Below are 178,761 nucleotides of genomic sequence, written 5' to 3' on the forward strand. Positions count from 1 at the left end.
GCGTTCGAGTTGAAAGAGGTGGCGTCGGGGTATCGCCTGCAGATCCGCGAAAAATTCGCGCCCTGGGTCGGCCGCCTGTGGGAGGAGCGCCCCCAGCGTTATTCCCGCGCCTTGCTCGAAACCATGGCGCTGATCGCCTACCGCCAGCCGATCACCCGGGGCGAGATCGAGGACGTGCGCGGCGTTGCGGTGAACAGCAATATCGTCAAGACGCTGATGGAGCGCGAGTGGATTCGCATCGTGGGTTATCGGGACGTGCCCGGCAAACCTGCGATGTTCGCCACCACCAAGGCGTTTCTCGATCACTTCAACCTGAAAAGCCTGGACGAACTGCCACCCCTGGCCGACCTTCGGGAGATGGAAGCCGAGCCGGTGCTCGATTTCGACGACGCCCCGGTGCCCGCGCATCTGCAGGCGCTGGCCGATGCGGCGCTGGCCGAGGACGGCGAATCCCAGGAGCCCGAAGCGCCCCGGGACGAAACCAGCTTCCGCAGCCTGCTGGCCGAACTGGACACGATGGAGCAGGGCCTCAAGACCGATTTTGATGATTTGCTGGTGGATGAGGATGATCAGGAGACGCAGTAACGTCGAAATTCGCCGCCTACCCTGTAGGAGCGCGCTTGCCCGCGACCGCAGTCTATCTGTGACACACCTTTCGTCTGGCCCGACGCTATCGCGGGCAAGCGCGCTCCTACGAGGCTGGTGTCGTTGCTTAGGCAAGAAATCCCCACGATCCGACGGTTTTCATCTAGTCTCTGATGCGCAACCGGCGCCATCCGCGTATGATGCTCGGCCTTTTGGCGATCCCGTTCGCCAGACACTTCAGATTCGACACACCGGGAGGTGCCCAGATGAGTGAACAAGACAAGCAGGACAAAGAGATCGGCCCAGCAGGCGAGAAACTGCAAAAGGTGCTGGCGCGTATTGGCGTCGGCTCGCGCCGTGACGTCGAGGCCTGGATCGGCGAAGGCCGGATCAAGGTCAACGGCGTACAGGCAAGCCTGGGTCAGCGCGTCGACCTGCACGACGCGATCAGCGTCGATGGTCGCGTCATCAAGCGCGAAGAAGCGGCCGAAACGGTCCGCCGCGTCATCATGTACAACAAGCCCGACGGCGAAATCTGCACCCGTGACGACCCGGAAGGCCGTCCGACCGTGTTCGATCGCCTGCCGCGCCCGAAAGAAGGCCGCTGGATCAACATCGGCCGCCTGGACATCAACACCACCGGTCTTCTGATGTTCACCACCGACGGTGAGCTGGCCAACCGCCTGATGCACCCATCGTTCGAGATGGACCGCGAATACGCCGTGCGCGTGCGTGGCGAAGTCGACGACGACATGCTGCTGCGTCTGAAGAACGGCGTGATCCTGGAAGACGGTCCGGCGCGTTTCACCGACATCCAGCAGGCACCGGGCGGCGAAGGCTTCAACCATTGGTACCACTGCGTGGTGATGGAAGGTCGCAACCGCGAAGTCCGCCGCCTGTGGGAATCCCAGGGGCTGGTGGTGAGCCGTCTGAAGCGCGTGCGTTTCGGTCCGGTGTTCCTCAACTCCGACCTGCCGATGGGTCGCTGGCGCGAAATGAGCCAGCAGGAAGTCGACATCCTCAGCGCCGAAGTCGGCCTGACGCCGGTCGCCATGCCGCAGATGAACGCCAAGACCAAGGACAAGCTGGCACGCCTTCAGCGCCAGTCTTCCCGTCCGCTGGGCAAGGGCGAGCGCGTGCGTCAACTGCGTCCGGCCAAGGATGCCGTACCTGCCGAGCGTCCGGCCCGCGAGCCGCGCCTGGCCGATGGCGAGCGTCCAGCACGCAAGCCCGCCGACGGCAGCCGTCCGGCCCGCACACCGCGTCCAGCGGCCGGCGGTCGTAGCGACAGCAGCCGTGGCACGCCAGTGGCCGAGCGTCCGAGCGAGATGAACAAGCGCCCGGCCAAGCCCAAGACCACCCGTCCTGGCATCAAGCTGGTGGACGACGACAAGACCCCGTCGGGCAAGCGTCGCGGCGCCCCGGCAGGTTCGGGCCAGCGCCCGGGCTTCGGTCGTCGCAAGCCTGAGTGATCCTGCCTTGATGTGAACAAACGCCAGTCCCCGTGACTGGCGTTTTCTTTTCTGCGCTGTTTACCCATCGACCCCGCGCCTGCCACGACGGCGTTTGAGGTGTACAATGCGCCGCGTTTTTTCTGTGCAGCTTCGGCGTATGGACGCCAAACCACTCGGGATTTACCCATCCCGTTTCATTCCGCCACGTCATGAGCGTGTCGGGTTCGATTCCGTCGCAGACAAGAACAATAAGGTGACTTTGCAATGAGTGAACACATGTCCCATTCAGGTGACTTGAAGCGTGGTCTCAAAAACCGCCACATCCAGCTGATCGCCCTGGGCGGCGCCATCGGCACAGGCTTGTTCCTGGGATCGGCGGGCGTGCTCAAATCGGCGGGTCCGTCGATGATCCTTGGCTATGCCCTGTGTGGCTTCATCGCCTTCATGATCATGCGCCAGTTGGGCGAAATGATCGTCGAAGAGCCGGTGGCCGGGTCCTTCAGCCATTTCGCACACAAATACTGGGGTGGTTTCGCAGGCTTTCTGTCGGGCTGGAACTGCTGGGTGCTGTACATCCTGGTCGGCATGTCGGAACTGACCGCCGTCGGCAAATATGTGCAGTACTGGTGGCCGGAGATCCCGTCGTGGGCCTCGGCCGCAGTCTTTTTCGTGATGATCAACGTGATCAACCTGGCCAACGTCAAGGTGTTCGGCGAGGCCGAGTTCTGGTTCGCGATCATCAAGGTCGTGGCCATCCTGGGCATGATCGCCCTGGGCAGCTACATGCTGGTCAGCGGCAGCGGCGGCCCGCAGGCGTCGGTCAGCAACCTGTGGGAACACGGCGGCTTCTTCCCCAATGGCGTGAGCGGCCTGGTGATGGCGCTGGCGTTCATCATGTTCTCGTTTGGCGGCCTGGAAATGCTCGGCTTTACAGCCGCCGAAGCCGACCAGCCCAAGACCATCATTCCCAAGGCCATCAATCAGGTGATCTACCGGATCCTGATTTTCTACATCGGCTCGCTGGTGGTGCTGCTGTCGCTGACCCCATGGAATGCGCTGCTGGTCGACCTGAACGCGTCGGGCGATGCCTACAGCGGCAGCCCGTTCGTTCACGTGTTCTCGATGCTGGGCAGCAACACCGCCGCGCACATTCTCAACTTCGTGGTCCTGACCGCGGCATTGTCGGTGTACAACAGTGGCACCTACTGCAACGCGCGGATGCTCTTCGGCATGGCCGAGCAGGGCGATGCGCCCCGGTCCCTGGCGCGGGTCGATGGCCGTGGGGTGCCGGTGCGGGCGATCCTGGTGTCGGCGGCGGTGACGCTGATCGCCGTGCTGCTCAACTACCTGATCCCGCAGAATGCGCTGGAGCTGCTGATGTCGCTGGTGGTCGCGACGCTGGTCATCAACTGGGCGATGATCAGCTACTCGCACCTCAAGTTCCGCCAGCACATGGCGCGCAAGGGCCTGCAGCCGCTGTTCAAGGCGCTCTGGTACCCATACGGCAACTACCTGTGCCTGGCGTTCGTGGTGCTGATCCTGGGGATCATGCTGATGATTCCGGGCATTCAGGTGTCGGTGTACGCTATCCCGGTGTGGCTGGTGGTGATGTGGGTGTTCTACGTCATCAAGAACAAGCGCCACAGCGACGGCGAATCGATGGCCCAGCGCACATCGATCATCAAGTAAGCACCGAAGGGGCCTGATGCTCATCATCTCCAACAACGTGCACCTGCCTGACAGCGAAGTCGAGCTGACCGCCATTCGCGCCCAGGGCGCGGGCGGGCAGAACGTCAACAAGGTGTCCAGCGCGGTGCACCTGCGCTTTGATATCAACGCCTCGTCACTGCCGCCGTTCTACAAAGAACGGCTGTTGGCGCTCAGTGACAGCCGCATCACCAGCGATGGCGTGATCATCATCAAGGCGCAGCAATACCGCACCCAGGAGCAGAACCGCGCCGATGCGTTGTTGCGTTTGAGCGAGTTGATTGTCAGCGCGGCAAAGGTCGAGAAAAAACGCCGCCCGACCAAGCCGACCCTGGGCTCGAAGACCCGCAGACTGGAAGCCAAGTCCAAGCGCGGGTCGATCAAGGCAGGGCGCGGAAAGATAGATTTCTAATACAACTACGCTCTCGTAGCAGCACAGCTTGCCGGCGGGAGCGGTGTGTCAGACGGCGCATTCGTCACAGACACGCCGCCCCCGCCGGCAAGCCGCGCTGCTACGAGGCGGTTTTCTTCTCCCGCATCACCTGTGCCTGCTTGTACAGGTACACGCTCAACCCCAGCCCACCCAACGACGCCAAGGCCGCGAACAGAAAGATCGACGCGAAGCCAAAGCCCGACGCCACGGCGCCCGCCACCGGCCCGGTGATCCCCAGCGACAGATCAATGAACAACGAATAAGCCCCCACCGCCGCGCCACGGCTGGACGCAGGCACCAGATTCACCGCCTCGACCCCCAGCGCCGGGAACACCAGCGAGAAGCCGAAACCGGTCAGCGCCGCACCGGCCAGCGCAAGATTCGGGTTCGGTGCCAGCCACAGCAACAGCAAGCCCAGTGTTTCGACCGAGAGACAGGCAATCGCCACCCGAAAACCACCCAGGCGGTTGATCATGTTGCCGAACAGCAAACGCGCGCCGATGAAGCAGGCGCCGAACAGGCTCAGGCACAACACGGCGTTGGGCCAGGTGTGGCTGGCGTAGTACAGGGTGATGAAGGTCGCGATGGTGCCGAAGCCGATGGAACCCAGCGCAAGGCCGGTGCCATGGGGCAGCACACGGCCCAGCACATGCAGGAACGGCATGCGTTCGCCGTGCACGATGGGCGCCGGGGTTTTCTTCCAGGCCAGGGCAATGCCCAGCGCGGCCAGCAGGATGATGCTCACGCCCATGGCCCACAAGCCCAGGCTCTTGACCAGCAACACGCCGACGGGGGCGCCGATGGCCAGCGCGCCGTAGCTGGCGATGCCGTTCCAGGAGATGACCTTGGCGGTGTTCGCAGCACCGACGCGGCCGATGCCCCAGCCGATGGAGCCGGAGCCCACCAGGCTTTCCGCACTGCCCAGCACCAGCCGGCCAACGAACAGGCTGAGCAGGCTGACCATCGGCCAGGCATCGAGCCATCCCGCGAGCAACATGAACACGCCGCTCAGACCACAGCCGAACAGGCCGATGATCACGGCCTTTTTCGACCCGCGGTTATCGATGATGCGCCCGGCGTACGGACGGCTGAGCAGAGTGGCCAGGTATTGCACGCTGATGACCAGCCCCGCCGTCACGGCGCCAAAACCCAGGTCCGTGTGGACGTAGCCAGGCAAGACCGCCAACGGGATGCCGATGTTGAGGTAGCCGATGAAGGTGAACAGGACGATGGAAACGACCTGCAAGGTGACGGCGATAGGGCGTTGTGTTGCGGCGCTCGAAGCGTCTGACATGAGCATCAATCCACGATTGCACTTGAGAAAAAACAGCGGGGCAGAAACCTGATGGAGCGTAGACGCTTGAAAGCCAGGCGATGCCACATGATAACGAGGCGGGCGTGCCAGTGGCAGCCGAAGGTTGAACCGGGCCTGTACGAAATGGCCTTGTTCGGGGGCGTATTGTTCTGATTATTTGGCGGCGGGCGCCAGGAGTTGCGTGGTGACCAGGGCCGCGAGGGCGTTTTCCTGGGTGCCGAAGCGGGCCAGCAGGGCTTGCTGTTTTTCGGGGCTCAGGCGTGCCCAGATTTCGATCATCTTTTCGGCGGTGCCGATCAGGGCCTGGGCTTGAGTTTCGGTAAATTCGGTCATGCGGTCCATTATCGGAGCAATTCAGCCCTTATGGAAGTACGCCTTGCAGACGCTCTTGCATAGGGGCTGAAAACTTAGCCTTCAGCGTTGGCCTTGGGCTTTCTTGCTATCACCGTCTTTCGCTCCGGCTTTCATCTCGATCGGCTGACCGAGTTCCTGTCGGGCTGCTGCGCTTTGCTGGGTTTGGCTTGGGAAGGGGAAGTTTGGGATTTCATGCATCGTCTGTCGCTCCTCACAAGTTGCTTGGTTCGGTTCGCCGGTTGCGTTGTGCGCGTGTTTGCAAACCGCCCTGAGCTGCCGATCAGGCAGCGCGTCCATAAAACGCACAGGGAGAATACAGCACATCAAATGACAAACTGACTTTTAATGATGGCCGTTGGTCATGTAGTGGCGATGCGAGGCTACAACCAAAACCGCCAGCCACCACCGAGCCCCGTAGGAGCGCGCTTGCACGCGATGGCGGTGTGTCAGTTGTTGCATCTGTGGCTGACACACCGCAGTCGCGGGCAAGCGCGCTCCTACAGAGGGGGTCATGGGATTCTGTTGAGCAGGGACCTTACCACCGCCCGGTGAAATGGAGCGATCAACCGCAGATAGCCTTTGCCCACCATCGTATGGGGGTTGACCGTCGATGACACGTAGACGCTTTGCGACTGAGGTTGCGAGATCAGCAGAACCTCGATCGTGACCTCAAAGTGTCGGTCTTCCAGAGTCAGCAGCAGCTTGTCGGCATCTGACGACAGGACCCGAAAAAAGTCGAGATCGTCCCCAGTGCACACTGCCGGAGGCCGCGTGGTGCGGGAGCTGAATCCTCGGGTAGGCGTCATGCCCAGCCAGCGGACCAGGCCATCGCGAACGGCCAGCAAGCGGATCACCCAGGTCGGCGCTGCGCGGGTCATTTCCAGATAGGCGGCCAGAGGCGCGGTGAACCTTGCAGCCTGGAAGCGGCGTACAAAGCAGTCGCTGTAGTATACGTGGGGAAACAGGTTCCCCCGCGAACTTTGTCGAGGGGGTTGTGAGGCCGTGGCGCGAGAAGCGCGAGCGTAGCTGACGGCTTCCTCCATGATGATGACTCTCCTTGTGTCAAACAGCCTTGTAGCAGCCCGGGCGGGCGGCGCACGGCTTGCCGGCAGGTTACCCCTGCCGGCAGGTGAAACTACAGAATCAATCCTTGCATACCGCCGCAAACGCCGCTGCCAGCGCATCCAGGCGCGTGGCGTCGATGCCGGCGACGTTGGCGCGGCCGGCGGCGACCATGTAGACGCTGTGTTCCTTGCGCAGGCGGGCGACCTGGTCGTCGCTCATGCCGGTGTAGGAGAACATGCCGCGTTGGACGCCGATGTGGGCGAAGCGCTCACCCAGGCCCAGTGGGGTCAGGGCTTCGACAAGGCCCAGGCGCAGTTGCGCGATGCGGCTGCGCATTTCTTCCACTTCGTCGGCCCACAGGGCCTTGAGCTCCGGGTCTCCGAGGATTTCGGCGACGACGGCCGCGCCGTGATCCGGCGGGTTGGACCACAGGTTGCGTGCGGTGGCCGACAGCTGGCTGCGAACGTCTGCCAGTTTTTCGCTGGTGTCGGCGCACACCAGCAGCGCGCCGGTGCGTTCGCGGTACAGGCCGAAGTTCTTCGAACAGGAACTGGTAATCAGCAATTCCGGCAGCTCGGCGGCAAACAGGCGCACCGCCCAGGCGTCCTCCTGCAGGCCGTCGCCGAAGCCCTGATAGGCGAAGTCGATCAGCGGCAGCAGGTTGCGGCGCTTGACGATCTTCAGCACTTCGCGCCAGTCGTCGTGGCCCAGGTCAAAACCGGTGGGGTTGTGGCAACAGGCGTGCAGCAGGACCACGTCGCCTTCCGGCACGGTGTTCAAGGCTTCCAGCATGGCCGGCACATTGAGCTTGTTGTCGCTGCCCACGTAGGGGTAGTGGCTGACCTTGAGGCCCGCTGCGGCATAGATGGTTTCGTGGATCGGCCAGGTCGGGTCGCTCAGCCAGATGCCTTTGCCGGGCAGGCAATTGGCGATGAAGTCAGCCGAGAGGCGCAGCGCACCGGTGCCACCCGGGGTCTGGGTGGCGCCCACGCGTTTTTGCGCGATCAGCGGCGAGTCTTCGCCCATCACCAGTTCACAGATCAGCTCACCGAATCGCGGCTCGCCATGGCCGCCGATGTAGGTCTTGGTCGGCTGCGAATCCACCAGACGCTGTTCGGCCAGCTTGACCGCTCGGGGAATGGTGGTCAGGCCCTGCGCGTCCTTGTACACGCCAACGCCCAGGTCGAACTTGTTCGGGTTGGGGTCGCTGGCGTAGGCCTGGATCAGGCCAAGAATGGGATCGTCCGGTACGCGCTGAATCTGTGAAAAATGCATTTACTTACGGCCCTCGGCGCCTTTGGCCACCTCGTCGGTGCGGGCGGCCATGATGAAGTCGTTGCGGTGCAGCCCCTTGATCGAGTGGCTCCACCAGGTCACGGTCACCTTGCCCCATTCGGTCAAGAGACCCGGGTGGTGACCTTCGGCTTCGGCAATTTCGCCGACCGCGTTGGTAAACGCCAGCGCAAATTTGAAATTCTTGAAGAGATAGACCTTCTCCAGTTGCATCACGCCATCACGGACTTCGATGTTCCAGTCCGGAATCTGGCGCAGCAGTTCTGGCAATTCGGCTTCGCTGACCTGTGGCGCGTCGGCACGGCAGGCTTCGCAGTGGGCCTGATTCAGCGGGTTTGGTTGGGGAGCGGTCATGAAGGTTTTCCTTTGTCAGGCAGCTTTGTTTTTAGGGGGAAAGCGTGGGGCGTGCAGGCCCAGTTCGGTGGCGGTGCGCACCATGCCCATGATGTCCTCGTGGGCGAGGTCGAACAGGCGCTTGAGATCCGGCAGCACAAAATAGAGGGGCTGCAGGATGTCGATGCGATACGGCGTGCGCATGGCTTCGATCGGGTCGAAAGCCTGATGTTCAGGTGTAGACGACAGGCTGTAAACGGTCTCCTTGGGCGATGAGAGGATGCCGCCTCCGTAGATCTTGCGGCCCTGGGCAGTGTCCACCAGGCCAAATTCGATGGTCATCCAGTAGAGACGGGCAAGATACACGCGCTGCTCTTTGCTGGCTGCCAGACCCAGCTTGCCGTAGGTGTGGGTAAATTCCGCAAACCAGGGGTTGGTCAGCAGCGGGCAATGTCCGAAAACTTCATGGAAGATGTCGGGCTCTTGCAGGTAATCCAGTTCTTCCGGGGTACGAATGAAGGTGGCCACGGGAAAGCGCTTGCTGGCCAGCAGTTCGAAGAAGGTCTGAAAGGGGATCAATGCCGGAACACGGGCGACTTGCCAGCCGGTGGTAGCTTCCAGCACGCGATTGATCTCGGCCAGTTGCGGAATGCGCTCGTGGGGCAGGGCCAGTTGCTCGATGCCGTCGAGGTACTCCTGGCAGGCGCGACCTTCGATCACCTTCAACTGACGGGTGATCAAGGTGTTCCACACGCCGTGTTCGGCTTCGGGGTAATGGATGAAGCCGCTGGCGTCGGGTTCTCGGGCGACGTACTGCGTGCTCATGCTGCTCTCCTGAATGGTTTGTTCTTGTTCTTGAGCAATGGGTTGCGGGTTCGTCCCCACTTGTGGATATAGATACCGGTTTGTGTGCCATTTGCCGCGAGGATGCTGTGACTGGAGGCGCGGGAAATCTGTGTTACCTGTAAAGAAATCCTGACAGCCGTAGGAGGGGGCGCGAAATATCGGCCTGAAATCGCCGCAGACAAGCTTGAACTGTCACGTATTCTTGACGGTAAACTTGGAGTCACCATAAAAAAAGCGTCTGGTGACTATTGCCAGCCCTCAATGAGTCGACTCCCCATGCGCATCAAAGTGCATTGCCAGAACCGCGTCGGCATCCTGCGCGACATTCTCGAACTGCTGGTTTCCTACGGCGTGAACGTTTCCGGCGGGGAGGTGGGCGGCGAATTCGGCGACGCGATCTACCTGCGTTGTCCGAATCTCATCAACCTGCAATTTCAGGCGCTGGGGCCGAAATTCGAGGCGATCCCCGGGGTGTTCGGCGTCAAGCGTGTGGGATTGATGCCCAGCGAGCGTCGGCACATGGAGCTGAACGCCTTGCTGGGCGCGCTGGAGTTTCCGGTGCTGTCCATCGACATGGGCGGGTCCATCGTGGCGGCCAATCGGGCGGCGGCGCAGTTGCTCGGGGTCCGGGTCGATGAAGTGCCGGGCATCCCGCTTTCCCGCTACGCCGAGGACTTCGACCTGCCACAACTGGTGCGCGCCAACCGCTCGCGCATCAACGGGCTACGGGTGAAAGTAAAGGGCGATGTGTTTCTGGCCGACATCGCGCCGCTGCAATCGGAACACGAAGACAGCGAGGCCATGGCCGGTGCCGTGCTGACGCTGCATCGCGCCGACCGTGTAGGTGAGCACATCTATAACGTGCGCAAGCAGGAGCTGCGTGGCTTTGACAGCATTTTCCAGAGCTCGAAAGTGATGGCCGCCGTGGTTCGCGAAGCCCGGCGCATGGCGCCGCTGGACGCACCGCTACTGATAGAAGGCGAGACTGGCACCGGCAAGGAACTGCTGGCGCGGGCCTGCCACCTGGCGAGCCCGCGCGGTCAGTCGCCGATGATGGCGCTCAACTGCGCGGGGCTTTCCGAGTCGATGGCCGAAACCGAGCTGTTCGGTTACGGCCCCGGCGCTTTCGAGGGCGCGCGGGCGGAGGGCAAGCTGGGGTTGCTGGAACTCACAGCGGGCGGCACGCTGTTTCTCGACGGCGTGGCCGAGATGAGCGCCCGGTTGCAAGCCAAATTATTGCGTTACCTGCAGGACGGCTGTTTCCGTCGGGTGGGCAGCGATGAAGAGGTGTTTCTGGATGTGCGGGTGATCTGCGCGACCCAGGTGGACCTGTCCGAATTGTGCGCACGCGGCGAGTTTCGTCAGGATCTCTACCATCGCCTCAATGTGCTGTCGCTGCACATTCCGCCGCTGCGCGAGTGCCGGGATGGCCTCGATCCGCTGGTGCAGCATTTTCTGGATCAGGCCAGCCGCCAGATCGGCTGCCCGCTGCCGGGCATTTCCGCCCCGGCCATGGAGCGCCTGGCTCAGTACCACTGGCCGGGCAACGTGCGGCAACTGGAAAACGTATTGTTTCAGGCGGTGTCGTTGTGCGAGGGCGGGATGGTCAAGGCCGAGCACATTCGCTTGCCCGATTATGGCGTGCGCCAGCCGCTGGGGGATTTCTCCCTTGAAGGCGGGCTTGAAGATATTGTCGGGCGTTTTGAAAAGGCGGTACTTGAACAGTTATATGCGGCGCATCCGAGCAGTCGGTTATTGGGTAAACGACTGGGTGTTTCCCATACGACCATTGCCAATAAGTTGAAACTTTATGGCGTGGGATAGGCATATATATTAAATGATTAACGCTTGTAGGAGCGCGCTTGCCCGCGATGGCAATCTGTCTGATACACAGATATTGAATTGACCATCGTTGTCGCGGGCAAGCGCGCTCCTACAATCAGATCGGTGATCGTTAACCGTTACTGCACCCGTTGCCCATCACCAGGTACTCGAGCACGTGGCGCTTGCCCTGGGAGTCTTCGTAGGTCATGTGCTGTGGCACCACGTTGCAGACGTTGGGCGTTTCGTCCACGGAGATGACTTTGGCGATGTCCAGGTCGGTCGAGTAGGTGTAGTGCTCGACAGGTTGTGCTTGGCTGGAAATTTCACTCGGTCCGTCCTGCGCCATTGCCGCGGCGCTGAAACCACAAAGAGCCATTACAACCAGTGCAGCTTTCATTACAAGTTTCCTCTTGGTTGCTTCATCGCCCCGGGCTGATCGCGAATTGCGCTCGGCCGGGTGCACAAGGCCCTTGTGGGGCCCTGTGAGAAGCCAGTGAACTATCGGTTTAGTTGCCAGATCGACAAGCCGGTGTGGGGGGGCTGTTAGTTGTCAATCGTTTGCCGTGTTGGCGAAACGAATTCTAGGCTCGCAGGAAATATTCATATAGAAACCATTTTGATAAAGACTATTGAGCATTCCGGTAACAATCGCGAAATCGACCTTGAAACAGTCGCCGCGCCTAGTTCTTTGGTCGTAGTTCGAATATGAAGATTTGCCGCGCAACGGCCACTTCAGGGCGTTTCGGCGTTATGCTGATGGCCGGTAAGACCATCGTCGAATGGCTTTCGCGGCCATCGGCAGATACAACGGTTGCATACAAAAACAACATTTCCACCGAGGTAAGAAAGATGAGTGCGGCTTCCCTGTACCCCGTTCGCCCTGAAGTGGCAGCCAATACGCTGACAGACGAGGCGACCTACAAGGCCATGTACCAGCAGTCGGTGGTCAACCCCGATGGCTTCTGGCGTGAGCAGGCCAAGCGCCTGGATTGGATCAAGCCTTTCACCACCGTCAAACAGACCTCCTTCGACGATCACCGCGTCGACATCAAGTGGTTCGCCGATGGCACCCTGAACGTTTCCTACAACTGCCTCGACCGTCATCTGGCCGAGCGTGGCGATCAGGTCGCGATCATCTGGGAAGGCGACGACCCTTCCGAAAGCCGCAACATCACCTACCGCGAACTGCATGAAGAAGTCTGCAAGTTCGCCAACGCCCTGCGCGGCCAGGATGTACACCGCGGTGACGTGGTCACCATCTACATGCCGATGATCCCTGAAGCGGTGGTCGCGATGCTGGCCTGTGCCCGTATCGGCGCGATTCACTCGGTGGTGTTCGGCGGCTTCTCCCCCGAGGCGCTGGCCGGTCGCATCATCGACTGCCGCTCCAAGGTGGTCATCACCGCCGACGAAGGCCTGCGTGGCGGCAAGAAGACGGCGCTCAAGGCCAACGTCGACCGTGCCCTGACCAACCCTGAAACCAGCAGCGTGCAGAAAGTCATCGTCTGCAAGCGCACCGGCGGCGATATCGAGTGGAACCGCCACCGTGACATCTGGTACCACACCTTGCTCGAAGTGGCGTCGACCACCTGCGCACCCAAGGAAATGGGCGCCGAAGAGTCTTTGTTCATCCTCTACACCTCCGGTTCCACCGGCAAGCCCAAGGGCGTGCTGCACACCACCGCAGGCTACCTGCTGTACGCCGCGCTGACCCACGAGCGCGTGTTCGACTACAAACCGGGTGAAACCTACTGGTGCACCGCCGACGTGGGCTGGGTCACCGGCCACAGCTACATCGTCTACGGCCCGCTGGCCAACGGTGCGACCACGCTGCTGTTCGAGGGCATTCCGAACTACCCGGACATCACCCGCATGTCGAAGATCATCGACAAGCACAAGGTGAACATTCTCTACACCGCCCCGACCGCCATCCGCGCGATGATGGCCGAAGGCACCAAGGCCGTCGAAGGCGCTGATGGCTCGAGCCTGCGCCTGCTGGGTTCGGTGGGCGAGCCGATCAACCCGGAAGCCTGGAACTGGTACTACAACACCGTCGGCAAGCAGAACTGCCCGATCGTCGACACCTGGTGGCAGACCGAAACCGGCGGCATCCTCATCAGCCCGCTGCCAGGCGCCACGGCCCTCAAGCCAGGCTCGGCGACCCGTCCGTTCTTCGGCGTGATCCCGGCGCTTGTGGACAACCTGGGCAACCTGATCGAGGGCGCGGCCGAAGGCAACCTGGTGATTCTCGATTCGTGGCCTGGCCAGTCGCGCAGCCTGTACGGCGACCACGACCGTTTCGTCGACACCTACTTCAAGACCTTCCGCGGCATGTACTTCACCGGCGACGGCGCCCGTCGCGATGAAGACGGCTACTACTGGATCACCGGCCGGGTGGACGACGTGCTGAACGTGTCCGGCCACCGCATGGGCACCGCCGAGATCGAGAGCGCGATGGTTGCGCACCCGAAAGTCGCCGAAGCCGCAGTGGTCGGCGTGCCTCACGACCTGAAAGGGCAGGGCATCTACGTTTACGTGACGCTGAACGGTGGCGAGGTGCCGGACGAGGCGCTGCGCATCGAACTGCGCAACTGGGTGCGCAAGGAGATTGGCCCGATTGCCTCGCCTGACGTGATTCAGTGGGCGCCGGGCCTGCCCAAGACCCGCTCGGGCAAGATCATGCGCCGCATCCTGCGCAAGATCGCCACCGGTGAGTACGATCAACTGGGCGATATCTCGACCCTGGCCGATCCGGGCGTCGTGGCCCATCTGGTGGAAACCCACAAGACCATGAACGTCGCCTGACGCTCGTACGTCCCGAACGCCCCGCCCGGTGCACGCCGCGCGGGGCGTTTTTTTGCCGAGCGCCGCCACTTGTAGGAGCGCGCTTGCCCGCGACGGCGGACTGCCTGTGATGCATTGGGCGGCTGGTCGATTGCGGTCGCGGGCAAGCGCGCTCCTACAGGGGAAAACGCAGATGACATCGGGATATATCGATTTGTTACCGCCCACCCCAGTGTCGTGGCGGTGCGTGAGCGGTTGAGGCCTTTGACCCCGAAACCCCTGCAACTCATCGCCCCAAAGCCATCACTGGCCACGCTGGACTTGCCGGATTAGAAGGCTTTGCCAATAATGGGCGCGTTATTTGCTTCGTTGATAGGTTTGCTCTCGTCGCTCCTTGCATATTGTTCTGGAGCTGTCAATCAGGCTGAATGGCTTTCTCGGTGCTTCTGTAACTAGTTGTCGCATTGAAGAAATATCGACTTAAAGCCTGCCGCTAAAATGCCGATCACTCGCCGAAGGCTTGTCGGGCCATGAACCCGCCAGCGCCTCGCGTCGCAATTTCAGATAGTCCTTCTGCTCATCGGGCGTTACCGCCCATGGTCACTTGTCGCGTTTTACCGATGGAGTTCCAAGAATGAAAAAGCTCATGCTGCTGGGCGCACTGGCGCTGTCCGTACTGGTACAGCCTGCGTTCGCTGATGAAAAACCCCTGAAGATCGGTATCGAAGCGGCGTACCCTCCATTCGCCTCCAAGGCGCCGGACGGCAGCATCGTGGGTTTTGACTACGACATCGGCAACGCCCTGTGCGAAGAGATGAAGGTCAAGTGCGTGTGGGTCGAGCAGGAGTTCGACGGCCTGATCCCGGCGCTCAAGGTGCGCAAGATCGACGCCATCCTGTCCTCGATGTCCATCACCGACGATCGCAAGCAGTCCGTGGACTTCACCAACAAGTACTACAACACCCCGGCCCGTCTGGTCATGAAGCAGGGCACTGTCCTGGGCGACAACCTGGCTGAAATCAAGGGCAAGAACATCGGCGTGCAGCGTGGCTCGATCCACGAGCGTTTCGCCAAGGAAGTCCTGGCTCCCCTGGGCGCCGAGATCAAGCCATACAGCTCGCAGAACGAAATCTACCTGGACATCGGCGCCGGTCGCCTGGACGGTACCGTAGCGGACGCCACCCTGCTGCAGGACGGTTTCCTGAACACCGATTCGGGCAAGGGCTACGCTTTCGTGGGTCCTGCCTTCACCGACGTCAAATACTTCGGCGACGGCGTAGGCATTGCGGTGCGCAAGGGTGACAAGGCCGATCTGGACAAGATCAATGCCGCCATCGCTGCTATCCGTGCCAACGGCAAATACAAGGCTATCCAGGACAAGTACTTCAACTTCGACATCTACGGCAAGTAAGTCGACGTTCGTCCGTAATGGCGCAATCAGCGGGGTCTTCATCCTTCTGATCGCGCCATTTTTCTATCCCGCGCTCGAGGGCCACACTACATGTTGAAAGGCTACGGAGCCGTCATTCTCGACGGTGCATGGCTGACCCTGCAGCTCGCCCTGTGCTCCATGGCACTGGCCATCGTGCTCGGTCTGGTCGGCGTGTCCCTGCGTCTGTCGCCGGTGCGCTGGCTGGCCTGGCTGGGCGACCTGTATTCCACCGTCATTCGTGGCATTCCCGATCTGGTGCTGATCCTGCTGATTTTCTACGGCGGCCAGGACCTGCTCAACCGCGTCGCGCCGCTGCTCGGCCACGACGACTACATCGACCTGAACCCGCTGATGGCCGGTATCGGCACGCTGGGCTTCATTTTCGGTGCATATCTTTCAGAAACCTTCCGCGGCGCCTTCATGGCCATTCCCAAGGGGCAGGCCGAAGCCGGCATGGCCTACGGCATGAGCAGCTCGCGCGTGTTTTTCCGCATCCTGGTGCCGCAGATGATCCGTCTGGCGATTCCAGGCTTCACCAATAACTGGCTGGTACTGACCAAGGCCACCGCGCTGATCTCCGTGGTCGGCCTGCAAGACATGATGTTCAAGGCCAAGCAGGCGGCCGACGCCACCCGCGAACCCTTCACTTTCTTCCTCGCAGTCGCGGCCATGTACCTGGTGATCACCAGTGTCTCGCTGCTGGTACTGCGTTACATCGAAAAACGCTACTCGGCCGGCGTAAGGGTGGCAGACCTATGATCTTCGATTACAACGTGGTCTGGGACAGCCTGCCGCTGTATTTCGGCGGCCTGTTGATTACCCTCAAGCTGCTCGCGCTGTCGCTGTTCTTCGGACTGTTGGCGGCCTTGCCGCTGGCCCTGATGCGCGTCTCGAAAGTCGCCTGGGTCAATCTGCTGGCGTGGAGCTACACCTACGTGATTCGCGGCACGCCGATGCTGGTGCAGTTGTTCCTGATCTACTACGGCCTGGCGCAGTTCGAAGCCGTGCGCGAGAGCTTCCTGTGGCCGTGGCTGTCCAGCGCGACCTTCTGCGCGTGCCTGGCCTTTGCGATCAACACCAGTGCCTACACCGCCGAGATCATCGCCGGCAGCCTCAAGTCCACCCCGCCGGGTGAGATCGAAGCGGCGCGGGCCATGGGCATGTCCAAGGCCAAGATGTACCGCCGTATCCTGCTGCCGTCGGCTTTGCGCCGGGCGCTGCCGCAGTACAGCAACGAAGTGATCATGATGCTGCAGACCACGAGCCTGGCCTCCATCGTCACCCTGATCGACATCACCGGCGCCGCGCGCACGGTGAACGCGCAGTTCTATCTGCCGTTCGAGGCGTACATCACGGCGGGCGTGTTCTACCTGTGCCTGACCTTCATTCTGGTGAAACTGTTCAAGCTGGCCGAGCGCCGCTGGCTCGGTTACCTCGCACCGAGGAAGCACTGATATGCAACGCATCGATCATCGACTGCCCTGGAGCACCCTGGGGACCGAGCGCACGCTGAGTGTGTTCCGCTTCGGTCAGGGCGAGCGCAAGGTCTACATCCAGGCCAGCCTGCACGCCGACGAACTGCCGGGCATGCGCACGGCCTGGGAATTGAAGCAGCGCCTGGCCGAGCTCGAAGAGCAGGGCATGCTCAACGGCGTCATCGAGCTGGTTCCGGTGGCCAACCCCATCGGCCTTGGGCAGTTGCTGCAAGGCAATCACCAGGGTCGTTTCGAGTACGGCAGCGGCAAGAACTTCAACCGCGATTTCACCGAGCTGAGCGAGCCGGTGGCGCAGATGCTCGATGGCAAGCTGGGCGACGATCCTCGGGCCAACATCAAGCTGATTCGCCAGGCCATGGCCGATGTGCTCGTCCAGTTGCCGCCTGCGGGCAGCGAACTGGCAGGCATGCATCGCGTGCTGCTGAGCCACGCTTGCAACGCCGACATCGTGCTCGATCTGCATTGCGACACCGACGCATCGCTGCACATGTACGCGCTGCCCCAGCACTGGCCGCAGTGGCGTTCGCTGTCGGCCTACCTGGGTGTCAGTGTCGGCCTGCTGGCTGAAGACTCCGGCGGCAGTTCGTTCGACGAAGCCTGCTCGCTGCCATGGCTGCGGCTGGCGAAGAAATTCCCCGAGGCGCAGATCCCGCTGGCCTGCATGTCCACCACCCTTGAACTGGGCGGGCAGTCCAACACTGGCAAAGTCGAGGCGCAAGCTTATGCCGAAGGCATTCTGGCGTTCCTCGCCGGGCATGGCCTGATCAGCGGAGAGTGGCCACAACCGGCCCATGAGCCGTGCGAAGGCATGCCGTTCGAAGGCACCGAAATGATCTACGCGCCGCACACCGGCGTGCTGACCTTCCTGCGCGAAGCAGGTGAGTGGGTCGAGCCGGGCGAGCCGCTGTTCGAGGTCGTCGATCCGCTGAACGACCGTGCGACCACCGTCTGCGCCGGCACCGCCGGGGTGCTGTTCGCCATCGAAAAACTGCGTTACGCCCAGCCGGGCTACTGGATGGCCAAGGTGGCGGGGCGTACCCCGCTGCGTTCCGGCCGCCTGCTCAGCGACTGATTACTTGTGAGAACCGAAACCATGAACAAACTGGAAGTCCAGGACCTGCACAAGTGCTATGGCAGTCACGAAGTGCTCAAAGGCGTTTCGCTGACGGCCAAAGCGGGCGATGTGATCAGCATCATCGGCTCCAGCGGCTCGGGCAAAAGTACCTTTCTGCGCTGCATCAACCTGCTGGAGCAGCCCAAATCCGGCCGCATCCTGCTCAACAACGAAGAGCTCAAGCTGGTGGCCAACAAGGACGGCGGCCTTAAGGCGGCCGACCCCAAGCAGCTGCAACGCATGCGTTCGCGCTTGTCGATGGTGTTTCAGCACTTCAACCTGTGGTCGCACATGACAGCGCTGGAGAACATCATCGAAGCACCGATCCATGTCCTGGGCGTGCCGAAGAAAGAAGCCCTGGAAAAGGCCGAGCATTACCTGAACAAGGTCGGCGTGGCCCATCGCAAGGACGCCTACCCGGGGCACATGTCCGGTGGCGAGCAGCAGCGCGTGGCGATTGCCCGGGCGCTGGCGATGGAACCTGAGGTCATGCTGTTCGACGAACCGACGTCCGCGCTGGACCCTGAATTGGTCGGCGACGTGTTGAAGGTCATGCAGGCGCTGGCTCAGGAAGGTCGCACCATGGTCGTGGTGACCCACGAGATGGGCTTTGCCCGTGAAGTGTCCAACCAGCTGATTTTCCTGCACAAGGGCCTGATCGAAGAGAGCGGCGATCCTCGCGAGGTGCTGGTCAATCCGAAATCGGAACGTCTGCAGCAGTTCCTGTCCGGTAGCCTGAAATAACGATTCGCCCGTTTTCAACGGTGCGTTTTGTGAGAGAACAGTTCATGCTGCGCGTCATTCAGCTCGCCGCCATCAACTGAACGCAACAGATTTTGCACGCCCTGCGTGTGACCCATAAAAAATTGCGACACGTTCCGGATTGCACGACATGACTGCCCATCGAATCGGATTTCTTATCTGGCCCGGCACCAAGGCCCTGACCCTGGCGCTGGCCGAAGAAGCCCTGCGTGTCGCGCAGCGGGTGCATCCGGAAGTGGTCTATGAGCTGTCGTTCCTGCAGGCCGAACCGCCGGTCGAAGGCGCCGCCTGGCAGTTGCCGGGCGAGCCCTGGGCGGGGCGTCTTGAAGGCTGCCAGAAGGTGTTTCTGGTCGCCGACGAGCCACCGGCGCCGATGGCGTCTGCGCTGGCTGGCGCGCTCAAGCAACTGGTGCGCGCAGGCTGTGTGATCGGCGGCCTGTCGGCGGGTGTCTATCCGCTGGCGCAACTGGGGCTGCTCGATGGTTATCGCGCGGCGGTGCACTGGCGCTGGCAGGATGATTTCGCCGAGCGCTTCCCGAAAGTCATCGCCACCAGCCACCTGTTCGATTGGGATCGCGATCGTCTGACAGCCTGCGGCGGGATGTCGGTACTGGATCTGCTGCTGGCCGTGCTGGCCCGCGATCACGGTGCCGAGCTTGCCGGTGCGGTGTCGGAAGAACTGGTAGTGGAGCGCATTCGCGAGGGCGGCGAGCGTCAGCGCATTCCGTTGCAGAACCGTCTGGGTTCGAGTCATCCGAAGCTGACCCAGGCCGTACTGTTGATGGAAGCCAACATCGAAGAGCCGCTGACTACCGACGAAATCGCACAGCATGTGTGTGTTTCGCGCAGGCAACTGGAGCGCATCTTCAAGCAGTACCTCAATCGCGTGCCGAGCCAGTATTATCTGGAGCTGCGCCTGAACAAGGCCCGCCAGATGCTGATGCAGACCAGCAAGTCGATCATCCAGATCGGCCTGTCGTGCGGCTTCTCCTCGGGCCCGCACTTCTCCAGCGCCTATCGCAATTTCTTCGGCGCCACCCCCCGCGAAGACCGCAACCAGCGCCGCAGCAGCAGCCCGTTCGAACTGTCGTCGGTGCCTGCCGAGCGCGGTTGACACTCTGCAAATCGATCCCCTGCAGGAGCGCGCTTGCCCGCGAATGCGATCTGCCTGGTGGGGATGTGCTGTCTGGCACGACCCCGTCGCGGGCAAGCGCGCTCCTACAGATGTCCATGTCAAACAATTCAAATCCACACAACGCTGCTACTGCGCGCCGCTAACGTTTAAACTGCGCCTTTCCGAAGCATTTTGTCGCATTGCCGAAAGCCTCTGAAAAAGCCGGTTTTGCGCTATAAGAAGTTGTCGCTTGGCGGCAAGGCCGCGCTCAAATCAGTCCTTACAATCCTTCCATCGCTCGCCAGTCCCAGGCAGGCGTTCCTCTTCAGGAGACTCCGATGTCCGTTGAGCAAGTACCGGTGCAACGTGCCGATTTCGACCAGGTGATGGTCCCCAACTACGCTCCCGCAGCGTTCATTCCGGTACGCGGCCAGGGTTCCCGCGTGTGGGACCAGGCGGGGCGCGAGCTGATCGATTTCTCCGGCGGCATCGCGGTCAACGTACTGGGCCACGCCCACCCGGCGCTGGTCGGTGCACTGACCGAACAGGCCAACAAGCTGTGGCATGTCTCCAACGTATTTACCAACGAGCCTGCGCTGCGCCTGGCCAAGAAGCTGGTCGATGCCACCTTCGCCGAGCGCGTGTTCTTCTGTAACTCGGGCGCCGAAGCCAACGAAGCGGCCTTCAAGCTGGCCCGTCGCGTGGCTCACGACCTGTACGGCACCGAGAAGTATGAAATCGTCGCGGCGCTGAACAGCTTCCACGGTCGCACCCTGTTCACCGTGAGCGTGGGCGGCCAGCCGAAGTACTCCGACGGCTTCGGCCCGAAAATCACCGGTATCACCCATGTGCCTTACAACGATCTGGAAGCACTGAAGGCTGCGGTCAGCGACAAGACCTGCGCCGTGGTGCTGGAGCCGATCCAGGGCGAGGGCGGTGTACTGCCAGCCGAGCTTGAATACCTGCAAGGCGCGCGCAAGCTGTGTGACGAGCACAACGCACTGTTGGTGTTCGACGAAGTCCAGAGCGGCATGGGCCGTAGCGGCCATTTGTTCGCCTACATGCATTACGGCGTGACCCCGGACATCCTCTCCAGCGCCAAGAGCATCGGCGGCGGCTTCCCGATGGCGGCCATGCTGACCACCGAGAAACTGGCCAAGCACCTGGCTGTCGGCGTGCACGGCACCACCTACGGCGGCAACCCGCTGGCCTGCTCGGTGGGCGAGGCGGTGATCGACGTCATCAACACCCCCGAGGTGCTGGCGGGTGTCACTGCCAAGCACGAACTGTTCAAGGCGCGCCTCGAGAAGATCGGCCAGCAATATGGCGTGTTCAGCGAAGTGCGCGGCATGGGCCTGTTGATCGGTGCGGTGCTGACTGACGCCTGGAAGGGCAAGGCCAAGGACTTCTTCAACGCTGCCGAACAGGAAAACCTGATGATCCTGCAGGCAGGTCCCGACGTTGTGCGCTTCGCGCCGAGCCTGGTGATCGAGGATGCCGACATCATCGAAGGCCTGGACCGTTTCGAGCGTGCCGTGGCGAAGCTGACCAAAGCCTGACCCGCGCCACACCACCTGTAGGAGCGCGCTTGCCCGCGACGCGATCTGCCTGTCACGCCTGTATCGGCTGATACATCGCGGTCGCGGGCAAGCGCGCTCCTACAGGGCGCTGTCGTAATGACGTTTTTTTCTGTTGCCGGACACCCGGCCCGATTTTTTTCTCAAGGAGTGACACCATGCTGGTGATGCGCCCTGCGCAAATGGCTGATCTGAGCGAGGTTCAACGCCTGGCTGCGGACAGTCCGATTGGTGTCACGTCCCTGCCGGATGACGCTGGACGTCTGGGTGACAAGATCGCCGCTTCCGAAGCGTCGTTCGCCGCCGAGGTCAGTTTCAATGGCGAGGAAACCTATTTCTTCGTGCTTGAAGACACCGAATCCGGGCGTCTGGTGGGCTGTTCCGGAATCGTTGCCTCGGCCGGTTATTCCGAGCCGTTCTACAGTTTCCGCAACGAGACCTTCGTTCACGCCTCCCGCGAACTGAAGATCCACAACAAGATCCACGTGCTCTCCCAGTGCCATGACCTGACCGGCAACAGCCTGCTGACCAGCTTCTACGTGCTGCCCGAACTGGTCGGCACCTTGTGGTCGGAGCTCAACTCCCGTGCGCGCCTGCTGTTCGTGGCCGCTCACCCCGAGCGCTTCGCCGATTCGATCGTCACCGAGATCGTCGGCTACAGCGACGAAAACGGCGACTCGCCGTTCTGGGACGCCATCGGTCGCAACTTCTTCGACCTCAACTACGCCGAAGCCGAGCGTATCTGTGGGCTCAAGAGCCGCACGTTCCTCGCCGAACTGATGCCGCATTACCCGATCTACGTGCCGCTGCTGCCGGACGAAGCCCAGGAATCCATGGGCCAGGTCCACCCGCGCGCGCAGATCACCTTCGACATCCTGATGCGCGAAGGCTTCGAGACCGACCATTACATCGACATCTTCGACGGCGGGCCGACCCTGCATGCGCGCACCTCCGGCATTCGCTCGATTGCCCAGAGCCGCGTGGTGCCGGTGAAAGTCGATACCGTCGCCAGCGGCGATGCGGTGAAGGGCGGCCGTCCATACCTGGTCGCCAACAGCCAGTTGCAGGACTACCGCGCCGTGATGCTGGAACTGGACTGGGTACCTGGCAAGCCGGTGACCCTGAGCCTGGCTGCCGCCGAGGCGCTGGGTGTCGGTGAAGGTGCCAGCGTGCGCATCGTCGCGGTTTGACAGTTGAGTCATCGGCAACCCCTTGCGTTGCCGTGTCGCGGGTTAGAGTTCGCCGGTGCCCCACAGGAGCCGGCTTGAGGAGAAAGCATGATCGTTCGTCCCGTACGCAGCAGTGACCTACCGGCGCTGATTGATTTGGCGCGCAGCACAGGCGCAGGCCTGACTACGCTTCCGGCCAATGAAGAGCGTCTGGCGCACCGGGTCGGTTGGGCCGAAAAAACCTTCCGTGGCGAAGCCGAGCGGGGCGACACCGACTACCTGTTCGTCCTTGAAGACGACGACGGCCGCGTGGTCGGTATCTCGGCCATCGCCGGTGCGGTCGGTCTGCGCGAGCCCTGGTACAACTACCGGGTGGGCCTGACGGTCAGCGCCTCGCAAGAGTTGAACATCTATCGCGAGATCCCGACGCTGTTCCTGGCGAACGATCTGACCGGCAACTCCGAGCTGTGCTCGCTGTTCCTGCACGCCGATTTCCGCAACGGCCTCAACGGTCGCCTGCTGTCGAAGGCGCGGATGCTGTTCATCGCCGAATTCCCCGAGCTATTCGGCGCGAAGATCATCGCCGAAATGCGCGGCATGTCCGACGAGCAGGGCCATTCGCCGTTCTGGGAAAGCCTGGGCCGGCACTTCTTCAAGATGGAGTTCAGCCAGGCCGATTACCTTACCGGTGTCGGCAACCGTGCGTTCATCGCCGAGTTGATGCCCAAGTTCCCGCTGTACAGCTGCTTCCTGTCCCAGGCGGCGCGGGACGTGATCGGTCGCGTGCACACCAGCACGGAACCTGCGCTGACCATGCTCAAGGCCGAAGGCTTCAGCTATCAGGGCTACGTCGACATCTTCGACGCAGGCCCGGCCATCGAATGCGAGACCGGCAAGATCCGCGCCGTGCGCGACAGCCAGGCGCTGGTGCTGGCGGTGGGCACGCCGGGCGATGACGCGACACCGTTTCTTATCCACAACCGCAAGCGCGAAGATTGCCGCGTGACTGCCGCCCCTGCGCGTTTCGCGGCGGGCACCCTGGTGGTCGATCCGAAAACCGCCAAGCGCCTGCGTCTGACGGCGGGCGATCAGGTGCGCGCGGTGCCGCTGTCGCCGGCTCGGGAGGGTGTGTAAATGACGACTTTGTATATCGCAGGCCAGTGGCAGGCCGGGCAGGGCGAGGCTTTTGAATCGCTGAACCCGGTCACCCAGCAGGTGATCTGGAAAGGCCAGGGTGCCAGCGCGGCGCAGGTCGAAGCGGCGGTCAGCGCTGCCCGCCAGGCGTTCCCGGCCTGGGCGACGCGCACGCTGGAAGAGCGCATCGTGGTGCTGGAAGCCTTTGCCGCCGCGCTGAAGAGCCGCGCCGATGAAATCGCCCGTTGCATCGGTGAGGAAACCGGTAAACCGCTGTGGGAATCGGCGACGGAAGTGACCAGCATGGTCAACAAGGTCGCGATCTCGATTCAGAGTTATCGCGAGCGCACCGGCGAGAAGAGCGGCCCGCTGGGCGACGCCAACGCTGTGTTGCGCCACAAGCCTCATGGCGTGGTGGCGGTATTCGGCCCTTACAATTTTCCGGGGCACCTGCCTAACGGGCACATCGTTCCGGCGCTACTGGCCGGTAACGCGGTGGTGTTCAAGCCCAGCGAGCTGACGCCGAAAGTCGCCGAGCTGACGGTGCAATGCTGGATCGAAGCCGGTCTGCCCTCCGGTGTGCTGAACCTGGTGCAGGGCGCGCGGGAAACCGGTATCGCGCTGGCGGCCAACGTCGGTATCGACGGCCTGTTCTTCACCGGCTCAAGCCGCACCGGCAACTCGCTGCATCAGCAATTCGCCGGGCGGCCGGACAAGATTCTTGCCCTGGAAATGGGCGGCAACAACCCGCTGGTGGTGGATCAGGTCGCGGATGTCGATGCGGCGGTCTACACCGTGATTCAGTCGGCGTTCATTTCCGCAGGCCAGCGCTGCACCTGCGCTCGCCGCCTGTTGGTGCCGCAAGGTGCGTGGGGCGATGCGTTCATGGCGCGGCTGGTTGAGGTGACGTCGACCATTCAGGTCGGTGCGTTCGATCAGCAGCCGGCGCCGTTCATGGGCTCGGTGATTTCCTTGCGTGCCGCCCAGGCGCTGCTCGAAGCCCAGGAGCACCTGCTGGCCAATGGCGCCGTGGCGCTGCTGGAAATGGCCCAGCCCGACAGCAATGCGGCCTTGCTGACGCCGGGTATCCTGGACGTGAGTGACGTGGCCGAGCGTCCCGACGAGGAACTGTTCGGCCCCTTGCTGCAAGTGATTCGCTACGTGGATTTCGCTGCGGCCATCGACGAAGCCAACAACACCCAGTACGGGCTGGCGGCCGGCCTGCTGTCGGATTCGCAGGAACGCTATCAACAGTTCTGGCTGCAAAGCCGGGCGGGCATCGTCAACTGGAACAAGCAATTGACCGGCGCGGCGAGTACCGCACCGTTCGGCGGCGTCGGCGCTTCGGGCAACCATCGCGCCAGTGCGTACTACGCCGCGGATTATTGCGCGTACCCGGTGGCGTCGCTGGAGAGCGGGACGCTGGCGCTGCCAGCAAGCCTGACCCCCGGCATCACCCTGAAATAAGACTGTAGGAGCGCGCTTGCCCGCGACCGCGTAGTGTCAGTCGACACCTCGTTTGCGGACAGAGAGCCGTCGCGGGCAAGCGCGCTCCTACAGGTGTGCAGCGCATGAAGAATGTGCATATAAAAACAGATCCACGGAGCCTCACCGATGAAATCCTGTGAAGTCAACTTTGACGGTCTAGTGGGGCCAACCCATAACTACGGCGGATTGTCCTACGGCAACGTCGCGTCCCAGAGCAATTGCCAGCAGTCCTCGAACCCGCGGGAAGCGGCGTTGCAGGGCCTGGCGAAGATGAAAGCGCTGATGGAAATGGGCTTCACCCAGGGCGTGCTGGCGCCGCAGGAGCGTCCGGACATCGCCGGCCTGCGCAAGCTGGGCTTCGGTGGCACTGACGCCCAGGTCATCGAGCGCGCTGCAAAAGAATCCATGCCGTTGCTGGTCGCCAGTTGCTCGGCGTCGAGCATGTGGGTGGCCAACGCCGCCACTGTCAGCCCCAGCGCCGATACCGCCGACGGCCGCGTGCATTTCACCGCCGCCAACCTGAACTGCAAGTACCACCGCAGCATCGAGCACCCGACCACCAGTCGCGTACTGGGCGCCATGTTCGCCGACCAGCAGCATTTCGCCCACCACGCCGCCCTGCCTGCCGTCGCCCAGTTCGGCGATGAAGGTGCGGCCAACCACACGCGTTTCTGCCGCAGTTACGGCGAGGCGGGGGTGGAGTTTTTCGTGTTCGGTCGCGCGGCCTTCGACACCCGTTTCCCGGCGCCGCAGAAATACCCGGCGCGCCAGACTCTGGAAGCCTCGCAAGCCGTCGCCCGCCTGCACGGCCTGAGCGATGAGGGCGTGGTCTTTGCCCAGCAGAACCCGGCCGTGATCGATCAGGGCGTGTTTCACAACGACGTGATCGCCGTGGGCAATGGCGAGGTGCTGTTCTATCACGAGGACGCTTTCCTCAATACCGAGCACATGCTCAGCGAGCTGCACGACAAGCTGAATCGTCGCGGCGGCCGCTTCCAGGCGATCTGCGTGCCGCGCACCGAAGTGGCGGTCGAGGATGCGGTGCGCTCGTACCTGTTCAACAGCCAGTTGCTGTCCCGCGCCGATGGTTCGATGCTGCTGATCGTGCCGGAAGAGTGCCGCAGCAACGAGCGGGTGTGGAATTACCTGCAACGCCTGATCGCTGACGAGAGCCCGATCCGCGAAGTGAAGGTCTTCGACCTCAAGCAAAGCATGCAGAACGGCGGCGGCCCGGCGTGCCTGCGTTTGCGCGTGGCGCTCAACGAAACTGAACTGGCAGCGGTCAACCCAGGGGTTATCATGACCGCGCCGTTGTATGACACCCTAACGCAGTGGGTCGACAAGCACTACCGTGACCGCCTGAGCGAAAGCGATCTGGCCGATCCGCAGCTGCTGACCGAATGTCGTACGGCGCTGGATGAACTGACTCAGCACCTTAAGCTGGGCGCGGTCTATCCTTTCCAAATCAATTGATGCACCAGGGGCGTCGCTGCTCCTGCCTTATAGAGAGAATTTCTGCATGACCGACGCGCTGCGTTTGATCCTTGAAGACACCGATGGCACCCAGCTGGAAACCTCCTGCACCCGTTTTGCCGTGATCTGGCAGGGCAAAGAGGTGTGGATTCAGCAGGATGGCCGCGGTCAGTTGCTGATCGGCGTGGACGTCGAGGAAGGCGATACCGAATACGCCAACCTGCTGTTGCGCCCAATGGCCACCAACCTGGTCAGCCTGCAGCTGGAAATGGAAGCGGCCGACGTCGGCGAAGATGAAGAAGACGGTCACGTCCACGGCCCTGATTGCAATCACTAAGAGGTAATCGGCCTTATGCTCGCCCTCGGCAAACTGCTTGAACTGACCCTGGCGGGTCGTGAACCCGCAGAAAAGACTCAACTGACCGTCGAAGGCGTGCGCATGCGCTGGCTGGCCGAGGGTGCGCTGGAAGTGCGTCCCCCAGAGGCCAAGGACAATGGCACCGACCTGCTGTTGTCCGCGGGTATCCATGGCAATGAAACCGCGCCGATCGAGCTGCTCGACGAGCTGATCCATGCCATTGCCCGGGGTGAACTCAAGCCTCGGGCGCGCATTCTGTTCCTGTTCGGCAACCCCGAGGCGATGCGTCGCGGCGAGCGTTACGTCGAACATGACATCAACCGGCTGTTCAATGGCCGTCATGAACAAGGCAGCGGCGCGGAAGCCATGCGCGCCTGCGAGCTGGAGCGCCTGGCGGCGAGTTTCTTCAGCGTGCCGGACCGCTACCGCCTGCACTACGACCTGCACACGGCCATTCGCGGCTCGAAGATCGAACAGTTCGCGCTCTACCCCTGGAAAGAGGGGCGCCAGCATTCGCGCCGCGAGCTAATCCGCCTGCACCGCGCCGGGATGGAGGCCGTGCTGTTGCAGAACAAGCCGTCCATCGTGTTCAGCGCCTACACCTACGAGAAGCTCGATGCAGAAGCCTTTACGCTGGAGCTGGGCAAGGCGCGGCCGTTCGGGCAGAACCAGAGCGTGAACCTGACGCCGTTGAAACTCTGCCTTGAGCACCTGATTCGCGGCACCGAGCCGCTGGTGGGCGATCAGATCGACGGGTTGAAGCTGTTCAGCGTGGCGCGAGAGATCATCAAGCACAGCGACGCCTTCCGCCTGCACCTTCCGGCGGACATCGAGAACTTCACCAGGCTGGACAAGGGGTTCGTGCTGGCCGAGGACCTGGCCGATTCACGCTGGGTGGTAGAGGAGGAGGGCGCCCGCATCATCTTCCCCAACCCGAAGGTCAAGAACGGCCTGCGTGCCGGGATTCTGATCGTGCCGACGACTGATGAGCAGTTGGGCTGAAGCCATCATGCCCCCATCCCGTAGCAGCACGGCTCGCCGGCGGGGGCGATCTTGCGGACGCCCCCGCCGGCAAGCCGCGCTGCTACGGATTGATCGGCGTCTGAGCCTTTAGCCCACAGCCTTCTGCGACTCACCCAGACGCCGCACCGCACGCAGCTTGGTCAGCGTATCTGCGCAGGTCTTCGCCGCTTCCTGGCCCTTGTGCACGAAGTGGTTGAAGAAGTAGTTGTGGTGTTCTTCGCCACCGTGGAAGTGGTGCGGGGTCAGGACCACCGAGAACACCGGCACTTCGGTTTCCAGCTGGACCTGCATCAGCGCGCTGATGACTGACTGCGCGACGAACTCGTGGCGGTAGATGCCGCCGTCCACCACCAGACCTGCAGCCACCACGCCGGCATATTGACCGGTCTTGGCCAGCAGCTTGGCGTGCAGCGGGATTTCGAAGGCGCCGCCCACTTCATAGAAATCGATGTCGGATTCGGCATAGCCATGGTTGGCCATCTCGGCGACGAAGCCTTTGCGCGCCTGATCGACGATATCTTTGTGCCAGCAAGCTTGAATGAAAGCGATGCGCTCGTGAGCGTGAATTGCGGTGGGTTGCATCTGTTCTGACTCCTGTTTAATTAAAAAACAGGGCGTTTGGATCGAAGGGGATGCCAGGGTACGGTCGCAAGCGGCCCGGCAAAAAATGCCCGTGACCCGGCTGCGAGACGATCCTGTGGTGCCAATCCCGTTCTCTCTTCATCCGGACTATGACCGTCGGCCCCGGGATCACACCGGGTCTGCTGACCTCTGTCGGGATTGAAATCCCGACCGAGCGCTCGCGGGCTAGGCACTTTGCGCACCATTACCGCCGGTGGGGAATCGCACCCCGCCCTGAGAACGTTGCCGACGGCATATTTCGTCGGCGTGCAGTTTGTAACACAGATTTTCAGAATGTGCATGGAGCCTTTTGGATGGTTTTCATCAGGTTTTCTTATAAGCAGGCCTTGGCTTTGCCGCGCGAAGACTTGATTATCAAGGGTCCAGGCCTCAGAACTGAGGTTCGACACACTTTTCAGGGAGCTTCATCGTGACGGTAATCGATCTGCGCAGCGACACAGTGACCCAGCCCACCGCCGGCATGCGCGAGGCCATGGCCAGCGCGCCCCTGGGCGATGACGTGTATGGCGAAGACCCGACGGTAAACAAGCTGGAATCCTGGCTGGCGCAGCGTCTGGGTTTTGCAGCGGCGCTGTTCGTTCCCACCGGCACCATGAGCAACCTGCTGGGCCTGATGGCCCACTGCGAGCGCGGCGAGGAATACATTGTGGGTCAGCAGGCCCACACCTATAAATACGAAGGCGGTGGCGCGGCAGTGCTGGGTTCGATTCAGCCCCAGCCGCTGGATAACCAGCCTGATGGTTCTCTGGACCTGTATCAGGTGCTCGCGGCCATCAAGGCCGATGACTTCCATTTCGCCCGCACCCGCTTGCTGGCTCTGGAAAACACCATGCAGGGCAAGGTCCTGTCGCTGGACTACCTGGCCGCAGCGCGCAAACTGACCACTGAAAAGGGCCTGAGCCTGCATCTTGATGGCGCGCGCCTGTACAACGCCTCGGTCAAGCTGGGCGTGGATGCCCGCGAGATCACCCGGCATTTCGATTCGGTATCGGTTTGCCTCTCCAAAGGCCTGGGCGCACCCATCGGCTCGGTGCTGTGCGGTTCCAGCGAGTTCATCGCAAAGGCTCGCCGTTTGCGCAAGATGGTCGGCGGTGGCATGCGCCAGGCCGGTCTGATCGCGGCGGCGGGGCTGTATGCGCTGGAGCATCAGGTCCAGCGCCTGGCAGACGATCACGCCAATGCCGCGTTCCTGGGCAAGGCTCTGTCGGAGCTGGGCTTCACCGTCGAGCCGGTTCAGACCAACATGGTGTACGTGCAGATCGGTGAGCGGGCCGACCAGCTCAAGGCGTTTTGCGCCGAGCGCGGCATCGTCCTGAGCGCGGCGTCGCGGCTGCGCATGGTCACGCATCTGGACGTGTCTGGCGCGCAAATGGAGCAGGTGGTTGCAGCATTTGCCGAATTCGGCGCGCAATAATCGACCGATAATCCAATTGGTTGCTTCTATCGTACAAAGACGCTGTACCGTGGAAGCAACGCCTATATAATGCGGCCCTTTGCCGTCGCTACGTCGAATGACGTTATGCATTTGCCTCTGGCCGCAGTTCCCGTGGAAGAACCTATGAAAAGCGCAGAAATCCGTGAAGCCTTCCTGAGCTTCTTCGAAGAGCAGGGCCACACCCGTGTAGCCTCCAGCTCCTTGATTCCGGGCAACGACCCGACCCTGCTGTTCACCAACGCAGGCATGAACCAGTTCAAGGACTGCTTCCTGGGCCAGGAAAAACGAGCCTACACCCGTGCCGTCAGCAGCCAGAAGTGCGTGCGCGCCGGCGGCAAGCACAACGACCTGGAAAACGTCGGGTACACCGCGCGTCACCACACCTTCTTCGAAATGCTGGGCAACTTCAGCTTCGGTGACTACTTCAAGCGCGATGCGATCACCTTCGCCTGGACCTTCCTGACCGGCGTCCTGAAACTGCCGAAAGACAAGCTCTGGGTCACTGTCTACGCCACCGACGACGAAGCCTACGACATCTGGACCAAGGAAATCGGCGTACCGGCCGAGCGCATGGTCCGTATCGGCGACAACAAGGGCGCGCCGTATGCTTCCGACAACTTCTGGACCATGGGCGATACCGGCCCGTGCGGTCCTTGCACCGAGATCTTCTACGATCACGGCGCCGACATCTGGGGTGGCCCGCCGGGCTCGCCAGAAGAGGACGGCGACCGTTACATCGAGATCTGGAACAACGTCTTCATGCAGTTCAACCGCACCGCCGACGGCGTGCTGCACCCGCTGCCAGCGCCGTCGGTCGACACCGGCATGGGCCTTGAGCGGATCAGCGCCGTGCTGCAGCACGTGCACTCGAACTATGAGATCGACCTGTTCCAGAGCCTGCTGGCCGCTGCCGCCAAGGCCATCGGTTGCACCAATGACGCCCAGCCTTCGCTGAAAGTCGTGGCCGACCACATCCGTTCCTGCGGCTTCCTGATTGCCGATGGCGTGTTGCCATCCAACGAAGGCCGTGGCTACGTACTGCGTCGCATCATCCGTCGCGCTTGCCGTCACGGTAACAAGCTGGGTGCCAAGGGCAGCTTCTTCTACCAGATCGTCGCGGCGCTGGTTGCCGAGATGGGCGAAGCCTTCCCGGAACTCACTTCCCAGCAGGCGCACATCGAGCGCGTACTCAAGGCTGAAGAAGAGCAGTTCGCCAAGACCCTGGAGCAGGGCCTGAAAATCCTCGAGCAGGACCTGGCCGAGCTCAAGGGCACCGTGGTGCCGGGCGAAGTGGTGTTCAAGCTGTACGACACCTATGGCTTCCCGATGGACCTGACCGGCGACATCGCCCGCGAACGCAACCTGACCCTCGATGAGGAAGGCTTCGAGCGCGAGATGGACGCCCAGCGTGAGCGCGCCCGCTCCGCCAGCGCCTTCGGTATGGACTACAACAGCCTGGTCAAGGTTGACGTGGCCACCGAGTTCACCGGTTACAAGGCCACCAACGGTGACGCCAGGGTCGTGGCTATCTATAAGGATGGCGAGTCGGTCCAGCAACTGAACGAAGGCGAGGAGGGCGTGGTGATCCTCGATCGCACGCCGTTCTACGCAGAATCCGGTGGCCAGATTGGCGACTGCGGTTTCCTCCAGGCTGGCGCTGCGCGTTTCGACGTGCGCGACACCACCAAGACCGGCGGCGCGTTCCTGCACCACGGCGTGCAGGTGTCCGGCAGCCTGTCGGTAGGCGCTGCACTGCAGACTGAGGTCGCTGCTGATGTGCGTCAGGCCACGTCCCTGAACCACTCGGCCACCCACCTGCTGCACGCGGCACTGCGTCAGGTCCTGGGCGATCACGTCCAGCAGAAAGGCTCGTTGGTCGACAGTCAGCGCCTGCGCTTTGACTTCAGCCACTTCGAGGCGATCAAGCCCGAGCAGATCAAGGCCCTGGAAGACATCGTCAACGCCGAAGTGCGCAAGAACACTGCGGTCGAAACCGAAGAAACCGACATCGACACCGCCAAGAAGAAAGGCGCCATGGCGCTGTTTGGCGAGAAGTACGGCGACAGCGTTCGCGTACTGAGCATGGGCGGTGATTTCTCCGTCGAGCTGTGCGGCGGGATTCACGCCAACCGCACTGGCGACATCGCGCTGTTCAAGATCGTCAGCGAAGGCGGCGTCGCTGCCGGCGTGCGTCGTATCGAAGCGGTCACCGGCGCCGTGGCGCTGGCCTACCTGAACGGTGCCGAAGAACAACTGAAGGAAGCCGCGAGCCTGGTCAAAGGCAACCGCGACAACCTGCTGGACAAGCTGTCGGCTGTCCTGGAACGCAATCGCTTGCTGGAAAAACAGCTGGAACAACTGCAGGCCAAGGCGGCCAGCGCTGCGGGCGACGATCTGTCTGCCGCTGCGGTGGACGTCAAGGGCGCCAAGGTCCTCGCTGCCCGTCTCGACGGTCAGGATGGCAAGGCGCTGCTAGCCCTGGTTGACCAGTTGAAGAACAAACTCGGCCGCGCAGTGATCCTGCTCGGCGGTGTGCATGAGGAGAAGGTCGTGTTGGTGGCTGGCGTCACCAAGGACCTGACTGGCCAACTCAAAGCCGGTGATTTGATGAAGCAAGCGGCTGCTGCCGTTGGCGGTAAAGGCGGTGGTCGTCCTGATATGGCGCAAGGCGGCGGTGTCGATGCCGCAGGCCTGGATGCAGCGCTCGCGCTGGCGGTTCCGTTCGCCGATCAGGGACTGTAACAAACCCTTGGTCGACCCACTGCGGCCTGCCTGCCGGCAGGTCGCAGCGCTTGGTGGTTTGAATGTTTAACGGGCGCCCTTCACGGGCTGAGGCGGCTTTGAGATGGCTTTAATCGTACAGAAATTTGGCGGCACCTCCGTGGGCTCGGTAGAGCGCATCGAGCAGGTGGCCGACAAGATCAAGAAATTCCGCGAGGCGGGTGATGATCTGGTGGTCGTGCTGTCGGCCATGAGCGGCGAAACCAATCGCCTGATCGACCTGGCCAAGCAGATCAGCGATCAACCGGTCCCGCGCGAGCTGGACGTGATCGTTTCCACCGGCGAGCAGGTGACCATCGCCTTGCTGGCCATGGCGCTGATCAAGCGTGGCGTGCCTGCGGTGTCCTACACCGGCAACCAGGTGCGCATCCTGACCGACAACGCGCACAACAAGGCGCGTATCCTGCAGATCGACGATCAGAAAATTCGTGCTGACCTCAAGGAAGGTCGCGTGGTTGTCGTCGCCGGTTTCCAGGGCGTCGACGAGAGCGGCAACATCACGACCCTGGGGCGTGGCGGTTCCGACACCACGGGCGTTGCCCTGGCGGCGGCCCTCAAGGCCGACGAGTGCCAGATCTACACCGACGTCGATGGCGTGTACACCACTGACCCGCGCGTAGTGCCACAAGCACAGCGCCTGGAGAAGATCACCTTCGAAGAGATGCTGGAAATGGCCAGCCTCGGTTCCAAGGTCCTGCAGATCCGTTCGGTGGAATTCGCCGGCAAGTACAACGTCCCGCTGCGCGTGCTGCACAGCTTCAAGGAGGGTCCAGGTACCCTCATTACCATTGATGAAGAGGAATCCATGGAACAGCCGATCATTTCTGGCATCGCCTTCAACCGTGACGAGGCCAAGCTGACCATTCGTGGTGTCCCGGATACTCCAGGCGTTGCCTTCAAGATCCTCGGCCCGATCAGCGCCGCCAACATCGAAGTCGACATGATCGTGCAAAATGTTGCGCACGATAACACCACCGACTTCACCTTCACCGTACACCGCAACGAGTACGACCAGGCCCTGGCCGTGCTGAACAAGACCGCCAGCGAAATCGGTGCCCGTGAAGTGATCGGCGACACCAAGATCGCCAAGGTTTCGATCGTTGGCGTCGGCATGCGCTCCCACGCAGGCGTTGCCAGCCGCATGTTCGAAGCGCTGGCCAAGGAAAGCATCAACATCCAGATGATCTCCACCTCCGAAATCAAGGTTTCGGTGGTCATCGAAGAGAAGTACCTGGAGCTGGCCGTGCGCGCCCTGCACACTGCCTTTGAACTCGACGCGCCTCGCCAGGGTGAGTAAGCGTTGACCGAAAGGCGCGGTGAATACCGCGCCTTTCGTGTTTCTGAACGGCGCGATAAAACTGTTTTTTTTCCGCCGCTAGTCAATACTCAAGGCTGACCGGGCTGCTGGTACAGGTTCCGGACGATGCCTTTTGGTTGTGCAGACTGTAGTCCCTGAATGTAGATTGAGGAGATAGGCATGCTGATTTTGACCCGTCGGTGCGCGGAGAGCCTGATTATTGGTGACGGTGAGATCACCGTAACCGTGCTCGGCGTTAAAGGTAATCAGGTACGAATTGGCGTCAATGCGCCCAAGGAAGTGGCTGTTCACCGTGAAGAGATCTACGAGCGCATCAAGAAAGAGAAGGGCCAGGAACCAAGCCATTAATTTTTATTGAATTTTTGGTTTGCAAACGGGGAAAAGGGTGGTTATTATACGCCCCGTGTTGCGGAGAGCTGGCCGAGTGGCCGAAGGCGCTCCCCTGCTAAGGGAGTACACCTCAAAAGGGTGTCGGGGGTTCGAATCCCCCGTTCTCCGCCATTATTTGCGTAGTACGTTGTAATCTGGCTTCTTCGGTAAGTTGTTGAATTTACTAGAAAAAGTGGTTGACAAGCAGATTTAACGGCCTATAATGCGCGGCAACAAATGCACTCGTAGCTCAGCTGGATAGAGTACTCGGCTACGAACCGAGCGGTCACAGGTTCGAATCCTGTCGAGTGCACCATTTAAGCGTTGTTTGTAGTGATACAGATAACTGCTTTAAGAAAGAGCCTGGCTTCAACAGGTCTTCGGAAGCACCACTCACTTCCAGAAGTAAAATGCAGTAACCAGTGGTGATCTGGTTTAACAAGCGCCACTTGCACTCGTAGCTCAGCTGGATAGAGTACTCGGCTACGAACCGAGCGGTCACAGGTTCGAATCCTGTCGAGTGCACCATAAATCAGAAGGCCCGCATGAAAATGCGGGCCTTTTGTCTTTCTAGCGTTCCTGCTTCTGAATCCTGCCTTTCACGCAGCCGTGTTCATCGAATGACACCTGCCGGCTTTTGCCTTTTTTCTCCTCGTACACATACTTCACCTCGCCGTTGCGGCTCACGACCTTGTCCGGTCTGCCCAGCAGGCTTTCCACATCGCGTTTGGTCATGCCGGCAGGTGTCTGGTAGTTGATGATCGCCTTGCGCCGCTGTTCAGCACTCAGCACGTTGCCGCAGCCGTCGTCCCGCTGGCCGACGATCACCAGTTCGTGGCTGCTGCCAGTCTTGGCACCTGGCGCAGGCGGAGCAGGGCCGGGTGCTATCGTTCCCGGTGGGGTGTTGTAAGCCTGGTGCAACTGTATGTCATGGCCGGGCGGACAGCCCAGGGTGGTGAAGGTGAGATTGCCGCTTTCATCGGTGCAGCGCTGCACGCTGTTTGCCCATGTAGGCACGGGAATGAAAAACAGGGCAGCAATAATGGCTTTTCGAAGGTCCAATGGCACAGGCGCGTCCTCCTTGACGGGGTCAGCGCAGCCTAGCCAGATGATTATTCGGGAGCGAGCGTGTTTTCTTCACCGGATGTGACGTCGCAGGATAGAGAGACTCATCCCGCAGTCAGCATTGCGTTGCAAGCGCTTGTTCCGTGTTGAATTTTTAACATGCAGCCTCGACAAGCGGTGTATGATTGCGCCCGTCAGCCCCGCCGGGGCTTGTGGAATACCTCCATGGACTTACCCAGTAGCAACTTAAATCCAAGCTGTACCAATCAAGAATCGACTGATTGATCTTCCGGCGTGTTCCACTGCTGGGAGTGGAGTTCGCCTATGACTGAAATCGAAGTAAAAAAGACGCAGGAAAGCCTGCAGGATCGCCTTGCCCAAGTGGTCGATCTGCTGCAGCGCCAGCGTGTCGTCGAAGATCTGACCCATCGCCAGGAAGGTCAGCATCAGGATCGCGTCGAAAACCTGGTTCACCGGCAAAACCTGGTCGAGCTGCAACGCAAGCTCGATGACCTGCACTCCGCCGACGTCGCCTACATTCTTGAAGCCCTGCCTGTTGAGGACCGCCTGACGGTCTGGCAACTGGTCAAGGCCGAGCGCGACGGCGACATCCTTCTGGAAGTATCCGACTCCGTCCGTGAAACCCTGATCGCCGACATGGACGATCACGAGCTGCTCGCAGCCGCCAAGGAGATGGACGCTGACGAACTGGCCGACCTTGCGCCTGAACTGCCTCGCGACGTCGTGCATGAATTGATGGAAGCGCTGGACACCCAGCAGCGCGAGCGCGTGCGTTCGGCCCTGTCCTACGATGAGGAACAGGTCGGCGCGCTGATGGACTTCGAGATGGTCACCATCCGCGAGGACGTCAGCCTGGAAGTGGTCTTGCGTTATCTGCGCCGCCTCAAGGAGCTGCCAAGCCACACCGACAAACTGTTCGTGGTCGATTACGACGGCGTGCTCAAGGGTGTGCTGCCGATCAAGCGCCTTCTGGTCAATGACCCGGAGAAACAGGTGTCGGAAGTCATGGCCGACGATCCGGTCAGCTTTCACCCTGATGGCGACGCCTACGAGGCCGCCCAGGCGTTCGAACGTTACGACCTGATTTCTTCGCCGGTGGTGGACAAGAACGGCAAGCTGATCGGCCGTCTGACCATCGATGAAATGGTCGACCTGATTCGCGAAGAGAGCGAGACCGAAGTCCTCAACATGGCCGGTCTGCGGGAAGAGGAAGACATCTTCGCCTCGGTCTGGCGTTCACTGCGCAACCGCTGGTCCTGGCTTGCGGTGAACCTCATCACGGCCTTCCTCGCATCCCGCGTGATCGGCCTGTTCGAAGGCTCCATCGAGAAGCTGGTGGCGCTCGCGGCCCTGATGCCGATCGTGGCCGGTATCGGCGGCAACTCGGGCAACCAGACCATCACCATGATCGTTCGCGCCATGGCGCTGGACCAGGTCAGCACCGGCAACGGCAACACCTCGCGCCTGATGCGCAAGGAGCTGGGCGTTGCGCTGGTCAATGGCTTGTTGTGGGGCGGGGTGATCGGCGTCGTGGCCTACCTGCTGTACCACAGCTGGTCGCTGGGCGTGGTGATGACCGCCGCGATGACGCTGAACCTGCTGCTGGCGGCGTTCATGGGGGTGCTGATCCCGATGACCCTGGCGCGGTTGGGGCGCGACCCGGCCATGGGTTCCAGTGTGATGATCACTGCAATGACCGACAGTGGCGGCTTCTTCATCTTTCTGGGGCTGGCCACGCTGTTCCTGCTCTAGTCCGCGCAAGCAAACAAAAAACCGCCCTGGGAGGCGGTTTTTGTTTTTTCATGGCAGCGTGCAGTGCATTTATGGCGGGCATGAAAAAGCCAGCGCTAGGCTGGCTTTCGGGAGAGCAAGGGCGACTTATTCGTCGTCGTTTGCCAGGCTTGTGTCGTGGGCAATCAACGACACCAGGGCGTTTTGCTGACGATGAGCCAGCTGGCGGAAACGCTGCAGCAGCTCACGCTCGTGCAGAGACAGCTCCGGGCTGTCCAGACGCAGGCTTGGCTCGTCGCCCAGTGCGCCTTCCTGAATCAGACTTTGCTCAAGACGCGCAATGATTTCCGAGTTCATGCTGCGGTGATGCTGCTTGGCGACTTCCGCAATACGCTCGCGCATGCCTTCCGGGAGGCGGACAACGAACTTGTCAGCTGTGCGACTGGAATAATTGGCCTGTTTCATAGGGCTCATATATTTAACCGATTTAGTTCAAAGGGGCAGGCGGTTCTGCATTCAGCCGCGTGATGTCATCGTCTGACTGTCATTTTGGCGAAATGTTCAACCAGCCAACATAAAGGTCCGCCATCATGCCTCAATACGTCGGATCCTTGGCGTCAAATCTGTGACAATATTGAACTAGATAAAGGCGTTTAGCCAGCACCAATTATCAGAAATGCGTTCTGGTTTGCAAAGTTCCCGGTTGCCACATTCCAGGCGATAACCGCCGTAGACGCGGCTTTGCGCCATGATGGCTATCTGTCTTCAGAGTAGAAGCGTCTGGGTCAAAATACGAGCACAGGCTCAAGAAAGAGACGAAGGGTCTTCGGGCGGGGCAGGCGGGTGCGTAGGGCGCGGGTGTAGGAAAGCAGCTCAGATCGAGTTGAAAAAAGCGTATCAGATGGCAGCGCCGTGGATCACGGCTTGGCCTGGCGCAGTACAGGGTCGAACTTGATCCGGCGTCCCACGATCAACGCCATCACGAACAGGCAGGCGAACAGTCCTGCTGAAACCTTGGCGATAGCGCCCAGGGTGTCCATCGATGTCGGGAGCAATTGATCCGTCGCGATGGCCATGATGCTCAGAATCAAGAAGGACAATGCTGCTTTGGACATGGCGGTTCTCGTAGTCGTAGTCAGTGAAAAGCAGGCAAATCCGCTTCAGCTGGTAAAAAATCAGAACACCCAGCGTTCGGAGCGGTCGACAGGAATAGCTTCATCGGTATCGTTGGCCAGCATGGCGTCGGAATGCTGGGTTGGCATTGCAGCGTAGCGAGGCGCCTGCTTGATCAGATAATGAGGCTGTGCCTGAACGGCGACTGTCTCGGTCTTGCTGCCAGCATCGTGGAAGTGAAAGGCCACCAGAGCGACCAGGGCCGCAGCATTCAACAGCGAGAGAGTCATGTTCATGTCGGTTACCTTCGCTTGGAATTGATTTTGAAGGGGATTTGCACGAACAGGAGTAATGCAGCCTGCATGCCAGCTTTTTAGTGAAAAAATAATCAATAAAATCAATGGCTTACGAATGAATTTGCGCGGGTTTGGATTGCACTTTGCAATGATGTCAATGTGGTGCATTGCAAATTGCATGATGATGCTCGGGCGGGGGGCGTCCGTGGGAAAGAGGCTACAGCTTGAAATGACAATGACGACATGACAAAACAAAGGCTTACGGTTAACATGCTCGCCGTCCCGCTGACGCCGACAGGCATGCTCAGCGGTTCGGTCGGCATGTTTCAGGCTACAGACGTTACGTCCTCTTAGTTCAACGGATAGAACGAGCCCCTCCTAAGGGCTAGATGCAGGTTCGATTCCTGCAGGGGACATATCCTTTTCTTCGCAATTCCCCTCAACGACACCTGCGCTCGGCCTGGCGCCTTGACGTCGCGTCTCCACAAAAAAGCCCACTCCATCCTGTAGCAGCACGGCTTGCCGGCGGGGACGTATTCACGATCGCCGACGCCGGCAAGCCGGACTGCTACGGGTACGGCTGACCTCGATCCCGTGGGAGCCGCCTTGGTGGCGAAGGCGATTTTGAGATCGCCCCCGCCGGCAAGCCGTGCTGCTACGGGAGGCCAAGGTTTTTTTCTTGGGGCGGTAGTGCTTCACAGGTGGTGAGTCGTGGCCACCACCGACGCCTTCACGTCGTTACCAGACATGCATCCCTCGCGCTTTTCTGGCTTAAATGCCCGGCAGCTGTGACCACCTGCGACCTACCCCAAAACCCGCCACTGGACTGACCCTCTATGAGCACTCCGCTGCAAGGCGTTGCGCGCGCCCATGAAGCTGCGAGACCTCAACTCGGTATCTTGTTGTGCCTGCTGTCGATGCTGATTTTTGCCGCCCAGGACGGGATCACCAAGGTGCTGGTCAGGGACTTGCCCATCATGCAGCTGGTGATGGTGCGCTACTGGGTGTTCCTGCTGTTCGCCATTGCCTACTGCACCTATCGTGGCGGTGTAAGAAACGCCAGCCGGAGCCGTCATCCTTTTCTGCAAATCATCCGGGCCTTGCTCGGGGTAGGGGATATCGTGCTGTTCGGCATCGGCTTGCGTTACCTGGGGCTGGCGGAGATGCATGCGTTGTATGCGGTGTTCCCCTTGATGACGCTGGGGTTGGCCGGGTTGTTTCTCAAGGAGTACATCGGGCTGCGACGCTGGCTCGCGGCGGGTGTGGGTTTTCTCGGTACCGTGGTGATCCTGCGGCCGGGTACCGGGGTGTTCGAGCTGGCTGCGTTGATTCCGCTGATCTCGGCCCTGGGTTTCGCGTTTTTCGGCGTGTTGACCCGGCGCATCAGCCAGGACGACTCTTTCGCGACCAACATGCTGTACATGGGCGTGATCGGTGCAATCGCCGTGACGGTGCTGGGGTTGCCGTTGTGGGTGACGCCAACGGGGACGGAGTGGGTGCTGCTGGGGATTCTGTCGATGACGGGCGTGGTGGCTCAGCTCTTGTTGCTTCAGGCGTTGCGCTACGCCACGGCATCGACCCTGCAGCCATTCAACTATTCGCTGTTGTTGTTTGCCACGCTGATCGGCCTGTTGGTTTTTGGCGAATTGCCGGATAACTGGACCATCATCGGCGCGTGCCTGGTGATTGCGGGTGGGTTGTATGCGGCCAAGGTGAAGAGCTAAGCCGATAGCCATAACCACGAAAATCTATCGAGGTCATATAATTTTCACATCGTAGCCGCTATAGTGGCCACCGTTGTTGGGGAGTAGCCTGCTCAGGCCTTGGTCATGAGCGTTCGTGTCAACATTCTCGGCTTCATGCCGTGGCGCGAACACCTTTCGGTTGGCGAGACCAGCGATGCATCCATGCCTAAAGTCGGGCGTGTGGTTGCGTCGTTGTCTCTATAGCCCGACTGGAAGTACACCGTGAATCCCATTTCCCTGATTTTTCTCGCCCTGGCCATGTCCACGGACGCCTTCGCGGCGGCCATCGGCAAAGGCTCCAGCCTGCACAAACCACGTTTCAGCGAAGCGCTGCGCACCGGCCTGATCTTTGGTGTGATCGAAGCCATTACTCCGATTGTGGGTTGGGGTATCGGTCAGGTGGCCACTCAGTATGTCGAGAACTGGGACCACTGGATCGCCTTCACGCTGTTGCTGATCCTGGGCCTGCACATGATCTACAACGGCATCAAGCACGATGACGAAGAGGAGGAAAAACCTGACTCCCATTCCTTCGTGATTCTGGCGATCACCGCATTTGCCACCAGCATCGATGCGCTGGCGGTGGGCGTGGGCCTGGCCTTCGTCAACGTGAACATCCTGGTGGCGGCCGGTGCCATCGGCCTTGCGACCACGGTCATGGTCACCCTGGGCGTGATGCTGGGTCGGGTGCTTGGCACAGTGGTCGGCAAGCGCGCCGAAATCGTCGGCGGTATGGTGCTGATGCTGGTGGGCTCGACGATTCTCTACGAACACCTGAGCGCCTGAGCCAGCCCTGACATCGCTCCCGCCGGCAAGCCGTGCTGCTACGGGAGCGTGGGGTTTGCGGGAGGGAAGCGGTGCCAGGGGAGGGCACCGCTCTTGGGGCTGTTTACTCTTTGACGTCCATGAACTCTTCGGCCCATGCCACGTAGTTTTCAGGCAAGGTGTAGGTGTGGGTCAGTTCGGTGGCGCTGAGGTTTTCGGTGCTGTGGGTGACCTGGCGCTGGGCGCGCAGGCAGTCGTAGGTGGCCTTGATCGAGGCGAAGTACGCCGCGTGGCCGGCGACGATGATGCGCACACCCAGCTTGGCCAGACGTTCGAAGTCGTTGAGCTTCGGGTTGCCGTAGGTCACCAGCATCAGCGGGACGGTGAGCTTGGCCGACACCTGCTCCAGGTGTTCGAAGTCCTTGATGCCGACGATGCAGATGCCATCCGCGCCAGCCTTTTCGTAGGCCTGGGTGCGTTCGATCAGGTCTTCCACCGACAGCACGTTGGCGTTGGTGCGGGCAATGATTGCCAGTTCCGGATCGCAGCGCGCTTCCAGGGCCGCCTTGACCTTGCCGATGCCTTCTTCGATGGAAATCAGGTCCGTTGACTTGCGCCCGAACTGCGCCGGCAGCAGGGTGTCCTCGATGGTCAGCGCCGCAACCCCTGCGCGCTCCAGTTCTTCGACGGTGCGCATGACGTTCAGCGCGTTGCCATAACCGTGGTCGGCGTCCGCCAGGAACGGCAGTTGCGCAACGCGACCGATGCGGGTGGCCTGCTCGACGAATTCGCTCAAGGTAATGAGGGCGAAGTCCGGGGCGGCCAGCACCTGCAACGAGGCGACCGAACCACCGAGAATGCCGACTTCGAAGCCCAGGTCAGCGGCAATGCGCGCAGACATCGGGTCGAAAACGGAGGCGGTGTCGAAGCACTTGTTGGAAGCGAGAAGCTCGCGGAAATTACGGCGCAGCGCGGTGTGGGACATTCTGGACATGACGTTTCCTGTACTGGCGATCATCGTTGACGCCATTTCATATGCTCATAGGTGCGGCGAGACTATCACGCCTGTAAACCCTGGGTTATGTCGTTTGGGAATGGGGTATGCGCGCCGCACATGATGCCGAGGATATGGCCGCTGAATCGTTATTTCTTGCACTGTTTCGGGGCGTTTTGCCGACAATTTCCCCGCTGCTTACAAAAAATAAAACCAGCCGCCCGACGTTCGGGAAGCTGGTTGGGATGGCCGCCGGTTTCGGTCAGGCCAGGGTGACTTCGGCATTGATGTTGCCGCGGGTCGCCTTGGAATACGGGCAGGCCTGGTGTGCCGCTTCCACGACCTTCTGCGCGGTTTCACGGTCCAGCCCTGGCAGGCTGACCTTGAGACGGGCCTGGATCAGGTAGCCGCCTTCGTTGGTGCCCAGGTCGACTTCGGCATCGACGCTGGTGTCGGCGGGCATTGCCACTTTCATCTTCTGCGTGACCACGCCGATGGCGCCGATGAAGCAGGCCGACCAGCCCGCCGCGAACAGTTGCTCGGGGTTGGTGCCGTCGCCCTTGGCGCCCGGAGAAGACAGCTTGATGTTCAGGCGATTGTCGTCGCTCGCGGCGGCGCCGTCGCGTCCGCCATCGGTGTGAACCTTGGCGGTGTACAGCACTTTGTCCAGATCTTTGCTCATGATGTGCTCCTACTAGTAGTGCCTTGTGCCATTCAATGAGGAATCGGCCCGTGGGCCGGGCCGATTCAAGTGTTGCCTGCTTTTCGGGTTTGTCGAATCGGACGTGTCCGATCAGTGCCCGGCGCTCTGGCCGCCATCGACGTGCAGGATTTCGCCCGTCACGAAGTTCGCACTGTCCAGGTACAGTACGGCGCCAACGATGTCTTCCACCTCGCCCATGTGGCCGACCGGATGCAGTGCGCCGAGGGCCGCGTGGGTTTCCTCGCCATGCATCGGGGTCTTGATGATGCCAGGGGAGACGGCGTTCACCCGGATGCCGCGCTTGGCGTATTCGATGGCCAGGGATTTGGTCGCCGCGTTCATGCCGCCCTTGGTCAGGGAAGCCATGACCGAAGGCACGCCTTCAACCGCATGGTCCACCAGGGTGGTGGTGATGCTGACCACATGGCCGCCGCCGCCCTGTTTTTCCATCTGGGCGATGGCCAACTGCGACATGCGGAAGAAGCTGGTCATGTTGGTACCGACGATCTGCGCGTAGTCGTCCAGGCTGTATTCGGTGAAGGGCTTGGCCACGAAGATCCCGGCGTTGTTGACCAGCGTATCGATACGGCCGAAGCGGGCCACGCCTTCGCGGATGATCTTCTCGGCGGTGGCCGGGTCAGCGATGTCACCGGCCACGGTCAGGATGTCCGGATCGGTGGAAGGCTTGATCGAACGGGAGGTGGCGATCACCTGATAACCCAGCTTGCGAAAGCCGGCGACGATGCCAGCACCCAGACCTTGGGATGCGCCCGTGACCACAACGACTTTTTTCGAATTGCTCATGATGAATCCTCTTTAAACGTAAGAATGCGTATTGAACGAATGGGGTAAGGCTTCAGGCCGGTGTAGGCGTTTGCGCCATTTCACGCAGGACCTGTTCGTAGTACTCGACAGACTGAGAACCGGTGACCAACTGACGACCGTTGAGCACCATCGCCGGGACCGAAGTGATCCCGCGTGCCTGATAAAAGCCTTCAAGCTCCCGGACTTCCTCGGCGAACCGGTTGCTTGCCAGCACCCGGCGGGCGGCTGCGGTGTCCAGCCCGGTTTCACCGGCCAGGCGTGCCAGCGTCTCGAGGTCGCTGGGGTTCTGGCCGTCGGTGAAGTAGGCCTTGAGCAGTGCTTTTTTCAGCGCGACCTGGCGGCCTTCTCCCGCAGCCCACAGCAGCAGGCGATGGGCGTCGAAGGTGTTGTAGAAGTGACTGCGTTTTTCCAGGTCGAAGTCAAAGCCCAGCGCCTTGCCGCGAGCGATCACCATCTCGTTGCGTGAAGCGACTTCGGCTGCGGTGCGGCCGTATTTGCGCATCATGTGCTGGACCGCGTGCTCACCTTCAGCCGGCATGTCCGGGTTCAGTTCGAAGGGTTTGTACGAGAGCGCCACGGTCACTTCGCCAGCGAGGTTGTCGATGGCCTGTTCCAGGGCGGTAGCGCCCAGCGCACACCAGGGGCACACGATGTCCGACACGAAGTCGACGCTGACGGCGACGGTCACGATTTGGCCTGCGTCAGGTTTTTGCGGTACTCGGTGGTGGTGATTCCAGCGTAGCCCCAGTTATCGGTGTCCACTTCCTCGATCACGATGTGGGTCAGGTGCGGGTCCTTGCCCAGCACGGTTTCCATGGTCTTGGTGATTTCGGCGATGACCTGGGCTTTCTGTTCTTTGGTAACGCCATCACGGGTGATGCGAACGCTGATGAAAGGCATGAGTGCAACTCCAGAGGTTGACCGGTCGGGGTGATCGGTCAGCAGGTGGAGTGGACTTTAGAAAGTTGCGTGAAGCGGATAAATACGGGGGCGGGTACTTCATTTGTGATGCCGTGTAATAAATCCCGTCGCGATCGCTCAGGTAGCAGCACGGCTTGCCGGCGGAGCGATCTCGAGGGCGCCCCCGCCGGCAAGCCGTGCTGCTACGGGACGTAGGCGGCTGCGATTCTAGGGTGGGGGCATCACAAACGAAAAAGCCACGGGGTTCAAATCCCGTGGCTTTTTTGTTTACAGCGTCAACGATGGAGCCTGTTACAGCGCCATGTCGTTCGCAGGCTTGCTTTCAGCCGGCGTGGCTGGGGTCGCGGTGCTGGTGCCGACGCTCTGGTCGATCACTGGCGGCTTGTCCAGTTGCAGGACTTCAGCGGTGTAGTTCCACTCCTGCTGAACGGCGGCAGGGGAGTCGTTCAGCTTGGTGCCGTAGCTTGGAACGATCTGACGGATCTTGGCTTGCCACTCAGGGGTTGCAACCTTGTCCTTGAAGACCTTTTCCAGCACGTTGAGCATGATCGGCGCGGCGGTCGAGGCGCCTGGCGATGCACCCAGCAGAGCGGCGATGCTGCCGTCCTGGGACGAGACGACTTCGGTGCCCAGCTTCAGTACGCCGCCTTTCTCGGCATCACGCTTGATGATCTGTACGCGCTGACCGGCTTGCCACAGGCGCCAGTCTTCTTTCTTGGCGTGCGGGAAGTATTCCTGCAGGGCCTTGAAACGGTCGTCGTCAGACAGCATCAGTTGGCCGGCGAGGTACTCGACCAGCGGGTACTGCTCGATGCCCACTTTGGTCATTGGCCAGAAGTTGTGGGTGGTCATGCTGCTGAACAGGTCCAGGTACGAACCTTCTTTCAGGAACTTGGTGGAGAAGGTCGCGAACGGGCCGAACAGGATCACGCGCTTGCCGTCGAGCACGCGGGTGTCCAGGTGCGGAACCGACATGGGCGGCGCGCCGGTGGAGGCGATGCCGTAGGCCTTGGCCATGTGCTGCATGGCAACGGTCGGGTTCTCGGTCACCAGGAACGAACCGCCAACCGGGAAGCCTGCGTAGTCGCGGCCTTCCGGAATGCCGGATTTCTGCAGCAGCTTGAGTGCGCCACCGCCGGCACCGATGAACAGGAACTTGGCGTCGGTCGCGCTGCTGGTGCCGTCCTTCAGGTTCTTGTACTCGACGTGCCAGGAGCCGTCGGCGTTACGGGTAATGTCGTTGACTTCGCTGGACAGCTTGAGCTTGAAGTTCGGGCGAGTCTGCAGGGACGACACGTACTGACGGGTGACTTCACCCCAGTTGACGTCGGTGCCGATTGGCGTCCAGGTGGTCGCCAGCTTCTGGTTCGGGTCACGACCTTCCATCATCAGCGGGACCCACTTGGCGATCTGCGCCGGGTCTTCGGAGTACTGCATCGGGCGGAACAGCGGGCTCGCCTGCAGTGCTTCGTAACGCTTCTTGAGGAACTTGATGTTGTCATCGCCCCACACGAAGCTCATGTGCGGAGTGGAGTTGATGAACGAATGCGGGTTCTTCAGGACGTCGCTGCGCACCTGCCAGGACAGGAACTGACGGGTCACCTGGAAGGCTTCGTTGATCTCGATCGCCTTGGAGATGTTGACCTTGCCGTCTTTGTCTTCCGGGGTGTAGTTCAGCTCTGCCAGGCCCGAGTGGCCGGTACCAGCGTTGTTCCAGCCGTTGGAGCTTTCTTCGGCGACTGCGTCCAGACGCTCGATCATTTCCATCGACCAGCCCGGCTCCAGCTCGTTGAGCCAGACACCCAGGGTCGAACTCATGATGCCGCCACCGATCAGCAGCACATCCACTTTCTTGGCTTCAGCGGCGTGTGCCTGAAGCATGCCCAGCGTAACTGCCAGCCCCAGCAGCGCCTTGCTCGTCTTTTTCAGCATTGTGTTATCCAGTTGATCGAACATTATCCGCCTGCCGTTTTTATGGGGGCCGATTCCGGGGAGTGTCACGTCGTTTTGCAACTGACGTTGACGCAAGTCCGGTATCGCGCCCGACGGGCGAGGAGGTAGGGTTCAAGGGCGATAGACGCTCCTCGAGTTCTGTGTCCCTCCGCGCTGGCTTGTTGTTAGATCATTGGAATCAGCAGCTTGAGTAAACAGTACAACCGCCGCACGGTCCGGTCATCAGGTCCAGATGGGTGCGGCGGGCGCGGATTGTACCTTAAATGTGATTTACGACAAAACATGTGACGAATTAGTCAATTAGCCAATGTGTCACAGGTGGCGAAGGAATGGCTCTGGCGCCTGCTTTCTTATGATCGTTCCCACGCTCTGCGTGGTAACGGTTGACTTGACGCTCCGCGTCTTGGGGTGACGCCGTTATTGTGTGTATATCCGTTATGGCGGTGGTTGGGCTTTAGGGTTCGCCCCTTACGGGCGACCTACTTTCCTTACGGGGAAAGTAGGCAAAGCCATTGCGACAGGCTGGGGTCCTTCGGACTTCCCTCGACTCCGGCGCCGTTCCGGGGGCACGCCATGATGGGCCATCCATGGCCCGCACGGCTTTCGCGGCATCCATGCCGCTCATCCCCCTACACGACGCCTGCGCTCGGCCTGGCGCCTTGACGTCGCGCCCTGTGTCGCCTGTACCACCGCGCACGAAGATCAAGATCAAAAGCACACCACCTTCCCGTAGCAGCACGGCTTGCCGGCGGGGCGGCCTCGAGATCGTCCCCGCCGGCAAGCCGTGCTGCTACGGATGATCTGCGGCGCTTTTGTAGGAGCGCGCTTGCCCGCGACGGGGGCTTCAAGATCGCCCCCGCCGGCAAGCCGTGCTGCTACGGGGGCGTGCTATCGCGCATAACAGGCAAACACCCCTGTGGCATTCGATTTTTCCCCCCGCCATCACCTAAGCTTTACCCCTGCGCCGCCGATAACGCGGTTAAGCGGCGTCTTGCCGCACCCAAAGTGGCCGGCGCCGATGTGAAATAGCTTGCTGGCCGGTGGTGGTTGGCTATCATCTGCCCCGCAAAAACCGGGGGCGGCGATGTCGACCCGTTGTGCCGTTGCCTCTGGGCTGATTTTTTCTCCCGTGACAGGAATCTCGATGCTGGCGTGGAACCAAAAAAGCTTTCTGATCGTCGATGATTTCTCCGATTTTCGCAGCTCGGTCAGGTCGATGCTGCGTGAATTGGGCGTCAAGGAAGTGGACACCGCCGATACCGGCGAACAGGCGCTGAAGATGTGCTCGCAGAAGCGCTATGACTTCGTCCTGCACGATTTCAACCTGGGCGATGGCAAGAAGAACGGCCAGCAGGTCCTCGAAGACCTGATGACCGACAAGCTCATCAGCCATGAAAGCGTGTTCGTCATGGTCACCGCCGAGAACAGCCAGGCGATGGTCATGAGTGCGCTGGAGTGGGAACCCGATGCCTACCTGACCAAGCCGTTCAACCGCGCAAGCCTGGCCCAGCGTCTGGAAAAGATCGTACAGCGCAAGAACCTGCTCAAACCCATCCTGCAGGCGCTGGATCGCGGCAAGCCGGCTGAAGTGCTTGCCGCCTGTGTGAACCTGACCAAGCAGGACCCACGTTTCGCGCCGTTGTGCCTGCGCTACAAGGCCGAGGCCCTGCGTGACCTGAACCAGCACGAACCGCTGGAAGCCTTTCTCAAATCGATCCTGGCCGACCGTCCGCAACCCTGGGCGTTTTCTGCGCTGGGCAAACTGCTGCACAAGCGTGGTCGCAACGCCGAGGCGCAGGCGGTCTATGAAGAGGCGATTCGTACCTTCAACGCCATGCCCGTGCTGTTCGACGGCCTGGCGGATGTGCTGATCGCCCTGGGTGATCGCCGGCGTGCGCAGAAGATGCTTGAAGAAGCGGTGCGCCTGTCGCCTTACGCGGTCCGTCGTCAGCGGCTGTTGGGTCAGTTGGCGCTGGAGAACAAGGATTTTGACGGAGCCTCCAAGGCCTATCGTCAGGCGGTTTCCCAGGGCCAGTTCTCGCGCTTCAAGGACCCGGAAACCAACCTGGGTCTTGCCCAGGCGTTGATCAGCCGTGGCGGCGAGCGCGGGCTGGATGCGCGCACCCGGGTGGAGATCAACCAGACCCTGAGCGAAGTTGCCAAGGAACACACCAACGACGCCGGACTGCAAGTACGCGCTCGCCTGATGAAGGCCACCAGCGTTGCCAGCTCCGACCCGGAAATGGCCGCCAAACTCACCGAGCAGGCCATGGCCCGGCTCGACGGTATGGAGCAGTTCCTGAGCGCCGATGCAGCGCTGGCCGTGGCCGCGCAGCTGACTCAGTTGGGGCAGGAAGCCGCGGGTGCGGGCATCCTGAAAAGCTGTGCGGAGATTTACGGTGATGACCCGGCGGTGATGCAGAACATTGCCAAACAGACCGACGATCCGGACATCCTCAGCGCCGGCAAGGCCGCCATCGACCTGAACCTGCAAGGCATTCGCGCCTATCGCGCGGGCAAGCTGGGCGAGGCCCAGGACCTGTTCCGCAAGGGCCTGGCGCTGCAACCCAAGAACATCAGTATTGCCCTGAACATGGCCCAGTCGCTGCTGCACATGGGCGTGCAGAACCTGGATGCGGCCAGCCTCGCGGAGTGTCAGAACAGCCTGAAGATGGTGGGCAAGATGCCCGAAACCGACCCGCGCTACGAGCGCTACCAGAAACTGCGCATCAGGGCATTCGGCGAATGAAGGATCAGGATCAGGGGCTGGATTTTTCCATGGTGATTGCCTCCACCGTGCACGACATGAAAAATTCCCTGGCCTCGCTGATCCAGGCCCACGGCCAGTGGCTGGAGAAATTGCCCGAAGCGCAGCGCGGCACCCCCGAGCAGGGCGTGATCGACTACGAGTTCGCTCATTTGAACGGCATGCTGGTGCAGTTGCTGGGGCTGTACAAACTGGGCGTGAACCAGTTGCCATTGCGCCCGGACTACCACGAGCTGGATGACTTCATCGAGGCGCAGTTGGCCTTCCATCAGGAAGTGCTCGCCAGCCGTGGCATCAGCGCCCGCTACAGTGTCGACGACTTCGGCCTGCCAGGTTTCTTCGACCGCGAGTTGATTGGCTCGGTGGTGTCGAACGTGGTCATCAACGCCATTCGCTATGCGCGCAGTGAAGTGTTGATTACGGCGGGGCAGGTGGGTGAGCAGTTGGTCATCAGCGTCAACGACGACGGTCCCGGTTTCCCTGCCAAGATGATCGAGAACCAGACCGACTACGTGCTCGGGATCAACCAGAGCAGCGGCAGCACGGGCCTGGGCCTGTACTTCGCCGCCAATATCGCGCGGCAGCACCAGCGCCAGGGCGTGCCGGGGCATATCGAAATCGCCAACGGCGGCGAGCTGGGCGGCGGGTTGTTCAGTATCTATCTGCCGTAGCGTCACCGCACCACCGAACCCGTAGCAGCACGGCTTGCCGGCGGGAGCGGTGTGTCTGTTAAGAAAAGGTCGCCTGACACACCGCCCCGCCGGCAAGCCGTGCTGCTACGGATGTGATTGATCCCGATACCGTAGGAGCGCGCTTGCCCGCGATTGCGTCCGTGAGATCGCCGTCGCCGGCAAGCCGGACTGCTACGGGATGGGTGGTGCGGTCATTGTGCTTGGGCGACTTTCATCTTTGGTGGGCTCCAGCCGCCACCCAGCGCCTTGTACAGGTTCACCTGATTGACCTGTCGCGCCAGTTCCAGCGTCAGCCACTCCTGCTGCGATGCAAACAGCGAGCGCTGTGCGTCCATGGTCGAAAAGTAGCTGTCCATTCCCGCCTCGAAACGCAGCCGCGATTGGCGCCAGGCCTCCTGATAGTCCTCCACCAGGCGTTTCTGCGCCGCCACTTGGGCCAGCATTTCCTGCCGGGCATTCAGCGCATCGGCCGCTTCCCTGAACGCGTTCTGCACCGTGCCTTCGTAGGCCGCAAGGTTGGCGTCGTAGCGCGCATGGCTGGCGTCGACCACGGCGCGGCGCTGGCCGCCGTCGATCAGGGTCATGGAGCCGGCGGCCGCCAGTTGCCAGAACTCGGCAGGGCCGGTGAGCAGTCTGGAGAAATCGCCACTGAGGCTGCCCAGTGCACCGGTCAATGAAAGCGTCGGGAAATACGCACTGCGCGCCGCACCGATGTCGGCGTTGGAGGCGCGCAACAGCGCCTCGGCGGACATGATGTCGGGGCGTCTCTGGATCAGGCTCGACGGCAGGCCCGCGGGCACATCGGCAGTGGCCAGGGTCTTGGCCAGATCCCCTTGAGGCAGCAGCGATTCAGGCACCGGCTGCCCCGCCAGCACGCGCAGGGCATTGAGGTTCTGCGCGACTTTCATGCGGTAGGTGTTGACCTGCACTGCGGCGGTATTGGTCATGGCATCGCCTTGATGCACATCGATGCGCGCCGTCGAGCCCAGGTTGTAGCTGCTGCGCAGCAACTGGCCGTAATGCTCTTGGGACTGGAAGGTGGACTGGGCAAGGTCCAGCAGCGTCTGGTTGGCTTTCAGGCTCAGCCAGGTGCTGACCACCTCGCCGATCAGTGCCAGGCGCGCGGTCTGGTAATCCGCTTCGCTGGCCTCGAAACGCGCGTCAGCGGCGTTGCGCTGGCTGCGCAGGCGACCGAACAGGTCCAGTTCGTAAGAGGTAAAACCGGCGGTGGCCTGGAAGGTATTGTCGATACTGCCCGAACTTACCCCGCCGCTCTGAGTGCGCACCAGCGGTGGGATCTTGCTGCGCCCGGCGTAGGTATTGATACCAATGGAGGGAAACAGCGAGGCATGGGCGCCGTCGGATTCTGCCCGGGATTCCTCGACGGACGCCGCAAACTGACGCAAACCACGGTTGTTCTCCAGCGCCAGCTCGATCACCTGGCGCAGGCGCGGATCGGTGATGAACCGGTGCCAGTCTTCCTCGAATGCCAGTTTCGCCTCGCCAGCGCCGCCCTGTGCGTTGCTCGGCCATTGCTGATCGATGGGGGCTTCAGGGCGCTCGTAGGTGGGTTCCAGCGAGCAGCCGGCGAGCAGAAGCAAGGCCAGCACACCCACGATCATCGAGCCGTGGCGCTGCATGAAACGCCCGGGCTGGCGAGACCTGCGCGGGCGAATCGGCTTGCGTGGCTGCTTCTCGCCGATCAACGAGCGGCGCAACAGGCTGCTGAACGCCACCGCAGGCTTGGCTCTGCCTGCGACGTTGGTATTAGCATCGCTGAACAAGCGCCCGATCAGCCGCTGACGCAACGGCTCCTGCAGATCCACGAACTGCAGCCCCAGCCGGCCATCGCCGGTCTGGCGTTTGACCTCCACCGGCACCCGGCCCACCTTATTCACCCACACCGTGCCGCGCAGGCCCGGCCTGATCTGCGCCGCATGTGCGCAGGCAAACGATGCGCCGCTGATCGAGATGTCGGTCAGTTGCCCGGCGAACATGCGTCCGGCCAGGTGCAGGCCGGCGGGTTTGACGAAGGGGAAACGTTCCTCCCCATGCAGCCGTGGCCGGTCGACACAGGCCACCAGCGTGGCGACGTTGTACACCAGCGCCACCACCGTCCAGCACAGGTTGAACTGCACGTTGCCGTCGAAGGTGTCGGCGGTGGCAATCGCCGTGAAGGCGCCGACCTGAGCGAACAGGGTGAGGAAGAAAAAGAACCCGAACAGTTTCCAGTGCACCACGGCCTGGGTACGGTCCAGCCCTTTGGCGGTGACCTTGAAGGGCCGGCCGAACGGGCGAATCAGCGCGCTGACGATGGTCGCGGTCACGGCCAGGGACGCCACGATCTGCGTGACCTCGGTGAAAATCGGCAGGGTGCGCCGGTCCGTGACCCAAGTGCCGTATCCCCAGAACGCAATCAGCGCCGGCATGCCGAAGGCCAGGAAGTCCATCGGTTTGGCGTAGAACCCGGCGATGCCGAAGTACCAGTAGAGCAGGGGCGAGATCAGCATCATCAGGATGAACGGCTTGGAAAACCAGTGCAGCATGCCGTGGATGTAGTGCAGCCGGTCGTTGAGCGTGTAGCCGCGCCCGCGCAAGGGGCCGTCGGCCAGCAGCGCGACCTGGATCGTGCCCAGGCACCAGCGCCCGCGCTGGTTGATGTACTCGGTCAGGCCTTCGGCGGAGAGCCCGATGGACAGCCGCTCGTTGAGCCAGCGGGTGACGTAGCCATGTTGTAGCAGACGGTAGGTGGTGTAGATGTCTTCGCACACCGAGCCTGTCGGAAAGCCACCGATCTCGTTGATCCGGTCGCGCCGCACCACGAATGAGGTGCCCACGCAGAAAGCCGCGTCCCAACCGTCCTTGGCGGGCTGAAACACGTCGAAGAACACCCGCTGCTCGTCGACCCAGCAGGTCGATGAGCCCAGGTTGTGCTGGATCGGGTCGGGGTTGTAGTAGAACTGCGGGGTCTGTACCAACGCCACTTTCGGGTCTTCGAACAGCCCCAGGGTGCGCATCAGGATCGGCTGCTGGGGCGCGAAGTCGGCGTCCAGCACCAGGATGTAGGGCGCGTTGGTCGAGGCCTGCGAGGTGCGCAAACCGTTGTTCAGGTTGCCCGCTTTGGCATGGCTGTTGTCCGGGCGGCGGGCGTAGTGCACGCCCATGTCCAGGCAGTAGTCGCGCAGCCAGTCGCGGCGGGTGTCGTCCAGCACCCAGACGTTGAAATTGGGATAGTCCATGGCCTTGGCCGCGATGATGGTCTTTTCCAGAACGTCCAGGCCTTCGTTGTAGGTGCAGATGAACACGTCCACCGCAGGCACGTGGCGCCCGGCCGCTCGGAGGCGGTATTCCCCGGCATCGGCGCTCTTGCGGTGATCGCTGCGAATCAGCATCACCACGATGGACACCAGGGTGTAGGTGATCGCCAGCGATTCGAAGAACAGGAAAGCGTAGGACCACAACGTGGCGAACCCGGCGTGGATGTCCGGCAGGGTTTCGCGCACCCGCCACACCAGGTAATTGATGAGCAACAGGCCGGTCATGATCCCGAACACCGCGCGGGCCGGCCACTGGTCGCGGCGGGTCAGCAGGGTGAACAGAATCACCATTGCCAGCGTGCCGAGGTTCAACTGCCACAACTGCAAATCGTCGAGGGCGTGCATGTCAGTTAGCCTCTTGAGCGCCGGTGAACGGGTTGACGCCACTGGCAGCGATCGCCGCCCAGGCCGTGGCGCCGAGATGAGGCAGGTGGTAGTAGAAAAAGTCGTTGCTGGTGGAGTCCGGGCCGATGGCAAGCCCGGTGCTGATCTGTGCCTGGGGTGTGGCGAACAGCCAGCCGTCGCTGGCCTGCTGGGCCATGAGCACCGGCCACAAGGGCCGGGCCTTGTCGCTGGCGCCGGTCAGTTGCACGACGGCAGCGGCCTGGGCGGTGCCCTCGGTCCAGAGGCCGTCGGGGTTGCGGTTGAAGCCGTAGCCGGCGTCGAAGCGGTGGGCCTGATCGATGAACGCCAGTGCTCGCGACCAGTCCTTGGGTGGGTCGCTGACGGCAATCAGCGGCCAGATCTGCGCATCCAGTCCCGAGCGCTGATGCTCGGCGGTGCGGCCGTCCGGCAGGGTGCCGATGAGAAAGCGGCCTTCGCTTTCCAGCCACTGGCTGTCGACGAAGTGGCGGGCGATGCGCGCCTGCTCCGCGCTGTCCTGGCTGGCCTTGATCTGTTGTAGGGCTTGCCACGCCGCGGCCAGGTCGACGTTGTGCTCGGTGGATTTCCAGCCCTGGCGCACCGGGTTGGGCGGGTAGCCGTAGAAGCCGCCGATGAAACCCGCCGGCGCCTGGGCGTCGTAGGTGTTGCGCTGGGTCCACAGCAGGACCTTTTCAGCCGCCAGCAGGTAGCGCTGCTCGCGGGTCTGGCGAAAGGCTTCGAGCAACGCCAGCGCCGCCCAGGCCTGATTGCCTGTGGCGCTGCCCACCTGATAGGCATCCTGATTCCAGGCGCCGCGTTCCTGGCTCCAGTAGCCGGGAAGCAGGATCGGCCCGTGCTGTTTCACCACGCCTGCGGCGTAGGCGTTGCGCAGGCGGCCGTCGTGGTAATCCGGGTCGTTGTCGGTGGCGTAGGCCAGTGCGTCGGCGATGCGCCGGGCCGACTGCGGTTTTCCGCAGCCGAACAGGGCAATGCTTGCCAGCGCGTTATCGTAGGTGAAGGCCACGCCGCGCAAGGCGATGATCGCCGGCGGATGGCCTTCGAAGGCCGGGTAACTGGCCAGTAGCACCGGTCCTTCGGCCAGTGATTGCACGGCCTGGTCCAGGGCGGTGCAGGTCATGGTCTGCAACTGCGCCCGGCCCGGCTCCGCCACCGCCTGCGTGACGAAGAGCGCCGCCAGCAGCGCCCAGTAATGAGGTTTCATCGCACGACCTCGGCCGTGACCCAGTTGCCGGGGTTGCAGGTCCGTGCACGCTGGGTGGGCGAAAGGTCGGCGTCGAAGGCGCCCACCACGTACACCGCATTCTGTTCGGCGAAGGGGAAGGGCACGCTGTAATTGGCCAGTTGGGCATCGCCCGGTTTGGCCAGCAACTGCACCACGTGGGCCTTGAGCGGTTCGTTGAGGCCCCCGACCTTGACCTCGAGCACTGTGTCGCGGTTGATCTTGCTGGCCATGCGCTCGGGGAACACGGCGATCACGTTGGTCTGGTCGCACACGGTGGCCCGCAGCAGTGTCGAGCCTGCACGCACCAGCGTCCCCTGGGGTGCGATCAGTTCCTGAACGGTGCCGGGGGCATAGGCCACCACATCATAGGCGGCCATCAACTTGACCCGGTTCTGCTCGGTGTCGATCAGGCGGTTCAGGTTGTCCAGCTCCTGCTGTTGCGTGGCGCGGTTTTTCGCCTGGTTGGCCAGGCTCAGTTGCAGGGTGGTCATGCGCGATTGCAGGTCGAACATGCGCAACTGGTCGGGGTCCAGGTACACCTGTTCGCTGGCCGCCGACACATCGCCGCTGTTGATTCGCAGCTGCGAACGGATCGACTCGGCCGCGCCCTGCAAGGACGCCAGTTGTGCCTTGGACGACGTCACTGCCGCCTGGCTCACGGCGCCCTGACGGAACAGTTCCATGTTGCGCGTCACCGTCGCCTGGGCATCCTGCAGGCGAGAATCGGCAGCCGCGCTTTCGGCCTTGAGGGCGCGCTGGGTGTAGAGCTGGCGAGTGTGATAGGCGCTCTGGTACTGCTGGCTGGTCTTGTCCAGCGCCTCGTAGAACTGCTGGTCGTGCTCGGCCTGGCTTTTCAGCGAGGCCAGTTGCTGCTCGAGGGTCAGGCGGCGGGTCTGCAGGGTCAGCAGGGTTTCCTGGTTGGCCCTGGGGTTCTCGATGGTGGCGATGGTCTGGCCGGTGTCGAAGGTGTCGCCGGCCTTGACCTTCAGCGAGCTGACCACACCATCGATGGGGGTGGTCAGCAGAATCACTGGCGCATTGAGAATCGCCCGGGTCGCCGATGACGACAGCAACGGCATGAACAGGGTCGAAAACAGCAGCCAGACAATGAAAAACAGCACGCTGAACCCGACCAGCCGGGGCAGCAGTGACAGCGAGAAAAAGCCCGGTTTGACAGGCTTGCCCGTGGTCATCGAAATCGGCTCCGCCGACAGATTGGTCATCATCCGGTACTCCAGCTGAGCATGCATCAATGGGCAGTCAGGCACGCGCGCGCCGTGACTGCGTCGGTCAGACGACAGCTAAACCAAGGCATACAAAAGCGTCGCCCGGTCAAAGGCGATGTACAGGATTTGTCTTCTTGAAAGCGCAGGACTGAAAAGGCTGGATACGTCCCGTCTTGTTGAAATGCAGCAGCAGTGACCCAGGCAGGAGAAAACGATCACTGACCCAAAACTATGCGCGAAGGCCTTTACTGTCAACAGCTTGCGGGCGGTTAAAGATTGGCGCCGGTTATCCGCCGGGTTTTTTTGACGCGACGGGTGCTGCGGGGTTTTTTCCCCGGCGTGTAAGTCATTCAAATATCAGGGGTTTTTGCTGTGCTGCCGGGATGTCAGTGGCTTGGACTTGTAGCGGTTCAGGTCTCTGCGCGGCGGTGAAAGGAGAAAAAAATATAAGGATCCCGTTTGTTATCGCCGCTTCAGCGCTTGACCGACTTGTCCGATACCAGCACCGACACCGGCACTTCGTTGAACACCACGGTGTAGTTCAACTGGCCGATGGGTTGCGGCAGGTCGCTGTCTATGTACTGGCTGGAGGAGTCCGTCAGTTTGGCGATCAACTGGCCGGCACGGTAGATGCGCAGCGGCTGCTTGCTGCCTTCGGTGACGCGCCAGCGCAGTTCGACCGTGCGTTTTTCCGCATTCAGGCTGGCGCCCAACTGGCGCACGCCCACGTGACCGATCAGCGGCACGCCATCAATGGTGTAGCGCTGCGGATCGGTGTTGATGCCCAGGTGGGTGAGAATGGTCGGTACCACGTCCGCCTCGCTGGCCAGGCCGTACAAACCGTTGAGCGCCGGGTTGTCAGGGTCGGAGATGGGCTGGGTCAGTTGTTCGTTGGCCGGTTTGTTCAGGCCGATGAACGCGGTTTTTTCGCTGCGGCTCTGCTCGCCGTGATCGTAGCCGTCCGGCAGTCTTCTGCCGTGGTCGGTGGTGACCATTACCAGCCAGTCCTCATCGGCATTCTCGCGCTTGCGTTTGCCCAGTGCGTCGAGGATCAGCCCGATCTGCTTGTCGGTCTTGGCAATGGCGTCCTGATAGCCTGGTCCGAAACCATTCTCGTGGCCGGCGTCGTCAGGCTGGTCCAGATGCACGAAGATGAAGTCGAAATTCCCGGTGCGCAGTTCCTGCACCGTGCGTTCGGTCGCGCACTGGTCATCGCCACCGCATTTGACCCCAAGCTCGATGAACCCTGCCGAGATGTCGTCGGCGAAGTTATCGTTGATCGGGTTCCAGCTGACGATGCTCGCCGTGTGGCGTGTGGGGGATGAGAGGCTGATCAGTTTGAACAGGCTGTCGGTCTTGATGCGCAGGCCGCTGTCGTTGCTGGCGATCCGGTGCCGGTCGGCCCAGGCGCCGGTCAGCACGGTGGCCCAGCCAGGGCCGCTGAAGGTGGTTTGCTGAGTCGCGGTGCCAACCATCCCGCCGGTGTAGGTCATCATCGGCCGCAGCGCGGCGATGACCGGCGCGTGTCCGGCGTCGATGGCCTGTTTCAGTTGTTCGTATTGCACCCCGTCCACGCCAATCAGCAGGGCCTTGTGCCGATGGAAATCGACCGAATCGCCCAGCAGCATGTTCTTGAGCAGCAGCGCAGCCAGCAAACCCAGAAGCAAGGCGATGCCGCAGAGCCTGGCGATGGAGTACATGTTAAACCTCATGCTTGAGGTCGCAGGGGAAGGGACATGGGCTGACGACGAATCCTTGTCGATGATGAAACGGACTCTATTGGTTATAGCCAATATTTGGAGGGATGGAGGAAGGATCGTGCATTCAAACGAGTGGGTGTGTGTCGGGGTGTGGCACGACACACACTCTGTGGGAGAGGGCTTGCCGACGAAGAGGCCGGGGATGGCGCCGCATCTTTTGTAGCCGTGCCGCCGCCTTCGCGGGCGAGCCCGCTCCCACAGGTTCGATTCAAGTCAGCCAGAGGCGTCAGAGCCCCTGACCCAACACCACATTCAGCGCATTGCGCGCGTCGTCCAGTTGCACCAGTGTCGCGTGGTGCGCGCCGAGGGCGTCGCGGTTTTCGATGGCGGTGAGAATTGCCCGGTGCCGTGGCAGGGCGAGTTCGTGCAGGTTGGGGCGTTTGTTCGAATGTTTGAGCGCTTCGCGCAGCGCCAGCGACAGCATGTTGCACAGGTGCGCCAGCAGATCGTTGTGGGTCGCGTCGGCGATGCGGCTGTGAAAATCCAGGTCCGGTTGCAGCACGTCTTCCACCGTCGGCGCGGCGGCCATGCGGTCGTAGGCCTCGCCGATGGAGGCGATTTCTTCGGAGGTGGCGTGCTGCGCGGCGAGGGCCGCCGCGGCAGGTTCGATGATGCTGCGCACGCTGGTGAGCAGGGCGAAGAACTCGTTCTGCGGCGAGCTCTGCATCAGCCAGTGCAACACGTCAGGATCGAGGATGTGCCACTCGCGACGCGGCTTGACCACCGTGCCGACCCTTGGCCGCGAATAGACCAGCCCCTTGGCCACCAACACCCGCGTCGCCTCGCGCAGCACCGGGCGACTGACCGCGTATTCTTCGCAGAGCAGGGCTTCGGCGGGGAGCTTGTCGTCCGGCTTGAAACGCCCTGAAACGATCTGCATGCCGATGTCCTGGACGATGCGTGAATGCATGCTTTTGCGGTCGGAGGGCTTACGGTAATCCATGGGGCGCGAGACGATCCTGAGCGGTGGGTGCGGCGCATCATAGCATTGACCTCACAAGGCCGGCGTGGCGAAGTCTCTGTAGGCGCGCGCTGGCCCGCGACAGCGATTGGCCTGTGACAGATGTGTTGCCTGGCACACCGCCATCGCGGGCAAGCGCGCTCCTACAGTGCGCAGGCGTGCACGAGATGTGATGCCAAACCCGAAACCCGTATCAGCACGGCTTGCCGGCGGGGCGGTGTGTCAGACGACCCTTGCGTGCCTGACACACCGCGATCGCGAGCAAGCTCACTCCTACAGGGTTGCGGCGTGCACCTGACTGGATTGCACCACCACAGCTTGTAGGAGCGCGCTTGCCCGCGACAGCGATTGGCCTGTGACAGATGTGTTGCCTGACACACCGCCATCGCGGGCAAGCGCGCTCCTGCAGTGCGGCGGGGGCACGGGTTGTGGTTTCAAGCCCGGGCCCGTGGGGGCGTCAATGGGAATGCCGAGGCACTTCCGATCCGCGCATGCCCACCAGGAAGTCGAAATCACACCCCTGGTCGGCCTGCATCACATGGTCGATGTACAGCTGGCGATAGCCACCGATCAACAACTGCTGCGGCGCCTGCCAGTCGGCCAGGCGGGCGTCGAGTTCCTGCTGGGGGATGTCCAGGTGCAGGCGTCCGGTCGCGCAGTCCAGCTCGATGTAATCGCCTTCCTGCACCACCGCCAGCGGTCCCCCGGCTGCCGCTTCCGGCGCCACGTGCAGCACCACCGTGCCGTAGGCCGTGCCACTCATGCGCGCATCCGAAATACGCACCATGTCGGTCACGCCCTGTGCCAGCAGCTTGGCGGGCAGGCCCATGTTGCCGACCTCGGCCATGCCCGGATAACCCTTCGGCCCGCAGTTCTTCATTACCAGAATACTGCTGGCATCAACGTCGAGATCCGGATCGTTGATCCGCGCCTTGTACATGTCGAAGTTCTCGAACACCACCGCGCGCCCACGGTGCTTCATCAGGGCGGGGGTGGCAGCGGACGGCTTGAGCACGGCGCCCAGCGGCGCGAGGTTGCCGCGCAACACGCAGATACCGCCGTCGGCCACCAACGGGTTGTCGATGGCGCGAATCACTTCGTCGTCGCCGTAGATCGGCGAGTTCTTCACGTTTTCCCACAGCGACTTGCCATTGACAGTCAAGGCTTCGGGGTTGGGGATCAGGTTGTTCTCGCCCAGGCGACGCAGCACCGCAGGCAGGCCGCCGGCGTAGTAGAACTCTTCCATCAAAAAGCGCCCGGAAGGCTGCAGGTCCACCAGGGTTGGAGTGCCACGACCGATGCGGGTCCAGTCGTCCAGTTCCAGATCAACGCCGATACGCCCGGCGATGGCCTTCAAGTGAATCACCGCGTTGGTCGATCCGCCGATGGCGGCGTTGACACGAATGGCGTTCTCGAACGCTTCGCGGGTCAGGATCTTCGATAGGCGCAGGTCTTCGTTGACCATCTGCACGGCACGCATGCCGGACATGTGCGCCAGTACGTAGCGGCGTGAATCCACCGCTGGGATTGCGGCGTTGTGCGGCAGGGACGTGCCCAGCGCTTCGGCCATGCAGGCCATGGTCGAGGCCGTGCCCATGGTGTTGCAGGTGCCGGCCGAGCGTGACATGCCGGCTTCGGCGGAGAGGAATTCGTCGAGGCTGATCTGGCCTGCCTTATAGGACTCGTGCATCTGCCAGACGATGGTCCCGGCGCCGATGTCCTTGCCCTTGTGCTTGCCGTTGAGCATCGGCCCGCCGGTCACGACGATGGCCGGCACATCGCAACTGGCCGCGCCCATCAGCAGGGCCGGGGTGGTCTTGTCGCAACCGGTCAGCAGCACGACGCCGTCGATGGGGTTGCCGCGAATCGCCTCTTCCACGTCCATGCTCGCCAGGTTACGCGTGAGCATTGCGGTAGGGCGCAGGTTCGATTCGCCGTTGGAGAAGACCGGAAATTCCACCGGAAAGCCGCCGGCTTCGATGACGCCGCGCTTGACGTGTTCGGCGATGGTGCGGAAGTGGGCGTTGCACGGGGTGAGTTCGGACCAGGTGTTGCAGATGCCGATGATCGGCTTGCCCTGAAACTGATGGTCGGCGATGCCCTGATTCTTCATCCAGCTGCGGTACATGAAGCCGTTCTTGTCGGCGGTACCGAACCATTGGGCCGAACGCAGGGTGGGTTTCTTGTTGGTATTGGATGGGGAATCAGACATAAATCAGCACTCTTATTGTAAGACTAAAGGCTTTGCGTGCTGACTAAAGTAGGCCGAAAAAGCCTCGATTGGAAGAGTTGTCACATTAAATAGTATTACTATATAGTCGGTACCCATCGATGACCGACCCTGTCATGCCTGCTCGCGCGGCACACACGAAGGCAGAGGCGATCACGCAAGCAGTCAATAACAATAACAACGTGGAGACCGCCAACATGAGCCAGGAACTCAGGCTTATACGTCGCATCACCCTCAAGCTGATTCCGTTTCTGATCCTGCTGTACCTGATCGCCTACGTGGACCGTTCCGCCGTGGGGTTCGCCAAGTTGCACATGGGCGCGGATGTCGGCATCGGTGACGCCGCCTACGGACTGGGCGCGGGCCTGTTCTTCATTGGTTACTTTCTGTTGGAAATCCCCAGCAACCTGATGCTCGAACGCTTCGGCGCGAGGCGCTGGTTCGCGCGGATCATGGTCACCTGGGGCGCGATCACCATGGGCATGGCCTTAGTGCAGGGGCCGACCAGTTTCTATGTGATGCGCTTTCTGCTGGGCGCGGCCGAGGCGGGCTTCTTCCCCGGCGTGCTGTACTACATCACCCAGTGGTTCCCGGTGCGCCACCGCGGAAAGATCCTGGGCCTGTTCATCCTCTCGCAACCCATCGCCATGATGATCACCGGCCCCATCTCCGGTGGCCTGCTGGGCATGGAAGGCATCGGCGGCCTGCACGGCTGGCAGTGGCTGTTCCTGTGCATCGGCGCTCCGGCGATCCTGCTGACCTGGCCGGTGCTGCGCTGGCTGCCGGACGGCCCGGACGATGTGAAGTGGATCGATCCGGTTGAAAAGCGCTGGCTGGCCGGCGAGCTGCAAAAGGATCTGCAGGAATACGGCCAGACCCGCCACGGCAATCCGCTGCACGCGCTCAAGGACAAACGCGTCCTGTTGCTGGCGCTGTTCTATCTCCCCGTGACCCTGAGCATCTACGGCCTGGGCCTGTGGCTGCCGACCCTGATCAAACAATTCGGCGGCAGCGATCTGGTGACCGGTTTCGTGTCATCGGTGCCCTACATTTTCGGGATCATCGGCCTTCTGATCGTGCCGCGCAGTTCCGACCGCCTCAATGATCGCTATGGTCACCTGGCCGTGCTTTATGTGATCGGCGCACTGGGTCTGTTTCTCAGCGCCTTTCTCAGCGTGCCGGTGCTGCAACTGGCGGCGCTGTGTCTGGTGGCGTTCTCGCTGTTTTCCTGCACCGCGGTGTTCTGGACGTTGCCGGGCCGCTTCTTTGCCGGTGCCAGCGCTGCGGCCGGTATCGCGCTGATCAACTCGGTGGGCAACCTGGGCGGCTACATCGGCCCGTTCGTGATCGGCTGGCTGAAAGAAATCACCGGCAACCTGGCCTCAGGCCTGTATTTCCTGTCGGGGGTGATGGTCTTCGGCTTGATCCTCACCGGCATCGTCTATCGCGTGCTTGAGCGCAAACACGTGCTGCCTGAATCCGAATTCGCGGCCAGCGCCCGTCGTTCACAAGCCTAGTAGGAGCGCGCTTGCCCGCGATAGGGCCGTGTCAGCCACCCTAAGCGTCACAGGCACACCGCCATCGCGGGCAAGCGCGCTCCTACAGCGGTCGTGCTCATCATCTGGAAAGGAGAAACTCATGCATCTGGTTCAATTCGAATTGGGTAACGGCCAGCGTCGCGTAGGCCTGGTGGACGGCGCACTCGTGCGCGAAGTGCAGGGCGCGACCAGCACCCGTGACCTGGCGCTGGCGGCCATCGACAAGAAGATTTCCCTGGCCGAACAGGTCGACAGCCTCGGGCTGGGAGACAGTCACGACTATTCGCAACTGCGCGCCGACCTGCGCATCCTGCCGCCGCTGGATCACCCGGACCCTGCGCATCTGCTGGTCAGCGGCACCGGCCTCACTCACCTGGGCAGCGCCTCGGCCCGGGACAAGATGCACCAGCACGGCAACGACGAGTCGGCCATGACCGACACCATGCGCATCTTCAAATGGGGCATCGAAGGCGGCAAACCGGCGGCGGGGCAGGCGGGCGTGCAGCCCGAGTGGTTCTACAAGGGCGATGGCAGCATCGTCATTCGCCCGGGCGAGGCCTTCCCGCAGCCGCCGTTCTCCGAAGACGCAGGCGAAGAGCCTGAGTTGAGCGGCCTGTACGTGATCGGCCACGACGGCAAGCCTTACCGCCTGGGATTTGCCATCGGCAACGAGTTCTCTGACCACGTCATGGAGCGCAAGAATTACCTGTACCTGGCCCATTCCAAACTGCGCGCCTGCTCGTTCGGCCCGGAACTGCGCGTCGGCGACCTGCCGCAAAACCTGGCGGGCACCAGCCGCATCCTGCGCAATGGCCAGGTGCTGTGGGAAAAGGAATTCCTGAGCGGCGAGGCCAACATGTGCCACAGCCTGGAAAACCTCGAGTACCACCACTTCAAATACCGTCAGTTCCTGCGCCCGGGCGATGTGCACGTGCACTTCTTCGGCACCGCAACGCTGTCCTTTGCCGACGGCATCAAGACCCGGCCGGGTGATCGCTTCGAGATCAGCCAGAGCGAGTTCGGCGCACCGCTGGTCAACGGCATTGCGCAGGAAGAGGCGGTGTTTGCGCCGGGGGCTGTCATCCAGCTCTGAAAGCGCTGTCGTGCTTCTGTGGGAGCGAGCTTGCTCCCACAGGCTAATGCGCAGACTTTCCTGCCGACACCCAACAAGAACAATCAAGGTGCGCCCCATGACCGCCAACGCCATCCCGCTGGAACAGCTCGACACCGACGCCCTCGAAGACCGCATCTACCGCAAGGTGAGCTGGCGCATCGTTCCGCTGTTCATCTGCTGCTTCCTGTTTGCCTATCTGGACCGGGTCAACATCAGCTTCGCCAAGCTACAGATGGCCAGCGACCTGGGTTTCAGCGAGACCATCTACGGTCTTGGTGCGAGCCTGTTTTTCGTCGGCTACTTCCTGTTCGAAGTGCCAAGCAACGTCTTGCTGCACAGGATCGGCGCGCGGATCTGGATCGCGCGGATCATGGTGTCCTGGGGCATCGCCTCGGCCTGCATGATGTTCGTGCAGACGGAGTTCTGGTTCTACACCCTGCGGTTCCTGATCGGCGTGATGGAAGCGGGATTCGTGCCCGGCGTACTGTACTTCTTCACCCAGTGGTACCCGGGGACACGGCGGGCGCGGGTCAATTCCTACTTCAAAAGCTCCATTTGTGTGTGCGGTATCGTCGGCGGTCCGCTGGCCGGGCTGATCCTCGGCCACTTCGATGGGGCCATGGGCATGGCCGGCTGGCGCTGGCTGTTCCTGCTGGAAGGCATCCCTTCGGTGCTGTTGGGCGGTGTGGTGTTCTGGCTGGTCAAGGACCGCATCGAAGACGCGCCGTGGCTCACCGCTCACGAGAAGCAAGTGATGCTCACGCGCATGGCAAAAGAGGTGCGGCCCAACAGGTCGCAGAAGGTCAAGGACATCTGGAAACACCCCACCACCTACGTGATGTCGGCTATCTACCTGTGCCTGGTCATGGCCCTGACCGGATTGCTGTTCTGGATGCCGCAACTCATCAAGACAGCCGGGGTGACCGACACCATGGACATCGGCCTGCTCACGGTCATTCCCTACGTGGGCGCGGTGATCGGCAACCTGCTGATCGGTGCCAGCTCCGACCGTCACGGCGAGCGTCGCTGGCACATGGCAGGTTGCGCCACCCTGACAGCGGTAGGGTATCTGGTCTGCGCGCTGTTCCCTGGCCAGTTGTTACCGCTGATGATCGGCATGACCCTGATCATGACCGGCATCATTGCCTGGATGCCGATCTTCTGGACCGTCCCGCCACGTTTTCTCAGTGGTATCGCCGCAGCGGCAGGGATCGCCCTCATCAACTCGCTGGGGCAACTGGGCGGCGTCATCGCGCCGTTCATGGTCGGCCGCATCAAAGACCTCACCGGCACCGCAACGCCCGCTTTGTTTGCCTTGTTCGCCGTGAGCGTGCTGGCCATCGGGCTGATCGTCTGGGGCATTCCTGCGCGGTATTACGCCCGGGAAACCCTGCAGGATTGATCGAACGGACAGGTTTCAAGGTGTCGGCACCTCCATGTCGGCACCTTTTGACCTATCATTCGCGCTTTCACCTATGCGAAGCACTGCCATGACCACCACCCCTGAAAACCTGCGCGCCCTCCTGCAAACCGCACTGACCTCCCAGAGCATGCTGGAAATCGACGGCCTGCATGCCTTCGAATTCACCCTGGACGAGATGCTGCAGATCGAAAGCATGGACGGCCGCGAGCGCAAGGTCTGGCGCTTCTCCCTGGCCCAGGTCGACTCCGCCGAATTCGACACCGCGCTGCAAAGCTGGGTCATCAACGACGGCAACGCCGACCACCGCCTCGTTGTTCTGGATGCGTTTGCCGGTAGCGATGAAGACGAAGACGACGCTGAGTGAACACCTGCTCTTGTAGGAGCGCGCTTGCCCGCGACAGGGGTGTGTCAAATACACATTGGTTGACTGACACACCGCCGTCGTCCGAATGCGGCCCAGAGCAAGCGCGCTCCTACAGATTTGCCCGAGCAACCAATCCCCGCCAAACGCTGTCATAGCCCCTGAATCACCGCGTTTGCGGCGCGCCAACAACTCCAACAAGAGAACAGCCCAATGACTCCCAGACTTCTGCCCTGGCTGGTGCTCGCCAGCAGCCTTACCGCCCTTTCTGTCCAGGCCAAATCCATGACCGACTACGACGTATTGGTCGGTGCCTATACCGCAGGCAAAAGCGAAGGCATCTACCGTTACGGCTTCAACAGCCAGACTGGCCAGCTCGACGCCACGCCGCGCCAGGTCATCAAGAGCGAAAACCCTTCGTGGCTCACGCTCTCCAAAGACCAGCGCCACCTGTTCGCGGTCAACGAGAACGGCCCGGGCCAGACCGACGTCGTCGGCAAGGTCTCGAGTTTCGCCATCGATCCCAAGACCCACGCCGTGTCGTTCATCAACCAGATCGACAGCAAGGGCGAGGAGCCGACCCACTCGAACCTGAGCAAGGACGGGCGCTTCCTGTTCGTTGCCAACTACGCCGTGCACCCGGATCCGGGCGGCTCGCTGGCGGTGGTGCCGGTCGGCAAGGACGGCAGACTTTCGCCGGTGGTGCAGACCGCGACCCACGAAGCGAGCAAGGTCAACCCCGAGCGCCAGGCCTCGTCCCACGTACACGCTGCCGTGCCGACGCCCGATGACAAATACCTGGTCGCCATGGACCTGGGCGCGGACAAGATGTTTGTCTTCAGCTACGACCACAACCAGGCCCAGCCGCTGAAACCGGCGAAAACCCCGGCAGTAGACCTGCCACCGGGCAGCGGCCCGCGCCATCTCCTGTTCAGCAAGGACGGCAAACACGCCTGGCTGACCATGGAAATGAGCGCACAGGTGGCGGTGTTCGACTACCGCGATGGCGAATTCAAGCGCACGCAACTGGTTGAACTGGCCAATAAGGAAGGCCAGCAGAATCGCGCAGCCGGCGGCCTGCATACCTCACCGGACGGCAAGTTCCTCTACGTCGCCAACCGCGGCGAGGTCAATGAACTGCTGGTGTTCAGCATCAACGGCAACGGCCAGCTCAAGGAAATCCAGCGCCGGTCGGTGGAAGGCAAGGAGCCCCGCGAGTTCAGCTTCGACCCCAGCGGGCACTTCATGCTGATCGCCAATCAGAAGAGCAACCAGATCGTCACCCTGCGCGTCGACCCGAAAACCGGGCTTTTGGGCGAAACCGTGCAGAAAATCGACTTCGATTCACCCTCCGACTTCCGCTTCCTCACCGCCAAGTGACACATTGACGCACCCCGCAGCCCTTGATTTCAAAGGGCTGCGGCCATGTATTAATTGAAGTGATATGGGCTAGTGCCAGAAAAGATTTTTTCTGAACGCGCCTCGGGCGTACTTTTAATTCCACGGCCACGACGGTCAAGACTTGAAACGAAACATCGACACCGAGGTACACATCATGAACTTCAATATCTTCTCCATCATCGCCGCGTCCGCCATCTCCGCCACTGTTGCATTACCTGCCAGCGCCAGTGTCGAAGTGACCGATAAAAAAGTCAGCGCGACTCAGACCTACACCCCTAAATACCTGCAACAAAGCGCCAACTTCTACGCTGCACTGGATCACAAGACTCAGTAATGAATAGAACCCTGGACGTGAATCCATTCCCCGTCAACGCTGCCCTCGTTCCCGGGGAATGGATTCTCGAAGCACCACAAGTAACGCTGTAACTGCTCGACATTGAAAGAACGCTTTCGCGAGCAACTTCGCCTTTTAACAGGTTGATGCGACCCACTGACCACTGCGTGTCAGGCCATGTATCAAATGTAGGCGAGCTTGCTCGCGAAAGCGTTGAATTCCTCCCTTTGGTCCCCGTCTACTGAATAAGTGATGGGGATTTTTTTGTGCCCGGATATTGGTGGGCAGACCCGAAAGTTGCCTCGATCAGTCAGCGTCTCTATCGGGCTGATTGAGCCTGTAAATAATCAACGGAACTGATCTTCAGAATCGCTGCTCATCGTTTTTCATTAATAGTGTCGTCCTTCATTCTTCGCTCCAGAAATCAGCAACATCTGGAGCTACTGTCATGGCCACTGCCATTCTCAATTCACTCAAACACGGCGCTTACACCGCCATCGCGTTGTATGTCGTATTCATCGCAGTGGTCACTGTCGTCAGCCTTAATCCACAACTGGGCGCACCTGGCTCGGTGTCCGTTCAATCGTCTGTCGTTGTGCTGGATGGTGCGGCTGCGCAGGCGAAGGGGCGTGCGTCGTGAGAGGGGCAAATTTCTGGGTGATTGTGTTCTTTGCACTTATCAACAATGGCTGCACCTTGCTCGGTCACGGCGAGGGCTCGGTGGGCGGTGTGGCGCGTAGTATGGAGTTTCGCGCCGAAATGGCCGATGCGGTGGAGATACTTCGGGCGCAGAAGATCAACAGCGGGAACCCGCCGCCGAAGTCTGGCGAGGCTTTTTCCGGGATATTCAGGCTGGGCGCGATTGCCTGAGCACCACATGCCTCGTAGCAGCACGGCTTGCCGGCGGGGGCGGCCTTGAGATCGCCCCCGCCGGCAAGCCGTGCTGCTACGGGTGTAGGTCATCCAGAAGCTCTGCGTAGGGAGTTTCCGAAAACTTCGTAGTCAGGTCGTTTTTAACAACTTGTTGAGTGACATCGCCAAACCCTGAAATTACTGTCCGGCTTCCAATGGCCCGGAAAGGACACCGCGCCGCGGCAATCCTTTCAAAGCAGGGAGCTCGAGATGTCACAACCCTACGCATTCGTGAACGACCAACCCCGGCACTACATCCACCTTCGAGATCATCATCTCGCCCTCTCCATGAGCGCTCGCTCGAAACTCGATCAGCTCAATCCCTTCCTTCGTAATGGCATGGTGAGGCCCGGAGACGTCGTGGTCGTCGGTGACGGTTCGACCAGCATGTGCACACCCGAAGAGACCCGGTTGATGGAACTGGCCTCGCAGGTTCGCGGGGCAATGATCGGCATGTCCGCACGGGAAAGTTCTGTGATGACGCATAACTTCGACCTGCTGCAAAGTTTCATGTCGTACGGCTCGATCGGTATTGGAGCCAGCACGGCGGCGTGGAGCAGGCATCTCAAGGATCTGGAAGACCTGCTCAAGCAGACCGAGGCACTGCATCAGCGCTGGCGTGCGGGCGCAATGACAAACGATCAGTTCTTTGCCCAGCGGCGTGCGCTGTTTACCCGGATGGAGACGAGCCTTAAAGGCATCGGTCGTTATGGGTCGGGTTTGAGTAATCAGGGCAAGATGAAGCAGATCCTGGGGATCTCCAGCAAAAGCTACCTGCATACAGGCGACATCAGGGGCTATGCCGGCAAGGTCAGGGGCGTGTCGAAAATGGCGAGTGCGATGAGTAAGGGTGCTTATGTCGGGATTGCGCTGGATGTTGGTGTGGGTGCGCTGGAGATCCAGAAGGCTTGTTCAACTGGGCGGGAAGAGGAATGTACTAGGGCGAAGTATGTAGAAACCGGTAAAGCGGCGGGTGGGATAGTGGGATCTTCGGCTGGCGGCGTAGTTGCAACGGCAGCCGGTCCGGCGATCTGCGTCGGAGTTGGAGTAGCCACTGGAGGGGTAGCTTTGGCGGGCTGCGTACTTGTAGCGGGGGCAGTTATGGCGTTGGGTGGGGGAACCCTGGGGTCAGTGATTGGAGAGGATTTGACCATTCTGCTATATGAGGCAGCCCATGGACGTTAACCTGATTCTGGATTGGAGCATGGCTTGTGGCATGCTTCTGTTGACTGTCGATTTGGCAGTGCTTTTGTGGGTCGTGTTCTTCAGAGTTGAGGAAATTGAAGACGCCCTCGGGAACAGCCAACTCAACATCGACGCTAAACGACTTGGGAGTAACACCGGTTTATTGGGCCGCCAATACAGGCTGGGGCTTGCAACAAGCGCGTTGCTTTTCAGCAACTTGTATATCCGCAAGGGGCTGGTGGATCCCGATGATGTGAAGAACATGCCAGCCCACCTTAAACGCTGGGCCGTGATCCCCCATGTAATGGCCGCGTTGTTGCTCCTGCTTCTGTTTGTGCTGGCGCTTGTGGCTGGAAAAATCTAGCGAGGGCGATCTCATAGAGGCCCCGCCGGCATTGGAACGCCGCCCGGCCGTGCTGCTACGGGGTCTTGTGTTTCACCATGGCGTGTTTGAACAGCTCTGAATCCAGAAACCGTTGCAGCCACGCCTGCAAACGTGGATAGGGCGCCTGCCAGAACCACTCGGGGTCGACACCGCAAAACTGTCGCACGAACGGCGCCAGGGCGGTGTCGGCCAGGGTCAGGTGGTCGGTGACCAGGTAATCCCGCGTGGCCAGCAAGCCTTCGAGCCTTGCGAGAAATACCTCACCTTGCGCGCGGTAATGTTCCTGGCTGAACTCGGGGTAGCGCACGGCGTATTTGTAGCGGTCCAGATCGGTCTTGAACGGGCCGTCGTTGAGTTCGATCAGTTCGGCTATCTGCCGCTGTCCGTCGATGTCGCCGGCCAAGGACCAATCTTGCGGGTCGTTCTGGGCCAAAGCCCAGCGCATGATGTCCAGGCTCTGTTCCAGCACCTGCTCGTCCAGCACCAGGACCGGCACCGTGCCCTTGGGCGAGCGCGCCAGCATCTCGGCCGGTTTGGCTTTGAGGCTGACTTCCACCGTTTCCACCGCGACGCCCGAGTAGGCCACGGCCATGCGCGCCCGCATGGCGTAGGGGCAGCGGCGGAAGGAGTAGAGCAAGGCGCCCATCAACTGACCTCCAGGGTGCTCAGGCCATTACCCTGGCGTTTGACCTGAATCTGCACCGGGATGCGCTCGTGCATTTCCTGCACGTGGGAAATCACCCCGACCTTGCGCCCTTGGGCCTGCAGGCCGTCCAGCGCGTCCATCGCCAGTTGCAGGGACTCGGGGTCGAGGCTGCCGAAGCCTTCGTCGATGAACAGCGATTCGATCTTCAGCGTGCTCGATGCCATGGACGCAAGGCCCAGGGCCAATGCAAGGGAAACCAGGAAGGTTTCGCCGCCGGACAGCGAATGCACCGAGCGCAGTTCGTCGCCCATTTCGGTGTCCATCACCAACAGCCCCAGCATGCTGCCGCCGCGTTTGAGGCGGTAGCGGCGAACCAGTTGCCGCAGTTGCGCATTGGCGTGATGCACCAGCAGGTCCAGGTTGTAGGCCTGGGCGATCTTGCGGAACTTGTCGCCTTCGGCCGAGCCGATCAGTGTGGCCAGGCGCGCCCAGCGCAGGTATTCGCCATGGGCGGCCTTGATGCGTTCCTGCAACTCGTTGTTGGCGGTACGGCGCCGTTCATCTTCGCTGATCTGCGCACGCAAGTCGGCGCACAGTTGGTCATGGGTCGCTGATTGCGACTGAGCCTCGTTGAGCGCCGAGGCCAGCTGTTCGGCGTCGTTGATGTCGCTGTGTTGCGCCTGATGCTGCTGCACTTGTGCATCACGTTCCTGCACCAGCACCTTGGCCTGTTCCAGCGCTTTTTCACTGTGTTGCAGGCGTTGGCGCAACTGGCTGACATCGTCGTCGCTCAAACCGAGCAGCGCCTCGAGGGCCGCGTCGTCCAGTTCGCCGTGCTGGCTGCGCCAGTCACTGATCTGACGGTCCAGATCGGCGACTTCCTGCTGCAATGCGTCCAGCCGCTGACGTTCGCCGTCCAGTTCGGTGGTCAGTTTGATCAGGGCGCTGTGTGCCTGTTGCAGGGCATCGGAGGTGTTCGCCTGGGCCTGACGCGCCTGTTCCACGGCCTGTTCCAGTTGCTGTTGCCAGGCGTGCGCGCTGGGTTGCTCACCGAGGATTTCCCGCAGGCGCTGTTGCACGGCCTGGTGTTGTTGCTGGCAAGCCTGCACACGTTGTTGCAATTGTTGATGCTGTTGCTGACGAGCCTGCTGGGCGAACTGCTCGCGTTCGATTTTCTGCGCTCGCTCGCTGTGCTCCTGCTGTTCGTCCTTTTGCTGATCGAGCTGCTGGGTGCGCAGGGCGATGTCGTTGTCCAGTTGCAGGAAGCTCTCGGTGGCCGATTCGCGCCACAGCGCCAGGCTTTCAGCGGGCAGCAGCGGTTCGAACTCCTGCAGCGCGGTTTCGAAACTCTGGTTGTCCAGGGAGATGTTGCGCTGCTGGTCATCGAGCAACTTCATCGCCTGCTGGCTCGCTTCGCGTGCGTCCTGTACCTGGCGTTGCAGGGCTTCGGCGTCGCGCTGCACCTTGAGCAGGCGCGTCTGGCGCTGCTCGGCGTTGAGCACGTCCTGGGCCAGTTGATGCAGGCGCTCGCTGAGCCAGTCGCTGCGCAGGTGCTCGGGTTGTTCCAGCAGGCGCGGGTACAGCGGGTGGGCTTCGAGGTCCGGTGTCAGTTTCTGCAACTGTTCGCCCAGTTGCTCCAACTGCGGTTTGGATTGCTTGAGCTGGTTGTTCAGTTCGGCGACTTCGGCGCGCAGTTCGGCAAGTGTTTCACTGAGCTGGGCGACCTTCAGGCGCGCTGCGCTTTCTTCGCCGTCGTCATGGCCGGAGAGCGCCTGCAACAAGGCATCGGACTGGTGATACGGGTGCTCTTCGCTGCCGCACACCGGGCAAGGCTGGTGATCGACCAATTGCTCGCGCAGTTGCTCGACGCTGGCGCTGCGGGCCAGACGCTGGCGTTGCAGCAACTCGACGGTGACCTTCAGCGCCTGCTCGGCGGCCTCGTGTTCACCCTTGAGTTGCAGGCCTTTGGCGATGCTCTGGGCACGGCGCTCGGTGGCCTGTTGCTGCTGGGCCTGCACCTGTTGCAGGCGTGTGGCGATGTCCTGATGGCGCTGCCACAGGCGGTCCAGTGAGTCGCTTGCGCTGTGTTGCTGACGGTTGTCCTGCAACAGTTGCCCGAGGCGTTCGATTTCCTGGCTGACCGCGTCGGCCTTGACCTCGGCGTCGTCGTACAGCGCCTGCAACGCGCTGCGACGCTCACTGAGGGCCTGCTCGGCGCGGGTGGACGCCTGCTCCAGCGCGGGCAATTCTTCACGGCCTTTGTTCAGGCGCGAACTGACCAGCACGATCTGTTGCAGGCGCGGGCGATAGGCCGTCCACGACTGACTGAGGGCATCCAGCGCGGCGCTGCCTTGTAACTGCTCGGCAATGGATTGCAGGCGGGTTTCGACCAGACGCTGCTGCTCGCTCAATTGATCGAGTGCCGCTTGGCCCTCTTGGCTCGCCTGTTCGGCGATGCGCGCCTGCTCGCTGATCGGTTGCAGTTCGTTGTTCAGGTGATTGAGCTGGGCGTGCTGCTCAAATGCTTCGCTCAACGCAGGTTTGGCCGCCTGCTGCTCTTCCTGCGCCTGTTGCAGGGCGCCTTGCGCCGAGGCCAGTTGCGCTTGCAGATCGGTCAGGGTCGCCTGGGTCTGTGCCTGCTGCTCGACCTGCGCCTGGATGCGCGCCGCCAACGGCGTCAGTTGCGCATCGAGTCGGGTGCGTTGGCCGAACAGGTGGCGCTGCGGAGCCAGCCGTTCCAGTTGCACGAGTTGCTGGCGCTCGCTGGCTTGCTGATCCCACGTCTGCTGCGCGCTGGTCAGCTGCTCGTTGGCGGCCTGGTGGCTGTCGCGCAGGCGGGTCAATTCGCTGAGCCATTGCTGCTTGAGTTCAAGCTGACGCAATTGCGCCTGGGCCAGTTTCAGTTGCTGCTGTGCATCGGCAAAGCGCTGCTCCAGCTCGGCGCGCTGCGCAGGCTCCAGCGGTGTCAGGTTGCCGGCCTGGGCGTTGAGGGTTTTCAGCGCCTCCTCGGCCTCCTTGCTCTTGCTGTAGGCGCGGCGGCCCAACTGGCTGTAGATGGCCGTGTCGGTGAGCTTTTCCAGCAGTTCGCTGCGCTCTTTGTCATCGGCCTTGAGGAAGGCACTGAACTCGCTCTGGGCCAGCATCACGGCGCGGGTGAACTGCTCGAAATTCAGCCCCAGCCGGGCTTCGAGCAGGTTTTTGTATTCGGTCTTGTTCTGGCTGCTGAGGATCTGTTCGCTGTCAAGGTCCGTCAGGGTCTGGCGGCTGGCCTGCAGTTTCTTGGTGGCGTTGTCGCGGGCGCGGTTGGTTTCCCAGCGGGCGCGGTAGCGGCGCTTGTCGATGCCGACGAAATCCACTTCGGCGTAACCGCTGCCGGTGCCACGGCGCAGCAGGTTGCGCGGATCGTTGGTGCTGATGTCACCGTCGATCTCCGGCACCTTCGACTGACCGACGTTGTTCAGCCGCGGAATGGCACCGAACAGCGCCAGGCACAAGGCGTCCAGCAAGGTGCTCTTGCCCGCGCCGGTGGGGCCGGTGATGGCGAACAGGCCGGCGCTGGCCAGGGGCTCGGCGGTGAAATCCAGCTCGAAGGGGCCGGCGAGGGACGCGAGGTTTTTCAAGCGAATGGCAAGAATCTTCATGGCTGTTCGCTCTCCAGTTGCACGTCCTGAAGCAGGGTGGCGAAGTCCTGCAAGGTCTGGTCATCGACCTCGCTGCCGTAGCTGTCCAGCCAGGCGCGGCTGAACAGTTCCTGTGGGCTCAGTTGGTCGAGTTCGATCAGTTCGCGGTCGTCTTCGTCATCGCGATTGCCTTTGCCCGCGTATTCCGCGGCGATGCGCACCAGGCGCACGGCCTTGTTTTCCAGCGCGGCCTCGATCTGGTTGCGCAGGTCCGGTTGCGGTTCGTCCAGCTTGACCCGCACTTCCAGCCACGGCTGGCGGTCGATGTCGGCCAGCAGGTCGATGTCCGGCAGGTCCTTGAGCTGCAACAGCAACTCGGCCAGAGGCGCCGGGCCCATGCGTTGCAGGTTGACGGCACGAGGGATCAGCAGCGGGGTGACGCTGGCCAGTTTGCCGTTCTCGCAGTCGATTTCGAGGATCTGGTGCTGGTAGCCGATCTCGGAAAACGACAGCGGGATCGGCGAGCCGCTGTAGCGGATGCGGTTTTCGCCGTTGACCTTCTGCGGTTTGTGCAGGTGGCCCAGGGCGACGTAGGTGATGGTCTCGCCGAACAGGCTGGCGGGCAGCGCCTCGGCGTTGCCGATGATCAGGCTGCGTTCCGAGTCTTCGGACACCGAGCCACCGGCCATGTGGGCGTGGCTGATGGCGATCAGCGCCTGGCCTTTCTTGCGTTTCTGGTTGGCGGCGGCGATCAGCATTTCATGGACCTGGCCGATGCCGCGCAGGTAGTTCTCGCCCAGTGCGGGGCCGGTCACTTCGGCCGGGCGCAGGAACGGCAAGGCCAGGCACCAGCCCAGCACCTTGCCCTTGGGGTTGGTCAGGGGCAGCAACAGGCGCTCGACGTCGAGCACGCCGTCGTCCAGCCACAGCACCCGGCCCAGGGCGTGGGTGCGCAAACGGCGCATCAGCGGGGCGGGCAATTCGATGCGCGAGCCGGAATCGTGGTTGCCGGCGATCATCACGATGGTCAGTTGCGGGTTCTGTTCGTGGGCGCTGACGATGAAGTCGTAGAGGCGCTCCTGGGCTTTGACCGGCGGGTTGACCGTGTCGAAGATGTCACCGGCGATCAGCAGCACATCAGGCTTGCGTTCGACGAGCCTTGCCAGCAGCCATTTGAGGAAACTCTCGTGTTCGAAATCCCGCTCCTGGCCGTGAAGGTTCTGGCCCAGGTGCCAGTCGGAGGTGTGGAACAGACGCATTGGGGTACCTTGGTTTGTACTGTCGCCGCCAGCTTGTAGGAGCGCGCTTGCCCGCGACGGCGGTGGGTCTGATCACTGTGACGTGTCTGGCACACCGCCGTCGCGGGCAAGCGCGCTCCTACAGGGAACTGCGCCGACCAATGAAATTCATTTCGGATAGAGCGGTGGCAGGCTGTCTGCGCCGTTGGCTTCTACCGGTTTTTCGACGGCAGGCAAGGCCTTGACCGCTTTCCATAAATCTTCGCCCAGCCACAGCTTGCCGGTTTCGCTGTAGAGCGCGCCGTTGAGGCCGTCCAGTGCGTCGGACAGCGGCACGAAGCGCGCGGCCATGTCGGCCAGGGTTTCCGGCTGCTGGCGGGCCCAGGCGTCGAGGGCCTGGCGGGTCGCTTGTGGATCGTTGGCAAGGCTGGCGCGCTTGAGATCGTCCAGCACGGTACGCGGGCTGGGGCCGGTCTGCGCGGCGCGGGCGACGGCCGGTTGCGAACGGGCGCGCCACCATAATGAGAAACCCAACAGCGTGGTGAATGTCAGCAGCACCGTGCTCAACTGCCACGGCCACACCGGCGGCCCGATCAGGCTGCCAGCGGCGCTGTCGCTCACCGGCATGTCCACCGCCAACGCCGGGTTGGTGCTGACTTGCAGGGTGCGGGCGGGCAGGGCGCTGTGCTCCAGATGATCTTCCAGGGTGTTCCACCACACCAGGTCCACCGCAGGAATGTCGATGGCGCCGGGACGGTTCGGCACCAGCGCCACACGCTCTTCACGGGTGCCCACCAGCCCGCGCTCGCCGGCCTGGTTGCTCAACTGCGGTTGATCCGGATACCGCCGCAGCGCGCTGACTTCCGAAGCAGGCAGGGGCGGCAGTTGCGCGCTGGACAGGCCCTCGGCAGTAATGACCAGGGTGCGGGTCAGCGAATCGCCAATCTGCACATGGGCAGGGTCCGGGTTCCAGTCTTCGCTCAGGCTGATGCTGCGCGCAGGAAGCCATGGCGTGTTGGCCGGGTAATGGGCCGGCTGCGGCTTGACCTTAAGCGCCAGTGGCAGGGAGGTCACGCGCATCAGCTTGCCGGGCTTCGGACTGGTGGCCACCGCAGGCTGGCTGGTGGCGGCGGCCTGGGTTTCCGGAATGTCCTGGACCATGGTGGCGCTGAATTCCTGGGCCGGAATGGTCATGTCGCCGCTCTGTTGTGGGTAGAGCGCATAACGCATTTCGATCACACCATGGCGAACGCCGTTGATCTGCTTCTCGTAGGTGCGAGTGTCGCCGAGTTTCTCGATGCGCGCGTCAGGCACCTGCAGCGGCGTCAGGTTGCTGTCGTCGAACAGCGACACCGAGTGATAGATGCGCACCGTCAGCACGGCCTGGGCCTGCACGTAGACGGTGTCCTGATCCAGGCTGGCTTCCATGAACACCGGCGCCAGTTTCTGTTCCTGCGCTTGGGACTGTTCGACCTCCACCACCTGCAGGGCGATGGGCTGGCTGACCAGCTCGCCGAGCTTGAGCGATGGAATCTCGATGGAGCCGCTGTGGCGCGGCATCAGGGTGATCAGCCAGCGGGTGGTGGCGTGAACGTTGCCTTCCAGGGTGGTCAGGCTATTGAGCTGGCGCGTGTCGCGCACCTCGAAATCGGTATCCAGCGCGCTCATGTCCGGCTTGCCGAACAGGGTCGCGTCGTCGGATTCCAGGGTCAGTTCCACTGTTTCACCGGTGTTGACCCGGGTGCGGTCGACACTGGCCTGCAAGGTCGCCGCAGGCTCGTCGGCCCACGCCACGAAGGCGAACAGGCACAGCAGCCAGACGATTACCACCCTGTACACACGACTCATTTGGCCTTTTCCTGATGTTGCTGCTGTTCGTACCAGAATTTGCGTCGCAGCAGCTCGCCGGGTTCGTCCGGGATCTGCCGCAACCATTGTTCGAGCGCTTGCCGCTGTTCGGCGTTGATCTGGGTGTCGGCCGGACGGCTGGGGGCCCGGGTGGGCTCGTCGGCGTCGGGGGATGCGTCCGGCGCCTGGGCGTTGCCCGAAAACTGCGGGGCGTTGTTTGCGTTGTTGTCTTCGCTGGCCGGGCTCTGGGCCTGCTGGTTGCTCTGCTGTTGCTCGGCCTCGCCGGTCTGCGCCTTGCCGGCGTCGTCCTCGCTTTCGGTCTTGCCTTCGCTGGCGTCTTCCAGCGCGGCCTGCCTGTTCTGCTCGATGAGCTGCTCGACCAGCGCCTTGTTGGTGGCTGCTGCGGCGAAATCCGGCTGACGCTCCAACGCCTGTTCATAGGCATCGACGGCCGCTTCCAGTTCGCCGCTCCTGGCCAGCGCATTGCCCCGATTGTAATGGTCGGTCGCGGTGTTGCCCTGGGCGAAGCGCTGGGCGGCGCCGGCGTAATCCCCGGCCTCATAGAGGGCAATGCCTTGCCACTGAATGTTCTCGAAATGCCTGGCGGCCTCAGCGGGGCGATGACGCTGCAGCAGATGCTGGCCCTGCTGGTCCGGACGCCGCCACAGGTCATCGAAGTCGAAAGCATAGCTGTGTTGCGGGATCGCCATCAGCAGCGGCAGGCACAGCACCCAGCCACGGCGACCGGCACAGGCGGCCAGCAGCAACAACGGCAACAACAGCCAGTAGCCCTGGTCGGCCCAAGTGTCGAGCTGAACGGTGCGGCCCATGCTGCGCAGTTCGGTCGGTGCCTGGAGCAGGCCCAGTTCGCGCAGGTCGGCATCGACCAGTTGCAACTGGGTGTACTGGCCGCCCAGGCTTTCGGCGAAATCCTTGAGGCTGGTGCTTTCCAGGCGTGGCACCAGAATTCCGCCCTGGGCATCCTTGAGGAACCCGCCTTTTTCCTGAGCCACCGGCGCGCCCTCTGCGGTGCCGACGCCCAGCATCAGCCATTGCGGTGGGTGGTCGGTCATGGCCTGGCGAATGCCCTGACGCTCGGCTTCGGTCAGTGACGAGCCAATCCAGAGTAACCGGCCCTGGCCCAGGTCGCCCTGCTTGAGCAGGTCCCGGGCCTTGAGTACCGCAAGATCGGCGCGCTGGCCGCTCTCGGGCATGATCGACGGCTTGATCGCGTCCAGCAGGTTCTTGCTGGTGGTCAGGTCGTCGGACAGCGGCACCAGCGTGTGGGCGCTGCCGGCGTAGACGATGATCGCGGTTTGCGAATCGCTGCGCAGTTGCAGCAGGTCCAGCAGCTTGCGCCGTGCCTGTTCAAGGCGAGTGGGCGGGCTGTCGGCGGCGAGCATTTCCGGGGTCAATTCCATCAGCACGACCAAGGGGTCCACCGGTTTCTGGCTGGTCTGTTCGACGCGCTGCCAGCTCGGCCCGATCAGGGCGAGCAGGGCCAGCAGCCAGCCTAACGCCAGCGCGACCCACGGCAATTTGCTCTCCCGACCGCTGCCGCCGCTGAGCAATACCGAGTGGAAGGCGCTGGGCAGGATCATCTGCCAGCGTCCCACGCGTTTTTGCCGGTGCCACAGGCGCCAGATCAGCCAGCCCAGCAGCGGCAGCAACAACAGCCACCAGGGGCGCAGAACGTGGGGCCAGAAGGCAAAGAAGGTCGGGCTCATCGACGCCTCCGCAAGCGCTTGAAACGCTGGCGCCATTGCGGGCCCTGATGCAGCACCGGCTGGCGGGCGAGGAAGCGATAGAGCGGGTTGTGCGGCCAGCGCTCGTGAATCACCAAGAGGATGCTCAGTAGCAGGGCCATCGCCAGCGGCCAGTCGTAGAGCGCCACGGCCGGCCGGGCCTGGGTCGGTTGCTGTGCCACAGGTTCCAGGGTGTCGAGGGCCTTGCCGATGTTTTTCAGCTGCTCGCCGTCCCGGGCGCGGAAATACTGGCCACCGGTGATCTCGGCGATTTCCTTGAGCGCGGGTTCGTCCAGGTCCAGGCTCGGGTTCAGGCCCAGGATGCTGGTGGCGCCCTTGTCAGGGTCGGCGCCGATGCCGATCGGGTAGATTTTCACGCCTTCACCGGCGGCCAGCCGCGCCGCCGTGGCGGGATCGATCTGGCCGGCGTTGTTGGCACCGTCGGTGACCAGGATCAGCACGCGACTCTGGGCCGGGCGCGAACGCAGGCGTTTGAGCGCAAGGCCAATGGCGTCGCCGATGGCGGTGTTCTTGCCGGCGATACCGATGCGCGCTTCATCCAGCCAGACCCGCACGGTCTTGCGGTCGAAGGTCAGCGGTGCTTGCAGGTAAGCCTGGCTGCCGAACAGGATCAAGCCCACGCGGTCGCCCTGGCGATGTTCGAGGAAGTCGCCCAGCAACTGTTTGACCAGGGTCAGGCGGCTGACCTCATCGCTCTGCCAGACCATGTCCGGGTAGTCCATCGAGCCGGATACGTCCACCGCCACCAGCAGGTCGCGACCGCTGGCGGCTACCGGCAGCGGCTCCCCCAGCCACTGCGGGCGAGCCGCAGCCACCAGCAGCAACAGCCACAGGGTGACGAAAGGCAGCTGCCGCCGCCAGCCCGGCAGGTGGGCGCGGGCGCGTCGCCCGGCCAGGCCTTCCAGCTCGTTGAGAAAGCTGACCTTGAGGGCGGCCTCGCCACTGTCGGCCACCGGCAGCACGAAGCGCAGCAGCCACGGCAGCGGCAGCAGGGCGAAGACCCAAGGCCAGCCGAACTCAAACATGTTTGCGAATCCAGGTCTCGACCGATTGCGTCAGGCCGGTGATGGCCTTGTCGTCGAGTTTGCATTCGGGCTTGTAGGCGCCTTCCACAAGGATCATCCAGCGTGTCAGGCCGGCGGCCGGGCAGCGGTTGTCGAGAAACGCCAGCCATTTTCGGCCATTGAGGGTGTGGCTCTGGCTGTAGGGGTAGTGGTTGCGGCACAGGCGTTTGAGCAGGCCGTTGATCTGTTGCAGCCAGGCGCCGGCGGGCGCGCCGTCGTAGGGTTTGGGCAGTTGCGCCAGTTCCAGCAGCGCGGCCTGGCGCAACGGGTCCAGCGGCGGCTCGGCGCTTTCGGCGCGGGCCTTTTTCGGCAGCAGCACCCGCGCCCGCCACAGGCCGTAACCCAGCACCGGCAGCAGAATCAGCAGCAGCCACCAGCCGGGCGCTGGCGGCCAGAAGCCCACAGGCTCGGGGCGGATCATCGGCTGCAACTGGTCCAGCAGGCTCATTTGGGTTTTACCGGGCGCTGTTCGTTCAGGTAGTCGCGCAACTGCTCGACCATCTCCTGCTGGGTGCTCAGGGGAATCATCAGCACCCGCAGTTTCTGCGACAGCAACTCCCAGCGCGCCTGACGGGCTTCGCTTTGAGCGCGGTAGGTCTGGCGCAGGTCCGGGTTGAGGGTGTCCAGTTCCAGTTGCGCGCCACGGTCGGCGAAGCGCAGCAGGCCGGCGGCGGGCAGGGCGTGATCCAGCGGGTCTGACAGCGGCAACAGCAACAGGTCGCAATGCCGGGAGAGCAGGGCCAGTTGTTGCTCGGCAGAGTCCGACAGCGTGCGCTCATCGCACAGGATGAACACCAGGCTGCCGGGCCGCAGCACTTCCCGGGCGCGTCGCAGGGCCACGCCGAAGGAGTCGCGATCGTCCACCGCCTCGGTGTGCAAGGACTGGTTGACCCGCACCAGGCGGTTGAGCAGTTGCAACAGGCTCTGCTTGCTGCGCCGCGGCTTGATTTCGTAGTGCTGGTTGTCACCGAACACCAGCCCGCCGACCCGGTCGTTGTGGCCCAGCGCGGCCCAGCCGATCAACGCGGCGGCCTGGGCGGCCAGCACCGACTTGAACATCAGCCCCGAGCCGAAGAACAGGCGGCGGCTCTGCTCGACCATGATGAAGATGGGCCGTTCGCGTTCTTCGTGAAACAGTTTGGTGTGGGGTTCCTGGGTGCGGGCCGTGACGCGCCAGTCGATGGTGCGCACGTCGTCGCCGGCCTGGTACACCCGCACCTGGTCGAAGTCCACGCCACGTCCGCGCAGCTTGGAGTGGTGCAGGCCGATCAGCGGGCTGCGCCGGCCGGGGGACGAAAACAGTTGCACTTCCCGCACGCGGTGGCGCATTTCGATCAGCTCGGCGAGGCTGATGCGGATGCCCGGTTGGGAAATCAGATAGGGTTGCATGGGGTCAGGCGACGGCAACGACGTCGAGAATGCGCTGGATCACGCGGTCCTGGTCGATGCCTGCCGCTTCCGCTTCGAAGGACAGGATGATGCGATGGCGCAACACGTCGAAGACCATCGCCTGGATGTCTTCGGGGCTGACGAAGTCGCGGCCGGCGAGCCAGGCGTGGGCCCGGGCGCAGCGGTCCAGGGAGATCGAGCCACGGGGGCTGGCGCCATAGCCGATCCACTCGGCAAGCTCGGCGTCGAACTTGGCCGGGGTGCGGGTGGCCATGACCAGTTGCACCAGGTATTCCTCCACCGCATCGGCCATGTACAAGCCGAGGATTTCCTTGCGCGCGGCGAAGATCGCCTGCTGGCTGACCCGGCGTTCGGGCTTGGTTTCGCCGTTCAACGCTTCGCCGCGGGCCTGTTGCAGGATCTTGCGTTCGACGGTGGCGTCGGGGAAGCCGATCTTGACGTGCATCAGGAAGCGGTCGAGCTGGGCTTCGGGCAGCGGGTAGGTGCCTTCCTGCTCGATAGGGTTCTGCGTGGCCATCACCAGAAACAGCGGCGACAGGTCATAGGTGCTGCGGCCCACGCTGACCTGGCGCTCGGCCATGGCTTCCAGCAGCGCCGACTGCACCTTGGCCGGTGCCCGGTTGATTTCGTCCGCGAGCACCAGGTTGTGGAAGATCGGCCCCTGCTGGAACACGAAGCTGCCGGTTTCCGGGCGGTAGATCTCGGTACCGGTGATGTCGGCGGGCAGCAGGTCAGGGGTGAACTGGATGCGGTGGAACTGCGCCTCGATGCCCTCGGCCAGTTCCTTGATCGCCTTGGTCTTGGCCAGGCCCGGAGCGCCCTCGACCAGCATGTGGCCATCGGCAAGCAGCGCGATCAGCAGGCGCTCGACCAGTTTCTCCTGCCCCAGAATCTGAGTGGAGAGAAAGGTTCGCAGCGCGATCAACGCTTCACGATGTTCCATCGATGACGGTTCCTGGCAGGTACGCAGCGGCGCCAAGACGGCACCGAAGCTGGGGGCGTTACTTTAATCCATCCGAGGGTGCGGCGACTAATCGGCCAAGGGGTTTTTTCAGTGTTTGGCGCTGTTTACCGGGCAAAAACCAGAATTGTCTTACAGGTTACGGGTTTTCTCCCTGTGCCGGCCTGGAGCCGCTGTCACAAGGCGCAGGGAATCAGCCGATTTCGCTGACGTAGGTGCCGACATCCTTGAGGATGATCCTTAGCGTGGCGTCCAGTTCGGCCAGCTCGCCCTCAGGGGTGGTGTGGTCGATGTCGAAGCTGTGCTCGCCGCCGAAAGGCTGGGCGTCGGCCGCATCGACCTGCACGCTGAGCCGGGTGGCAGAAAGGGTGACTTTCAGATTCGATTCGACGTGGATGGTGTCGTCGCGAAAGGTGATGTCCACTTCATCCTCATCCGGAAAGCGCGCCAGCAGAAACAGGTCGCCGTTGTCGCCATGGCAGCAGACCAGCGCCATGTCGTCTTCTTCTTCATCGCAGGGGTTGTAGATGAAGCTGTCGGTGGTCATGTGCATGATGTGCATCCTGTGGTTCGGTTCGGGACAAGCTTTGATTTTGCCAGCCCTGCATGAATTTAGCTCTCCATCTATAACTATTCCTGTTCGGCATGGGCCATGCCGGATGGCAACCCGATGTCCGAGTATGTCGCAGCCCTGCAAGCCACCCGGGGTTGCTCTCGTTAAGCTTCGCAGCAGATGAACGGACGTGCGGCCAGTTGCCGCACCCAGGTTCACTCGGGGGGGCATTGTGACTACGCGCACACGACGAGCGTTACTACAAGGGCATGTGTGGATGAATTCATCGTTGTCACGATTTGCTGACTATCATCGATCAGACGCGAAACTGACACGCAGACACACATGAACGACCCCGAAACACGCATCTCTCCTATATAAAAGCCAAGCCAAGCGGAGTATCACAGATGGCGTTCTTCACCGCAGCCAGCAAGTCCGACTTCCAGCACCAACTGCGAGCGGCACTGGCCCAGCACATCAGCGAACAGGCACTGCCACAAGTGGCGCTGTTCGCCGATCAGTTCTTCGGCATCATCTCTCTGGACGAACTCACCCAGCGCAGGCTTTCCGACCTTGCCGGTTGCACCCTGTCTGCCTGGCGCCTGCTCGAGCGTTTCGAGCACGGCACCCCGCAGGTACGCGTGTACAACCCTGATTACGAGCGTCACGGCTGGCAATCCACCCATACCGCCGTTGAAGTGCTGCACCACGACCTGCCGTTCCTGGTGGACTCGGTCCGTACCGAGCTGAACCGCCGCGGCTACAGCATCCACACCCTGCAGACCACCGTGCTGAGCGTGCGTCGCGATGCCAAGGGCCAACTGCTCGAAGTGCTGCCTAAGGGCACCCTGGGCGAGGGCGTGCTGCAAGAGTCGCTGATGTACCTGGAAATCGACCGTTGCGCCAACGCTGCCGAACTCAATGTGCTGGCACGCGAGCTGGAGCAGGTGCTGGGCGAGGTGCGGGTTGCGGTAGAAGACTTCCTGCCGATGAAAGCCAAGGTCAATGACCTGCTGGCGAGCATCGATGCCACTGAATATGCCGTCGATCCCGAGGAGAAGGCCGAGGTCAAGGTGTTCCTCGAGTGGCTGGTGAACAACCACTTCACCTTCCTGGGCTACGAAGAATTCACCGTCGATGGCGACGGCGAAGGTGGCCAGCTGACCTACGATCCGGCCTCGTTCCTGGGCCTGACCAAACTGCTGCGCGCAGGCCTCACCCCTGAAGACCTGCACATCGAAGGCTATGCGGTGAACTACCTGCACGAGCCGACCCTGCTGTCCTTCGCCAAGGCCGCGCACCCAAGCCGCGTGCACCGTCCGGCGTACCCTGACTACGTGTCGATCCGGATGATCGACGCCAGTGGCAAGGTCATCAAGGAATGCCGTTTCATGGGTCTGTACACCTCTTCGGTGTATGGCGAAAGCGTGCGCAACATCCCGTACATTCGCCGCAAGGTCGCCGAAGTCGAGCGCCGTTCCGGTTTCGACGCCAAGGCGCACCTGGGCAAGGAACTGGCCCAGGTCGTTGAAGTGCTGCCGCGCGACGACCTGTTCCAGACCCCGGTGGACGAGCTGTTCACCACCGTCATGTCCATCGTGCAGATCCAGGAGCGCAACAAGATCCGCGTGTTCCTGCGCAAGGATCCCTACGGGCGTTTCTGCTACTGCCTGGCCTACGTGCCGCGTGACATCTACTCCACCGAAGTGCGCCAGAAGATCCAGCAGGTCCTGATGGAGCGCCTGAAGGCCAGCGACTGCGAGTTCTGGACCTTCTTCTCCGAGTCGGTGCTTGCGCGCGTGCAGTTGATCCTTCGCGTTGACCCGAAAGTCACCCTGGACATCGACCCGCAACAACTGGAAAACGAAGTCATCCAGGCCTGCCGTTCGTGGAACGACGACTACGCAAGCCTGGTTGTCGAAAGCTTCGGCGAAGCCCAGGGCACCAACGTGCTGGCCGACTTCCCGAAAGGCTTCCCGGCAGGTTACCGCGAGCGTTTCGCCGCGCACTCGGCCGTGGTCGACATGCAGCATGTGCTGAATCTGTCCGAAGCCAAGCCGCTGGTCATGAGCTTCTATCAGCCGCTGTCGGGCGACAAGGCGCAGTTGCACTGCAAGCTGTACCACGCCGACACCCCGCTGGCGCTGTCCGACGTGCTGCCGATCCTGGAAAACCTCGGCCTGCGCGTGCTGGGCGAGTTCCCGTATCGCCTGCGTCACACCAACGGTCGCGAGTTCTGGATTCATGACTTCGCCTTCACCTACGCCGAAGGCCTGAACCTGGATCTGCAACAGCTCAACGACACGTTCCAGGACGCGTTCGTGCACATCGTGCGCGGCGACGCCGAGAACGATGCGTTCAACCGCCTGGTGCTGACTGCCGGCCTGCCGTGGCGCGACGTGGCGCTGCTGCGTGCCTACGCCCGTTACCTCAAGCAGATTCGTCTGGGCTTCGACCTGGGCTACATCGCCAGCACCCTGAACAACCACGCCGACATCGCCCGCGAGCTGACCCGTCTGTTCAAGACCCGCTTCTACCTGGCGCGCAAGCTGTCCGGTGGCGATCTGGACGACATGCAACAGCGTCTGGAAACCGCGATCCTGTCGGCGCTGGACGATGTCCAGGTGCTCAACGAAGACCGCATCCTGCGTCGCTACCTTGACCTGATCAAGGCGACCATGCGCACCAACTTCTACCAGACCGACGCCAACGGCCAGAACAAGAGCTACTTCAGCTTCAAGTTCAACCCGCGCCTGATCCCCGAACTGCCCAAGCCGGTGCCGAAGTTCGAAATCTTCGTCTACTCGCCGCGCGTCGAAGGCGTGCACCTGCGTTTCGGCAACGTCGCTCGCGGCGGCTTGCGCTGGTCGGACCGCGAAGAAGACTTCCGTACCGAAGTGCTGGGTCTGGTAAAAGCCCAGCAGGTGAAGAACTCGGTCATCGTGCCTGTGGGTGCCAAAGGTGGCTTCCTGCCACGTCGCCTGCCGACCACCGGCACCCGCGACGAGATTCAGGCCGAAGCGATCGCCTGCTACCGCATCTTCATTTCCGGTCTGCTGGACATCACCGACAACCTGAAAGAAGGCGCGCTGGTACCGCCGGCCAACGTCGTACGTCATGACGACGATGACCCGTACCTGGTGGTGGCAGCGGACAAGGGCACCGCGACCTTCTCCGACATCGCCAACGGCATCGCCATCGACTACGGCTTCTGGCTGGGCGATGCGTTCGCCTCCGGTGGCTCGGCCGGTTACGACCACAAGAAAATGGGCATCACCGCCAAGGGCGCGTGGGTCGGCGTGCAGCGCCACTTCCGCGAGCGCGGCATCAATGTCCAGCAGGACAGCATCAGCGTGATCGGCGTCGGCGACATGGCCGGTGACGTATTCGGCAACGGCCTGTTGATGTCCGACAAGCTGCAACTGGTGGCCGCGTTCAACCACCTGCATATCTTCATCGATCCGAATCCGGATCCGGCGACCAGCTTCGCCGAGCGTCAGCGCCTGTTCGACCTGCCGCGTTCGGCCTGGACCGACTACGACACCAGCATCATGTCCGAAGGCGGCGGTATCTTCCCGCGCAGCCTGAAGAGCATCACCATCACCCCGCAGATGAAAGAGCGCTTTGACATCAGCGCTGACAAACTGACCCCGACCGAGTTGATGCACGCATTGCTCAAGGCGCCGGTGGATCTGCTGTGGAACGGCGGTATCGGCACCTACGTCAAGGCCAGCTCCGAGAGCCACGCCGATGTGGGCGACAAGGCCAACGACGCCCTGCGCGTCAACGGCAACCAGCTGCGCTGCAAGGTGGTGGGCGAGGGCGGCAACCTGGGCATGACCCAACTGGGTCGCGTCGAGTTCGGCCTGCTGGGCGGTGCCACCAACACTGACTTCATCGACAACGCCGGTGGCGTGGACTGCTCCGACCACGAAGTGAACATCAAGATCCTGCTCAACGAAGTGGTGCAGGCCGGTGACATGACCGAGAAGCAGCGCAACCTGCTGCTCGAAAGCATGACCGACGAAGTGGGCAATCTGGTACTCGGCAACAACTACAAGCAGACGCAAGCCCTGTCGCTGGCGGCCCGTCGTGCCTACGAGCGGATTGCCGAATACAAGCGCCTGATGAACGACCTGGAGTCCCGTGGCAAGCTGGACCGCGCCATCGAGTTCCTCCCGGCCGAAGACCAGCTGTCCGAGCGCATCGCCGAACAGAAAGGCCTGTCCCGCGCCGAACTGTCGGTGCTGATCTCCTACAGCAAGATCGACCTCAAGGAAGCGCTGCTCGAATCCCGCGTGCCGGACGACGACTATCTGGCCCGCGACATGGAAACCGCCTTCCCGCCGTCCCTGGGCGCGAAGTTCTCCGAATCCATGCGTCGCCACCGTCTGAAGCGCGAAATCGTCAGCACCCAGATCGCCAACGACCTGGTCAACCACATGGGCATCACCTTCGTGCAGCGGCTCAAGGAGTCGACCGGCATGAGCGCTGCCAACGTGGCCGGTGCCTACGTGATCGTGCGTGACATCTTCCACCTGCCGCACTGGTTCCGTCAGATCGAGGCTTTGGACTACAAGGTGTCGGCTGAAATCCAGTTGGCATTGATGGATGAGCTGATGCGTCTGGGCCGTCGCGCCACCCGCTGGTTCCTGCGCAGCCGTCGCAACGAACTGGACGCTGCCCGTGACGTCGCGCACTTCGGTCCGCATCTGGCGGCACTGGGGCTGAAGCTCGACGAACTGCTGGAAGGCCCGCCACGTGAAGTCTGGCAGGCGCGTTATCAGGAATACGTCGAGGCTGGCGTACCTGAGCTGCTGGCGCGCATGGTCGCTGGCACCACGCACCTGTACACGCTGCTGCCGATCATCGAGGCGTCCGACGTGACTGGCCAGAATGCCGCCGACGTGGCGAAGGTCTACTTCGCTCTGGGCAGCTCGCTGGACATCACCTGGTACCTGCAACAGATCAGCGCCCTGCCGGTGGAAAACAACTGGCAGGCCCTGGCCCGCGAAGCCTTCCGCGACGATGTCGACTGGCAACAGCGCGCCATCACCGTGTCCGTCCTGCAAATGCCGAACGGCCCGGAGAACGTGGAAGAGCGCCTGAGCCTGTGGCTGGAGCAGCATTCGGCGATGGTCGAGCGCTGGCACGCGATGCTGGTTGAACTGCGTGCAGCGAGTGGTAATGACTACGCGATGTATGCGGTGGCGAACCGGGAGCTGCTGGATCTGGCCATGAGTGGGCAGACTGCGGTGGTTTGATGGTTTAGTGGTTGATTGAACGAAAAGCCCCGCATTTTGAGATGCGGGGTTTTTTTTGTGCCTGGCTTGAGGGCGCTACATGGATGCCCTTCGGGCCTATCGCGGGCAAGCGCGCTCCTACATTTTTTGCAACGTGCCATGGCCTGTGGGACCGAGTGGATAGCCTTGGTGCATGGCTCTGGATTTCGAGCGAAAGCACAAGGCGGACAACGGGGTCTGTCAGACCGCGGCACGTTGCAAAAAATGTAGGAGCGCGCTTGCCCGCGATGCGCCCGAAGGGCATCCGTGTAGGGGCCTCGAGCGAACCCAACAAACCCTAAATCCCAACCCAATCCCAAACCCAAAATCAACCCCATAAAAAAACCCCGCCAGAAGCGGGGTTTTTTTTGACGCCTTACTACGATCTTACGCTTGAACAACCGGGATGTTGGCGTTCGCTGCGGATTCACGGAACTCGGCGATCTGGTCGAAGCTCAGGTAGCGGTAGACATCGGCAGACATGCTGTCGATCTTGCTCGCGTATTCCATGTACTCCTCGACGGTCGGCAGGCGACCCAGGATCGATGCCACGGACGCCAGCTCGGCCGAAGCCAGGTAGACGTTCGCGCCGTCGCCCAGACGGTTCGGGAAGTTACGGGTCGAGGTCGATACCACGGTCGCGTTCGGGTTCACACGTGCCTGGTTACCCATGCACAGCGAGCAGCCCGGCATTTCCATGCGTGCGCCAGCCTTGCCGTAGATGCCGTAGTAGCCTTCTTCGGTCAGTTGGTGCGCGTCCATCTTGGTCGGTGGCGACAGCCACAGACGGGTTGGCAGCTGGCCCTTGACCTGATCGAGCAACTTGCCGGCAGCGCGGAAGTGACCGATGTTGGTCATGCACGAGCCGATGAACACTTCGTCGATCTTCTCGCCAGCAACGCTGGACAGCAGACGGGCGTCGTCCGGGTCGTTCGGCGCGCAGAGCACAGGCTCCTTGACGTCGGCCAGGTCGATCTCGATGACTTCGGCGTATTCAGCGTCCTTGTCGGCTTCCAGCAGCTCAGGATTGGCAATCCAGGCTTCCATCGCCTTGGCGCGACGCTCCAGGGTGCGTGGGTCGCCGTAGCCTTCCGCGATCATCCAGCGCAGCAGGGTGATGTTGGAGTTCAGGTATTCGGCGATCGACTCTTTGGACAGCTTGATGGTGCAACCGGCGGCCGAACGTTCTGCCGAGGCGTCGGACAGTTCGAAGGCTTGTTCGACGGTCAGGCTTTCCAGGCCTTCGATCTCCAGGATGCGACCCGAGAAGGCGTTCTTCTTGCCTTTCTTCTCGACGGTCAGCAGGCCTTTCTGGATCGCGTAGTAAGGGATGGCGTGAACCAGGTCACGCAGGGTGACGCCCGGTTGCAGCTTGCCCTTGAAACGGACCAGGATCGATTCCGGCATGTCCAGCGGCATGACGCCGGTGGCAGCGGCGAACGCGACCAGACCGGAACCGGCCGGGAACGAGATGCCGATCGGGAAACGGGTGTGCGAGTCACCACCGGTACCGACGGTGTCCGGCAGCAGCATGCGGTTCAGCCAGCTGTGGATGATGCCGTCGCCCGGACGCAGCGAAACGCCGCCACGGGTCATGATGAAGTCAGGCAGGGTGTGGTGGGTCTTGACGTCGATCGGCTTTGGATAAGCGGCGGTGTGGCAGAAGGACTGCATTACCAGATCAGCGGAGAAGCCCAGGCACGCCAGGTCTTTCAGTTCGTCACGGGTCATGGGACCTGTGGTGTCCTGGGAGCCGACGGTGGTCATCTTCGGTTCGCAGTAGGTGCCCGGACGGATGCCGTCGGTGCCGCAGGCCTTGCCGACCATTTTCTGCGCGAGGGTGAAACCCTTGGTGCTGGCAGCAGGGACTTCAGGCAGCTTGAACAGGGTCGAAGGCGGCAGGCCCAGTTCGGCACGTGCCTTGCTGGTCAGGCCACGTCCAACGATCAGCGGGATACGGCCACCAGCGCGGACTTCGTCCAGCAGCACAGGGGTCTTCAGTTCGAAAGTGGTGATCACTTCGTCGCTGTCGTGCTTGGTGACTTTGCCTTCGTATGGGTAGACGTCGATCACGTCGCCCATGTTGATGTTCGAGACATCGAATTCGATTGGCAGGGCGCCGGCGTCTTCCATGGTGTTGTAGAAGATCGGGGCGATCTTGCTGCCGAAGCAGAAACCACCTGCGCGCTTGTTCGGCACGTAAGGGATGTCGTCGCCGAAGAACCACAGCACCGAGTTGGTGGCCGATTTACGCGAGGAACCGGTACCGACCACGTCACCGACGTAGGCGATAGGGAAGCCCTGGCCGCGCATTTCTTCGATCTGCTTCATCGGGCCGATGGAGCCTTGCACGTCAGGCACGATGCCGTCGCGGGCCATTTTCAGCATGGCCAGGGCGTGCAGCGGGATGTCAGGGCGCGACCAGGCGTCCGGCGCAGGGGACAGGTCGTCGGTGTTGGTTTCGCCGGTGACCTTGAACACGCGCAGGCTGATCTTGTCGGCCAGGGTCGGACGCTTCTGGAACCATTCGCCGTCAGCCCAGGACTGCAGCACGCCTTGGGCGTGAGCGTTGCCGTTCTTGGCTTTTTCTGCGACGTCGTGGAAGGCGTCGAACATCAGCAGGGTGTGCTTCAGTTGTTCGGCGGCAACCGGTGCCAGCTCGGCATCGTCCAGCAGGTCGACCATGGTCACGATGTTGTAGCCGCCCTGCATGGTGCCGAGCAGTTCTACAGCGCGTTTGCGATCCAGCAGAGGGGAAGAGACTTCGCCCTTGGCCAGAGCGGAAAGGAAACCGGCCTTGACGTAAGCAGCTTCGTCAACTCCCGGTGGAACGCGATTGGTGATCAGGTCAAGCAGGACAGCTTCTTCGCCAGCCGGTGGGTTTTTCAGCAGCTCGACCAGGCCTGCGGTTTGTTCGGCGTTAAGCGGCTGGGGCACGATACCCTGGGCGGCACGCTCTTCGATGTGTTTACGGTAGGCTTCAAGCACAGTATTACCCTCATCAGTGGTCCCAAATGGGTGTCCGGGACGCTCATCCAGAAAAGGTCCGCAGCCGTGCATGTCAAAACTTTTTGAGTTTTTCGGCAGGCAGCTGACGATTTCCAACAGAAGCTGTTTTCAAAGTTTTACGCCTGCATGAGCGGTTCTGAGGAGGGGACGCAGGCGTGGCCTGCGTCGTGAACCGTACTGCCGGGTAGACCTACTGTGCTCGTGACGCTTTGAAAACAGCTTCCAACGGACATTGGCGCCTTAAAAGGCCCGATGATTCTACGGCAAAAAATGGCAGAAGGTAAGTTAGCCCCTACATCTTCAGGGGTGTACCCCGTTAGACAAAGGGCTAACATGCAGGCCTGTTTCGTCCGCTGCCGTGTTTTTCCGCCATGCCCAACCACATCATCAAGACGCCCTGCGTAGGGCTTTGCTCCACTGTCTACGGCGACCTGGTGTGCCGGGGCTGCAAGCGCTTCCATCACGAAGTCATTCACTGGAACGGCTATAACGAGGACGAAAAGCGCGCGGTCTGGCTGCGCCTCGAGCAATTGCTGGTGCAGGTGATGACCGCCAAGGTCGAGGTGTTCGATGCGATCAAGCTGCGCCAGCAACTGGAGCAGCGCAAGATCCGCTTCGTGCCGCAGCAGTCGGAATATTGCTGGGCGTATCAGTTGATCGCCCGTGGCGCGCGGATGATCAACGATCTGGAGGCGTACGGCATGGTGCTGATGCCGGAGTTTCGCGATTGGGGGCTGCCGGAATTGCGCGATGCCATCGATCGGGAATTCTTCCTGCTGTCCGAAGCCCATTACGAGCGCTACATCGCGCCGGGGTTTCTCAAGGACGCCATCGGCGGAGCCTGATCCGCAATGCTTGTGTAGCAGCACGGCTTGCCGGCGGGGCGGTGTGTCAGGCAACCCTTTCGGCACAGACACACCGCTCCCGCCGGCAAGCCGTGCTGCTACGGGTACGATGCGGGGCAAGTTGTGTTCAGGCGCGGGCCAGGTGCTCTTCCAGGTGCGCCAGCGATTCTTCGCTCTTGAGCACCAGCACATCACTTTCCAACGAATCGAGGACCACTTCGGCGGTGTTGCCGATCAGCGCGCCGGAAATCCCGGTGCGGCCAACGGTGCCGATCACCGTCACAGCCGCCTGCAAATGATGGGCAGTGAACGGAATCAGCACATCGGCCGGCCCCTCGGCTATGTGCAGGTGAGCGTCGTCGATGCTGAATTCGGTCTGGAAGGCCTTGCACTGCTCGCGGTACTTGCCCTCGATGGTTGAAGACAACTGATACACAGGGTCCGCCGCGGAGAGCATGGGGGAGGGGTGGGCCGTGATGACGTGCAGCTCGCCCTTGGCCACGTCGGCGATGCTGTAGCCGTGCTTGATGATGCTGTAGTGCAGGGCAGTGTGCTCGCCATCGGGATTGCCGACGTCCACCGCCGCCAGGATAGCGCCGCCTTTCCAGGGGCGGTCGGTCTTGACCATCAGCACCGGGCAGGGGCAATAGCGCAACAGTTTCCAGTCGGCAGGCGTCAACAGGGCGCGTTTGAGGGTGCTGTCGGGGAAGTGCTGTTTGATGACCAGGTCCGAGCCTTCCGCTTGCTGGACCTTGACGATGGTCTGGTGAACGCTTTCGTGCCAGTCCTGCTCGGCGGTGACGTTGAAGTCCTCGGCCTGCAGGTCGTGCTTGAGGGTGGTCAGCAACTCGCTGTGGTCACTTTTCTTGTCACAAATCAACAGATGCAGACTGGCCCCGGTTGCGTGGGCGATCAGGCAGGCGCGTCGCATGGCCAGACTTTCGACCTTGTCGGTTTCGGCACTGGGTTCGATGGCCACCAGAATCCTGCGAATCGATTGCATGAGCTGATCTCCCTTGAATGACGGCACGCTTGTTTCGACCTGACGGGGCGCTGACTGTTCGCTGTATTGACTATAGTTGCCCGCCGCCAATCGAGCTGCACGGCTTTTGCCGCAACTGAGGCTGGTTCTGGGCGTTCAGCCCCGTATAATGCTGCGCCTTGCCCATACCGCCAGTTGTGACCTTATGCAGATGTATCCAGAAATCGACGCTTTCCTGCTGTGCCCCACCCCGGATAGCTGGGTGCAGGCGGCCATGCGCAATCTGGATATCCTGCTGATCGACCATGCGAACAACGAGAAGAAGGCCGCAGGCGCGGCATTCCAGTTCATGTTCCAGTACAACGACAAGTTCGAGCTGCAGGCCAAGATGTCGCGTCTGGCCCGTGAAGAGCTGCGTCATTTCGAGCAGGTCATCAGCATCATCAAGAAGCGTGGCATTCCCATGGCCAACATCAGTTCGGCCCGCTATGCAGGTTCGTTGCGCAAGCTGGTGCGCAATCACAACCCTTATCGCCTGACCGATGCGCTCATCGTCGGTGCCATCGTCGAGGCGCGCTCCTGCGAACGGTTCAGGGCGCTGGTTCCTCACCTGGACGAGGACCTGGCCAAGTTCTACGCCAGCCTGCTCAAGTCCGAGGCGCGGCATTTCCAGGATTACCTCAAGCTCGCCTATCTCTATGGCGATGAAGCGGATGTCGACGCCAAGATCGAAGAAGTCCGCCTGGCCGAGCGCGAGCTGATCGAAGGCCCCGATGAGGACTTCCGCTTTCATAGCGGTGTGCCTGCCTGAGGTTTCCTTTTTCTGTAGCAGCACGGCTTGCCGGCGGGAGCGGTGTGTCTGTGACGAAATGATCGTCTGACACACCGCCCCCGCCGGCAAGCCGTGCTGCTACGGGCGCACATCTCTCCCTTCAGCAATCAGAACTGAAAGTTGAAAGTCAGCTATAAAAAAAGCCCAAGTAGTTCAGTCATTTGCCCCTCCTTTCCTCCCATATTATTAATTTTCACTTGGTAGTTTTCTACTTTGGAAAGTGATTTTTTTGCGTGCATTAACTAAAGTCTAAAAAAAGGTGTAGCGGTTTTTTTATAACGTCTGAGTTTTTAATTTCGTTTTCACTAGGTCTCTGGTTTTTTTAACGCGGCGTAAATGGCTAGGATCTTGGGGATGCGTGCGATCACGGGGGATGGACGACGCACTTCGCAAGCCTGCAGGCGTCTCGCGAAGATTCTGATGCCACTTGGACGGTGGTGACGGAAAACGCTGGCTACTTCTTCGGGTTGCCAGCCGCTGTTGAGCAGCAGTGCCAAGAGGCCTTCACTCCAGTCTATCGTCTTGCCCTTCGGTAGCGCCATAACCCGCTTGGTCCCTTCGTTCAAGTGGTATGCGATGCCCGCTGACCGCATCGCACCGGTAAGTACCTCTCCATCAATTGTCTGAAACAGCGCACCTTGGTAGATGCCAGATTCCTTCAACCAGCGTTCAAGCGCCTTGATCGGACACAGGCGGGGGAACCGTGGCAGGGTCAGCGTTGTTGTGGTTTTCGCTTTTGTTGTAGTGCGGTCTTCTTTTTTTCTGATGTGGATCCCGAGCGTCACATCATTCATTACAAGGTCTTCAAATGTCAGGCGTGAAATCTGGCCTGGCTCCAAGCTGTACCAGTACGACAAAAGCAGAATGGCTTTATCTCGAATCGCAACGAGGTATCGCTGTCTGGCCTGACGCATTTCCTTGGGTTTGCCAACTGTCAGGCACTTCCGGATGTGAAGTCGCGCATTTTGAATCCGGTTATCCTCGTATTGGTTGAGTTGAAGGAGGTCGGTAATCGTCGGCGGGTGTATGAAGGGGAGCGGCTTTTTCTGCGGCTTGGCAAGAGCGAGTGCGGCGCACAGCCTTTTGACCGCAGGGCGAACCGTGGGGTCCGTAAAAGTATGGTCTCTGTGCCACTGCGATAAGCTGCGTAACATTACAACAAGCTCAAGACGTTTCCACTGCGGAGCCGCTCTCGCCAGAGTGAGACACAGTTCATCTGTGGTAGCGGGTAGATAACCGTCTAACTCCGTTCTGTATCGCTCAATCAGTTTCCGCTGTTGCTGGTCTTCGCTGGTTGGAGGTGGCAGCGGAGGCAGAATAAGGGGCTTCACAATTGGCTCCAATCGTAATTCCAATAACTGTCAGTTTAGTATATGTAATAGAGTTGCTAAAAAAGCGCCGTTAATTCCCTAAAGGCATGAGCAACATTTGTTGCGACTCATGTGATGTGGCAGAATGAAGATGGTTGAATGCTCCCCGACTGTTATGGAAAACCCTGATGAGGATCGGCATATCACCCTGACATGAATTTTATGTTTAGGGTTTGTTATGTCTAAAAATTCTAAAAAAACAGGTCAGACGCCCAGTGCAAGTCTAATTGCGAAAATGCGCAATAGAGGGTCAGTTCGAAGCGCATTGTGGCATGTCTATAGCTACAAAATTGATGGGGAGTTGATTTTCGAGAGTCACCGGGAACTGGCGCACTGGTTGTTGTATGTCGAGTTTGATCCCCGCATCATTGTTTTCTGGAAGCCGACTGGTCAAGAGTTCAATTCTGATCAGCTGGGCGGACGGAAAGTCATGCTGGACATTGTTGCCCGCAATAGTGATGGACTTTTCGAATGGCATGAGGTCAAGCCAGGCTATATCGACAATATCGACGCGCACGAGCAACTCAAGGTCCAGTCATCGCTAGCAAAAGCGTCAGGCGCCGTTTACCGCGTGTTCGATGAGTCGACGCGAGACGCTCATCTTTATAAGGTCATGCCGTTGCTCAGGCTGATGACTTTCGTAGGGGTGACCCGTCAGGAAAAGCGCATACCCGCCATCATGTCGCAGGTTCTGCAGCGCGTCAGCCACGATACCGCAGGTACGATCGGCAGTCTCTCGCTCGCACTGCCTCACCTCTCCACCACTGAACTAGTCGCTGGGCTGACTCGCCTTGCCATCGATGGCCGTGTTGAGTTGGTAGTCGAGAAGACCTCGCCGACGTTGCACACCGAGTGGATGGTGCGGAGTCTGCTGTCATGAAGCGGGTCGTGATACCAGACGCGGTCCGTGCGGGAAACTGGTGCAAGCTGTCTCCAGTGGCGATTCCGGAGGAGCGTTGGCATCAGTTCTGTACACGTCGTACGGCCGTTACCATGTATATAGAAGGGTATACGGAGCGCGCGATCTCGAGGAAGACCGGCATCAAGGGGCCGGAAGTCCATCGGCTGCTGGTTCGCTTCCTGACGCTGGATGATCATGGTCAAGCGATGGGCGAACGAGCATTGGTACCGCATGCCAGGCTCAAGAGTTATGAAAGAACAGCTTCTTTGGACGATCATCACCACGGTGCGCATGGTGGTCTGTCGGGCTGCCTGGGAAAGTTGCTGGCTACCTTTCCGGAGATTGAGCGTAAGTTGCTTGATGTTTTGCAGGACCATGCGCAGCGATTGGAGGAAAAGACCAATGTGCAGGCGTTTTTGATTCAGAAGTTCATGAACGCGCTCAGACAGGTCGCCCCTGACTATCAAGGCTGGCCTTACACAACCAAGCATCTGGGCCGCAACAGTATCCGGGATTATGTGCTGCAGTTGTGCGATCAAAACGCAGCCGCCTTCATCAATGCCCATGGCAGTCCGGAGGCCCGGGCGCATCTCGCCACAGGAACCGGGCATCGACCCTACCTCTCCGCGGGCCGCCCCTTTGACATCGTTGAGCTCGACGGGCATTTGCTGGAGGCGATCATCACCCTGCTGGTTGAGCAGGTCGACGGGTTGGTGAAAGCCGTGCCGCTGGATCGGATGTGGTTGCTGACGATGATAGACACTTATTCGGAAGCCGTGCTGGCCTACAAGTTGGTCCTCCACAGTCAGCCGACAGCAGGCGATGTTCGCGAGGTGATAGCAGGCGCGTGCCTGGGCGGCTGGACACCGCGCGCTTTGGAAAATGAGAGGTACAGGTATGTACCCGGTGCCGGCTTTCCGTCCAGTGTGATCGAGGGGTGTCGCGGGGTCACCTTCGCAGCGCTCAGCGTTGACTCGCACCTGTCCAACATCGCCAACAAAATCACCCTGCAAGCCCGGCAAGATTTTGGTTTTCATCATCTACTGGGCCCCATCGGGAGATTCGAGACCCGTAACCACATCGAGCGCCTGTTCAGAGAGGTTGCTCGCGAAACCTCGCAGATTCCTTCTACAACCGGAAGTCACCCGCATAAGGGGCGTGCGGACAAGGCCGACGAGAAGGCCATACGTTATCAGATTGATCTGAAGCGATTCCTGGATGCCTTGGATGTGGCGCTGGCCAACTACAACGTCCAACAATCCGAAGGAATTGGCATGTTTTCCCCGTTGGAACTGCTGGAGCAGTACACCCTGCAGGGAGCCCTCTTTCCGCAGGTCGACCCCGACCGCCAGGTACGCCTTATGACCGACTTGATAACCAAGGAGGTGACCGTCCGAGGGAGTCGACGCGAGGGGCGGCGCCCTTACATCCAGCTTGACCGTGTGCGCTACACGAACGAAGTGCTGGCCGCCAATTTCGATTTAATTGGACAGAAGCTGTTGATTGAGATCGACGAGCATGACTACCGCGTGGTCAAGGCTTATCTATCAAGCGGCGATTACCTCGGCGTGCTGGTCGCGGGTGGATGGTGGAGCGGGTTTCCACATACCTGCTACATGCGTCGCCTGGTCAATTCCGAAATTCGTAATGGCGGATTATGCATTGATCCGATCGGCAACCCGGTACAGCAGATATCCGACTATTTCGTCCATCTCAACCAGCCTGACCTGGCGCTGCTGGTCAGGCAGGGCGCCGCTCCGACCACGACGGCGCTGCCTCAGATGGAGCGAACCGCGCCCGTGTCAGTGAAGGATTATTTTATTCAGCCAGAGCGCGACTATCCCGGTCTGCCCACGCCGGGTCGTGCGGACAATCGGGGCGAGTCATGACGGCCATCCATCCGCTGATCAGCAAAAAGGCGCGGATCATCACCCACGAAATGATCAGGGTCGCGCGAGTCACCTTTGATCGGGTGACTGCTCGACGGACCGGCGTCATCTTTTACGGTGAAAGTCGGGTCGGCAAGTCGCGCTGTGCCCGTTTCGTGACCGACCAACTGAGGGAGCAATTCCCGGAATGCTATGTGGAGTTTCATAGCGTCAGACCCCGAGAGGGACCACAGCGGCTCAACCTGTTTAAAGAAATCTGTCATTCCGCCACTATCCTGCCTAAAGAGCGCGTGGATTACTTCTATCACTTGCTGGGGCACATTCAGACGGTCCTCGCCGGGGTTGAGTGCGGCCAATTCGTGCTGGTGCTGGACGAAATACAGTACCTGGAGCCGGCGGATTTCCATCAACTGGCCAGTCTCTATAATTCATTACAACTCAAAGACATTTGCCTGACGCTGGTGGGATTCGCCCAGCCGGACATCTTGAAAACGCTATCGGGCCTAAAGGTCACGGTGAAACCGCAATTGATTGCCCGGTTTTTTGCAGACCTCAACGCGTTTCACGGTTGTCGGAACTCGGACGAGCTCGCGACCATTCTGCGCGCTTATGACAGCGGCTCGGAATTTCCACCCGGTTCGGGAACCTCCTACACGGCCTTTTTTTGGCCTCAGGCGTTTGCAGCCGGTGTGCGCCTGGTATCACTGGCGGAGCTTTTTTGGCAAGAGATATCGGACGCCGTGTCAGGGGTGTATGTGAAGAATATACCAATGGAACACCTCTGTGAGACGGTGCTGAACCTCCTGTTGGCGCAGGCGGTGAAAGACAGTCCGTCATTGCAGGTCTGTGCCGCCGATGTCAGCCAGGCTGTCAAGACCGTCAATCTACGGACATTCTGCGATGCGAAATGAGGACGGTTTCTTCTTCCCGGATGATTTTCCGACGCCCTTCGATGCAGCGTTTGCGACGCTGCACAAGGCGGCCGCCCTCAATGGTGTGCCGGCCAAGCCGATCGTACGGGCATTGGGGTTCAAGGCAAAACACCGATCCCATACTCTCACGGTCACGCCGGCCAGCCTTCAGCTGATGTACGGTGCGGATCGGCCATTTCTTGCTGCCACCCACTTTCTCGACCTGGTAGATGCATTCTTACCCGCGGGGGCACGTGGTCAGCCCAAGTTTTGCCCCGGCTGTGCCGCCGATTCCGGATACGTCTCGGTGTTTTTTCAGTTGAAGTGTGTGCGATGGTGTCCCTGGCATCGACAGGCATTGTTGCCACTGTGCGCGCGATGCGTCTCGGCCGTCGATTTCAAGCCCGATCATGGCTTGCCCGACGAGGCTTATCTCTGCCCGGACTGTGGTTACCGTGTGCCGTCGATAAAGGTCATCATGGCCAGCTTGCGCTCTGGGCTTTGCGCGGCTCGAGTAGCGAGTAGCACGCAGTTCTTGCGCTCGCTCGCGCGCTGGCAACGCCTGGGTGTACTCGACGAGCTAGACGTTGATGGGCCGGAAAATGATCGCCTGCCAGAAAGCGACGGCTGTTATGAGGCTTTTGTCGATGATCCCAGCATGGGGTTGTATCGATGCACCATAGACTTGCGCGAGCCCGCCATTCCGCCGCTGCCGCCGGGGCGCTACACTACCGTCTATCGCCAGCTTATCCACTTTATGCAGGAGCGGTTGCTGGGTCCGCATCGTACCTGTCTGTTGAACGCGCAGGCATCCGCCAAAAATGAGGAGCGACCCTGCTGTCTGTTCGCCGCGACGCTGCAGCTGTTCAGAACGAAGTTTGAGGCGGCGCCGTCTCTGCGGCAAGAGCCGCAGTTGCGAGACGAGGCGGTAGAAGCGCTCAGCGCTCTCGGCTTCACCGACGTCAGTCTGCGGCGCTATTTCAGGGTCACTTACTACCAGTTGCTGTCACGGATGTGGTACCGGGTTCGATACACCCGCTCGTTTGGGGTGCTCTTTCGTCCTGATTACTACTATGCGGTCTTTCAGCCACCACTGCCCTCGCTGGACATCTACCTCGGACGGTCCATTCGCGGTCAGGTGCACTCGATCAAACTGGATCTGCCGAAGGGGCTGGCGGCCTTTCGGCGCGTGCTCCAGCACGATGATGCTGCTGCAACGTTCTACCTGTGTCGCGATCAAGTTCGTACGCTCAATGTCAATCACCGGTTCTTCGGTGCCTACGGCGGTGGTCTCCATTTCATGTACTGAGGATCACCCGCCTTGGCCCATGGGCGTTACGCCGCTGGTGAATATGCGTGGCGGGCCCGGCTTGGGGGATTGTCCGCCAGCGTGGGCGCATTCTGGTGGCGGAGTTCAGACCGACGCGACCGCAGTGGCGTTCTGTAGATCAGCAGGAGGGGGGCGCCTGCCTCGAGCATGAACAGGCTCGACAGGTGCTGGCCGGTTGATCGCGCGGGTTTCCCTGCTTGCGGGCACGTCCCAAACGTCCGCCGTTGCCAGCTGCCTGGCCGCGATCGTTGACCAGCGGCGGCGCCCGTACGCCCTCATTCTGGATTGGCAAGCGCCGAACGCCCTTCGCTTCCAGTCTCCGGCGAAAGCAATTGGGTCACCCGGCTACCCAGCAGAGTTCCCGCTTGAAAATAACCCATGACGGTACCGACACTGCGGTGTTCGGTCATGGCCATGACTTCGCCCAAGGGTACTCCCTGGCGTCCGGCTTCCGTGACAAAACCGGAGCGCAGGCTGTGCGCCGCCCAGTCGCCCTCCAAGCCTCCCAGTTTTGCGCGGCGCTGGACGATGCGCGCTACCTGGTCGGCGGATAGGCCCTGGTGGCCGACCTTGCCCCCTTTGTAAACGCGACGAAACAGCGGGCCGGAAGCGGCAGGGGCGACTGCAAGCCAGGCGGCCAATGCGTGTGCAGCGGGACCGCGCAGGGGTTTTTCCCGCCGCTGGCCACTGGTATCCGTTTTGGTCGCCCCCAGGGCATAGAGCCAGGTGTCGGCGTCGAGCCGGCGCACGTCGCCGACCTGGAGGCCTACCACTTCGGAGCGCCGCCGACCGCCGCCGCTCCAGGCCAACAGCAGCAGGGCGCGATCACGGATGCCGCGCACGCCATCGGTGCAGGTGGCCAAGAGCGCCTGGAAAGGTTCGAGCACGGCTGCGGTTTTCTTGCGCACCTGCACACCCTGCCGGCTCTGCGCCTTGCGCGCTTCACGCAGCAAGGTTCTGACGGTGCTGGACTCGGTAGGACTTGGCCATTGATTCACTTGGTGCCATTTGCTCAGCACGGCCAGCCGGTGGCTGACGGTGTTGAAGGCCAGCGCCCCGGTTTTGCTTTTGACCTTGGCCTCAACAAGGGCCGCATCGATGGGTGTCGGCAGGAGGTGGGACCAGGCGCCAGTGTCCAGCGGTCGCGCCAGGTGATCGACGATGAACTGCACGGCCACGCTGTCAGGCAGTGGACGGTCACCCAGCGCGCGGCCGTAGCGCAACTGCAGCCAGGCTGACCAATAGGCGAGGGCGCTGCGGTAGCTGCGCACGGTGTGGGCGGCCGTCCCTGCGGCGATGAAGGCCTGCGCGGCTTGTTGGGCGTTATCCGCGAGCTGATTGAGCTGCAGCGGGGCATACACGATTGTTTTTAATTCGATCGTATTATTCATTACGTTCAACGTAGTAAAATAGTGGTTTTTGAAAAATAGAGTCGGATAACATTCTTTTATCAGACCTAATATACCCGGAGGTAAGCAATGGCAGTAGGGGTGCCGGAAAACGACGTGTTTGCCGCGGCGGACGCGGTGCTGGCGCGTGGTGAGCGGCCCACCGTGGAGCGTGTCCGCGCGGAGCTTGGGCGCGGTAGTCCGGCGCGTGTGGCCGGTCTGCTTGACCACTGGTGGGCGCGGTTGGCCGGGCGCCTGCGTGGCGAAACGCGATTGCCTGAACTGCCAACAGAAGTCGCCCAGGCATTCACCGCGATCTGGCAGCAGGCCGCGGCCTTGGCGCAAGAGGTGGTCGAGCAGTCGCTGGTGCAGCAGCATCGGGTGTTGGAGGCTGAGCGCGCTGAATTGGCGGCATTGGAAGAGCGTGTCCGTCAGGAACAGGCCCGCCAACTCCAGCAATTGGCGGTCACATTGGCGGCGCAACAGTCTGCAGAGCGTCGCCTGCTGGACCTGCAGCAGTTGCTGGATCAGCACGCACATCAGGTCGAAGACCTGACCAGGCAACGACAGGTGCTGCAGGAGGATCGTGACGCGGCGCGGTCGCGTATTGAGGAGTTGGAGCAACATCAGCGGGCGGATCGACGTGAGGCCGAGCAGGTGCGCAAGGAGCAGGAAACCTACGCGCGGGGGTTGGAAGAGCGGGCGCACCAGGAAATCGACCGAGCCCGCGAAGAGACCAAGAGCGCACCGCTGCAGACTAAGCAGCTCGGCAAGCAGGTAGAGGTTCTCCAGCAGCGATGTGAGGACGCGCGTCTGAGGCTGAGCGAAGCGCAACAACAGGTTTTTTTGCACAAGACCAATGCGGAACGAGAAGTGCAGCAGGTACAGCAGAAAGAGGCGCGACTGGAGCTTGTCCAGGCAGAACTGCAGGAGGCGATTCAGCGCGCGGTGGCACAGGAGGCTAGGGCCGACACGTTGGCGCATCAAATCATACTGCTGCAGCCAGCGGCGACAGCTGAAAGCCGAAAGAGCAGCTCACGCAAGGCACGCTAAACCGTAGCTGATGACTACCGAGCCTTCGATGAAGACCTGACGGTGATACCCGCCATCTCACCCGCTGGTTGGACCAGGGAGGGCCCTATCAATTGTTCAGAATGATCTGATAATTTCAGCTAACCGCCCCTCTGTTCCACCAAGCTCAGCCAACACACCAGGGATGATTTATGAGCAAAATCGATCAACCGCCGAGACTTTTCATTTCCTACAGCTGGTCCACTCCAGATCATCAGCAGTGGGTACTGAGATTAGCAACCGAGCTTAGAGAGTCCGGTGTCGATGTGATTCTTGATAAATGGGACCTAAAAGAAGGGCATGACTCCATAGGCTTCATGGAGTCGATGGTGACTGATGAGAGCGTTACCAAGGTCATCATCGTGTCAGATAAATCCTATGCCACCAAAGCCGATGTACGGGCGGGGGGTGTAGGCGCAGAAAGTCAGATCATCTCTGCCAAGGTGTATGAAAACGCCAAGCAAGAGAAATTCGTCGCGGTGGTTCCTGAGAAGGAGGATGGGAAAGCGTGGCTGCCTACCTTTTATGGAAAGCGAATATATATTGACCTCAGCGAAGCTGAAAACTACGCAGAGAATTTCGAACGACTGTTGAGGTGGATCTATGATCAACCTCTGTTTCAAAAGCCAGAGATTGGTGCGCGCCCAGCGTTTTTGACAGAAGCCTCTACGGTTTCACTGGGAACCAACACAACGCACCGCCGGGCACTCGACGCGGTAAAGCAGGGCAAACCTTTCGCTGCCGGGGCCGTCGATGAGTATTTCCGTGCAGTATCTGAAAGCTTCGAAAGACTAAGGATAGTAAGAGAATCAGGGAGAGAGTTTGACGACCAAGTGATTGAAAACATTGAAGCGTTTATTCCATATAGGAATGAAATTACTCAATTATTGATGGTGATTGCACAGTATAACTCGCTGCCCGATATCGAGTTAAAAGTCCATCGTTTCTTGGAGGCGTTGCTGCCATTTTTGGATCGTCCCAACCATGTCAATCATTATATGGAAACTGATTTCGATAATTTTAGATTCATAATTCACGAGCTGTTTCTGTATACCATTGCAATATTTCTTAAATATGAAAGGTTCGAGATTGTTCAAATTTTACTTTCCTCACCTTATTATATTCACGAGAAAGTCTCGTATGGACAAGTAGGGGCGTTTGGGTATCACGTATTTCGAGAGTACGCCAGGACGCTTGATCACCGTAATCAGCGTTTAGGCCTAGGAAGGCTTTCGCTTACTGCGGATCTGCTAAAAGAGCGGTCTCAAACTTCTGGTTTGGACTTTCATCAGCTGATGCAAGCCGACTTCATACTTTTTTTAAGAGGAACCCAAACTGGCGAACGTTGGTTTCCAGACACTTTATTGTACGCAAGTCGTTCGTATGGCGCTTTTGAGATTTTCGCCCGATCTGTATCGCAGAAATACTTTGACTCGGTCAAGGCGCTCATAAGCGTTGAAGACAAACGGGAAGTTGGTGCGCTGTTGTTAAACTTCAAAGGACCACAATCTCAGCTGCCGCGCTGGCAATTCGACACCTTCAACCCTGAATTATTGGTAGGGTACGAATCGCTTTGCACCCGAAACTGACCGTACACTCTATCGAATATGAGCACTGTAGTTATGGCACGTTCGAACGTTTTTTGAGCAAGGAGTGCCTCATCGTCACGCTGAGATGGTTCACATCTTGACTTTTGCTGAGGCACTCCAGATACATTGCTCCCGCGGCAATTAACAACAATTCCCTAGGAGGGGGCGGAGACGTGGTGAAAGCCCGTGCTCTTAGAAGGTTATTCCGAAAGCAGCGAACGCTGTGTCCATTCGCTGGTCAAGGAGTTCTTTGGTTTCCTTCCAAGCTGGGACTTCATCTACAAGCCGCTGGTGCCACGCCATAATGTGAGGGAATTCATCGTAAGGTAGCTTGGTTCTTGCCATTTGCGAGAACGGCGCCGCAACGTCGAAATCGGCCAATGTAACTTCGTTCCCGACGATGAACTTTTTGTCTGCCAAATGTTGGTTCAGGACGGCAGCATTAGTGCGAGTGCTTTCGAGGATAAACGCCACCATGGTCGGGTCTTCGGCGATGCCTTTAACGCGTTTACCAATGCGCTCGTTGAAAAGATAAGCCGAGAATACGCGCCAGTGCTCCGCGCCCCAAAACATCCACTTCAACGTTTCGTAGCGTGCCGCGCCTTTGGGCAGAAGTGGCGAGTCGATTTTCTCCGCCAAATAGATGTTGATTGCGGATGCCTCGGAAATGACGATATCGCCATCTACCAGTACTGGCACCATTCCGGTGGGATTGAGCGCGCGAAACTCAGGGGTCTGACTTTCACCCTTGAGTAGATCTACGGGCACATGTTCGAAAGAAATGCCCATGTGTCGGGCTGCGGTCAAGACTCGGCGAAAGCTTCCCGAACCGGTATCGCCGTAAATGCTGATGGTCATCACAGACTCCATATTTCGATTTGCGGATGGTTTGTGGAGTCAGGGTAAACCTCCCTGCAGTACGTGATAATGCATTCGAATTCCATAAGATTTATGATCCGAGGGAATAAATTGAGCGTTTCATGCCAGTAGAGGTGAGTTAGGTGGATAGGTTTGCTGGATTAGAAATATTTGTTCGAGTGGTCGAGCTTGGGAGTTTTTCGCGTACTGCTGCCGAGTTCTCCATCAACCAGTCTACAGTCAGCAAACAAATCAGCCTTCTCGAGGAGCAGGCGCAGTCCAAGCTGTTGCTGCGTACCACTCGGCGCTTGTCCCTCACGGATGCAGGGGAAAGATTCTACGAACACGCTAAGCAGATTCTGGAGCGTTACGCCCTTGCTTTGGGTGATTCCGCGAGCATTCGCCAGTCCCCATCTGGCACATTGCGCATCGCCAGTCCGATACTGCTGGGCCGCAAGCAAATCACGCCGTTGCTTCCGCGCTTCTTCGAGCGATACCCGAAGATAACAGTGGAGCACTATTTGAGTGACTCGGCCTCGGACCTGATACGGGACGGCATCGACGTTTCCATCAGGGTAGGGGACATGCAGGACAGCTCTCATCAGGCCAGAAAGCTTGGCGCCTTCCAGCCGATAACCGTCGCGTCACCAGCATTCGCTGAGCGACACCCTGAATTGCGTCACCCATGCGATCTGAGGTCGGTTCCATGCCTGATCTATCTGCGTCAGCCGACGCCCTTTCAGTGGGCGTTCTGCGGGGATGATGGCAAGCGCATCATCGTGGAGGTCACCGGACAGTATCGTGTCGATGTCTTTGAGGCGTTGTGTGACGCCGCAGTGGCCGGCCTGGGGGTATTGAGAGCGCCACTGTCCGCGTGCGGAGAAGATTTGCGATCAGGACGCTTGGTGAGATTGCTTCCGGAATTTGATGCGGACGTCATACCCATCTATGCGGTCATGCCAGCATCTTCCTGGATCCCACATAAGACTCGTGTCATGGTCGATTTCCTGATTGAGGAGTTTAGGACCAATCCCTGGCTCAACGGTCTGGGCGATGAGGGGCATGGGTAGGGTCCGGTTTTTAAGCAATCGCTATGCGACGCGATCCTCCACTGAGCTGATCGCCGAACACTAACTCGATTTGTTTACGCAACCAGCGGTTGGCTGGATCCTTGTCACAGACCATTGGCCAAACCATATTCACAGCGAACTCTGCGAGTGGAACCGGTAGCGCTTGATGTTTGAGCTTACCGCCGGCCTCCACAATCTCGGCCACGTAGTCGGGCACCGCAGCCACCAGGTCGCTGTCCGAAAGCAGTGCTTCGAGGCTCGTGAAGTGGGGCACTACCAACGCAACCTTGCGCTCGCGTCCAACTCGTTTAAGTGCTCCATCCACAAACCCGACTACGTTTCCAGTGAACGAAACCATGGCGTGTGGGCGTCGACAAAATTGCTCCAGATCCAAGTCAGGCTGCAAGCCGTCACTGCGTAGCAGGACAATCCGAGTTCGTCTTAGCATTCGGCGTTTGGTGCTGGCCGGAAGCTCTGCCGTGTAACCGACTCCAACAGTGATCTCGGCTGCGTTCAACAGCCGTGGCATCTCCAAGTAACTGGCCCGTCTCACGATCAGCGAGACCCCGGGTGCTTCATTCCGAATTCGTTTAAGCAGGCTGGGCAGCAGAGCAAACTCCACGTCATCGTTTAGTCCCAAGTGAAAAACACGATCACTGGTGCCCGGTTCGAATGCGGGAGGCGGCTCGACGGCCAGAGAGATGGACTTAAGGGCGGGACCAAGCAGTTCAGCAATTTCAATTGCGCGTTGCGTCGGCTTCATGAACCGACCCGACCGCACAAACAATGGGTCATCAAACAGGGCGCGAAGTCGGCCGAGAGCGGAGCTCACCGCAGGCTGCCCAAGGCTAAGGTGCTCTGCAGCGAGGCTGACACTGCGGCAGCTCATCACGGCATTGAAGATCATCAGAAGATTTATGTTGATGTGCTGCAGGCTGCTGCGGGGGATGGCCAACGGGCTCAAGATAAGGGGTTGCCTGTAAATCGTGACGCTGCAGGATGGGATTTGAAGCTTCGAGTGGTGCCGGCATCTGTGCATTACATGCCGACACTCAATCTTTTATCGATTAGGCGTTGTAGCCGCCATCAGCATCAATGCTTGTACCAGTGATATAGGATGCCGCCGGGCTGGCCAGGAAAAGAATAGGGGCAACTACCTCTTCGAGCAGACCGAAACGCGGGAAGCACAACCGCTCGATGAGCGGAGCAAGACCATCGCGCATGTGTGCATTGATGTCCGTTTTCATGAAGCCTGCGTGCACGACGTTGACGGTAATACTTCGTGGCGCCAAATCACGAGCTACCCCACGGGAATAGCCGTCAATTGCGCCTTTTACCGCAGCCAGGTCTGAAAGGCCCGGCACACCAACACGGCTGCCTAGGTTCGAGCCGACCATGACGATACGGCCATGATCGCTGAGTACTTTGGATGCTGCCCGGACGGTCGCAGTGAGTCCGGTCATCGCAACGGCCCAGAATCGATCAAATGCACGGTTATCACGCTGCGGGTCATCCACCGTTCCCATCTCGTCAATCGATGCGTTGTTGATGACGATGTCCAGACGGCCGAATTTGGCGATGATGCTATCAATCAGCATCTGTACCGCTGTACCGTCTGCCTGGTCCGCTTGAATCGCCGCACCGCGTACACCCTGCGAAACCACGTAATCGATGACTGCGTGTGCTTTCAATTCGGCATGCACGTAACTAATCACCACGTCAGCACCCTGTTCGGCCAGCGCTTTAGCGGTGGCGGCGCCCAAGCCGCGTGAGCCGCCGGTTACCAAGGCAACCTTGCCGGTCAATGGTTTGGTCATGTTCGCTCCTGTTGTGCGGGGCCGGCTGGGACGCCGGTTTCCCGGGATAACGGTGTGGCCCATGCCACACCGTATGGTTCGATGAATTCATTGAAATTGGTAGCGGGTTCTGTCAGCTCCGGCGCGACCAGAACTTCGTTGCCATCGCCGATCCCTCGGCGAGGAATTGATTGGTTTTCTCCTCACTCGCTGAGCCGTCGGCATTGCGGGTGTAGGCATCGATAAGCGACTGGAAGAGCACCGTGTATTTTTCGCCGCCCGCCTTGATGCCTTCGTAGTACTCGTCAACCGAAAGCGTTCCGTCGCCAGACTTGTCGAAGTCTTTGAACATCGACTTGGCGCGTGCGGCATCAACACCTACGACCGCCAGCTGTTTGGAAAACTGATCGACATCGAGTTTTCCGCCGCCCCCGCCAGCACGAACGAACAGTTGTGGAGCCCACGCTTCGCTCAGGGGAATAGCGCTCTTGGTGTGCCCCTCGGGAATGATGTCCAGGCGAAGCGCTTCAGCCAGTTCGTCCTGGGTGAGCGTTATGCCTTTTCCGCCCCGTGCATATGCCGCCAAGCCTGGATATTTCTTTTCATCCACCAACGCGGCTTTATCCGCCGGGTCCGGTTTGGAGGAGGGCGTGGTCACTGCTGCACTCGATGCGTCGACGTCCGATTGTGGATCTGCCGATTCTGGTTTCTGATCGGTGCTCAGGGTCACGATGGTGGATGGGCGAACTTGTGCGGAAGCCGATGTGTCTGTCGTCTCGACTGCAGGCGGCACAGCTGTCCTGTTCTGCGTCGGAACCGATTCGATTGTTACTGCTGGGGAGCTACTCACGCTTGAAATGGGCATCACAAACCTCCGAGGAACTGCTTCGGCCAACATCGGCATTTACATGAAATTCATCATTTAATTGGTGTTCAAGACAACGCTGAACCGTTGCTGGGGCTGCGTTTCAGCTCGATGACCAGGTAAGGAACCTCGCGCGAAAAACCCGTTGACAGGCTATCTCGAAAGGACGATAAACGATGATATTAGTAGCGAACGCTATCAAATAAAAGCGCCACGTAGTTTGCTCCGACGTGCGCGTCCTGTCAGAGGATGCGGTCGGGAGTGCAAGTGTGAGTCGTCTCTGATTGAGCTCGGGGGTTCACATGCTCGGAAATCTCAATGCCCACCTTCAGCCTCCATCGAAAATCTTTCTTTGCCATCAGAGACGGGCAATGACCCGATGTCATCTGATCCAAAATCGCCCGTGACGCAAAGGAGCCCCTCCGCTTTTCCGGATTCTGTCGGGGGCGGCGCTAAGGTCGACGTATAACAATTCCAAGTGTCTGACCGTGAGGTGAACAATCATGAGTTTAGATTCTGAAGGCGGCTTCTCACGCCGCCTGCTCTTGCAGTCTGCTGTGCTTATGGCGGCCGCAACTCGGGCCAGCTCGCTGCTGGCACAGACCAATCCAGAAGCCAAACCTGTTGCACAGAGCCCAGCCTCCAGCAAAGGGGTTTTTGCTGAGAAGCACGTCATGCGGGCCGGTCATCAGATATACGTTCGCGATTACCCAGGTAGGGGACCTACCTACGTGATGCTTCATGGATTTCCTGATAACTGCCGGATCTATGAGGAAATAGCATCCCGCCTGTCCGCTGGCGGGCATCGCGTTGTCACGTTTGATTTTCTAGGCTTTGGCGCTTCGGATAAACCCGACGGCTTTACGTACAACTTTGTGCAACAGATGGCAGACATGAACGCCGTCGTGGATGACCTCAAGCTGGGGACCGTCATTCCGGTTGGGCATGACGCGGGAGGTCCAGCCGCTGTGAATTTTGCGCTGGATCACCCTGATCGTGTCAGCTCGCTCGTCCTGCTCAATTGCTATTACGCGAATTCTCCAGTCTTGGCGTTTCCAGATTTCATCGAGCTTTGCTGCAACCCGAAAACCAAGCTTTTATCGCATGCGATGATGACCGATCCGAAACAGGCTGGTTATCTGTTCAACTTCCAGCAAGGCCTGTTGCTGCAAAACATGACTGCGCCCATGCGCGAACGTTTCGAGCAGGTGCTTCAGCCCATCATTGCGCAGAACTTTACTCAGCAGCCAAGCGCAATGCCGGCGTTTCTCGCGATGACCGGCGACGCCTACGCGAATCTGGCGGCTAACGATCGTCGGATCACGGAAATGGCCTCGTTCAAGAAGCCGGTGAAGCTGATCTGGGGTGTCTGGGACAAATATCTCAATAAGCCCGTGGCTTTGGACATCGCCAAACACTTCCCCAATGCCACCTTCGTGGGGCTGGAGGCGGAGCATTGGCCGCAGTTCGATGCGCCTGATGAGGTGGTCAGGCATATGTTGGCCACCACCTGATGCCTCAGGAAGCTCCAGCGTTTGCTACGGCCAAGAGGCTTTCCCGAGTTGCCGTGATGATCTCTGCAGCGAGCGCTGGATCCGTGGATTTGGTCGCACGAGCGAGTGCAACGGAACCCACCATGCTGCTCATGAAAAACAAAGCGTTGCGCCTGGCAGCCTCGTCGCTGAAGTCTTTGGCTAATAATTCGTTGAGGATACCGACCATGTTTTGTAGGCCCTCGGTGAATGTGTCCTTGACGGGCTCATCCTGACTTTTGATTTCAGACGCATACGCCGCCATAGGGCAGCCTTCCGCTGGATCATCCACATGCACCGGGGTGACGTAAGAGTCGATGATGGTTTGGAGATCGTTTGCTTGGGTTCCCTTCATCGCGGTCCAAGCGCCATGGCAGGTGGAGAACGCTTTCTGGCAGGCAGCCTGGATCAGCAGGGTTTTCGATTTGAAATGAGCGTAGAACGCGCCCTGAGTCAGGCCCGCTTCCTCGCTGATTTGGGCAACACCGGTAGCAGCGAAACCCTGGGCTTGAAATAGCTTGGAAGCAGCATCGATCAGTGCATTCCGATTTTGGGTGTTCTGCTCTTTTGAAACCTTCACGCTGTCTCCTTGTTTTGCAGTAAGCTCCATCAATAATAGGGATCGCTATTATTGTGGTATTGCAAGCGATCACTATGATAGGCCGACTCATCAGACAATCAATCACATTCAGGAAAACTCCTCATGAAAGCGATTCAGATCACCGCCTACGGCAACCCGCTCGAGGGCCTTGAAGTCGTGGACATAGCCGAACCGCCACCTCCGGGGCCGGGAGAGGTGCTGATCAGCGTGGAGTTTGCTCCGGTCAATCACAACGACCTCCTGCTGATTGGGGGGAAATTCCCGGTACATCCGGAGCTCCCGAGTGTGGGCGGCAATGAAGGAGTAGGGGTGGTCCTGCAGGTGGGTTCTGGGGTGGAGAATGTGAAGGAGGGTGATCGAGTCACGCCGCCGCTTTACAGTTTTACTTGGCGCGAGCGCATGGTGATTCCAGCCAAAGACCTCGTTCCGTTGCCAAAAGATGCTGATCCTCAGCAACTGTCAATGCTTCGGATCAACCCACCTACCGCTGCGCTGTTACTCAGTGAATTTGCTGATCTCAAACCTGGTGACTGGGTGGTACAAAACTGCGCCAACTCAGGGGTGGGGCGCGCGGTCATCGCCATTGCAAAAGGGCGCGGATTCAAGACCGTCAATTTCGTGAGGCGCCAGGAACAGGTTGCTGAGGTTGAAGCCGCTGGTGGTGATCTGGTGTTGGTGGATGAAGGCGATGCCACCGAAAAGGTAGCTGGCCTGGTTGGGGATGGACGTGTCTTGCTGGCTCTCGACGGTATCAGTGGCAACGCCACGGCGAGGTTGATCAGTGCTCTCTCCACCGGCGGCACCTTGGTGAACTACGCTCAGATGAGTGGGGACATGTCCGCTCCGGGTGACCTTCGTCCGTTGATGCGTAAAAGCATCACCCTGCACAACTTTTACCAAGCCCGGAAAGAGTTTCTCCCCAAAATCCCTGAAATCCTTCGCGAGTCCATCGAGCTGATTCGCACTGGAAAGCTACACGTGCCAGTCGCTGCAATTTATCCCATGTCTTCAATCAAGGAAGCAGTTGCGCATACCCAGCGCGGCGGCAAGGTTCTGCTAGGGATAGCTGACACTCACTGAAGCACCATCCCACTGGAGCATCAATCATGATTGACGAAAACGGCCCTCACTATTTTGTTGCTTTCCAAACGCCTGGCCCGAAATGGGTCCAGGGAGTGAAGTACAACGAACAGCCTGAGTTCATGGATCATGTGGGCTACATGCTCCAGATGCAGGAGAAGGGATTGACCGTGCTCAGCGGCCCGTTCATGGAGAAAGCTGGCGGACTTAATGGCGTATTGGCTGACGGCGGAATGACGATTTTCAAAGCGGCAGATCTTGATGAGGCGATCAAGATTGGCACAGATGATCCGACCGTGAAATCTGGCATGTTGAATGTCGAGGTGAAGATGTTTTGGGTGCCATTCCATACCTGATCTTAGATGCAACCGAGCTTTGACCCTTTGCCCGGTGGGGCTCCATAGGGGACTGCAGGGACTGCCACACAGGACCTGCATCCCCTTATTTTGAGATGACCTCAGCTCTGCCTGGAAAAACCGACACGGCGATATCGGCAATTGCCAAGAGTTGTTCGGGTGTTGCGCCGTCTCTTGCTCGAACCGCCAACCCGCGTGACAGCGCGTTGAAGTAATCAGCGAAGGCCTTCACGTCTGTCTGCGGTGCCAGATCACCTTCATCTACCCCCCTCTGAATCCTGGCCTCCATGGCAGCGCCTGATGCTGCGCGATGCTCAGCCATCATGTCCCTCACGGAATGCAGCGCCGGCGGCACATGCACGCAAGCCAGCGAAATCATGCACCCCGTAGGCAGGTCGTCACGTGTGAATTCAGTGGCCGTGGCTCGCAGCAGGCGATGAAACGAGGTTCGGGTATCGGTTTTGGCGCTCAATATCCCGATGAACCACTCACTTGATGCCTTGAGATAGGCATCAGTGGCTTCCGCATAGAGCTGCTCTTTGCTCCCGAAGGAGTTGTAGAAACTCGACGGGCTGATTCCCATGGCGGCAATGAGCATGTCGAACGACGTCCCTTCGTAACCAGACTCCCAGAAAAGCTTCATTGCCTGATGTACGGCCGTATCCCGGTCGAACGTCGAGGGGCGTCCACGACTGCGCTTTTTCACCTCGGATGTTTTTGTGTCCATCGCTCCAATATTCCTTGACGAAAGTATTTTTCCGAACCTAGTATCTCATATCGGAGTGGTCACTCCAAAAATATTTAGACATTGCCAGAGATATGGAGTCGTTCAGATGAAGCGCATCCTACACCGCCATTACGGCGCCCCCTTGTCTGTATTGGAGGTCGAGAATTCACCGCAACCTGAACAGGTGCCGGCGGGTTCGGTAAGGGTACGAGTAGTGCTCAGCCCAATCCATCAAGGCGACCTGCTAGGAGTCGCCGGATCACCCGCGGCGGGATCGACTACTCCTATCAGTGAACAGGGTCGCGGTCCTGGTGTGGAAGGCGTAGGGGTCATTGACGCCATCGGCGCAGATGTCGATTCAGATCTGGGGCTCGCTGTGGGCACACGCGTCGCTTTCTTCCCTACCAGCGGTGGCTGGAGCGAAACCATCGTCCTGCCAGCCACCGCCACAGTGGTGGTGCCTGACGCAATCCCCGATCAAGTTGCCGCCCAGATGTTGGTCAACACCATCACGGCACGGATGCTTATGCGCGCCGGCCATAACTCGCTGCCCAAGGATCAGATGACAGATGTTGTGGTGCTGCAAACCGGCGCCGGCTCGGCGGTAAGCAAGCTCCTCAGCAAAATGCTGATAGACGCAGGAGTCACCCCAATTCGCTTGGTTCGCAGCGCCCAGAGCGCTCAGGTATTGAGCGACGTGCTGCCTGGCTCACCGGTGATTTCTACGGACGATCCGAACTGGCAATCCCTCGTGAAACAGCACGCCGGCGATCGAAAAATTCATGTCGCGGTAGATGGCGTAGGCGGCCCTCTGCTGGCGGAGGTTGCGACGCTCCTTGAGCCCCAAGGCACGGTAATCAACTTCGGAACGCTGGGCGGCGAGACCACCGACATTCGCTGGTTCGTGCCGCGAGCACTGGTACTAAAGGGATTGTCGATCGCCTATTGGTTCAACGAATCAGCAGAAGACCGCAAGGCTGATATTGCAGCTGCTCTGCGTCTGGCGAACTCGAACCCTGAGCTCTTCGAGCTGGGTGGGGAGTATTCCCCATCCGAGCTAACCGCTGCGTTGAGCCATGTTATCGAACGCAAACGTGGCACTGCCTTCTTTTCCTTCCGCACTTAACACAGGATCGTAATCATGAAAATCGGAATGCTGGGCGCAGGTGAAGTAGCACTGTCGGTCGCTCGACATGCAGTTGAGCTGGGGCACGAGGTGTTGTTGAGCAATCACAGTGGTCCTGAAAAGTTGGCGGATGCGCTTCGTACATTAGGCCCGAAAGCCTCGGCGGTTACGGTGGTGGAAGCGGCTTCCGCGCCAGTGGTATTGCTGGCCACACCTTGGAAAACGATTGAAGCCGTTTTGAAAGGGCTGCCTGATTGGAATGGCCGGATCCTGATCGACGCAACCAACCCGTTCTTGGAAACCATCCCGAAGTTGGTGTTGGCTGATCTGGGCGACCAGAGTGCAAGTGAGATCGTAGCGGCGCTCGCACCTGGAGCACGGGTCGTCAAAGCTTTTAACAACATCGTGATGACAAATTTCAACGCCGGCGCCGAGCGCGAAAATGCTCGCCGAGTGCTGTTTGTTTCGGGTGACGACACCGAGGCCAAACAGTTGATCGCTGACTTCATCACCGCAATGGGCTTCAAAACCATCGATCTTGGCGGGCTCAAGATTGGCGGGCGCATGCAGCAGGCAGGTGGTCCGCTTGCGGGTCATGACTTCCTCATTTCTCAGTAACAATCACCCACCCGATTTCAGGAAAGTCCCATATGCGTGCGATTTTGAATTTTGCGTTTGGTGAGCCTACGCAGACTCTCGAGCTAGTCGATTTGCCCGAGCCAAATGCACCAGAGGAGGGGGAGGTGTTGGTTGGGATGGAGTTCGCTCCCATCAACGGCAACGACCTGCTCGTCGTAAAAGGGCTGTTTGCCTTCAAGCCTCAACTCCCGGCAGTAGCAGGAAATGAAGGAGTAGCAAAGGTCCTCGCCATCGGCTCGGGTGTCACAAATGTCCGTGTAGGCGATCGTGTCCTTCCCCCGCTTTATGGATCGACTTGGGCAGAGCGTCTGATCATCCCAGCGAAAGGTCTGTTTGCGTTGCCTGATAATGTCGATCCACAGCAGCTTGCGATGCTGAGGATCAATCCACCCACCGCTGCGTTGTTGTTGAGCCAATTTGTAGACCTTCAGCCTGGCGACTGGGTCATTCAAAACGCGGCAAACTCGGGTGTCGGTCGTGCAGTTATCGCCATAGCCAAATCCCGGGGATTGAAAACCGTCAACCTGGTACGCCGTCCTGAGCTGCTGGAAGAGCTGAAAGCCAGCGGAGCTGACGTAGTGTTGCTCGACGAGCCGGGCTCTGCCGAAAAGGCTGCTGAGTTGGTGGGTAACGGAAATGTTCGGCTGGCCATCGACGGTATCAGTGGGATCGCTGGAGCGAGCCTGATCCACTATCTATCTCCAGGCGCGACGCTGGTGACCTACGCTCTAATGAGCGGAGAGTTCACCGTTCCGGTCAATGTGATGGACACGATCTTCAAGCGCATTACGGTGCGTGGATTCTTCCAAAGCCACCCGCAATACGATGCGCTCATTCCAGACGCTCTAAAGGGAGCCGCGCAACTTCTCGCAGATGGCCAGTTGCACGCACCTGTTGCAGCGGTCTACCCGATGTCAGCGATCAAGGAAGCGGTTGCACATGCGGAACGTGGAGGGAAAGTTTTACTGGATCTCCAGGCGGGTTGATCCATTGCACTAGGGCGCGAAGAGCACTTCTCAACCCTGCTAGACATGACTAACATTTCATCCCTTGGGCGGCGCTAATCAGGCCGCCTTTTTTTATTTCCGATATCCCCACATTCCCAAACTGCTGGAGTTTCGCCAGAGAGTTTTATCCAGCATCACTGGGTCGCATCAGCTTGATCGCCCACGAACCAGCAGGGTATTTCGGCCTTGACACAATCATTGTGATCGCCTTCAATAAATTGGAAAGGTCGCTCCGAAAAGCCTGAATGGCTGGTTGGGGTTTGAGAGTTCTCCTAAGGTGCACCAATCATGCGGGCTGTCCTTAGTTACGCTTTTTGCGCTCCTGGTGCAGGCGCTTTTGCACCTGCAGATATCCCCGAGCCGCCCTTGCCAGCGGCCGGCCAGGCTCTAATTGCGATGGAGTTTGCGCCTGTGCGTTTGGAGTATTTGACCTCCAAGCAAAGATCGTCCTCACCACAGCGCTTCCCCTCTCTGATGGGCCGGGACGGAGTCGGTAGGGTGCTCGCGGTCGGCCACCAGGTACAGAACGTACGAGTGGGAGACCGTGTGCTTGCCCCCAGTGGTGTTTCGACATGGCGTCAACGTCTGCTCGTGCAGGCTGATGAATTGTATCGACTCCCTCACGCTGCTGATCCCTTGCACATGGCCCTGCTGTTAAGGCGGCGTTTAGCGATCGGGCCCCAGGCCACTCAAGAACTGATTCTCAAAGCGTCTGTACGTGCGCTTCGCTGGAAGGCGGGCTTGATTGCGGGTGGTCGGAGGCGGATTCCGTCCACGAAGGTGTTCCCGCTTTGGCAGATTGCTGAGGCTTTTGATCAGGCGAGAAGTGGCAGCCATGTACTGCTGGATTTACAGGCCAAGCCAGACAACTTGTGGAGCGGATACGACGTAGGGGAGGTGGGAGCGGTCTTCGCAAGAGTTACAGACTCTGACCCCTGGGACTGAGTCGTCGCCAAGTAGCACTGCGTGACGGGCCATCTTCTGGCGTGGCAACCGTGGCGCATTCGGCTTGTTTTCTGACGGATTAAAAGGATTTGAATATGAGTCACGTTGCTGCACTGCGTTCTCATACACGCAGGGCGTGTCAGGCGGTGCCTGATGTTTGCTAGCTCCAGAATGACCTATGAGACGAGTGATTCATTGCCAAAGGTCAGGCGCACGTTAGGGCAGCGCATTGTGGTCATTACCCTCGTCTTCTGCGGACTATTTACAGGAGGGGCGGTAGCCGTGCGGACGTGGTTTGCCTGGAACAGCAACTTCCGAAATATGCAGATGGAGTTGCAATTGATCGACCAGGTTTTTCAAGGATCGCTGGCAAAGGCAGTCTGGGAAATGGATAACAAATCCATAGCGACCCAACTCGACAGCGTTGCGTTGGCATCGTCTCTGGGTCGTGTGCGATTGAGAATATTGAAACCAGGACAAGCGCCTACGGAATTGGAACATCGCTCCCCTAATTTCGTTGAGTCGGAACTCGTGCCGAGCCTGACCCGGGATTTGGTGGTTTCGCCGTATGAAGGTGCATCCGAGACGGTCGGGGATCTGACGATCGAAGGGAATGAACAGGTGTTATGGGCGCGCTTATGGCAGGAAATACTCAGCATCATTCTTACTCAGATGTTGCAGTCACTCGCTTTGGCGATTTTGATCATGGCGATCTTTAACCGCTCTGTGACGACCCACGTTCGCAAAATTGCCATTCATCTCGGGCGGATTTCAGCGAACACCTTGGACCACAAGCTGGTACTGGACCGTCCCGCATCGGTCGAGGATGAGCTCACGTTGCTTAAAATTGGCGTAAACGATCTGCAGGATAAGCTTGCCGCCTACCTCGTTCGACAGCGCGCCGATGAGCAGGCAATGGCTGACAGCCATGCGCACTTGGCGGATCTGGTTAAAGAGAGAACGTCCGAGCTGGAGGAGCTCAATCGTCGATTGGAGGAACTCAGTCGCAAAGATCCCCTGACAGGGCTGGCGAATAGACGACAGTTCGAAGAGATGAAGATACTCGAATTCAACCTCGCGAAAGAGCGAAGGTCGCCTCTCTCGGTGCTGATGTGTGATGTTGATTTCTTCAAGCTCTACAACGACACCCAGGGGCACGCTAAGGGCGATGAGTGCCTGAAGGTTGTATCACGAGTTGTACAGACCGTTGTAAATCGCAAGACAGATCTGGCCGCACGCTACGGCGGTGAAGAGTTTGCAATTTTGTTGCCTGGGACCGGCATTGATGAGGCCCAACTGCTGGCAAACAGGATTCGCGAAAAGCTCAAGGAACGAGGCGTGCCTCATCCGGCTTCACCGATCTCGGACGTTGTCACACTAAGCATTGGCGTCGCGAGCCTTAACCAACTTACCACCACAGATTTCGACCAATTGCTTAAACAAGCGGACGATGCCCTTTACCGCGCAAAAAATCAGGGGCGTAATCAAGTCAGCTTTTGATGAGGTCTATGGATGAAAGCTCTGTTCCTCGTGCTCGGTTTGATCTGGTTGGGTTCAGCAGGAGCTGATCCTATCGAAGTCGTCACGGAGGACTCATCCTACACCTACGTAGAGCATGGAAAAGTAGCGGGCCCGGCGACCCAAGTTGTTGAGGAGACGCTAAGACAAGCTGGGATCGATGATTACCACCTGGCGCTCTATCCTTGGGCCAGGGCCTACAGCATCGCAACGCAGAAACCTAACGTCCTTATTTACCCGATGGTTCGAACGCCTGAGCGTGAGGCGCTGTTTCACTGGGTTGGAGAATTGGCGACTGTCTCCATCTTCCTCTACAAGTTTCGTAATCAGCCAGGCATCCAGGTAACGAATCTGGACACTGCGAAGGCTTATACCATCGGGGTCGTCAGGGATGACTCCAGAGAGCATTACCTTCAATCTCAGGGCTTCAAGAAGCTGATCGTGTCCGCCGACAATGATGAGAATTTTCGGCTGTTCACCCTTCACCAGGTGCAGTTAATTCCGATGCCCGAAAGAGACGCCAAGTCTTTTTGTCAGCAAAAGCATATTGCCTTCGACCAACTCGAGGTCGCCTATCCACTTCACGACATGGAAAAGGGAATCTACATGGCGTACAGCCTGGGTACGTCGGAGGAATTGGTTTCACGCACCACTCGTGCCTTCAGCGCAGTGGTTGAGAACGGCGAGCTTCGTAAAGCGATGGGACATTAGATGTCCCATCGTCAACGGTCCCGTTTCGCTGAGCAACCACCCTGCTCACTTCGGGGCGCCTGAGACGCTCGCTCAGGCTTTGTACAGCTCATGGTGCAGAGTGACGAACTCCTGAACCGTCATGGGTGCCTGCCCGGTCACTTCTTTGATGATCGAATCCTCGCCTTCGAAAACACCGTGCTGGTAATCCTTGGCAACCTCGATCAGATGTTGAATCACAAAGGGTGGCAGGCCAGCGTCGGTCATCTCCTGCTGATACTGATCCAACGTGATCGGGATGTACTTGATGCTGCGCCCCAGCACTTCTCCTACAGCGTCTGCAACACCTTGTTGAGAAAGCTCTACAGGGCCGTTAAGCGTGTAGGTTTTGCCATGGTGCGCGTAAGGGTTCTGCAGGATCGCGGCGATTAGACGCGCCTGGTCTTCTGCCGCAATGGGGGCGTGACGCCCGTCACCAAACGGCAAGCGAATCTCACCATCTTCGACGATGTGCTTACGCCAGTGCGGATAGATCAGCCATTGGGAGAAGTACGTGGGCCGCAAATGGGTAACACCCAATCCTGACCAGTCAAAGACGCGCTCGGCAGTGTAGTGATCCAGCGCTGCATCGCTCTTGGCTACGCGGCGGGCGGAAATCTGCGACATGTTCACAACGGAGGTGACATTGGCCTCCGTCGCAGCCAAGGCGAAGCGCGCCGTCGCGTCGATGAGACCGGGTGCGATGGGGTAGATGAAGTAGGCTGAGTCGATCCCCTCAAGCGCACTGCGCACCGCGTTCAGATCCAGAAGGTCGCCAATGACCACCTCGGCACCCAGGTTGCGCAGTTCTGTCGCACGTTGGTCATCGGTACGAACGAGTGCTCGAACAGGTACGCCTTGTTCGCGCAGTATTTCAACGGTTCGCTTGCCTGTGAATCCAGTAGCGCCCGTCACCAGAATCGTTGGTTGGGTCATGAGTCTGTCCTCAAAAAATCTGCTTGCGCAGGGTAGGTGGTTATATGATGCTTGCAATATTATTAGAAGGTGATCACCATCTAAGTCAATCTTTTTTTCACGGGTGGGTGAAATGCGCAAAACCAAAGAGGAGGCTGCCGCCACGCGGCGAAGAATTGTCGAGTCTGCGGCCGTTGAGTTTCAGCGATTGGGGATTGATGGAAGTGGCCTCACGGGACTGATGGCAGCAGCAGGACTGACCCAGGGAGGGTTCTACAAACACTTTTCCTCAAAGGCACAGCTTGTCGCCGAGTCGACCGAAGCCTCAGTGGACAACATCATCGACAATTTGCAGGGACTGCTACCTGACGTTGCCGAGGAAGAAGGCTTCGATGCGCTGGTGAGGGGATACCTTTCCCAGCAGCATCGGGATGGTGATGCTGGGTGCCCTTATGCGGGGGTGGGCAGTGAATTGGCTCGGGCTGATGAAAGTACCCGAGGGGTCGCTGTAGAGGGATTTGAGCGAATGGTGGACCTGCTGTCTCAACAGCTCGTCGACCAGGATGAAACCTCGAGGCGTGAGCGCAGCTTGCTGACCATGTGCGCGATGATGGGAGCTCTGACTGTATCGCGCATGGCTCAAGGTAACGAACTGGCGGATGAAGTGCTGGGCGTTGCTGGCAAGCTATTGACCCAATGCTCCTCGTAAATGCGCCGTTCACCGGGCAGGCGACATGCCTGGGGCCAGGTTATGCCGGGTGATAGAGCTATCGCTTTTTCAAGAGGCGATCGCGTAGATCGGTTACGGCCGCCTGGAGCTTCATCACATCCTCGACCGGCAGTCCGACCGCGTCCTGGATGCAGTTAGGTACTTCTAGCGCGGGCGTCTTTAACGCTTGTCCTTGCGGCGTCAACCGTACGCGTACTTGGCGTTCGTCGATTAAATCGCGGCTTCTGGATACCAGCCCTGCAGCTTCGAGCCGTTTGATGAGCGGAGTAAGGGTGCTGGACTCCAGCATCAACGTATTGCCCAGATCTTTGATGATCTGATCATCCTTGGCCCACAGGGCAACCATAAGCAGGTACTGAGGGTACGTCAGCCCGAGTTTATCGAGGAGTGGTCGATAAAATTGGGTCAGTGCATGGCCAGCTGAATAGATGGAGAAGCACAAAAACTCGCTCAGCGGGGCGAAGTGCTCGGTGTCGTCAGACGGCTTGCTAGACATCTCGAGAGTCCTGAAAGGTGATTTCACTAAATTATTACGCACGCGATTAATCCGCAAGCGATTGACATGATAATTTAGCTGGTGCACGATCTAATCGTTCGCAACGTATTTGTACGTTTGATTCATACGGCCCATGACCTTCAACTGACCGGATTTCCCATGAAAAAAATTCTTGCTGGACTCGCATTTGCCGCTGTCGTCTCTTCCTCCGCGTTTGCAAGTGCTGCAGACGTCAAACCAACGGTGGTTCTCGTGCACGGCGCGTTTGCCGACTCATCAAGCTGGAATGGCGTGGTGAAAGTGCTGCAGAAAGATGGCTACACCGTGGTCTCTGCTGCAAACCCATTGCGCAGCGTCGCCACCGATGCCCAGTACGTCGCCGGCATCGTGAAAAGCATCAAGACCCCAGTGGTGCTCGTCGGGCATTCATACGGTGGTCCAGTGATCAGTGAGGCTGCCAAAGGCGCCGCCAATGTCAAAGGCCTGGTTTATGTAGCTGCCTTTGCACCTGAGAAAGGGGAGACGGCCGCAGAGCTGTCCGGCCGATTCCCTGGAGGCACCTTGGCTTCGGCATTGGCAGCTCCTGTTGAGCTGGCGGATGGCGGTAAGGATCTCTACATCCAGCAGGACAAGTTTCACGACCAGTTCGCAGCGGATGTACCAGATGCTCAAGCCCGTTTGATGGCTGCTGCGCAGCGCCCAGTCACCGTCGCGGCATTGAACGAGGCGGCGACCGATCCGGCCTGGAAGGACATTCCTTCCTGGTTCGTATATGGCGATAAGGACAAGAACATTCCCCCTCAAGCACTCGCATTTATGGCTGAGCGGGCTCACTCCAAACAGACCGTAGTGGTTAAGGGCGGGTCCCATGTGGTCATGATTTCTAACCCGAAAGCGGTTGCAGATCTGATTGAGAAAGCCTCTAAATAAATGACTTGGCGGTGCTTGGCGGATGAGGAGCCTGACTGGCACTTCAACCGCCGAGTTCTGTAGCTTTGGGCGTGAGCTGAGGTTCATGTCAGACGAGAGTTGTTTCTACCCTGAAGGTTCTACGCTGTCGTCGTGTCGTCATTCCAGAGCTTGATGACTGAAGACATGAATTTTTTTGCGAGTGCCTGATCGCTCGAAGCCCGGGCGATCATCAGCGCCCCAGCCATCGACGCCATCATCTGCATGGCTTTCTCCTCAGATGTATGGTCCGAGTCGCCATCTTTCTTTTCGCTGATGACGGTCAGCATACGCCGCAGCCCATCCGTGTAGGTCTCGCTAACTGCGCCACCAGCTCTCGCGACGTCGGCCGCAAGGGTCGGCATCGGGCAGCCGTCCTGCTTGTTCTGCAGGTGTTCACTGCTGAGGTAACCCTTCACGATGGACTTGGCTGAGCGTTTAGTTGACCAGTGAGCGCAGTACTCATCAAACGTGCGCGCGATTGCCTCAGACACCAGCTGTTCCTTGCCCTCTGGGAACTGCCGGTAAAAGCCTCCATGCGTCAGCCCTACGGACTTGGAAAGCTCACCGATGCCGATACCGTCGATACCGTGTTCGCGGTACAGCTTGGAAGCTGCAACGAGGATTTTTTCCTTGTTCAGCGTACTCTGCTCTTTCGTTACCTTCATGGCTGCCTCGTCATAAGTCGTGCGCTGATTATACTGCCCACTGCCCTTATCTTTGCTGATGAGCAGCTATAAGACTCAGCGGCGAAGGGGATGTTTCAGGCGGACCAATACGCAGTCACCGCCTTGGTAAACTCCTGCGAAAGCGCCTCATCGTTCAATGCATTGGCCATGAGCATGGCTCCAGCCATTGATGCCAGTAAGCACATGGTTTTTGCATGCGCTTCCGGGTCAGAGTGCTCACCCTCGATACGAGTCTGTAACGAGATAATCATGTCTTTCACCCCTTGCGTGAAGGCTCCTCGAACCTTCTCGCCGCATCGTGCGACGTCGGATCCGAGGGTGGGGATTGGGCATCGTTCGTGCAGTTCTCGCGTCAGTTGTTCTGCCAGATAATTCACAACGATACATTCGAGCGAATCGGCTGTGTCCCATTCTCGCAGCACATCGGCAAATGCTCCGCAAACGGCTTCGGCTGCCAGTTGCTCCTTTCCACCTGGGAAATGCCCATAGAAACCACCGTGGGTAAGCCCGGCGGCTTTGGTCAGTTCGCTGATGCCGATGCCGTCGATCCCGCGCTCGCGATAAAGATCAGTGGCTGCGCGAAGAATGGCTGCCTTGTTTAGTGCCGCCTGTTCTTTGGTGACTTTCATCTGCCTCCTTTGGAACATCTGAAAAAGCATTTGACAATAACAGCTGTCGTCGCAATGATGATAGTCGTAATCTTTGAGTATGAAAATCCTCCATGGCTAATTGCGCTCCGTCGTCGCCCATCTTGGCGACGAGAGGCGACTGGCAGTCACTGAACGCATGTCCTTTGGCAGAAGATCTGCCTGTCTTAGCTGCGAAACGGTGCCAGGGAATGGTTGAGGCTGGCGCTCGCTTCATTCATGTAAAACGGAGGCGTTCCGTATGACGGACGTGGTCCTCAAATCGTTCGACCTGAATTTGCTGGTCGTCTTCTCGACGCTGATGAAGGAAAAAAGCGTTACCCAATGCGCGGCCAAACTGAACGTTGGCCAGTCGGCTGTCAGCAACTCGCTGGGCCGGCTGAGGGTGGCTTTTGATGACCCCTTGTTTGTTCGCGCGGGCAGAGGCGTTGTGCCGACGCGAAAAGCGCTCATCCTCGCACAGCGTATCGGACCGGCACTTGAGCTCATCCATCTGGCGCTCGAGGAGCCGAGGATTGCGTTTGATCCGGATGCCTGTCGTCAGGAGTTTTCGATCGCCGTCAGTGGCGGAGTCTGTGCGTCGCTCATTCTTGGACTCATCAAGCCAATCCGTGAGCTCGCGCCGTGGATTGCTTTGACCGTCGAACGAGCTGACTCAAACGCGGTGCCAGGCCGGCTCGTTCTAAGCGATGCGTCGATCGGTATTGGTTATTTCAAACCCGACGTTAAAGGGGTCGAATCCTTGCCTCTGGTTCAATGTCGCAGTGTGCTGGTGCGTGCTCAAGGTACCGAGCCAGTGAAGTCGATCGGTGATTTGTGCCATCGCCCTCACGCACTCGTGCCGTTCGGCGATGGCTTGGAGACCGAGGTGGATAAGCGAATCACTAAGTTTGGTATGCAACGCCGGGTGGCGGTGAGGCTCTCCAGTACGGATGCGCTCGAGGATGTGCTGAAAGACACCGACATCGTGGCGGTGATTCCGGATTTCGAAGCCCATCGGCTTGAAGGCGCTTCGCAAATCGTCATTGATGAGCTGCCGATTGAACTGCAGTCGAGCTTTGACCTGCAAATGAGCTGGTCGGAGGGGAGGACAAATTCCGCCCCGGACACTTGGTTCAGAAACAAGGTTTCTGAACTGATTCGGGCGGTTTCGCCTCGCACGTTTCAAGCCGATGGCTTGACTCTCGGCGAGGACGAATGAGGTGCTTTGTTGCATGAAGAGCCGAATCAATAAAGCGACCGAAGCAACCATATTTTTGGAGGTCGAATGACGCGCTACAGCCCAGATAGAGCTCCTCACACCCGAGCACGCATAGTGGAGTCTGCCGCAAAACTGGTGCGTGTCCACGGAGTGGATGGCGCCGGTCTTAAGTTGATAATGGAGTCGGTGGGCATGACAACCGGCGGCTTCTACAAGTATTTCGACTCCAAAGACCAGTTGATGGCAGAGGCTTTGAAAGCCGCGAGCGCGCCACTGGATGAGCTTGACCCAGCAGAAAGCTCACTTGAGCATGCGCTTGGCATTTATTTGTCGCGCGAACACAGAGATCGCCCAGGCGCAGGTTGCGCGGTTGCAGCCGTAATTACCGACGCCGGTAGATCGGGGGCAGAGGTAAAACAGGCATACACCGAGAAGGCAATCTCCAAGCTCGACTTTTTTGAGGCTTTGATTGGTCCGCACCAAGATGCTCGTGCGTTGAGCATTCTTGTGGCCTGTGCTTGCTTGGGTGCGGTGAATCTTTCAAGGGCCATCGATAATGAGGGGCTGTCTGACGAAATACTCCACGCGGTCTCTGATCAACTTCAGCGAATCACGAAGTAGCGTGGTGACACGTCAAGCGTGCCCCCTCCAATCTGCCTTCGAGTTATCTCATTTAGCGGGGCGCTGTTGGCAGCGTCTACCTCACCTGTGACGGATCGGCTGGCGTATGGGGATCACTGTCTGCTCAGAACCTGATTGGATTAGCGGGGTTCTCAGGATGTAGGCACATCCATCACTCGCGTTAGTAGGCGTTACGGAGCTTTCGCCTTCAGATTCACGAACAGCATGAAGCTGAGCGTCGCCTTTAACCTTCAGCAGCAGAACCCCTTTGTAGAGCGGCCAAAGCGTCGCGGATATGTCCTGAGGTTCCCTAGTCTGGGCAGATTGATACCTGCCCGTATGGGAGATGTTGACGTATGCCAGATCGAATTGGCCCAGACTTCTGCCGAGATAAAACAGCGTCGTTTTGAGCTCTTCGCTCGACATCATCGGCATCGCCTCTGCGTTATCAAACCGCAGTCGCAAGCCAATTCGATCTGGCCCCCAGCAATCTGTCAGTACGGCAAGAATTTCAAACAAAAAACGCAGTCCGCAATTAGCGTGAGCGCCATAGCTGTCCCTTCTCGCGTTAATGTGTCGATCGAGAAAACCCGCGAGCATGGTCGTTGGCGCGACGTTAACCTCCAGTCCGTCAAACCCCGCCGTTTTGATCAGCGCCCCAGCGTCCCTGAACCGGCTTACTGAACGTTGGATATCGTGTCGCGTCATACCCGCCGGAGCTGCGAGCCCGTCAAAATGAGTAACGGTTGAAAGGTGAGCCAACTGCCCAAAGATTCTGCCTTCTGACGCGTGCACCGCGTCGGTCACGCGTTGCCACCCCGCCTCTTGGATGGCGTTCCAGTAGTTAGGGTTGGAGGTATGGAGCCTGGCACCCAGTGCCCCGCAGTGCTCTGCAGCCACTACCAAGCCTTTTCTCGCCAGTTGCGTGAAATGCGCAACCGCAGCTTGATTTGGGATGTATCCAGGATCGAGCGCATGAGCGGGGGTCGGGGAGGAGTGGACATATCCACTGCAGAGGGCGAGATTGCCCAATTGGAAAGGGTGTTGAGTGTTCTGCAGCATGAACTTACCCTCGCCGAAGCTGATCGCGTTACACGACGGGGTCAAATCAGGTGTTTTCGACACCTATCCCCAGGACGAGGGTTCGGACAGCGTTCTCGAATCTCGGGCATTTACTCGATGTTTTGAGCCTACAAGCACAGCTCATTGAAGGCGGTCGCAATGAATGTGTCAAGGGGTTTGGTATTCGTCGGCACACTGATCGACCGCCGGGGAGTAAAATTGCAAATTAGTTACCGATTGTCGAAATGGTAACCTTGCATGTCATTGCTCGACTAAATTGGAAAACCGTCCATGGAAGCAAAGCTGGTTGACGAAATGGCAGGACAACGTGGCCCGGCCGATCACGGAACGCGCGATAAAATATTGCGCGAGGCAAACCTGCATTTCTGTGAAAACGGTTATGGGGCAACCACTGTCGCCGAGCTTGCCCGCGCCATTGGCGTATCCAAAGCCTACATCTACAGATTCTTCGAATCGAAACAGGCCATTGGGATGGCTGTGTGTTCCCAGATCTTCCAGACCATCCTTGATCGCGCCGGGCATTCGATCGAGGTTGCTGAAAACCCAACAGCAAAACTGAGAAGTCTCTTTAAATCAATAAGTAACTCGTCATCCGAACTATTTTTCGATAATCGAGAGTTTTACGATATCTGCATCTTCGCCCATAACGAGCGGTGGCCAGTCTCCGTCACCTACCAGCAGAAAATTCAGGATCTTCTGAAAGACATTCTCCTGGAAGGTAGGAAGCAGGAAGCCTTTGAACGCAAAACCCCGCAGGATGAACTGTGCCGGTCGATAACCTTGGCTATGCAGCCTTTCACCAACCCTCTGATGCTCCAGTACAACCTGGAGGACCGAGTAGAGCGACTAACGGAGGCTACCAATCTGGTGCTGCGAAGCTTGGCGCCCTGATCATTTTTCAGATAGTAACCAATTGACAGATTGGTTACCAAGGCGCAGCGTATGACTTAAATTGGCATGGGAGCAACCCTCATGTTCATCAGGTCAGCGTCTGCGGTCTTTGGCATTCCCGTGTGCATCCTGCTCGCCGACCTCGTGCGCGGTTTCTCCGAACAACATTCCTATTGCGATGCTTTCCCTGTCCCATCTGCAACACCAGTAGCAGGTAGAGATCCCCGCTCGCCATTTGTGGTCTGTAGCGCTACCGCGGCGGCAATTTCGTTTCAGCCAAGTTTCCGCACATGCGGCAACCTTCTTCTTTGGAATGAACGCCTGGACGCTGCGCGCTTTCCGCTTACGCGCCGTCACCAACCGCGTGCGCCAGCCGACACTATTCCACGGCTTACTAAACCTCCTTGACGGCTGATCGCTGGGCCTGCGCTTCGTTTGCGATCGTCCTCGATAGCAAGCCGACTCACCTTGAGCGCCATGACTTGCTTGCGAGAGATCAGCGTGACCTAAAACACGTCCGTTCTTTTGATTGCGACCGACATCTTTACAGGATTAATGGTGATGGATATCATCATTAGGCCGTTTGAGTAGCTCGCATTTCACCCGGCGTTATCAGGATTTAGGTAATGCAGGGGCAGCTTGCCTGAGCCCCTGAATCTTTTCTGGGCTCAAGCAAGGGGATATCCCGTGGATACAAAACAGTTGGAATCGCAGATGAGGGCTACCGCAGGCCGGCTACTCGGCAAGCAGAGACTCTACAAAACGGTCAGCGGCGGTCTGCTCTCGGCCGCCGTTTGTGCTGGTCTGTTTGTAGGGTTGAATGAGGATCAGGCTTCAGCAGCAGACGCAGGGCCGCCAGCAGCAGAAGTTGTCGTCAGCAAACCTATGGTGCAGAACCTTGATCGACGCCTGAGCTTTCTTGGCCAGTATTCAGCTGTCGACAAAGTCGAGTTGAGAGCCCAGGTGGGCGGCACGCTTACCGGTATTCATTTCAAGGATGGCCAAGTCGTGCAGAAGGGGGCCTTGCTGTTCTCAATCGATCCAGTGCCGTACGAGATTCGGCTGGCGCAGGCCAAGGCTCAGCTGCAACGTGCTACGGCGCGAATTGCATACGCCAAAAGCGAGTATCACCGCGCCGATGAGTTGGCTCGCAACGATGCGGGTTCTGTTCAAAGCCTTGAGCAGCGCAAAGCCGAATGGCAAGAGGCGGAAGCCGCGATCGCTGATGCCAATGCGCAGATCAGAGATGCTCAGTTCGATCTGGATCATTGCCAAGTCTACGCACCTTTCGCTGGGCGTATGGGCAACCACCAGGTATCGATCGGCAACTTGATCGCTGGCAGCCGCGCTGCTGGTGCGCCGACCACACTGTTGGCCACCGTTGTTTCGCTCGATCCGATCTATCTCGACTTCGATATGAGCGAATCGGACTACCAAAAATACAAAGGTTTCAAGGCGAGCAGTAAAGGCGATAGCGCCGACAAGGTTCAGATTGCCACGGGTGGCGGTCACGACTACTCCGGCGATGGCTCACTCGACTTTATCGACAACGCCCTGAACCGATCCAGCGGAACTATCCACGCTCGCGCCACGGTTAAAAACCCTGACCGCAAGCTCACGCCCGGTGAGTTCGCGAGAGTCCGGGTAGTCGCAGTGGCTGCGGCTCCTACATTGCTGCTTCCTGACACTGCGGTGCTTCCAGACCAATCTCACTTTGTCGTGATGACCGTCAACAAAGACGGCTTGGTCACGCCAAAGGGCGTGGAAGTCGGCGACATGCGTCTTGGGTTGCGCGTTATCAAGTCCGGCCTGACAGCTGATGATCGAGTCATCATCGGTGGGCTGCCGTTCGCGGCGCCAGGTGCAACGGTGAATGCCAAGGATGGTGAAATCAAAGCTGATAGCGATCAGGCGAAGGAATAGGCCCCATCATGCGTATAGCCCATTTTTTTATTGATCGTCCGCGATTCGCGGTAGTGGTGAGCTGTTTTCTCACCCTGATCGGCCTCGGTGCCATGTTCGTTCTGCCGGTCGCGCAGTATCCAGAGATTGTGCCGCCGACTGTACAGGTCGTGACGTCATACCCCGGAGCTTCCGCCGAAACCATTGCTCGCACGGTGGCGACGCCGCTTGAACAGCAAATTAACGGTGTGGAGAACATGATCTACATGAGCAGCCAGTCCACTGGGGACGGGAAGCTCACAATCACGGTAACCTTCCGAATTGGTACCGATCTGAACGTCGCGCAGAACCTGACTCAGAACCGGGTTCAGAACGCTATTCCACGACTGCCAGAGGATGTTCAACGTCTGGGTGTTCAGGTCAGGAAAGCAACTCCGAGCATTCTTCTGGCTGTCCATCTCTACTCCGATGACAGTACGAAGGACACGCTGTACCTCTCCAACTACGCCACCTTGCACATCAAGGATGTGCTTGCACGTATCCCCGGTGTCGGGGACGTTCAGTTCCAGGGTGGTCGCGAGTACGCGATGCGGATCTGGCTCGATCCTGACAAGGTTTCCGCTTACAACCTGAGCGCCAGTGAAGTGCTGTCGGTGCTGCGTGCACAGAACCTTCAGGTGTCGGCGGGCGTCTTGAACCAGCCGCCTATCAAGAGCTCTGCTGCCTATCAGATCAATATCGAGGCTTTGGGCCGGCTGACCACGCCGGAGCAGTTTTCCGAGATTGTGGTCAAGAGTGATCCCGACGGCCGCGTGACCCGCATCGCCGATATCGGCCGCGTTGAGGTAGGGGCCGTGGATTATGGCTCGACCGCCTTCATGGACACCAAAGATTCAGCCTCTCTGCTGATCTATGCGCAACCTGGGGCAAACTCGCTGGACGTTGATCATGACGTACTGGCGACAATGGAGGAGTTGCAAAAAGACTTCCCTGCGGGCGTCTCTTACAAAATCATCTACGACCCGACGATCTTCATCGGGAAGTCGGTGCATGAGGTCATTCAGACAATTCTGGAGGCCGTCGCACTGGTGGTCCTCGTAGTATTCCTGTTCCTTCAGAACTGGCGCGCCACAATCATCCCGGTTGTAGCAATTCCAATTTCCTTGCTGGGCTCGTTTACCGTTCTCTATCTGCTGGGTATCTCGCTGAACAATTTGTCATTGTTCGGTTTGGTGCTGGCGGTGGGGATCGTGGTCGATGACGCGATCGTGGTTGTCGAGAACGTGGAGCGAAATATCCACAATGGCATGTCTCCCACGGACGCCGCTCACCGCACCATGGACGAAGTCGGTGGAGCGCTGTTGTCCATTGCGTTGACGCTGTGTGCGGTCTTTGGTCCGGCAGCGTTTTTGAGCGGGATCTCTGGGCTCTTCTTCAAACAGTTCGCAGTGACCATCGCGGCCTCAACGATCATTTCCTGCGTGGTCTCGTTGACCTTGAGTCCTGCACTGTGTGCCGTGCTGTTCAAGCATAAGGCGCACGACAACGGGCACCACGGCATCCTTCGTCGAGGGCTCGATGCCACGTTTGGACGATTCAACCGCGGTTTTGACAAGCTCTCACACGGCTACGGCGATCTGACCCGTCGGTTGGCACGCTTTCTGGGTCTCGTCCTGGCGGTCTACGTGGGATTAATCCTGCTTACTGGATTTGAGTTTCACCGCACACCTACGGGCTTCATTCCCGAGCAGGATCAAGGCTACCTGATCACCATTGTTCAGTTGCCGCCCGGCTCGTCGCTGGATCGCACTGAGCAAGTTGTTCGGCAGGTCATCGATATCGCGCTGGCCACGCCTGGAATCGAACACGTTGCACCGTTCGTGGGACTGGACGCAACGTCCTCAACCGTAGCCTCCAACGCAGGTACCGTGTTTACAGGCCTGCCATCCCTCTACAACCACGAGATGCCGGGTGTTACCGCACAATCGGTACTGGCTGACCTACGACAGCGTTTGTCGGTCATCAAGGAGGCCTATGTACTGACCATTCCGCCGCCACCAGTGCAGGGCTTGGGCAGCTCAGGCGGTTTCAAACTGATGCTGGAAGACCGCGCAGGCCTGGGGTCGAAGGCCCTGGCTGACGCCGCGAACAAGCTAGTTGCCGCTGCGAGGCAAGACCCTAACTTTGTGGGGATGTTTACGCTCTTCAATGCCGGCTCACCGTCTATTTTCACCGACATTGATCGCGTGAAAGCAGAAAAGGTTGGCCTCAAGCCAGCGGACATCTTTTCAACGTTGCAGGTGTACCTCGGCTCCCAGTACATCAACGACTTCAACTATCTAGGCCGGACGTATCAAGTGATCGCGCAGGCGGATGCTAATTTCCGGGCCACACCAGAAGACATCACACGCCTGAAGGTTAGAAACGCGGCGGGAGAAATGGTGCCTATCGGCTCGGTTGCCAGTGTCGAAACCAACACCATTCCTTACCGAGTGCCTCGCTACAACCTCTACCCGGCAGCGGAGGTATTGGGCGCTGCTGCTCCAGGTGTCGCCACCGGCACGGCGCTGAAAGCGATGGAAGAGTTGGCGCAGAAGACACTGCCCAAAGGCATTGGCTTCGAATGGACTGAGCTTGCGTTTCAGCAGCAACAGAAAGGCACACCTACGCTGCTGGTCTTCGCCGCTGCTGCATTGTTCTGTTTCCTGGTACTTGTCGCGCAGTACGAGAGTTGGAGACTGCCACTAGCGATCATCATGATCGTACCGATGTGCATCCTGGCCGCCATCTCGGGGTTGATTTTCCGAGGCATGCCGATCGATATCCTGGCCCAGATCGGATTCATTGTGCTGATCGGGCTCGCGGCGAAAAACGCGATTCTGATCGTAGAGTTTGCCAAGCAGAATCAGGATGAAGGTGCCAGCGCGGTGGATGCTGCAGTGCACGCTGCAAAGACTCGACTGCGTCCGATCCTGATGACTTCGCTGGCATTCATCCTCGGTGTAGCACCACTGACCCTGGCAACTGGCGCTGGAGCAGAGATGCGCCAGTCCTTGGGCACGACGGTGTTTTTCGGGATGTTGGGTGTGACCTGTTTTGGTCTGCTGTTCACCCCCGCGTTCTACATCTTCATTCGTAAATATTTCCATGGGAGGCGTTGATGCTAGGTAAATCTCTTTTCAACCCTCTGATGGAGGAGACCAGAATGAAGACAAGAACAGGTGTGTTTGCTTGGGCGCTCCTGGCGGGTTTCGGCCTGTCGGGATGCATGGTCGGTCCCGACTACAAACAGCCGGAGGTGACGCTCTCTCCGTTTCACAACCAGCTTGCAAAGGCTAATCAAAGCCAAAGCAATTCGGCAGAGCTGTCCACGTGGTGGAAGAATTTCAACGATCCCGTTTTAGTCGATATCGTCAATCGCGTAACGGCGCAAAACCTTGACCTAGCCGCGTCAATCGCACGCGTCGAGCAGGCGAGGGCGGTAGCTAACGCTGCTGGTGCTGATCTTTACCCTACCGTGGATTTCGATGGCTCCGCATCCAAGCAGCGTCAGAGTCTGCAGAGCCCGCTCGGATCACTGGGGAGAAATCTTCCGGGCTACAAGCGCAATCAGAAAGAGCTGACTGCGGGTTTGACGGCGAGCTGGGAGGTTGACCTGGCCGGCGGTCTGCGGCGTGGGTCGGCCGCTGCCCGGGCGGATTATGAAGCGGCTGAAGCATCGCACCTTGGAACGCGGGTCACCGTGGTCGCGGAAGCGGCCGATGCCTATATGCAGATTCGCGGGTACCAGGCACGTCTCGCCGTCGCGGCAGACCAGATCAGCACCGACGAGCGACTTCTGAAATTGGTGAACTTCCGGCGCAGCGTTGGGGATGTCACTGGCCGTGACGTTGCCCAGGCCGAAGCACTACTCAGTCAGGCTCGCTCGACAGTACCCACGCTGCGCATTGGGCTGGAGGCTCAGTTGAACCGTCTGGACGTTCTCATGGGCAGCCAACCCGGGAGTTCGGCGCAGCAATTGTCCAAAAACTCCACGATTCCAGACTCCCCATCTGTGAAAGATAGCCTTGCACCTGCAGATGTCCTGCGCCGACGCCCGGACATCATTGCAGCCGAACGCAAACTCGCGGCTTCCAATGAGCGAATCGGTGCAGCGATCTCGGATTACTACCCAAAGGTCTCGCTTTCAGGAGCGTTGGGATTCGACAGCATCAGCGGCAACCGGATGTTTACCTCGCGGTCTTTTCAGCCTTCGATCACTGGGCTGGTGCGCTGGCGCCTGTTCGACTTCGGCAAAATCGACGCGGAAGTTGCACAGGCCAAAGGTGAAAACGCAGAGGCTCTGGCTCTGTACCGTCAATCAGTACTCAAAGCCGCCGAGGATGTAGAAAACTCTCTGGTTTCGCTTTCTCAGACCCAAGAGCGTCAGGATGAGCTCGCGCAAGAGGTCGCCGCACTAACTCGCGCACGGGATCTCTCGGAACGAGCTTACAAAGCTGGGGCCACACCGCTGACTGATGTTCTGGATGCCAACAAAGAGCTTCTCGTCGCCCGGGATGGCTTGAACAGTACTCAGGCTGATTCGGCTCGTGCCGCCGTCAGCCTTTTCCGTGCCATGGGCGGAGGATGGGACAGTCCTGCTCCGACGCAAACCTCGCAACGTTGAGCGTCTGAAAGGGAGAGTCAAACCCCAGGTTTGAAGCTCCCTTTTTCAGGGCGAAAAGGCCGGCAACGCAGTGCTAGATTATTTATGATGCAATCGCTCCAATAATCCTTGACTCGCGCGTGATCGTTGATTAAAGTCTTTTCAGGAGCAATCGCTCCATAAATGATTTTCAATGAATCGTTGGTGCCAGGAATCGCTGCACGGCCTCTGCCGCAAAAAGATCTCTTGGCGCTCCCAAATACTTTTATCGGAGTTGAATCATGGTTGACGAAAACGGCCCACACTACTTTGTAGCTTTCCAGACCCCAGGTCCTAAATGGGTTCCAGGCGTGAAGTACAACGAACAGCCTGAGTTCATGGTGCACGTGCAGTACATGATCGAAATGCATGAAAAGGGTCAGACCGTTCTCAGCGGTCCGTTCATGGAAAAAGCGGGTGGCCTCAACGGCGTACTGGCAGACGGCGGCATGACTATTTTCAAGGCGGCAGACCTTGAAGAGGCCATCAAGATCGCAAACGATGACCCAACCGTTCAGTCTGGTTTCCTGAACGTCGAAGTCAAAATGATGTGGGTACCGTTTCACGATTAATACTTCTGCACATGCAGGCTCTACTGTCGGCAGAGCTTTCACTGCTGATTAGCGCAGAGTTGTAACTTAGGCACCGATCTTGAGTAAAGAGAGGTGCCTTTTCGTTTCAGGCTGGCGGATGAATCCGCACACTTGCTTTTATCTATGATGTGTCTGCATTCGTTTTACAGTCGATTCTCTATTTCGACCGTTAGCTGAGCGACTATTTCTGGGCTGATAGCTGCTGCTCACCCCCACAACCTTGCTATGGGGAAGGCTTAGCCAAAGAATGGTTTTGAAGCGAGAGACCGTTTCTATAAAGAGCTGGTGTCACGGACGGTTCAGGCATTCCAGTCTCTGATTAAGACCGGGGTGCTGAATAAAATGAAAGATTAGCCATTACTTCCGCGTTTCTCAAACGATTACAATAGCTATCTTCTCTTCAGTGATGGTTTTCCAAGTCGTAATCACGCCCTTGAAGAGCACGATGTCAACATTTGTCGGCCCAGTCTTAAGGACGTTTCCCACACACGATCTATAAAGGTCATGGAGTGTGTTTGTTTGCATCAAAGTGGCAATTAAATAAGGTAGTCGCTCGCTTTTAATCCGGATCCAGAGATGGACAAATTCCAAGCGATGCAGGCTTTTGTCCGGGTCGTCGAAACCGGATCGTTCACCAAATCATTTGAGACGCCCTGGCAGTGCTTGGCAGGTTATTAGGCCTTGCGCCAGCAGCGGGTAATATTTAGCGTTCCTAACAACTCACAACAGCTTCGTCCTCTGCTGATATTCACACAAACAAATCACGCTCCTGTTCGAACATATCCGCCACTGAGTCTGCGACTACTCGGATTGACGCATTTTTCCGATCGCGACTTCGGGTAAGCAGGTAGACATCTCTACTCGAAGGAAGCGCGCCGAGATCGCAGATCTGCAGTGCCGGATCACTCCTGCCAATGTAGTGCGGAATCAAAGCCAGTCCGATGCCGGAGCGTGCAGCCAAGGATTGCAAAAACTGATCCTTGGCACGAAATGCCATGCGCGCGCGTGGGAAGTGCTTCGTCATCCATGCCGCTTGCGTCAGGTAGGCATCGGCCTCGTTGAAACCGATGAACACAAGATCGCCTCCGGCCTCAGCTGTGCGACAGGCTTCGTCAGTGCCGTAGAAACCGTAGCCAATGGTGGTCAATGGCCGCGCAATGATGTCGCCGTCTTTAGGGACATCCACGCGAATCGCGATGTCGGCCTCGTGCCGTTCCAGGCTCACCGATCGGAGGGCTGGTGCAAGGTCGATGTTCAATCGGGGGTAACGGGCCGCCAATACCGGAAGGCGGGTGATCAGAAAGCCGTTGGAGAGGCCGGGGGAGGAGCTGATCCGGATGAGGCCCGAGGGCGTTCCATCGTGCTTGCCATTGGTGAGCGCTTCGGCTGCGTCTTCCATTTCGCTGGCCGCCTGCAACGCGTGGGTGCCTGCCATCGTCAGGACATATCCGTCTGGGCGTCGCTCGACGAGTTTTTCTCCAAGGCTGTCCTCAAGAGAGTGGATGCGCCGGGCGATCGTTGCGTGGCTGACTGACAGCATCCGCGCAGCTGCGGAAAGGCTGCCATGCCGAGCGAGGGCCAGGAAGACGCTGACATCTTGCCAATCGAAGGCTGTTCGTTTTTGATCAGTCATTGATCGAAGATAGGGAATTTTTGAACAGCTGACAACGCTTTATCTTCTGCTCAACCAACGAGCATTCGAGGAGTCAAGCCATGTCAGATTTCAAAAAAGTAGCCATCGTCACCGGCGCCTCACAGGGGATGGGCGAAGCGATTGTGCAGGCATACCGTGGGAGAGGTTACGGAGTCGTCGCAACGTCCCGCAAAATCCATCCATCCCATGACGCAGGTCTGGTCACAGTCGCGGGAGATATTGGTGATCCGGAAACGAGCAAGCGCCTGGTAGGGGCGGCCATGGAGAGATTTGGCCGCATCGATACGCTTGTGAACAACGCCGGCATCTTCATTGGAAAGGCATTTACAGACTACACAGAGGAAGATTACCGCCTGAAACTGAAGACCAACCTGGACGGCTTCTATTTCGCGACCCAAGCGGTCATTCCGGTGATGCTGAAACAAGGCACTGGCCACGTCGTGCAAATCACGGCTTCTACAGCCGAGTTCGCAAGCTCACTGTCCCCTGCCTTCATTGCCATGTTGACCAAAGGCGGCATGAACTCTGCCACTAGAAGCCTGGCCATCGAGTACGCCACTAAAGGGATCCGGGTCAATGCCGTTGCCCCCGGCGTTATTCGGACGCCGATGCACGACCCTGCAATTGTCGAGCAACTGGCAGCATTCCATCCCATGAGAAAGCTGGGCGAGGTTGAGGACATCGTCCGTGCCGTTCTCTATCTGGAAGATGCCGCCTTCTCGACCGGTGAAATCCTTCACGTTGATGGTGGCCTCATCGCCGGTCGTTGATCGTAGATCGTTAGCGGAGAGCGGGAACAACGCTCTTCGCATCATTTCGGAGAACGCTTATGCCCATCGTCAACATCCTGGTTACCCGTGAAGGCACCGCGCCGGGTGCAGATCGAACCACCGCAGATCAGAAAGCAGCAGTCTACGAAGGCATTGCCAATTTGCTGTTCAAGGTCATGGGCAAACCCCGTGAAGATACGACCGTGATTTTCCATGAGCACGAGATTGAGGACATAAGCCAAGGTGGTGTGCCGTTGGAGATTTATCGTCAGCGGCGCAAGAAGGGAACTGGGGGCGATTGACGATAGTCTTTGACGGAGGGCTAAATCGCGGGATGGGTGGGGTTGAAGATGACAGGCTGTGGCGTTGCGAGCGCTGTGGTGCGGGGGAGGTGCGAAACAGTATGGAACGCGGGTTGGCGAATCCCCTCAAAGGATCGGAAACAGGTACGCGCATTACAAATACAGTACCCAAGGAATCGCAACCCTAGCTTGTGAGCCCGAAACCTCCTGAGTAACCGTTGATGACGACATCCTGGCATTTCCAATCAGGCTGTGCGGCCTGCAGAAACCTAATCCCTTTCCGTAGCTTCTGGCCAGCCCAGGAGTTGGTCGAAGATGAATTTAAACTTCCACACCAGTCTCACTCAGGTGTTGCTAATCGAAGATCGAACTCAGGCGTCGTATGCGACGCGGCGAGTCCGGATTGCGGCTGAGCGGATTGGATTTGATGCCAATGACACCTGCCGCGTGGAGCTCTGTGTTGATGAGCTCGCGAAGACTATCCTCACTGGCAAAATGGGTGGTGAACTGCACATCCGTATTCTGCCAGGGGGAGACCCCGGCATCGAAATCGTCGCACTTTATCTCTCCTCAGCTTCAGAACTACAACCCCCTATACCCGATGGTTTTAGCACACGTCTTGAGGGGGAGGTGGCACATTCGATCCAGCACAACACTGAAGTACTCGACACTTATTCCGACCATCGTGGCACCGTGATTCTGACGCGTTTCTACCCTCGTTCCGCGATTGTGAGAGATGTGCGCTTGGGGATCAGTCAGCATGCGCTGCGTGACGATCCGGCATGTGGAGACGTATGGGAGATAGCGATACAAGGCAAACGGGTGAGTATGCTGATGATTGACGGTCTAGGGCATGGGCCGGACGCCGAATCTGCGGCGATGGCCGGAGCAAGAGAATTCAATCGAGACCCCTTTGCCGAGCCAGTTTTGCTTCTCGAGGAGATTCACCAAGAGATGCATGGTACTCGCGGTGGGGTTGTGGCGATCGCCCAATTTGATGCTGCGCAGGACAGGTTGCGCTTCTTGGGGATCGGTGACATCGGGGCGATATTGATCGGTCAAGAGAAGTCGAGGGGGTTGGTGTCGTACCCTGGGATCGTTGGACACCGTCACCGGAAGGGCGTTGTCGCGAACATAGTTGGTTGCGCAGGACAGTTACTGATTTTATTCAGTGATGGTTTGAAATCACGTTGGGATCTGCATGACTATCCAGGGCTTTTGCATCGTCATCCGGCGGTGATCGCTGCCGTTTTGAACCGGGACTATAGGCGGGGCACTGATGATGTAACTGTCATGGTGATGACGCTCGAAGCGGTGGAGTGTGTATCAAGCATCTAAGCAAATTTTATACGGAGTTGCTGGCGGAACTGCCTATCAGAAATGAAATACCGTGTGCGATTACGGCGATTGAAGGTATTCACGTACCGCCTCTCGCCGATACTGCCCAGGCGTTTTTCCGTGAACCCGGCGAAAGGCGACTCCAAAAGCAGCGTCTGACAGATAACCCAAGGAGGCTGCCACGGTTGCCACACTTTCGCGGCTCGCATACAACCTGGAGGCGGCAACTTGCATGCGCCAACGAGTCGCGTACTCGACAGGAGAATGTCCTACCCGATGCTTGAACAGTGCTGCGAAGCTGGATCGCGACATACAAGCGATCTCCGCCATCTGCGCCAATGTCCAGGATTTCTCCGGGGCACCATGAATGGCGCGCATCACGTTCGCGATAGCAGGGTCGCGCAGGCCTCCCAGCCAGGCAAGGTCGGCGACATCGGCTGTGCTGATGTGATGGCGCAACCCGTGGAGGAAAATCAGACGAAGCAGGTCGTTGCACATGGCGTTGGCGCCTGGTTGAGCTGACTGCCATTCCCTGTCCAGTTCATCCAGCAACCAGGCAAACGACGAGGCGGCACCCGATGCTGCACTGATGATGATCGCAGGCGGCAGCAGCGACAGAAGCTGGCCGGCGCCGGCATTGATCAGGCTCACACTGCCACCCAGTAACTCCACATCGTCACCGGCCCCCAGGGTGGCGAGTGTGCTGAACTGCGCGAAGGCATCGGACGCGTTGACCGCATCGCCTTCCGGATCGCTCGCCAGGATAAACGGGGTGCGGGAAATCACGAAGCAGTCGCCCGCCCGCAAGTGACGCGGCTGGCTGCCTTCGATGCGCAGCCAGCACTGACCACGTCGCACGACGTTGAATTTGAGTTCAATCGGTCGAAAACGCAGGGCCCATTGCCCACCTGCCTGCAGGCGCACGGAGCATGCGGCGCGAAGCCCTGCCAGCGCGAGTACGTCGGATAAGGGATCTGAAACGGGATTTTGGATGATCAAGACAGAAACCTGGATTATCTGAACTGTTTCGTCCAGACATCTTAAAGAACAATGGGCGCTCACGCCATCTAACTGGGAGCCCATCATGACAACGCCGCAGGAACCTATTTTTTCAACTTTCACCGCTGCCACTACTGCGACTGAAGTCATGGCCGGGGTGGATCTAGCTGGGCATCTGGCCGTTGTCACCGGTGGATATTCCGGCTTAGGGCTGGTCACCGCTAAAAGCCTGGCCCGTGCAGGTGCTCAGGTCATCGTTCCGGCCAGAGACCCTGATCGTGCGCGCAAGGCCCTGGCGGGCGAAGAGGGTATCTCTGTCCACCCGATGGATCTGATCGATCCCGACTCCATTCAAGCTTTCGCCGCTCAATTCGTTCGGCGCGGACAACCGCTTTCGTTGTTGATCAATTGTGCGGGCGTCATGGCCTCGCCTTTGGCACGAGATCTCGATGGTCACGAAAGTCAGTTCGCGATCAATCATCTGGGGCACTTTCGTCTGGTGTGTGGGTTGTGGCCAGCACTTGTAGCAGCTGGCACTGCCCGGGTGGTCTCGGTGTCATCGCGAGGTCATCAGATAGCAGGTGTCGACTTTGATGACATCGACTTCATTAGTCGTCCGTATGATAAGTGGGCGGCGTATGGTCAGTCGAAAACAGCCAACGCGCTGTTCGCAATGGGTCTCGACCAGCGCGGTTCTAGCCTCGGCGTACGCGCGTTTTCACTTCACCCCGGTCAGATCCTAACTGACTTGGGACGTCACCTGACCAGCGCCGAGATCAATGCGTTTGACGTCTTTGATGAGAGCGGCCAGCAAAAAATCGCACCAGAGCTCGGCCTCAAAAATCTAGATCAGGGCGCGGCAACGGGACTGTGGTGCGCGACCAGTTCGGCATTGGAAGGTAAGGGCGGTGTCTATTGCGAAGACTGTGATATCGCGCCGATCAACAACCTCGAGATAGGTCGCAAGGGAGTGGCGCGATGGGCGGCCAATCCCGAGTTTGCAGAGCAGCTCTGGCTCATTTCCGAGGCGTGGACGGGAGTTTCCCTGTGAACCAGAACAGTTTCATGCATTGGGCTGGAAGTCTTTCCACGACTAACTAGAAATTGAAAAACCGTAGGGCAATGTCCCGTAGTAACCACCCAACCCCCCAACGTCTAAACAGATTGAACCGCCTACGCAAGCGCTCGCCTAATAGTTAGCTTGTGGATATCTCTGCAGGCCACCTGCCAATCTAGGCAAATTCCGAGAGGTGTTGACGTGGCTAAAGACGACAAGAAAAGCAAAGGTGATGCTTCGAAGGCTAGCAAGGAATTGAAGGATAAAAAGGCATCACCGGCTAAGAAATCAGCTGCGGCATCCGCGCTTTCCAAGTCTTCCGAAAAGAAAGATAAGAAGGCCACTGAGCCGAAAAAGTCAGCAAAAAAAGCTGATAGCAAGCCGGACAAGGCTAAGAAATCTGAGAAAGGTGATAAGCCTGCCAAAAAGAAAAAGTGACGACAATGATCTGCTAGGGCTTCATGCCCTAGCTTTATCAAGCATCGTCAGCGCCCGGGCCTATCGATATCCGTAATCCCCTTGAGTTTTCTGAGCACTTTGGTCTTGTATCAACAATCGTTGTTGCTGAGCGGATAGTAGTGACAGCGCTTGACCCAGAGTCGTTATCTTTCAGCCGGTGGTTTTAGCTGATGATACCAATCCGAATACGGCGTGTTGTCCACCATGTGTTTATTCAGATCCGGTGCCCCGTCATCCCACCAAACCGGCCCTCGTTCTCCCAGAGCCACCTTGGCAGCCCGAACAGCTGCGCGAGCAGACTTCATCTCGCTAGCAAAACCTGAAGCCTTAGCGGCCTTCACAGCTCGCCTGGCCTCCATCAGTTCATTCACTAATCGCTGTCTCTCATCTTCATCGAGCGCCGGATTCGAACAACGCCACAGCCGTCCTTTGACAACGAAATAGCGACCGTCTGGGGTGGTTGGATTCATCATCTGACCTCCTAAGATACGACTGAACTCAGGTGCCTTAGTCGTCGACATCCGAGGGCCCAGACAGGGGGGTAATCAAATGCGGCCCTTGATTCCGCACATTCCCCACATCCTTGCCCACCTTGTACCAATGAAACTGCTCAGTGGGCCGACAATGCTCAATGGCGATCTCAGCCGCACGCTCGGGTGACGTCTCAGGGTCTACCCACTCCCTCGCATGCTCAGGCGCAAGCACCAATGGCTTGCGATCATGGATATCGGTTATGTGCTGGTCGCTCGCCGCCGTGATGATGGCGCACTCATCGCGGTCATCTGGCTCCACGGCCTGCTACACCTCAGCCAAAACCGCAGCGGCATCTACTCCTTTAGCTGTTTTGTCTCAGGATCAGTGTTCAATGAGCTCTCAGTTGAGCTTGCCTTCAGCGCGTTCAGCTCTGCAGTCAGGGCATCATTCATTGCTACCATCGAAGTTTGGTGGGCCGCTGTCGCGGACGGCTGTCGTTAACCGAGCCTACGCGTGACCGCTTCGTCTCGGCCCTGTCGGGCTTCCATCCTCCCACCTTCGGCCAAGACCTGCGCGCTCCGCTTGCATTCCACAATATCCCCGTTTCGCCTGTTGGGCGTTGGCACGGCTATTCCAACCCAAAGTCCCCAGCTGGATCTATCTATCGATAGCTGAGGACTCTCCATTCTATCCGCTCAACCTCGTCTCGGTTTGGCCGATAGCCTGTTACCAATCTCTCCGTAAATAATTAGCGATGTCCCCCATGCCTGAACACTTACCTTCCGTCGTCGGCTCTGGTCATAGACGCTCAAGCGTGAAGATCATTCGCACGTCACTGTTCAAGTTCGTGGGCTTGCTGACGGGGGTATTTTTTCTTGCCGGTTATTTGATCCTTTATTTGGCTCACGACCTGGATCGCAACGAGGAAACCGAGAGCGCGTTTTATACCAATAAAGCCGTGCGGGCTTTAGAAAAGTCTATAAGCGCCACGGTCAAGGATTACGCATTCTGGGGCGATGCCTATAAGCACTTACATGTGAAGGTAGACACCGATTGGGCCTACGTTCGGCAGAACGTCGGGCCAACGCTTTATAGCGATTTTGGCTTCAAAGGTATATTTGTCGTCAACAGCGCCAATCAGACGGTGTATTCGGTAGTCGAAGGTCAGTTGCAGCGGGTAGATGCTTCCAGCTGGCTCAAGCAGGCTCTGCCGGATGTGTTGACCAAGGCTCGATCCGGGGCCGATGCAGAAACACCTATCACCCACTTCGTAAATATCGGTGGGCGACCGGCGCTGGTCGGGGCTGCGGCGATTACCCCCGGTACAGACCCTACAGTGTCGCCGGACGACGGACTTCCCTCGGTCTTGATCTTCGTTGACATCCTCGACAACTTTAGGCTTGAGACACTTGGCAAAGATTATGGAGTCGATGCGTTACGCATCGCCACCGCCGCCGAACTTAATGGAGGTTCAGTCTTCGCCTTGGGTGAGAACGGTGTGGCCGGGAGCTTGCACTGGGAGCCACCGAAACCGGGCGAGCGCCTTCTTGGCTTGGGCTTGCCCTTGATCGGTTTCGCCGCACTACTGGTGTGTCTAATGGCCTGGGCGATATTGCGTCGCACGACCGCAAGTGCTCAGGCACTTGATGCTAGTTACGACTCCCTGCAGCTCAGCCAGACAGCGCTGGCCATCAGCGAGGCGCGCTTTCGGGACGTGGCCGAGGCGAGTTCCGATTGGATCTGGGAAATCGATAGCCAAGGGCGTTTTACCTACCTGTCTGAGCGATTTGAACGCGTTACGGGGCTGGCCAGACATGAATGGATCGGCGTGCGTATGGATCTGCTGCTATGCACCGAATTGGGAACAGTGAGCCAGTGGCTGAGTATTCCCAATCGTCGTCCGGATGTCAGTGTCCAGTGCCGATATGTCGACCCCAAAGGCCATCAACATGTTACACGTCTGTCCGCCAGAGCCATGGCTGATCAGGGCTTCAGGGGTACTGCGACAGACGTTACTGAGGAGGTCGAGTCGCGGCGACGGATTGAGTTTCTTTCCCAGCATGATTCTCTTACTGGCTTGCCGAACCGCACCCGGCTCAGGGAGTTTCTTGATGGCAAACTCAAGACGCAACCTACATCCGAGCGACCGCTGGTCATGCTTAGCCTCGACCTCGATCGATTCAAACCAGTCAATGATCTGTTGGGCCATGCTGCCGGTGATGCGGTATTGAACGAGATCTCCAGTCGTCTCGCCGATCGCGTTCGACATGGGGATCTGGTAGCGCGTATCGGTGGTGATGAGTTCGTCCTGATTCTGACTGACCTAAAAGGACAGGCCGAAGTAGAAATGCTTTGCCAGCGCCTTATCGAGTCGATTGAAAGGCCCATTCAGATCGGCGAGCAGGAGGTGTTCGTCAGTGCGAGCATCGGTATTGCGATGGCGCCAGCAGATGCCACCGAAGCCACTGAATTGCTTCGCTACGCAGATATTGCGCTGTATGAGGCCAAGTCGGGAGGGCGCAACACTTGGCGATTCTATGCGGGTGACATGAACTCGAAGATTGTGGAGCGCCGCCGCTTGGAGAGTGATCTGCGTTTTGCGATCAAGCATGGCGAACTCCGTTTGCATTTCCAGCCACGCTTTCGTATCACAGACGGCAAAATGGTGGGTGCTGAAGCGCTGGTACGCTGGCAGCACCCGGAGCGGGGGTTGATTTCCCCTGACACCTTCATTCCGATTGCCGAGGAGACGGGTCTGATCTTGGCGTTGAGCAATTGGGTCATGGAAACCGCTTTGCGGTACGCCGCCAGTTGGCCTGATCATCTGTTTGTATCCGTGAACCTTTCGCCATCCGAGTTCAAACGCGGCAATCTGGTTGAGCGCGTGCAGCGTGCGTTGCTCCAGTCGGGAGTTGAGCCCAGCAGGGTTGAGCTCGAGATTACAGAAAGTGTCATGCTGGACGATGCGCCAGGGGCTCTGGAGATCATGCGAACGCTGAAACGCCTGGGGATCCGCATCGCCATGGATGATTTTGGTACCGGATATTCATCACTGAGCTACCTACGAACGTTTCCGTTCGACGGACTGAAGATTGACCGCAGCTTTCTCAATCGGCTGGGAGCTAACGACGATGATCGATCGGTTATCGAAGCAATCATTGGCTTAGGTCACGCGCTATCGCTAACGGTAACCGCTGAGGGAATCGAATCACAGGAACATCTGGAGTTTTTGAAGTCTGCGCTCTGTGATGAAGGCCAGGGTTACTTCCTTAGCCGCCCTTTGGATATAGATGGGTTCTGCGCTCTGCTTCGCGTGACTGTGAGTGCCGTCACGCCCGGCATCTCTTGAATGAAAGATCCACATGGGCCAGCCTGCAGCGGTGACCGCCTTTGCTATATGCATGGCTTATCTATGTCCGCTTTTTCGCCGGAAGCGGACGCCCGGTTCATCTTGCCTGAGCACTTGAAATACTCGCTGCTCAGGTAGGAGCCGGTCTCGCGAGAGCAGGCTCAGATTGAGCGCTGATTCATCCGTGCCGATAGGGCCTCGGCGCTCTCTTTCCGTTCAGAATAGCGGTCAACCAGATAGTCCTCACGGCCACGAACCAGCAGCGTGAACTTGACCAGTTCTTCCATCACATCGACTACACGGTCGTAGTACGGCGAAGGCCTCATTCGGTCTGCGTCATCAAATTCCAGATAGGCTTTGGGCACCGATGACTGGTTCGGGATGGTCAGCATGCGCATCCATCGACCCAGAACACGCATCTGGTTCACGGCGTTGAAGGACTGCGAACCGCCGCACACCTGCATCATCGCGAGCGTTTTGCCTTGGGTAGGCCGCACGGCGCCCATGGTTAACGGAATCCAGTCGATCTGTGCTTTGAACACTGCAGACATCGCGCCATGGCGTTCCGGGGAACACCACACCTGACCCTCTGACCACAGCACCAGATCGCGTAGTTCCTTCACCTTAGGGTGATCGACCGGCGCGTCATCCGGCAACGGCAGCCCGGACGGATCGAAGATCACCGTCTCGGCACCCATGTGTTGGAGCAGGCGTGCTGCCTCCAGCGTCAGCAGTCTGCTGAACGACCGCTCTCTGGTTGATCCATAGAGCAGAAGGATACGTGGCTTGACGTTCGCAGCATCTGCCAGGCCCAGCTTATCGGTGCTGGGGAGATCCATCAGCGACAGATCAAGGGCTGGAAAGGTGTCGGCATAGTCCGTATCAAATTCGCTCATCACAGTTCTCCGATTCGTTCCAGGGCTTGCTTCAGATCAGCACTTTGAAGCGTTTTCAGATCCAGGGTGAAGAACGCGGCAAATCGCCTCTTGATGTGTTCAACCGTCGCATCGAATGCGGCCTGAATATCCTCATCAGTGCCGTCTGCCTCGGACGGGTCGGACAGGCCCCAGTGGCTTTCGATGGCCGGGCCGAAATATACCGGGCAAGGTTCGCCGCTTGCCTTGTCGCACACGGTGATGACGACATCGGGTGGTGTGTCTGCGAAGGCTTCCGAGCCTTTGCTGTACAGGCTGGACGTGTCGATTCCCAATCCTTGCAGAGTGCTCACCGCACGCGGATTGAGTTTGCCGCTGGGGAAGCTGCCCGAACTGATGGCAGTGACCCCGTCCGGGGCCAGATGATTGAACAACCCCTCTGACAGGACGCTGCGGCAGCTATTGGCCGTACACATGAACAGGATCTTCATAAGCTAACTCCTACGCGCTGATGCTCAAGCGCACGGCAAGTGCTGCCAGTGTTGTAAGTAGAATGGGAAAGGTGAGTACGCAGCCGACTTGGAAGTAGTAACCCTCAGCTCTCCAGAAACACTCAGCAGCAGGAAACCTGGCGTACCGGGCGACCTTCCATGGAAGCCAGGCGACCCTGGTCATCACCTAGCCACGAACGGTTAGCATCAAGCGTCGTTTGCAGTACGTCTACTGCCCACTGAGGAAGTTCTGGATGAAGGCGGTAATAAATCCACTGCCCCTGACGGCGATCCTCCAGCAGCCCGCAGGTACGCAACTGTGCAAGGTGTCGGGAGACTTTTGGTTGGGGATCGTCGAGCGCCCAGATCAGCTCGCAGACACATAGCTCGCCCTCGGCAGCGAGCATAAGCATGATCCGGGCACGGGTTTCGTCACCGAGACACTTGAAGAAGGCGTGGGGTTGAATCAACATCGCTAACCTGAATATTCGTTTATGCATATATACGAATTTACAGATGTATTTTGTCCTTGGGAAGATCTGTTTCGGTTTTAGTCATTCAAGTGGCGGGGCGAGTGTCCGCATTCGACTGCCCATAGCGGACAACGACTTTTGCAAACGTCATGATTCTCTATCTCACTAAACTATTGAGAGGCAACAGCAATCGCGAGACTGGCAATCAGCCCTGTAGGTACTCTGTTTTCCAGTCGAACCGCGCCGCCGAGGCGCATCGCGACTGTCTGCACGATTGCCAGACCTAGCCCGACACCCTGGTCATTGCCTTTGCTGTAGAAACGCTCGAAGAGACGTTCACGATCAGAATCACTGATGCCGGGCCCCTGATCCGCAACACTCAACTCATAGCCGTCATGTTTTAAGACCAAGGTGACGTTGATTTGCCCGTTTGCTGGCGAGAAATTCACCGCATTCGTAATTAGATTCTGTAGAGCGATGTCGATGGCCGCGAAGTCAGTGTTCAGCAGATGCGCCTGTTCGTAGCACTCAAAGGAAAGCTCAAGACCTCGGCTCAGCACCCAGGGTGTCATCTGCGCAAGGCTTTCGCGTATCGCAGCGACAATGTCTCCCTGCTGGGTTTTGACCGGGCCAGTGCCCGGTTCCAGCCGGGCGATCGTCAGCAGCTGATTAACCAACCGTGTTGTACGGTCGACTCCAACGACAAGGTAGTCCAGCGACTCCCGCCGTTGCTCATCGTTTTGTGCCTCCAGCACGTTTTGGGCGTGTACTCGGAGCACCGCAAGCGGCGTGCGCATCTCGTGAGCAGCATCGGCGATAAAGCGCCGCTCACGGCTCAGCACTTCCTGAATCTGCCCCAGCAGTCGGTTCAGGGCTGCCTGCATCGGTTCGAGTTCGCTGGGCAATGGCGCCAGTTGCAGAGGCTCCAGTGAGCCAGGGTGCCGACCACGTAATGTAGCGGCCAGATCAGCCAACGGTTTTAAGCCCCAGCCAATGGCCAGCCAGATGGCGGCCATCAACAACAGGCTGCCGATAAGATTGGGTAGTACGGTATGGCGCACGATGCGATTGACCAGATCGGAGCGCACGTCATCGCGCTCGCCCACCCAGATCAGCAGGTTATGCGTCTCGTCCTTGAGCACAAAGGTGCGCCACTGATGTTTTCCCAGATCATTGATATCGCTGAACCCGGTGTAGGTCGGCGCCCGAGTCAAGCTTGGCGCGCTAGGAGTATGCACCAGCAGGTTGCCTTGAAGATCCCACACCTGAAAGGCGATCTTGCTCTCGTAAGGGTGACCATCGACCTTGGGGTCTGCCTGCCCCAGCGCCTGATTGAAGGCCTGATACAGCTGGGCGTGCTCTTGGCGCGCCAACGGCATGCGCATCACGCCTTGGAGTAACCGGGCATTGGTGGCGAGTTGCGCGTCGTAGACTTCGGCGATCTCATGATTGCTGTCATGGATATTGGCCAGCGTCAGGATCGTCAGACCGATTAGGACTAGGCCAATGATGAGCGTCAGGGTACGACGGCGTATCGAGGTCAAAGACGATCCTCCACCAGATAGCCCACTCCTCTGATCGTGCGAATCAGCTCACTGGAAAACTTCTTGCGCAGGTGGTGGATATGCACCTCCAGGGTGTTGCTGTCGGCTTCTTCGTTCCAGCCGTAGAGCAGCTGAGTCAGGCGTTCGCGAGTCATTACCCGGCCTGGGGGAGACAGCAGCTCATGCAGCAACTGGTACTCTTTAGGGGTCAAGGAAACGGGCGTCGCGTGATAGCTGACTTGTTGCGTGGCGGGATCGAGCCGGACGCCTGCATGCTCGATCGCCACCTGTGCGCGCCCTGCGCTGCGCCTCAGCAAGGCGCGCAGCCGCGCTTTGAGTTCATTGAGGTCAAAGGGTTTGATCAGGTAGTCGTCAGCGCCGGCATCCAGGCCGGCAATGCGATCTTCGGTGGCATCGCGCGCGGTGAGAATCAAGACGGGCAGGGCAGAACCGCTTTCGCGAAGGCGACGCAGCACTGACAGGCCGTCCAGCCTGGGCAGCCCCAAGTCGAGTATCGCCAGATCGAACCCTTCACTGAGCAGCGCATGCAGTGCGCTGTTGCCATCCTTCACCCAATCGACCGTGTAACCCTCTCGGCTCAATGCCTGGTGAATCCCTTCGCCCAGCGCAACATCATCTTCGATCAACAGCAAGCGCATGCAAGCTCCGTCATTTCAGCTTCTTGTTAACGTCGACCAGCAGCAGCTGGATATCCTTGCGTCGGCCACTATCGGCCAACTCCCGACCGGGGCGCGGTGCGGCTTGCAGGGCTTTTTCCAGCGCTGCTTTGGCTTGAGCATAGTGCCCCTGGCGAAAAAGATGATCGTCCCAGAAGTACAGCGGGTCGATGCCGTGGGGATTGATTTTCAACGCCTGCTCCAACAGACCTTGAGCCTTGTCTGCGTCGCCAAAGCCGATGGGCCAGCCGGGCACTCGATCATACAGCGCAGCCAGACTCGCATAGGCCGAGCCTTGCAGGGCGGCAGGATCGAGCGAGAGCGCCTTTTCCAGGTCAGCCTTGGCCTGCTTGACCTTGCTCAACGCGCCGAGCCCGCCTTGCGCACCGGCCCAACTGCTGGTGACGATGCCTGACCAGATCCAGGCTTCGGCAGCAGTGGGTCGCTCCTGCTTGAACTGAGTTGAGTGGGACGCGAGTTTTTCGAACGCGGCGACACGCTGGTCTTCAGGCAACTGATACTGAATGTGTGCCCATTCCTGTTGAATGGCTGCCAGGCGTTGTTGGTCAGGGGCATCCATGGCCCAGACGGGTGTAATGAACAACGAGAGCAGGGTGATCAGCAGGGCTTTCATGGTTTAGGTTTCTCCTCAAAAGGGGTGTTGCTTAATCGACGAATCAGCGGCAGGTGCTTGCGCAGGGAGCGATCAACCACGGCGGGCAGCAAACCATTGAGGCGCACGAAAAATCGCTCCGGCCAACCGAGGTAGAGTTCGCGCTGATTGCCGACGATGGCGCTGACCACGGCAGCGGCAACGGTCTGAGGGTCGTCCTCATTGCTCTTGAGAGCCGTATTCAAAGCGCGTGCCGCTGGGCCGTTCATCGAGGTACGGGTCGCCCGTGGGGCCACGTACAGCACGCCGACTCGCGTATCCGCTAACTCCCGACGCAAGGCTTCGGAGAACCCGCGCAGGGCAAACTTGCTGGCGCAGTAAGTGGCGTAGCCGGCGTAACCGATCGACCCGAAGGTCGAGCCGACGTTGACGATCATCGCGCGTTTGACACTGCGCAGCATGGGTAGCATCAGGCCTGTAAGCAGGATCGGCGCATGCAGATTGATGTTGAGCATCGCGTCGATCTCACGGCTTGGCAGTTGCTCCAGCATCGCGAAGTGATTGAGCCCCGCCGCATTGATCAGCAGGTTGATGCCCTCCATGGCCTGGGCTGTCATCAGCACATGCTGACGACCTTCGGGAGTGGTCAGGTCAGCTTTGACCCAGTGCAGCAAGTGGGGGTACTGCATCTGCAACCCGATCAGGGGTTCCTGATGCCTGGATACCGCCAGCACCTCTGCACCGTGGCTGCATAAGGCTTCGGCGATGGCCATGCCGATTCCGCCGCTGGCTCCGGTCAAGACGACACGGGCTTCAGACAGACGCATGAGCGGATTCCTTCTCAGATTCGGCGAGCGCGGCAGGCAATTGCCGGAACATGTCTGTGTACAGCGCATACACCATCTTCGAGGCCCGAATCACCGCTGCCTGATCCTGCGGGTCATCGATACGATCCATCAGTTTTCGGTAGGTTTCCATGTGCCCGACGTCAAGGCTGCCGTGGGAACTGAGGTAACTGAATGCAGTGGCAGGCAAGCCAAGGCGTTGTTGAATGCTACCCGCTGCATGAGTTGCCAGGGCGATGCTGGTGCCTTCCAGGACATTCACCATGCCGAACAGACCGACGGGATTGCCCCGGGCAATCAGGTCATAGAGGTAGGCGACCATCAACTCGATGGGCTGGCCCGGCGTGCCGTCACGTACCGCGTCAGCGTCAGCACCGCAGGCGCGCAGGTCGTTGAGAATCCACTGCTCGTGCCCGTATTCATCCTCGATGTACTCGCACACTGCACCCCGCAGCCACTCCAGCCGTGAGGGCAGGCGCGCGCCACAGGCCATCATCAACGGCACGGTATGGCGTACGTGGTAATAGGCCTGGGTCAGGAAGGCGGTATAACTCTCCAGCGTCACCTGACCAAATAGCGCGTGGTGAATAATCGGCAGGTTGAACAGCGTTTCGCGCTCGGTGCGCGTGGCGTTTTGCAGCGTCTCGAAAAAACTCATGATGGATGATCCTCGGCTCGTGCAGGCTCGATAAAAAGATGTCGGTAGTACGCCAGAATGGCTTCCCGCTTGGGCCGGCCATTGGTCGTCGCCATGCCGTTACCCGTGCTGAATGGCTGCTCCAACCGCGTCCAGCCATGTACACGGGCGTAGTCGGGCAGCGCCTGATTAGCCTGAGCAACAGCATCGGCGATTTGCAGGTCAGTGGTTTCAGGGCGCAGCGGCCAGATCAGCGCATGGTTGTGGGCCATCGCTTCGCCGTAGACGAATGCCTGGCCGATGCGACCGCGTTGAGTCAGTTCTGCTTCCACCCACTCGGGGTTGACGTTGCGTCCATAACTGGTGACGAACTGATGCTTCTTGCGTCCACGCAGATAGAGATAACCGTTGGCATCGAACTCACCCAGATCACCGCTCGGCCACCATTCAGGCACAGGGTGGGTGTCGCCGAGATAGCCCAGCATTCCAGATCCAGCAATCAAGACTTCACCGTCGTCAGCCAGACGTATCTGCACGTGCGGCAATGGTTGGCCGACGCTGCCGGGGTGATGCGCGCCAGGGCGATTTAGTGCCGCAACCGAGGCGCATTCGGATAGTCCGTAGCCCTCATAAACAGGTACGCCAGCCAGTTCGGCCCGCAGCAACAACTCGTGGCTGACCTTGGCGCCTCCGACAGCAACGAAGCGCAACTCACCGCTGTCGAATGCGCCGATCTCACAGGCCGTGACCAACAGCAACAGCAGTTGCGGCACCAGAATCATGCTGTGCGGATGGCGAAGCTTGAGCGTAGACAGAAGCCTCGGCAGATCCACGCCGCTTGCACCCCGCATGCCCAAGGTGCGTTGGCTGGGCAGACTGATCATGGCGCCGGCGTACAGCGCCGCATAGCAGCCGATGTTTTCCAGCAAAATGGCCAATGGCAATAATGAGAGATGGTGACGAGGGTGTTGCGACTCGCTGGCGTGATGCAGTTCGCGGGCAACGGATAGCACGCTGTCGGCGCTCAGGCATACGCCCTTTGGCGTGCCGGTGGTGCCTGAGGTGAAAGTCAGCTTCGCGGTGCCCGCTGGAAGCGGCGAGGACTCAGCCGCAGGCCTGATCCAGAAGCCATCGCGGGATTGAAAACCCGCTTGCTCGATTTCATCTTCATGGTCGACGCTGCCAATGACCAGATCGGCCTGACTTTGTTCAAGGCAGTGAAGGCGCTGAGCGGCGGTGAAAAAAGGCGGCAGCGTTAGGCAGGCAAGTTCCTCGAACAGAATCGCTAGATCCCAGATCATCAGCTCAGGCCCGTTCTCCAGCGATACAGCTACCACCTTGGCATTCATGTCGCGCAATATCTGCTGGCGCAGCCGAATCTCAGCTTCCAGTTCGGCGTAGTCGAGCTTGAGTTCGTCGCCCCACAGGGCATAGGCGTATGGCTGACTGGTCGCCAGCTCTGCGATCCGCTGGCGAAAATTATTCAATTCAGGCGACATGGCAACTGCGCTCCAAGGTCAGTGGCAATCCAAATCGCTTGAACACCCCGCTGTGGCTCAAATGCAAAAAGCCTGAACGTATGTCCCCAACATGCACGCTGGGCTGAGTGTCGTAATAATTGCCCCAGGCGTGGCGATCATCTCCCAGCCGCATCGGGTCGGCAGCGCACAACGTGACAGGGCGCAGACCCAAGCGATTAAAGCTGTTGACCAACCCGGCATTGCCCGTGAACGCCACCCATTCCAAGCCCCCCATCGCAAGTAACCAAGTCACCGTGATGATGCTCAGCCTGGCACTGCCCAAAGTGCTTGCGGCCAGGTTGCCGACCTCGACAATACCTTGGCGATCGACCGGTCGTGCCGCGAGGGTCTCGATAGCACGCTCGACCGGCTCGTCCAGATAGTGCTCCAGAAACAACGCGCCTGAGGTCGCGGTGCGTATCCCCGCGACTGCACACAAGCTACCCGCGCCATCGTTCAGGCCGAATAACTCAGGCATGAACTGACGAATTTCGGCGTTATGGGCTTTGCGAAAGCGCTGCTGGATAAAGGCTTCGAAACCTTCGCGCAGCGGCTCTTGTGCCAGAGCGCGATGGAGTGAGAGGGCGGGTGCTTCAGGGGTTCCGAAGCTCAGCGGTAGACAAACATTCCAGTCCAGACCCTGCATGGGTGAGGCTCCTCCCCAGTGGTGAATGGAGGGGAGTATCAGCGTCGATTCTTAACGAAGTCTGAAGGTGAGAAAATGGGAGCACGCAACCTTCTTCAGATTTCCTTAAGACAGCTACGGCACAGTCCGCTCGCCTCCACGGCCTGTTCATCCACTTCTTGAAAGCGAGCATCGACATGACGTCACCTTTACCTCGTTACGACAAACTCTCCATGTATTTGCATTGGCTGATGCTTGCGCTGTTTGTCGGCGTCTATGCCTGTATAGAACTCAAAGGGCTGGCGCCACGCGGCAGCACATTGCGCTCTGCACTCCTGGGCTTGCACGGGATGTTTGGTCTTTCGATCTTTGCGCTGGTCTGGATTCGCTTGCTGGGGCGCCTGATGTACAAGGCGCCGGCGATAAGCCCTAGGCCACCCGTTTGGCAGATCGGGCTCTCCCATGTGATGCATGGGTTGCTGTACATCCTGATGATCGCCACACCCGTGTTGGCATGGCTGATGCTGGCTGCTGGAGGAAAACCTGTGCCGTACTTCGAGTTCTCCATACCGGCGCCTATTGCCCTTGACCCAGCACTGGCCAAGCAAATCAAAGGCTGGCATGAATGGTTGGGGAGTCTGGGCTATTGGTTGATCGGACTGCATGCGGCGGCGGGTTTGTTCCATCATTACTACGTGCGGGATAACACGCTTAGACGGATGTTGCCTCGTTAGGCTGCAACGTTGGCACGCCCGATCGCATCACAGCGCTCGGCGGGCGAGGCGGTAAACGGTCGGTTTACCGTTGCGACCGATGCTCAGGCCGACAATGTAGGGGGCGATGGCTTCGAAGCCGATTTCGGTTTGAGCACTGTACCCAGGCCCGATTTTGACCAGGTCTCCATCCGCTACCAAGCGCTCCACATCGGGATATGTTGCGGATTACTCTTCTTACTCTCGTTCGCGCGGCGAGGGGGATAGGTTGGTGACATCGTGGGCTCCCTTTTTTTGGGCATTGTAATCCTATGTCGCATGTAGGGAGGCATGGAGACTGAGTGCGATTAAACCCGCGAACAGCGAGCAATGCAGGCGTCAGCTGGCGAGACAGCACCTTCATTTTTTCCAGTATTTTTGCATCTCGATGAACAGAAACGATGCTGTCCAGGTGATGAGAACAAGGCCGGTTAAGGCTTCCAGCCCGGTCAGGAATTTAAGCGGGCCAATGGGCGTTATGTCCCCGAAACCAATTGTCGTGAAAGTGGTAAAAGAAAAATAGACGGAATCCAGAAGGCTACCGTCGTAGTTGCCTGTTAATTTGCCCATGCTGTCCGATGCGTTCATCAGGTAATAGCCCAGCGCAAAAATCCACACCTCAATGGCATGAGCGGATAGAGCCCCTAATACACCAAAGACTAATCTGAACCGATGCCAGATGCTCAGCCGGGGCATCAGTATGTTCATCCGCAGTAGACATTCGTAGTGAATGATGACAGCGATTGTAATGATCAGGGCATTGATAAGAGTGACTTAGGCCATAAGTTGAGTGCTCCTCTCTCCCTGTGACGCCAACATCTGTTCAGGGGATGCTAAAAGGCCTGCGAGGCGGAAGTTAAGTGAGGGCAGTATTGGCCATGTGCATTACTCCCCGCCAAGCTGCCTTCGCTTCGTACCCTCCTGGTAATCAAGCCTGAGCGCTGGCTGTTCGCCAACCTACGCTACCGAGTCCAAGTAAAGCGAGCGGGCAGACATCGAAGGTTTTCGTGGCATGAATCGGCAGATGGGGTAGCCGTGGTGCCGGTCATATTCGGCTACCCTAATTCTTCAGGCGCACTCAGGCTATCTGGTAAGACGATGCGAGCGGTGGATATCCCACCACAGACGCGCGGCTCACTAAGGCCGCATAGATACATGATTCGATTCTGCAGGCTAAAAGCGAGGTGACAGTGAAAGACGGGGCCGGCATGCGCTGATACCGCTCAAGGCTTAGGGCGCCCGAAATGTTGGAGATGATCACCTCATGCCTCTCTCTGTTGACGCTGGTTGGACGCAGGGCGCCAAACCTTCCAGTAAAAGGTACATGCAAAAGCCATGGATACGACCAGCAAAGTCCACCAATTTTCGTTTCTTTGGGCCGTCATAACCGCGACTTTGATGTTTTCACACTGAGGCCATGAGGTGCATTTTGGAGTACAAAGCTGCTGACCATTTAGCTCACACGTCACGATTTGATCGTTGATGATCTGGAGGCTGAAGACCTTGCCTTTATCCCTATCAAATGACATCGCGGTGCGAGTGAAGAGGTCATGCAGTTTTTCAGCTTCCCCGTTTCAACGTCCACAAACAGATACTGTGATGGGGCATAGCGGGATTTTCCTGGCCCAATTTCATGTACGAACTTTCCGTGCATGAGCCGAGGTTCAGATTCGGCGTATCCGAATGGCCCGGGATGGCGACTATAGCCATACAGCGCCCAGGCGAGGAGGGACTCGACCAGAAGAAAAACGATAGTTATTGCGATAAACCCCGGACTCCTGAATTGCATCTCTCACCTCCTGTGGATGTGCAAAAGCGTAGGTGAGTCTGACGGGCAGCGCACAGTTAACCCAATTCACTGCCGATAAGGCATTAGTGGAAACAGACAGGAGCGTCGAGCATGACCAGTAACAACCACACTCTTCGAAGAGATCTTCAAGGCTTGGCCGCAGATCTCAAGTGGTCGGCAGTCGAACTGGTCAGAATTGCTGATCGGTTGATTCAGGCGAGTGACGAGCCTGACGCCCAAGCGCTTCATCGCATGATCGCGATGTTTCAGCGAGAGGAGAGCAAGCTCAGTTCAATTGTGACCGAAATTGAGGCTGGCCGGCTTGTTCAGAAAGATGAAGCGTCTGTTTGAGATGCGGGATTGAGTCTGTCGGTGTTCTCGTCGTATCGAGCAGCCAGTTGTCCGATCAGTCTGTTCACCTGGGCATTGGATTGCCCAAGCATGCATAGCATTTCATCGAGATCACCATCGGATGCCCATTGCGCTGCCGGATCTGAGACCTGGGACTCAGTTGTTGAAGTCAGCTCGACACTTCGTTTTCTGCCATGTTGTATGGCGGCAATTCCTCAGTGACAACCCGAATCGGCGTCTTAATCGGGTCTGAAGCGAAGGAGATGCCTGGGGCAGCGATGAGAAGGGACAGCGCATAAACGCCTAGACAGCTGGGATAGCGTTTGCACCTCTCAACGTGCCTGATCACAGTGACCGGCAAGCAGCATTGGCATAAGGTGATGTCGGACTCACTGATATCGGGCATTGCACTCTCTGGAAGTTCACATCAGCGCAAGTTCAGAACATCGGACGTTCACTGTCTTGCTACGACAGTTTTGTAAAATGAATGCCGTCAGCTCCCGAATAGTTTTCACCTTGGGCCAGATAGTGCTCAAGCAGCCATAATCTATCCACGCCCCAGAAGAGTTCTTCTTCGACTCTACAGGTAGGCGATCCGAATACTCCATCTAGGATGGCCGCCTCGGTCGCCTGACGGACTGCTAACCTGGTTTCAGGCTTCCTGAGAGCTTCCTGCACGGTGATCGGCGAAACGCCTACCGTCTCAGCAACGTGGGTCAGTATCGTAGGGTTGGTCAGATCGAGGTTGTCTGCCCATCGTGCTTTAAGCAATGCTTTGCATAAGCCCGCACGGTGTTCAGTACCTGCTCCATGTATCAAGCGCTGGGCCGGGATGGGATCGAACATTTCGAGATTGGACGTTATCGGAAGGCCGAGTACCTTTGCCAAACGCAACACGTCAGTGCGGATGTAGTCATTTTTTAGCGGGGTATCCATGGCGGGTTTGAGCCCCATGACTTTGACGACTGCAACCCCTATGCGAAAAGGTTTCCACTGCACCTCACGTCCGTGTTTTTTGGCTATCGGGTCAATGTAATTAGAGGCCAAATACGCGTAAGGAGAGACAAGGTCGAAGTAAAAAAATACCGGGCTCAAGCAATGCATCTCCTGGTTCGCGCAATGAGTGAGTTTTTGGCTGCTAGGCCTTGTAGTCGACATCTTCACACCCTTTTCAGGATAATGCCCCGGGCAGCCGTTGCACATGGCCCAACAATGGCCGATTCACTTTCGGTAACCGCTTGGCGTCACCCCAACCTCTCGACGGAACACCTGCGAGAAATGGCTCGGGCTGGAGTAGCCCACTTCTGCGCCTATATCGATGATGCTCATACCGGTTTCAAGCAGCAGATGTTGAGCCCGCTTCATACGTAACCGGATAAAATATTGAAGTGGTGAAAAACCTGTAGACGCTTTGAACAGCCTGCTGAAATGGTATTCGCTCAGATCTGCCACCTTTGCAAAAGAAACCAGACTGAAGTCATCTGCAAGAGCTTGATGCATGGCATCGATCACGCGACGAAGTTTGTAGGCCTGCAACGCAGTATTGCGTGGAGGATGCCCTGAAAGGCATAGATAGTTGCGTGTCAGATGCACTGCCAAGGCCTGCACGAGGCCGCTGATCATGAGGAAGCTAGGCCCTGGTTGTTCTAATACCTCGTGCCTCAGTTGATTGAGCATCGACCTTACCCGTTCGTCCTGCTCTCCCGAGACGTCTTTGAACACCACTGGGAATGCGACCGTGCCGAGATGTTCCTTGGCGGCACTGTTGATGTAGGAAAGCCTTAGATAGACATGCATGACTTCGAATGTCTCGCAGCCATGCGTCGTCCAGCGCATCTCGTATGCTTCGCTCGTATTGGTCAGGAAGAAATCTCCTTCCTTGACTGACACTGACTGCCAGTCTCCTCCAATTTCGCGTTCTTCTACTGTCGCAGAACCAGCCAATATCAGCACCAATAGCGGCTCAACCACAGCCGGGACGAGGATTGGTTCAGTAATAGTGCGATGGCTGAAAAGTAGCACGACGGCGTCCTTGATCTCAGTTCGAGACGTGATCGTATGGATGGCGCCTGGGAGATGAAGAGACATGGACGCAGGGGAAGTTCGTGTTGCACTCTCCGATACGTCGGAAGGCGCTGTGGGGCGAACAACGGGAGATTTCATACGCCGGTCTCCGGCCCGCAACGCGAGTTAAGACGCTGCTGCGGATCCACTAGGTATTTCATAGCAAGAACGCGACATTCCGCGCAAATCGCCAAAAGATGAGCGCCACGTTCTGAGGGATAGTCGGGCTGTGTTTGGAGAAGCGCAGGCGCGAACCGGCAGGTTGCCTGCCCGACAGTATTAAAGGAGAACGACATGGTTGATTTCAACGCTGAATTTCCTCGCGAAGTAGACGGCAAGGTCGCATTGGTCACTGGCGCAGCAAGCGGTATAGGTAAAGCAGTGGCTTTGCTGATGCATGCACGGGGCGCTAAAGTCATCGCCGAAGACATGAACCGCTCTGTTGAAGATCTCGCCCGCCCAGGGTTGGTTCCACTGGTTTCCGACATTTCCAAAGATGGTGCCGCCGAACGAGCGGTGGGGCTGGCGGTAGATACGTTCGGTAAGCTCGACATTTTGGTGAATAATGCCGGGATTATCATCAACAAGCTCCTTGTAGACATGACGCGTGAGGACTGGGAACGTATCCAGGCAGTTAACGCCACTGCGGCGTTTCTCCATAGCCGGGAAGCTGTCAAGGTGATGACCCCTCGCAAGAGCGGAGCCATCGTCAACATCGCATCCTATGCCTCATATTTCACTTTTCCCACGATTGCTGCCTATGCCGCATCTAAAGGGGCATTGGCCCAGCTGACTCGGACACTCGCTATCGAGGTCATCGAACATGGGATTCGTGTCAACGCGGTCGGCGTCGGTGACGTCGTCACCAATATCTTGAATAAGGTAGTAGATGATGGGCCCGGCTTCCTGGCCAAGCATGGAGAGGCTGCGCCCATCGGACGCGCCGCACAGCCAGAAGAGATTGCCGAGATCGTTTCATTTCTTGCGTCGGATCGGGCCAGTTTCATGGTGGGTTCAATCGTGATGGCCGATGGCGGCATGACGGTCACCGCCGGTTGATTTGAGAGCCAGTTAAGAGGAGCTCCGGTCGCAGTGCATGCAAGGTGATTTCGAGGGGGGCTCCTTTGATCGACAGGCGGCATTCGATAGTCTTGTATTTGGAAACGATCATTACCTATCATAGCCGCATGATCAAAACTGCATCTCAATCACCCCGCCCAGGCCGCCCACGCGAGTTCGACAGTGAATCGGCGCTCGATATGGCCGTCCTGCGTTTCAGCGAGTATGGCTACCACGGGTCGTCGATTTCAGACCTCCAAGTTGCGCTCGGCCTCACCGCAGGGAGCATCTACAAAGCCTGGGGTGACAAGCGTGGGCTGTTCGTGGCGGCACTTGAGCGTTATATCGAGGTTCGCACCCAATCTATCAATGGCTGTCTTGCAGCCTGTTCCTGCGCGCGAGACAAGATCCAGGCACTGATGGAGCAGTATGTCCAACTGAGCGTCGGCAAATCAGGCCGTTCAGGATGCTTGGTGGTGGAGACGGCTGTGGAATTGGCGATTTCAGACCTTGAAATTGCCGAGCGAGTGTCGGTGCAACAGAAATCGCGTGAAATGCAACTTCGGCGTCTTATTGAAGCGGCTCAGGCTGAAGGATCGGTTCGTGCTGATATCGACAGCGTTGCCGTCGCGCGACTGATGCTGGCTGTCCAGCAGGGTATGAGGGTCTTGGGAAAAACCGGTACTTCGCCGAAAGCCATGAATTCGATGGTGCATGAATTGATGAGACTACTCGACTAAAAATTTTCCCCTATTTGGAAGCAATCGTTTCCTATATGGAGTGTAGCCATGAAAAACCAGTCCGATCAGCCAACGTTTGTAGGGGCGGAGTTTTTCGCCCGGAGCGACTTCTGGAGTGTGTTTCGACACGCCAGCGTTAAAGTCGGTGATGTCAACTTGCACTACGTAGAAGGCGGGGCAGGCGAGCCTGTCCTGCTGATACCGGGCTGGCCTCAGAGCTGGTATGCCTGGAGATATGTCATGGCTGAGCTTGTGAAAGCCGGGCGTCGAGTCATCGCAATCGATCCCAGAGGAATGGGTGAAAGCGATGCACCTGCTCAAGGCTATAGCCTAGGGGCGGTGGCTGCTGAGATCCGGGAGTTCGCCAACATCATCGGTTTGCTGGAGCAGGGCCCCATTGACTTGGCGGGGCATGATGTAGGCACGTGGATCGCCTACGCACTGGCCTCCGACTGGCCCTCGGATGTTCGCAGATTGGCTGTGCTTGACGCGCTGGTGCCTGGCATATCGACGCCCCGAACTGACCTGCCGCCCGTCGAGGCGAATATCCGAAGCTGGCATTTTGCGTTCAATCAGCTTGATCAACTTCCCGAAATCCTCATCACGGGGCGGGAGCAGGAGTTTCTGACCTGGCTGTTCAAGGCCAAGTCTATGCAATCCTGGACGATCGCTCCTGAGGATGTAGCTGTCTATGCGCGACAACTTGCAGCACCTGGTGCTTTGCGCGCTGCCAGCTATTACTACCAGTCTGCGCTTTCCCCCGAAGGAGTAGCCGCCAACCGCAAGCGTTCAGAGACGTTTCTGGAAATGCCGGTGCTGGCGCTCGGAGCTGAGCGGGGTGCGGGTGACACCATCATGAGCGCGTTACGAACTTTGGCCACGGACGTGGAGGGCAGTGTGATCCTGGGCGCTGGTCATTATTTGCCAGAAGAAGCTTCCAACCGAGTTGCGAGCGAATTCATCCGTTTCTTTGGCGGCAAGACTGAATATGAAGGAGGATCTCATCGATGACCCCACGCCTGCATACAGATGCTTCAAACGGCCATTTGCGAAGGTTGGGCGATATGATGCTTTATCAGTTTCGCATGGGAACAAACCCGCGCAGGGTTTCCATTTATCTATCTGAGAAGGGCATTGATGTTCCTCGCTATGAGCTTGATTACGCGAACCTAGAACATCGCACACCTGAATATCTGAGGATCAATCCTTCAGGACGAGCGCCATCGTTAGTCACCGATGACGGTACGGTTATCACGGAAGCAGCGGCCATCGTCGAGTACTTCGAGGAGCTGTTTCCTGAGCCGACCATGATAGGCACATCCCCAGAGCAGCGCGCTCAGGTGCGCGCATTGGAGCGTCTAGGTAATGATTTGATCGCACGAAGCATGCTCTGGCTATGGAATACGACCAACGCTTTTCCTCGAAAAGAACCTCAGCCCTCCAAAGCATTCGCGGATATGCTTTATCGCCATGTTGATGAGCTGCTGGCCGTCTTGGAACAAGCCATAGGGGAGAATGCTTTCCTGGCTGGGGAAATTCCCACCATCGCAGACTGCACTGTGTTCCCGATATTTCAGACAGCACGGGAGCGATTCAACCTTTCTTACGCTGCGCATTATCCTCGGTTGAATGCCTGGTATGAGAATTTCCGTGCTCGCAAAAGCGCTGAATATTAACAGCACTTGGATTCAAGGCTTGCGTCAGGTTGGAATGGGAGGTGCCGCCTCTTGATTTATCTTCGAGTCGACAGGGCGAAATGATCGAAATGGCAGCTTGGTCTGGAAGCCGAGCTGCCAGCATGCGTGTATGTGGGAGGGAGTTTCAGACCTGTGCCATACCTCCATCAATACAGAGTTCAGATCCCGCGATAAAGCTGCTTTCATCGCTGGCCAGGAAGAGCGCCGCTGCGGCGACTTCTTCGGGCTTGCCAAGGCGTCGGAGAGGGATGAGATTCGTGAGCGCTTTTTTTACCGCATCAGATGCTCCGTCAAACATCGGCGTGTCTATCGGGCCTGGGCTGACCACGTTCACCCTGATACCCCGCTCAGCGAGTTCGCTTGTCCAGGTTCTGGCATAGGCACGCAGCGCAGCTTTGCTGGCGCCGTAGACTCCATATCCCGCAGTGCCAATGAAGCCCGCAATCGAACCGATCAGCACAACGCTAGCCCCTGAAGGCATAAGCGGCAAAGCTTCCTTCATCACAAACATAGGCGCTTTCGCGTTGGTATCGAACGTCTTGTCAAAATGCTCAGCGGTGGTCTCGACGAGCAGGGAATGTTCAGAGATCCCAGCGCTCATCACAAGGATGTCCAGTTGCCCGGCGCGGTCTTCGATGGTTTGTACCATCGAAAGTAGTTCTTCTTGACGAGTGATGTCCGCCCTTATCCCAATCGCGCGCTCGCCGAGTCCAGACAACGCTTTAGCCAACGAGTCCGGGCTACGACCAGTGATGAACACCAAAGCTCCTTCTTCGATGAAACGCTTGGCTGTCGCCAGGCCGATACCACTGGTACCCCCGGTAACCAATGCCGTCTTTCCACTCAATCTTGCCATGATCAATTCTCCAGTTTGGGCTGGTGATCACGATATATTTTGTATACTGGGAGTCAATTACGCACTTGAATGAGCCTAGATATACCCATGGAAACCAGTACCTCCAATCTCCCTGAGCAAGTGTTCGCCCAAGCGTTGGCGACTCGTCCAGTCCTTGACCAGATTGCGAACAAATGGTCGGTGCTGATTCTTACCGTGGTGTGCACGGAGCCCGCGCGCTTCAATGCCATCAAGCGACGGTTAGAAGGAATCACTCACAAGGCACTGACCGAAGCACTGCGACGATTGGAGCGAAACGGTCTCGTATCAAGACGGGTTATTACGTCGTCGCCCATCGCGGTGGAATACTCGATCACTGCCCTGGGGCTGACGCTGCAAAAGCCGTTTTCTGCCTTGTTCGACTGGGCGGTACAATATCAACAGGAAGTTGAGCAGGCACAGCGAGCTTTTGATGAATTTAAAGCGCTGGCAACGCAAGGCGTTTCTGATGCCAACGTCCATTTGAACTGATGTCTGTAGATCGCCGCACATCTCCCACCGAACGCGAACAGGGTAAGCGAGCGGCCATCACGTATGCGGAACCTCTTAGAAAGCGTCGATGTCACACCGAGGTCACCGGATATGGCGCTCTACTATGCAAACTTGGCACAGCAAATCATTGGGCACTGCTTCAGCTGTTTTCGCCGCAATTCACGACTTGAATATGCTCTGTTCGAAATTATGTCCTGCTGTGGTGCATCCCTACGTGCTCATCATCGACACAGTCCTCGTGGAGACGTTGGCGTTGTTCGCTCCAGAAGACGCTGAACTTGCCATAGCATTTGGGGCCAGCCCATGCTCTCAGCCCGTCATTGATGGATTGCGATTTGTAGATTTGGGTTACACCCCCCGGATCAGTACCGGGCTTGATGCGCCCGTCCAGCAGACACCCATTCCATCAACGTGATTACCGCATCGACGATGCGAATGCTTTAGCTTTAGCTTTAGCTCTCTTCGATCAGCTCAGTCTGAGATCCAAGGCCGCAACGAGTAAGGGACTTTATGACTTATGTTGCCGCCTCGCGACCGGATCTCTTCGTCGCCGTTTTTGAAAAACCATTTGAGCTTGGATCTTTGATTGGCAAAATCAAAGAACTACTGGTTCCTTGATTCCTTGATTTCCTGATGCGCGTGTGGCTAGGTGAGTCCGCTAGCGCCAGTACTGTGGAGCTGCAAAATGTCTCTTGAAACAGCGCGAGTTGACAACTCGTCTACCGGCGACATCAGCCATCCTGGCAAAAACATCTTTTTCGCAGCGGTCGAGACGACCCGCATGCCTATGATCGTTACCGATCCTAATCGGGACGATAACCCAATTATCTTCGCTAATCGGGCATTTGTTGAAATGACAGGCTACACACTCGCCGAGATTGTGGGGCACAACTGCCGATTTCTTCAGGGGCCAGATACGGAGCAATCGGTGATCGACGACATTCGTCGGGGCATTGCAGAGCGAACGGATGTTTCTACTGAGATATTGAATTATCGCAAGGATGGCTCTTCCTTCTGGAACGCACTTTTTATCTCCCCCATCTACAACGATGCCGGTGAGCTGATCTATTTCTTCGCCTCTCAGCTGGACGTGAGCCGTAGACGTGATGCAGAAGAGGCATTGCGTCAGGCACAGAAGATGGAGGCGTTGGGCCAGTTGACCGGGGGCATCGCTCATGACTTCAACAACCTGCTTCAGGTAATGGGCGGCTATATCAACCTCATTGGGAGCGGACTCGAAAAGCCTGCGATTGACCGGGAACGCTTGCAGCGAAGCGTACATCACGCGAAATCTGCGGTGGATCGCGCCAGCACTCTGACTAAGCAGCTCCTGGCATTTTCTCGTAAGCAAAAACTTCAAGGGCGTGTCCTTAACCTCAATGCGTTGGTGTCGGACACCCACTCATTAGCGGAGCGCACATTCGGCCCTGAAATCGTTATTAAGACCGACCTGGAAGCAAGCCTGCGCAACTGTCGGATCGATCCGACCCAGGCTGAGGTAGCCTTATTGAATGTATTCATCAATGCTCGGGATGCATTGATCGGGCGTTCCAATCCAAAAATCTCAATTGAAACTCGCAACGTCGTCGTCAGTGATCTCGCGAGCGTTTCATACGACGGGTTGCTGCCGGGACGTTATGTCAGCATTGCCGTAACCGACAACGGTGTCGGCATGCCTGCGAGTATCAAAGATCGCGTGATGGATCCCTTTTTCACCACTAAAGAGGAAGGCAAAGGCTCAGGATTGGGATTGTCGATGGTGTACGGGTTTGCGAAACAATCCGGTGGTGCCGTTCGCATTTATACGGAGGAGGGTGTCGGTACTACGTTGCGACTCTATTTTCCGGTAGACGATGCAGGCGTCACCCAGATCGACGCGCCTCGCATCCCGGACAACCGTGCTGGTCATGAGCGAATTCTCATTGTAGAAGACCGGCCCGACGTCGCAGAACTTGCGAAAATGGTTCTGGAGGACTACGGCTACGCTGCTGATATCGTTTTGAACGGTCGCGAAGCACTGAAGAAATTCGAGGCCGGCGAGATTTACGACCTGTTGTTCACAGACTTGATCATGCCCGGCGGCATGAACGGTGTGATGTTGGCAAGGGAGGTTCGTAGGCGCCATCCAAAGATTCGGGTACTTCTCACGACCGGATACGCGGAAAATTCGATTGAGCGAACTGACATCGGAGGCTCGGAGTTCGATGTGATCTCCAAACCCTGCATGCCCGAAGACTTGGCGAGAAAGGTCAGGCAAGTACTCGATGGGCCGAATGGCATCGCGTGAATAGTGTTTTCTGTTCAAGTTGCGTGAGATCAAGCTCAGGTTTGCCTGATTGCTTGAGGGCCGTGTCGAGTTGTGATTTGAGGCTATCTTAATCCAGGCCTATGCCGTTCTCGCCCGGTTGCTGGTTCATTGTCTGGCCAACACCGGGTGCCGCTGCTGCTATGCCGCCGGCGGCCACCGACTGGCCATTGTCTGCGATCTAGCATGCCTTTCAAGGAGAGCGACGGCCGTTACTCCACGCTTTTGAATACTCTATTGCCTACCCACAAGGAGAAACTCATGCATGGCATTGAATCCCTCCGCTATCACATCGGCAGTGCGGCTAACCTCTTACTATCGGGAGTCGAGCTCTATATAACGGGACTCTACACCGCCGCTGGCACCAGATAACCAAGCCTATACAAATGACAGTGTCGTACGACCTGCCTCAGCAACATCGACCTTCCGTCGAGACCACGGAAAGGATCTCTTCATCAGTTCTAATGCAATGGGAGATCAGATCGAGGGTGTTTGGCTCGCAACACGCTCTGTCTAGTGCCCTGTGCGGCTACCTCCGCCTTTGTAGATGAACATGATCGTAGCACCATCGAATTGGTACCAAAAACGGCGCCAACCCGGACAGACCATGGGTTCCGCCGGCAACTTGTTGGTGCCTATACCATCTTGGTTTATGCGAACGATTTTTGCTGGTGACCAAACGCGTAAACAGTAGGCACGATGATTGGGAATAGGATTCGAGTCTGCACAAGAAGGTGGCAGCACCAAGCTCCAACGAGATGGCGACCCAAAGCATCGTAGGCCAGAGTAACAGCCTACGATCATTTTATTCTCTCAGCGTGGGGCTCAATGAAGCCCGGCAGGTGTTTACAACCACCCTTTGATTTGCGCACAAACCGCGTCGGTGGAAATACCATAGCGATCATGCAACGTTGGTAAGGCGCCGGCATCGAGGAAGGCGTCGGGCAGGGCGATTTGGCGGAAGGTCGGGGTTACGCCATTGCGCAGCAGCAGGCCTGCCACCGCTTCGCCCAGTCCACCGATGATCGAATGGTTTTCAGCCGTTACCACCAGCCGCCCTGACTTGCGTGCTTCGGCCAGAATCGTCTGCTCGTCCAGCGGCTTGATGGTTGGCACATGCAGCACCGCCATATCGACGCCGTCCTTTTGCAACTGCGCTGCCGCTTCCAGCGAGCGCATGGTCATCAAGCCCGTAGAAATAATCAGCACGTCCTTGCCAGTACGCAGGGTCTTGGCCTTGCCGATCTCGAACTTATAGCCGTACTCATCCAGCACCAGCGGCACATTACCGCGCAGCAGGCGCATGTACACCGGGCCCTGGTGGGCGGCTATGGCAGGCACCGCCTGTTCGATTTCAAGCGCGTCGCACGGGTCGACGATCATCAGGTTAGGCATGGCGCGAAAGATTGCCAGATCGTCCGTGGCTTGGTGGCTCGGGCCGTAACCGGTTGTGAGCCCAGGCAGACCGCAGACGATCTTGACGTTGAGGTTCTCTTCGGCAATGGCCATGCAGATGAAGTCATAGGCACGGCGCGAGGCGAATACGGCGTAGGTCGTGGCGAACGGCACGCATCCTTCGCGGGCCATGCCAGCAGCGGCGCTCATCAGCAGTTGCTCGGCCATGCCCATCTGATAGAAGCGATCCGGGTGGGCCTTGGCGAAGATGTGCAGGTCAGTGTATTTCGACAGGTCGGCGGACAACCCGACAATGTCCGAACGCTGATCGGCCAGCGCAGCCAATGCATGGCCAAAGGGTGCCGAGCGGGTGGCTTGGCCTTCGGAGGCAATCGAGGCAATCATCGCGGAAGTCGTCAGGCGTTTCTTGCCTGGCTCGGGGGTGTTTACATTGCTCATACGGTTCTCCCGACTTTCAGATTTTTCAATGCCAGATCCCATTCGTTTTCATCGACGCGGATGAAGTGGGTCTTTTCGCGGGTTTCGAGGAAGTCCACGCCCTTGCCCATCTTGGTGTCGCAGATGATCACCCGAGGCTGGGCGCCTTGATGGTTGCGCGCAGCGTCAAAGGCGGTGACCAGCGCACCGATGTCGTTGCCGTCTACCCGCTGGGTGAACCAGCCGAAGGCCTGCCAGCGGTCAACGATCGGTTCGAACGCCAGCACCTCGCTGGAGTGACCGTCAGCTTGCTGGTTGTTGACGTCGATGATTGCGATCAGGTTGTCGAGCTTCCAGTGCGAGGCCGACATCGCTGCTTCCCAGGTCGAACCCTCGTTCAGTTCGCCATCGGACAGCAGGTTGTAGACGAACGAATCAGACTTCTTGCGCTTGAGCCCAAGGCACGCACCGACGGCGATGCCCAGGCCATGGCCGAGGGAGCCACCGGTGATTTCCATGCCGGGTGTGTAGGCGGCCATGCCCGACATCGGCAGGCGGCTGTCGTCCGAGCCGTAGGTTTCCAGCTCGTCGAGGGGAATGACTTCGGCTTCGATGAGCGCCGCATACAGGGCGATGGCGTAGTGACCGATCGACAGATAAAAGCGGTCGCGTTCTTCCCACTCGGGGTTTTGCGGCTGATAGCGCAGTGCATGGAAGTACGAGACGGCCAGCAGGTCGGCCGCTCCGAGGGCCTGGCCGACGTAACCCTGGCCTTGCACCTGGCCCATGCGCAGGGCATGGCGGCGAATGTTGTGGGCGCGCTCTGCCAGAACCGAAAGCGCGGTATCGGGTGTATTAGCAGTCATGGTGAAGACTCCGAGAACTTAACGATTGACCGAAGCGGCGGGGATGCGCAGAACCAGCCAGGCCCCGATAAACAGCACACCGGTGATCAGGTACATGCCGATGGCGCTCGAACCGGTCGTGGTGGTGATCCAGCCGATCAGGTAGGGCGAGCAGAAGCCGGCGAGGTTGGCGAAGCTGTTGATGCCGGCGATACCTGCTGCAGCGGAGACCCCGCCGAGCAACGTGGTGGGCAGCATCCAGAACAGTGACGACGCCGAGAGCACCCCGGCAGCGGCCAGACACAGGCTGAGCACGGACAGCACCAGGTTGCCGCCGAGAATGGCCGCCAGCGTCAGGCCGATGGCGCCCGCGATCATTGGCGCGACCAGGTGCCAGCGACGTTCGCGGTGCTTGTCGCCGCTGCGGCCCATCAACAGCATGGCGACGATGGCGCACATGTACGGCAGGCTGGTCAGCAGGCCGATGTGCAGCGGGTCGGATACACCTGCGTTGCGGATTAGTGTCGGCAGCCAGAAGGTAATCGCGTACTGGCCCATGACCACACAGAAGTAGATGCACGCGAGCAGCCAGAGACGACGATCACGGATGAATTCGCGAGGCGAAGCGTGGGTGACCTTGCGGCTGTTGTCTTCGGCCAGTTCCTTGTTGACCAGCTCCTTTTCATCGTCGCTGAGCCAGGTCGCCTGATGCGCGCCATCTTTCAGATACGTCAGCACCAGCAGGCCGACGATGACGGTGGGAACCGCTTCGATGACAAACATCCACTGCCAGCCCGCCCAGCCATGGAAGCCTGCGAAGCTGTTCATGATCCAGCCAGACAGCGGGCCGCCGATCATCCCCGACAGCGGAATGGCGACGAACCACAAGACGGTCATCTTGGCGCGGCGATAGGACGGGAACCAGTAGGTCAGGTACAGCAGCAGGCCGGGGGCTAGACCTGCTTCGGCGATCCCCAGCAGAAAGCGCAGGGCGTAGAACTGCCAGGCGGTTTCGACGAAGGCGAAGAGGGCGGAAATGATGCCCCAGGAAATCATGATCCGGGCGATCCAGCGGCGCGCGCCGACCTTGTGCAGGATCAGGTTGCTGGGCACTTCACAGAGAAAGTAACCTAGAAAGAACATACCAGCCCCGAGCCCGTAAACGGTCTCGCTCAGGGACAGGTCGTTCATCATTTGCAGCTTGGCGAAGCCGACATTCACGCGATCCAGATACGCGCACAGGTAGCACAGCATCAGGAAAGGCATCAGCCGCCAAGCTGTTTTGCGATAAGCATTCGAGCGTACGGTCGAGACCGCATCGAGGGTCATGGTGGTTATCATGATGGTCTGATCTCTTGTTTTTATAGACCACCAGGCAGTCTGCCCGGTGGATCATCGATCCAGAACAATGCGAGCCATTGGTAGCCCGCCCACTCAGCGTCAGTGAATCAGCATGCCGCCGTTCACGTCCAGAGTGATACCCGTGAGGTAGGAGGAGAGGTCGCTTGCCAGAAACAACGCGGCATTGGCCACATCCTGAGCGGCGCCCAGACGCCCCAACGGAATGCCGTCGATGATTGCGTGACGGCGCTCGTCTTGCATCAGGCCACCGGTAATGTCTGTGTGAATAAGGCCTGGCGTGATGGAGTTGACCCGTATCTGGTCAGGGCCGAACTCGCGCGCCATGGCTTTGCCCAAACCCAGTACACCCGCTTTTGCGGCGCTGTAGTGCGGGCCGCCGAAGATGCCGCCGCCACGCTGGGCAGAGACCGACGACAGGCATACGATGCTGCCGGACGACTGGGCGCGCATCGTCGGGATGACCGCCTGCGACATCAACAGGGTACCGCGCAGACTAACGTCCAGTACCTTGTCGTAATCGGACGGGCGAATATCCAGAGTTTTGATGGGTTGTGTGATACCGGCGTTGTTGACCAGGACGTCGATGCGACCAAAGCGTTCCAGCACTTTGGCAACCGCTTCTTTGACTTGAGTTTCATCCGCGACGTTAGCGGCCAGCCCCAGATGGCCTTCGCCAAGCGTGGCAGCAGCATCACGTGCAGCAGACTCATCCAGATCCAGAATGACTACATGGGCGCCGTGTTTGGCGAAGGTGACAGCAGTAGCTCGACCGATTCCACGTTCTGATGCCGCACCAGTAATGATTGCGACTTTGCCTTGAAGAAGCATGAGAGGTACCTCTGATTGTTTTTATGTTCGATTTCAGTAACCGATGATTCAGAGTGTTCCGAGCCGGTTTGATGAGCAATGACGCAAACGTCACTCGTTGCTGAAGAAAATTCACCTCTCGTCAAGCCGCGAACCTGATCGTTGAATGCCTTTTCTCCAAAACAACATAAAACCGTACGGGAGCGCCCATGCCCCATGATGAAAACGCGCCGCCAAATCTGCCACCGCTGAGAGCCATTCAAGCCTTCGAACAAACGGCCCGTTTCGGAAACCTCGCACGTGCTGCAGAAGTCCTGGATCTGACGCCATCAGCAGTGAGTCATCAGTTGGCAAAACTGGAAGCGATGATTGGTCGTCAGCTATTCGTTCGAGCTGCCCGTGGCGTGACGCTCACCCCAGTTGGCCAGCAATATCTGAAAGACATTTCTGGACTGTTGCATAGCTTGGAAATGGCGACAGAACGGGCTACCAGTGATGTGAGCTTGGACTGCTTGCGCCTTCATTCAGCGCCTAGTTTTGGACTGCTCTGGTTGATGCCCCGGCTGGAGGCGTTCCGCATCAGCCACCCGGATATCCAGATCAACCTGTCATGCTCTTACGAATCGTTGCATTTCAGCCGTGACAAAATCGACGTAGATATCCGCCATGGCCAACCCAACTGGCCAAGCTATGAAGTACGAACGGTACGCAACGAAACCTTTGCTGTTCTGGCGTCTCCCAAGTTGCTTGCGCGACATCCGGTCATCAGTGCGACGGATATGCTCGAAAGGGATTTGATTCTCTCTGAGGCCACGCTGTTGAAGTGGCCAGAGTGGTTCGCTCAGCACGGGCTGGCGCGCCCGGAGCACCCGTATGCACTGAGTTTTGACCGCTCATACATGACTCTTGAGGCCGCGAGCCATGGGCTGGGGTTTGCTCTGGAAAGCACGTTGCTGGCCCAGAAATACCTGGCCTCGGGATCGCTCGTAGAGGTGGCTCCGGAAAGCTTAACCGCACCGGTGGCAGCTCATCACTTGGTATTTCCCAAAGCTCACTCAACTTTCCCGAGGGTAAGGAGGTTCCTTGAGTGGATGGAAGGCGAGTTGGGGCATAGTTTCGTCTTTTGATGCGGCAAACTCAGTGAGGAGCTCCGAGCGCGAGGTAGATGCGTTGGCTACTTTCAATGGCCAAATAGCAGAGCGGCTGACACAGTGCATGCAAGTTCGGATGCGGGCGGGGTACGCATGAGCCGGCAAGCCCCGGATGAGAATAATGCATAGGATTAAGCACCAAAACCCTGCCATTCTCCGCCGCGCTTGCTGCGAGCCAATGAGCCACGCTGCAAGGACGGTAACCAGCATCGCCGGCCACTGCACCCAGTCAACGCTGTTCACCATGCTGACTGCCACTGAGGCCTGGGATTGAAAATAGCTTCAAAGCGCATCGGGCTCCCCTCGCTGAGTGGCTGTCCTGTTTTTCATAAAGCCCCTGATATTCATCCCGCACAGTATCCCGTCTGGCAGAGCAAGGGCGTAAGCCTCTACATACAGCCCCCAGACGATCCACAACAGGTTGCCGAGGATGAAGCCTAGGAAAGCGAGCTTTCGCCTTTTGGCACGTTGGGATGCTGCCAGCCATGATGCAACGAGTATCGTCACCATCGCGGGCCACTGAAGAAAATCCATAGCTTGCTTGGGCGCTTCGGTTGGATTTAATGAGATGAGGGCGACGCCCATCAACAACTGGAGCACTGCGGTTATGAATGGTTTATATGCGTGTTGCAAATGGGGGACACAAAAACAGGAACGGAGATCTTGGTGATGCGACATCACTCCTCAGGTAGACAGGCCTCGCCTGAAAGAGTTTTCGATTTGTCTCGGAACTCCTCGTTCACTATGGTGACAAATTGCCATCTTGGATTCTTCAGGTGTCCTCCGATGCTGGAATCTCGTGCTATAGACCTGCTTCTCACTTTCAGTGATGAAGTCTTCACTAAAATAGATCCCCTCGATTTCACGGCACTCCTGTATCTGAGTGAAAGAGGCTACGTGAACATCGATACGAGCTCTGGAAAGGTCTGCGCAGCGCGGACTCTTGCAGGGCGGCTGCTCTGTAGCCGACGCTTTGGTAGTCATCATGCGCCACCTAGCGGAAAGTGTTAGCGCGGATTGGGCTGATCATCGAGTTCGGCATTGTCGGGTTCAGTGTCCGGCATCTTCTCCTGGTGACCAGCTTGATCGTCGGAGTCCTTTGGCGTGTCGCCATCGTTGTCTGGTAGCTCATCGACCCCTGGTGCATCGCTGGGATTGAGATCGGTTCGGCTTGGCGATAGAGGATCAGTCGTGCCTGGCACCGGGTCAGTAGCGCCCGGGCCGCCTTGCAGATCGATATCATTGTTCATGGCGTTCTCCAGATAACTGTGGTGGTTGAGCCCGTCTATTTGAGGCACGAAATTCTAGTGGGTTCGGGCCAAGCGAATTGCGGTCGTAACGTTGACGTTGTGCAGTACCGAGGCGCTGCCTTGCAGGATCCTCAAATTATCAACATGATATTTTCGCTCTGTCGAACGTCCGATTAGCGACCTCGGCGGGTTTCTAGAAGTCTGCCGACGATGTACCCAACAACGACCATGGCGGCAGTGGTCGCAATTAGGAAGGCTTGAGCTGGGTTTTGAATGGCAAGGCGCTGATTGGCTTGATCAAGTGACTGATCTGCGGGGTCATTGACTTGGGCTGATACTTCAATTTCCGCCAATGTGAGTGTTGTACCGTCCTTCAGCTTGAGGGTCAGGTCGATAATTGTGCCTGCCAGCCCGCCTGGAAAAGCTGACTCCCCACCGGAGCTCACCTGATCAATCATAAACTGGTCACCGTCCATCCAGCCGACGGCGGTTAGGAGCTCTGGATGAAGGAAGTATTTGCCGTCTAGAAAGAACCCCGTGAATTCTGGAGCACCATCTACGTTTTCGATGATGTACCGCTCACCTGCTTTCATGCCTGTGGGGTTGTTCATAAATCATTCCTCCAGTTAGTGAAGGATAGAGGTACTGCGTGGCGGGAACGTTCCCACTCCTGGATCAAGGGTGATTTCAATGTCACTTTCGGCGCTAAGCCAGTCCGAGGAAAATGCTTGGCGTCACTGACCTAGGCAGATTTCGGTTGAAATTTAATTTCGAGTTCACGGCAAATTGAGGGCCTACGACTTGATACCGAGGCGCCACAGCCGAGCTCGAACGAGATGCTCACTACGGATGGGGATGTGTGGGACGTAGCTTTGTGTCCTTCGTCTGCATGCCCGTCGGTCGGCAACTGGAAACGAGCTCCCATTGAACATCACTAAATGCATACGACAACCTGCGGATGTGATGTATGACGACCACAGTACTCTTAGTTGAGGACGAGGAAATGCTGCGAGTACTGCTGAGCGAGGCGCTTTCACTTATCGATCTTGAGGTGGTCATTTGCCGAAATGCTGACGAGGCTATGGTTAGGCTCGAGCAACCTCATTCATTTGCGCTACTGATCACGGATATTTGCATGCCCGGTAGGCTGGATGGTGTCCAGTTGGCTGAGCAGGTCTGGGCTCGGTGGCCTCATTTGCCAGTTATCATATCCTCTGGGAATCGGGTGATTCGGAACGACAAGCTTCCTGCTAATGCATCATTTCTTCGCAAACCTTGGACATTAGACCATTTTCATCAAATCGTACTGCATCACTTACCTCCGGATGACGCTCTTGGTTAAGGCTTGGGGTGAACTTGGGATACTGGAGCGGAGTCAGCAGTTTGTAGTTTCCAAGAGCGTTTTCCATGTTGGTGGACGCAGATCGCGCTATAGGATGAATATGCAACAGAAGACCTCATTCATTTTCGACCTAGATGGCACGCTGACCGACAGCGTCTACCAGAACGTTGCAGCTTGGAAACAAGCGTTAGATGCTGAGGACATCCCGCTCGCGATGTGGCGGATACACCGCAAGATTGGCATGAGCGGTGGACTAATGCTGAAGTCGTTGTCGCGTGAGACTGGGCTGAACATCAGCGAGCAGCAGGCGAAACGGCTCAGTGATCTTCACGCTCAAGCGTATGAGAATCTTCAAGGCCAGATTCTCGCGTTACCTGGCGCCGTAGAATTGTTGGAGGCACTGAGCCAAGATGGGTTTGACTGGTGCATTGCCACCAGTGGAGGAAGCGACACGGCCAATATCAATCTTAAAGCTCTAGGGCTTTCTAGCAATGACGTGAAGCTCATCACGCGAGATGACGTCAGAGATGGAAAGCCTGCACCTGATCTCTTCTTGGCAGCAGCTAAGCGAATGAGCATGCCCATTGAGCACTGTTTAGTGGTCGGGGATTCTGTATGGGATATGCTGGCTGCACGTCGGGGCAAAGCTACGGGGATCGGACTTCTGTCTGGCGGCTATGATGTCAGTGAGCTGGAGCGAGCTGGAGCGCTGCGAGTGTATAACGATCCATTGGATCTGCTGAATCATCTGGACGAGGTGGCCTCACGTCCATGAAAGTGGGTCATTAGACCCACCCCGGCAAGATTGACTCAGATCGAATGACTGTAGAACAAAGCGTAGGATTCAATCCCATCATTTGGTTCTTTGATGCCCGCATTAGAGTAATGCGTAACCCGTAGACCTACGCGCTGCGAGTCTCCAAATTTCAGGCCAGCTCCAAGCCTATCCTCGAAATTGAAAGCCGAGCCCAGTTTCTGATCTCCAGCTGACGACCCCGAAAACATCGAAACCCCGATCCCGGCTTCGATGAATGGCCTCACTTCCCCGGTGCCAAATTCGTAGACGAAGACTGGGGCGAAAGATACGGAGTGGCGACCACCTGCTTCATCTCCCGATTCCCAATAGGTATACCCCAAGTCCCAGTACCCAGTAAGTCTTCCTGTAGCGCTTTCCAGCCACGCCTTGTCCCAATCAAACCCTAGGGCCACACGGGCCGTGAGCCCGCCTTGGCTAGTAGCCCCTACTGCCCCCGACATCTCAGTCGCCTGCGCATCAAAAGCTAAACTGGATAAGCACAATGCCGCGATCAATGACTTTTTCATTATTGAGGAGATCATCCGTTAAGTGAGCTGGTAATCAAAGCTAATGACATATAGAACTTTATCATCAAAGTTTTAAACTTTTAGGTCGAAATCGTTTTGAAAGCATTTTCTCTGAGCGTCCTCGCCTTTTTGCAGTAGGTCAGCTGACGTAGGGGTAAATGGAGGATGAGCCCAAGCTTGGGACAGTCGACGGTCACGCTTTGTTCACCGGGTAACAGCATCGCCCTCAACCAAATAAAACCTTTCTGAGTCACCGGCTGTCGATTGCTGGAGTCTTGCATTTGAGCGAGGGAGGGGATGTAGATGATCGGCGTAGTGATTCCTGCACACAATGAAGAAAATCACATTCACCAGTGCGTGATTTCCATAATCGAAGCCGCCAATCACCCAGGCCTAAATGGCATGCCAGTCCGGCTGGTTGTGGTGTTGGATGCTTGCACGGACGCTACTGAGGGCTTGGCAGCTTCTGAGGGGGTTATGGTTCTGAACGTCCACTACAGAAATGTCGGAAAGGCTCGTGCAGCAGGTGCAGAACTGCTTCTAGACCTTGGTGTGGGATGGCTGGCATTCACTGACGCCGACACGCTTGTTCCGCCGGACTGGTTGGTTAGGCAGATTGAAGCCAATGCTGATGCCGTGTGTGGAGTTGTTGAGGTCGACAGTTGGCGTGGATACGGTGACAGGGTGAGGGAACACTATCTGAGCCTGTATCAATTTAAGGATGAACATCGCCATGTACATGGAGCAAACCTGGGCGTGAGTGCACAAGCCTACCGCCGGGCCGGTGGATTCCAGCCGCTTCCGAGCCATGAGGACGTAAGGCTTGTTGCAGATCTTGAAAGCACAGGGGCTCGCATCGCCTGGACATCTAGCAATCCAGTGATCACAAGCGCTCGAAGGGACTACAAGTGTCGGGAAGGCTTTGGTGAGTACCTTACGAACCTGGCCATTTCGTTGTGTTCCAGCCCATCAGCCCTTGAGTCTTCCCATCCTGTCAACGTGCAAGGGGCAGAGCCTTGACAGCTGCCTCAGCAAAATGGGCCAGGCCTGACGACTGTGTTTATGTTTTAGAAACGGAAGTTTAATGGAGCGAGCCAAATGGACACTCACGAACGAGAGATGCTCGACAGGCGTTATCCCGTTGAGGAGGACATCGCGCTTCAGCGGCGGATTTGGCGTTTTGAACGCATTGGATGGTATGCCCTAGTCATCGTCGTCGCCCTGACGCTTTGCGGTCTGTTTTCGCATGGAGCCCTTAGTTCGGCCACGGCTACCTCCTCGGCAAAAGACCTAGTGGTCGAGTACGAGAGGTTCCACCGCAGCGGTGCGGTCAATCCGATGATCATCCATAGTCGTGGGGTTCCTGGCCAGACCCATACTGTCTTCATTTCGGAGGATATGCTTGAGGGCTTTAGCATTGACTCAATGCAACCCCAGCCCGTGGGGTCTACAGGTAGCCGGCAGGGGCTGCGCCTCCGGTTGATGGGAGACTCTCAAGGTGAAAGCGCTTTGTACTTGGCTTGGCGCAGCGACGGCGTAGGTGTTGTCAAAAGCGAGATCGCCATCGACGGCGGTGGGAAAGTTTCACTCACTCAATTCATCTATCCATAGGTGCGAAATGGACGCAGTTTTGCGGGCAGCCGCCATTTATCTCGCACTGATGGTGCTCTTTCGGATTTCTGGACGAAGAGCCTTGGGGGAAATGACATCTTTCGACTTCGTCCTTTTATTGATTATTGGAGAAGCGACTCAGCAGGCACTCTTGGGCGACGACTTCTCAATCACTAATGCCGTTTTGGTGATCGTGACGCTGCTTTCCATTGATATAGGTTTCTCGCTTCTCAAGAGGCGCTCTAAACGCATCGGAAAGCTTATTGATGGTGGGCCAACGATCATCGTCGAGAATGGAGTGTTCCTGCGTCACCGGATGCACGAAGCGCGGGTGCAAGAGGATGACGTAATGCAGGCTGCTCGATTAGGCCCGGGGGTGCAAAGCGTTGATCAGATCAAGTTCGCGATCATCGAGCGCAATGGGAAGATTTCCATCATCCGCAACGAGTGACTGGCTGTGGCTTCCAACTTCTTGAAAGCTATGTGCACACATCTGCAGCCTACCGCAGGCTGCAGACGCATACCCTGACCAATCAGCCTTTACTGTGCTCTTTGGATGTAGGTGGTTCAGCGACGCCGCGTGGCCCGGCGATTCCCCATATGGCCAGCCCGATCACGGGCAGAATCAGGATGAGTACGGCCCACCCGGCCTTGGTGCCAGATGATTTGCTCGTTCGCCAGACGCTGGCGATTGCCCAAATATCAACCAGCAGGAGGACGAGTGCCAATATCCACCAGATAGCGGTCAGTTCCATTTAACACCTCCATTGCCTGATTAAACAGCGGGTATCGCAGCCGGGGAATCCGTTTCCGGCAGCACAACATCGTTCCTGCCCGGCGTAAGAATGACCTTGCGGCAATCTTCCTGCTTCTTGTCGAAAATCTTGTAGCCTTCAGCGGCCTGCTCCAACGACATCCTGTGGGTGATGATCGCTTCAGGAGAGATGTGTCCCAGCTCGATGTGCTCAAGCAGCTCTGGCAGGAAGCGCTGCACGTGAGTCTGGCCCATCTTGAATGTCAGCCCCTTATCGAACGCATCCCCAAACAGGAACCCGTGAATGAAGCCGGAGTAGACGCCCGGCACGCTGACGGTGCCGCCGCGCCGTACTGCCGCGATACATTGGCGTAGCGCCTTGCCGCTGCTGCCTTCGAGTTTGAGGGTGGCGAGGATGGTTTCAGTGGTGCTGCCTTTGGCTTCAAAGCCGACTGCGTCCACTACGCCATCGACCCCGCGCATACCTGGGGTTTGCCGGATGATCGTGTCAGCAGGGTCGTCGTCTTCATCGAAATTGACTGGGATCACGTTATAAGTCTGTTGCGCGTAAGCGAGTCGGTAGGGGTGGTGGTCGACCATGAAGATGCGCTCGGCCCCGAGCATGCGGGCAACCGCTGCACAAAGGAGGCCGACCGGGCCAGCGCCATAGATGGCGATGCTGGAGCCTTGGCCGATGCCGGTATTCGTCACCGCCTGATACGCGGTAGGCAGGATGTCCGAGAGGAACAGTACCTTCTCATCCGCCAATGTGCCCGGAACCTTGAACGGCCCGGTGTTGGCTTTCGGCACACGCACATATTCAGCCTGGCCACCCGGAATACCGCCATACATGTGGCTGAA

At 58.9% G+C, this 178,761-nt stretch carries 162 protein-coding genes, 4 tRNA genes, 1 pseudogene and 2 riboswitches (1 of these 169 running past the window's edge); of the genes and pseudogenes, 91 read left to right on the top strand and 76 right to left on the bottom strand.

All coding sequences use genetic code 11. From position 1 onward, the window contains the following. The 4 genes from scpB to arfB all read left to right on the top strand — a co-directional run. Window positions 1-585, top strand: the 3' portion of a protein-coding gene (gene scpB, locus ACIPO9_RS16930; protein WP_400782230.1) for an SMC-Scp complex subunit ScpB. 174 nt of this gene lie to the left of the window's left edge; the window shows 585 of its 759 coding nt (coding positions 175-759); the start codon falls outside the window, past its left edge; the stop codon is at window positions 583-585. Between the two features lie 266 nt (window positions 586-851). Next, complete coding sequence (gene rluB / locus ACIPO9_RS16935) at window positions 852-2,057, top strand: 23S rRNA pseudouridine(2605) synthase RluB (RefSeq protein ID WP_274134493.1); 1,206 nt, start codon at window positions 852-854, stop codon at window positions 2,055-2,057. A gap of 246 nt (window positions 2,058-2,303) precedes the next feature. Then, window positions 2,304-3,728, top strand: coding sequence for an amino acid permease (locus ACIPO9_RS16940; RefSeq protein ID WP_400782233.1), 1,425 nt, complete (start codon window positions 2,304-2,306; stop codon window positions 3,726-3,728). 16 nt (window positions 3,729-3,744) lie between these two features. Continuing rightward, window positions 3,745-4,158 carry an alternative ribosome rescue aminoacyl-tRNA hydrolase ArfB gene (arfB, locus tag ACIPO9_RS16945; protein ID WP_274134497.1) on the top strand — a complete coding sequence of 138 codons (414 nt, stop codon included), beginning with the start codon at window positions 3,745-3,747 and terminating at the stop codon, window positions 4,156-4,158. A gap of 100 nt (window positions 4,159-4,258) precedes the next feature. Here arfB and ACIPO9_RS16950 read toward each other — a convergent pair whose 3' ends face one another. From ACIPO9_RS16950 to phhA, 6 genes are all read right to left on the bottom strand, one after another. After that, window positions 4,259-5,473 carry an MFS transporter gene (locus tag ACIPO9_RS16950; RefSeq protein WP_400782236.1) on the bottom strand — a complete coding sequence of 405 codons (1,215 nt, stop codon included), beginning with the start codon at window positions 5,471-5,473 and terminating at the stop codon, window positions 4,259-4,261. Window positions 5,474-5,647: 174 nt separating this feature from the next. Then, entirely contained in the window at window positions 5,648-5,827 is a 180-nt protein-coding gene (locus tag ACIPO9_RS16955; RefSeq protein WP_274134501.1) for a hypothetical protein, read from the bottom strand. Window positions 5,828-6,357: 530 nt separating this feature from the next. Continuing rightward, entirely contained in the window at window positions 6,358-6,891 is a 534-nt protein-coding gene (locus ACIPO9_RS16960) for a DUF2867 domain-containing protein (protein ID WP_400782239.1), read from the bottom strand. A gap of 100 nt (window positions 6,892-6,991) precedes the next feature. Further along, window positions 6,992-8,188, bottom strand: a complete 1,197-nt coding sequence (locus ACIPO9_RS16965) for an amino acid aminotransferase (protein ID WP_400782242.1) — start codon at window positions 8,186-8,188, stop codon at window positions 6,992-6,994. Further along, entirely contained in the window at window positions 8,189-8,560 is a 372-nt protein-coding gene (locus ACIPO9_RS16970; protein ID WP_400782245.1) for a 4a-hydroxytetrahydrobiopterin dehydratase, read from the bottom strand. 15 nt (window positions 8,561-8,575) lie between these two features. Next, a complete protein-coding gene (gene phhA / locus ACIPO9_RS16975; protein ID WP_274134508.1) occupies window positions 8,576-9,364 on the bottom strand; it encodes a phenylalanine 4-monooxygenase in 789 nt (262 codons plus the stop codon). 297 nt (window positions 9,365-9,661) lie between these two features. Here phhA and ACIPO9_RS16980 point away from each other — a divergent pair, with 297 nt between their 5' ends. After that, the gene (locus ACIPO9_RS16980; RefSeq protein WP_400782247.1) at window positions 9,662-11,209 is read left to right on the top strand and encodes a sigma-54-dependent transcriptional regulator; all 1,548 of its coding nucleotides are present in this window, start codon (window positions 9,662-9,664) and stop codon (window positions 11,207-11,209) included. A 130-nt stretch (window positions 11,210-11,339) separates the two neighbouring features. Here ACIPO9_RS16980 and ACIPO9_RS16985 read toward each other — a convergent pair whose 3' ends face one another. Next, on the bottom strand, window positions 11,340-11,606 hold the full coding sequence (locus ACIPO9_RS16985; protein WP_400782249.1) for a DUF2790 domain-containing protein: 267 nt from the start codon (window positions 11,604-11,606) through the stop codon (window positions 11,340-11,342). A 452-nt stretch (window positions 11,607-12,058) separates the two neighbouring features. Between ACIPO9_RS16985 and acs the strand changes: the two genes are divergently transcribed. From acs to astE, 14 genes are all read left to right on the top strand, one after another. Continuing rightward, complete coding sequence (acs, locus tag ACIPO9_RS16990; protein WP_274134512.1) at window positions 12,059-14,014, top strand: acetate--CoA ligase; 1,956 nt, start codon at window positions 12,059-12,061, stop codon at window positions 14,012-14,014. Between the two features lie 613 nt (window positions 14,015-14,627). Next, window positions 14,628-15,404: an ABC transporter substrate-binding protein gene (locus tag ACIPO9_RS16995; RefSeq protein ID WP_274134515.1), complete on the top strand. Its 777-nt coding sequence runs from the start codon at window positions 14,628-14,630 to the stop codon at window positions 15,402-15,404. 90 nt (window positions 15,405-15,494) lie between these two features. Continuing rightward, the gene (locus tag ACIPO9_RS17000; RefSeq protein WP_400782252.1) at window positions 15,495-16,184 is read left to right on the top strand and encodes an ABC transporter permease; all 690 of its coding nucleotides are present in this window, start codon (window positions 15,495-15,497) and stop codon (window positions 16,182-16,184) included. Next, window positions 16,181-16,879, top strand: coding sequence for an ABC transporter permease (locus ACIPO9_RS17005; protein ID WP_274134517.1), 699 nt, complete (start codon window positions 16,181-16,183; stop codon window positions 16,877-16,879). The genes ACIPO9_RS17000 and ACIPO9_RS17005 overlap by 4 nt, the downstream gene beginning before the upstream one ends. Window position 16,880: 1 nt before the next feature. Then, on the top strand, window positions 16,881-17,993 hold the full coding sequence (locus tag ACIPO9_RS17010) for a succinylglutamate desuccinylase/aspartoacylase family protein (protein WP_400782253.1): 1,113 nt from the start codon (window positions 16,881-16,883) through the stop codon (window positions 17,991-17,993). Window positions 17,994-18,014: 21 nt separating this feature from the next. Continuing rightward, the gene (locus tag ACIPO9_RS17015; RefSeq protein WP_274134519.1) at window positions 18,015-18,779 is read left to right on the top strand and encodes an ABC transporter ATP-binding protein; all 765 of its coding nucleotides are present in this window, start codon (window positions 18,015-18,017) and stop codon (window positions 18,777-18,779) included. A 148-nt stretch (window positions 18,780-18,927) separates the two neighbouring features. Next, window positions 18,928-19,911 (top strand): transcriptional regulator ArgR, encoded by a 984-nt coding sequence (gene argR / locus ACIPO9_RS17020; protein WP_274134520.1) that lies wholly within the window; start codon window positions 18,928-18,930, stop codon window positions 19,909-19,911. A gap of 338 nt (window positions 19,912-20,249) precedes the next feature. After that, window positions 20,250-21,470 carry an aspartate aminotransferase family protein gene (locus ACIPO9_RS17025; RefSeq protein ID WP_274134521.1) on the top strand — a complete coding sequence of 407 codons (1,221 nt, stop codon included), beginning with the start codon at window positions 20,250-20,252 and terminating at the stop codon, window positions 21,468-21,470. A gap of 176 nt (window positions 21,471-21,646) precedes the next feature. Then, window positions 21,647-22,678, top strand: coding sequence for an arginine/ornithine succinyltransferase subunit alpha (gene aruF / locus ACIPO9_RS17030; protein WP_274134523.1), 1,032 nt, complete (start codon window positions 21,647-21,649; stop codon window positions 22,676-22,678). An 87-nt stretch (window positions 22,679-22,765) separates the two neighbouring features. After that, complete coding sequence (gene astA / locus ACIPO9_RS17035; protein WP_274134524.1) at window positions 22,766-23,791, top strand: arginine N-succinyltransferase; 1,026 nt, start codon at window positions 22,766-22,768, stop codon at window positions 23,789-23,791. Beyond that, entirely contained in the window at window positions 23,792-25,258 is a 1,467-nt protein-coding gene (astD, locus tag ACIPO9_RS17040) for a succinylglutamate-semialdehyde dehydrogenase (protein ID WP_400782254.1), read from the top strand. It begins immediately after the preceding gene. Window positions 25,259-25,405: 147 nt separating this feature from the next. Next, on the top strand, window positions 25,406-26,752 hold the full coding sequence (astB, locus tag ACIPO9_RS17045) for an N-succinylarginine dihydrolase (RefSeq protein ID WP_400782256.1): 1,347 nt from the start codon (window positions 25,406-25,408) through the stop codon (window positions 26,750-26,752). A 46-nt stretch (window positions 26,753-26,798) separates the two neighbouring features. Next, a complete protein-coding gene (locus ACIPO9_RS17050) occupies window positions 26,799-27,089 on the top strand; it encodes a topoisomerase II (protein ID WP_274134528.1) in 291 nt (96 codons plus the stop codon). 15 nt (window positions 27,090-27,104) lie between these two features. Then, window positions 27,105-28,112 (top strand): succinylglutamate desuccinylase, encoded by a 1,008-nt coding sequence (gene astE, locus ACIPO9_RS17055; RefSeq protein WP_274134530.1) that lies wholly within the window; start codon window positions 27,105-27,107, stop codon window positions 28,110-28,112. Window positions 28,113-28,220: 108 nt separating this feature from the next. Here the strand turns inward: astE and ACIPO9_RS17060 are convergent, their stop codons facing one another. Further along, window positions 28,221-28,715: a 6,7-dimethyl-8-ribityllumazine synthase gene (locus ACIPO9_RS17060; protein WP_274134532.1), complete on the bottom strand. Its 495-nt coding sequence runs from the start codon at window positions 28,713-28,715 to the stop codon at window positions 28,221-28,223. 125 nt (window positions 28,716-28,840) lie between these two features. Next, window positions 28,841-29,000, bottom strand: a riboswitch (FMN riboswitch). A 184-nt stretch (window positions 29,001-29,184) separates the two neighbouring features. On the opposite strand from ACIPO9_RS17060, the gene ltaE reads away from it, so the two are divergent. From ltaE to ACIPO9_RS17095, 7 genes are all read left to right on the top strand, one after another. Continuing rightward, the gene (gene ltaE, locus ACIPO9_RS17065; protein WP_400782258.1) at window positions 29,185-30,189 is read left to right on the top strand and encodes a low-specificity L-threonine aldolase; all 1,005 of its coding nucleotides are present in this window, start codon (window positions 29,185-29,187) and stop codon (window positions 30,187-30,189) included. Window positions 30,190-30,333: 144 nt separating this feature from the next. After that, window positions 30,334-32,952, top strand: coding sequence for an alanine--tRNA ligase (gene alaS, locus ACIPO9_RS17070; protein WP_400782261.1), 2,619 nt, complete (start codon window positions 30,334-30,336; stop codon window positions 32,950-32,952). Window positions 32,953-33,055: 103 nt separating this feature from the next. After that, window positions 33,056-34,288 carry an aspartate kinase gene (locus ACIPO9_RS17075; protein ID WP_274134536.1) on the top strand — a complete coding sequence of 411 codons (1,233 nt, stop codon included), beginning with the start codon at window positions 33,056-33,058 and terminating at the stop codon, window positions 34,286-34,288. A 180-nt stretch (window positions 34,289-34,468) separates the two neighbouring features. After that, a complete protein-coding gene (gene csrA, locus ACIPO9_RS17080) occupies window positions 34,469-34,657 on the top strand; it encodes a carbon storage regulator CsrA (RefSeq protein ID WP_274134538.1) in 189 nt (62 codons plus the stop codon). Between the two features lie 62 nt (window positions 34,658-34,719). Further along, window positions 34,720-34,810, top strand: a tRNA-Ser gene (locus tag ACIPO9_RS17085). A 107-nt stretch (window positions 34,811-34,917) separates the two neighbouring features. Then, window positions 34,918-34,994, top strand: a tRNA-Arg gene (locus ACIPO9_RS17090). 135 nt (window positions 34,995-35,129) lie between these two features. Continuing rightward, window positions 35,130-35,206, top strand: a tRNA-Arg gene (locus tag ACIPO9_RS17095). A gap of 42 nt (window positions 35,207-35,248) precedes the next feature. Here the strand turns inward: ACIPO9_RS17095 and ACIPO9_RS17100 are convergent. Beyond that, window positions 35,249-35,746, bottom strand: coding sequence for a cell envelope protein SmpA (locus ACIPO9_RS17100; protein ID WP_400782263.1), 498 nt, complete (start codon window positions 35,744-35,746; stop codon window positions 35,249-35,251). 321 nt (window positions 35,747-36,067) lie between these two features. Here ACIPO9_RS17100 and mgtE point away from each other — a divergent pair, with 321 nt between their 5' ends. Then, window positions 36,068-37,516, top strand: coding sequence for a magnesium transporter (gene mgtE / locus ACIPO9_RS17105; RefSeq protein ID WP_274134539.1), 1,449 nt, complete (start codon window positions 36,068-36,070; stop codon window positions 37,514-37,516). Window positions 37,517-37,642: 126 nt separating this feature from the next. On the opposite strand, the gene ACIPO9_RS17110 is transcribed toward mgtE, so the two are convergent. The 3 genes from ACIPO9_RS17110 to ACIPO9_RS17120 form a co-directional block, all read right to left on the bottom strand. Beyond that, a complete protein-coding gene (locus ACIPO9_RS17110; protein WP_093464019.1) occupies window positions 37,643-37,969 on the bottom strand; it encodes an Arc family DNA-binding protein in 327 nt (108 codons plus the stop codon). Window positions 37,970-38,412: 443 nt separating this feature from the next. After that, the gene (locus tag ACIPO9_RS17115) at window positions 38,413-38,610 is read right to left on the bottom strand and encodes a PA3371 family protein (protein WP_400782265.1); all 198 of its coding nucleotides are present in this window, start codon (window positions 38,608-38,610) and stop codon (window positions 38,413-38,415) included. 60 nt (window positions 38,611-38,670) lie between these two features. Beyond that, the gene (locus tag ACIPO9_RS17120; RefSeq protein ID WP_400782494.1) at window positions 38,671-38,904 is read right to left on the bottom strand and encodes a hypothetical protein; all 234 of its coding nucleotides are present in this window, start codon (window positions 38,902-38,904) and stop codon (window positions 38,671-38,673) included. A 344-nt stretch (window positions 38,905-39,248) separates the two neighbouring features. Between ACIPO9_RS17120 and ACIPO9_RS17125 the strand changes: the two genes are divergently transcribed. From ACIPO9_RS17125 to mntP, 3 genes are all read left to right on the top strand, one after another. After that, window positions 39,249-39,320: transfer RNA gene (locus ACIPO9_RS17125), tRNA-Arg, on the top strand. Between the two features lie 420 nt (window positions 39,321-39,740). Beyond that, window positions 39,741-40,628, top strand: coding sequence for a DMT family transporter (locus ACIPO9_RS17130; RefSeq protein ID WP_400782267.1), 888 nt, complete (start codon window positions 39,741-39,743; stop codon window positions 40,626-40,628). Window positions 40,629-40,694: 66 nt separating this feature from the next. Continuing rightward, window positions 40,695-40,866: riboswitch (yybP-ykoY riboswitch) on the top strand. A gap of 5 nt (window positions 40,867-40,871) precedes the next feature. After that, window positions 40,872-41,435, top strand: a complete 564-nt coding sequence (gene mntP / locus ACIPO9_RS17135; protein WP_274134543.1) for a manganese efflux pump MntP — start codon at window positions 40,872-40,874, stop codon at window positions 41,433-41,435. A gap of 103 nt (window positions 41,436-41,538) precedes the next feature. Here mntP and ACIPO9_RS17140 read toward each other — a convergent pair whose 3' ends face one another. The 6 genes from ACIPO9_RS17140 to mqo form a co-directional block, all read right to left on the bottom strand. Then, complete coding sequence (locus tag ACIPO9_RS17140; protein WP_274134544.1) at window positions 41,539-42,408, bottom strand: oxaloacetate decarboxylase; 870 nt, start codon at window positions 42,406-42,408, stop codon at window positions 41,539-41,541. Window positions 42,409-42,670: 262 nt separating this feature from the next. Then, window positions 42,671-43,090 carry an organic hydroperoxide resistance protein gene (locus tag ACIPO9_RS17145; RefSeq protein WP_400782270.1) on the bottom strand — a complete coding sequence of 140 codons (420 nt, stop codon included), beginning with the start codon at window positions 43,088-43,090 and terminating at the stop codon, window positions 42,671-42,673. Window positions 43,091-43,201: 111 nt separating this feature from the next. Continuing rightward, a complete protein-coding gene (locus ACIPO9_RS17150) occupies window positions 43,202-43,915 on the bottom strand; it encodes an SDR family NAD(P)-dependent oxidoreductase (protein ID WP_274134546.1) in 714 nt (237 codons plus the stop codon). Window positions 43,916-43,967: 52 nt separating this feature from the next. Beyond that, window positions 43,968-44,624: a DsbA family oxidoreductase gene (locus tag ACIPO9_RS17155; RefSeq protein ID WP_400782272.1), complete on the bottom strand. Its 657-nt coding sequence runs from the start codon at window positions 44,622-44,624 to the stop codon at window positions 43,968-43,970. Beyond that, the gene (locus tag ACIPO9_RS17160; protein ID WP_274134548.1) at window positions 44,621-44,836 is read right to left on the bottom strand and encodes a 4-oxalocrotonate tautomerase family protein; all 216 of its coding nucleotides are present in this window, start codon (window positions 44,834-44,836) and stop codon (window positions 44,621-44,623) included. Before ACIPO9_RS17160 ends, ACIPO9_RS17155 begins: the two co-directional genes overlap by 4 nt. A gap of 312 nt (window positions 44,837-45,148) precedes the next feature. After that, window positions 45,149-46,789 carry a malate dehydrogenase (quinone) gene (mqo, locus tag ACIPO9_RS17165; protein WP_400782274.1) on the bottom strand — a complete coding sequence of 547 codons (1,641 nt, stop codon included), beginning with the start codon at window positions 46,787-46,789 and terminating at the stop codon, window positions 45,149-45,151. A 1,165-nt stretch (window positions 46,790-47,954) separates the two neighbouring features. On the opposite strand from mqo, the gene ACIPO9_RS17170 reads away from it, so the two are divergent. Both ACIPO9_RS17170 and ACIPO9_RS17175 read left to right on the top strand, forming a co-directional pair. Further along, complete coding sequence (locus ACIPO9_RS17170; RefSeq protein ID WP_400782277.1) at window positions 47,955-49,559, top strand: response regulator; 1,605 nt, start codon at window positions 47,955-47,957, stop codon at window positions 49,557-49,559. Continuing rightward, a complete protein-coding gene (locus ACIPO9_RS17175) occupies window positions 49,556-50,248 on the top strand; it encodes a sensor histidine kinase (protein WP_400610128.1) in 693 nt (230 codons plus the stop codon). The genes ACIPO9_RS17170 and ACIPO9_RS17175 overlap by 4 nt, the downstream gene beginning before the upstream one ends. A 212-nt stretch (window positions 50,249-50,460) precedes the next feature. Here ACIPO9_RS17175 and ACIPO9_RS17180 read toward each other — a convergent pair whose 3' ends face one another. From ACIPO9_RS17180 to ACIPO9_RS17205, 6 genes are all read right to left on the bottom strand, one after another. Next, window positions 50,461-53,931, bottom strand: coding sequence for an efflux transporter outer membrane subunit (locus ACIPO9_RS17180; RefSeq protein ID WP_400782279.1), 3,471 nt, complete (start codon window positions 53,929-53,931; stop codon window positions 50,461-50,463). A 1-nt stretch (window position 53,932) separates the two neighbouring features. Next, window positions 53,933-55,171, bottom strand: coding sequence for a hypothetical protein (locus ACIPO9_RS17185; protein WP_400782280.1), 1,239 nt, complete (start codon window positions 55,169-55,171; stop codon window positions 53,933-53,935). Beyond that, window positions 55,168-56,418, bottom strand: coding sequence for an HlyD family secretion protein (locus tag ACIPO9_RS17190; protein WP_400782282.1), 1,251 nt, complete (start codon window positions 56,416-56,418; stop codon window positions 55,168-55,170). The genes ACIPO9_RS17185 and ACIPO9_RS17190 overlap by 4 nt, the downstream gene beginning before the upstream one ends. Before the next feature lie 473 nt (window positions 56,419-56,891). Then, window positions 56,892-58,118: an alkaline phosphatase family protein gene (locus tag ACIPO9_RS17195; protein WP_400782284.1), complete on the bottom strand. Its 1,227-nt coding sequence runs from the start codon at window positions 58,116-58,118 to the stop codon at window positions 56,892-56,894. 286 nt (window positions 58,119-58,404) lie between these two features. Next, on the bottom strand, window positions 58,405-59,121 hold the full coding sequence (locus tag ACIPO9_RS17200) for a FadR/GntR family transcriptional regulator (protein ID WP_274136412.1): 717 nt from the start codon (window positions 59,119-59,121) through the stop codon (window positions 58,405-58,407). A 475-nt stretch (window positions 59,122-59,596) separates the two neighbouring features. Continuing rightward, window positions 59,597-61,351 carry an IlvD/Edd family dehydratase gene (locus ACIPO9_RS17205; RefSeq protein ID WP_400609428.1) on the bottom strand — a complete coding sequence of 585 codons (1,755 nt, stop codon included), beginning with the start codon at window positions 61,349-61,351 and terminating at the stop codon, window positions 59,597-59,599. Between the two features lie 215 nt (window positions 61,352-61,566). On the opposite strand from ACIPO9_RS17205, the gene ACIPO9_RS17210 reads away from it, so the two are divergent. The 10 genes from ACIPO9_RS17210 to ACIPO9_RS17255 all read left to right on the top strand — a co-directional run bounded on the left by ACIPO9_RS17210 (window position 61,567) and on the right by ACIPO9_RS17255 (window position 70,001). Beyond that, entirely contained in the window at window positions 61,567-62,886 is a 1,320-nt protein-coding gene (locus ACIPO9_RS17210) for an MFS transporter (protein WP_400782287.1), read from the top strand. 121 nt (window positions 62,887-63,007) lie between these two features. Continuing rightward, window positions 63,008-64,000, top strand: a complete 993-nt coding sequence (araD1, locus tag ACIPO9_RS17215; protein WP_400782288.1) for an AraD1 family protein — start codon at window positions 63,008-63,010, stop codon at window positions 63,998-64,000. Window positions 64,001-64,097: 97 nt separating this feature from the next. Further along, complete coding sequence (locus ACIPO9_RS17220; protein ID WP_400782290.1) at window positions 64,098-65,423, top strand: MFS transporter; 1,326 nt, start codon at window positions 64,098-64,100, stop codon at window positions 65,421-65,423. Between the two features lie 88 nt (window positions 65,424-65,511). Continuing rightward, the gene (locus ACIPO9_RS17225) at window positions 65,512-65,808 is read left to right on the top strand and encodes a DUF5629 family protein (RefSeq protein WP_274136420.1); all 297 of its coding nucleotides are present in this window, start codon (window positions 65,512-65,514) and stop codon (window positions 65,806-65,808) included. A gap of 210 nt (window positions 65,809-66,018) precedes the next feature. Then, window positions 66,019-67,185, top strand: a complete 1,167-nt coding sequence (locus ACIPO9_RS17230; RefSeq protein WP_400782292.1) for a lactonase family protein — start codon at window positions 66,019-66,021, stop codon at window positions 67,183-67,185. Between the two features lie 175 nt (window positions 67,186-67,360). Beyond that, window positions 67,361-67,540 (top strand): hypothetical protein, encoded by a 180-nt coding sequence (locus ACIPO9_RS17235; protein ID WP_274136423.1) that lies wholly within the window; start codon window positions 67,361-67,363, stop codon window positions 67,538-67,540. Between the two features lie 448 nt (window positions 67,541-67,988). After that, on the top strand, window positions 67,989-68,180 hold the full coding sequence (locus ACIPO9_RS17240) for a hypothetical protein (RefSeq protein WP_400782294.1): 192 nt from the start codon (window positions 67,989-67,991) through the stop codon (window positions 68,178-68,180). Further along, window positions 68,177-68,410 carry a hypothetical protein gene (locus tag ACIPO9_RS17245; RefSeq protein ID WP_400609439.1) on the top strand — a complete coding sequence of 78 codons (234 nt, stop codon included), beginning with the start codon at window positions 68,177-68,179 and terminating at the stop codon, window positions 68,408-68,410. Before ACIPO9_RS17240 ends, ACIPO9_RS17245 begins: the two co-directional genes overlap by 4 nt. A gap of 252 nt (window positions 68,411-68,662) precedes the next feature. Continuing rightward, window positions 68,663-69,637, top strand: a complete 975-nt coding sequence (locus tag ACIPO9_RS17250) for a hypothetical protein (RefSeq protein ID WP_400782296.1) — start codon at window positions 68,663-68,665, stop codon at window positions 69,635-69,637. After that, the gene (locus ACIPO9_RS17255) at window positions 69,627-70,001 is read left to right on the top strand and encodes a hypothetical protein (RefSeq protein ID WP_274135052.1); all 375 of its coding nucleotides are present in this window, start codon (window positions 69,627-69,629) and stop codon (window positions 69,999-70,001) included. The genes ACIPO9_RS17250 and ACIPO9_RS17255 overlap by 11 nt, the downstream gene beginning before the upstream one ends. A gap of 55 nt (window positions 70,002-70,056) precedes the next feature. On the opposite strand, the gene ACIPO9_RS17260 is transcribed toward ACIPO9_RS17255, so the two are convergent. The 10 genes from ACIPO9_RS17260 to ACIPO9_RS17305 all read right to left on the bottom strand — a co-directional run bounded on the left by ACIPO9_RS17260 (window position 70,057) and on the right by ACIPO9_RS17305 (window position 83,128). Then, on the bottom strand, window positions 70,057-70,668 hold the full coding sequence (locus tag ACIPO9_RS17260) for a glutathione S-transferase (RefSeq protein ID WP_400782299.1): 612 nt from the start codon (window positions 70,666-70,668) through the stop codon (window positions 70,057-70,059). After that, window positions 70,668-74,309: an AAA family ATPase gene (locus ACIPO9_RS17265; protein ID WP_400782301.1), complete on the bottom strand. Its 3,642-nt coding sequence runs from the start codon at window positions 74,307-74,309 to the stop codon at window positions 70,668-70,670. Before ACIPO9_RS17265 ends, ACIPO9_RS17260 begins: the two co-directional genes overlap by 1 nt. Further along, complete coding sequence (locus ACIPO9_RS17270; RefSeq protein WP_400782304.1) at window positions 74,306-75,547, bottom strand: exonuclease SbcCD subunit D C-terminal domain-containing protein; 1,242 nt, start codon at window positions 75,545-75,547, stop codon at window positions 74,306-74,308. Before ACIPO9_RS17270 ends, ACIPO9_RS17265 begins: the two co-directional genes overlap by 4 nt. Window positions 75,548-75,694: 147 nt before the next feature. Then, on the bottom strand, window positions 75,695-77,374 hold the full coding sequence (locus tag ACIPO9_RS17275; RefSeq protein WP_400782306.1) for a BatD family protein: 1,680 nt from the start codon (window positions 77,372-77,374) through the stop codon (window positions 75,695-75,697). Beyond that, window positions 77,371-79,101: a VWA domain-containing protein gene (locus tag ACIPO9_RS17280; RefSeq protein WP_400782308.1), complete on the bottom strand. Its 1,731-nt coding sequence runs from the start codon at window positions 79,099-79,101 to the stop codon at window positions 77,371-77,373. The genes ACIPO9_RS17275 and ACIPO9_RS17280 overlap by 4 nt, the downstream gene beginning before the upstream one ends. Then, window positions 79,098-80,165 carry a vWA domain-containing protein gene (locus ACIPO9_RS17285; protein WP_400782311.1) on the bottom strand — a complete coding sequence of 356 codons (1,068 nt, stop codon included), beginning with the start codon at window positions 80,163-80,165 and terminating at the stop codon, window positions 79,098-79,100. Before ACIPO9_RS17285 ends, ACIPO9_RS17280 begins: the two co-directional genes overlap by 4 nt. Further along, entirely contained in the window at window positions 80,158-80,652 is a 495-nt protein-coding gene (locus ACIPO9_RS17290) for a DUF4381 domain-containing protein (protein ID WP_274135041.1), read from the bottom strand. Before ACIPO9_RS17290 ends, ACIPO9_RS17285 begins: the two co-directional genes overlap by 8 nt. Further along, on the bottom strand, window positions 80,649-81,593 hold the full coding sequence (locus ACIPO9_RS17295; RefSeq protein WP_400609455.1) for a DUF58 domain-containing protein: 945 nt from the start codon (window positions 81,591-81,593) through the stop codon (window positions 80,649-80,651). The genes ACIPO9_RS17290 and ACIPO9_RS17295 overlap by 4 nt, the downstream gene beginning before the upstream one ends. Before the next feature lie 4 nt (window positions 81,594-81,597). After that, the gene (locus ACIPO9_RS17300; protein WP_037013687.1) at window positions 81,598-82,557 is read right to left on the bottom strand and encodes a MoxR family ATPase; all 960 of its coding nucleotides are present in this window, start codon (window positions 82,555-82,557) and stop codon (window positions 81,598-81,600) included. Between the two features lie 211 nt (window positions 82,558-82,768). Then, a complete protein-coding gene (locus ACIPO9_RS17305; protein ID WP_274135037.1) occupies window positions 82,769-83,128 on the bottom strand; it encodes a hypothetical protein in 360 nt (119 codons plus the stop codon). A gap of 407 nt (window positions 83,129-83,535) precedes the next feature. Between ACIPO9_RS17305 and ACIPO9_RS17310 the strand changes: the two genes are divergently transcribed. Beyond that, window positions 83,536-88,392: an NAD-glutamate dehydrogenase gene (locus tag ACIPO9_RS17310; protein WP_400782313.1), complete on the top strand. Its 4,857-nt coding sequence runs from the start codon at window positions 83,536-83,538 to the stop codon at window positions 88,390-88,392. Window positions 88,393-88,797: 405 nt separating this feature from the next. Here ACIPO9_RS17310 and acnB read toward each other — a convergent pair whose 3' ends face one another. Next, window positions 88,798-91,398 (bottom strand): bifunctional aconitate hydratase 2/2-methylisocitrate dehydratase, encoded by a 2,601-nt coding sequence (gene acnB / locus ACIPO9_RS17315; RefSeq protein ID WP_274135033.1) that lies wholly within the window; start codon window positions 91,396-91,398, stop codon window positions 88,798-88,800. Window positions 91,399-91,790: 392 nt separating this feature from the next. On the opposite strand from acnB, the gene ACIPO9_RS17320 reads away from it, so the two are divergent. Continuing rightward, on the top strand, window positions 91,791-92,264 hold the full coding sequence (locus ACIPO9_RS17320; protein WP_400609460.1) for a DUF1289 domain-containing protein: 474 nt from the start codon (window positions 91,791-91,793) through the stop codon (window positions 92,262-92,264). Window positions 92,265-92,391: 127 nt separating this feature from the next. On the opposite strand, the gene ACIPO9_RS17325 is transcribed toward ACIPO9_RS17320, so the two are convergent. Next, window positions 92,392-93,267: a universal stress protein gene (locus ACIPO9_RS17325; RefSeq protein ID WP_400609462.1), complete on the bottom strand. Its 876-nt coding sequence runs from the start codon at window positions 93,265-93,267 to the stop codon at window positions 92,392-92,394. Between the two features lie 184 nt (window positions 93,268-93,451). On the opposite strand from ACIPO9_RS17325, the gene ACIPO9_RS17330 reads away from it, so the two are divergent. Beyond that, window positions 93,452-94,057: a tRNA-(ms[2]io[6]A)-hydroxylase gene (locus ACIPO9_RS17330; RefSeq protein WP_400782315.1), complete on the top strand. Its 606-nt coding sequence runs from the start codon at window positions 93,452-93,454 to the stop codon at window positions 94,055-94,057. A 326-nt stretch (window positions 94,058-94,383) separates the two neighbouring features. Here the strand turns inward: ACIPO9_RS17330 and ACIPO9_RS17335 are convergent, their stop codons facing one another. Then, complete coding sequence (locus ACIPO9_RS17335; protein ID WP_400782317.1) at window positions 94,384-95,232, bottom strand: hypothetical protein; 849 nt, start codon at window positions 95,230-95,232, stop codon at window positions 94,384-94,386. Window positions 95,233-95,626: 394 nt separating this feature from the next. On the opposite strand from ACIPO9_RS17335, the gene ACIPO9_RS17340 reads away from it, so the two are divergent. From ACIPO9_RS17340 to ACIPO9_RS17355, 4 genes are read left to right on the top strand one after another with little or no spacing between them, the layout of a single operon-like run. Beyond that, window positions 95,627-96,328 (top strand): hypothetical protein, encoded by a 702-nt coding sequence (locus ACIPO9_RS17340; RefSeq protein ID WP_400782319.1) that lies wholly within the window; start codon window positions 95,627-95,629, stop codon window positions 96,326-96,328. Continuing rightward, window positions 96,325-98,238, top strand: a complete 1,914-nt coding sequence (locus tag ACIPO9_RS17345) for a hypothetical protein (protein ID WP_400782321.1) — start codon at window positions 96,325-96,327, stop codon at window positions 98,236-98,238. The genes ACIPO9_RS17340 and ACIPO9_RS17345 overlap by 4 nt, the downstream gene beginning before the upstream one ends. Then, the gene (locus tag ACIPO9_RS17350; RefSeq protein WP_400782324.1) at window positions 98,235-99,149 is read left to right on the top strand and encodes an ATP-binding protein; all 915 of its coding nucleotides are present in this window, start codon (window positions 98,235-98,237) and stop codon (window positions 99,147-99,149) included. Before ACIPO9_RS17345 ends, ACIPO9_RS17350 begins: the two co-directional genes overlap by 4 nt. Continuing rightward, window positions 99,139-100,458: a hypothetical protein gene (locus ACIPO9_RS17355; RefSeq protein WP_400782326.1), complete on the top strand. Its 1,320-nt coding sequence runs from the start codon at window positions 99,139-99,141 to the stop codon at window positions 100,456-100,458. The genes ACIPO9_RS17350 and ACIPO9_RS17355 overlap by 11 nt, the downstream gene beginning before the upstream one ends. Window positions 100,459-100,754: 296 nt before the next feature. Here ACIPO9_RS17355 and ACIPO9_RS17360 read toward each other — a convergent pair whose 3' ends face one another. Continuing rightward, entirely contained in the window at window positions 100,755-101,870 is a 1,116-nt protein-coding gene (locus ACIPO9_RS17360; protein WP_400782328.1) for a site-specific integrase, read from the bottom strand. A gap of 87 nt (window positions 101,871-101,957) precedes the next feature. Between ACIPO9_RS17360 and ACIPO9_RS17365 the strand changes: the two genes are divergently transcribed. Continuing rightward, window positions 101,958-102,920: a DNA-binding protein gene (locus ACIPO9_RS17365; protein WP_400782330.1), complete on the top strand. Its 963-nt coding sequence runs from the start codon at window positions 101,958-101,960 to the stop codon at window positions 102,918-102,920. A gap of 170 nt (window positions 102,921-103,090) precedes the next feature. Further along, on the top strand, window positions 103,091-104,527 hold the full coding sequence (locus ACIPO9_RS17370; protein ID WP_400782332.1) for a toll/interleukin-1 receptor domain-containing protein: 1,437 nt from the start codon (window positions 103,091-103,093) through the stop codon (window positions 104,525-104,527). A gap of 192 nt (window positions 104,528-104,719) precedes the next feature. On the opposite strand, the gene ACIPO9_RS17375 is transcribed toward ACIPO9_RS17370, so the two are convergent. Beyond that, window positions 104,720-105,385: a glutathione S-transferase family protein gene (locus tag ACIPO9_RS17375; protein ID WP_400782334.1), complete on the bottom strand. Its 666-nt coding sequence runs from the start codon at window positions 105,383-105,385 to the stop codon at window positions 104,720-104,722. Window positions 105,386-105,528: 143 nt separating this feature from the next. On the opposite strand from ACIPO9_RS17375, the gene ACIPO9_RS17380 reads away from it, so the two are divergent. Then, a complete protein-coding gene (locus ACIPO9_RS17380; protein WP_400782337.1) occupies window positions 105,529-106,455 on the top strand; it encodes a LysR substrate-binding domain-containing protein in 927 nt (308 codons plus the stop codon). A gap of 10 nt (window positions 106,456-106,465) precedes the next feature. On the opposite strand, the gene ACIPO9_RS17385 is transcribed toward ACIPO9_RS17380, so the two are convergent. The 3 genes from ACIPO9_RS17385 to ACIPO9_RS17395 form a co-directional block, all read right to left on the bottom strand. Further along, window positions 106,466-107,404, bottom strand: coding sequence for a LysR family transcriptional regulator (locus ACIPO9_RS17385; RefSeq protein WP_400782496.1), 939 nt, complete (start codon window positions 107,402-107,404; stop codon window positions 106,466-106,468). Window positions 107,405-107,522: 118 nt separating this feature from the next. Beyond that, the gene (locus ACIPO9_RS17390; protein ID WP_400782338.1) at window positions 107,523-108,272 is read right to left on the bottom strand and encodes an SDR family NAD(P)-dependent oxidoreductase; all 750 of its coding nucleotides are present in this window, start codon (window positions 108,270-108,272) and stop codon (window positions 107,523-107,525) included. Between the two features lie 112 nt (window positions 108,273-108,384). Then, complete coding sequence (locus tag ACIPO9_RS17395) at window positions 108,385-109,116, bottom strand: EF-hand domain-containing protein (RefSeq protein ID WP_400782341.1); 732 nt, start codon at window positions 109,114-109,116, stop codon at window positions 108,385-108,387. A gap of 503 nt (window positions 109,117-109,619) precedes the next feature. Between ACIPO9_RS17395 and ACIPO9_RS17400 the strand changes: the two genes are divergently transcribed. Beyond that, a complete protein-coding gene (locus ACIPO9_RS17400; protein WP_400782344.1) occupies window positions 109,620-110,630 on the top strand; it encodes an alpha/beta fold hydrolase in 1,011 nt (336 codons plus the stop codon). Window positions 110,631-110,634: 4 nt separating this feature from the next. Here ACIPO9_RS17400 and ACIPO9_RS17405 read toward each other — a convergent pair whose 3' ends face one another. Further along, window positions 110,635-111,228, bottom strand: coding sequence for a TetR/AcrR family transcriptional regulator (locus ACIPO9_RS17405; protein WP_400782346.1), 594 nt, complete (start codon window positions 111,226-111,228; stop codon window positions 110,635-110,637). A gap of 123 nt (window positions 111,229-111,351) precedes the next feature. Between ACIPO9_RS17405 and ACIPO9_RS17410 the strand changes: the two genes are divergently transcribed. Further along, window positions 111,352-112,329, top strand: a complete 978-nt coding sequence (locus ACIPO9_RS17410; RefSeq protein ID WP_400782348.1) for a zinc-dependent alcohol dehydrogenase family protein — start codon at window positions 111,352-111,354, stop codon at window positions 112,327-112,329. A gap of 26 nt (window positions 112,330-112,355) precedes the next feature. Next, the gene (locus tag ACIPO9_RS17415; RefSeq protein WP_400782350.1) at window positions 112,356-112,685 is read left to right on the top strand and encodes a YciI family protein; all 330 of its coding nucleotides are present in this window, start codon (window positions 112,356-112,358) and stop codon (window positions 112,683-112,685) included. A gap of 85 nt (window positions 112,686-112,770) precedes the next feature. Here the strand turns inward: ACIPO9_RS17415 and ACIPO9_RS17420 are convergent, their stop codons facing one another. Beyond that, a complete protein-coding gene (locus ACIPO9_RS17420) occupies window positions 112,771-113,412 on the bottom strand; it encodes a TetR/AcrR family transcriptional regulator (protein ID WP_400782352.1) in 642 nt (213 codons plus the stop codon). A gap of 106 nt (window positions 113,413-113,518) precedes the next feature. On the opposite strand from ACIPO9_RS17420, the gene ACIPO9_RS17425 reads away from it, so the two are divergent. The 6 genes from ACIPO9_RS17425 to ACIPO9_RS17450 all read left to right on the top strand — a co-directional run bounded on the left by ACIPO9_RS17425 (window position 113,519) and on the right by ACIPO9_RS17450 (window position 119,358). Further along, window positions 113,519-114,538 (top strand): hypothetical protein, encoded by a 1,020-nt coding sequence (locus ACIPO9_RS17425; protein ID WP_400782355.1) that lies wholly within the window; start codon window positions 113,519-113,521, stop codon window positions 114,536-114,538. 15 nt (window positions 114,539-114,553) lie between these two features. Then, window positions 114,554-115,156, top strand: a complete 603-nt coding sequence (locus tag ACIPO9_RS17430; RefSeq protein ID WP_400782357.1) for an NADPH-dependent F420 reductase — start codon at window positions 114,554-114,556, stop codon at window positions 115,154-115,156. A 32-nt stretch (window positions 115,157-115,188) separates the two neighbouring features. Further along, complete coding sequence (locus tag ACIPO9_RS17435; protein WP_400782360.1) at window positions 115,189-116,163, top strand: zinc-dependent alcohol dehydrogenase family protein; 975 nt, start codon at window positions 115,189-115,191, stop codon at window positions 116,161-116,163. Window positions 116,164-116,472: 309 nt separating this feature from the next. After that, window positions 116,473-117,129 carry an alcohol dehydrogenase catalytic domain-containing protein gene (locus tag ACIPO9_RS17440; protein ID WP_400782362.1) on the top strand — a complete coding sequence of 219 codons (657 nt, stop codon included), beginning with the start codon at window positions 116,473-116,475 and terminating at the stop codon, window positions 117,127-117,129. Window positions 117,130-117,282: 153 nt separating this feature from the next. Further along, the gene (locus ACIPO9_RS17445) at window positions 117,283-118,629 is read left to right on the top strand and encodes a GGDEF domain-containing protein (protein WP_400782364.1); all 1,347 of its coding nucleotides are present in this window, start codon (window positions 117,283-117,285) and stop codon (window positions 118,627-118,629) included. A 12-nt stretch (window positions 118,630-118,641) separates the two neighbouring features. Further along, a complete protein-coding gene (locus ACIPO9_RS17450) occupies window positions 118,642-119,358 on the top strand; it encodes a substrate-binding periplasmic protein (RefSeq protein WP_400782366.1) in 717 nt (238 codons plus the stop codon). Window positions 119,359-119,430: 72 nt separating this feature from the next. Here ACIPO9_RS17450 and ACIPO9_RS17455 read toward each other — a convergent pair whose 3' ends face one another. Next, a complete protein-coding gene (locus ACIPO9_RS17455) occupies window positions 119,431-120,312 on the bottom strand; it encodes an NmrA family NAD(P)-binding protein (protein WP_400782368.1) in 882 nt (293 codons plus the stop codon). 112 nt (window positions 120,313-120,424) lie between these two features. Between ACIPO9_RS17455 and ACIPO9_RS17460 the strand changes: the two genes are divergently transcribed. After that, window positions 120,425-121,000, top strand: a complete 576-nt coding sequence (locus ACIPO9_RS17460; RefSeq protein ID WP_400782370.1) for a TetR/AcrR family transcriptional regulator — start codon at window positions 120,425-120,427, stop codon at window positions 120,998-121,000. 58 nt (window positions 121,001-121,058) lie between these two features. Here the strand turns inward: ACIPO9_RS17460 and ACIPO9_RS17465 are convergent, their stop codons facing one another. Continuing rightward, complete coding sequence (locus ACIPO9_RS17465; RefSeq protein ID WP_400782372.1) at window positions 121,059-121,517, bottom strand: MarR family winged helix-turn-helix transcriptional regulator; 459 nt, start codon at window positions 121,515-121,517, stop codon at window positions 121,059-121,061. 159 nt (window positions 121,518-121,676) lie between these two features. Here ACIPO9_RS17465 and ACIPO9_RS17470 point away from each other — a divergent pair, with 159 nt between their 5' ends. Continuing rightward, on the top strand, window positions 121,677-122,447 hold the full coding sequence (locus ACIPO9_RS17470; RefSeq protein WP_400782375.1) for an alpha/beta fold hydrolase: 771 nt from the start codon (window positions 121,677-121,679) through the stop codon (window positions 122,445-122,447). Between the two features lie 119 nt (window positions 122,448-122,566). On the opposite strand, the gene ACIPO9_RS17475 is transcribed toward ACIPO9_RS17470, so the two are convergent. Beyond that, window positions 122,567-123,133: a TetR/AcrR family transcriptional regulator gene (locus tag ACIPO9_RS17475; RefSeq protein ID WP_400782378.1), complete on the bottom strand. Its 567-nt coding sequence runs from the start codon at window positions 123,131-123,133 to the stop codon at window positions 122,567-122,569. 95 nt (window positions 123,134-123,228) lie between these two features. Then, complete coding sequence (locus ACIPO9_RS17480) at window positions 123,229-123,783, bottom strand: TetR/AcrR family transcriptional regulator (protein ID WP_400782380.1); 555 nt, start codon at window positions 123,781-123,783, stop codon at window positions 123,229-123,231. 259 nt (window positions 123,784-124,042) lie between these two features. Here ACIPO9_RS17480 and ACIPO9_RS17485 point away from each other — a divergent pair, with 259 nt between their 5' ends. Next, window positions 124,043-125,002, top strand: coding sequence for a LysR family transcriptional regulator (locus ACIPO9_RS17485; protein ID WP_400782383.1), 960 nt, complete (start codon window positions 124,043-124,045; stop codon window positions 125,000-125,002). A 66-nt stretch (window positions 125,003-125,068) separates the two neighbouring features. Continuing rightward, window positions 125,069-125,623: a TetR/AcrR family transcriptional regulator gene (locus tag ACIPO9_RS17490; RefSeq protein ID WP_400782385.1), complete on the top strand. Its 555-nt coding sequence runs from the start codon at window positions 125,069-125,071 to the stop codon at window positions 125,621-125,623. 81 nt (window positions 125,624-125,704) lie between these two features. Here the strand turns inward: ACIPO9_RS17490 and ACIPO9_RS17495 are convergent, their stop codons facing one another. Then, entirely contained in the window at window positions 125,705-126,685 is a 981-nt protein-coding gene (locus ACIPO9_RS17495; RefSeq protein ID WP_400782388.1) for a hypothetical protein, read from the bottom strand. Window positions 126,686-126,976: 291 nt separating this feature from the next. Between ACIPO9_RS17495 and ACIPO9_RS17500 the strand changes: the two genes are divergently transcribed. From ACIPO9_RS17500 to ACIPO9_RS17520, 5 genes are all read left to right on the top strand, one after another. Beyond that, on the top strand, window positions 126,977-127,597 hold the full coding sequence (locus ACIPO9_RS17500; protein ID WP_400782389.1) for a TetR/AcrR family transcriptional regulator: 621 nt from the start codon (window positions 126,977-126,979) through the stop codon (window positions 127,595-127,597). 687 nt (window positions 127,598-128,284) lie between these two features. Further along, window positions 128,285-129,520, top strand: a complete 1,236-nt coding sequence (locus ACIPO9_RS17505) for an efflux RND transporter periplasmic adaptor subunit (RefSeq protein ID WP_400782391.1) — start codon at window positions 128,285-128,287, stop codon at window positions 129,518-129,520. Between the two features lie 8 nt (window positions 129,521-129,528). Next, entirely contained in the window at window positions 129,529-132,660 is a 3,132-nt protein-coding gene (locus ACIPO9_RS17510; protein WP_400782393.1) for an efflux RND transporter permease subunit, read from the top strand. 44 nt (window positions 132,661-132,704) lie between these two features. Next, the gene (locus ACIPO9_RS17515; protein ID WP_400782396.1) at window positions 132,705-134,165 is read left to right on the top strand and encodes an efflux transporter outer membrane subunit; all 1,461 of its coding nucleotides are present in this window, start codon (window positions 132,705-132,707) and stop codon (window positions 134,163-134,165) included. 260 nt (window positions 134,166-134,425) lie between these two features. Next, on the top strand, window positions 134,426-134,755 hold the full coding sequence (locus ACIPO9_RS17520) for a YciI family protein (protein WP_400782398.1): 330 nt from the start codon (window positions 134,426-134,428) through the stop codon (window positions 134,753-134,755). Window positions 134,756-135,524: 769 nt separating this feature from the next. Here the strand turns inward: ACIPO9_RS17520 and ACIPO9_RS17525 are convergent. After that, window positions 135,525-136,409, bottom strand: coding sequence for a LysR family transcriptional regulator (locus tag ACIPO9_RS17525; protein ID WP_400782400.1), 885 nt, complete (start codon window positions 136,407-136,409; stop codon window positions 135,525-135,527). A gap of 80 nt (window positions 136,410-136,489) precedes the next feature. On the opposite strand from ACIPO9_RS17525, the gene ACIPO9_RS17530 reads away from it, so the two are divergent. From ACIPO9_RS17530 to ACIPO9_RS17540, 3 genes are all read left to right on the top strand, one after another. Further along, window positions 136,490-137,200, top strand: coding sequence for an SDR family NAD(P)-dependent oxidoreductase (locus tag ACIPO9_RS17530; RefSeq protein WP_400782403.1), 711 nt, complete (start codon window positions 136,490-136,492; stop codon window positions 137,198-137,200). 59 nt (window positions 137,201-137,259) lie between these two features. After that, window positions 137,260-137,502 (top strand): 4-oxalocrotonate tautomerase family protein, encoded by a 243-nt coding sequence (locus ACIPO9_RS17535; protein WP_400782406.1) that lies wholly within the window; start codon window positions 137,260-137,262, stop codon window positions 137,500-137,502. Between the two features lie 315 nt (window positions 137,503-137,817). After that, window positions 137,818-138,840 carry an ATP-binding protein gene (locus tag ACIPO9_RS17540; RefSeq protein ID WP_400782408.1) on the top strand — a complete coding sequence of 341 codons (1,023 nt, stop codon included), beginning with the start codon at window positions 137,818-137,820 and terminating at the stop codon, window positions 138,838-138,840. 60 nt (window positions 138,841-138,900) lie between these two features. Here the strand turns inward: ACIPO9_RS17540 and ACIPO9_RS17545 are convergent, their stop codons facing one another. Next, a complete protein-coding gene (locus ACIPO9_RS17545) occupies window positions 138,901-139,962 on the bottom strand; it encodes an AraC family transcriptional regulator (protein WP_400782411.1) in 1,062 nt (353 codons plus the stop codon). Between ACIPO9_RS17545 and ACIPO9_RS17550 the strand changes: the two genes are divergently transcribed. Both ACIPO9_RS17550 and ACIPO9_RS17555 read left to right on the top strand, forming a co-directional pair. Next, window positions 139,925-140,890 (top strand): oxidoreductase, encoded by a 966-nt coding sequence (locus tag ACIPO9_RS17550; RefSeq protein ID WP_400782413.1) that lies wholly within the window; start codon window positions 139,925-139,927, stop codon window positions 140,888-140,890. The two genes, ACIPO9_RS17545 and ACIPO9_RS17550, sit on opposite strands and share 38 nt — an antisense overlap. A gap of 207 nt (window positions 140,891-141,097) precedes the next feature. Beyond that, window positions 141,098-141,334 (top strand): hypothetical protein, encoded by a 237-nt coding sequence (locus ACIPO9_RS17555; protein ID WP_400782416.1) that lies wholly within the window; start codon window positions 141,098-141,100, stop codon window positions 141,332-141,334. A gap of 164 nt (window positions 141,335-141,498) precedes the next feature. On the opposite strand, the gene ACIPO9_RS17560 is transcribed toward ACIPO9_RS17555, so the two are convergent. Continuing rightward, complete coding sequence (locus ACIPO9_RS17560; RefSeq protein ID WP_400782498.1) at window positions 141,499-141,825, bottom strand: hypothetical protein; 327 nt, start codon at window positions 141,823-141,825, stop codon at window positions 141,499-141,501. Window positions 141,826-141,862: 37 nt separating this feature from the next. Then, window positions 141,863-142,147, bottom strand: a pseudogene (locus tag ACIPO9_RS17565) (SOS response-associated peptidase family protein); the annotation flags it as partial. Here ACIPO9_RS17565 and ACIPO9_RS17570 point away from each other — a divergent pair. Together ACIPO9_RS17570 and ACIPO9_RS17575 are read left to right on the top strand one after the other, a co-directional pair. Further along, window positions 142,076-142,330, top strand: a complete 255-nt coding sequence (locus ACIPO9_RS17570) for a hypothetical protein (protein WP_400782503.1) — start codon at window positions 142,076-142,078, stop codon at window positions 142,328-142,330. The pseudogene ACIPO9_RS17565 and the gene ACIPO9_RS17570 overlap by 72 nt on opposite strands. A 262-nt stretch (window positions 142,331-142,592) precedes the next feature. Then, complete coding sequence (locus ACIPO9_RS17575; protein WP_400782419.1) at window positions 142,593-145,178, top strand: EAL domain-containing protein; 2,586 nt, start codon at window positions 142,593-142,595, stop codon at window positions 145,176-145,178. 161 nt (window positions 145,179-145,339) lie between these two features. Here the strand turns inward: ACIPO9_RS17575 and arsH are convergent, their stop codons facing one another. From arsH to ACIPO9_RS17625, 10 genes are all read right to left on the bottom strand, one after another. After that, on the bottom strand, window positions 145,340-146,074 hold the full coding sequence (arsH, locus tag ACIPO9_RS17580) for an arsenical resistance protein ArsH (protein ID WP_400782422.1): 735 nt from the start codon (window positions 146,072-146,074) through the stop codon (window positions 145,340-145,342). Then, on the bottom strand, window positions 146,074-146,544 hold the full coding sequence (locus ACIPO9_RS17585) for an arsenate reductase ArsC (protein WP_400782425.1): 471 nt from the start codon (window positions 146,542-146,544) through the stop codon (window positions 146,074-146,076). Before ACIPO9_RS17585 ends, arsH begins: the two co-directional genes overlap by 1 nt. 122 nt (window positions 146,545-146,666) lie before the next feature. After that, window positions 146,667-147,017 carry a metalloregulator ArsR/SmtB family transcription factor gene (locus ACIPO9_RS17590; RefSeq protein WP_400782427.1) on the bottom strand — a complete coding sequence of 117 codons (351 nt, stop codon included), beginning with the start codon at window positions 147,015-147,017 and terminating at the stop codon, window positions 146,667-146,669. Between the two features lie 170 nt (window positions 147,018-147,187). Continuing rightward, window positions 147,188-148,561 carry an ATP-binding protein gene (locus tag ACIPO9_RS17595; RefSeq protein ID WP_400782430.1) on the bottom strand — a complete coding sequence of 458 codons (1,374 nt, stop codon included), beginning with the start codon at window positions 148,559-148,561 and terminating at the stop codon, window positions 147,188-147,190. After that, window positions 148,558-149,220 carry a response regulator gene (locus ACIPO9_RS17600; RefSeq protein WP_400782433.1) on the bottom strand — a complete coding sequence of 221 codons (663 nt, stop codon included), beginning with the start codon at window positions 149,218-149,220 and terminating at the stop codon, window positions 148,558-148,560. Before ACIPO9_RS17600 ends, ACIPO9_RS17595 begins: the two co-directional genes overlap by 4 nt. A gap of 10 nt (window positions 149,221-149,230) precedes the next feature. Then, window positions 149,231-149,872, bottom strand: a complete 642-nt coding sequence (locus tag ACIPO9_RS17605) for a hypothetical protein (protein WP_400782435.1) — start codon at window positions 149,870-149,872, stop codon at window positions 149,231-149,233. Then, complete coding sequence (locus ACIPO9_RS17610; protein ID WP_400782437.1) at window positions 149,869-150,678, bottom strand: SDR family oxidoreductase; 810 nt, start codon at window positions 150,676-150,678, stop codon at window positions 149,869-149,871. Before ACIPO9_RS17610 ends, ACIPO9_RS17605 begins: the two co-directional genes overlap by 4 nt. After that, a complete protein-coding gene (locus ACIPO9_RS17615) occupies window positions 150,665-151,354 on the bottom strand; it encodes a TenA family transcriptional regulator (protein ID WP_400782439.1) in 690 nt (229 codons plus the stop codon). The genes ACIPO9_RS17610 and ACIPO9_RS17615 overlap by 14 nt, the downstream gene beginning before the upstream one ends. Then, on the bottom strand, window positions 151,351-152,832 hold the full coding sequence (locus ACIPO9_RS17620; protein ID WP_400782441.1) for an AMP-binding protein: 1,482 nt from the start codon (window positions 152,830-152,832) through the stop codon (window positions 151,351-151,353). The genes ACIPO9_RS17615 and ACIPO9_RS17620 overlap by 4 nt, the downstream gene beginning before the upstream one ends. Beyond that, window positions 152,822-153,499, bottom strand: a complete 678-nt coding sequence (locus tag ACIPO9_RS17625) for a thermostable hemolysin (protein ID WP_400782442.1) — start codon at window positions 153,497-153,499, stop codon at window positions 152,822-152,824. The genes ACIPO9_RS17620 and ACIPO9_RS17625 overlap by 11 nt, the downstream gene beginning before the upstream one ends. A gap of 176 nt (window positions 153,500-153,675) precedes the next feature. Here ACIPO9_RS17625 and ACIPO9_RS17630 point away from each other — a divergent pair, with 176 nt between their 5' ends. Beyond that, entirely contained in the window at window positions 153,676-154,212 is a 537-nt protein-coding gene (locus tag ACIPO9_RS17630) for a cytochrome b (protein WP_400782444.1), read from the top strand. A gap of 378 nt (window positions 154,213-154,590) precedes the next feature. Here the strand turns inward: ACIPO9_RS17630 and ACIPO9_RS17635 are convergent, their stop codons facing one another. Then, window positions 154,591-154,995 carry a potassium channel family protein gene (locus ACIPO9_RS17635; protein ID WP_400782501.1) on the bottom strand — a complete coding sequence of 135 codons (405 nt, stop codon included), beginning with the start codon at window positions 154,993-154,995 and terminating at the stop codon, window positions 154,591-154,593. Between the two features lie 1,135 nt (window positions 154,996-156,130). Between ACIPO9_RS17635 and ACIPO9_RS17640 the strand changes: the two genes are divergently transcribed. Further along, window positions 156,131-156,370 carry a hypothetical protein gene (locus ACIPO9_RS17640; RefSeq protein ID WP_400782446.1) on the top strand — a complete coding sequence of 80 codons (240 nt, stop codon included), beginning with the start codon at window positions 156,131-156,133 and terminating at the stop codon, window positions 156,368-156,370. A 465-nt stretch (window positions 156,371-156,835) separates the two neighbouring features. On the opposite strand, the gene ACIPO9_RS17645 is transcribed toward ACIPO9_RS17640, so the two are convergent. Then, window positions 156,836-157,465 carry a 2-hydroxychromene-2-carboxylate isomerase gene (locus tag ACIPO9_RS17645; protein WP_400782448.1) on the bottom strand — a complete coding sequence of 210 codons (630 nt, stop codon included), beginning with the start codon at window positions 157,463-157,465 and terminating at the stop codon, window positions 156,836-156,838. A 126-nt stretch (window positions 157,466-157,591) separates the two neighbouring features. Next, window positions 157,592-158,533 (bottom strand): helix-turn-helix domain-containing protein, encoded by a 942-nt coding sequence (locus ACIPO9_RS17650; RefSeq protein ID WP_400782449.1) that lies wholly within the window; start codon window positions 158,531-158,533, stop codon window positions 157,592-157,594. 195 nt (window positions 158,534-158,728) lie between these two features. Here ACIPO9_RS17650 and ACIPO9_RS17655 point away from each other — a divergent pair, with 195 nt between their 5' ends. The 4 genes from ACIPO9_RS17655 (at window position 158,729) to ACIPO9_RS17670 (ending at window position 161,909) form a co-directional block, all read left to right on the top strand. Beyond that, window positions 158,729-159,493, top strand: coding sequence for an SDR family NAD(P)-dependent oxidoreductase (locus ACIPO9_RS17655; protein ID WP_400782452.1), 765 nt, complete (start codon window positions 158,729-158,731; stop codon window positions 159,491-159,493). Between the two features lie 98 nt (window positions 159,494-159,591). Next, on the top strand, window positions 159,592-160,233 hold the full coding sequence (locus ACIPO9_RS17660; protein WP_400782454.1) for a TetR/AcrR family transcriptional regulator: 642 nt from the start codon (window positions 159,592-159,594) through the stop codon (window positions 160,231-160,233). A gap of 48 nt (window positions 160,234-160,281) precedes the next feature. After that, entirely contained in the window at window positions 160,282-161,244 is a 963-nt protein-coding gene (locus tag ACIPO9_RS17665) for an alpha/beta fold hydrolase (protein ID WP_400782457.1), read from the top strand. Then, window positions 161,241-161,909 carry a glutathione S-transferase family protein gene (locus ACIPO9_RS17670; protein WP_400782459.1) on the top strand — a complete coding sequence of 223 codons (669 nt, stop codon included), beginning with the start codon at window positions 161,241-161,243 and terminating at the stop codon, window positions 161,907-161,909. Before ACIPO9_RS17665 ends, ACIPO9_RS17670 begins: the two co-directional genes overlap by 4 nt. A 145-nt stretch (window positions 161,910-162,054) precedes the next feature. Here ACIPO9_RS17670 and ACIPO9_RS17675 read toward each other — a convergent pair whose 3' ends face one another. Continuing rightward, the gene (locus ACIPO9_RS17675; protein WP_400782460.1) at window positions 162,055-162,786 is read right to left on the bottom strand and encodes an SDR family oxidoreductase; all 732 of its coding nucleotides are present in this window, start codon (window positions 162,784-162,786) and stop codon (window positions 162,055-162,057) included. Between the two features lie 87 nt (window positions 162,787-162,873). Between ACIPO9_RS17675 and ACIPO9_RS17680 the strand changes: the two genes are divergently transcribed. Both ACIPO9_RS17680 and ACIPO9_RS17685 read left to right on the top strand, forming a co-directional pair. Continuing rightward, on the top strand, window positions 162,874-163,296 hold the full coding sequence (locus ACIPO9_RS17680; protein WP_400782462.1) for a winged helix-turn-helix transcriptional regulator: 423 nt from the start codon (window positions 162,874-162,876) through the stop codon (window positions 163,294-163,296). A 706-nt stretch (window positions 163,297-164,002) separates the two neighbouring features. Next, window positions 164,003-165,604: a hybrid sensor histidine kinase/response regulator gene (locus ACIPO9_RS17685; RefSeq protein WP_400782464.1), complete on the top strand. Its 1,602-nt coding sequence runs from the start codon at window positions 164,003-164,005 to the stop codon at window positions 165,602-165,604. A gap of 864 nt (window positions 165,605-166,468) precedes the next feature. Here the strand turns inward: ACIPO9_RS17685 and ACIPO9_RS17690 are convergent. The 4 genes from ACIPO9_RS17690 to ACIPO9_RS17705 all read right to left on the bottom strand — a co-directional run bounded on the left by ACIPO9_RS17690 (window position 166,469) and on the right by ACIPO9_RS17705 (window position 170,490). Next, window positions 166,469-167,476, bottom strand: coding sequence for a transketolase family protein (locus ACIPO9_RS17690; RefSeq protein ID WP_400782465.1), 1,008 nt, complete (start codon window positions 167,474-167,476; stop codon window positions 166,469-166,471). Then, complete coding sequence (locus ACIPO9_RS17695) at window positions 167,473-168,321, bottom strand: transketolase (RefSeq protein WP_400782468.1); 849 nt, start codon at window positions 168,319-168,321, stop codon at window positions 167,473-167,475. Before ACIPO9_RS17695 ends, ACIPO9_RS17690 begins: the two co-directional genes overlap by 4 nt. A gap of 18 nt (window positions 168,322-168,339) precedes the next feature. Next, window positions 168,340-169,641 (bottom strand): MFS transporter, encoded by a 1,302-nt coding sequence (locus tag ACIPO9_RS17700; RefSeq protein ID WP_400782470.1) that lies wholly within the window; start codon window positions 169,639-169,641, stop codon window positions 168,340-168,342. A gap of 99 nt (window positions 169,642-169,740) precedes the next feature. After that, window positions 169,741-170,490 (bottom strand): SDR family NAD(P)-dependent oxidoreductase, encoded by a 750-nt coding sequence (locus ACIPO9_RS17705; protein ID WP_400782472.1) that lies wholly within the window; start codon window positions 170,488-170,490, stop codon window positions 169,741-169,743. Window positions 170,491-170,678: 188 nt separating this feature from the next. Between ACIPO9_RS17705 and ACIPO9_RS17710 the strand changes: the two genes are divergently transcribed. After that, window positions 170,679-171,596 (top strand): LysR substrate-binding domain-containing protein, encoded by a 918-nt coding sequence (locus ACIPO9_RS17710; protein ID WP_400782475.1) that lies wholly within the window; start codon window positions 170,679-170,681, stop codon window positions 171,594-171,596. Between the two features lie 1,031 nt (window positions 171,597-172,627). Here the strand turns inward: ACIPO9_RS17710 and ACIPO9_RS17715 are convergent. Next, window positions 172,628-172,870 (bottom strand): hypothetical protein, encoded by a 243-nt coding sequence (locus ACIPO9_RS17715; RefSeq protein ID WP_400782477.1) that lies wholly within the window; start codon window positions 172,868-172,870, stop codon window positions 172,628-172,630. A gap of 173 nt (window positions 172,871-173,043) precedes the next feature. Further along, window positions 173,044-173,481 carry a short chain dehydrogenase gene (locus ACIPO9_RS17720; protein WP_400782479.1) on the bottom strand — a complete coding sequence of 146 codons (438 nt, stop codon included), beginning with the start codon at window positions 173,479-173,481 and terminating at the stop codon, window positions 173,044-173,046. Window positions 173,482-173,837: 356 nt separating this feature from the next. Between ACIPO9_RS17720 and ACIPO9_RS17725 the strand changes: the two genes are divergently transcribed. Next, window positions 173,838-174,212 (top strand): response regulator, encoded by a 375-nt coding sequence (locus ACIPO9_RS17725; protein ID WP_400782481.1) that lies wholly within the window; start codon window positions 173,838-173,840, stop codon window positions 174,210-174,212. Between the two features lie 100 nt (window positions 174,213-174,312). After that, window positions 174,313-174,987 (top strand): HAD family hydrolase, encoded by a 675-nt coding sequence (locus ACIPO9_RS17730; protein WP_400782483.1) that lies wholly within the window; start codon window positions 174,313-174,315, stop codon window positions 174,985-174,987. A gap of 35 nt (window positions 174,988-175,022) precedes the next feature. Here the strand turns inward: ACIPO9_RS17730 and ACIPO9_RS17735 are convergent, their stop codons facing one another. After that, window positions 175,023-175,535, bottom strand: coding sequence for an acyloxyacyl hydrolase (locus ACIPO9_RS17735; RefSeq protein WP_400782486.1), 513 nt, complete (start codon window positions 175,533-175,535; stop codon window positions 175,023-175,025). Window positions 175,536-175,838: 303 nt separating this feature from the next. Here ACIPO9_RS17735 and ACIPO9_RS17740 point away from each other — a divergent pair, with 303 nt between their 5' ends. The 3 genes from ACIPO9_RS17740 to ACIPO9_RS17750 all read left to right on the top strand — a co-directional run bounded on the left by ACIPO9_RS17740 (window position 175,839) and on the right by ACIPO9_RS17750 (window position 177,597). After that, window positions 175,839-176,555: a glycosyltransferase gene (locus ACIPO9_RS17740; protein ID WP_400782488.1), complete on the top strand. Its 717-nt coding sequence runs from the start codon at window positions 175,839-175,841 to the stop codon at window positions 176,553-176,555. 78 nt (window positions 176,556-176,633) lie between these two features. Continuing rightward, window positions 176,634-177,146 (top strand): hypothetical protein, encoded by a 513-nt coding sequence (locus ACIPO9_RS17745; protein WP_341961827.1) that lies wholly within the window; start codon window positions 176,634-176,636, stop codon window positions 177,144-177,146. Window positions 177,147-177,153: 7 nt separating this feature from the next. Then, window positions 177,154-177,597 (top strand): DUF421 domain-containing protein, encoded by a 444-nt coding sequence (locus ACIPO9_RS17750; protein ID WP_400782490.1) that lies wholly within the window; start codon window positions 177,154-177,156, stop codon window positions 177,595-177,597. 82 nt (window positions 177,598-177,679) lie between these two features. On the opposite strand, the gene ACIPO9_RS17755 is transcribed toward ACIPO9_RS17750, so the two are convergent. Continuing rightward, the gene (locus tag ACIPO9_RS17755; RefSeq protein WP_341961830.1) at window positions 177,680-177,901 is read right to left on the bottom strand and encodes a PLD nuclease N-terminal domain-containing protein; all 222 of its coding nucleotides are present in this window, start codon (window positions 177,899-177,901) and stop codon (window positions 177,680-177,682) included. Window positions 177,902-177,921: 20 nt separating this feature from the next. Then, the coding region (locus tag ACIPO9_RS17760; protein WP_400782491.1) for a zinc-binding dehydrogenase at window positions 177,922-178,761 on the bottom strand (840 nt) is incomplete at its 5' end.

The organism is Pseudomonas sp. NPDC090203 (assembly GCF_044746765.1).
In the GTDB taxonomy this organism is placed as follows: Bacteria; Pseudomonadota; Gammaproteobacteria; order Pseudomonadales; family Pseudomonadaceae; genus Aquipseudomonas; species Aquipseudomonas putida_AD.

Coding starts and splice junctions, on each gene's coding strand:
- alaS (WP_400782261.1), top strand. CDS start 30,334: ATGAAAAGCGCAGAAATCCGTGAAGCCTTCCTGAGCTTCTTCGAAGAG.
- ACIPO9_RS17015 (WP_274134519.1), top strand. CDS start 18,015: ATGAACAAACTGGAAGTCCAGGACCTGCACAAGTGCTATGGCAGTCAC.
- ACIPO9_RS17750 (WP_400782490.1), top strand. CDS start 177,154: ATGGACGCAGTTTTGCGGGCAGCCGCCATTTATCTCGCACTGATGGTG.
- mgtE (WP_274134539.1), top strand. CDS start 36,068: ATGACTGAAATCGAAGTAAAAAAGACGCAGGAAAGCCTGCAGGATCGC.
- ACIPO9_RS17115 (WP_400782265.1), bottom strand. CDS start 38,610: ATGTCCAAAGCAGCATTGTCCTTCTTGATTCTGAGCATCATGGCCATC.
- ACIPO9_RS17290 (WP_274135041.1), bottom strand. CDS start 80,652: ATGAGCCTGCTGGACCAGTTGCAGCCGATGATCCGCCCCGAGCCTGTG.
- ACIPO9_RS16955 (WP_274134501.1), bottom strand. CDS start 5,827: ATGACCGAATTTACCGAAACTCAAGCCCAGGCCCTGATCGGCACCGCC.
- ACIPO9_RS17355 (WP_400782326.1), top strand. CDS start 99,139: ATGCGAAATGAGGACGGTTTCTTCTTCCCGGATGATTTTCCGACGCCC.
- phhA (WP_274134508.1), bottom strand. CDS start 9,364: ATGAGCACGCAGTACGTCGCCCGAGAACCCGACGCCAGCGGCTTCATC.
- ACIPO9_RS17650 (WP_400782449.1), bottom strand. CDS start 158,533: ATGAAATCTCCCGTTGTTCGCCCCACAGCGCCTTCCGACGTATCGGAG.
- ACIPO9_RS16980 (WP_400782247.1), top strand. CDS start 9,662: ATGCGCATCAAAGTGCATTGCCAGAACCGCGTCGGCATCCTGCGCGAC.
- ACIPO9_RS17280 (WP_400782308.1), bottom strand. CDS start 79,101: ATGAGCCCGACCTTCTTTGCCTTCTGGCCCCACGTTCTGCGCCCCTGG.
- ACIPO9_RS17265 (WP_400782301.1), bottom strand. CDS start 74,309: ATGAAGATTCTTGCCATTCGCTTGAAAAACCTCGCGTCCCTCGCCGGC.
- astE (WP_274134530.1), top strand. CDS start 27,105: ATGCTCGCCCTCGGCAAACTGCTTGAACTGACCCTGGCGGGTCGTGAA.
- araD1 (WP_400782288.1), top strand. CDS start 63,008: ATGCATCTGGTTCAATTCGAATTGGGTAACGGCCAGCGTCGCGTAGGC.
- astD (WP_400782254.1), top strand. CDS start 23,792: ATGACGACTTTGTATATCGCAGGCCAGTGGCAGGCCGGGCAGGGCGAG.
- ACIPO9_RS17525 (WP_400782400.1), bottom strand. CDS start 136,409: ATGACTGATCAAAAACGAACAGCCTTCGATTGGCAAGATGTCAGCGTC.
- ACIPO9_RS17575 (WP_400782419.1), top strand. CDS start 142,593: ATGCCTGAACACTTACCTTCCGTCGTCGGCTCTGGTCATAGACGCTCA.
- ACIPO9_RS17430 (WP_400782357.1), top strand. CDS start 114,554: ATGAAAATCGGAATGCTGGGCGCAGGTGAAGTAGCACTGTCGGTCGCT.
- mqo (WP_400782274.1), bottom strand. CDS start 46,789: ATGCTGAAAAAGACGAGCAAGGCGCTGCTGGGGCTGGCAGTTACGCTG.
- ACIPO9_RS17205 (WP_400609428.1), bottom strand. CDS start 61,351: ATGTCTGATTCCCCATCCAATACCAACAAGAAACCCACCCTGCGTTCG.
- ACIPO9_RS17680 (WP_400782462.1), top strand. CDS start 162,874: ATGGAAACCAGTACCTCCAATCTCCCTGAGCAAGTGTTCGCCCAAGCG.
- ACIPO9_RS17200 (WP_274136412.1), bottom strand. CDS start 59,121: ATGGATTACCGTAAGCCCTCCGACCGCAAAAGCATGCATTCACGCATC.
- ACIPO9_RS17440 (WP_400782362.1), top strand. CDS start 116,473: ATGCGGGCTGTCCTTAGTTACGCTTTTTGCGCTCCTGGTGCAGGCGCT.
- ACIPO9_RS17450 (WP_400782366.1), top strand. CDS start 118,642: ATGAAAGCTCTGTTCCTCGTGCTCGGTTTGATCTGGTTGGGTTCAGCA.
- astA (WP_274134524.1), top strand. CDS start 22,766: ATGATCGTTCGTCCCGTACGCAGCAGTGACCTACCGGCGCTGATTGAT.
- ACIPO9_RS17435 (WP_400782360.1), top strand. CDS start 115,189: ATGCGTGCGATTTTGAATTTTGCGTTTGGTGAGCCTACGCAGACTCTC.
- ACIPO9_RS17110 (WP_093464019.1), bottom strand. CDS start 37,969: ATGAGCCCTATGAAACAGGCCAATTATTCCAGTCGCACAGCTGACAAG.
- ACIPO9_RS17685 (WP_400782464.1), top strand. CDS start 164,003: ATGTCTCTTGAAACAGCGCGAGTTGACAACTCGTCTACCGGCGACATC.
- ACIPO9_RS17295 (WP_400609455.1), bottom strand. CDS start 81,593: ATGCAACCCTATCTGATTTCCCAACCGGGCATCCGCATCAGCCTCGCC.
- ACIPO9_RS17475 (WP_400782378.1), bottom strand. CDS start 123,133: ATGAAGGTAACGAAAGAGCAGAGTACGCTGAACAAGGAAAAAATCCTC.
- ACIPO9_RS17175 (WP_400610128.1), top strand. CDS start 49,556: ATGAAGGATCAGGATCAGGGGCTGGATTTTTCCATGGTGATTGCCTCC.
- ACIPO9_RS17000 (WP_400782252.1), top strand. CDS start 15,495: ATGTTGAAAGGCTACGGAGCCGTCATTCTCGACGGTGCATGGCTGACC.
- ACIPO9_RS17550 (WP_400782413.1), top strand. CDS start 139,925: ATGACAACGCCGCAGGAACCTATTTTTTCAACTTTCACCGCTGCCACT.
- ACIPO9_RS17625 (WP_400782442.1), bottom strand. CDS start 153,499: ATGCAGGGTCTGGACTGGAATGTTTGTCTACCGCTGAGCTTCGGAACC.
- ACIPO9_RS17160 (WP_274134548.1), bottom strand. CDS start 44,836: ATGCCTTTCATCAGCGTTCGCATCACCCGTGATGGCGTTACCAAAGAA.
- ACIPO9_RS17745 (WP_341961827.1), top strand. CDS start 176,634: ATGGACACTCACGAACGAGAGATGCTCGACAGGCGTTATCCCGTTGAG.
- ACIPO9_RS16950 (WP_400782236.1), bottom strand. CDS start 5,473: ATGTCAGACGCTTCGAGCGCCGCAACACAACGCCCTATCGCCGTCACC.
- ACIPO9_RS17460 (WP_400782370.1), top strand. CDS start 120,425: ATGCGCAAAACCAAAGAGGAGGCTGCCGCCACGCGGCGAAGAATTGTC.
- ACIPO9_RS17365 (WP_400782330.1), top strand. CDS start 101,958: ATGGCAGTAGGGGTGCCGGAAAACGACGTGTTTGCCGCGGCGGACGCG.
- ACIPO9_RS17335 (WP_400782317.1), bottom strand. CDS start 95,232: ATGTTACGCAGCTTATCGCAGTGGCACAGAGACCATACTTTTACGGAC.
- ACIPO9_RS17010 (WP_400782253.1), top strand. CDS start 16,881: ATGCAACGCATCGATCATCGACTGCCCTGGAGCACCCTGGGGACCGAG.
- ACIPO9_RS17630 (WP_400782444.1), top strand. CDS start 153,676: ATGACGTCACCTTTACCTCGTTACGACAAACTCTCCATGTATTTGCAT.
- ACIPO9_RS17005 (WP_274134517.1), top strand. CDS start 16,181: ATGATCTTCGATTACAACGTGGTCTGGGACAGCCTGCCGCTGTATTTC.
- ACIPO9_RS17590 (WP_400782427.1), bottom strand. CDS start 147,017: ATGTTGATTCAACCCCACGCCTTCTTCAAGTGTCTCGGTGACGAAACC.
- ACIPO9_RS17170 (WP_400782277.1), top strand. CDS start 47,955: ATGCTGGCGTGGAACCAAAAAAGCTTTCTGATCGTCGATGATTTCTCC.
- arfB (WP_274134497.1), top strand. CDS start 3,745: ATGCTCATCATCTCCAACAACGTGCACCTGCCTGACAGCGAAGTCGAG.
- ACIPO9_RS17655 (WP_400782452.1), top strand. CDS start 158,729: ATGGTTGATTTCAACGCTGAATTTCCTCGCGAAGTAGACGGCAAGGTC.
- ACIPO9_RS17570 (WP_400782503.1), top strand. CDS start 142,076: ATGGATATCGGTTATGTGCTGGTCGCTCGCCGCCGTGATGATGGCGCA.
- ACIPO9_RS17605 (WP_400782435.1), bottom strand. CDS start 149,872: ATGAAAGCCCTGCTGATCACCCTGCTCTCGTTGTTCATTACACCCGTC.
- ACIPO9_RS17410 (WP_400782348.1), top strand. CDS start 111,352: ATGAAAGCGATTCAGATCACCGCCTACGGCAACCCGCTCGAGGGCCTT.
- ACIPO9_RS17530 (WP_400782403.1), top strand. CDS start 136,490: ATGTCAGATTTCAAAAAAGTAGCCATCGTCACCGGCGCCTCACAGGGG.
- ACIPO9_RS17140 (WP_274134544.1), bottom strand. CDS start 42,408: ATGTCCAGAATGTCCCACACCGCGCTGCGCCGTAATTTCCGCGAGCTT.
- ACIPO9_RS17370 (WP_400782332.1), top strand. CDS start 103,091: ATGAGCAAAATCGATCAACCGCCGAGACTTTTCATTTCCTACAGCTGG.
- ACIPO9_RS17060 (WP_274134532.1), bottom strand. CDS start 28,715: ATGCAACCCACCGCAATTCACGCTCACGAGCGCATCGCTTTCATTCAA.
- ACIPO9_RS17350 (WP_400782324.1), top strand. CDS start 98,235: ATGACGGCCATCCATCCGCTGATCAGCAAAAAGGCGCGGATCATCACC.
- ACIPO9_RS17675 (WP_400782460.1), bottom strand. CDS start 162,786: ATGGCAAGATTGAGTGGAAAGACGGCATTGGTTACCGGGGGTACCAGT.
- ACIPO9_RS17240 (WP_400782294.1), top strand. CDS start 67,989: ATGGCCACTGCCATTCTCAATTCACTCAAACACGGCGCTTACACCGCC.
- ACIPO9_RS17390 (WP_400782338.1), bottom strand. CDS start 108,272: ATGACCAAACCATTGACCGGCAAGGTTGCCTTGGTAACCGGCGGCTCA.
- ACIPO9_RS17235 (WP_274136423.1), top strand. CDS start 67,361: ATGAACTTCAATATCTTCTCCATCATCGCCGCGTCCGCCATCTCCGCC.
- ACIPO9_RS17180 (WP_400782279.1), bottom strand. CDS start 53,931: ATGCACGCCCTCGACGATTTGCAGTTGTGGCAGTTGAACCTCGGCACG.
- ACIPO9_RS17330 (WP_400782315.1), top strand. CDS start 93,452: ATGCAGATGTATCCAGAAATCGACGCTTTCCTGCTGTGCCCCACCCCG.
- ACIPO9_RS17230 (WP_400782292.1), top strand. CDS start 66,019: ATGACTCCCAGACTTCTGCCCTGGCTGGTGCTCGCCAGCAGCCTTACC.
- ACIPO9_RS17075 (WP_274134536.1), top strand. CDS start 33,056: ATGGCTTTAATCGTACAGAAATTTGGCGGCACCTCCGTGGGCTCGGTA.
- ACIPO9_RS17400 (WP_400782344.1), top strand. CDS start 109,620: ATGAGTTTAGATTCTGAAGGCGGCTTCTCACGCCGCCTGCTCTTGCAG.
- ACIPO9_RS16985 (WP_400782249.1), bottom strand. CDS start 11,606: ATGAAAGCTGCACTGGTTGTAATGGCTCTTTGTGGTTTCAGCGCCGCG.
- ACIPO9_RS17480 (WP_400782380.1), bottom strand. CDS start 123,783: ATGAAAGTCACCAAAGAACAGGCGGCACTAAACAAGGCAGCCATTCTT.
- ACIPO9_RS17025 (WP_274134521.1), top strand. CDS start 20,250: ATGTCCGTTGAGCAAGTACCGGTGCAACGTGCCGATTTCGACCAGGTG.
- ACIPO9_RS17725 (WP_400782481.1), top strand. CDS start 173,838: ATGACGACCACAGTACTCTTAGTTGAGGACGAGGAAATGCTGCGAGTA.
- ACIPO9_RS17300 (WP_037013687.1), bottom strand. CDS start 82,557: ATGGAACATCGTGAAGCGTTGATCGCGCTGCGAACCTTTCTCTCCACT.
- ACIPO9_RS17275 (WP_400782306.1), bottom strand. CDS start 77,374: ATGAGTCGTGTGTACAGGGTGGTAATCGTCTGGCTGCTGTGCCTGTTC.
- ACIPO9_RS17375 (WP_400782334.1), bottom strand. CDS start 105,385: ATGACCATCAGCATTTACGGCGATACCGGTTCGGGAAGCTTTCGCCGA.
- ACIPO9_RS17310 (WP_400782313.1), top strand. CDS start 83,536: ATGGCGTTCTTCACCGCAGCCAGCAAGTCCGACTTCCAGCACCAACTG.
- ACIPO9_RS17050 (WP_274134528.1), top strand. CDS start 26,799: ATGACCGACGCGCTGCGTTTGATCCTTGAAGACACCGATGGCACCCAG.
- ACIPO9_RS17250 (WP_400782296.1), top strand. CDS start 68,663: ATGTCACAACCCTACGCATTCGTGAACGACCAACCCCGGCACTACATC.
- aruF (WP_274134523.1), top strand. CDS start 21,647: ATGCTGGTGATGCGCCCTGCGCAAATGGCTGATCTGAGCGAGGTTCAA.
- ACIPO9_RS17260 (WP_400782299.1), bottom strand. CDS start 70,668: ATGGGCGCCTTGCTCTACTCCTTCCGCCGCTGCCCCTACGCCATGCGG.
- ACIPO9_RS17145 (WP_400782270.1), bottom strand. CDS start 43,090: ATGAGCAAAGATCTGGACAAAGTGCTGTACACCGCCAAGGTTCACACC.
- ACIPO9_RS17610 (WP_400782437.1), bottom strand. CDS start 150,678: ATGCGTCTGTCTGAAGCCCGTGTCGTCTTGACCGGAGCCAGCGGCGGA.
- acs (WP_274134512.1), top strand. CDS start 12,059: ATGAGTGCGGCTTCCCTGTACCCCGTTCGCCCTGAAGTGGCAGCCAAT.
- ACIPO9_RS17705 (WP_400782472.1), bottom strand. CDS start 170,490: ATGCTTCTTCAAGGCAAAGTCGCAATCATTACTGGTGCGGCATCAGAA.
- ACIPO9_RS17420 (WP_400782352.1), bottom strand. CDS start 113,412: ATGGACACAAAAACATCCGAGGTGAAAAAGCGCAGTCGTGGACGCCCC.
- astB (WP_400782256.1), top strand. CDS start 25,406: ATGAAATCCTGTGAAGTCAACTTTGACGGTCTAGTGGGGCCAACCCAT.
- ACIPO9_RS17695 (WP_400782468.1), bottom strand. CDS start 168,321: ATGACTGCTAATACACCCGATACCGCGCTTTCGGTTCTGGCAGAGCGC.
- ACIPO9_RS17670 (WP_400782459.1), top strand. CDS start 161,241: ATGACCCCACGCCTGCATACAGATGCTTCAAACGGCCATTTGCGAAGG.
- rluB (WP_274134493.1), top strand. CDS start 852: ATGAGTGAACAAGACAAGCAGGACAAAGAGATCGGCCCAGCAGGCGAG.
- ACIPO9_RS16940 (WP_400782233.1), top strand. CDS start 2,304: ATGAGTGAACACATGTCCCATTCAGGTGACTTGAAGCGTGGTCTCAAA.
- ACIPO9_RS17270 (WP_400782304.1), bottom strand. CDS start 75,547: ATGCGTCTGTTCCACACCTCCGACTGGCACCTGGGCCAGAACCTTCAC.
- ACIPO9_RS17220 (WP_400782290.1), top strand. CDS start 64,098: ATGACCGCCAACGCCATCCCGCTGGAACAGCTCGACACCGACGCCCTC.
- ACIPO9_RS17485 (WP_400782383.1), top strand. CDS start 124,043: ATGACGGACGTGGTCCTCAAATCGTTCGACCTGAATTTGCTGGTCGTC.
- ACIPO9_RS17615 (WP_400782439.1), bottom strand. CDS start 151,354: ATGAGTTTTTTCGAGACGCTGCAAAACGCCACGCGCACCGAGCGCGAA.
- ACIPO9_RS17535 (WP_400782406.1), top strand. CDS start 137,260: ATGCCCATCGTCAACATCCTGGTTACCCGTGAAGGCACCGCGCCGGGT.
- ACIPO9_RS17470 (WP_400782375.1), top strand. CDS start 121,677: ATGAAAAAAATTCTTGCTGGACTCGCATTTGCCGCTGTCGTCTCTTCC.
- ACIPO9_RS16965 (WP_400782242.1), bottom strand. CDS start 8,188: ATGCATTTTTCACAGATTCAGCGCGTACCGGACGATCCCATTCTTGGC.
- ACIPO9_RS17490 (WP_400782385.1), top strand. CDS start 125,069: ATGACGCGCTACAGCCCAGATAGAGCTCCTCACACCCGAGCACGCATA.
- ACIPO9_RS17700 (WP_400782470.1), bottom strand. CDS start 169,641: ATGATAACCACCATGACCCTCGATGCGGTCTCGACCGTACGCTCGAAT.
- ACIPO9_RS17520 (WP_400782398.1), top strand. CDS start 134,426: ATGGTTGACGAAAACGGCCCACACTACTTTGTAGCTTTCCAGACCCCA.
- ACIPO9_RS17510 (WP_400782393.1), top strand. CDS start 129,529: ATGCGTATAGCCCATTTTTTTATTGATCGTCCGCGATTCGCGGTAGTG.
- ACIPO9_RS17320 (WP_400609460.1), top strand. CDS start 91,791: ATGCCCAACCACATCATCAAGACGCCCTGCGTAGGGCTTTGCTCCACT.
- ACIPO9_RS17305 (WP_274135037.1), bottom strand. CDS start 83,128: ATGCACATGACCACCGACAGCTTCATCTACAACCCCTGCGATGAAGAA.
- ACIPO9_RS17130 (WP_400782267.1), top strand. CDS start 39,741: ATGAGCACTCCGCTGCAAGGCGTTGCGCGCGCCCATGAAGCTGCGAGA.
- argR (WP_274134520.1), top strand. CDS start 18,928: ATGACTGCCCATCGAATCGGATTTCTTATCTGGCCCGGCACCAAGGCC.
- ACIPO9_RS17710 (WP_400782475.1), top strand. CDS start 170,679: ATGCCCCATGATGAAAACGCGCCGCCAAATCTGCCACCGCTGAGAGCC.
- ACIPO9_RS17640 (WP_400782446.1), top strand. CDS start 156,131: ATGACCAGTAACAACCACACTCTTCGAAGAGATCTTCAAGGCTTGGCC.
- ACIPO9_RS16960 (WP_400782239.1), bottom strand. CDS start 6,891: ATGGAGGAAGCCGTCAGCTACGCTCGCGCTTCTCGCGCCACGGCCTCA.
- ACIPO9_RS17325 (WP_400609462.1), bottom strand. CDS start 93,267: ATGCAATCGATTCGCAGGATTCTGGTGGCCATCGAACCCAGTGCCGAA.
- ACIPO9_RS17755 (WP_341961830.1), bottom strand. CDS start 177,901: ATGGAACTGACCGCTATCTGGTGGATATTGGCACTCGTCCTCCTGCTG.
- ACIPO9_RS17740 (WP_400782488.1), top strand. CDS start 175,839: ATGATCGGCGTAGTGATTCCTGCACACAATGAAGAAAATCACATTCAC.
- ACIPO9_RS17425 (WP_400782355.1), top strand. CDS start 113,519: ATGAAGCGCATCCTACACCGCCATTACGGCGCCCCCTTGTCTGTATTG.
- ACIPO9_RS17600 (WP_400782433.1), bottom strand. CDS start 149,220: ATGCGCTTGCTGTTGATCGAAGATGATGTTGCGCTGGGCGAAGGGATT.
- ACIPO9_RS16995 (WP_274134515.1), top strand. CDS start 14,628: ATGAAAAAGCTCATGCTGCTGGGCGCACTGGCGCTGTCCGTACTGGTA.
- ACIPO9_RS17465 (WP_400782372.1), bottom strand. CDS start 121,517: ATGTCTAGCAAGCCGTCTGACGACACCGAGCACTTCGCCCCGCTGAGC.
- ACIPO9_RS17415 (WP_400782350.1), top strand. CDS start 112,356: ATGATTGACGAAAACGGCCCTCACTATTTTGTTGCTTTCCAAACGCCT.
- ACIPO9_RS17495 (WP_400782388.1), bottom strand. CDS start 126,685: ATGCTGCAGAACACTCAACACCCTTTCCAATTGGGCAATCTCGCCCTC.
- ACIPO9_RS17585 (WP_400782425.1), bottom strand. CDS start 146,544: ATGAAGATCCTGTTCATGTGTACGGCCAATAGCTGCCGCAGCGTCCTG.
- ACIPO9_RS17665 (WP_400782457.1), top strand. CDS start 160,282: ATGAAAAACCAGTCCGATCAGCCAACGTTTGTAGGGGCGGAGTTTTTC.
- ACIPO9_RS17730 (WP_400782483.1), top strand. CDS start 174,313: ATGCAACAGAAGACCTCATTCATTTTCGACCTAGATGGCACGCTGACC.
- ACIPO9_RS17340 (WP_400782319.1), top strand. CDS start 95,627: ATGTCTAAAAATTCTAAAAAAACAGGTCAGACGCCCAGTGCAAGTCTA.
- ACIPO9_RS17690 (WP_400782465.1), bottom strand. CDS start 167,476: ATGAGCAATGTAAACACCCCCGAGCCAGGCAAGAAACGCCTGACGACT.
- ACIPO9_RS17720 (WP_400782479.1), bottom strand. CDS start 173,481: ATGAACAACCCCACAGGCATGAAAGCAGGTGAGCGGTACATCATCGAA.
- ACIPO9_RS17515 (WP_400782396.1), top strand. CDS start 132,705: ATGAAGACAAGAACAGGTGTGTTTGCTTGGGCGCTCCTGGCGGGTTTC.
- ACIPO9_RS17735 (WP_400782486.1), bottom strand. CDS start 175,535: ATGAAAAAGTCATTGATCGCGGCATTGTGCTTATCCAGTTTAGCTTTT.
- arsH (WP_400782422.1), bottom strand. CDS start 146,074: ATGAGCGAATTTGATACGGACTATGCCGACACCTTTCCAGCCCTTGAT.
- ACIPO9_RS17620 (WP_400782441.1), bottom strand. CDS start 152,832: ATGTCGCCTGAATTGAATAATTTTCGCCAGCGGATCGCAGAGCTGGCG.
- ACIPO9_RS17185 (WP_400782280.1), bottom strand. CDS start 55,171: ATGAAACCTCATTACTGGGCGCTGCTGGCGGCGCTCTTCGTCACGCAG.
- ACIPO9_RS17255 (WP_274135052.1), top strand. CDS start 69,627: ATGGACGTTAACCTGATTCTGGATTGGAGCATGGCTTGTGGCATGCTT.
- ACIPO9_RS17715 (WP_400782477.1), bottom strand. CDS start 172,870: ATGAACAATGATATCGATCTGCAAGGCGGCCCGGGCGCTACTGACCCG.
- ACIPO9_RS17445 (WP_400782364.1), top strand. CDS start 117,283: ATGTTTGCTAGCTCCAGAATGACCTATGAGACGAGTGATTCATTGCCA.
- ACIPO9_RS17195 (WP_400782284.1), bottom strand. CDS start 58,118: ATGTACTCCATCGCCAGGCTCTGCGGCATCGCCTTGCTTCTGGGTTTG.
- ACIPO9_RS17345 (WP_400782321.1), top strand. CDS start 96,325: ATGAAGCGGGTCGTGATACCAGACGCGGTCCGTGCGGGAAACTGGTGC.
- ACIPO9_RS17500 (WP_400782389.1), top strand. CDS start 126,977: ATGGAAGCAAAGCTGGTTGACGAAATGGCAGGACAACGTGGCCCGGCC.
- ACIPO9_RS17360 (WP_400782328.1), bottom strand. CDS start 101,870: ATGAATAATACGATCGAATTAAAAACAATCGTGTATGCCCCGCTGCAG.
- ACIPO9_RS17150 (WP_274134546.1), bottom strand. CDS start 43,915: ATGAGCAATTCGAAAAAAGTCGTTGTGGTCACGGGCGCATCCCAAGGT.
- ACIPO9_RS17225 (WP_274136420.1), top strand. CDS start 65,512: ATGACCACCACCCCTGAAAACCTGCGCGCCCTCCTGCAAACCGCACTG.
- ACIPO9_RS17455 (WP_400782368.1), bottom strand. CDS start 120,312: ATGACCCAACCAACGATTCTGGTGACGGGCGCTACTGGATTCACAGGC.
- ACIPO9_RS17540 (WP_400782408.1), top strand. CDS start 137,818: ATGAATTTAAACTTCCACACCAGTCTCACTCAGGTGTTGCTAATCGAA.
- ACIPO9_RS17395 (WP_400782341.1), bottom strand. CDS start 109,116: ATGCCCATTTCAAGCGTGAGTAGCTCCCCAGCAGTAACAATCGAATCG.
- ACIPO9_RS17190 (WP_400782282.1), bottom strand. CDS start 56,418: ATGATGACCAATCTGTCGGCGGAGCCGATTTCGATGACCACGGGCAAG.
- ACIPO9_RS16970 (WP_400782245.1), bottom strand. CDS start 8,560: ATGACCGCTCCCCAACCAAACCCGCTGAATCAGGCCCACTGCGAAGCC.
- ACIPO9_RS17285 (WP_400782311.1), bottom strand. CDS start 80,165: ATGTTTGAGTTCGGCTGGCCTTGGGTCTTCGCCCTGCTGCCGCTGCCG.
- csrA (WP_274134538.1), top strand. CDS start 34,469: ATGCTGATTTTGACCCGTCGGTGCGCGGAGAGCCTGATTATTGGTGAC.
- ACIPO9_RS17560 (WP_400782498.1), bottom strand. CDS start 141,825: ATGAATCCAACCACCCCAGACGGTCGCTATTTCGTTGTCAAAGGACGG.
- ACIPO9_RS17210 (WP_400782287.1), top strand. CDS start 61,567: ATGAGCCAGGAACTCAGGCTTATACGTCGCATCACCCTCAAGCTGATT.
- ACIPO9_RS17120 (WP_400782494.1), bottom strand. CDS start 38,904: ATGAACATGACTCTCTCGCTGTTGAATGCTGCGGCCCTGGTCGCTCTG.